207 protein-coding genes, 4 tRNA genes and 1 pseudogene (2 of these 212 only partly in view) are annotated in these 230,686 nt (G+C 29.5%); 111 read left to right on the top strand and 101 right to left on the bottom strand.

What is annotated here, in order from left to right; all coding sequences use genetic code 11:
- The 3 genes in view from LPB03_RS07020 to LPB03_RS07010 are tightly spaced (at most 40 nt apart) and all read left to right on the top strand, a layout consistent with a single transcriptional unit that may run on beyond the window.
- Nucleotides 1-1,879, top strand: the 3' portion of a protein-coding gene (locus LPB03_RS07020) for a polysaccharide biosynthesis protein (RefSeq protein ID WP_065318595.1). 23 nt of this gene lie to the left of the window's left edge; the window shows 1,879 of its 1,902 coding nt (coding positions 24-1,902); its start codon lies off the left edge, out of view; its stop codon occupies nt 1,877-1,879.
- 40 nt (nt 1,880-1,919) lie between these two features.
- Entirely contained in the window at nt 1,920-2,696 is a 777-nt protein-coding gene (locus tag LPB03_RS07015; protein ID WP_065318596.1) for a polysaccharide biosynthesis/export family protein, read from the top strand.
- A 2-nt stretch (nt 2,697-2,698) separates the two neighbouring features.
- Nucleotides 2,699-5,071, top strand: a complete 2,373-nt coding sequence (locus LPB03_RS07010; RefSeq protein WP_065318597.1) for a GumC family protein — start codon at nt 2,699-2,701, stop codon at nt 5,069-5,071.
- Nucleotides 5,072-7,134: 2,063 nt separating this feature from the next.
- On the opposite strand, the gene LPB03_RS07005 is transcribed toward LPB03_RS07010, so the two are convergent.
- A complete protein-coding gene (locus LPB03_RS07005; protein WP_065318598.1) occupies nt 7,135-7,875 on the bottom strand; it encodes a tyrosine-protein phosphatase in 741 nt (246 codons plus the stop codon).
- Between the two features lie 760 nt (nt 7,876-8,635).
- On the opposite strand from LPB03_RS07005, the gene LPB03_RS07000 reads away from it, so the two are divergent.
- Nucleotides 8,636-9,487 (top strand): N-acetylglucosamine kinase, encoded by an 852-nt coding sequence (locus LPB03_RS07000; protein WP_065318599.1) that lies wholly within the window; start codon nt 8,636-8,638, stop codon nt 9,485-9,487.
- Nucleotides 9,488-9,549: 62 nt separating this feature from the next.
- On the opposite strand, the gene LPB03_RS06995 is transcribed toward LPB03_RS07000, so the two are convergent.
- Both LPB03_RS06995 and gldJ read right to left on the bottom strand, forming a co-directional pair.
- Nucleotides 9,550-10,818: a UDP-N-acetylmuramoyl-tripeptide--D-alanyl-D-alanine ligase gene (locus tag LPB03_RS06995; RefSeq protein ID WP_065318778.1), complete on the bottom strand. Its 1,269-nt coding sequence runs from the start codon at nt 10,816-10,818 to the stop codon at nt 9,550-9,552.
- Nucleotides 10,819-10,882: 64 nt separating this feature from the next.
- Nucleotides 10,883-12,562: a gliding motility lipoprotein GldJ gene (gldJ, locus tag LPB03_RS06990; protein ID WP_065318600.1), complete on the bottom strand. Its 1,680-nt coding sequence runs from the start codon at nt 12,560-12,562 to the stop codon at nt 10,883-10,885.
- A 200-nt stretch (nt 12,563-12,762) separates the two neighbouring features.
- Between gldJ and porU the strand changes: the two genes are divergently transcribed.
- The 5 genes from porU (at nt 12,763) to LPB03_RS06965 (ending at nt 18,475) form a co-directional block, all read left to right on the top strand.
- Nucleotides 12,763-16,161 carry a type IX secretion system sortase PorU gene (porU, locus tag LPB03_RS06985; RefSeq protein ID WP_065318601.1) on the top strand — a complete coding sequence of 1,133 codons (3,399 nt, stop codon included), beginning with the start codon at nt 12,763-12,765 and terminating at the stop codon, nt 16,159-16,161.
- A 39-nt stretch (nt 16,162-16,200) separates the two neighbouring features.
- A complete protein-coding gene (gene porV / locus LPB03_RS06980; RefSeq protein WP_065318602.1) occupies nt 16,201-17,313 on the top strand; it encodes a type IX secretion system outer membrane channel protein PorV in 1,113 nt (370 codons plus the stop codon).
- A 78-nt stretch (nt 17,314-17,391) separates the two neighbouring features.
- Nucleotides 17,392-17,874, top strand: a complete 483-nt coding sequence (cdd, locus tag LPB03_RS06975; protein WP_065318603.1) for a cytidine deaminase — start codon at nt 17,392-17,394, stop codon at nt 17,872-17,874.
- Between the two features lie 165 nt (nt 17,875-18,039).
- Entirely contained in the window at nt 18,040-18,288 is a 249-nt protein-coding gene (locus LPB03_RS06970; protein ID WP_065318604.1) for a hypothetical protein, read from the top strand.
- Entirely contained in the window at nt 18,278-18,475 is a 198-nt protein-coding gene (locus LPB03_RS06965) for a hypothetical protein (protein WP_065318605.1), read from the top strand. The genes LPB03_RS06970 and LPB03_RS06965 overlap by 11 nt, the downstream gene beginning before the upstream one ends.
- Before the next feature lie 268 nt (nt 18,476-18,743).
- On the opposite strand, the gene LPB03_RS06960 is transcribed toward LPB03_RS06965, so the two are convergent.
- Complete coding sequence (locus LPB03_RS06960) at nt 18,744-21,914, bottom strand: S41 family peptidase (RefSeq protein WP_065318606.1); 3,171 nt, start codon at nt 21,912-21,914, stop codon at nt 18,744-18,746.
- Nucleotides 21,915-22,108: 194 nt separating this feature from the next.
- Between LPB03_RS06960 and LPB03_RS06955 the strand changes: the two genes are divergently transcribed.
- From LPB03_RS06955 to LPB03_RS06935, 5 genes are all read left to right on the top strand, one after another.
- The gene (locus LPB03_RS06955; RefSeq protein WP_139058940.1) at nt 22,109-22,501 is read left to right on the top strand and encodes a group III truncated hemoglobin; all 393 of its coding nucleotides are present in this window, start codon (nt 22,109-22,111) and stop codon (nt 22,499-22,501) included.
- Nucleotides 22,502-22,598: 97 nt separating this feature from the next.
- On the top strand, nt 22,599-23,663 hold the full coding sequence (locus LPB03_RS06950) for a 3-oxoacyl-ACP synthase III family protein (protein ID WP_065318608.1): 1,065 nt from the start codon (nt 22,599-22,601) through the stop codon (nt 23,661-23,663).
- 179 nt (nt 23,664-23,842) lie between these two features.
- Nucleotides 23,843-25,351: an FMN-binding glutamate synthase family protein gene (locus LPB03_RS06945; protein ID WP_065318609.1), complete on the top strand. Its 1,509-nt coding sequence runs from the start codon at nt 23,843-23,845 to the stop codon at nt 25,349-25,351.
- Nucleotides 25,352-25,355: 4 nt separating this feature from the next.
- Nucleotides 25,356-26,318, top strand: coding sequence for a YpdA family putative bacillithiol disulfide reductase (locus tag LPB03_RS06940; RefSeq protein ID WP_065318779.1), 963 nt, complete (start codon nt 25,356-25,358; stop codon nt 26,316-26,318).
- 150 nt (nt 26,319-26,468) lie between these two features.
- Nucleotides 26,469-27,134 (top strand): class I SAM-dependent methyltransferase, encoded by a 666-nt coding sequence (locus LPB03_RS06935; protein ID WP_065318610.1) that lies wholly within the window; start codon nt 26,469-26,471, stop codon nt 27,132-27,134.
- 98 nt (nt 27,135-27,232) lie between these two features.
- Here LPB03_RS06935 and LPB03_RS06930 read toward each other — a convergent pair whose 3' ends face one another.
- Together LPB03_RS06930 and gcvP are read right to left on the bottom strand one after the other, a co-directional pair.
- Nucleotides 27,233-28,777 carry an LA2681 family HEPN domain-containing protein gene (locus LPB03_RS06930; protein ID WP_065318611.1) on the bottom strand — a complete coding sequence of 515 codons (1,545 nt, stop codon included), beginning with the start codon at nt 28,775-28,777 and terminating at the stop codon, nt 27,233-27,235.
- Nucleotides 28,778-29,100: 323 nt separating this feature from the next.
- On the bottom strand, nt 29,101-31,986 hold the full coding sequence (gene gcvP, locus LPB03_RS06925; RefSeq protein WP_065318612.1) for an aminomethyl-transferring glycine dehydrogenase: 2,886 nt from the start codon (nt 31,984-31,986) through the stop codon (nt 29,101-29,103).
- Between the two features lie 184 nt (nt 31,987-32,170).
- Between gcvP and LPB03_RS06920 the strand changes: the two genes are divergently transcribed.
- Nucleotides 32,171-32,992 carry a UbiA prenyltransferase family protein gene (locus LPB03_RS06920; RefSeq protein ID WP_065318613.1) on the top strand — a complete coding sequence of 274 codons (822 nt, stop codon included), beginning with the start codon at nt 32,171-32,173 and terminating at the stop codon, nt 32,990-32,992.
- A 139-nt stretch (nt 32,993-33,131) separates the two neighbouring features.
- On the top strand, nt 33,132-35,024 hold the full coding sequence (gene serA, locus LPB03_RS06915; protein WP_065318614.1) for a phosphoglycerate dehydrogenase: 1,893 nt from the start codon (nt 33,132-33,134) through the stop codon (nt 35,022-35,024).
- A gap of 68 nt (nt 35,025-35,092) precedes the next feature.
- On the opposite strand, the gene LPB03_RS06910 is transcribed toward serA, so the two are convergent.
- On the bottom strand, nt 35,093-36,352 hold the full coding sequence (locus LPB03_RS06910; protein WP_065318615.1) for a C40 family peptidase: 1,260 nt from the start codon (nt 36,350-36,352) through the stop codon (nt 35,093-35,095).
- A gap of 11 nt (nt 36,353-36,363) precedes the next feature.
- A complete protein-coding gene (locus LPB03_RS06905; RefSeq protein ID WP_065318616.1) occupies nt 36,364-37,551 on the bottom strand; it encodes an SH3 domain-containing C40 family peptidase in 1,188 nt (395 codons plus the stop codon).
- Between the two features lie 109 nt (nt 37,552-37,660).
- Between LPB03_RS06905 and kynU the strand changes: the two genes are divergently transcribed.
- From kynU to LPB03_RS06855, 10 genes are all read left to right on the top strand, one after another.
- Nucleotides 37,661-38,920 (top strand): kynureninase, encoded by a 1,260-nt coding sequence (kynU, locus tag LPB03_RS06900; RefSeq protein WP_065318617.1) that lies wholly within the window; start codon nt 37,661-37,663, stop codon nt 38,918-38,920.
- A gap of 19 nt (nt 38,921-38,939) precedes the next feature.
- Nucleotides 38,940-39,809, top strand: a complete 870-nt coding sequence (locus tag LPB03_RS06895) for a hypothetical protein (protein ID WP_065318618.1) — start codon at nt 38,940-38,942, stop codon at nt 39,807-39,809.
- A 9-nt stretch (nt 39,810-39,818) separates the two neighbouring features.
- Nucleotides 39,819-41,210, top strand: coding sequence for an FAD-dependent oxidoreductase (locus LPB03_RS06890; protein WP_070239018.1), 1,392 nt, complete (start codon nt 39,819-39,821; stop codon nt 41,208-41,210).
- A gap of 75 nt (nt 41,211-41,285) precedes the next feature.
- The gene (locus LPB03_RS06885; protein ID WP_065318620.1) at nt 41,286-41,882 is read left to right on the top strand and encodes a DUF1697 domain-containing protein; all 597 of its coding nucleotides are present in this window, start codon (nt 41,286-41,288) and stop codon (nt 41,880-41,882) included.
- Nucleotides 41,883-42,000: 118 nt separating this feature from the next.
- Nucleotides 42,001-42,402 carry a RidA family protein gene (locus LPB03_RS06880; RefSeq protein ID WP_065318621.1) on the top strand — a complete coding sequence of 134 codons (402 nt, stop codon included), beginning with the start codon at nt 42,001-42,003 and terminating at the stop codon, nt 42,400-42,402.
- Nucleotides 42,399-43,838 carry an aldehyde dehydrogenase gene (locus LPB03_RS06875; protein WP_065318622.1) on the top strand — a complete coding sequence of 480 codons (1,440 nt, stop codon included), beginning with the start codon at nt 42,399-42,401 and terminating at the stop codon, nt 43,836-43,838. Before LPB03_RS06880 ends, LPB03_RS06875 begins: the two co-directional genes overlap by 4 nt.
- A gap of 70 nt (nt 43,839-43,908) precedes the next feature.
- Complete coding sequence (locus tag LPB03_RS06870; RefSeq protein ID WP_065318623.1) at nt 43,909-44,127, top strand: DUF6500 family protein; 219 nt, start codon at nt 43,909-43,911, stop codon at nt 44,125-44,127.
- A gap of 124 nt (nt 44,128-44,251) precedes the next feature.
- Complete coding sequence (locus LPB03_RS06865) at nt 44,252-45,031, top strand: SDR family oxidoreductase (RefSeq protein WP_065318624.1); 780 nt, start codon at nt 44,252-44,254, stop codon at nt 45,029-45,031.
- Between the two features lie 204 nt (nt 45,032-45,235).
- The gene (locus LPB03_RS06860) at nt 45,236-45,775 is read left to right on the top strand and encodes a 3-hydroxyanthranilate 3,4-dioxygenase (RefSeq protein ID WP_065318625.1); all 540 of its coding nucleotides are present in this window, start codon (nt 45,236-45,238) and stop codon (nt 45,773-45,775) included.
- A 60-nt stretch (nt 45,776-45,835) separates the two neighbouring features.
- Entirely contained in the window at nt 45,836-46,918 is a 1,083-nt protein-coding gene (locus LPB03_RS06855) for an amidohydrolase family protein (RefSeq protein ID WP_065318626.1), read from the top strand.
- Between the two features lie 91 nt (nt 46,919-47,009).
- Here LPB03_RS06855 and LPB03_RS06850 read toward each other — a convergent pair whose 3' ends face one another.
- Both LPB03_RS06850 and LPB03_RS06845 read right to left on the bottom strand, forming a co-directional pair.
- The gene (locus LPB03_RS06850) at nt 47,010-47,633 is read right to left on the bottom strand and encodes a hypothetical protein (protein WP_065318627.1); all 624 of its coding nucleotides are present in this window, start codon (nt 47,631-47,633) and stop codon (nt 47,010-47,012) included.
- A 29-nt stretch (nt 47,634-47,662) separates the two neighbouring features.
- Nucleotides 47,663-48,082 carry a DUF2141 domain-containing protein gene (locus LPB03_RS06845; RefSeq protein WP_065318628.1) on the bottom strand — a complete coding sequence of 140 codons (420 nt, stop codon included), beginning with the start codon at nt 48,080-48,082 and terminating at the stop codon, nt 47,663-47,665.
- A gap of 508 nt (nt 48,083-48,590) precedes the next feature.
- Here LPB03_RS06845 and LPB03_RS06840 point away from each other — a divergent pair.
- Nucleotides 48,591-48,905, top strand: a complete 315-nt coding sequence (locus tag LPB03_RS06840) for a GIY-YIG nuclease family protein (protein ID WP_065318629.1) — start codon at nt 48,591-48,593, stop codon at nt 48,903-48,905.
- 602 nt (nt 48,906-49,507) lie between these two features.
- Here the strand turns inward: LPB03_RS06840 and LPB03_RS06835 are convergent.
- The 7 genes from LPB03_RS06835 to dnaK all read right to left on the bottom strand — a co-directional run bounded on the left by LPB03_RS06835 (nt 49,508) and on the right by dnaK (nt 57,534).
- Nucleotides 49,508-51,664, bottom strand: a complete 2,157-nt coding sequence (locus tag LPB03_RS06835) for a TonB-dependent receptor (protein WP_065318630.1) — start codon at nt 51,662-51,664, stop codon at nt 49,508-49,510.
- 147 nt (nt 51,665-51,811) lie between these two features.
- Entirely contained in the window at nt 51,812-52,192 is a 381-nt protein-coding gene (locus LPB03_RS16615) for a hypothetical protein (protein WP_139058942.1), read from the bottom strand.
- A gap of 3 nt (nt 52,193-52,195) precedes the next feature.
- On the bottom strand, nt 52,196-52,501 hold the full coding sequence (locus tag LPB03_RS06830; protein WP_065318631.1) for a hypothetical protein: 306 nt from the start codon (nt 52,499-52,501) through the stop codon (nt 52,196-52,198).
- Nucleotide 52,502: 1 nt separating this feature from the next.
- Nucleotides 52,503-53,789, bottom strand: a complete 1,287-nt coding sequence (locus tag LPB03_RS06825) for an NAD(P)/FAD-dependent oxidoreductase (protein WP_065318632.1) — start codon at nt 53,787-53,789, stop codon at nt 52,503-52,505.
- A gap of 49 nt (nt 53,790-53,838) precedes the next feature.
- A complete protein-coding gene (locus tag LPB03_RS06820; protein WP_065318633.1) occupies nt 53,839-54,363 on the bottom strand; it encodes a hypothetical protein in 525 nt (174 codons plus the stop codon).
- Nucleotides 54,364-54,373: 10 nt separating this feature from the next.
- A complete protein-coding gene (locus LPB03_RS06815; protein WP_065318634.1) occupies nt 54,374-55,261 on the bottom strand; it encodes a metallophosphoesterase in 888 nt (295 codons plus the stop codon).
- A 368-nt stretch (nt 55,262-55,629) separates the two neighbouring features.
- Complete coding sequence (gene dnaK / locus LPB03_RS06810) at nt 55,630-57,534, bottom strand: molecular chaperone DnaK (protein ID WP_065318635.1); 1,905 nt, start codon at nt 57,532-57,534, stop codon at nt 55,630-55,632.
- A 251-nt stretch (nt 57,535-57,785) separates the two neighbouring features.
- Between dnaK and LPB03_RS06805 the strand changes: the two genes are divergently transcribed.
- A complete protein-coding gene (locus LPB03_RS06805) occupies nt 57,786-58,127 on the top strand; it encodes a DUF2853 family protein (protein ID WP_065318636.1) in 342 nt (113 codons plus the stop codon).
- Between the two features lie 91 nt (nt 58,128-58,218).
- Complete coding sequence (locus LPB03_RS06800; protein ID WP_065318637.1) at nt 58,219-59,643, top strand: L-serine ammonia-lyase; 1,425 nt, start codon at nt 58,219-58,221, stop codon at nt 59,641-59,643.
- A gap of 88 nt (nt 59,644-59,731) precedes the next feature.
- Here the strand turns inward: LPB03_RS06800 and yaaA are convergent, their stop codons facing one another.
- Nucleotides 59,732-60,490 (bottom strand): peroxide stress protein YaaA, encoded by a 759-nt coding sequence (gene yaaA, locus LPB03_RS06795; protein WP_065318638.1) that lies wholly within the window; start codon nt 60,488-60,490, stop codon nt 59,732-59,734.
- A gap of 143 nt (nt 60,491-60,633) precedes the next feature.
- On the opposite strand from yaaA, the gene LPB03_RS06790 reads away from it, so the two are divergent.
- The 3 genes from LPB03_RS06790 (at nt 60,634) to LPB03_RS06780 (ending at nt 63,454) form a co-directional block, all read left to right on the top strand.
- On the top strand, nt 60,634-61,752 hold the full coding sequence (locus LPB03_RS06790; RefSeq protein ID WP_340850993.1) for a DUF2914 domain-containing protein: 1,119 nt from the start codon (nt 60,634-60,636) through the stop codon (nt 61,750-61,752).
- 103 nt (nt 61,753-61,855) lie between these two features.
- Nucleotides 61,856-62,455 (top strand): hypothetical protein, encoded by a 600-nt coding sequence (locus tag LPB03_RS06785; protein ID WP_139058943.1) that lies wholly within the window; start codon nt 61,856-61,858, stop codon nt 62,453-62,455.
- An 81-nt stretch (nt 62,456-62,536) separates the two neighbouring features.
- The gene (locus LPB03_RS06780) at nt 62,537-63,454 is read left to right on the top strand and encodes an alpha/beta hydrolase (protein ID WP_065318641.1); all 918 of its coding nucleotides are present in this window, start codon (nt 62,537-62,539) and stop codon (nt 63,452-63,454) included.
- Between the two features lie 12 nt (nt 63,455-63,466).
- Here the strand turns inward: LPB03_RS06780 and LPB03_RS06775 are convergent, their stop codons facing one another.
- Nucleotides 63,467-64,507 (bottom strand): RluA family pseudouridine synthase, encoded by a 1,041-nt coding sequence (locus LPB03_RS06775; protein WP_065318642.1) that lies wholly within the window; start codon nt 64,505-64,507, stop codon nt 63,467-63,469.
- Nucleotides 64,508-64,570: 63 nt separating this feature from the next.
- On the bottom strand, nt 64,571-65,125 hold the full coding sequence (locus tag LPB03_RS06770) for a PASTA domain-containing protein (RefSeq protein WP_065318643.1): 555 nt from the start codon (nt 65,123-65,125) through the stop codon (nt 64,571-64,573).
- Nucleotides 65,126-65,217: 92 nt separating this feature from the next.
- Here LPB03_RS06770 and LPB03_RS06765 point away from each other — a divergent pair, with 92 nt between their 5' ends.
- The 5 genes from LPB03_RS06765 (at nt 65,218) to LPB03_RS06745 (ending at nt 69,927) form a co-directional block, all read left to right on the top strand.
- On the top strand, nt 65,218-66,192 hold the full coding sequence (locus LPB03_RS06765) for a D-alanine--D-alanine ligase (protein ID WP_065318644.1): 975 nt from the start codon (nt 65,218-65,220) through the stop codon (nt 66,190-66,192).
- 99 nt (nt 66,193-66,291) lie between these two features.
- Complete coding sequence (coaD, locus tag LPB03_RS06760) at nt 66,292-66,747, top strand: pantetheine-phosphate adenylyltransferase (RefSeq protein ID WP_065318645.1); 456 nt, start codon at nt 66,292-66,294, stop codon at nt 66,745-66,747.
- A 5-nt stretch (nt 66,748-66,752) separates the two neighbouring features.
- A complete protein-coding gene (locus tag LPB03_RS06755) occupies nt 66,753-67,040 on the top strand; it encodes a hypothetical protein (RefSeq protein WP_065318646.1) in 288 nt (95 codons plus the stop codon).
- Nucleotides 67,041-67,075: 35 nt separating this feature from the next.
- The gene (locus LPB03_RS06750; protein ID WP_065318647.1) at nt 67,076-68,824 is read left to right on the top strand and encodes a M14 family metallopeptidase; all 1,749 of its coding nucleotides are present in this window, start codon (nt 67,076-67,078) and stop codon (nt 68,822-68,824) included.
- Nucleotides 68,824-69,927, top strand: a complete 1,104-nt coding sequence (locus LPB03_RS06745) for a lactonase family protein (RefSeq protein WP_065318648.1) — start codon at nt 68,824-68,826, stop codon at nt 69,925-69,927. The genes LPB03_RS06750 and LPB03_RS06745 overlap by 1 nt, the downstream gene beginning before the upstream one ends.
- A gap of 30 nt (nt 69,928-69,957) precedes the next feature.
- On the opposite strand, the gene LPB03_RS06740 is transcribed toward LPB03_RS06745, so the two are convergent.
- Together LPB03_RS06740 and LPB03_RS06735 are read right to left on the bottom strand one after the other, a co-directional pair.
- On the bottom strand, nt 69,958-71,925 hold the full coding sequence (locus LPB03_RS06740; protein WP_065318649.1) for a DUF2075 domain-containing protein: 1,968 nt from the start codon (nt 71,923-71,925) through the stop codon (nt 69,958-69,960).
- The gene (locus LPB03_RS06735) at nt 71,926-72,195 is read right to left on the bottom strand and encodes a helix-turn-helix domain-containing protein (RefSeq protein WP_065318650.1); all 270 of its coding nucleotides are present in this window, start codon (nt 72,193-72,195) and stop codon (nt 71,926-71,928) included.
- Nucleotides 72,196-72,316: 121 nt separating this feature from the next.
- Between LPB03_RS06735 and LPB03_RS06730 the strand changes: the two genes are divergently transcribed.
- The gene (locus LPB03_RS06730) at nt 72,317-72,508 is read left to right on the top strand and encodes a hypothetical protein (RefSeq protein ID WP_065318651.1); all 192 of its coding nucleotides are present in this window, start codon (nt 72,317-72,319) and stop codon (nt 72,506-72,508) included.
- 79 nt (nt 72,509-72,587) lie between these two features.
- Here the strand turns inward: LPB03_RS06730 and LPB03_RS06725 are convergent, their stop codons facing one another.
- Together LPB03_RS06725 and LPB03_RS06720 are read right to left on the bottom strand one after the other, a co-directional pair.
- The gene (locus tag LPB03_RS06725) at nt 72,588-74,249 is read right to left on the bottom strand and encodes a SulP family inorganic anion transporter (RefSeq protein ID WP_065318652.1); all 1,662 of its coding nucleotides are present in this window, start codon (nt 74,247-74,249) and stop codon (nt 72,588-72,590) included.
- 53 nt (nt 74,250-74,302) lie between these two features.
- On the bottom strand, nt 74,303-74,899 hold the full coding sequence (locus tag LPB03_RS06720) for an NUDIX hydrolase (RefSeq protein WP_231953144.1): 597 nt from the start codon (nt 74,897-74,899) through the stop codon (nt 74,303-74,305).
- 7 nt (nt 74,900-74,906) lie between these two features.
- On the opposite strand from LPB03_RS06720, the gene pyrE reads away from it, so the two are divergent.
- Together pyrE and LPB03_RS06710 are read left to right on the top strand one after the other, a co-directional pair.
- The gene (pyrE, locus tag LPB03_RS06715) at nt 74,907-75,548 is read left to right on the top strand and encodes an orotate phosphoribosyltransferase (protein WP_065318654.1); all 642 of its coding nucleotides are present in this window, start codon (nt 74,907-74,909) and stop codon (nt 75,546-75,548) included.
- A 19-nt stretch (nt 75,549-75,567) separates the two neighbouring features.
- On the top strand, nt 75,568-75,957 hold the full coding sequence (locus tag LPB03_RS06710; RefSeq protein WP_065318655.1) for an orotate phosphoribosyltransferase: 390 nt from the start codon (nt 75,568-75,570) through the stop codon (nt 75,955-75,957).
- Here LPB03_RS06710 and LPB03_RS06705 read toward each other — a convergent pair.
- Entirely contained in the window at nt 75,954-76,685 is a 732-nt protein-coding gene (locus LPB03_RS06705; RefSeq protein ID WP_065318656.1) for a biotin--[acetyl-CoA-carboxylase] ligase, read from the bottom strand. The two genes, LPB03_RS06710 and LPB03_RS06705, sit on opposite strands and share 4 nt — an antisense overlap.
- An 88-nt stretch (nt 76,686-76,773) precedes the next feature.
- Here LPB03_RS06705 and rsfS point away from each other — a divergent pair, with 88 nt between their 5' ends.
- The 7 genes from rsfS to LPB03_RS06670 are packed head-to-tail and all read left to right on the top strand — an operon-like array spanning nt 76,774 to nt 82,094.
- Nucleotides 76,774-77,142, top strand: a complete 369-nt coding sequence (gene rsfS / locus LPB03_RS06700) for a ribosome silencing factor (RefSeq protein WP_065318657.1) — start codon at nt 76,774-76,776, stop codon at nt 77,140-77,142.
- Between the two features lie 20 nt (nt 77,143-77,162).
- Nucleotides 77,163-79,145 carry an ATP-dependent zinc metalloprotease FtsH gene (gene ftsH / locus LPB03_RS06695; RefSeq protein ID WP_065318658.1) on the top strand — a complete coding sequence of 661 codons (1,983 nt, stop codon included), beginning with the start codon at nt 77,163-77,165 and terminating at the stop codon, nt 79,143-79,145.
- A gap of 6 nt (nt 79,146-79,151) precedes the next feature.
- Nucleotides 79,152-79,736, top strand: coding sequence for a hypothetical protein (locus tag LPB03_RS06690; RefSeq protein WP_065318659.1), 585 nt, complete (start codon nt 79,152-79,154; stop codon nt 79,734-79,736).
- Between the two features lies 1 nt (nt 79,737).
- The gene (locus LPB03_RS06685) at nt 79,738-80,532 is read left to right on the top strand and encodes a phosphatidate cytidylyltransferase (RefSeq protein ID WP_065318660.1); all 795 of its coding nucleotides are present in this window, start codon (nt 79,738-79,740) and stop codon (nt 80,530-80,532) included.
- 2 nt (nt 80,533-80,534) lie between these two features.
- A complete protein-coding gene (locus tag LPB03_RS06680) occupies nt 80,535-81,191 on the top strand; it encodes a phosphatidylserine decarboxylase family protein (protein WP_065318661.1) in 657 nt (218 codons plus the stop codon).
- Nucleotides 81,166-81,438, top strand: coding sequence for an acyl-CoA-binding protein (locus LPB03_RS06675; RefSeq protein ID WP_065318662.1), 273 nt, complete (start codon nt 81,166-81,168; stop codon nt 81,436-81,438). Before LPB03_RS06680 ends, LPB03_RS06675 begins: the two co-directional genes overlap by 26 nt.
- A 20-nt stretch (nt 81,439-81,458) precedes the next feature.
- Entirely contained in the window at nt 81,459-82,094 is a 636-nt protein-coding gene (locus LPB03_RS06670; RefSeq protein WP_065318663.1) for a YceI family protein, read from the top strand.
- Between the two features lie 58 nt (nt 82,095-82,152).
- Here LPB03_RS06670 and LPB03_RS06665 read toward each other — a convergent pair whose 3' ends face one another.
- The 17 genes from LPB03_RS06665 to LPB03_RS06585 form a co-directional block, all read right to left on the bottom strand.
- Nucleotides 82,153-83,028 (bottom strand): TIGR01777 family oxidoreductase, encoded by an 876-nt coding sequence (locus LPB03_RS06665; RefSeq protein WP_065318664.1) that lies wholly within the window; start codon nt 83,026-83,028, stop codon nt 82,153-82,155.
- An 87-nt stretch (nt 83,029-83,115) separates the two neighbouring features.
- On the bottom strand, nt 83,116-85,179 hold the full coding sequence (gene scpA / locus LPB03_RS06660) for a methylmalonyl-CoA mutase (protein WP_065318665.1): 2,064 nt from the start codon (nt 85,177-85,179) through the stop codon (nt 83,116-83,118).
- On the bottom strand, nt 85,172-86,521 hold the full coding sequence (locus LPB03_RS06655) for a methylmalonyl-CoA mutase subunit beta (RefSeq protein WP_065318666.1): 1,350 nt from the start codon (nt 86,519-86,521) through the stop codon (nt 85,172-85,174). The genes scpA and LPB03_RS06655 overlap by 8 nt, the downstream gene beginning before the upstream one ends.
- Nucleotides 86,521-86,841 carry an FtsB family cell division protein gene (locus LPB03_RS06650; RefSeq protein ID WP_065318667.1) on the bottom strand — a complete coding sequence of 107 codons (321 nt, stop codon included), beginning with the start codon at nt 86,839-86,841 and terminating at the stop codon, nt 86,521-86,523. Before LPB03_RS06650 ends, LPB03_RS06655 begins: the two co-directional genes overlap by 1 nt.
- Nucleotides 86,841-87,446, bottom strand: coding sequence for a uridine kinase (gene udk / locus LPB03_RS06645; protein WP_065318780.1), 606 nt, complete (start codon nt 87,444-87,446; stop codon nt 86,841-86,843). Before udk ends, LPB03_RS06650 begins: the two co-directional genes overlap by 1 nt.
- Nucleotides 87,447-87,528: 82 nt before the next feature.
- Nucleotides 87,529-88,839 (bottom strand): ABC1 kinase family protein, encoded by a 1,311-nt coding sequence (locus LPB03_RS06640; protein ID WP_065318668.1) that lies wholly within the window; start codon nt 88,837-88,839, stop codon nt 87,529-87,531.
- Between the two features lie 3 nt (nt 88,840-88,842).
- The gene (locus tag LPB03_RS06635) at nt 88,843-89,505 is read right to left on the bottom strand and encodes a TetR family transcriptional regulator C-terminal domain-containing protein (protein WP_065318669.1); all 663 of its coding nucleotides are present in this window, start codon (nt 89,503-89,505) and stop codon (nt 88,843-88,845) included.
- 119 nt (nt 89,506-89,624) lie between these two features.
- Nucleotides 89,625-89,918, bottom strand: a complete 294-nt coding sequence (locus tag LPB03_RS06630; RefSeq protein WP_065318670.1) for a hypothetical protein — start codon at nt 89,916-89,918, stop codon at nt 89,625-89,627.
- 80 nt (nt 89,919-89,998) lie between these two features.
- Nucleotides 89,999-90,844: a helix-hairpin-helix domain-containing protein gene (locus tag LPB03_RS06625; protein ID WP_065318671.1), complete on the bottom strand. Its 846-nt coding sequence runs from the start codon at nt 90,842-90,844 to the stop codon at nt 89,999-90,001.
- A 72-nt stretch (nt 90,845-90,916) separates the two neighbouring features.
- A complete protein-coding gene (locus tag LPB03_RS06620) occupies nt 90,917-91,174 on the bottom strand; it encodes a hypothetical protein (protein ID WP_065318672.1) in 258 nt (85 codons plus the stop codon).
- 488 nt (nt 91,175-91,662) lie between these two features.
- Nucleotides 91,663-92,466 (bottom strand): AfsR/SARP family transcriptional regulator, encoded by an 804-nt coding sequence (locus LPB03_RS06615; RefSeq protein WP_065318673.1) that lies wholly within the window; start codon nt 92,464-92,466, stop codon nt 91,663-91,665.
- Nucleotides 92,467-92,473: 7 nt separating this feature from the next.
- On the bottom strand, nt 92,474-92,986 hold the full coding sequence (locus LPB03_RS06610) for a hypothetical protein (protein ID WP_065318674.1): 513 nt from the start codon (nt 92,984-92,986) through the stop codon (nt 92,474-92,476).
- Between the two features lie 12 nt (nt 92,987-92,998).
- Nucleotides 92,999-94,000: an NAD(P)H-dependent glycerol-3-phosphate dehydrogenase gene (locus LPB03_RS06605; RefSeq protein ID WP_065318675.1), complete on the bottom strand. Its 1,002-nt coding sequence runs from the start codon at nt 93,998-94,000 to the stop codon at nt 92,999-93,001.
- A gap of 84 nt (nt 94,001-94,084) precedes the next feature.
- Nucleotides 94,085-97,324, bottom strand: a complete 3,240-nt coding sequence (locus LPB03_RS06600) for an HAD-IB family hydrolase (RefSeq protein ID WP_065318676.1) — start codon at nt 97,322-97,324, stop codon at nt 94,085-94,087.
- Nucleotides 97,325-97,327: 3 nt separating this feature from the next.
- Nucleotides 97,328-98,488, bottom strand: coding sequence for an alpha/beta fold hydrolase (locus LPB03_RS06595; protein WP_065318677.1), 1,161 nt, complete (start codon nt 98,486-98,488; stop codon nt 97,328-97,330).
- Nucleotides 98,489-98,491: 3 nt separating this feature from the next.
- The gene (locus LPB03_RS06590; protein ID WP_065318678.1) at nt 98,492-99,433 is read right to left on the bottom strand and encodes an alpha/beta hydrolase; all 942 of its coding nucleotides are present in this window, start codon (nt 99,431-99,433) and stop codon (nt 98,492-98,494) included.
- The gene (locus tag LPB03_RS06585; RefSeq protein WP_065318679.1) at nt 99,433-101,265 is read right to left on the bottom strand and encodes a WS/DGAT/MGAT family O-acyltransferase; all 1,833 of its coding nucleotides are present in this window, start codon (nt 101,263-101,265) and stop codon (nt 99,433-99,435) included. Before LPB03_RS06585 ends, LPB03_RS06590 begins: the two co-directional genes overlap by 1 nt.
- Before the next feature lie 790 nt (nt 101,266-102,055).
- Here LPB03_RS06585 and LPB03_RS06580 point away from each other — a divergent pair.
- Nucleotides 102,056-102,349, top strand: a complete 294-nt coding sequence (locus LPB03_RS06580) for a hypothetical protein (RefSeq protein WP_139058944.1) — start codon at nt 102,056-102,058, stop codon at nt 102,347-102,349.
- 159 nt (nt 102,350-102,508) lie between these two features.
- Here LPB03_RS06580 and LPB03_RS06575 read toward each other — a convergent pair whose 3' ends face one another.
- Genes LPB03_RS06575 through LPB03_RS06555 form a run of 5 tightly spaced genes read right to left on the bottom strand, consistent with a single transcriptional unit; the run spans nt 102,509 to nt 109,200 of the window.
- Complete coding sequence (locus tag LPB03_RS06575; RefSeq protein ID WP_065318681.1) at nt 102,509-104,074, bottom strand: solute:sodium symporter family transporter; 1,566 nt, start codon at nt 104,072-104,074, stop codon at nt 102,509-102,511.
- Between the two features lie 26 nt (nt 104,075-104,100).
- Nucleotides 104,101-105,279 carry an aldose epimerase family protein gene (locus LPB03_RS06570; RefSeq protein WP_065318682.1) on the bottom strand — a complete coding sequence of 393 codons (1,179 nt, stop codon included), beginning with the start codon at nt 105,277-105,279 and terminating at the stop codon, nt 104,101-104,103.
- A 23-nt stretch (nt 105,280-105,302) separates the two neighbouring features.
- On the bottom strand, nt 105,303-106,811 hold the full coding sequence (gene araA / locus LPB03_RS06565; RefSeq protein WP_065318683.1) for an L-arabinose isomerase: 1,509 nt from the start codon (nt 106,809-106,811) through the stop codon (nt 105,303-105,305).
- Nucleotides 106,812-106,823: 12 nt separating this feature from the next.
- Nucleotides 106,824-107,525 carry an L-ribulose-5-phosphate 4-epimerase gene (locus LPB03_RS06560; protein WP_065318684.1) on the bottom strand — a complete coding sequence of 234 codons (702 nt, stop codon included), beginning with the start codon at nt 107,523-107,525 and terminating at the stop codon, nt 106,824-106,826.
- Between the two features lies 1 nt (nt 107,526).
- Nucleotides 107,527-109,200, bottom strand: a complete 1,674-nt coding sequence (locus LPB03_RS06555) for a ribulokinase (RefSeq protein WP_065318685.1) — start codon at nt 109,198-109,200, stop codon at nt 107,527-107,529.
- A gap of 205 nt (nt 109,201-109,405) precedes the next feature.
- On the opposite strand from LPB03_RS06555, the gene LPB03_RS06550 reads away from it, so the two are divergent.
- Entirely contained in the window at nt 109,406-110,095 is a 690-nt protein-coding gene (locus LPB03_RS06550) for an NUDIX hydrolase (RefSeq protein ID WP_065318686.1), read from the top strand.
- A gap of 402 nt (nt 110,096-110,497) precedes the next feature.
- Here the strand turns inward: LPB03_RS06550 and LPB03_RS06545 are convergent.
- The 18 genes from LPB03_RS06545 to LPB03_RS06470 form a co-directional block, all read right to left on the bottom strand.
- Nucleotides 110,498-110,571, bottom strand: a tRNA-Thr gene (locus LPB03_RS06545).
- A 210-nt stretch (nt 110,572-110,781) separates the two neighbouring features.
- Nucleotides 110,782-112,086 (bottom strand): cryptochrome/photolyase family protein, encoded by a 1,305-nt coding sequence (locus tag LPB03_RS06540; protein ID WP_065318687.1) that lies wholly within the window; start codon nt 112,084-112,086, stop codon nt 110,782-110,784.
- 100 nt (nt 112,087-112,186) lie between these two features.
- Complete coding sequence (locus LPB03_RS06535; RefSeq protein ID WP_065318688.1) at nt 112,187-112,654, bottom strand: SRPBCC family protein; 468 nt, start codon at nt 112,652-112,654, stop codon at nt 112,187-112,189.
- 8 nt (nt 112,655-112,662) lie between these two features.
- Nucleotides 112,663-113,448, bottom strand: a complete 786-nt coding sequence (locus LPB03_RS06530) for a DUF3050 domain-containing protein (RefSeq protein ID WP_065318689.1) — start codon at nt 113,446-113,448, stop codon at nt 112,663-112,665.
- Between the two features lie 12 nt (nt 113,449-113,460).
- The gene (locus LPB03_RS06525) at nt 113,461-113,922 is read right to left on the bottom strand and encodes a TspO/MBR family protein (protein ID WP_065318690.1); all 462 of its coding nucleotides are present in this window, start codon (nt 113,920-113,922) and stop codon (nt 113,461-113,463) included.
- Between the two features lie 7 nt (nt 113,923-113,929).
- Entirely contained in the window at nt 113,930-114,097 is a 168-nt protein-coding gene (locus tag LPB03_RS16610) for a Lacal_2735 family protein (protein ID WP_139058945.1), read from the bottom strand.
- A gap of 5 nt (nt 114,098-114,102) precedes the next feature.
- Nucleotides 114,103-114,576 (bottom strand): glutathione peroxidase, encoded by a 474-nt coding sequence (locus LPB03_RS06520; protein ID WP_065318691.1) that lies wholly within the window; start codon nt 114,574-114,576, stop codon nt 114,103-114,105.
- A gap of 14 nt (nt 114,577-114,590) precedes the next feature.
- Nucleotides 114,591-115,274, bottom strand: coding sequence for an SDR family NAD(P)-dependent oxidoreductase (locus tag LPB03_RS06515; protein ID WP_065318692.1), 684 nt, complete (start codon nt 115,272-115,274; stop codon nt 114,591-114,593).
- Between the two features lie 3 nt (nt 115,275-115,277).
- Nucleotides 115,278-115,493 (bottom strand): hypothetical protein, encoded by a 216-nt coding sequence (locus LPB03_RS06510; RefSeq protein ID WP_026776986.1) that lies wholly within the window; start codon nt 115,491-115,493, stop codon nt 115,278-115,280.
- A 74-nt stretch (nt 115,494-115,567) separates the two neighbouring features.
- The gene (locus tag LPB03_RS06505) at nt 115,568-115,792 is read right to left on the bottom strand and encodes a hypothetical protein (protein WP_065318693.1); all 225 of its coding nucleotides are present in this window, start codon (nt 115,790-115,792) and stop codon (nt 115,568-115,570) included.
- Nucleotides 115,793-115,847: 55 nt separating this feature from the next.
- Nucleotides 115,848-116,123 carry a TIGR03643 family protein gene (locus LPB03_RS06500; RefSeq protein WP_065318694.1) on the bottom strand — a complete coding sequence of 92 codons (276 nt, stop codon included), beginning with the start codon at nt 116,121-116,123 and terminating at the stop codon, nt 115,848-115,850.
- 1 nt (nt 116,124) lies between these two features.
- On the bottom strand, nt 116,125-116,565 hold the full coding sequence (locus tag LPB03_RS06495; RefSeq protein ID WP_065318695.1) for a hypothetical protein: 441 nt from the start codon (nt 116,563-116,565) through the stop codon (nt 116,125-116,127).
- 111 nt (nt 116,566-116,676) lie between these two features.
- Complete coding sequence (locus LPB03_RS06490; protein WP_065318696.1) at nt 116,677-118,164, bottom strand: cryptochrome/deoxyribodipyrimidine photo-lyase family protein; 1,488 nt, start codon at nt 118,162-118,164, stop codon at nt 116,677-116,679.
- A complete protein-coding gene (locus tag LPB03_RS06485) occupies nt 118,154-119,686 on the bottom strand; it encodes a cryptochrome/photolyase family protein (protein ID WP_065318697.1) in 1,533 nt (510 codons plus the stop codon). The genes LPB03_RS06490 and LPB03_RS06485 overlap by 11 nt, the downstream gene beginning before the upstream one ends.
- 1 nt (nt 119,687) lies before the next feature.
- Entirely contained in the window at nt 119,688-120,998 is a 1,311-nt protein-coding gene (locus tag LPB03_RS06480) for a DASH family cryptochrome (RefSeq protein WP_065318698.1), read from the bottom strand.
- On the bottom strand, nt 120,968-121,108 hold the full coding sequence (locus LPB03_RS16515; protein WP_083187044.1) for a DUF2256 domain-containing protein: 141 nt from the start codon (nt 121,106-121,108) through the stop codon (nt 120,968-120,970). Before LPB03_RS16515 ends, LPB03_RS06480 begins: the two co-directional genes overlap by 31 nt.
- Complete coding sequence (locus tag LPB03_RS06475; protein WP_065318699.1) at nt 121,105-122,529, bottom strand: SDR family oxidoreductase; 1,425 nt, start codon at nt 122,527-122,529, stop codon at nt 121,105-121,107. The genes LPB03_RS16515 and LPB03_RS06475 overlap by 4 nt, the downstream gene beginning before the upstream one ends.
- A gap of 2 nt (nt 122,530-122,531) precedes the next feature.
- The gene (locus LPB03_RS06470) at nt 122,532-123,158 is read right to left on the bottom strand and encodes a flavin reductase family protein (protein WP_065318700.1); all 627 of its coding nucleotides are present in this window, start codon (nt 123,156-123,158) and stop codon (nt 122,532-122,534) included.
- A gap of 369 nt (nt 123,159-123,527) precedes the next feature.
- Between LPB03_RS06470 and LPB03_RS06465 the strand changes: the two genes are divergently transcribed.
- The 11 genes from LPB03_RS06465 to LPB03_RS06415 all read left to right on the top strand — a co-directional run bounded on the left by LPB03_RS06465 (nt 123,528) and on the right by LPB03_RS06415 (nt 137,188).
- The gene (locus LPB03_RS06465; protein WP_065318701.1) at nt 123,528-123,977 is read left to right on the top strand and encodes a hypothetical protein; all 450 of its coding nucleotides are present in this window, start codon (nt 123,528-123,530) and stop codon (nt 123,975-123,977) included.
- Between the two features lie 239 nt (nt 123,978-124,216).
- The gene (locus LPB03_RS06460; RefSeq protein WP_065318702.1) at nt 124,217-125,521 is read left to right on the top strand and encodes a tyrosine-type recombinase/integrase; all 1,305 of its coding nucleotides are present in this window, start codon (nt 124,217-124,219) and stop codon (nt 125,519-125,521) included.
- Nucleotides 125,522-125,588: 67 nt separating this feature from the next.
- Nucleotides 125,589-126,908, top strand: coding sequence for a hypothetical protein (locus LPB03_RS06455; RefSeq protein WP_065318703.1), 1,320 nt, complete (start codon nt 125,589-125,591; stop codon nt 126,906-126,908).
- 71 nt (nt 126,909-126,979) lie between these two features.
- Nucleotides 126,980-127,276 (top strand): helix-turn-helix domain-containing protein, encoded by a 297-nt coding sequence (locus LPB03_RS06450; RefSeq protein WP_065318704.1) that lies wholly within the window; start codon nt 126,980-126,982, stop codon nt 127,274-127,276.
- A 1-nt stretch (nt 127,277) separates the two neighbouring features.
- Nucleotides 127,278-127,562, top strand: a complete 285-nt coding sequence (locus LPB03_RS06445; protein WP_065318705.1) for a helix-turn-helix domain-containing protein — start codon at nt 127,278-127,280, stop codon at nt 127,560-127,562.
- A 95-nt stretch (nt 127,563-127,657) separates the two neighbouring features.
- Nucleotides 127,658-128,320, top strand: coding sequence for a hypothetical protein (locus tag LPB03_RS06440; protein ID WP_139058946.1), 663 nt, complete (start codon nt 127,658-127,660; stop codon nt 128,318-128,320).
- 153 nt (nt 128,321-128,473) lie between these two features.
- The gene (locus LPB03_RS06435; protein WP_065318707.1) at nt 128,474-131,536 is read left to right on the top strand and encodes a type I restriction endonuclease subunit R; all 3,063 of its coding nucleotides are present in this window, start codon (nt 128,474-128,476) and stop codon (nt 131,534-131,536) included.
- A gap of 13 nt (nt 131,537-131,549) precedes the next feature.
- Nucleotides 131,550-133,178 (top strand): HsdM family class I SAM-dependent methyltransferase, encoded by a 1,629-nt coding sequence (locus LPB03_RS06430; protein ID WP_065318708.1) that lies wholly within the window; start codon nt 131,550-131,552, stop codon nt 133,176-133,178.
- Nucleotides 133,171-134,484, top strand: a complete 1,314-nt coding sequence (locus LPB03_RS06425) for a restriction endonuclease subunit S (RefSeq protein WP_065318709.1) — start codon at nt 133,171-133,173, stop codon at nt 134,482-134,484. Before LPB03_RS06430 ends, LPB03_RS06425 begins: the two co-directional genes overlap by 8 nt.
- Before the next feature lie 15 nt (nt 134,485-134,499).
- Complete coding sequence (locus tag LPB03_RS06420) at nt 134,500-135,405, top strand: DUF5655 domain-containing protein (protein WP_065318710.1); 906 nt, start codon at nt 134,500-134,502, stop codon at nt 135,403-135,405.
- A 1,141-nt stretch (nt 135,406-136,546) separates the two neighbouring features.
- Nucleotides 136,547-137,188, top strand: a complete 642-nt coding sequence (locus LPB03_RS06415; RefSeq protein WP_065318711.1) for a DUF6266 family protein — start codon at nt 136,547-136,549, stop codon at nt 137,186-137,188.
- Nucleotides 137,189-137,472: 284 nt separating this feature from the next.
- Here the strand turns inward: LPB03_RS06415 and LPB03_RS06410 are convergent.
- Nucleotides 137,473-137,545, bottom strand: a tRNA-Phe gene (locus tag LPB03_RS06410).
- Between the two features lie 105 nt (nt 137,546-137,650).
- On the opposite strand from LPB03_RS06410, the gene LPB03_RS06405 reads away from it, so the two are divergent.
- The 6 genes from LPB03_RS06405 (at nt 137,651) to LPB03_RS06375 (ending at nt 145,286) form a co-directional block, all read left to right on the top strand.
- Complete coding sequence (locus LPB03_RS06405) at nt 137,651-138,379, top strand: type III pantothenate kinase (RefSeq protein WP_065318712.1); 729 nt, start codon at nt 137,651-137,653, stop codon at nt 138,377-138,379.
- Nucleotides 138,376-139,662, top strand: a complete 1,287-nt coding sequence (bamG, locus tag LPB03_RS06400; RefSeq protein WP_065318713.1) for a BamG family beta-barrel-assembly machinery protein — start codon at nt 138,376-138,378, stop codon at nt 139,660-139,662. The genes LPB03_RS06405 and bamG overlap by 4 nt, the downstream gene beginning before the upstream one ends.
- Nucleotides 139,663-139,676: 14 nt before the next feature.
- Nucleotides 139,677-141,014, top strand: coding sequence for a tetratricopeptide repeat protein (locus LPB03_RS06395; protein WP_065318714.1), 1,338 nt, complete (start codon nt 139,677-139,679; stop codon nt 141,012-141,014).
- The gene (gene lptC, locus LPB03_RS06390) at nt 141,007-141,582 is read left to right on the top strand and encodes an LPS export ABC transporter periplasmic protein LptC (protein ID WP_231953143.1); all 576 of its coding nucleotides are present in this window, start codon (nt 141,007-141,009) and stop codon (nt 141,580-141,582) included. The genes LPB03_RS06395 and lptC overlap by 8 nt, the downstream gene beginning before the upstream one ends.
- 226 nt (nt 141,583-141,808) lie before the next feature.
- Nucleotides 141,809-143,074: a hemolysin family protein gene (locus LPB03_RS06380; RefSeq protein ID WP_083187047.1), complete on the top strand. Its 1,266-nt coding sequence runs from the start codon at nt 141,809-141,811 to the stop codon at nt 143,072-143,074.
- A gap of 124 nt (nt 143,075-143,198) precedes the next feature.
- Nucleotides 143,199-145,286, top strand: a complete 2,088-nt coding sequence (locus LPB03_RS06375) for a peptidylprolyl isomerase (protein ID WP_065318717.1) — start codon at nt 143,199-143,201, stop codon at nt 145,284-145,286.
- Nucleotides 145,287-145,760: 474 nt separating this feature from the next.
- Here LPB03_RS06375 and rho read toward each other — a convergent pair whose 3' ends face one another.
- Nucleotides 145,761-147,482 carry a transcription termination factor Rho gene (rho, locus tag LPB03_RS06370; RefSeq protein WP_065318718.1) on the bottom strand — a complete coding sequence of 574 codons (1,722 nt, stop codon included), beginning with the start codon at nt 147,480-147,482 and terminating at the stop codon, nt 145,761-145,763.
- 197 nt (nt 147,483-147,679) lie between these two features.
- Here rho and LPB03_RS06365 point away from each other — a divergent pair, with 197 nt between their 5' ends.
- From LPB03_RS06365 to LPB03_RS06345, 4 genes are all read left to right on the top strand, one after another.
- A complete protein-coding gene (locus LPB03_RS06365) occupies nt 147,680-148,111 on the top strand; it encodes a DUF4293 domain-containing protein (RefSeq protein ID WP_065318719.1) in 432 nt (143 codons plus the stop codon).
- A gap of 263 nt (nt 148,112-148,374) precedes the next feature.
- Entirely contained in the window at nt 148,375-149,043 is a 669-nt protein-coding gene (locus tag LPB03_RS06360; RefSeq protein WP_065318720.1) for a response regulator transcription factor, read from the top strand.
- Between the two features lie 130 nt (nt 149,044-149,173).
- The gene (locus tag LPB03_RS06350; RefSeq protein WP_065318721.1) at nt 149,174-149,857 is read left to right on the top strand and encodes a hypothetical protein; all 684 of its coding nucleotides are present in this window, start codon (nt 149,174-149,176) and stop codon (nt 149,855-149,857) included.
- Between the two features lie 125 nt (nt 149,858-149,982).
- Nucleotides 149,983-151,650 (top strand): tetratricopeptide repeat-containing sensor histidine kinase, encoded by a 1,668-nt coding sequence (locus tag LPB03_RS06345; protein WP_231953142.1) that lies wholly within the window; start codon nt 149,983-149,985, stop codon nt 151,648-151,650.
- Here the strand turns inward: LPB03_RS06345 and LPB03_RS06340 are convergent.
- Nucleotides 151,637-152,134, bottom strand: coding sequence for a metallophosphoesterase family protein (locus LPB03_RS06340; RefSeq protein WP_065318722.1), 498 nt, complete (start codon nt 152,132-152,134; stop codon nt 151,637-151,639). The two genes, LPB03_RS06345 and LPB03_RS06340, sit on opposite strands and share 14 nt — an antisense overlap.
- Before the next feature lie 100 nt (nt 152,135-152,234).
- On the opposite strand from LPB03_RS06340, the gene truA reads away from it, so the two are divergent.
- From truA to LPB03_RS06325, 3 genes are all read left to right on the top strand, one after another.
- Nucleotides 152,235-152,960: a tRNA pseudouridine(38-40) synthase TruA gene (truA, locus tag LPB03_RS06335; protein ID WP_065318723.1), complete on the top strand. Its 726-nt coding sequence runs from the start codon at nt 152,235-152,237 to the stop codon at nt 152,958-152,960.
- A gap of 3 nt (nt 152,961-152,963) precedes the next feature.
- Nucleotides 152,964-154,730 (top strand): ABC transporter ATP-binding protein, encoded by a 1,767-nt coding sequence (locus LPB03_RS06330; RefSeq protein WP_065318724.1) that lies wholly within the window; start codon nt 152,964-152,966, stop codon nt 154,728-154,730.
- 150 nt (nt 154,731-154,880) lie between these two features.
- On the top strand, nt 154,881-155,354 hold the full coding sequence (locus LPB03_RS06325) for a hypothetical protein (RefSeq protein WP_065318725.1): 474 nt from the start codon (nt 154,881-154,883) through the stop codon (nt 155,352-155,354).
- Nucleotides 155,355-155,403: 49 nt separating this feature from the next.
- Here the strand turns inward: LPB03_RS06325 and cdaA are convergent, their stop codons facing one another.
- A complete protein-coding gene (gene cdaA / locus LPB03_RS06320; protein ID WP_065318726.1) occupies nt 155,404-156,180 on the bottom strand; it encodes a diadenylate cyclase CdaA in 777 nt (258 codons plus the stop codon).
- Between the two features lie 52 nt (nt 156,181-156,232).
- Nucleotides 156,233-156,838, bottom strand: coding sequence for an ExbD/TolR family protein (locus LPB03_RS06315; RefSeq protein ID WP_065318727.1), 606 nt, complete (start codon nt 156,836-156,838; stop codon nt 156,233-156,235).
- A 250-nt stretch (nt 156,839-157,088) separates the two neighbouring features.
- On the opposite strand from LPB03_RS06315, the gene LPB03_RS06310 reads away from it, so the two are divergent.
- From LPB03_RS06310 to LPB03_RS06275, 9 genes are all read left to right on the top strand, one after another.
- The gene (locus tag LPB03_RS06310; RefSeq protein ID WP_065318728.1) at nt 157,089-159,008 is read left to right on the top strand and encodes a CocE/NonD family hydrolase; all 1,920 of its coding nucleotides are present in this window, start codon (nt 157,089-157,091) and stop codon (nt 159,006-159,008) included.
- Nucleotides 159,009-159,011: 3 nt separating this feature from the next.
- On the top strand, nt 159,012-159,431 hold the full coding sequence (locus LPB03_RS06305; RefSeq protein WP_083187053.1) for a DUF4174 domain-containing protein: 420 nt from the start codon (nt 159,012-159,014) through the stop codon (nt 159,429-159,431).
- 10 nt (nt 159,432-159,441) lie between these two features.
- The gene (locus LPB03_RS06300; protein ID WP_065318730.1) at nt 159,442-160,509 is read left to right on the top strand and encodes a VOC family protein; all 1,068 of its coding nucleotides are present in this window, start codon (nt 159,442-159,444) and stop codon (nt 160,507-160,509) included.
- 135 nt (nt 160,510-160,644) lie between these two features.
- Nucleotides 160,645-160,797 (top strand): C1orf53 family protein, encoded by a 153-nt coding sequence (locus tag LPB03_RS16740; protein ID WP_170324195.1) that lies wholly within the window; start codon nt 160,645-160,647, stop codon nt 160,795-160,797.
- A gap of 69 nt (nt 160,798-160,866) precedes the next feature.
- Nucleotides 160,867-161,574: a DUF4197 domain-containing protein gene (locus LPB03_RS06295; protein ID WP_065318731.1), complete on the top strand. Its 708-nt coding sequence runs from the start codon at nt 160,867-160,869 to the stop codon at nt 161,572-161,574.
- 342 nt (nt 161,575-161,916) lie between these two features.
- The gene (locus tag LPB03_RS06290) at nt 161,917-165,045 is read left to right on the top strand and encodes a SusC/RagA family TonB-linked outer membrane protein (protein WP_065318732.1); all 3,129 of its coding nucleotides are present in this window, start codon (nt 161,917-161,919) and stop codon (nt 165,043-165,045) included.
- Between the two features lie 32 nt (nt 165,046-165,077).
- Nucleotides 165,078-166,694 (top strand): RagB/SusD family nutrient uptake outer membrane protein, encoded by a 1,617-nt coding sequence (locus LPB03_RS06285; RefSeq protein WP_065318733.1) that lies wholly within the window; start codon nt 165,078-165,080, stop codon nt 166,692-166,694.
- 199 nt (nt 166,695-166,893) lie between these two features.
- Complete coding sequence (locus LPB03_RS06280) at nt 166,894-168,516, top strand: glycoside hydrolase family 16 protein (RefSeq protein WP_083187056.1); 1,623 nt, start codon at nt 166,894-166,896, stop codon at nt 168,514-168,516.
- 69 nt (nt 168,517-168,585) lie between these two features.
- Nucleotides 168,586-168,780 (top strand): hypothetical protein, encoded by a 195-nt coding sequence (locus LPB03_RS06275; protein WP_065318734.1) that lies wholly within the window; start codon nt 168,586-168,588, stop codon nt 168,778-168,780.
- 2 nt (nt 168,781-168,782) lie between these two features.
- Here LPB03_RS06275 and LPB03_RS06270 read toward each other — a convergent pair whose 3' ends face one another.
- Both LPB03_RS06270 and pyrF read right to left on the bottom strand, forming a co-directional pair.
- The gene (locus LPB03_RS06270) at nt 168,783-169,574 is read right to left on the bottom strand and encodes an ABC transporter substrate-binding protein (protein ID WP_065318735.1); all 792 of its coding nucleotides are present in this window, start codon (nt 169,572-169,574) and stop codon (nt 168,783-168,785) included.
- Nucleotides 169,575-169,578: 4 nt separating this feature from the next.
- Nucleotides 169,579-170,391, bottom strand: coding sequence for an orotidine-5'-phosphate decarboxylase (gene pyrF, locus LPB03_RS06265; protein ID WP_065318736.1), 813 nt, complete (start codon nt 170,389-170,391; stop codon nt 169,579-169,581).
- Between the two features lie 83 nt (nt 170,392-170,474).
- Here pyrF and LPB03_RS06260 point away from each other — a divergent pair, with 83 nt between their 5' ends.
- The 5 genes from LPB03_RS06260 (at nt 170,475) to LPB03_RS06240 (ending at nt 173,296) form a co-directional block, all read left to right on the top strand.
- Nucleotides 170,475-170,966 (top strand): TlpA family protein disulfide reductase, encoded by a 492-nt coding sequence (locus tag LPB03_RS06260; RefSeq protein ID WP_065318737.1) that lies wholly within the window; start codon nt 170,475-170,477, stop codon nt 170,964-170,966.
- Nucleotides 170,967-171,050: 84 nt separating this feature from the next.
- On the top strand, nt 171,051-171,809 hold the full coding sequence (tpiA, locus tag LPB03_RS06255) for a triose-phosphate isomerase (RefSeq protein WP_065318738.1): 759 nt from the start codon (nt 171,051-171,053) through the stop codon (nt 171,807-171,809).
- Nucleotides 171,810-171,898: 89 nt separating this feature from the next.
- Nucleotides 171,899-172,735, top strand: coding sequence for a 50S ribosomal protein L11 methyltransferase (prmA, locus tag LPB03_RS06250; protein WP_065318739.1), 837 nt, complete (start codon nt 171,899-171,901; stop codon nt 172,733-172,735).
- A 10-nt stretch (nt 172,736-172,745) separates the two neighbouring features.
- The gene (locus LPB03_RS06245) at nt 172,746-173,021 is read left to right on the top strand and encodes an ATP-dependent Clp protease adaptor ClpS (protein ID WP_065318740.1); all 276 of its coding nucleotides are present in this window, start codon (nt 172,746-172,748) and stop codon (nt 173,019-173,021) included.
- Between the two features lie 2 nt (nt 173,022-173,023).
- Entirely contained in the window at nt 173,024-173,296 is a 273-nt protein-coding gene (locus tag LPB03_RS06240) for a hypothetical protein (RefSeq protein ID WP_065318741.1), read from the top strand.
- A 345-nt stretch (nt 173,297-173,641) separates the two neighbouring features.
- On the opposite strand, the gene LPB03_RS06235 is transcribed toward LPB03_RS06240, so the two are convergent.
- The 3 genes from LPB03_RS06235 to LPB03_RS06225 form a co-directional block, all read right to left on the bottom strand.
- Nucleotides 173,642-173,715: transfer RNA gene (locus tag LPB03_RS06235), tRNA-Arg, on the bottom strand.
- Nucleotides 173,716-173,773: 58 nt separating this feature from the next.
- Entirely contained in the window at nt 173,774-174,004 is a 231-nt protein-coding gene (locus tag LPB03_RS06230; protein WP_065318742.1) for a putative signal transducing protein, read from the bottom strand.
- An 18-nt stretch (nt 174,005-174,022) separates the two neighbouring features.
- Complete coding sequence (locus LPB03_RS06225) at nt 174,023-174,175, bottom strand: SsrA-binding protein (RefSeq protein ID WP_065318743.1); 153 nt, start codon at nt 174,173-174,175, stop codon at nt 174,023-174,025.
- Between the two features lie 499 nt (nt 174,176-174,674).
- Between LPB03_RS06225 and LPB03_RS06220 the strand changes: the two genes are divergently transcribed.
- Together LPB03_RS06220 and LPB03_RS06215 are read left to right on the top strand one after the other, a co-directional pair.
- The gene (locus LPB03_RS06220; protein ID WP_065318744.1) at nt 174,675-175,607 is read left to right on the top strand and encodes a calcium/sodium antiporter; all 933 of its coding nucleotides are present in this window, start codon (nt 174,675-174,677) and stop codon (nt 175,605-175,607) included.
- Between the two features lie 43 nt (nt 175,608-175,650).
- Nucleotides 175,651-176,262 carry a DUF1684 domain-containing protein gene (locus LPB03_RS06215; protein WP_065318745.1) on the top strand — a complete coding sequence of 204 codons (612 nt, stop codon included), beginning with the start codon at nt 175,651-175,653 and terminating at the stop codon, nt 176,260-176,262.
- A gap of 257 nt (nt 176,263-176,519) precedes the next feature.
- On the opposite strand, the gene LPB03_RS06210 is transcribed toward LPB03_RS06215, so the two are convergent.
- Genes LPB03_RS06210 through LPB03_RS06190 form a run of 5 tightly spaced genes read right to left on the bottom strand, consistent with a single transcriptional unit; the run spans nt 176,520 to nt 179,725 of the window.
- The gene (locus LPB03_RS06210; protein ID WP_065318746.1) at nt 176,520-177,221 is read right to left on the bottom strand and encodes a crotonase/enoyl-CoA hydratase family protein; all 702 of its coding nucleotides are present in this window, start codon (nt 177,219-177,221) and stop codon (nt 176,520-176,522) included.
- A gap of 52 nt (nt 177,222-177,273) precedes the next feature.
- On the bottom strand, nt 177,274-177,645 hold the full coding sequence (crcB, locus tag LPB03_RS06205; protein WP_065318747.1) for a fluoride efflux transporter CrcB: 372 nt from the start codon (nt 177,643-177,645) through the stop codon (nt 177,274-177,276).
- Entirely contained in the window at nt 177,645-178,628 is a 984-nt protein-coding gene (locus LPB03_RS06200) for a BT_3928 family protein (protein ID WP_065318748.1), read from the bottom strand. The genes crcB and LPB03_RS06200 overlap by 1 nt, the downstream gene beginning before the upstream one ends.
- A gap of 14 nt (nt 178,629-178,642) precedes the next feature.
- Nucleotides 178,643-179,176 (bottom strand): hypothetical protein, encoded by a 534-nt coding sequence (locus LPB03_RS06195; RefSeq protein WP_065318749.1) that lies wholly within the window; start codon nt 179,174-179,176, stop codon nt 178,643-178,645.
- A 12-nt stretch (nt 179,177-179,188) separates the two neighbouring features.
- Nucleotides 179,189-179,725: a DUF1599 domain-containing protein gene (locus LPB03_RS06190; protein WP_065318750.1), complete on the bottom strand. Its 537-nt coding sequence runs from the start codon at nt 179,723-179,725 to the stop codon at nt 179,189-179,191.
- A 94-nt stretch (nt 179,726-179,819) separates the two neighbouring features.
- On the opposite strand from LPB03_RS06190, the gene LPB03_RS06185 reads away from it, so the two are divergent.
- From LPB03_RS06185 to LPB03_RS06175, 3 genes are all read left to right on the top strand, one after another.
- Nucleotides 179,820-180,401 (top strand): LOG family protein, encoded by a 582-nt coding sequence (locus LPB03_RS06185; RefSeq protein ID WP_065318751.1) that lies wholly within the window; start codon nt 179,820-179,822, stop codon nt 180,399-180,401.
- 1 nt (nt 180,402) lies between these two features.
- The gene (gene folP / locus LPB03_RS06180) at nt 180,403-181,224 is read left to right on the top strand and encodes a dihydropteroate synthase (RefSeq protein ID WP_065318752.1); all 822 of its coding nucleotides are present in this window, start codon (nt 180,403-180,405) and stop codon (nt 181,222-181,224) included.
- A 620-nt stretch (nt 181,225-181,844) separates the two neighbouring features.
- Complete coding sequence (locus LPB03_RS06175) at nt 181,845-183,806, top strand: YgiQ family radical SAM protein (protein ID WP_065318753.1); 1,962 nt, start codon at nt 181,845-181,847, stop codon at nt 183,804-183,806.
- Nucleotides 183,807-183,817: 11 nt separating this feature from the next.
- On the opposite strand, the gene LPB03_RS06170 is transcribed toward LPB03_RS06175, so the two are convergent.
- Both LPB03_RS06170 and LPB03_RS06165 read right to left on the bottom strand, forming a co-directional pair.
- Nucleotides 183,818-184,336 carry a DUF3575 domain-containing protein gene (locus LPB03_RS06170; RefSeq protein ID WP_065318754.1) on the bottom strand — a complete coding sequence of 173 codons (519 nt, stop codon included), beginning with the start codon at nt 184,334-184,336 and terminating at the stop codon, nt 183,818-183,820.
- Between the two features lie 238 nt (nt 184,337-184,574).
- Nucleotides 184,575-185,762, bottom strand: a complete 1,188-nt coding sequence (locus tag LPB03_RS06165; protein WP_065318755.1) for a BaiN/RdsA family NAD(P)/FAD-dependent oxidoreductase — start codon at nt 185,760-185,762, stop codon at nt 184,575-184,577.
- A 382-nt stretch (nt 185,763-186,144) separates the two neighbouring features.
- Between LPB03_RS06165 and ctlX the strand changes: the two genes are divergently transcribed.
- Entirely contained in the window at nt 186,145-187,083 is a 939-nt protein-coding gene (gene ctlX, locus LPB03_RS06160) for a citrulline utilization hydrolase CtlX (protein ID WP_065318784.1), read from the top strand.
- Nucleotides 187,084-187,236: 153 nt separating this feature from the next.
- Here ctlX and pafA read toward each other — a convergent pair whose 3' ends face one another.
- Nucleotides 187,237-188,874, bottom strand: coding sequence for an alkaline phosphatase PafA (gene pafA / locus LPB03_RS06155; protein ID WP_065318756.1), 1,638 nt, complete (start codon nt 188,872-188,874; stop codon nt 187,237-187,239).
- Between the two features lie 108 nt (nt 188,875-188,982).
- On the opposite strand from pafA, the gene LPB03_RS06150 reads away from it, so the two are divergent.
- The 5 genes from LPB03_RS06150 (at nt 188,983) to LPB03_RS06130 (ending at nt 192,857) form a co-directional block, all read left to right on the top strand.
- Nucleotides 188,983-189,723, top strand: coding sequence for an MlaE family ABC transporter permease (locus LPB03_RS06150; RefSeq protein WP_065318757.1), 741 nt, complete (start codon nt 188,983-188,985; stop codon nt 189,721-189,723).
- Complete coding sequence (locus LPB03_RS06145; RefSeq protein ID WP_065318758.1) at nt 189,724-190,491, top strand: ABC transporter ATP-binding protein; 768 nt, start codon at nt 189,724-189,726, stop codon at nt 190,489-190,491.
- Between the two features lie 63 nt (nt 190,492-190,554).
- Nucleotides 190,555-190,627: transfer RNA gene (locus LPB03_RS06140), tRNA-Lys, on the top strand.
- A gap of 191 nt (nt 190,628-190,818) precedes the next feature.
- On the top strand, nt 190,819-191,316 hold the full coding sequence (locus tag LPB03_RS06135; RefSeq protein ID WP_065318759.1) for a CIA30 family protein: 498 nt from the start codon (nt 190,819-190,821) through the stop codon (nt 191,314-191,316).
- Between the two features lie 56 nt (nt 191,317-191,372).
- On the top strand, nt 191,373-192,857 hold the full coding sequence (locus LPB03_RS06130) for a TIGR00271 membrane domain-containing protein (protein ID WP_065318760.1): 1,485 nt from the start codon (nt 191,373-191,375) through the stop codon (nt 192,855-192,857).
- Between the two features lie 37 nt (nt 192,858-192,894).
- Here LPB03_RS06130 and LPB03_RS06125 read toward each other — a convergent pair whose 3' ends face one another.
- A complete protein-coding gene (locus LPB03_RS06125) occupies nt 192,895-193,485 on the bottom strand; it encodes a SprT-like domain-containing protein (RefSeq protein ID WP_065318761.1) in 591 nt (196 codons plus the stop codon).
- A gap of 58 nt (nt 193,486-193,543) precedes the next feature.
- Nucleotides 193,544-194,224, bottom strand: coding sequence for an SDR family NAD(P)-dependent oxidoreductase (locus LPB03_RS06120; protein ID WP_065318762.1), 681 nt, complete (start codon nt 194,222-194,224; stop codon nt 193,544-193,546).
- Nucleotides 194,225-194,292: 68 nt separating this feature from the next.
- Here LPB03_RS06120 and LPB03_RS06115 point away from each other — a divergent pair, with 68 nt between their 5' ends.
- Complete coding sequence (locus LPB03_RS06115) at nt 194,293-195,567, top strand: metal-dependent hydrolase family protein (RefSeq protein WP_065318763.1); 1,275 nt, start codon at nt 194,293-194,295, stop codon at nt 195,565-195,567.
- Between the two features lie 54 nt (nt 195,568-195,621).
- On the opposite strand, the gene LPB03_RS06110 is transcribed toward LPB03_RS06115, so the two are convergent.
- The gene (locus LPB03_RS06110) at nt 195,622-197,130 is read right to left on the bottom strand and encodes a hypothetical protein (protein ID WP_065318764.1); all 1,509 of its coding nucleotides are present in this window, start codon (nt 197,128-197,130) and stop codon (nt 195,622-195,624) included.
- A 113-nt stretch (nt 197,131-197,243) separates the two neighbouring features.
- Entirely contained in the window at nt 197,244-198,281 is a 1,038-nt protein-coding gene (locus LPB03_RS06105; RefSeq protein WP_065318765.1) for a glutaminyl-peptide cyclotransferase, read from the bottom strand.
- 240 nt (nt 198,282-198,521) lie between these two features.
- Here LPB03_RS06105 and LPB03_RS06100 point away from each other — a divergent pair, with 240 nt between their 5' ends.
- From LPB03_RS06100 to LPB03_RS06090, 3 genes are all read left to right on the top strand, one after another.
- Nucleotides 198,522-198,776 (top strand): type B 50S ribosomal protein L31, encoded by a 255-nt coding sequence (locus LPB03_RS06100; RefSeq protein ID WP_026777064.1) that lies wholly within the window; start codon nt 198,522-198,524, stop codon nt 198,774-198,776.
- 235 nt (nt 198,777-199,011) lie between these two features.
- Complete coding sequence (gene guaA, locus LPB03_RS06095; RefSeq protein ID WP_065318766.1) at nt 199,012-200,547, top strand: glutamine-hydrolyzing GMP synthase; 1,536 nt, start codon at nt 199,012-199,014, stop codon at nt 200,545-200,547.
- A gap of 5 nt (nt 200,548-200,552) precedes the next feature.
- Complete coding sequence (locus tag LPB03_RS06090; RefSeq protein ID WP_231953141.1) at nt 200,553-202,175, top strand: LysM peptidoglycan-binding domain-containing protein; 1,623 nt, start codon at nt 200,553-200,555, stop codon at nt 202,173-202,175.
- A 98-nt stretch (nt 202,176-202,273) separates the two neighbouring features.
- Here LPB03_RS06090 and LPB03_RS06085 read toward each other — a convergent pair whose 3' ends face one another.
- On the bottom strand, nt 202,274-202,789 hold the full coding sequence (locus LPB03_RS06085; RefSeq protein WP_065318768.1) for a hypothetical protein: 516 nt from the start codon (nt 202,787-202,789) through the stop codon (nt 202,274-202,276).
- A gap of 107 nt (nt 202,790-202,896) precedes the next feature.
- On the bottom strand, nt 202,897-206,160 hold the full coding sequence (locus LPB03_RS06080; RefSeq protein WP_065318769.1) for a cytochrome c biogenesis protein: 3,264 nt from the start codon (nt 206,158-206,160) through the stop codon (nt 202,897-202,899).
- 113 nt (nt 206,161-206,273) lie between these two features.
- Between LPB03_RS06080 and LPB03_RS06075 the strand changes: the two genes are divergently transcribed.
- The gene (locus tag LPB03_RS06075) at nt 206,274-206,849 is read left to right on the top strand and encodes a hypothetical protein (RefSeq protein WP_065318785.1); all 576 of its coding nucleotides are present in this window, start codon (nt 206,274-206,276) and stop codon (nt 206,847-206,849) included.
- A 119-nt stretch (nt 206,850-206,968) separates the two neighbouring features.
- Here LPB03_RS06075 and LPB03_RS06070 read toward each other — a convergent pair whose 3' ends face one another.
- The 4 genes from LPB03_RS06070 to LPB03_RS06055 form a co-directional block, all read right to left on the bottom strand.
- The gene (locus LPB03_RS06070; protein WP_065318786.1) at nt 206,969-208,336 is read right to left on the bottom strand and encodes an NAD-dependent succinate-semialdehyde dehydrogenase; all 1,368 of its coding nucleotides are present in this window, start codon (nt 208,334-208,336) and stop codon (nt 206,969-206,971) included.
- A gap of 18 nt (nt 208,337-208,354) precedes the next feature.
- Nucleotides 208,355-209,131: a TIGR03915 family putative DNA repair protein gene (locus LPB03_RS06065; protein ID WP_065318787.1), complete on the bottom strand. Its 777-nt coding sequence runs from the start codon at nt 209,129-209,131 to the stop codon at nt 208,355-208,357.
- Nucleotides 209,131-210,393 (bottom strand): putative DNA modification/repair radical SAM protein, encoded by a 1,263-nt coding sequence (locus LPB03_RS06060; protein ID WP_065318788.1) that lies wholly within the window; start codon nt 210,391-210,393, stop codon nt 209,131-209,133. The genes LPB03_RS06065 and LPB03_RS06060 overlap by 1 nt, the downstream gene beginning before the upstream one ends.
- Nucleotides 210,394-210,563: 170 nt before the next feature.
- Entirely contained in the window at nt 210,564-211,049 is a 486-nt protein-coding gene (locus tag LPB03_RS06055; protein WP_065319360.1) for a YciE/YciF ferroxidase family protein, read from the bottom strand.
- Between the two features lie 187 nt (nt 211,050-211,236).
- Between LPB03_RS06055 and LPB03_RS06050 the strand changes: the two genes are divergently transcribed.
- Complete coding sequence (locus tag LPB03_RS06050) at nt 211,237-212,322, top strand: endonuclease/exonuclease/phosphatase family protein (protein WP_065318789.1); 1,086 nt, start codon at nt 211,237-211,239, stop codon at nt 212,320-212,322.
- 67 nt (nt 212,323-212,389) lie between these two features.
- Here LPB03_RS06050 and LPB03_RS06045 read toward each other — a convergent pair whose 3' ends face one another.
- Nucleotides 212,390-213,907 carry a GH3 family acyl-acid amido synthetase gene (locus LPB03_RS06045; protein ID WP_065319361.1) on the bottom strand — a complete coding sequence of 506 codons (1,518 nt, stop codon included), beginning with the start codon at nt 213,905-213,907 and terminating at the stop codon, nt 212,390-212,392.
- A gap of 204 nt (nt 213,908-214,111) precedes the next feature.
- On the opposite strand from LPB03_RS06045, the gene LPB03_RS06040 reads away from it, so the two are divergent.
- Complete coding sequence (locus tag LPB03_RS06040; protein WP_065319362.1) at nt 214,112-214,438, top strand: hypothetical protein; 327 nt, start codon at nt 214,112-214,114, stop codon at nt 214,436-214,438.
- Nucleotides 214,439-214,522: 84 nt separating this feature from the next.
- Here LPB03_RS06040 and LPB03_RS06035 read toward each other — a convergent pair whose 3' ends face one another.
- Entirely contained in the window at nt 214,523-217,135 is a 2,613-nt protein-coding gene (locus tag LPB03_RS06035) for a zinc-dependent metalloprotease (RefSeq protein ID WP_065318790.1), read from the bottom strand.
- Nucleotides 217,136-217,346: 211 nt separating this feature from the next.
- On the opposite strand from LPB03_RS06035, the gene LPB03_RS06030 reads away from it, so the two are divergent.
- Together LPB03_RS06030 and LPB03_RS06025 are read left to right on the top strand one after the other, a co-directional pair.
- A complete protein-coding gene (locus LPB03_RS06030; protein ID WP_065318791.1) occupies nt 217,347-218,471 on the top strand; it encodes a vWA domain-containing protein in 1,125 nt (374 codons plus the stop codon).
- Between the two features lie 90 nt (nt 218,472-218,561).
- A complete protein-coding gene (locus LPB03_RS06025) occupies nt 218,562-220,025 on the top strand; it encodes a MoxR family ATPase (RefSeq protein WP_065318792.1) in 1,464 nt (487 codons plus the stop codon).
- 73 nt (nt 220,026-220,098) lie between these two features.
- Here LPB03_RS06025 and LPB03_RS06020 read toward each other — a convergent pair whose 3' ends face one another.
- The 6 genes from LPB03_RS06020 to LPB03_RS05995 all read right to left on the bottom strand — a co-directional run bounded on the left by LPB03_RS06020 (nt 220,099) and on the right by LPB03_RS05995 (nt 226,187).
- Nucleotides 220,099-220,593 (bottom strand): YdeI/OmpD-associated family protein, encoded by a 495-nt coding sequence (locus tag LPB03_RS06020; protein WP_065318793.1) that lies wholly within the window; start codon nt 220,591-220,593, stop codon nt 220,099-220,101.
- Nucleotides 220,594-220,642: 49 nt separating this feature from the next.
- Entirely contained in the window at nt 220,643-220,996 is a 354-nt protein-coding gene (locus LPB03_RS06015) for a DUF6686 family protein (protein ID WP_170324197.1), read from the bottom strand.
- 10 nt (nt 220,997-221,006) lie between these two features.
- Complete coding sequence (locus LPB03_RS06010; RefSeq protein WP_065318794.1) at nt 221,007-223,202, bottom strand: PepSY domain-containing protein; 2,196 nt, start codon at nt 223,200-223,202, stop codon at nt 221,007-221,009.
- A 99-nt stretch (nt 223,203-223,301) separates the two neighbouring features.
- A complete protein-coding gene (locus LPB03_RS06005; protein WP_065318795.1) occupies nt 223,302-223,796 on the bottom strand; it encodes a DUF2271 domain-containing protein in 495 nt (164 codons plus the stop codon).
- A gap of 4 nt (nt 223,797-223,800) precedes the next feature.
- A complete protein-coding gene (locus LPB03_RS06000) occupies nt 223,801-225,279 on the bottom strand; it encodes an ankyrin repeat domain-containing protein (RefSeq protein ID WP_065318796.1) in 1,479 nt (492 codons plus the stop codon).
- 5 nt (nt 225,280-225,284) lie between these two features.
- Nucleotides 225,285-226,187 (bottom strand): DUF6607 family protein, encoded by a 903-nt coding sequence (locus LPB03_RS05995; protein WP_065318797.1) that lies wholly within the window; start codon nt 226,185-226,187, stop codon nt 225,285-225,287.
- Between the two features lie 100 nt (nt 226,188-226,287).
- Here LPB03_RS05995 and LPB03_RS05990 point away from each other — a divergent pair, with 100 nt between their 5' ends.
- The 4 genes and pseudogenes from LPB03_RS05990 to LPB03_RS16830 form a co-directional block, all read left to right on the top strand.
- Nucleotides 226,288-228,414 carry a TonB-dependent receptor plug domain-containing protein gene (locus LPB03_RS05990; RefSeq protein ID WP_065318798.1) on the top strand — a complete coding sequence of 709 codons (2,127 nt, stop codon included), beginning with the start codon at nt 226,288-226,290 and terminating at the stop codon, nt 228,412-228,414.
- 11 nt (nt 228,415-228,425) lie between these two features.
- Nucleotides 228,426-229,508 carry an HmuY family protein gene (locus tag LPB03_RS05985; protein ID WP_065318799.1) on the top strand — a complete coding sequence of 361 codons (1,083 nt, stop codon included), beginning with the start codon at nt 228,426-228,428 and terminating at the stop codon, nt 229,506-229,508.
- A gap of 404 nt (nt 229,509-229,912) precedes the next feature.
- Nucleotides 229,913-230,230: pseudogene (locus LPB03_RS16835) on the top strand (thrombospondin type 3 repeat-containing protein); the annotation flags it as partial.
- On the top strand, nt 230,213-230,686 hold the 5' portion of the coding sequence (locus tag LPB03_RS16830; RefSeq protein WP_231953152.1) for a CARDB domain-containing protein. It continues 204 nt past the right edge of the window; the window shows 474 of its 678 coding nt (coding positions 1-474); the start codon lies at nt 230,213-230,215; the stop codon falls past the right edge of the window. The pseudogene LPB03_RS16835 and the gene LPB03_RS16830, both read left to right, overlap by 18 nt.

Genomic DNA, 230,686 nt, shown 5'->3' with positions numbered 1-230,686 from the left:
AACATTAAATAAATATGCCTCTAGATGGTTGGTTTTAGGTATTGATGTTTTGCTGGTTTGTTTTTCTTTTTTACTAGCCTACATCATCCGTTTTAATATCACGTTCAATTTTAACACGGATCAATTGATACTGCAAGTTCCAATCATTATCGTTGTTGCTTTGAGTAGTTTTTTAATGGTAGGTTCTTATAAAGGGATTGTAAGACATACAGGCACCAAAGATGCTTTTAATGTTTTTTTAGGAATTACTATTTATACAGGATTAATTTCTTTTATAGTTATTGTGAACCAGCTCTTTAAGCTCAGTGCCTTTACCATTCCTATTTCCATTATTATCATTCATTATTTTGTGGCTGTTTTTATCCTTATCATTAGTCGCTATGTGTTTAAGGCGTTTTATGATGTAATTTCAACCGAATTGAATACGATTCGAAATGTATTGATATTTGGAGCTGGAGAAGCAGGGATTATTACCTATGGCGCTTTGAATAGAGATAAAAAATATAATTATGATATTTTAGGGTTTGTAGATGATGACCCTAATAAAATTAATAAAAAAATTGATCGTATAAAAATCTTTGACTTTTCTAAAATTGATGAAGACTTTGTGAATAAATATGATTTAAGTGAGGTGATTATTTCTACTCAAAAAATAAAACCCTCTCGTTTGTTAGAAATTACAGACAAATTGTTGACATTAGACATAGAAATAAAAATAGTACCTCCTTTAGTGACTTGGATTGATGGAGATTTACAAGCCAATCAAATAAAACAAGTGAATATTGATGATTTACTCGATAGACAACAAATTTTAATCAATAATCCTATTGTTAAAAAAGAAGTTACTGATAAAGTTGTACTAGTAACGGGTGCAGCAGGTTCTATTGGGAGCGAACTTTCCAGACAATTGGCCTCTTATAGTTTACAACAATTGGTCTTGGTAGATCAAGCAGAATCTGCCTTATATGATTTGCAACAAGAATTGCATCAAAAAGGGATTACTACTTTTTCAGCCTTGGTGGCAGATGTAAGAGATAAAAAAAGAATGCGTGAAATATTCAAGGAATATCAACCTCAAAAAGTATTTCATGCTGCTGCCTATAAACATGTGCCTTTAATGGAAGATAGCCCGTATGAAGCTATTAAAATAAATATTTTTGGTACTAAAAACATTGCAGATTTAGCCATTAAATATAAAGTAGAACGTTTTGTGATGGTTTCTACAGACAAAGCTGTCAACCCTACGAATGTCATGGGCGCTACTAAGAGAGTTGCAGAAATGTATATCAGTTGTTTGAGTAAACAACAAAAGAAAACAAAATTTACCACCACGCGTTTTGGGAATGTATTGGGCTCCAATGGGTCTGTAATTCCGTTATTTAAAAAACAAATAGAACATGGTGGGCCATTGACGGTTACTCATAAAGAGATTACACGGTATTTTATGACCATTCCAGAAGCTTGCAGATTGGTGTTGGAAGCTGGAACCATGGGGAAAGGTGGAGAAATTTACATCTTTGACATGGGAGAATCTGTGAAAATTTATGAAATGGCAAAAAGAATGATTTCTTTATCGGGTTTACAATATCCAGAAGATATTGATATTAAAATAACAGGTTTGCGTCCAGGAGAAAAATTGTATGAGGAACTATTGGCTTCAGGAGAAGACACCATAAAAACCTATCATGAGAAAATTATGATTGCCAAAACTCAAAAAATTAATGACAGGGCTATTTTAGAATGGATAGAAGAACTTGCTATTCAAAAAAGTAAATTGTCTAGCTCAGAAATTGTGAGCAAATTAAAAGGGTTAGTGCCGGAATACATCTCTAACAATTCAAAATTTGAAATTTTGGACAAATCAGACAAAGTTGGCTAAACTTCATTTTTTTATCTTATTTTCGCAAAAAAAAAAGTATATGAATTTTAGTACTATAAAAGTAGTGTTCGCTTTTTTCTTTCTTACATTATTTTCTAACTGTGTTTCAAAGAAAGATATTGTGTATTTTCAGAATGATTCCATCGATCAAGCCAAGGTATCCAACAGTTACAAAACCATTATCAAACCCGATGATTTATTGCAAATTACCATTACAGCATTAGATATTGAAGCGGTACGTCCTTTTAATTTAGCGGCAGTAACCTATGCAACCTCTAGCAATTCAGCCGTTGGAGTCGCACAGCAGCAAACCTATTTGGTGGATACCAATGGGGAAATAGATTTTCCGGTATTGGGAAAATTAAAAATTGGAGGCTTAACACGTGTGGAAGTAATTGATTTATTAATTTATAAATTATCTCCAGATTATATAAAAGAACCCAATGTAAACATTAAAATTGCCAACTATAAAATCTCTGTCATGGGTGATGTGCAAAGGCCTGGGAGCTATAGTGTTCCGAATGAGCGAATTACTATTTTGGACGCCTTGGCTTTGGCAGGAGATTTAAATATTTCTGGACAACGAAATAATATATTGATTATTAGAGAGGAAGGCAACAAAAAAGTACAGTACCAAGTAGATTTGCGTTCCAATAAGTTATTAACGTCCCCTGTATATTATTTACAGCAGAATGATGTGGTGTATGTGGAACCTAATTATGCGAGAATACAATCGGCCTCTTCCAATTCTAATACTAGTTTATTTATATCTATTACAGGATTAATCATCACAATTGCTTCCCTACTAACTCGATAATAATGCAAGAATCAAAAGAAAATTTTTCCTCGAATCAAAACGATCATGGCGAATCTTTAAATATTAGAGAAGAGCTAGAAAAATATAGCATCCATTGGAAATGGTTTGTTTTAGGTGTTTTGTTAGCTTTAGTTTTGGCCTTTTTATATCTTAGATATACGACACCACAATTCACTGCTTCAACGTCCATTATGATTAAGGACAATAACAAATCTGGAATTTCTTCAGAACTCGCGGCTTTTGAGGATTTAGGAATTATTGGAGGGGGGTCTGCTAACAATCCAGACAATGAAATACAAATTTTAAAATCTCGTAAAATTATTGGCAATGTAGTGGATTCATTACATTTAGGAGTTTCTTATTTTACGGAAGGAAGAATAAAGAAAAGTGAAATTTATGAAAATAAACCATTTTTCTTAAAGTTTTTGAATAGAGATGTACGAACCTATGTAAAGGATACGTCCTTTATCATTTCTATGCTAAATGATGGTGAGATTCAATTGAAAGATATAGAAGGAAATAAAGGAGCTACAGTATCTTTTAATGAAGTAGTAAAAAGTAAAATTGGACATTTTCAAGTTGTCGGAACACAAGAGTTAGCTGGTGTTTTAGGAGAAGAAATTACAATTAATATTAAAAATAGAGACCAAGTAATTGATGCTTATAAAAACAGAATTAATATTAGTCCAGTTGATAAAAACTCAAGTGTTTTAAACCTTAGTCTACAAGATGCAATACCCAAAAAAGCCGAAAATATTTTAGATGAATTGGTGAAACAATACAATTTGGATGCAATTAAGGACAAAAGTATTGTATCGGAAAAGACCAAAGAATTTATTGAAGACCGTTTGAAAAGTGTTGGTTTGGATTTGGCGAATATTCAAGATGATGTAAAGGATTATAAAACGAAATTTGGTATTACTGGTTTGTCAACAGAAGGAGAATTGGCGCTGGAATCAGTTTCTAATAATAACCAACAAATAGCCGCAATTCAAAGTCAATTGACTCTGGCAGAGTGGATTCAAGAGAAATTAACCAAAGAATCTGAACAAAATGATGTATTACCTACCAATTTAGGGTTTACAGACGTGAGCATCACCAGCTCTATAGAAAGTTATAATGCTTTGGTCTTGGATAAAAATAAATTATTGGTAACTGCAGGAAAGAGAAACCCTCAATTAATTGAGGTTCAAAAAAGAATTGCCACCTTAAATGCTAACTTATTATCTAGTTTAGCCAATTTAAAAAAATCGTTAGAAATTCAATTGAGTCAATTAAACATTGAAGCTAAGAAAGCCTTGTCAAAAATTTCTACTATTCCGACAATAGAAAGAGAGATGATAGATATTGAACGTCAAAAAGAAATATATGCGGAATTGTATTCTTATTTATTAAAAAAGAAAGAAGAAACGGCAATTTCTTTAGCAGTTACTGTACCGAATGCTAAAATTATTGATTATGCTTATAGCAATGGAGTTCCAGTATCACCAAAGAAAAGAATTATTTATTTAGCTGCATTGTTATTAGGACTGTTAATTCCATTTATCATTATATATGTATTGAACTTATTAGATACAAAAATACATTCTAGAAAAGATATTGAAGAGCTGACCACCATTCCTTTTTTAGGAGATGTGCCGCACTCTGAAACTGACGAGAAAATTGTGATTAAGAATGATTCTAGAACCAGTACTGCAGAAGCTTTTCGATTAATTAGAACCAATTTAGATTTTATGTTGCCTAATCATGATAGCGATTTAGGGAAAACAATTTTTGTAACTTCTACAACCAGTGGAGAAGGGAAATCTTTTATTTCTATCAATTTAGCGGCAGCCTTATCGTTGTCTAATAAAAAAGTGTTATTAATGGGAGTTGATTTAAGAGCTCCGAAAGTAACTGAATATTTAGGGATTCCAGAACGTAAAGGAATTACCAATTATATTACCAACGAATCTTTAACTGCTGAGGATATAAAGTTTTCAATCCCTGAAATAAATGGGTTGGATATTATTTCATCTGGAGTCATTCCGCCAAATCCTGCTGAATTATTATTAGGTGATAGAATCAAACAGTTGTTTGAGCAAGTAAAAAAGGAGTATGATTTTATTATTGTAGATACAGCACCTGTAAATTTAGTAACCGATACTTTTTTAGTGTCTAAATATGCAGATATGACCATTTATGTGTCTAGAGCTAATTACTTAGACAAAAGAATGTTGCAAGTAGCGCAAAACCTATATAATGAGAAGAAATTACAAAATATGGCTATTGTGCTAAATGATACTGATATGACAAGGGGTTATGGTTATGGGTACGGTTATGGTTATGGCTACACAGATGTGGTTAAAAAACCTTGGTATAAAAAGATATTTTAAGGATACTTACTTTTGAAATATAGCGAAGTCTATGATTCAAAATTAATCCCGCTGAAAAGCGGGATCTTTTTTTGATACCAAATTAATAGTTAAATTTTAAAAGGTTCAAATAAACAAGTCTGAAAAAATTATAAACACTTTTTCAGATTTTTTTATTTAGGTCATTGTGAAGAAGTAGGATTTAGTAATCCGTATTTTATTTTTATTCGTCATTGCGAGGAGGTACGACGTGGCAATCTGTAGGTTTATTTTTCGAGTTTTGATTAAGAGAATACTTGGATTTTCCATCCTTATAAAGGCGTATAGCTGTTTTTATTTCTCTTTACTTTTTTCCATTGATGAAAAAAGTAACAAAAAAATCTAGACTTACTTTTATTTTTCTTAAATTCTAATTTCCATTCCACTATCGCGTCCAGACCGCAAGCTCTTTGGACGCTTGCCGTTTCATGAAAATTGAATTTCTACGAAAAATAAAATAGGTCGGTTTTAGATTATAACTAAATATGTTCTTAACTATAAAAAACAGCATTATGAATATAAAAGAGGTTTTGGTTCCAACAGAGACTAAATTTCTTTGCGAAAGATGTATGCTGAAGTTGATTCAGTAAGTACTTTTAAGCAATCTTATAATGGAGCATCTCTACTAAATTTAGAATACCTAACGATAAGATTGCTTCGTAAAAACTCGCAATGACGAGTATTAAAGCTGCTTCTTTATGAAGAACAAAGGAAACCAGACGTCATTGCGAGGAGGCACGACGTGGCAATCTTTTAGAGCAAAAGCCTAGTACTGTTCTTACATCAACATACTATAGGTATTTTTTTCTATTTCTCATCTTTTCTTTTCCATTGATGAATACTAAATCAAGTTCAGCACAGGCCTCAACAAAAATCTAGATTTACTTTAAATTTTGAAATAAAAATAGTCTCAACAATGTCAGTTCGAGTGATTTTTGATAAAAAATAGTATCGAGAACTAATTTATAAGCTAAAATTCTTATGCTAGATTTTAAAAAAAAAAAATTGAATTTGTGAAAAAGGTAGGATTTAAACAATCTTATGATGGAGTATCCCTACTAAATTTAGAATACCCAACGATAAGATTGCTTCGCAAAAACTCGCAATGACGAGTTTTAAAGCTGCTTCTTTATAAAGCAACAAAGGTCGTCAGATGTCATTGCGAGGAGGAACGACATGGCAATCTTTTAGTATAAAAGCCTAATAATGTTTTTACATCAACATACTATAGGTATTTTTTTTTATTTCTCATCTTTTCTTTTCCATTGATGAATACTGAATCTAGTTCGGCACAGGCCTCAACAAAAATCTAGATTTACTTTAAATTTTGAAATAAAAATAGTATCAACAATGTCAGTTCGAGTGATTTTTGATAAAAAATAGTATCGAGAACTAGTTTATAAGCTAAAAGTCTTATGTTTGATTTAAAAAATTTTATTTGAATTTGTGAAAAAGGTAGGATTTAAACAATCTTATGATGGAGTATCCCTACTAAATTTAGAATGCCCGACGATAAGATTGCTTCGTAAAAACTCGCAATGACGAGTATTAAAGCTGTTTCTTTAAGAAGAACAAAGGCAACCAGGCGTCATTGTGAAAGTTGCATGCTGAACTTGATTTAGTAGGTTCGATTGAAGTAATCTTTTGGTTTAGAAACCCTAACAATGAGATTGCTTCGTACCTCGCAATGACTTTGATTAAGTGAATGCACTGTATAAACTTCCTAAAACTGTCTGTTCGAGCGCGGTCGAGAACTATGGGTTTACTAACTATAGGTTTCGACTGCGCTCAACCTGACAAGCCTAAATTATTAATATTAATAAATAATTATTTAATTGCTATTATTTTATTTGAAATAAATCCAAATCCAGTTATTTTAACGTTTTTCAGTTTGAGCCTTTCGTCTCTGCTCAAGACAGGCTTTATCGAAGACTTTCTGAGGGGGTATAACCTTACTCTACCAAGTTTAATAAGAAGTTAACATCAATTATGTAGTATCATTCTATGAAAAAAAACTATCACACCTTGATGTTGCAATTATAGAATTATTGAATAAATTTTTTATTGTTATGAAGTAAATTTTCAATTTTGCTAAAATTTTTCTTTGTAGCAATAGTTTTTAATAGCTGTAAGTGATTTTGGTGATGCGTATCAGTGCCTACAAAATCATACATATTTTCTTTTAGAAGGTACTCACTTGTTTTTTGAACTTCTCGTCCATAATTATTGGTTAATGAGAGTAGATTTAATTGAAACAAGCAACCTGCTCTTTTTAGTTTTGTAAATTCTTTAAAATTTTTATGATAGCTATTATAACGTTCTGGATGTGCCAAAATAGGTTTGTATCCTTTTAATCCTAATTGAAATAGAATATCATACAGATTGTTTGGAGGACTGAAATAAGACATTTCTACAAGTACCAAATTATCTTTTAACGTGAGAATATTTCCTTCTTCTAAAATAATAGAAAATTGTTCGTCCATCATATATTCTGCAGCAGCTGTAATCGAGATGTCTGTTAGATTTCTTTTTTTGAGTTCGTTTTGAACTTCCTCTAATTTCCCTTTGATGATTTCTGGAGTATTAGGGTATAGATCTCCTAAAACATGAGGGGTTGTTATAAAGTTTTTAATTCCATAAGAAGCCATTTTCTCAATCAAAGCGATAGAATCATTCAAATCTTTTGCACCATCATCGATACCTGGTAGTAAATGCGAATGTATATCGATGAATCCTTCAGGAAAAAATTCATTTAATGGGATTTCTTTACTCTTAAAAAAAAACATTTTTTATTAATTTTAAACAAATTTACGATAATCATATTTATTAAATATATTCTAATTCCAGTAATTCTAACGAATGTCAGTCTGAGCTTGTCGAAGACTTTTTAGTCGATGAAATCTTCACTTCGACAAGCTCAGTGTGACCTTGTTAATTTTAACTGTTTTATCGTCAAAATATGAGTATATCAATGTGATTTTAATGTCTATGAGGTAAAATAAATAGGGAATCAAACTATCTATAAAATATATTCTAAACCCAATTATTCTAACGAATGTCAGTCTGAGCTTGTCGAAGACTTTTTAGTTAATTGAACTCTCACTTCGACAAGCTCAGTGTGACCTTGTTAATTGCAACTGTTTTATCGTCAAAATATGAGTATATCAATGTAAATTTCTAATATTTATAAGGTTTTATAAATAAGACATCAATCTTTCTATAAAATATATTCTAATTCCAATTATTCTAATGAATGTCAGTCTGAGCTTGTCGAAGACTTTTTAGTTAACTGAACTCTCACTTCGACAAGCTCAGTGTGACGTTGTTAATTTTAACTTTTTAATCTTTAATCTATAAATATTTTAGATATAAATAATAAGAATTACGTCTTGATTCTAGGTTCTCAAATCCGAGCAGTCTTTTGCCTTTTGTAGGGACTCAACTCTATAAATTAAATTTAATTACAAACGAAAACGATTGAAGTTTACATTATAGTTGTATACCCAATTTTCTTATAATATATTTACTATATAAAAAATAAACATTATGATTTTAATTGCAGATGGTGGCTCTACAAAAGCAGATTGGATTGCTATAAATAGTGATAAAAAAGAAGAATTTAGAGTTAGAACTTTAGGGTTAAACCCTGCTGTGGTTGCTGAAGATGAGCTTGAGAATCGAATTATAAATATGTTTGAGTTAATTAAGATCAAAGATGATGTTACTGAAATTTATTTTTATGGAGCAGGTTGTGGAACTCCAAAACCTACAAAAATTCTTGAAGATGTTTTACAAAAAATATTTATAAACGCTAAAATTAATGTTGCTGAAGATATGTTAGCAGCTGTATATGCAGCCACTGGAAAAGAACCTGGTTTGGTTTGTATTTTAGGTACTGGATCTAATAGCTGTTATTTTGATGGTGAACATGTACACATGAAAACAGCTTCTTTAGGATATATCTTAATGGATGAAGCGAGTGGTAATTATTTTGGTAAAGTATTGTTGAGAGATTATTTTTATAATAAAATGCCCAAAGCAATAGCTGAAAAATTTAATGAAGAGTTTAATTTAGAAGCAGATTATATCAAAAAGAACTTATACAGAACTCCAAATCCTAATATGTATTTAGCTTCATTTGCTAAGTTCATGTTCGATTTTAAAGAGGAGAAATATATAAAAAGAATTATTAAAAAAGGATTCCAAGAATTTTTTAAATATAGAATTTTACCTTTCAATAAAACAGCAGAAACTCCATTGTATTTTATAGGTTCCATTGCCTATTATTTTAGAGAAAGTTTGGAGAAAATAGCTAAAAAGAATAATTTAAAAGTTACAGGGATCATTCAAAGACCTATTGATAATTTATTAGAATATCATCTCCAAAAGATGGAGTAATTTCGATTGTCGTTTTTCGTCTATCGTTTATCGGAAAACGAACAACGACTAACGAACAACGTCTAACGAACAACGTCTAACGATTCTAAAATTCTTTCTAAACGCATTCCTCTAGAGCCTTTAATCAATATGTATTGGTTTTCTAGAGGATTTTTTTTGATATAACTTTCAAAATCGTCGAATGTTTTAAATTGTTGAGAGTCTGTTTTTGTTTGATAAAAATGTTCGCCAACAAAATATTGATTTTGAAAACCCAAAGAGTTGGCAAGATTCACAATTTCTTGATGCTCCTGCTGACTGTCTTTACCAAGTTCAAACATATCTCCCAAAATGATTACTTTTTTGTTATGAATCAATGATGCAAAGTTTTCTAAAGCAACTTTCATGCTAGAAGGATTTGCATTATAAGCATCTAAAAGGATTTTATTCGTTTTGGTTTCAATGATTTGAGAGCGATTGTTTTTTGGAGTATAACTTTCAATAGCTTCTTTCATATCAGCTTTTGATACTTTAAAATATTCTCCAATGGTAATGGCTATTGCAATATTTGTGTAGTTATAATTCCCAATTAAATTACTTTGAATAGTTGTATTTTTATAGTCAATTTTTACAAACGGATTTACTTCTAAAAAGCGAATTTCATCACTACTAATAGCAATCGTGTTTAAATTTTTAGTTTTTTCAACCTGAATGGCATCAGTAGGATTTATGAAAACAGTTTTATGGTGCTTTTCTAGAAACGTGTACAATTCACTTTTTCCTTTGATAACGCCTTCAATTCCGCCAAAACCCTCTAAATGTGCTTTTCCAAAATTGGTGATGTAACCAAAATCGGGTTCGCAAATAGTACATAAAAATTCAATTTCTTTTTGATGATTTGCACCCATTTCAATAATGGCGATTTCATGTTCAGGCTTTATAGATAACAAAGTTAAGGGAACTCCAATATGGTTGTTTAGGTTCCCTTTTGTAGCTAAACAATTGTATTTTTTACTCAAAACAACATTAATAAGTTCTTTGGTGGTTGTTTTTCCATTACTACCAGTTAAACCGATCACAGGAATCGTCAATTGTTTTCTATGATAATTGGCTAACTTTTGTAATGTTTCCAAAACATCATCAACCAGAATCATATTTTCTTGTGTTTGATAATTTTTATCATCAACAATAGCAAAAGAAGCTCCTAAGGCTAAAGCTTTTTCAGCAAATTCGTTTCCATTAAAGTTCTCGCCTTTTAAGGCAAAAAACAAGGTATTTTCGCGAATGTTTCTTGTATCAGTATCTACTAAAAAGTGTTTTGTGTACAGTTGATAAAGTCCTGTGATATTCATTTCTTGTGTATAAAAAAACCTCATTATCATACAATAATGAGGTTGAATTTTAAAATATGTTTAATTATCTGCTTGGATTTCTAGCAGATTTTTTTCCTGTTCCCATTGGTCCTAATTTATCAGATACACATCTAAAACCAATATAATTGGTAGCCATATATTCTGGTAAATATCTTCTTTGAGCAGGATCTAACCAATATTCTCTATCAGACCAAGAACCTCCTTTATAAACGCGAGTATTATTACTGATAAGCGTTGTTCTTTTTGCTGCATCATTTACTAAAATTTCTTCTCCTGTTTCAGGATCGATTTCTTTAGTAGGTGCTTTTGGTGAATTATACATGCTTGGTACAACTTTATCTTCATCATCCTCAAAAAATCTAGAAGAGTTTGCATCTCCATCACCAATATCAGTATTATCAGCAACCATAAAGTTTCTTCTTAAAGTAGTATCATCTTTCGTAATAGGAATGTATTTGATAGTTCCTGGTAATTGTTTTGCAACAATATTTCCATTTGGCAACGTATCATAATCTACTTCTGCAGCTTGGTCATTGGCAGCAATTACAACATTTCCTTCTTCATCAATCATTTTTTTAGTGAAAATATTTCCTCTAAAATAATTAAAGTCATTTGCTTCACTATCAATAATAGGTCTATAAACATCTGCCACCCATTCAGCAACGTTTCCAGACATATCGTACAAACCAAATGCATTTGGAGGATATGATTTTATTTTATTTGGAATATCAGCTCCATCAGAACTCCAACCAGATAAACCACTATATTGTCCTGGTCCTTGTTTAAAGTTTGCTAACTGATCTCCTCTATTTCTTTTGCTTTTGTCTCTAGAATATTTACCATCCCAAGCATATTTTTTTCTACCTCTAATGTTGTTGTATTCTCTATTTTCGATATTTGCTTTGGCAGCAAATTCCCACTCAGCTTCTGTTGGTAATCTAAAACTTTGCACTAAAATACCATCTGATCTAGAAATTTTTCTAGCTCCTTGAAACTCATCTCTACCAGGTCTTGGTTCTCCTCTTTTTCTTACAGCTCTACCAACACCTCTTTTATATATAGTAGAATCTCCTTTAAAAACTTTATCACTATTGGCTAAAAACGCTTCTGTATCAAAAGGAATTTTAACAGAATCAATTTCAAAGATATTTTTAATATGTCCTTTGTCGATTAACGTTTTTAAGTTCACAACATTGGTTCTCCATTTACAGTATTCATTCGCTTGTAACCAACTAACGCCTACAACAGGATAATCTCCATAAGCTGGATGACGAAAATAGTTTTCAGATAAAATATCTGTGTTTCCTAAACTTTTTCTCCAAACCAAAGTATCTGGCAAAACCGAATTATAAATGTATCTATAATTTTCTTCTGATGGATTGTAAAGATCCTTTGTATATTCTGCATATAAAAGATATTCTGAGTTAGAAACTTCAGCTTCATCCATATAAAAAGAACGCACGTGAATTTTTTTAGGAGTTGTATTCCAATCGAACATAACATCATCTTGCACTTGCCCCATTGTAAAAGAACCTCCTTCAACACCAATCATTCCTGGAGGTGTTTTTTGGCCATCAAAAGAATTATTTCTAATGAAATTACCATTTTTTGGATCATTAAAATTTAAACCAGTTAATGTAGATTTGTTAGAATTAGATCTATTACAATTAGCGAATAACAAAGCTGTTAAGGCTAATAAACTTATTTTAAATATGTTTTTCATTTCCTAATTTAAAATTGATAGGTTTTTTATTATAGTGATGCAATTTACGATAAATATACTTTCTTACAAGTAAAATATAAAGTTTTAACGCATCAATTTTTGTGCATATTATTTAAAACGAAAGCTTTTTTAGTTTAGTATAATTTATCTTTGTTTCCATTAAAATATCTAAAAATTATTTGCGTTATTTGAATACATCTATGAGAAAATACGTTTTCCTTTTTTTATGTGGCTTTTTTATGCAAATTACGTTTGCGCAAGTAAGTAATTCTGTGCTTTCTTCTGGCAATTGGTTTCAGTTTTCTGTGGATACCACTGGTGTTTTTAAAATTGATAGAAATTTACTGCAACAAATTGGCGTTTCTACAAATGGGGTAAATCCGAAGAAAATTCATATTTACGGAAATGGTGGACAAATGCTACCTGATTTAAATAGCGATTTTAGGTATGATGATTTGCAGGAAAATGCAATTTTTATATCAGGAGAAAATGATGGTTCTTTTGATAGCAATGATTTTATTCTCTTTTATGCAAAAGGTCCTCATGACTGGGAAGTTAATACGAACAATGCTACAGCTACACACAGACAAAATATTTTTTCTGACAAAGCCTATTATTTTATAACTGTAAATGAAGTTGATGGAAAAAGAATTTCTCAAAAAGCACCAATAACAGCAAATGCAACAAGTCAAATAACTGTTTTTGATGATTATACTTTTTACGAAAAAGATGAAAAAAGCATTTTAGCAGTAGGCACACAATGGTTTTTTTACGAGGATTTTAACATCGAAAATACTCAAGAATTCAGCATTCCTTTTCCAAATGCAGTTCCAAATCAGAATATAAATGTAACTGTTAGAAGTGTTTTTAATTCTTCTACAGCTGCTTCTATGGCTGTAAAATTAAACAATCAAGATCTTTATAGTATTAATTATAATGGGCTGTCAGCTGCTTCTTTAACAAAAGCACAAGCGTTAGAAAGAAGTGCAAATGCTTTAAATTCATCAGAAAATATTAAAATTTCTATTACCTATAGCAATAGTGGAAATCCGTCTGCAAATGCATTTTTAGATTATATTGAGGTTGTTGGGAAAAAGCAATTAAGGTTTAGCGATTTTCAGTTTGGATTTAGAAGTTTCGAACAAGCAAATGCAAGTGGAGTTGTAGAGTATCAAATAGAAAACGGACAAACCGCTTTTCAAGTTTGGGATGTTACAGATTATATAAATCCGCAAGCAATTACAAACCAAAGTACCGCCAATAATTTTACATTTAAAGATGCTGGAGCACAATTTAAAGAATATAGTATTCTACATGAGAACGATTTTTACATTCCAGAAAGAGTTGAAAATGCGAATATAAAAAATCAGAATTTACATGCTGTAAAAGATGTGAATTATATGATTATTACCAACAATGAGCTTTCTGGACAAGCACAAAGATTGGCAACTTATCATGAAACAAATTCGAACTTAACAACAAAAGTTGTGTTGTTAGACGAGATTTATAATGAATTTTCTTCGGGTTCTAAGGATATTACAGGAATTAGAGATTTTATAAAACATGTATACAATACAAATTCATCCACAGAAACAAAACTACAATATGTGTGTTTTTTTGGAGATGGTTCTTACGATTACAAAGACAGGATTCAAGGGAATAACAATATAGTTCCTGTAAAATTATCGGAAATTAGTTTTAATTTGGCAAGTTCTTGGGTTACAGATGATTTTTTTGTAATGTTAGATGATAATGAAGGCACCATGTCTACTTCGCATACAATTGATGTAATTTCTAGCAGAATTCCTGTGTCCACAATTCCTGAAGCAACGATTGTTGTCGATAAAATTTTATCTTATTATGATAAAGAAGCCATTGGCGATTGGCGAAACACAGTTACGTTGTTAGCAGATGATATTGATGATATTAGTAGTGACAGAAATTTACAATCTGGTGTAGAAATTATTGCTGATGAAATTACAGAAATGAAACCTATTTTTAACATCAATAAAATTTATGCGGATGCTTTTGTACAGCAAAATTCTTCTGGAGGAGAACGTTATCCAGATGTAAATCGTGCTATTACAAATGCAATCGAAAAAGGAACTTTGGTTTTCGATTATTTTGGTCATGGAGGAGAAGATGGGTTTGCAGCCGAAAGAATTTTAGATGTGCCACAAATTCAAGCTTTAAATAATAAAAATACCTTACCCCTTTTTATAACCATTACTTGCGATTTTTCTAGATTCGATAATCCAAATAGAATTACTGCTGGAGAATTGTTTTTTAAGAGTAAAACTGGTGGTGCTGCAAGCATGATTACTACCACAAGAGAAGTTTTTATTTCTACTGGACAACGTTTTAATGAAGAATTGATAAGAATTTTATTAGCTTTTAATAACGAAGATTATACCATTGCAGAAGCCTTGATGAAAACAAAAAATGGCTTTTCGAGTTCGCAAAAATTCTTTATTTATTCTTTTGGAGATCCAGCAATGAAATTGGCGGTTCCAAAACCCAATGTGCGAATTACAAAAATGAATGATGTTTCTGTGACACAATCTTTAGATACGATTAAAGCCTTATCAAAAATTAAGTTTGAAGGGGTTATTACAGACGATTCAAACACTATATTAACGGATTTTAATGGTACTTTATCGACCACAATTTTCGATAAATCAATAGATAAAAACACGTTAGATAATGATGGTTTTGGGGTTGTAAATACTTTTGATGCGCAAGAAAGTAAATTGTTTAGAGGAAAATCTACAGTTACCAATGGTGCATTTAGTTTCGATTTTATCGTTCCAAAAGATGTAAAGATAGCTTTTGGAAAAGGGAAATTAAGTTTTTATGCAGAAAATGGCGAAATAGATAAAGCAGGTTCTAATTTTGAAGTAATTGTAGGCGGAATTAATGAAAACGCTCCAGAAGATACTGTGGGTCCAGAAATTCAATTGTTTATGAATGATGAATCTTTTATTGATGGAGGCAATACAAATACGTCACCCAATTTAATTGCATCGCTATCAGATATGAGTGGCATCAACACTTCTATTACAGCTGTAGATCATGATATTGTTGGTATTTTAGATGGAGATACAGCCAATCCCATAATATTAAACGACTTTTACCAAACCGATTTAGACGATTTTACAAACGGAAAAGTAACCTATACCTTAAGAGATTTAGAGGTTGGCCCACATACATTACAATTAAAAGCTTGGGACACTTACAATAACTCTTCAGAAACTACGTTAAATTTTGTGGTTGTAAGTGATGCAATTCTAAATTTAGAAAATGTTTTAAACTACCCAAATCCTTTTGTAAATTACACAGAGTTTTGGTTCAATCATAACAAACCAAACGAACCTTTGGAGGTGCAAGTTCAGATTTTTACAGTTTCTGGAAAGTTGGTCAAAACCATTAACAAAAATGTGCAAACAACAGGTAATTTATCAAGAAATATAACTTGGAATGGTTTAGATGATTTTGGTAATAAAATAGGAAAGGGAGTTTACGTCTATAAACTAAAGGTAAAATCGACTGTGAACAATTTAGTTTCAGAGAAATACGAAAAATTAGTAATACTTCAATAAAAAGTAGATATTTGTAACATTAACAAGAATAATCAAAGAATGAAAAAAATTGGATTTTGTATCGCACTTTGTGCTTTAGTTAGTTTAAAAATAAATGCGCAGAATAATGCCATTACAACTGCAGCACCATTTATGTTAATTGTACCAGATGCAAGAGCTGGAGGAATGGGAGATATGGGAGTTGCAACCTCTACAGATGCTTGGTCCTTATTCCATAACCCAGCCAAAATTGCTTTTAGTGATCGCCAAATAAAAACGGGAATTACCTATTCTCCTTGGTTACGTAATTTAACTGATGATATTTTTGTAGGAAGTGCTGCTTACATTAACAGATTTAGCGAAAATGCAGCTTGGGGAGCAGATTTCAAGTATTTTTCTTTAGGACAAATAGATTTAACAGACAATCAAGGAAATCCAAATGGAACTATAAATCCAAATGAATTTGTAGCAACAGGTTCTTATGCTTTAAAATTAAGTGAAACTTTTTCGATGGGAGTTTCTTTAAAATACTTGCGTTCTAACTTAGCATTTAATGGAACTTCAGGGAATACATTGCAACCCATCAACTCTTTTGCTGTGGATGTTTCTGGATATTACCAATCGTTTGAAGAAAATTATGGTAATTTTAATGGACGTTATAGAATCGGTTTCAACATTGCCAACATTGGTCCTAAAGTTTCTTATACGCCAGGAGAAGAAGATTTTATACCAACTAATTTAAAATTTGGTGGTGGTTTCGATTTTATTTTAGATGATTATAATATTATTTCTACCAACGTTGAATTTACCAAATTATTAGTACCAACTCCACAGCCAGATCAATCTGATGAAGCAAAAGGTTGGATTCAAGGAATTTTCGGATCTTTTGGAGATGCTCCAGGAGGTTTTAGTGAAGAATTAAGTGAAATTACCTATGCTTTAGGTGCAGAATATTTATACAACCAAGCCTTTGCTTTAAGAGGTGGGTACTTTCATGAAAGTGTAGATAAAGGAAGTAGACAATATTTTACATTAGGTGCAGGCTTTAGAACCAATGCTTTAAATATAGATTTATCGTATTTAATAAATTCTTCTGATGTAAATAACCCATTAGAAAACTCACTTCGTTTTTCTTTATCTTTTGATTTAGGTGAAATTTACGATAATTACTAAAAGTGATATTTTTTTAGTAAATTTATAACCCTATATAAAGCAGTCCATAAAGGCTGCTTTTTTTGACGACTTTAATCTATGAGAAAAATTCAAATAGCAACATCAGTAACCGTTTTTAATAATCTTTCAGAATTATCTACAGAAGATAAAATGTTAATGGATAAAGCCATTGAAGCAAGAAAAAAAGCCTATGCTCCCTATTCTAAATTTAATGTGGGTGCAGCTTTATTATTAGAAAATAACGAAATTGTTACAGGAAATAATCAAGAAAACGCTGCATATCCTTCAGGAATGTGTGCAGAAAGAGTTGCCATTTGGAAAGCTGGTTCAGATTTCCCAAATGTAAAAATCTTAAAATTGGCTATTTCTGCGAGTTCATCAATTTCTAAAGTAGATAAACCTGTAGGGCCTTGTGGTGCTTGTAGGCAATCTTTATCAGAATATGAAATTAAACAGAAACAACATTTTCCAGTTATTTTTATGGGCGAAGTTGGCGAAATCATAAAAACTGAGTCTTTAGATGCTTTGTTGCCTTTTTCTTTTGATAGTAGTTATTTGTAAGACTATTACCATGAACCCAAAGAGGTTTTATACAAGGTTCTTAAGCGGATTATTTAAATATCAAAAAACGTTTAGATAAAACTTAGATGTGACTTTGGTGCTTTTTAGTGATTTAGAAATCAAAATACTATTTATTATATTTGTGTAGTACTCAAACTAACTATTATGGAATCTATAGCATTAAGAAATAAAATTATCAATCAATTTGAAGAATTCATTACAGACGATTCTAAATTAGTTGTGTTAGAGGGTGTTTTTGATGCTATAACAGGCAATGAAAGTGTTGATTCTTTAGTTTCAGAAGAACACTACAAAATTGTAGAAGAACGTTATCAAAAAAAAATAAAAGGAGAAACCAAAGGAAAAAGTTGGGATGAGGTAAAGCAGGATTTGAAACAAAAATATGGTTTCTAGACCTATTTTAATTATTGATCCTGAAGCTCAAATAGAGATAGATAAAGCTATTGAATGGTATGAATCAGCAAGAGAAGGATTAGGTTTTGAGTTTTATAATTATTTAGAGGGCTACTTTAAAACGCTTCAACAGAACGAAGCGTATTTTCAAATAAAAGAAAGCCAATTTTTAGAGAATTGCCATTAAAAAGATTTCCTTATGTAATTATCTATGAACAGACTTACGAAGAAATTTATATTTATTCAGTATTTAATACTCGCAAAGATCCAATAACAAAAAGAAAATAGTTAAAAAATATTTCTAAATTATTAAAACCAATTTTTTAGATTCCTTATTGTCTTTTTCTTTTGATAGTAGTTATTTGTAGGTAAACCATTTTCTAAGACATAAAAAAGTTGCTTATCATATTTAATATATGATAAGCAACTTTTTTGTAAAAGTATATTTCACATACTTATTTTAAATCTTGCAGTAAAACTTCTACCGCTTTTTTAAGTTGATCATCTTCTCCTCTTTCTTTCCAACCTGGTTTATTTTCTACTAAATAATCTGGAACTGCTGGTCCATGTTCCATATTCATGCCCGATTCTTTTACATACCAAGCTCTGTAAGGCATTCTAATAGAACCATCTTGTAATCTTTGAGAACCTGTAGAAATTACAGCACCAAAGGTTGGTTGCCCAACTAATTTTCCTAGTTTAAAACTTTTAAAAGCATGTGCAAAAATTTCGGCATTAGAATAACTGCTTTGGTTTGACAAAGCTACCAAAGGTTTTGTGTTTACAGATAAAAGAGCACGTTCATTAAAAGGATAATTACCTGTAAAATTTTTGTTGTCTTTTTGTAGATTATCAGTAGCACCTCTAGGAACTGTATATGCATGTTGTTGTACTGTTAAAACAGCCATTAAACGATCTGTAGTCCAACCACCACCATTATTTCTTACATCAATTACAATCCCTTTTTTACCATAACCAGAAGCTTTTAATTCTCTTTCAAAACGCTCAAAACTTGGTAAATTCATACCTTGAATATGAATGTAGCCTAATTGTCCATTAGAGAATTCATCCACTAATTTTTTACGAGAATTGATCCACTCTTCGTAACGTAAATTTCCAATAGTTCTTGTTGATGCTGTTCTTACAACAATTTCTCTTTGATCAGTTAAGGTTAGTAAAATTTCATTCCCATTAGTGTTTTTTAGTAAACTATAAAAATTGGTGTTTTTATCAATATTTTTTTCATTTACAGACTCAATTACATCATCAACCTTTAAAGAAACATTTGTTTTTGTTGCAGCTGAATTCGGAAGTACGTAATTAATTTTTACACCATTTTTAACATTGGTAACATCCAACCCTAATAACCCAATATTATCACTAGAGGTTTTTTCTGGAGAACTACCTCTATATCCCATATGACTTGCATTTAATTGCCCTAACATATTGTTAAACATAAATGTGTAATCTTGTTTTGTGTTGGCAGCTAAAACCCAAGGTCTGTAACGTTTTACAATTTTATCCCAGTCATAACCATGAAATTTTGGATCGTAAAAACCAGCAGTGATAGCTCTTACACCTTCTTCAAAAACTTGCTGATTTAATTTGCTAAAATTTGTTGTGTAAGTTGCTGAATGTGTAAAAGAAGCAACTTTGTCAGATTTTAAATTTAAAGATTTAAGTTTTCCTCTAGATGCATAATATAATACATCTTTGTGCAAACTTGCACTACCAACATAGCTAACATCTTTTACTTCTTTTGGAGCTCCTCCAGTAATATCAACTTTATATAAGCCGTTTTTATCAGTTGCTGGGTTTGTAGCAGAAATGTATATACTTTTGCTATCTGCACTAAACATTGCTCCATATTCATTGCCAGCCCAACTTGTTATTTGTGTTAATCTATCAAAAATTCTGTCTTCATCAATTTTTACAACTACTTCTTTTTGCTCTTTTTTATCTTTTGATGCTACTTCTTCTGTTTGATAATAAGCACCTTCTTTAAAATCTGCATTTGTTTTTTCCCAATCTGCTTTTTGTAGCCAAACCATCCAAGTATCATAATTGATACCACCTCTATCTCCAGCTCTGTTAGAAACGAAAGAAAGTTTTTTTCCATCTGGACTCCAAACTGGCGATCTATCTGATCTTGGGTGCATAGAAACATTCATTTTTGTTGATGAATTTTCTACTGATTGAATGTAAATTTCGCTATCAAAATCTAAATCTTGTTGAGAGTAAGCTATGTATTTACTATCAGGACTCCAAGAAACGCCATCTGCAGATGCCCAAGTATCTGAGTAGGTTTTTGGTTTTGAGAATGTACCATCTTTAATGTCTGCAATAACCAATTTTCCTCTACCAATTCTATAAGAAATTTTCTGTCTATTAGGTGATAATAAAGGTTCAAAAACATCAATTTCACTTTTCGTTAATTGTGTAGTTTTAGTTTTTAAAGTTCTGCTTAAATTTACTTTTTCATCAGCAGATACAACTTTATAAAATTCATTTTGTCCATTTCTATCTGATAAAAAACCAAGAGTATTGTCATCAATCCAAAAAGGATCATCATCTCTAAAAGGATGATTACTTACATTGTTGGTTTTTGTTTTGTCTTTGTCATTTTCTTTTACAAAAATTTCGCCATTAATACTTAAGGCAATTAACTTTCCATTTGGCGAAACATTTAAAGTACTAATATCTCCAGAAACTGTTTCAGTTTTCTCTAACTCAAATCGGTTATCGGTTGCTAAGTTTAAGCTCATTTTTTGACTAGCACCATTTTGTAATTTAAAAACTTCAATACCACTATTGTAAATTATAGTACCATTATTACTTACAGAAAAAGACAAAACACCATCAACCTTTAAATTAGTTAAAGCAGTTTCAGTGCCATTTTTTGTTCCTTTTTCTGTAATTGATGTTTTATAAATATTATATCGTCCACTTTCTGCACCTATATAATATAAGTTGTTATTTTCGTCCCAAAGTGGTGTGTGATCGTTTTTTTTACTAGTTGTAATCTGATGATATTCTTTCGTATTTAGGTTGTAAATCCAAACATCTCTTTGAGCAGGACCATTATAGTCTTCTCTAGATATTCTACAAGTTCCTTTAACAAAAGCCACAAAATTTCCATTTGGAGATAGTGTTGCTTGGCTTCCTAAAGCTGTCATAAAACGATTTGGAGTTTCGCCATTTTCGTTTATTTTATATATTGATGTTTCTCTTTCTGTACCTTTAAAAATTCGATTACTTGAAAAAATAATATCGCCATTTTCACCCCAAAAACTTGGACTGTCAGTTGTTGGGTAATAGGTTAGTTGCGTTGGAACTCCGCCTTTTAAATTGGTTTTAAAAATATTGGTATATCCTCTTCTATTTGAATTAAAAACAAGTTGATTGCTTTTACGATTCCAAATAGGATTACTTTCATAAGCTTGATGAATTGTTAATCTTTTAGGTTGATTTGTAGCCAAATCTAAAACCCAGATATCGCCATCAAACCCAAAAGCCATTTTTGTGGCATCAGGACTAATAGCAGGTGTCCTGATTAAAGTTTCTTGTGCAATTGCAATGAGCGTATTACAAAGAATTACAAATGATAATAAAGTTTTTTTAGTCATTTTAGTGAAGTTTTAGAGGTCTAATTTAATCTTTAATAAACTATTTTGAGAATCAATATATTTCTTTAAGAAAATTTTAAGAGTTTAAAAATAAAATTAATTTTATTTCACTTTTAATTTTATCACAAATAGTATCCATAAAACTTATAAAAGTGAATCTTTACAATCCAAAAATCAATTTTAATTTATAGAAAATGATGAAACCAGATATATCTTCAAGAAAAGACATTAAACAAATAATGACAAAATTTTATGATTTTTTATTGGCTGATAAAACAATGATGCCTTTTTTCGAAGAAATTGTCCAAGAAAACCAGTTAGAACATCATTTGGAAATTATCACTGATTTTTGGAATGATATTTTGTTTGATACCAATGATTATCAACAAAATGTAATGCAAAAGCATCTTCAAAAAAATGCTTTTATCCATTTCAAAAAAGAACATTTTACTAGTTGGGTATCGTATTTTTTTAAGACAATTGATGCTTCTTTTACAGGTGAAAATTCAGAAAAAATGAAGGCTAGAGCCCAATCTATTGCTACAGTTATGCAATTAAAAATGAATTTATTTCAAGATAAAAAGTAATTTTTATGTTACTGAATTTCGGTTTTAAGCTTCGGGTTCAAATACTACTAAGGCTAATAGTAGTACTTTTATAGAATTCTATAATTAAAATAAAAAAATGATTTCATCAAAAATAACTGGAACAGGAACTTTTATACCTTCTTTAAAGAAGGAAAATAAAGATTTTTTGAACACAGCATTTTTAAATGCAGATGGTTCTGCAATTCCCTCAAAAAATAGTGAAATTGTAGAGAAATTTAAAGCTATTACTGGTATTGAAGAAAGGCGTTATGCAAGGGCTGAATATACAACCTCAGATTTAGCTTTTTTTGCTTCAGAAAAAGCCATCGAAGACGCAAACATCAACAAAGAAAGTATCGATTATATTATTTTTGCACATAATTTTGGCGATATAAAACATGGTACAATCCAAGGAGATATGATACCAAGTTTAGCAACTAGAGTAAAATTTAGATTAGGTATTGAAAACCCAAATTGTGTAGCCTATGATATTTTATTTGGTTGCCCAGGTTTTATTGAAGGTATTATTCAGGCGCAAGCTTTTATAAAAGCAGGCATTGCCAAAAAATGTTTGATAATTGGTGCAGAAACGTTATCGAGAGTTATAGACAAACACGATAGAGATTCCATGATTTATAGTGATGGAGCAGGAGCTTGTATCGTAGAAAAAACGGATGAGCAGGATTCAGGAATTATAAGTCACGCAACCCAAACCTTTGCAAAAGAGGAAGCTTATTTTTTACATTATGGGAGTTCTTTTAATAAAAATGAAGACAAAAGTATACGTTATATAAAAATGTTTGGTCGTAAAATTTACGAATTTGCGATTACAAATGTGCCAAATGCCATGAAAATGGCGTTGGATAAAAGTGGTTTTGAAATAGATGATATTAAAAAAATATTCATTCATCAAGCCAATGAAAAGATGGATGAAGCTATCGTTAAACGTTTTTATAGATTGTATAAAAAACCTGTTCCAGAAGGCGTTATGCCAATGAGTATTCACAAATTGGGTAATAGTTCTGTAGCAACTGTACCAACGTTGTTAGATTTGGTTTTGAAAGGTAAAATTAAAGATCAAAAAGTAGCTAAAGGCGATGTTGTTATGCTAGCTTCTGTTGGAGCAGGTATGAATATAAATGCAATTGTGTATCGTTTTTAAACTGAACTACTAAGTTACTTTACAACTATTATTTTGGATGTTACTTTTTGCTGAAAGTAATCAGTATAAAAGTCAGACTTTTCATTATAATCCTTTAAGGCAACTATCGAGTAACAATTTTCATTATCTAATAATAATAGATTATTTTTGTGCTTCTTTTAAAAAAAAAGCTCAAAATAATGAGAAATACTATACTTTCGATCTTTATTACTGCCACAATTTTAGCAGGTATTTTAGTGTATTTCTATCCACAAACTGGCAATATTGCACTTTTATCTATCATTGGTGTTTTAACAATTGTTGTTTTACGTGATAGTTTTCAAACCAAACATTCTTTACTAAGAAGTTTTCCTTTAATTGCAAGATTACGTTGGCTTTTTGAGGAGGAACGCGAAAAAATTCAACAATATTTTATTGAAGATAATTTAAGTGGAACACCTATCAACAGAGAAAAAAGAAGTATTGTTTATCAACGTGCAAAGTTAGAGAAAGATACAGTTCCTTTTGGTACACAACACAATGTGTATAAAAAAGGATATGAGTTTGTAAAACACTCTATGTTTCCAACAAATCATCATCTTATAAAAGGAGATCGCGTACTTTTTGGTTCTAGCAAATGCACTCAAAAATACAATGGTTCTCTTATTAATATTTCTGCAATGTCTTTTGGTTCTTTAAGTAAAAATGCAGTAATGGCATTAAATCAAGGAGCAAAAATGGGAAATTTTGCACACAATACTGGTGAGGGTGGTGTTTCTCCATATCATTTACAAGGAGGAGATGTTATTTTTCAAGTGGGTACAGGGTATTTTGGAGCAGGGAAATCTGTGAATGGAATCCGAGTTTTTGATGATGAAATTTTCAAGAAAAATGCGAGTCATTCAGATATTAAAATGATTGAAATTAAGTTTTCTCAAGGTGCAAAACCTGGTCATGGAGGAATTTTGCCAGCATTGAAAAACACACAAGAAATTGCAAATATTAGAGGAGTAGTAGTGGGTACACAAGTAGATTCGCCTCCTGGACATTCGGCTTTTTCTAATTATGATGAAATGATTGTTTTTATTCAGAAAGTGAGAGATTTATCTGGAGGAAAACCTGTAGGAATTAAACTTTGTGTTGGTAATAATGAGGAAATTGAAGAAATGATCAAAGCGTTTTCAGTTGCCAATAATTATCCAGATTTTATTTCTGTTGATGGTGGAGAAGGAGGAACTGGAGCTGCGCCTATGGAATTTACAAATTATATAGGAACACCTTTAACAGAAGGATTGGTTTTTATCAATAAATTATTGATTCAATATAACTTAAAAAACGAGATTAAAATTATTGCTTCAGGAAAAGCAATTGACGCTTTCGATATTGTAAAATTAATTGCTTTAGGAGCAGATGCTATTGGTATGGCTCGTAGTTTTATGTTGAGTTTAGGTTGTATACAAGCAAGAGAATGTAATTTAGATACGTGTCCTGTTGGTGTTGCTACCCAAGATGAGGAGTTGGTAAAAGCGCTGGTTGTTGAAAAGAAAAATGTTCGTGTTAAAAATTACCATGATAAAACCATAGCTTCTGTAAAAGAGATGGTTGCAGCAATGGGCATTGAATCTATTGGAGATTTAAAACCAAAACATATTTTTAGAAGAAAGAAAGATGATAAGATTGTAAGTTATCATGAAATTTACAAATATTAAATGTATGGAAGAATTAGACATTTTAATTGTTGGAGGTGGACCCATAGGAATTGCCTGTGGTTTAGAAGCAAAGAAAAAAGGACTGAGTTATTTAATTCTTGAAAAAGGGCCTATTGTAAATTCGCTCTATAATTACCCAACAAATATGCAGTTTTTCTCTTCGTCAGAAAAGTTAGAGATTGATGAAATTCCATTTATTAGTAAAGAAGCAAAACCAAATAGGAGTGAAGCTTTAGAGTATTATAGAAGGATAACCACATCCAACAAATTGAATATTAATTTGTTTGAGAAAGTGAATTCTGTTATTAAAAATGAAAATATTTTCGACATAAAAACAAACAAGAATACTTATAAGGCTAAAAATGTGGTGGTTGCTACTGGTTTTTATGATATTCCGAAAACGCTAAACATTAAAGGCGAAGATTTAGAAAAAGTTTCTCATTATTATAATGATCCTCATTTTTATGCAGGTCAAAAAGTTGCGATCATTGGTGCTAGTAATTCAGCTATTGATGCAGCTTTAGAATGTTATAGAAAAGGAGCAGAGGTTACATTAATTATTCGCGGAGAAGAAGTTGGTCAGCGTGTAAAATATTGGGTTCGTCCAGATATTATCAATAGAATTGAAGAGGGCAGTATCAACGCTTTTTATAACAGTGAAGTTGTAGAAATTAAAGACACAGAAATTAAAATTGAAACTCCAAAAGGCATTGAAACTCTTCAAAACGATTTTGTTTTAGCATTAACAGGTTACAAACCTAATTTTAGTTTTTTGCAAAGTATGGGTATTAAATTATCTCAAGATGAACAAAAAATACCAGTTTACAATGATGAAACAATGCAAACAAATATTAAAGGAATTTATTTAGCAGGTGTAATTTGTGGTGGAATGGAAACGCATAAATGGTTTATTGAAAATTCTCGAATTCACGCAAAAATGATTGTTAAGAATATACTAGGAAAGTAAATTTAAGATATTTAATTTTTCATATGTTTTTGTCATTCTGAAAGAATTCCACACACAGTTATCTATAATGTAAGTTCAAGTGATTTCGATTTTTTTCATCGAAATTGAATCGAGAACATTTTTAAATCTCACATTCTGAATTATACTCAAATGGAAAACCCAAAAAAAATCAAAAAACCTTGGCCAACAAAAAAGGCGATGGAACAGATTTACGATCAAAATCTTTGGGGAGATAACAATACCGAATTTTATTCTGGTTTTGGTTCTCACAATCCAGCAATTGTAAATCCGTATGTTGAGGTTGTTAAACAGTTTTTAACTTCTTTTGAAAAGCCAATCACTGTTTTAGATTTAGGCTGTGGCGATTTTAATATCGGAAATCAATTTGTAGAATTCACAAAAAAATATATTGCTGTTGATATTGTCGAGAATCTTATCATTTATAATCAAGAAAAATTTAAAGCCGATCATTTAGAATTCAAATGTTTAGATATTGCAAAAGACGATTTACCAAAAGCAGATTGTGTAATCATAAGACAAGTTTTGCAACATCTTTCAAATGCAGAAGTTCAAAAGGTTTTAGATAAATTAGCTGATTTCAACTATATAATTCTCACAGAACATATACCAAAAGGGATTTTTACACCTAATAAAGATATTATCTCAGGACAAGGCATCAGACTAAAAAAACAAAGTGGATTGGATATTTTAAAACCACCTTTTAATTTTGAGGTAAAAGAGAAAAAAGAGTTACTAGTTTTTGACTTAGAAGATAATAAAGGTTTGATTACAACTACTTTTTATAAAGTTTTTTAAGGAACTGTTTTCTTTGAAACGAATAAATGTATTTTGAAATTAGTTGTAATAATATTTCTAAATCTATTTTTTATATTCGGATGTTAGTTACTGCGTATTCATTTTAATGAAATTGTAGGTATCGTATTTTTATTATGAGATGTCTCATTTGTAATAGTTTCCAATCTAATACAATAAACATAACTAAAAATAGCAGCTCTAGTTAATTGTAAAAGCTGAATAGTTTTTTCCTTAAACTCATTAATATCTATTACAGCAACAAAATCAGGATCATCATAAATATTTAATAAATCAGGACTTTCATTACTTGTGTCTTTTAGAATTAATAAATTATGTTCTAGCTTATTTCTCCAGTTTTTGAAATGCCTTAATTCTCCAGTTTTAGTATTTAAGTCACAAGCAATACTATAAAGAGCATTTAAGTGGATATTCTTCTGTTTTTCAAGTACTGGCTTTCTTTTTTTTTCATTCCAGAATCTTTCAAAAAATATATTTCCTCCATCTACTCCATAAATTTTACAGATTCCTAAAGCGATTTTATCTAATATGCCATAGCAAATTCGGTAACTTGTTCTTAATGTTTCACTTTTTGAATTAATAATTTCTCCTTCCAATAGTTCAGAAAACTCAACATCATAATCAAAAGCTCTTTCGGTATTAGATTTATAATAATTCCATCTTGCAAATGCGAATTCAGACTTAATTCTGTTAAGTAATAACTCAAGTTTTGGTAATAAACTATTTTTGAATAATACATTTTGAACGCCAATTTGTATATCATCTGTTTTAGATGCTATACAAGGGCAGTAGACAGCATGTTCGTTTAAAGTTAAAAAATTGTCTATGCAAAATTGCCTAAATTCAGAAAGTTCATTGTATTCAGATTTAGTTTTTTCTAATTCTTTACCTAAATTTTCTACAGAGAAACCTTGATTTTCAATAATTTTCTTTTTCTGGTTCATTTCATATAAGCTTTTTTGATAAACTTCATATGGAATGCTATTACTTTGTATTCCTTTATAGTATGATAAATATATTTGAGTGTATAAGGCAATACTAATTGGGCAGTTAGTAACCGTTGATAAATAATCTAGATAGTTTGCCCTAGATATTAAAGCTTGATTATAATTAGGTTGGACTTTTAAAACTGTATCAAGTAATTGAATAGCTTCAATAATTCGATTAGTATACATTAAAGCACTAGATAAATTAATTATTATTTGATGAAAAAGAGAGTCTTTAGGAGTAGCTTTTTTAAAAGCCATCCAATATAGGTTTATAGGTTCTTGAAATTCAGTAAAACTTGTATATATAGAATGAACACCTTTATTTTCTGAATAAAATATTTTTGCTAAACCTTCTTTTGCATTTGCTAGGTTATAATAATAGCTTTCTTTAGTAATTACTTTTTCAAATAATAACTCATTTTTTTCATAAAATTCAATTCCCTTTTTTAAGTCGTTTCTATTGAAGCTCTCTCTACCTAAATCAATTAAAATTCCATATAATCGTAACTGATAGAGTATTTCATCTGTATTATTTTCATTACAGTTTTCAACTAAGTTTTCATTAAGTATTGTTCTTACTTTTTCAAATTGTCCTGAATCTAATAATTCATATAAGTTTTGATTGTTTGTAATCATTATTCAGAGCATTTTTTTAGTTGTAGCCAACTCGTTATAAAGTAACTTTTAATACGCATATCCCGTAAATTTCACGTATATAGTACTTTTTATATTATTGAAATCTGTAAAGATAATTTATTTAAATTAGTATCGAATAGACTTCAACAAACTGCCACAATTATTATCCTTTTTAGAACTATAAAGTTAGAAAATTTCATCAACAAAAAAACCGTTTCAAATAACTGAATTTACATCAGCAAAATGAAACGGTTTTAATGTTGTAAATTTATCAACTATAAAACACACAGTTGATAAAAATACTTATTTGTAGGAATTGCCTACTACATGTAATCTTCAATTGGGTTACAAGAACAAATTAAGTTTCTATCACCAAAAGCATCATCTACTCTTCTCACAGTTGGCCAAAATTTATTATCAGCAATATACTCTAGAGGAAAAGCTGCTTGTTTTCTAGTGTATGGATAAATCCATTCATCAGCAGTTAGCATTTCTTGAGTATGAGGAGAATTTTTTAACGGATTATTTTCATTCTCTGAAGAAGCATTTTTAATTTCTTCACGAATGGCAATCATCGCATCACAAAAACGATCTAATTCAGCAATAGATTCAGATTCTGTTGGCTCAATCATCATAGTTCCATTTACAGGAAACGAAACAGTTGGTGCATGAAAACCATAATCCATCAATCGTTTTGCGATATCTACAACTTCAATTCCGTTGTTTTTAAATTCTCTACAATCAATAATCATTTCATGCGCTGCACGTCCTTTTTCTCCAGTATATAAGGTTTCATAATGTCCATTTAAACGTTCTTTGATATAGTTTGCGTTTAAAATTGCCATTTTAGTAGCATTTGTTAAACCTCTAAAACCTAACATTGTAATATATCCATAAGAAATTAAACACACTAAAGCAGAACCCCAAGGAGCTCCAGAAATAGCTGTAATTGCTTGTTTTCCTCCAATTTTTACAATAGGATTTGTAGGTAAAAAAGGCACCAATTGTGGAGCAACACAAATTGGACCCACTCCAGGACCTCCTCCTCCATGAGGAATTGCAAATGTTTTGTGTAAGTTTAAATGACAAACGTCTGCACCAATTGTTGCAGGATTTGTCAATCCAACTTGTGCATTCATGTTGGCTCCATCCATATACACTTGGCCTCCATGCTTATGAATTATTTTTGTAATTTCTTGAATCTCACTTTCAAAAACTCCATGAGTTGATGGATAAGTAACCATTAATGCAGCTAAATTATCTGCATGTAATGCTGCTTTTTCACGCATATCCTCAACATCAATATTTCCATTTTCGGCAGTTTTGGTCACAATTACTTTCATACCAGCCATTACAGCAGAAGCAGGATTTGTACCATGAGCAGAAGCAGGAATTAAACAAATATTTCTATGTGATTCGTTTCTTGATTGGTGATAAGCTCTAATAGTCATTAAACCAGCAAACTCTCCTTGTGCACCAGAATTTGGTTGCAAAGAGGTACCAGCAAAACCTGTAATAATATTTAATTGATGTTCTAATTTTTGTAAAACTTCTTGGTAACCTTGTGCTTGATTTAAGGGCACAAAAGGATGAATATTTCCCCATTGAGGATTGCTTAAAGGCAACATTTCTGAAGCTGCATTTAATTTCATAGTACAAGAACCTAAAGAAATCATAGAATGATTTAACGCCAAATCTTTACGCTCTAATTTCTTTATATAACGCATCATCGCTGTTTCAGATTGATACGTGTTAAAGATTTCGTTTTCTAAAAATGGTGTATTTCTTGCAACATTATCAGCAATTACTTCAAAATTTGAATGGAAAGGTTTTTCCGTTAAAATTTGAGAAAAACTTCCACTAAAATCATCGTTTAAAGGATTTGGACGAGGTTTTAATTGTCCAAAAATCGTAAACAACTGCATTAAATCTTTCTCTGTAGTAGCTTCGTTAATAGAAATTGAAACCAAACTATCAGAAACATAATTAAAGTTTACTTTAAAAGATTCTGCAACAGGTTTTAATCTCAATGCATCAATTTCTACTAAAAGTGTATCAAAATAAGAAGAGTTTAGTTGCTTAAAACCAGCTTTCTCTAAATAATTTGCTACTAATTTTGTTTTGTTATGTACAGAATCTGCAATAAACTGAATTCCTTTTTTTCCGTGAAAAACAGCATACATTCCAGCCATAACAGCTAATAAAACTTGTGCAGTACAAATGTTACTGGTTGCTCTTTCACGTTTAATATGTTGTTCTCTGGTTTGCAATGCCATTCTTAAAGCACGCTTTCCATTCATGTCTTTAGTAACCCCAATAATTCGTCCAGGAATACTTCTTTTGTATTCGTCTTTAGTGGCAAAAAATGCTGCATGAGGACCTCCATAACCTAAAGGAATTCCAAAACGTTGTGAAGTACCAACTACCACAGAAGCTCCAAATTCTCCTGGTGCTTTTAATTTTACAAGTGATAAAATATCTGCAGCAACTGCTACTTTAATATCATTTTCGGTTGCTTTTGCTACAAAGCTTTCATAATCAAAAATTTGCCCTAATTTACCTGGATATTGTAAAACAGCACCAAAATAATCATCTCCAAAATCAAAATCTTCATGACTTCCAATGACTAATTCAATACCAATTGGTGTAGAACGTGTTTGTAAAATTGATAAAGTTTGTGGTAAAATTTCATCAGAAACAAAAAACTTATTGGCACCAGCTTTTTTCTTTGCACGCTCTCTAACGTCAAACAATAAAGCCATAGCTTCAGCAGCAGCAGTACTTTCATCTAGTAAAGATGCATTTGCTAATTCCATTCCTGTTAAATCGCAAATCATCGTTTGGAAATTTAACAATGCCTCTAAACGTCCTTGGGCAATTTCTGCTTGGTAAGGAGTATACGCTGTATACCAACCTGGATTTTCTAAAATATTACGTTGAATTACACTTGGCACAATTGCCTCATGATAGCCTAAACCAATATAACTTTTAAAAACTTTATTTTTATTAGCTAATTCATTAATATGTTGCAAATATTCATATTCACTCATTGCAGGAGCCAAATCTAAATCGGTTTTTAAACGGATATTATCTGGAACAGTTTCATTAATTAATTGCTCCAAACTATCTGCTTTAATAGTCTGTAACATTTTTTCTTGCTCCTTTTTATTTGGGCCAATATGTCTTAACTGAAACGAATTTGTATTCATTAAATAAAGTTTTAAATAATTATAATTCAATCGATTTCGGTTTTAAAAATCCTTATGGAATCTACCGAAATTTAATTTTGCAAAAATAGACATTCTTTGTCTTAAAAATTGCCTAAAAAGGGGTGTTGTAGATTTAATTATTAACTATATAGATTAATTATAAACAAAAAGTTATTTTTGTTCTATGAAGTTTTTAAAACTGGTTTTTAATTTTTATATCAACGCAAGTATTCATGTTGCATTCGCTGTTTTTGCTTTTTTAAAAATTACAGAAACTTATTTTAATTTACCAAGTAACATCCATCTAAATTTTTTCATTTTTTTTGGAACAATCACAGGTTACAACTTTGTAAAATATGCAGGAGTTGCAAAACTGCATCATAAAAGTTTAACAGATAGCTTAAAAATAATTCAAATTTTTTCGCTTTTTTGTTTTATAGCCATGTGTTATTTCGCTTTTCAAATCTCCATAAATACGGTCTATGTTACCATTCCATTTACTGTATTAACTTTTTTATATGCAGTTCCTTTTTTAAGTGGATTCGAAAAAACATTAAGAGAAGTTAGTTACTTAAAAATTATTGTAGTTGCATTAGTTTGGGCAGGCTTTACAGTTTTAATTCCTTTGGTAGATGCAGGTCAACAAATTACCTTAAAGGCTGTTTTGTTAATCATACAACGTTTTTTGATTGTAATCGTTTTAATTTTACCATTTGAAATTAGAGATGTAAAATTCGATGCGATTTCTCTGCAAACAATTCCTAAGCAAATAGGCTTAGAAAAAACTAAAAAATTAGGCTTAATATTATTAGTAATCGCTTTAGTTTTAGAGCATTTATCATCAGAAACAAACTTTTTAGTGATGCCTTTTATGGGGTTCTTTTTTATGTTGATATTATTATTGATGAGAGCCGAAATCAATCAATCTAAATATTATAGTTCATTTTGGGTAGAAGCTTTGCCAATCATTTGGTGGTTCATTATTTTAGGATTTGATAATATTTAACAGCAATCAACTACATTATTATAATCTTTTTAAATAAAACTATCAAATTAAATTGATATGATAAAACTGAATACAAACTTCTTAAATCCCTTCTATATTTGTAGCTTTACAGACTTAAATTCAACCAAGAATTATAGCAATGATTACTACAAAAAGAAATTATGTTTTCGATTTTGATAGCACTTTAACACGTGTGGAGGCTTTAGATGTTTTAGCAGAAATCACACTAAAAAACAATCCTAAAAAAGAGGAGATTATCCAAGAAATCATCGACATTACCAATTTAGGAATTGATGGCGAAATCTCTTTTACAGAATCCTTAGAAAGAAGAATTAAACTACTAAATGCAAACAAAGCTGATCTAGCAAAATTAGTATCAGATTTAAAAATGCAAGTGTCATCATCCATAGAAAGAAATAAAGAATTTTTTCAAAACTATGCAGATGATATTTATGTAATTTCCTGTGGATTTAAAGAATTTATAGACCCAATTGTTAAGGAATATAATATTCCTTCAGAAAGAGTGTATGCAAATACATTTGAGTTTGCAACAGATGGAAAAATTATTGGTTTTGATGCCAACAATCCACTTTCTCAACACAATGGAAAAATTAAGTGTTTAAAAGACATGCAGCTTGATGGAGAAATACAAGTAATTGGCGATGGTTATAGCGATTATGTAACTCGAGAAGCAGGTGTTGCAGACAAGTTTTTTGCATATACAGAAAATGTTTCCAGAAATAAAACGACAGAAAACGCAGACCATATTACCCCAAATTTAGACGAATTTTTATACATAAACGATTTGACAAGAAATATCTCTTATCCGAAAAATAGAATTAAAATATTATTATTAGAAAACGTACATCCAGATGCTTTTAAAAAGTTGTCTACAGATGGTTTTTCTGTAGAAACGGTTTCTAAAAGTTTGTCTGAAGACGAATTGATAGAAAAAATAAAAGATGTACATGTTTTAGGAATCCGTTCTAAAACAAATGTTACCAGAAAAGTGGTGGAAGCTGCAGAAAGATTAATGGTAGTTAGTGCATTTTGTATTGGTACCAAACAAATCGATTTAGAAGCGTGTAAAGAAAATGGTGTTGTTGTATTTAATGCACCTTATAGCAATACACGTTCTGTAGTTGAATTGGCAATTGGCGAAATTATTATGTTAATGCGTTCTGTTTTTCAAAGAAGTACAGAAATACATAATGGTCAGTGGCAAAAAACTGCAGATGGTTCTAGAGAAGTTCGTGGTAAAAAACTGGGAATTGTAGGGTATGGAAATATTGGTAAGCAACTTTCTATTTTGGCAGAAGCTTTAGGAATGGATGTTTATTATTATGATGTAGAAGATACTTTGGCTTTAGGAAACGCAACAAAAGTGAGTAAACTATCAGATTTATTAGCAATTTCTGATGTGGTTACTTTGCATATTGATGACAATTCAGCGAACAAAAATTTTATTGGAGAAACAGAAATTTCTCAAATGAAAGATGGTGCTCATTTGGTAAATCTTTCACGTGGTTTTGTAGTTGATATTCCTGCTTTAGTGGCTGCTTTAAAAAGTGGAAAGTTAGCAGGAGCTGCTGTAGATGTATATCCAGAAGAACCAAGAAAAAATGGTGAATTCCATACAGAGTTACAAGGCTTGCCTAATGTTATTTTAACACCTCATGTTGGAGGAAGTACAGAAGAAGCGCAGAGAGATATTGCAGATTTTGTGCCTGGAAAAATTATGGCATATATAAATTCAGGAAATACGGTTGATGCTGTAAACTTTCCAAATATTCGTTTGCCAAGACAAGTAAATGCGCACAGATTTTTACACATCCATAAAAATGTGCCAGGAATTATGGCAAAAATCAACAAGATTTTAGCTAAATATGATTTAAATATTACAGGTCAGTATTTATCTACAGATCCTAAGGTTGGCTATGTAATTACAGATTTGGATAAAGAATACAATAAAGAAGTACTTGATAAATTACGAAATGTAGAAGGCACTATTAAGTTTAGAGTGTTATATTAGGACTTTTTTTATAAAATGATAAAACCTCACAAATTTTAAAATTTGTGAGGTTTTTTTGTGTATTTATTTTAAAATATTTTGTTTGACTTGACTTTATATAAAGGGTAAAACCTGCTTATGGTTTTCTTGTCAATGCTATAATTCTTCAAATCAATAATATTATTGTCATTAACACCCAAATATCTTTTGCTTTTTAAATACCTATTTTTATTAAATTGGTCATAGTTTGGTTGTTTTTCGTCCATAGAAGATATGCGAGTATTTTCAGAGATGTGAATAAACTCTTGTTTATCATTTCCTAACCAAATGCCAACATGGCTTGCAGTTTTTTGCTTTTCTTCAATAGCTTTTTCACCAAAAAATAACAAATCTCCTTTATCTAATTCAGTAAAATCAAGATTTTTATCTACAGTTTTGCCAACTTTTATTTGTTGTTCTATGTTTTTTGGAATTATAAAACCATTCATTAAATAAACCATTTTCACAAAACCACTAGCATCCATTCCTTTAGTTGATGCTCCATTCAATAAATAAGGAGATTCTAATAATGATTTTGCAACATTTTCAATATTGTGCTGCCTTCCTTTCATTAAGTCATTAGAAGCTAAGTTTTTCAACCATATATCGTAAGGAAAAGCTTCGTTTTTCAACAAAAATCCTTTTTTCTTATCAGGATATTCAACTTCATAATATTTTTCATGATTAGAAACCAACTTTAAAATACTGCCTAAGGTAATTTCGGAAACAGTTTCTTTGAAATCTTTATCACTATAAACGAAACCATGTTTTTCAATAAATATTACTTTTTTTGATTGATTCCATTCTGTAAAGTCAACCTTATTCATGTTAATAATATCCTCTTTAGCAACCCAAGAAATGTATTTGTCAGGTGTTTGTATTCTGTAAAAATCACCTTTTTTATCAATTACTTTTAATGGCATACCCAACAAAGCTTGATTTGCTAACTTAGCAGAAATTTTTGGTTGATTTCTTGTATTAATTACTGGTTTTTTTACGACACCAAACCAATTGCTACCAACAGCAGAATCTGGTAAAACACGTACTTTGTTTTTGTATTTTATATGTTTATGAGATAAACTATTTTTAATTTTATAATATCCTGAAAGTGTAGTAACTTCTCCTGTTAATACTAATTTATCATTTTTAGTATTAAATTCAATATCAAACAATTCAGTATTTTTATCTGGAGCATATTCAACTTTTAAAATGGAATAAATCAACTTAACTCTTTTCAAGTCTTGAGAATTGTCATTGCAAGAAATCAGTAAAAAAAATATGAGAATAAAAGCAACTTTTAAAAATTTCATAACTTTCCTTTTTACAACTTCAATTTAGCTTTCAAATCAATAATATTCTTATCCTTTACCCCTAAATAACGTCTACTTCCTAAATACCTGTTTTTATTCATTTCATCAAAATTAGGTTGAGTTTCATCCATAGAAGATATATGTATATTTCCAGAAGAGTGAATAAATTCCATCTTTTCATTGCCTAACCAAATGCCAACATGAACCACTTTTTGCTTTTTGTTTTCTTCGGCTTTTGTTCCGAAAAAAAGCAAATCTCCTTTTTGTAAATCAGCAAAATCCAATTTATTATCTACAATTTTACCAGCATTAATTTGTTGAGAAGCATCTCTAGGAATTACAAAACCGTTCATTAAATAAACCATTTTCGTAAAACCACTGCAATCCATTCCTTTACTAGAAGTTCCTCCCCATAAATAAGGAAAACCTATCATCGATTTTGCAGATTTTTCTATATTTTCTTGAGATGCAACTAAATTGATTAACCAAGATTCGTAGTTTACAGCTTCCGCTCTTTTTATAAAACCTGTTCTTTTATCAGGATATTCAACTTCAAAAAAGTTGTTGCTAATTCCTATAAACTTTAAAATTCCACCTAAAGTTATATCAGAAATAATTTCAGAATTTTCACTTGTATCAGCATATACATATCCAAAATTTTTGGTAAAGATTACTTTTTTACGATTGTTCCAGGCATCAAACTCACCTTTATTCATTCTATGAATCCCACCTTTATCAACCCAGGAAATATACTTATCTGGCGTTTGAATTCTATAAAAATCACCATTTTTATCTAATATTTTTAAAGGCATTCCTAACAAACCCTGTGTGCCTAATTCAGCAGAATGTTTAGGTTCAGAACGTATATTTATTACAGAATTATTGGCGATCGCAAACTTATCATTCCCAATAACTGTGTCAGGTAAAATTCTAATTTTGTTTATAAAATCGATATCCAAACTTTTTAAACTGTCTAATAATTTTTGGTAACCAATTTTGGAATCAGTCTCACCACTTACCACAATTTTATTGTCATAATAATCTAACTCAATATCATAAATAGCCACTCTTTTATCTGGAGCATATTCTTTTTTAATACTTTCATTTACACCTTTTAAACCTGTAACTAAGAGCGAATTATTGTTGCAAGACAAACAGATAAAAACAAATAAAAGCAGTAAATTTTTAAACAATTTCATTTAATATCTTTTAAAATTTAAAAAAAATAAAGATAGCAATTTATTTAAGCAAAAAATTCGTTCAGAATGGCAATTGTTTTATATTTGAGAATAATCCTATTTACTATTGATGAAATTTAAAAAAACTTTAGCATTTGCGCAACAATTAGACAAAGAAGATAAACTCGCTCATTTGCGAAATCAGTTTCATATTCCCAAAGATAAAGATGGAAATGATTGGTTATATTTTACAGGAAACTCATTGGGTTTACAGCCAAAAGCAACCAAAGAATACATCAATCAAGAATTAAAAGACTGGGCAAATTTAGGTGTGGAAGGTCATTTTGAGGCAAAAAATCCGTGGTTAAATTACCATGAATTTTTAACAGATAAAATGGCAAAAATTGTGGGAGCAAAACCCATTGAAGTTGTTGTGATGAATACACTTACAACAAATTTGCACTTGTTAATGGTGAGTTTTTACAGACCTACAAAAACAAAATATAAAATTGTAATTGAGTCTGACGCATTTCCTTCAGATAGATATGCAGTGCAAAGTCAATTAAAATTTCACGGTTTTTCTGAAGATGACATTATTGAATGGAAACCAAGAAAAGGAGAAGAATTATTATATATTGAAGATTTAGAAGAAATCGTTGCTACGCAAGGAGATGAAATTGCACTCTTATTAATTGGAGGCGTAAATTATTACACAGGTCAGTTTTTAGATATTAAAAAAATTGCAGCAATTGGTCATTCAAAAAACTGTATTGTTGGGATTGATTTAGCTCATGGAGCAGGAAATATTCAACCAAATTTACACGATTCGAATGTAGATTTTGCAGCTTGGTGTACGTATAAATATTTAAATTCTGGACCAGGAAGTTTGGCAGGATTATTTGTGCACGAAAAACATTCAAAAAATAAGGAGTTACCACGTTTTGCAGGTTGGTGGAATCATAACAAAGCAACTCGTTTTAATATGAGACAACCTTTTGATGTGATGGAAGGAGCAGAAGGTTGGCAATTGTCAAATCCACCAATATTATCAATGGCAGCCATTAAAGCATCTTTAGATTTATTTGATGAGGTTGGTTTTGAAAATTTAAGAGAAAAATCAGAAAAACTAACAGGATATTTTGAGTTTTTAATCAACGAAATTAATTCTGATGACATTAAAATCATCACTCCAAAAAATCCGAAAGAAAGAGGTTGCCAATTATCGATTCAAGTAAAAAATGCAGATAAAAGTTTGCATAAAAAACTGACTGAAAATAACATCATTACAGATTGGCGAGAACCAGATGTGATTAGATGTGCACCTGTACCTATGTATAATTCGTTTGAGGATATTTATACGATGATTTCGATTTTAAAAGGTTTGTTGTAAAAAAAGTAAATAGAAATAAATGAGTTACGATTTATATTTTTATAAGAAAAAAGATAAAAAAGTAGATAAGATTGAAATAGAAAGGTATTTAAAAAAACAGAAAAATATTATTTCTGATAATGAAGATCAGTTTTATTATCAAAATGATGCTACAGCTGTTTATTTTTCTTTTGATTATAATCATCCAAATACTGAAGAAATATTATTCGATGAAATAGATGAAAGTTTTGAGGATACTAATTTTTCTTTTAATATTAATTTTATGAGACCTCAGTTTTTTGGAAAAGAAGCATTTCCTTTTGTGAGTGATTTTGTAGATTTTTTTGATTTATATATTTTAAATCCTCAAGGTGACTGTATTCCTCAAAAATATAAAGATAATGAGATTTTAAAAGATTGGGAAACATCAAATTTAAAGATTTCAAAATCTTATTATAAAGAGTTAAATCTTAATTATTTATCAGAAAAAAACTCAAATTATATTTGGGAATATTGCTTACAGAAAGATGATTTGCAGAAGAAGTTGGGAGAAGAATATTTTGTTCCAAATATATTTTATTTGAAACTTAATAAATCATCAGAGGTTAAAACTATATGTATTTGGACAGAAGGAATGCCATTTGTTTTACCTAAAACTGATTATGTGTCAATTTCAAAAAGATTTAAGAAATTTTTTATAACTAAAGAGGAAGTTGGTGTTGTGGCTTATAAAACGATAATTGAAAAATTCGGACAATCTTTTCAGGATGAAAGCTTATATAAGATTTTACATCCAGAAAAATCAGAAGAAATATTAAAAGATTTTAATAATCTAAAATTAGAAACTACGATTAAAAAGTTAGGTGAAGGAATATCAGTAGATAAATTTGTTAATATTAAAGATGAATAAAAAGATAATATACTAATAATTGGAGCAGGTTTATGTGGAAGTTTGCTGGCTTTGAGACTCGCACAAAGAGGTTACAAAGTTGAGGTGTACGAAAGCAGACCCGATTTAAGAACTACAGATATTTCTGCAGGAAGATCCATCAATTTGGCATTATCAGACAGAGGTTTAAAGGCTTTACGATTATGTGGAATGGAAGAAAAAGCAAGAGAAATCTGCATACCTATGTATGGACGATTAATGCACGATACAAAAGGAAATACGTTTTCTTCTAATTATTCTGGACGTGAAAATGAGTTTATCAATTCAATTTCTAGAGGAGATTTAAACGCAATTTTATTAGATGAAGCAGAAAAACATGAAAATGTAAACATTCATTTTAATAAAAAATGTAAAAATGTTGATATCGAAAATACAATTGCACATTTTAAAGATTATAAAACCAAAAAAGAATTTTCTATAAATGCTGATGTAATTTTCGGAACGGATGGAGCAGGTTCCTCTTTGAGGAAAAGCTACGTTTCTGAACGTAAATTTTTATTTAGTTATTCTCAAAATTATTTAAATCACGGATATAAAGAGTTAGAAATTCCTGCTGATAAAAGTGGAAAACATCAAATTAGTAACGCTCATTTACATATTTGGCCAAGAGGCGATTTTATGTTAATTGCCCTACCAAATATGGATGGCAGTTTTACAGTTACGTTATTTTTAAGTTATAATGAAGGCGAATTTAATTTCGAGAATTTAACATCCGAAGAAAAAATAACCAAGTTTTTCGAAAAAGAATTTCCTGATGCTTTGACTTTAATTCCCAATATTTTAGAAGAATTTACAAACAACCCAACAGGACCTTTAGGAACTATAAAATGTTCCCCTTGGTTTTATCAAAATAAAACATTGTTAATGGGCGATTCCTCACACGCAATTGTGCCTTTTTACGGACAAGGAATGAATGCTTCTTTTGAAGATGTTGTAGTTTTTGATGAGATTTTAAATCAAGATTTAGGAGATTGGAATGCCGTTTTTAAAGCCTATCAAAAAGCACGAAAACACGATACAGATGCCATTGCAGATTTAGCGATCGATAATTTTTACGAAATGCGAGATCATGTTGCAAACCCTATATTTAAAGAAAAAAGAAAGATAGAAATGGATTTAGAAAAGACATTTCCAAATCAATATTTTTCAAAATATTCTTTGGTAACTTTCAACGAAAATATTGGTTATTATGAAGCCATGAAAAGAGGTAGAGCACAAGATAAAGCTTTGTTGAATTTAATTTCTGGAGATGAGGTACACACGCATTTAGAGATGACAAAAGATGAATTGGTAGTTATTTTAGAAAGAGTTATTTTAGAAACAAACACCATTTTAGAAGAAGATAAAATAGCAGGGATGTAATAGCCCATCCCAACCTTCCCAAAGGGAAGGAGTGAGTAAGTTTGTGAAAGTTAGATATTCAGTACCGTTAATAAAATGAAGAAAAAGGAAAACCGTAAGAATGAGAGTTTCTCTCCTTTGGAGAGGTTAGGAGAGGCCTATATTGTTTTGCTTCGTGGAATAAATGTATCAGGAAAAAATAAAATTCCGATGGTAGCTTTGCGTACTTTATTAGATGATTTAGAGTTTCAAAATGTGCAAACCTATATCCAAAGTGGAAATATTATTTTAGAATCAACTTTTTCAAAAAAAGAAATTTGTCAAAAAATAAAAAAGGGAATTAAAGAAAAATTTGGTTTTGATATTCCAGTAATTGTAAGAACAATTGCCGAGTTAAAAAAAACGATTGAAAATTATCCTTTTCCATTAAATAATGAAAAAATAGTAGCATTTACGTTTTTAGATAGAGCATCAGAAATAAAAGAAATTGAAATCAAAAATATTGGTGAAGATCAATATAAAATAAATGGAGATGTCGTTTATTTAAACTGTCCATCAACATTTGCAAAAACAAAGATTTCTAATAATGTATTAGAAAAAAAGTTACAAGTAATTGCAACAACAAGAAATCTAAGAACCACATTAAAGTTGTTAGAGTTAGCCAATTCCAGCCTTTCCAAAGGGAAGGAGTGAGCAATTTTGTAAAGAAAATAGGATTAGATTTTTTGAAAAATAAATATTAATAAAGAATTTCAAATTTTACCCAGTTTGAAGTTCCTTCCCTTTGGGAAGGTTAGGATGGGCTTTTAGCATGAGTAAAGTAACACCAAGAGGCGCATATCCACATGTTAAAGTTGTGGGCGATTTTATTTTTGTATCAGGAACCAGTTCTAGAAGAGCAGATAATACTATTGCAGGTGTAGATATTATCGATGAAATGGGAACTAAATATTTGAATGCAGAAACCCAAACTAGAGAGGTTCTAAAAAATATCGATAAAAATTTACAAACAGTTGGTGCAAGTATAAAAGATGTAGTTGATGTTTCTTCATTTTTAGTTAATATGAATGATTTTGCAGGATATAACAAAGCCTATGCAGAGTTTTTCGATAAAGAAACTGGGCCAACAAGAACTACTGTTGCTGTGCATCAATTGCCACATCCAGATTTGGTGGTGGAGATTAAAGTTACTGCTTATAAAAAAGCTAAATGAACATAAAAAACTACATCAATGGAAAATTCTTACCTCCCATTGCTAATGGGTGGATTGATAATTTCAACCCAGCAATTGGAGAAGTGTATGGACAAATTCCAAACTCAACAAAAGAAGATGTGGAAAAAGCAGTTGAAGCTGCTGAAAAAGCATTTCCAAGTTGGATTACTACAACTTTAGAAGAACGCAGTAAAATTTTATCAAAAATTGCCGATTTAATTTTAGAAAAGTTAGATTTTTTAGCAGCAGCAGAATCAAAAGATAATGGCAAACCAATCAGTTTAGCAAAAGCTGTTGATATTCCAAGAGCCGCAAGTAATTTTCAGTTTTTTGCAAATGCGATTACACAGTTTTCATCAGAAGCATATGAAAGTGTTGGGTTAAATGCCATTAATTTTACATTAAGACAACCTCTTGGAATTGTAGGTTGCATTTCTCCTTGGAATTTACCCTTATATTTATTCACTTGGAAAATTGCACCAGCAATAGCAGCAGGCAATTGTGTAATTGCAAAACCGAGTGAAATTACACCAATGACTGCTTATTTGTTAGGTGAAATTTGCACAGAAGCTGGTTTACCAAAAGGCGTTTTAAATATTGTTCATGGTTTAGGAACATCCACAGGACAAGCCATTGTAGAGCATCCAAATATTAAAGCCATTTCATTTACTGGAGGCACAAAAACAGGCGCACATATTGCCAGTATTGCTGCACCAATGTTTAAAAAGTTATCTTTAGAATTAGGGGGAAAAAATCCAAACATCATTTTTGCAGATTGTGATTATAATAAAATGCTGGAAACCACAGTTCGTTCTTCGTTTGCAAATCAAGGGCAAATTTGTCTATGTGGAAGTAGAATTTTTGTAGAAGAGACTATTTATGAGAAATTCAAAAAAGATTTTATCAAAAAAGTGTCTGAATTAAAAGTTGGGAATCCATCAGAAACAAACACAAATATTGGAGCACTAGTTTCTAAACAACATCTAGAAAAAGTAAAAAGTTATATTGATCTTGCAGCACAAGAAAATACAGAAATTTTATTTGGAGGGAATAGAGTGGTGGTTGAAAATTCGGAAAACGGCTACTATTTACAACCTACAATTATAGAAGTTAAAGACAATAAATGCAGATTGAATCAAGAAGAGATTTTTGGGCCAGTTGTTACCATAATGTCTTTTAAAACTGATGAAGAAGCACTAACTTTAGCCAACGATACAAAATACGGCTTATCTGCAACTTTATGGACAAATAATTTAAACAGAACAATGCAATTTGCAAAACAATTACATACAGGAATTGTTTGGGTAAATACTTGGATGTTAAGAGATTTAAGAACACCTTTTGGAGGTCAAAAAGATTCTGGAATTGGTAGAGAAGGAGGTTTTGAAGCGTTACGTTTCTTTACGGAACCTAAAAATATTTGTATAAAATATTGAAAGATTTAAAAGTTAAAAGATTAAATTTTTGATTACGATTTTAGAGTAATTCAATCTTTAAATTAGAAAAATGAATAAGGAAATAAAGGAGAAAATTATTCAAGTTTGTAATGATAAAATTGCGAAAAAAGGAACGAATGTTGGTTTGTCTTTTTATGCATTTTTTAAAAATAAAAATGACAATCCAGAGTTATTAATGGAAGTTGCAAAATGGTGGATTGAAACACATCAGTTAGATCATTTTGAAAAAGCTGTTAAAATCAAGGAAATGATTGAAAGCCCATCTTAATCTTCCCAAAGGGAAGAAACTGTTGTGGTCTTTAAAAGAAAAATTTAATATCATTATCAAAATAAAAGAGAATTACTAACACGTATTAATTCCCTTCCCTTTGGGAAGGGTTAGGGATGGGCTTATGAATTTAGAACTAAACAACAAAAACGCATTAGTTTGCGGAAGTACACAAGGAATAGGAAAAGCAACTGCCATTTTATTGGCAGAAGAAGGTGCAAACGTAACTTTATTGGCTAGAAATGAAGAAAAACTTAAAGCAGTTTTATCGGAATTAAAAAATAACGGAACACAAAATCATCATTATTTAATTGCAGATTTTTCAAAACCAGAAGAATTAAAAGAGGTTATAGAAAATTCAGATTTGAAATTCCATATTTTGATAAATAATACTGGAGGTCCAAAAAGTGGCGATTTGCTTTCGGCAACTTCTACAGAGTTGATAAATGCTTTTCAAATGCATATTATTTGCAATCAAATTTTGGTGCAAGCAGTGGTTCCTTTTATGAAAAACGAGAAATTTGGTAGAATTATCAACGTAATTTCTACTTCTGTAAAAGAGCCAATTCCAGGTTTGGGCGTTTCTAACACCATTAGAAATGCAGTTGGTAATTGGTCAAAAACATTGGCTTCAGAGCTGGCAGAATTTCAAATTACCGTTAATAATGTATTGCCAGGTTTTACAAATACAGCACGTTTAGACCAAATTATTAAGGTAAAAGCACAAAAAAGCAACACAACAGAAGCAGAAATGGAGCAAATTATGAAAAGTTATGTGCCAGCAAAACGTTTCGCAAAACCAGAAGAAACTGCAGCTGCAATTGCTTTTTTAGCAAGTGAGCAAGCAAGTTATATCAATGGAATTAATTTACCTGTAGATGGTGGAAGAACAAAAAGTTTATAGTCTTATTAGAAGCTGTTTCCTGCTTTCACTACTCGCTTTTTTGCCTGAAAAAGGCAAAAAGAGCTCAAACAAGTCGTTCAATCAGGGCTAAACTTGTTTGCAAAATGCATTAAAAAAAGCCAACATAAAGAGTCTTTAAAAATAAATTTCAGTAATTTTAGGTCTTGATTCTTGAATCAAAATCATCAAAAAAATCTAAAAATTATGAGTAATCTAGTACAACCAATAAATTTTAAAAAGTGGATTGATGAACATCGTCATTTACTAAAACCACCAGTTGGTAATAAACAAGTTTGGAAAAATGGCGAATATATTGTGATGGTTGTGGGTGGACCAAACAATAGAAAAGATTATCACTATAATGAAACTCCAGAGTTTTTCTATCAATTAGAAGGAGACATGATTTTAAAAATCATCGATGAAAAAGGAAAACAAATTGATGTAGAAATTAAGGAAGGTGATATTTATTTATTACCAGGTAAAGTGCCACATTCGCCTCAAAGAAAAGAAAATACGGTTGGTTTGGTGATAGAATATCCACGTTCTAAAAATATGATGGATGCTTTAGAATGGTATTGTGAAAATTGCGAAAATCAATTGTATAGAGAAGAATTTTCTGTAGAAAATATAGAAACAGACATGCAAAAAATATTTGAAACCTTTTATTCTGACGTAGAAAAATGTACTTGTGATAATTGTGGAGAATTTATGGAAGCACCTAAAAAGGTAATCAGTAAACAGTAGCAGTATTCAGTATCTATTATTTTTGTAATCTTTAAATTTTCATTTTTTTAATCTTTAATAATGACTCGCAAACTACGAATTAACGGACATTCACATTTATTACCTTATCCTGAGGAAATTCCTCAATTTATGAAGGAAAAAGAAATTTTCTGGGTAGATGATGAACGCAAACATATGCTACAAAAAGATTGGAGTAGACCTGTAACACATTCTAGTTTTTTCTTAGATGAGAAATTACTTTGGATGGAAAAAAACAAGCTAGATCATGCAGTTGTTTTAAATTTATCTCAATTGTATGGAAATGGTTTGCGTTTAGAGGAAATGAAAAAAGCGTTGCGTTTTCAGAACGATTTTAATGCTAAAGTGCAAAAAAATCATCCTTCTAAATTTACGTGTGGTTTTGTGGTGCATCCAGGTTTTATTTATGGTGCTTTAGATGAAATGAAACGTTGTGTAGAAGAATTAGGATTAAAAGTTTTGTGTTTACCAACACATTTTATGGATTCTATTGGACAATGGAGATGTGTTTTTGATGAAGAAAATGATCGAATTTTTGAATTAGCAGACAAGTATAAATTAGCCATTGAAATTCATCCTTATGATGGAGATAAAATGATAAAATTAGAAAATACCAATTGGCGTTTTCACTTAATTTGGATGTTGGCTCAATGTGGAGATGCGTATCATTTTTATACTTTAAATGGAATGCAAGAACGTTTTAAAAATATTAGAACGTGTTTTGCACATGGAGGTCAATTGGCACAAATGAATTTAGGTAGAAGAATTCAAGGTTTTGATGGAAGACCAGATTTATTTGAAGGCAAAACGCATCCAAGAAAAGCAATTGGTCATAAAAACATCTTTTTTGATACGTTGGTTCACGATACAGATTCTTTAAAATTGATGTTTAAAAGACAAGGAACAAATCAAGTTTTAATGGGGTTAGATGATCCTTATCCTTTAGGAGAAATGGAAAATGACAAACAATCTTCTTATCCAGGAAAAATTTTAGATTTAGCTGTCAAAGAAAATATAATAACAGAAACCGAAAAAGGACAAATTTGGGAAGATAATGTGTTGCAATGGCTTTTTGGTGATGATGAAAGAGCGAAACAAGATTTAATTGATAAAATTTTGAAATAAGTAGAATTCAGTGGCAGTTTGCAGTAGCAGTTAACAGTGATTACTGAAAACTGCGACTGCCAACTGCATACTGTAGACTGCCAAATGAATATTATTTCTCACATCCTTTTAAAACATTTTCTGCTCTAGAAACCATGAATTTTGGATAGAACTCTTCTTCGATTTTTTCTTCTTTTCCTAGTTCAATAGCTCTTTTAATTTCATCACAATAAGGTTGTGTAGATTTTCCGAAAAAACTAGCCATTCCCATATTCCATTCTGCATTTCCTAGAATTACTCTTGGGTTGTTTGGTGCAATTGCTAATGCTTGTGCATATAATTGGCTGTTTTTTCCAGATAATGTCATTCCATATTTTTGACCATCAAAAGCAATATATCCTGTGTTTAGTAAAGCTTGTGTAATTAGTATTTCAGGATTATTTTCTGAATTCGATTTAGCAACATCTAAAAATTCTTGAGCTTTGGTTAATTTTGTAGTTAAAACAGTTTCATCTTTTAGACCAAAACTTCCTAAAATTTCTACAGTTGCTGCATAATAAGCAGGTTTCCATTTTGTTGGTTCAGCTTTAGAGATTCTCTCAAAAAGTTGAGAAGCTTCTGTCATTTTTCCTTCTTCCCAAAGACCAAATGCTTTTTGCATTCCTGTTTGATATTTAGATTGAGCAGTTGCAATTCCTGCAATTAAAAGTGCGATAAGTAAGATAGATTTTTTCATTATAGTTCGTTTTAAGTTGATGTAATTTTTTAAATTTTAATATGGATAGATTTGTTTTCTTCTAACATAAATTTTGCATCCTCATATTTTGGAGGTCCCATAAAACCAGTTGCATTGTTAGAACAGCCATAATCTTCCTTAGGAATTCCTAAAAAGTTAGTGTCCATTTTTTTGTTATCATTTTCATCATGTACAAATGAAACTGCATACTCTCCTTTTGGTAGGTTTTTAAAAATTACGACAGATTTTTTATTTTCTATTTTTGATATATCACCTTTAAATTGTTTATGTAAGAAGTCCTCTTTTTTGTTATAAACGCCAATTAATAAAGTTCCTTTATCTGAATTTAAACCAGAAATATTTACAGTTAAATTAAAAGTTTCTTCTTGTGCGTTTGTGCCTAAAATGCTGGTTAAAATAATTACGATTGTAAAAATTAAGTTTTTCATAAGTATTACTTTATTAGTGTGTTTTTCTTTGACGATTCAAATATCTAATGTTTTTAACGAATTAAAACAAATAACATACCGAATTGTAATTTTTTGATTCTGAGTTGTAAATAAAATCTCGCAAAGACGCGAAGGCGCAAAGTTTTGGAGAAGTCCTAGTTTTAGACTTTATGAGAAACCTTATAAACTTGCTAAACTTTAAGTTAGCTTCTTTATATGACTTCTCCTAAAGTCGAAGTGACAACTGTAATGGGGTTTTTTTACACGATTATTTTATGTGATTTTAAGAAAGTTTCACAAATGCTTTTTTATTTCCTACCCAATTTTGTCATTTCGACGCTAGGAGAAATCTCATAAACTTGCTAAACTCTACGTTAGCTCTTTCTGTGACTTCTCTAAAAGTCGAAGTGACAACTTTTGTGGAAATAGAGAAGTTTTTTTAAAACTGCTTTATTAATCTTAATGAAAACTGTTATGAATTTTTCTTATCTTTAAGAAAAAATGCTAAATCCACAAAAAGGTTTTCATACATACATATTATGTATATATAATTACAAATAAATATCGTTCTACATTTTATATAGGTGTAACCAATAACTTGAAAGTTCGTTTACTAAAACATAAAAATAATATTTTACAAAAGAAGAAAACATTTGCAGCTAAATATAATATTGAGTTTCTAATTTATTATGAAAAGTATAATTGGATTCAATTGGCAATTGCAAGAGAGAAAGAATTAAAAAAATGGAGACGTGAAAAGAAATTAGTACTGATAAGAGAAATGAATCCTACTTTTGTTTTTTTGAATTCTGATTTTGAATAGTATTTTCAACGAATTTTGCCATTTCTACTTTAGAAAACCCTTATAAAACTGCTAAATTTTACGTTAGCTACTTGTGAGACTTCTCCTAAAGTCGAAGTGACAACTTTTGTGGGGTTTGTTTACACGATTGTTTTATGTGATTTTTAAAAAGTTTTATAAATGCTTTTTTCTTTACACCCAATTTTGTCATTTCGACGCTAGGAGAAATCCCATAAACTTTCTAAACTTTACGTTAGCTTCTTTATGTGACTTCTCCTAAAGTCGAAGTGACAACTTTTGTGGGGTTTGTTTACACGAATATTTATGTAATTTTTAAAAAATTTTATAAATGCTTTTTTCTTTACAATTTCGACGCTAGGAGAAATCCCATAAACTTTCTAAACTTTACGATAGCTTCTTTATGTGACTTCTCCTAAAGTAGAAGTGACAACTGTGATGTGTTTCGTGGCTTTGTAGTTTACTTATATAATCTATTAATTTAAATTGAGTAATTAGTTAGCAAACTAGTCTAGCCCTGATTGAAGCATTTGTTTGAGCTCTTTTTTGCCTTTTTCCAGGCAAAAAAAGCGAGTGCTGAAAGCAGGAAATAGCTCCAAAAAACATTATAGATTGTTTAAGTTATTTGAGGTTTTATCATCGCTAATAGTCCAGAAAAAGCCTACGAAAAAAAAGGTGTCTGCATTGGGTACAATTGCTTGTCTGTCGAAATTGCCATTTATATTTGGTGTGTTTTTATAGTTATAACCAAACACATTTTTGGTGCCTAAAGCATTGTTTAACGATACATATAATATTTTTTGTTGATCTATTAAATACGCCCAATTTAAACTTACAGAGTTAAAATTTTTGGTTTTATGAGTTAAAAAACCTGGCTCATTTGGATTTGTGTAGGTTCTGCCAGATGCAAAATTGTAGGCAAAACCAACCTGACTTTGTAAATTCTCTATAAAATGTTTACCAACAATTGATAAATTGTGAGCCGAAGCAAAATTTGGAGTTGCTGCTGTTGGGTAGTTTCTAAAATCTCTTTTGGTGTCTAAAAACGAATAGGAAACCCAATAATCTGTATTTTTTATTTTGCCATTTTGTCTCCAAAAAATGTCAATTCCTTTTGCAAAAGCAGTTCCATTATTATTAAAATCAGAGTCAAAATTTGGTTGTTGAGAATCGTATTTTACCAAATCTTGATAATCTTTATAATAGGCTTCTATTCTAAAAATTTGATTCTTTTTGGTATGTTGAAAATTAGCAATTAAGTGAGCTGTGTTTTCTGCTTTCAAATCTTGATTGAATTTTAAATAATTATTACTTGGGTTTTGATAAAACTGCCCATAAGCCAATGAAAACTGTGCGTTTTTACTTGTTTTGTACGATAAAGAAACTCTTGGTGAAATTGTAAACTCATTTAACAACGTTGAATGTTCTGCTCTAATTCCAATTTTTGTCGCTAAATTTTTAGAGAAAAAGATGTCTGTTTCTGCAAAAGAGGCAAATAAATTATTGTCAAAACCATAGTTGAAAGTTTCATTATTAACTGGGTTATAGGTTTCATCGAATTTTGTGATAAAGTATTCTGATCCAAAACTGACTCTAAATCTGCTTGAAAATTGTTTGTTTAATTTTACTTTAAAATGAGCTGAATTTTCAGAATTATCAATTTGATCATTTTCTATTTCTATTGTTGAATTGTCTTTCGTAAAACTTAAACCACTTTCAATGCGCCAATTATTTCCAATTTTATTTTTGTAAGAACTGTTGATATACAAATTTTTATTGTTCAAGCCAAAACGTAAACCATCATCAAAATTAATATCATCTTGAATAACTTCTAAATCTGTGTAACTAAAAGCAGTATAGATTTTTATCATAGAATCGTCTTTAAAACTATGTCTATACACAGCTTCTCCACTTGCATTTTGGAAAGGTCTTATAAACTTATTTCTGTCAGGAAAAACAGCTGTGTAAGGTTTTAAGTTGATGTAATATGCGTTTACACTTAATGAATTTTTATCCCAAATTTGTGTGTTTCCAAGACCAGCTCCTAAAGTCATCAACGAAATTTCTGTTTTTTCTTGATCTGGTTTATCAATAGTTGTTAAATCTAAAACCCCAGACAAAGCTTGTCCATATTCTGCAGAATAGCCACCTGTAGAAAATGTAATTCCTTTGAACAAAAAAGGCGAATAGCGTCCACGAGTTGGAGCGTTGTTAGAAGTTGGGCTGTAAGGAGTAAAAACTCGTATTCCATCAATAAAAATTTGAGTTTCATCTGCATTTCCACCTCTTACAAAAAGTCGTCCATCTTCAGGATTGGCAGCAGTTCCAGGCAAGGTTTGTAAAGCTCCCAAAACATCGCCAACAGCATTTGCTGTAGTAACAATATCTAAAGGTTTTAAAACGGTTACTTTTGCAGATTCTCCAGCTTTAAATGTTCCAGCATTAATTACAACAGCATCTAAAGAATTAATATCGTCCTTTAATTTTATTTGTAGATTTTTTAGGTTTAAAACGTTATCAAACTTTACAAAAGTTTCATAAGAAACAAATGAAACCACTAAAGTTTGTGTTCCTTTTTCTTCTGTATTGAAAGAAAACTCTCCTTTTTCGTTGGTTGATGTTCCATCGTAAGTACCATCTAAATAAACACTTGCACTTAAAATAGGATTATTTTTATTGTCTAGAACTTTGCCAGAAATAGTAGTTTGTGCATTAAAAGAAATAGTAAAAATTGTGAATAGTAAAATTAGAGTATGTTTCATCTTGTTTAAGTTTGATGCTACAAAGATGTTCTAGTTTTACGTTTTTAAAAAAGAAGAAATGCTGAGTTGTAGTTTTTAATTGATGAATTGTAGTTAAGTTATTATCTGTGATTTTACGAATTCAAGTTTATATAGAAGTATACTATTTTATGACTTTTGATTTTTTTTATCATGTTGATGTGGCTTATTTTGAAGGATATAAAATACAATTCCGCTTACAAAATAAAGAAGAACATCCACAAAATCGGCTGTATATCTTGATAAGTATTTAGGGAAAATAAACTCAAACAAAATACTATACATACAACAGATATATACTATAATTGGTAAGCTTATTATAAAGTTTTTATCATTTCTAGACCATTTTAAAAATAGCAAACAAGTATAAAGTACAATTGGGATAATTAAAAAATCGTTCAAATAATTATGAATAATTTTTGGAAGTTGAACATTAAAATATTGAAAAATGTAAATTAATGTTCCTAAAATAAGAGAGGAAATACAGTAAATGGTTAGTTTTTTATTCATCTTTTAACCAGCAGCAACCATTGCAATGATCCAAGCTAAACCAGCTCCGATTGCACTAACCACAACAAGTACAGAATATAAAACCCAACCAACTGCTCTGTAAAATGCATTTGGACTTTTCTTTAAACGTTCTGCTAAATTAGGATTTTCAATGTCGTGAATTGCTTCTTTAATTTGTTCTTGTTTAACAGCTTCTGCTTTTATTTCTCTCTTCTTTTGATGAGAAATTAATTCGCCACAGTTTTCACAATACTCTTTATTCGTATTGAAAACTCCACAATTTGGACATTTTATAATTCTTGTACTCATTTTAAATTCGCTTTTTCTTTTTTTTATAAGGACGAATAATCAATCTTGTTTCTCTATCAAAACGAATATAATTATATACCCAATTTAAAAATACGATGGCTCTATTTCTAAATCCAATCAAAGAAAAAAGATGTACAAACATCCAAACAAACCAAGCAAAAACCCCTTGAAATTTCCAGTTTTCTAAATCTACAACTGCTTTATTTCTGCCAATTGTAGCCATAGAACCTTTATCATTATACACAAAAGCTTCTGTTTTTTTGTGAAATAATTTGGCCAAAATATTTTTGGCAACCAATTTACCTTGCTGAATAGCAGGTTGTGCCATCATTGGGTGTCCATAAGGATTTTTTTCAGATTTCATACAAGCAACATCACCAATTGCATAAATATTTGAATACGTATCTACTTGATTAAATTCGTTTACTTTATACCTTTCTGCTCTATCTATAATGCAAGTTGCATCTAAACCATGTACCATTTCTCCTTTAACACCTGCAGCCCAAATAACGGTTTCTGCTCTAAAATGATCAATACCATTTGTGGTCACTACTTTACCATCATAATCTAAAACACGTAGATTTTTCCAAACATTTACGCCCAATTTAATCAAAAAATCTTCTGCTTTTTCTGATGCTTGAGCACTCATGCCTTTTAAAATTTCGCCAGAACTTTGAATTAAGTTTATTTGCATTTGCCTAATATCTAAATCAGGATAATCTTTTGGTAAAATCCCTTTTTTCATTTCTGCTAAAGCACCTGCCAACTCTACACCAGTTGGTCCTCCACCAACAATTACAAAATTCATTAAAGCATTTCTTTGTTCAATATTATCCGTAAGTAAAGCTTCTTCAAAATTTTCTAAAATTAGACTTCTAATATTTAAAGATTGAGGAACAGATTTCATTTCCATCGTATTTTTTTGGATATTTTCGTTGCCAAAAAAATTGGTTGTAGAGCCTGTTGCTATGATTAGTTCATCATAATCTAAATTTCCAATAGAGGTTTCTATCAAATTTTTATCTGGATGAATTTGCACAACTTCTGCCAATCTAAAATAAAAATTATCTACATCATTAAATCGTTTTCTTAAGGGAAAAGCAATAGAATCTGGTTCTAAACCACCAGTGGCAACTTGATATAATAAAGGTTGAAACGTGTGGTAATTATGTTTATCGACTAAAACAACTTGTAGTTCTTGTTTTTCTAGACCTTTTGCAGCTGCTAAACCAGCAAAACCACCACCAATAATTACAACTCTAGGAAAACTTGATTGTGGTATATTCATTTAAGTTTGATGTTTTTAAAATCTCTTACAAATTTACTGAAAATGAATGCTATTTGTGCACTCTTTTAATATTTTGAAGTGTTTTATCTGAATTGATAAATTCTTCGATAATTTTAAAACGAAGCTCTTCTATCTCATCATCAAAATATTTTGCCCATTTATCATCATTTAATAAATGTTTAATTTGTTTTATTTTTTGTTGCCCTTCAGAAAATGTGTGTAAATACTTTATATCGTTTTTTTGTTTTGGTTGAAGTTTAGTTGTTTTATTTTCGAAATCTACCTCAATAAAAAATATTTTTTCTGATGAATTAATAGGGAAGAAGTCAATCCATTTTGCAAAGGCAATTACTATATTTTGATTTTTATAATTATCGTTTGATATTAATTTCCATCTGCAATTAGCAACTCTTCCCCAATGATTCGATTTTCTGTAAACTCCTTCGTCAGTATAAAAATATTCGCTTTCGGATTTGCTTTTATAGTTCGTGTTTTCTGGGAATTCAAAAGTATCCACTTGTTGAAATTCACAAAAAGTATGTTTAAAGAAATTGGTTTGGTTATAGGTTTTCAAAAAATGAAATTTATTTAATGACTAATTTTCTTGAGATTTCTCTTTCAAAACCTTCTACAAAAACAGTGTCGTTCTCAAATTTTACTTTTGCAAAAGCAGACGTATTTTCAGTGTCAACCATTCCTTTAAAAGTTAAATAATGCACATTATCCACAAATTCATAAGCACCTGCATGATTATGTCCGTTAAAAAATAGCTTCACATTTTTATATGGTTTTATCAACGATAGAAATTGTTCTCTATTCCATATATTATGTTGATCCACAGGAAAAATTGGAAAGTGACAATAAAAACCAACTTTCTGATTTTGTTGCACTGCTTTGTCTAATTCTTGCTGAATCCAATTTAGTTGTTTGTTGCTTAAAGCACCATTCCATTTTTGTACATAAGGTAGGTTTTTATCTTTCAATTGATTAAATAATGAGTCTGTTTGATGTGCTTTTTCTTTGGATGTTGTTCCATAAAAACTCAAATCGTTTCCATCTAAAATAATAAATCGCCAGTCTTTTTCAACAAAACTATAATATCTTTTTTTGATGTTTAGTTTTTCTAAAACTTTCTCTTTTAAGGAGTCTTGTACTTCAAAATCATGATTTCCTAAAACATGATATGATTTGGATGTTAACGTTTTCCAAGTTGGTAGAATGCTATCTAAACTATTATAATCTTTATCAATAAAATCACCTAAATGAATGGTGTAGTTTAAAGAGTCTTTATTTAGAGTTGCAACAGCTTCTTTTAATCTCTGTGGAGCTTTTTTGTAATATCTGTCCCATTTTATATCACAATTACAATATTGGCAATCTGCAATGACCCCAATTTTAAAAGAGGATTTTTTTTCTTTATCACAAGAAAATAGCATCATGGATAAAATAGTAAAGAGAATTATTTTTTTCATAAGTATCAAAAGTAAATAAAAGAAGGCACTTTGTAAATATAAAAAAACGCAACCAATTTAATGATTGCGTTTTTAGTGTTTTAAGAATATATTGTCTTAATCCTGCAAGGTTTTTAAAACCTTATAGGTATAATTTTATCTTCTCATTTGAGATCCCGCAAAAAAAATGTGGGATAAATTCAATTATGTATTTTGTGAAAAACAAAATACTATTTCATTTTAGAAGATTTTCAATAAAAAAACGCAATCAATTTAATGATTGCGTTTTTGATTCTAAAATTATTTAGAAATATCTATTTTGAGATCCCGCAAAAAAATGCGGGATAAGCGATTCACGAAAAATTTCTAATGAAATTTTTGTTCTCTGCTTACTTCACTTCCTCAAAATCTACATCTTCAACATTGTCTCCATCTGCTTTTCCAGCTTCTGGTTGACCTTGATCAGCTCCAGGATTTTGTCCTTCAGCTCCACCTTGTGCAGCATACATCTCTTCAGAGGCAACTTTCCAAGCTTCGTTTATTTTTTCCATTGCAGCATCAATCTGAGCTAAATCTTTAGATTCATGAGCAGCTTTTAATTCAACTAAAGCAGCTTCAATTGGTTCTTTTTTATCAGCAGATAATTTTTCACCAAATTCTTTTAATTGCTTTTCTGTTTGAAAAATCATAGAGTCAGCTCCGTTAATTTTTTCAGCAGTTTCTTTTGCAATTTTATCAGAATCAGCATTTGCTTCAGCTTCTTCTCTCATTTTCTTGATTTCTTCTTCAGACAATCCTGATGAAGCTTCAATTCTAATTTCGTGAGATTTGTTGGTTCCTTTATCTAAAGCAGAAACTTTAATGATACCATTGGCATCAATATCAAAAGTTACTTCTACTTGTGGTACACCTCTTTGTGCTGGTGGTAAACCATCTAAATGGAAACGACCAATTGTATTGTTATCAGCAGCCATTGCTCTTTCACCTTGTAAAACGTGAATTTCTACAGAAGGTTGATTATCAACAGCAGTTGAAAATACTTGCGATTTTTTAGTTGGGATGGTTGTGTTTGCATCAATTAATTTTGTGAAAACATTCCCCATTGTTTCAATACCTAAAGATAAAGGTGTAACGTCTAATAACAATACATCTTTAACATCTCCAGATAAAACTCCACCTTGAATTGCAGCTCCTAAAGCAACAACTTCATCAGGGTTTACACCTTTACTTGGCGCTTTTCCAAAGAATTTTTCAACAGCTTCTTGTACAGCAGGGATTCTTGTAGAACCACCAACTAAAACTATTTCATCGATATCTGACTTTGTTAAATCTGCATTTCTTAACGCAGTTTCACAAGGTTCGATTGTTCTTTTTACTAAATCGTCAATTAATTGCTCAAATTTAGCTCTAGACAATGTTCTAACCAAGTGTTTTGGTCCAGAAGCAGTTGCAGTAATATATGGCAAGTTAATTTCTGTTGAAGCAGAAGAAGATAATTCAATCTTCGCTTTTTCAGCAGCTTCTTTTAAACGTTGTAAAGCCATTGGATCTGTTGTTAAATCCATGTTTTCATCAGCTTTAAATTCTGCAGCTAACCAATCAATAATTTTTGCATCAACGTCATCACCACCTAAATGTGTGTCTCCATCTGTTGCTAAAACTTCAAATACACCATCTCCTAATTCTAAGATAGATACATCATGTGTTCCACCACCAAAATCAAAAACAACTATTTTTTTATCATCATGAGATTTATCTAAACCATAAGCTAAAGCAGCAGCAGTTGGTTCGTTAATAATTCTTCTAACTTTTAAACCAGCAATTTCACCAGCTTCTTTTGTAGCTTGTCTTTGTGCATCATTAAAATATGCAGGCACAGTAATTACAGCTTCAGTAACATCTGCTCCTAAATAATCTTCAGCAGTTTTCTTCATTTTCTGTAAAACCATTGCAGAAATTTCTTGTGGCGTATATAAACGACCATCAATATCTACTCTTGGTGTGTCATTATCTCCTTTTACAACTTTATAAGGAACTCTCTTTACTTCGCTAGAAGATTCAGAGAATTTGTTTCCCATAAAACGTTTTATAGAAGAAACTGTTTTTGTTGGGTTTGTTACTGCTTGTCTTTTTGCAGGGTCACCAATTTTACGTTCTCCACCTTCTACAAATGCTACTATAGATGGTGTTGTTCTTTTTCCTTCAGCATTAGGGATTACAACTGGCTCATTACCTTCCATTACAGAAACACAAGAGTTGGTAGTTCCTAAATCTATTCCTATTATTTTACTCATACTATTAATTTTATAATTTAAAATTCGTTTTTTTCAATTTACAATTACCAATAGTCAAACTGTATGCCAACTGGTTTTTAGCAAGAAAATGTCAGTTTTATAAAAGTTTTTTTAAAATTGATGTGACAAGTTGACACAAAATGTATCTAATAAGTAGAAGAATCATAAATATAGAAAACCATTTTTATTTTCTTATATTTGGATTGTTCTTTAACAATCAAACAATTATTAAATAAATTAAACACGAAATCATGAGTAAATTTGACGAAAAAGTAGCAACGTATTCTAAGTTTATGGACGATAAAGGTCTAAAATACAATGCAGATTTATTAGCTGCTGTTACAAAAGGTTTAGGACCTTCTATTTATAAAGCAGATGCTGAAACAGTTTCTGGCTCTGATGCTAAAGAATTAGCCACTGTAAAAAATAACTTTTTAATCAAAAAATTAGGCTTGGCTGATGCTCCAAAATTAGATGAAGCAATTAATGCAGTTGTAGAAAAAATTGGAAAATCTGAAAGAAAAAAATATAGAGCGGTTGTATATTATATGTTGGCAGAACATTTTAATAAGCAAGATGTTTACGGAATGTAGTTTGAAACTACATTTTAATAATTACAAAAAAATCTAACTCATTGAGTTGGATTTTTTACATTTACAGCATAATTTTTAAACATTTTTACGGATGTCGCAATTTATTAGTGTTTTTGATATGTTAAAGATTGGTGTTGGTCCATCAAGTTCACACACATTAGGTCCTTGGAGAGCTGCACAAGCTTGGGTAAAAAAATTACGAGAAGAAAATCTGTTAGAAAATTTAGATACAATTCAAATTCATTTATATGGCTCTTTATCGTTAACAGGAAAAGGACATGCCACAGATGTTGCTATTTTATTAGGTTTAAGTGAAGCAGATCCTGAATATATTCCTATAGAAGATGTCGCTATTATTGTTGATAGAATAAACACACAACAAGAAATCTATTTTAAAGGTGGCAAAATTGTCGCTTTTCCAAGGAATTCCATTACATTTAATAGAGACTTTTTACCTTTCCATTCCAATGGAATGCGATTTATTGGTTTTGCTGATGGTAAAGAAATTTCAAACGAAACTTATTTTTCGATTGGTGGAGGTTTTATTGTGCAAGAAGATGACAATTTAGAAGAAGAAATAGAAATCAACAAAAAGAATTTTCCTTATCCAATAAACAGAGCTATTCAGTTAGAGGAATATTGTGAAAAAGAGAATTTACAAATTTCTGATATCGTCCTAAAAAACGAATTAGAATTACGTTCTGCAGATGAAATTGATTTTGAATTAAACCGAATTTGGGAAACCATGTTAGAGTGTATGTACATTGGTTGCCATACAGAAGGTAAATTGCCTGGAGGTTTAAATGTAAAAAGACGCGCTTTTGATACGCATACAAAACTGATTAAAGATGCAACATATTCCAATCAAAAAGAATGGATTACAGCCATAAGAAGTAATGAAGTAAAATTTAGAGAAATTTTAAAATGGGTAAGCTGTTTTGCACTTTCTGTAAACGAAGTAAATGCAGCTTTAGGTAGAGTTGTAACTGCACCAACTAATGGAAGTGCAGGTGTGATTCCTGCAGTTTTAATGTATTATTTGGTGATAGAAAATCATGAAGCCGATTTTAATCACATTAAAAAATTCTTATTAGTTGCTGGCGAAATTGGCAGTATTTTTAAAAAAAATGCTACAATATCTGCAGCAATGGGTGGTTGCCAAGCAGAAATCGGAGTTTCATCTGCAATGGCAGCAGCAGCTTTAACAGAATTGTTAGGTGGAACACCTGCTCAATGTTTATCAGCAGCAGAAATTGCCATGGAACATCATTTAGGTTTAACCTGCGATCCTATTGGAGGTTTAGTACAAGTGCCTTGTATTGAGCGCAATTCTATGGGCGCAATTAAAGCAATTCACGCAGCAGAAATCGCGTTAGAAACCAATCCTAAAGAATCTTTGGTGCATTTAGATAAAGTAATTGACACCATGTGGGAAACTGCAAAAGACATGAACAAAAACTACAAAGAAACTTCAGAAGGTGGTTTAGCAGTTACTGTAAGAATGGTAGATTGTTAAATTCAGTATTCAGTATTCAGTTGGCAGTTAGCAGTAGCAGTTAACAGTGAGAAACTGCATATTGCTAATGCCAACTGCCAACTTTTTCTTATCTTGTAAATACCAATTCATTTCCTTTAGATAATTCTTCAGAAAAACGATATTTCTCTACATTAAAACCTTTTAAATCTTCAATCGTTTTAACGTTATTCTCAATTATATAACGAACCATATAACCACGTGCCATTTTTGCATAGGTCATAATTGTTTTATATTCTCCGTTTTTAAAATCTTTAAAGACAGGTGTAATCATATCAACCTTTAAAACTTTTTTAGGAATCACTTTAAAATACTCTGCACTTGCTAAATTCACTAGCAATTCATCATCTGCTAATTCATCATTTAAAGCTTTGGCAACAGCATCATCCCAAAACTTGTATAAGTTGTCTTTTGTGCCCACTTTTAAACGTGTTCCCATTTCTAATCTGTAAGGCTGAATTAAATCTAAAGGTTTTAATAAACCATACAAACCTGATAAAATTCTTAAATTTTCTTGCAATAAAGGAATTTTTTCTTCGGATAAAGTCTGCACATCAATTCCCTGAAAAACGGCACCAGTAAAAGCGTAAATTGCTTGTTTTGAGTTTTCTTTGGTAAAAGGTGTTTGCCAAGTTTGGTTGCGTTCGTAATTTAATGCAGCCAAATCATCAGAAATCTTCATTAAATCCGATAATTTATTTTTAGAAAGTGTTTTTAATTTTTTATTCAGTTTCTCAGCTTGGTCTAAAAAACGAGGCTGTGTATGCAAACTAGTTGGTACTTTGCTTTCAAAATCTAATGATTTAGCTGGAGATATAATGATTTTCATTTTTGAATTTTATTAAAGATATTATAGTACTTTTATATTTGTAAAGATACAAATGATCACAATTGATTTAAAATTATCAACTTGTTTTCTATTGATATTTGTATTGAAATAATTTATAAGCTGTTTGATACATTAGAAGTATAATGATGAGAAAAATATTGATAAAATATAAAAAAAGTAAGTTGCATTATTTTGTTGAAAAACATCAAAAATATGCACCAATTTTATTTTTTATTGCTGGTTTTACTTGGGATTCTTTAACCCTAGGTAGAATTGACAGGTTGTATGATATTGTGATACTCTGCACATACATGACCTTGTTAACCATCAGTATTTATTTGTATAATTTAGTGGGATCAGAAAAATGGGATAATAAATTTGTTCAGAAATATGGACATTATTTACCATTAGCCATTCAGTTTTTTTTAGGGGGATTATCAAGTGCCTACGTTATTTATTTTTCAAGAAGTGTTTCGCTCTCAAAAACGGCAACCTTCTTTTTTATATTGATATTACTCTTTATCGCAAACGAATTTTTACGAAAAAGAATCTCTAATAAATATTTACAGTTCGGCTTTTATTTTTTTGTAAACTTTATCTTTTTAAGCTTCTTTTTACCAGTAATCCTAAAAAAAATGAACACCGTTATTTTTTTAGTTTCTGGAGTATTGAGTTTAATATCAACCTTATGTTTAATCATACTTATTTACAAATCGAGCATTTCTGCACAAACTGAAATTGTAAAATGGAAAATGTTAAGCATGATTATGTCCATTTACATATTGATAAATTCTTTATACTTTTTAAAATTGATTCCACCAGTTCCCTTAGCTTTAGACCAAGGTTTAGTTGCTTATAATATTCAGAAAATTGGGGCAACCTATAAAGTTACCTACGAAGTTGATAAATGGTATTTATTTTGGAGAGATCATAAAGCAGATTTTAATAAACAAACCAACAAACCTGTGTATGTTTTTACATCGGTTTTTGCACCAACAGATTTAAAAAAGAAAATTTATCACAGATGGAAATGGTTTGATGAAAACCTAGATGATTGGCAAACTGTCGATAAAATCGGATATGAAATTGTTGGAGGAAGAGATAATGGTTTTAGAGGTTTTACCTATAAAAATAATGTGAGAGCAGGTGAGTGGAAGGTTGAGGTAATTACAGAAGAAGAACTTGTTTTAGGAGTTGTCGATTTTAATATCAACATACATTCGAATGCTAAAGCCGAAAAACTTATTACACGAACTTTTTAGGTTTTTTTACAGGATTATAGTAATATTAAATTATTAATTTTATAAGTTGTTTGTATAAAAGGTTGTTATGTAGTAAATTAGATATAATAAAAAAAGCGAACATATGAAAAAGATAGTTTTATTTATATTATTAAGTTCAACATTTTGTTTTTCTCAAAATTCTACGGATTTGGAAAAACTGAATGAAACGTTAAAAACTGAAAAAGCAACTCTTCTTGAAAAGAAAAAGAGCATTGAAAATCAGATAAGTGATATTGATACAAAAATTAGAAATAACAATTCAAAAATCACTATTCTAAATTTTAAAAAAAATGCAATAACAACACTTTTAAAAAGGAATTGTAGTTTTTATGAAACACCAAATGAAAACTCTAAAATAATTGAATTCCCTAAAAAGAAAACAAATATTTATTTAATTGAATATTATGCATATGGAACATACTTCAAAGCTATTTATAATAATAAAATTGGATATATAAAGGAAAAAGATATTAGACAAATAAAAAATGTTAGAGAACTAAAACTTGCAAAAAAGAGCGATAATACATATTCAAATTCTTTATTATCGAAAGAAAGTACTAAAAAGACTAATGAGAAAAAAAGAACATATTCTAGATCATATTACAGGGGTTCAAGAGGTGGATGTTATTATATAAACTCAAATGGAAATAAAAGTTATGTCTCAAGAAGTTTATGTAATTAAAAACTGGGCCTAACATCCTCAAACAACAAATAAAAACTTCAATAGAAAAATAAAAGTATCCACTAATTACAAACCTTTACAATGAATAAACTTTTTGTGTTAGTAGTATTACTGTCAGTTTTAATTTCTTGCAAATCAGAAAAGAAAACATCCATAAAAAAAGAAACCAAAAATGAAGTTATTGTAACAGATAATTTCGAATTGATAAAAGCCACTGAAAACTCAAAAACAGTTTTAATTTTATTTGGAGGTTTTGGCGAAAACCCAACAGCTATAAAAAGGGAATTCGATATTCTTACAATTGCAAAAGACAACAATATAAATGTATTGTTGATGAATTACAGTAAGAAATTATGGTTGTTAGAAAGTGAGAAAAAGGAGTTAGCAAAACTATTACAAAGCACTTTAGAAAAACATAATTTACATAAAAAGGATATTTTTATTGGAGGTTTTTCAAGTGGAGGAGTTGTAAGTCTGCATATTAGCAATTATATACTTGGTAAGAAAGAATTTTACATTGCTCCAAAAGGTGTTTTTATCGCAGATTCTCCAATCGATTTATTGGCTTTGTACAAAACATCTCAACTAAACATTAAAAATAATTTTTCTGACGTTTCTGTAGCAGAAAGTACTTGGGTTCTCAACTTATTTGAAGAAACTTTAGGGAACCCAAAAGATAGTATTTCCAACTATGAAAAATATGCTGTATATACTTCTGAATCTGATTATACTAAAAATTTAGCAAATCTTAAAAATACAAAATTAAGATTCTACATAGAACCTGATTCAATTTGGTGGAAAGAGAACAGAAATAGAGAATTTAATCAAACAAATGCATTTTATATTCAAGAGTTGTCAGCATCACTCAAAAAGCAAAACTTTAAAAATGTTGAATATATTACAACAGAAAATAAAGGATATAGAGCAAATGGTGACAGGCATCCTCATAGTTGGTCCATCATCAACAAAGAAAATTTAATTGCTTGGATGATGGAGTAATTAGTCTAAAATCTACTCAGTTTCTACATCTTTAGAATGCTCACTATACGTTCTCCATTTTTCTAAACACTCAACCATATCAGAAGGTACATCAGTATTAAACTGCATAAATTCGCCAGTTTTTGGATGTGTAAAACCTAGTGTTTTTGCGTGTAAAGCTTGTCTTGGTAAAACCTTAAAACAGTTCTGTACAAATTGTTTGTATTTGGTAAAAGTGGTTCCTTTTAAAACAGCATCTCCTCCATATCTTTCATCATTAAAAAGTGTATGACCAATATGTTTAAAATGTGCTCTAATTTGGTGCGTTCTTCCAGTTTCTAACTTACATTGCACTAAAGTTACGTAGGTTAAACGTTCTAAAACTTTAAAATGCGTAACTGCGTGTTTGCCAAAATCGCCATCAGGAAAAACAGCCATTTGCAAACGGTTTTTTAAACTTCTGCCAATATTGCCTTCAATGGTACCTTCATCATCTTCAATATTTCCCCAAACCAAAGCATAATACAAACGCTCTGTAGTTCTGTCGAAAAATTGTTTCGATAAATGTGCCATGGCAAATTCGGTTTTTGCAACCACTAACAAACCACTGGTATCTTTATCAATTCTATGTACCAAACCTGGACGTTCATTGCTATTTGTTGGCAAGTTTTCAATATGATGAATTAAGCCATTTACCAAGGTTCCTGAATAATTTCCATGACCTGGATGTACAACCATTCCTGCAGGTTTATTTACAACAATTACAGTATCATCTTCAAAAACAATATCCAAAGGAATATCTTCTGCAACCAATAAATTTTCTGCTGGTGGATACGCCAAAACCACTCTCACAATATCTTTTGGCTTTACTTTATGATTCGATTTTACAGCAACTTCATTCACCAAAACATTGCCTGCTTTTGCAGCTTGTTGTACTTTATTTCTGGTTGCGTTTTCTATGAAATTCATTAAAAATTTATCAACTCTTAAAGGTTCTTGCCCTTCACTAGCCGTAAATTTATAATGTTCATATAAATCGTCACTTTCAGATTCTAAATTTTGATTTTCTTCCAACTTCTTTTAGTTTTTAACTTCCAACTTCCAACTTCCAACTTCCAACTTCCAACTTCCAACTTCCTACCTATTCCCATCACCCAAAACCAACTCAATAATAGAGTTTTTAGGCAATTTATCATTCGGATTTATAATTTTTCCTTTGTGACGCAAACCTCTAACAACATCCAAACCAATATCTCTAACATAGGTGTAATCTGTGCCAACAATAAAACCAATGGCTTGTAATTCAGACTCTGCTTGCCTTTTTGTACGTCCATTTAAATCAGGAATGGTAATATCTCTATATTTTGATGGATTTAAAGTTAAGTAAATTTTACGCTTTTCTTTTACGAATTCACCACCTTCAGGACTTTGCTCAATCACAGACCTTTTAGGATATTCAGGATTGTAACTTGCGCTATCAATTACTTTAAAATCTAAATTTAATTCGTTTAGTTTTCTTTGAGCTTCGCTAATGGTTAGTTTATGTAAATCAGGAACTTGAATTTTTTGATCGTGATTTGTAGTCACATTCAACCAAAATTTTAAGACGAAAAATAAGATGACAAAACCTACAATTGCAATGGCAATTTGTTTAAAAAACGACTTGCTTTTTAAAAACTGAAGAATACTCATAGAATGTTTTTTTTTGATGCACAAATATATAAAAACTAAACGTTGCAGTTTCTATTTATATTTTGATAAATTTGTTTGTATAAATTTGATTGATGAAAAAAAATATTGCCATAATTATGGGCGGCTATTCGTCCGAAGTTAACATTTCTTTAAAAAGCGGAAATGTTGTGTATAATCATTTAGATACAGAGAAATATACTCCTTATAGAGTGCATATTTTAAAAGAAAAATGGGTGGTTTTAGATGATGAAAATACAGAATATCAAATTGATAAAAACGATTTTTCTTTTGTTTTAGGTGATAAAAAAATCACTTTCGATTGTGTTTTTAATGCGATTCACGGAAATCCTGGCGAAAATGGAATGATTTTAAGCTATTTAGAATTGCTAAATATTCCACATACTTCTGCGCCTTTTTATCAAATGGCTTTAACATTTAATAAAAGAGACACGTTAAGTGTGGTGAAAGAATATGGTATTAAAACAGCAATTTCTGTTTATTTAAACAAAGGCGATGTAATTAATGCTGATGAAATTATTGCCAAAGTTGGTTTGCCATGTTTTATAAAACCAAACAATGCAGGTTCTAGTTACGGAATTTCCAAAGCTTATACGAATGAAGAAGTTTTACAAGGAATTGAAACTGCTTACAAAGAAGATTCGTCCATTTTAATTGAATCTTTTTTAAATGGAACTGAAGTTTCTGTAGGCGTTATTCAATATAAAGGAGCCATAAAAGTGTTGCCAATTACAGAAATCGTTTCAGAAAATGATTTCTTTGATTATGAAGCAAAATACGAAGGAAAATCACAAGAAATTACACCAGCAAGAATTTCATCCGAAGCAAAAAAGAGGGTAGAAGAGGTTGCCAAGAAAGTGTATAAAGCTTTAAATATGCGTGGTTTTTCGAGAGCAGAATATATTTTTGTAAATGACGAGCCTCACTTTTTGGAAATAAATACAGTACCAGGAATGACGTTGCAAAGTATTTTGCCTCAACAAGCAAATGCAGCTGGAATTAGTTTGTTTGAGTTATTTGATAATTCAATTCAAATGGCTTTAAAATAATTTTTGCCACGAATTCACAAATTAAAAAACAATTTTATATTTTTTTTTAAAATAATTCGTGAATTCGTGGCAATTGAAATCATCAACTAAAATAAAAATATGAAAAAAGCAGTTTTTCCAGGATCTTTTGATCCGATAACTTCAGGACATTATGACGTCATCAAAAGAGGTGCAAAACTTTTTGATGAACTTATTATTGCTATTGGAATTAATGCCGATAAAAAATATATGTTTTCTTTAGAAGAACGCAAAAAATTTATTGAAGACTGTTTTAAAAACGAACCGAATATAAAAGTGGTTACTTATAAAGGTTTAACTGTCGATTTTTGTCAAAAAAATAACGTCGATTTTATTTTAAGAGGCTTAAGAAATCCTGCAGATTTTGAGTTCGAAAAAGCAATTGCACACACCAATAGAGATTTAGCGCCCATAGAAACCGTTTTTTTATTAACGGCTGCAAAAACGTCTTATATTTCATCATCAATAGTAAGAGATGTAATTCGAAATAATGGCGATTACACAAAATTAGTCCCTAAAAGTGTGCGTGTAAAATAAAACTAATGAGTTCTAATCATAATTGGGTTTGTTTTGATTGTCGCTATTCAAAAAGAGAACCTAAATCAACTAACTTTATACCAAAATGTAATTCTTGTAAAGAAGATTTATATTGTCTTGGATATAAAGTTGCAATTCCAAAAAAAACAGATTTAAAAAATTGGAAAAAATTAAAAGAAGATTGTTTCAAAAGGAGTATGACAGTTTTAGAGAGAGAAACTATCAATCAAGTTAAAGAAAAGCATAGCTTAGAAAAAGAAGAAATTAAACCAAAATTTATATTTAAAAATTAGTTTGATTATTTTTAAAACCATCAACCAACATTAAAATGAAAAAGATACTTTTATTATTTACCTTTTTAGTACTAATTTCTTGCAACAAATCATCCAAAGAAAAAACAGACTTTACGACTCTTTTTGAAACATCCAAAGGAACAGAAACTCCAGAATACGAAGCTGTAATTGACTATTATAAAAAATTATCAGAAGAATATTCTCAAATTTCGTTATTCTCTTTTGGACAAACAGATTCAGGTGAACCTTTGCATTTGGTGGTGTATAACAGAGAAGGAATTTATAATGTTGATGAAATTAAAAAATCGCCGAAAAACAGAATTTTAATCAATAACGGAATTCATCCTGGAGAATCTGATGGAATTGATGCTTCTATGATGTTGTTGAGAGATTTGGTTCAAAATGATTCTCTAAAATCGAAATACGAAAACTCGATTATTTGTGTAATTCCTGTGTATAATATTGGGGGTTCTTTAAACCGAAATTCGCACACAAGAGCCAATCAAAATGGCCCTTTAGCATATGGTTTTAGAGGAAATGCCAGAAATTTCGATTTAAATAGAGATTTTATAAAACAGGACACTAAAAACGCAGCTGCTTTTGCTGAGATTTTTCACGCTGTAAATCCAGATGTTTTTGTTGATAATCATGTGAGTAATGGCGCAGATTATCAATATGCATTAACGCATTTATTTACGCAACATAATAAGTTGGGTGGTAATTTGGGTTCTTTTTTACAAAACGAAATGCGTCCTCAAATAGAAGGGTCTTTGCAAGAAAAAGGCATTATCATTACGCCTTATGTAAATGTTTGGGGCAACACACCAGAAGCTGGTTTTTCTCAATTTTTCGATTCGCCCAGATATTCTACAGGGTACACAACATTGTTTAATACCTTAGGTTTAATGGTAGAAACACACATGCTAAAACCGTATAAAATTAGAGTGGAACAAACCTATGAATTGTTGTTTTCGACTTTTGATTTTGCAGAGAAAAATTCAAAAAAGATAAAAGATTTACGCGCAAAAGCAACCGATAAAATTTTAGCTAAGAAAAAATATTCAATTGAGTTTACAGTTGATAAAGAAAACTACAGAACTTTAAATTTTAAAGGCTATGAAGGTGAAATGATGGATAGCAAAGTAACCAATGGACAGCGTTTGTTTTACGATAAAAATAAACCTTTTGAAAAAGAGGTGAATTATTATGATGAGTTTACAGCAACCAAAGAAATTATCATACCAAATGCCTATATTTTATCGAAAGGTTGGCATGATATTATTGAGCGATTAAACAACAATAAAATTGAATATACGAAACTTGAAAAAGACACTACAATTTCGGTTACTGTAAATCATATCAAAGATTATGAGACAAGAAATTCGCCTTATGAAGGACATTATTTACATTATAATACCTCCATAGTAGCGTCTGTTGAGAATATCAACTTTAAAAAGGGCGATTTATACATACCAACAAAACAAAATGGCGTTCGTTATTTGTTAGAAACATTGGAAGCAGAAGCAACAGATTCGTTTTTTAATTGGAACTTTTTCGATACTATTTTACAGCAAAAAGAAGGTTATTCTGCCTATGTTTTTGAAGATGTTGCAGAAGAATTATTAACTGAAAATAGAGCACTCACAAAAGAATTCGAAGAAAAATTAACTGCTGATAAAGAGTTTGCGAAAAATCCTAGAGCACAATTAGATTTTATCTATAAAAATTCGCAAAATTATGAAAAGGCACATTTGCGTTTACCAGTTTTTAAAATTTATAAATGATGAAAAAAATATCAATGTTTATTGTAATCACGCTTTTTTTTAGTTGTTCTATGTCTAAAGTTAAAGAGAAAACAGGATCCAATTTTTACGTTGGCACGTATACGAATGGAGAAAGTGAAGGTATTTATAAGTATCAGTTAAATGCAGCAGGAAAACTGAAGCAAATTGGTTTGGTTGCAAAAACAGATAACCCTTCTTATTTGGCAAAAACTAAAGATAACAAAACATTATTGGCAGTAGATGAGACCAACGAAAACGGAACAGGTTATGTGAATTCTTTTAGAATAGAAAAAGATAGTTTGGTTTTTGTGAGCAAATCGAAATCTGGAGGAGCACATCCTTGTTTTGTTTCTATAAATGATAAAAATCAAGTGTTGGTTGCCAATTATTCAGGTGGAAATGTTGGTTTTTTAGAAATTGATGATCAAAATGGATTGACAAATTTATTAGCTGTTCAGCAACATGTAGGGAATGATATCAATCCAAAACAGCAAACACCACACGCACATTTTGCGAAATATCACCCAAGAAATAACGAAATTATTTCTGTTGATTTAGGAACCAATCAGCTTTGGTTTTCAACTTTTGATACACAAAAAAAAGAGTTAGCTTTTACCAATCAAAAAACGCTGAATATGAATGTTGGTGCAGGGCCTAGACATTTTACTTTTCACCCAAATAATAAATGGATGTATGTTGTAAATGAGTTGAATAGCACAGTTTCTTTGGTAAAAGAAAAAGAGAATTTATATACGGTTGACCAAACAATAGCAATGTTGCCAAAAGATTTTAAGAAATACAGCAAAGCTGCTGATATTCATATTTCTAAAGATGGCCAATTTGTATATGCTTCCAATCGTGGACACGAATCGATAGTAATTTATAAAGTAAATCCAGAAAATGGAACTTTAAATTTGGTTGGTTTTCAAAATGTGAAAGGCAAACATCCACGTAATTTTTCTTTATCTCCAGATGACAATTTTCTATTAGTTGCCAATAAAGATTCTAACAATATTGTTTGTTTTAAAAGAGATTCTAAAACAGGTAAATTAAGTTTTGTGGATGAAGTTTTTGTGCCAAATCCTGTTTGTGTTTTGTTTTGATTGGGGATTATAATATATAGAAGCTAAAATTTAGGATAATTCTTCAATTCCAATTTCTTTGAAATATTTATAAGTTCCATCGTAAAATTCAATTGGTCTTGTATGGTCTATATTTGAACCTTTAGGAATAAAAATAACCATTCCTTGTCTTGCTCTAGTTAATAAAACACGATAAGTATTTTTGAGATATTCTTTACTAACTTCTTGATTTATATTCATCCATTTAGTACCTCTAAAACTTTGGTACTTCCATTGATTTTTACTAATATGAAAATTTGCTCCCCAAATCAAACATGTTCTATCAATTTCTAAACCTTGAATGTCAAATTCTGTTGCAATATCTTCAAGGAAGTATGAGGACCGAATATCATCACTTGAGTTTAAAAACCAATTAGGAGCAGATATTTCATTTTTAACATCAATTCCTAATGCTTTTAATCTTCTGGCTCCTGAAGAAGCAATTAATCCTATTCTTTCTGTTCCTTTACTTTCTTTTCTTAACCATTTTTTTGCAATGTTTATGTCTCTTGTTAAAAATATTGGAAATGAATTTTTAATCTCTGAGTATAGTTTTTTTGTGTTGTCAAAATTTAATTCTAATAATTCGTGTACAAATTCAGAAACTTGTTCTGACCTAAAAGAACGCATTGAAACTGCTAAATGTAAGTCTGTTTCAGAAAATCCATTTTCTTGTAGCCATTTTTTTTGTATTTCTGTTTTTATATAGTTTGGACTATTAACAATTGAATTTGAAAAATGAATTTCCCAATCTTTAAATTTGTATTGAAAAGTATTAACCCATTCTTCTAAACCTGCTTCTCCTGTGTTTATTTCTTGACCTCCACCTATTAAACAAACTATTGTGCACCAATCTTTATGACGATTCATTACATCAATTAATAATTCTGGTTCTGACATTGAAAAATCTTCAATACCTTTTTTTCTTTTCATAAATGAACTAACTTGCTTTTTAGTCCATGCTCTTTGAGCTTCATCAAAAACAACAACCTTTTCTGTTGGTTCAACATTGTGTTTTAAATATTCATCTCTAAAATGATGAATATTTTGAATAAACGCACTTGTTCTTCTTTTTGCATTTTCCTTAGTTGCTTGAATACCTTTTTCTTTTGATGTTTTTACAAAATTTCTTGCTAATGCTTCTCTTAAAACATCTACCAATGGACCATTTCCTGAAAGAAAAACAGCATGCTCATCTTCATCAGCTTTCATTCTTTCATTTGCTATATTTAAACCTGCCAAAGTTTTACCTGCTCCTGGAACTCCAGTAACAAAACAAATTGATTTTTTATTATTTAATTTTGATTTTTCAATAACCTCATTAATATAATTTGAAGTTTTTGTAAGGTTTACTTTTTCAGAATCATGCCTAGCAATTTCTTCAACATTATGTCCTTGATAAAGTGCTTGTGCAAATTCTATAATTGTAGGTGTCGGTTTGTAAATTGAATTTTCCCAGATTTTAACATCAATTTTATTTACTGAATTTTTAATAAATTTCTCAATAATATTCCTTATGCCTGATTTATTACATTTTGCAACTTGATAATGTTCTAGGACTTCATCAATATTAAAAATACATTCTTCTGCATTTGTAGCTATTAATACAGGAACTAATTTGGTGATATGACTTCCTTCATGAAAATTTTTTAAATCTAAGCAATAATCAATTACTTGATTTTTTGCATGTTTTCCATAAGTGGAGTCACCAACTTTAAATTCAATTACAAATACACAATCTTTAACAATTATAATATTATCAACTCTTTTTCCCATCCTAGGAATTTGAAATTCAAAATAAATTGAACCATCTATTCCAATTAGTTCCTTTTTAAGGATTTCAATTTGTTTAACCCATGCATTCTTTTGTAAATCTTCTAATGAACGATTACTGTGGTTTAAGCTTAATTTTCCTAAAATGGTATCTGAATTTTCAGTAATGAAATTTAAAATGGAGTTATTATAATAAGCTCTACTCATCTAATTATCAGATTTAAGTTGATAATTATGATAATTTAATTTTGAGTTTTGATTTTTGAAGTTTAGCAAGTCAGAAATTTCTATTTCAAAAACTTTTGAGAAAACAGCAATATTTGTAAGGGAAATATTTCTTTCACCTCTTTCAATCATTCCTATATAAGTTCTATGGAAACCTGTTTTAAAAGAAAGTTGTTCCTGACTTAGATTTCGTTTAGTTCTTAGTTCTCGAATACGAATACCAAACTCTTTTAAAATAAATTTATTTACCATAAATCTAAACTATACTTATTGTATGCGTAAATCAACATACAATAAGTATCATTTTGATATATTTGTTTTATCTCATAGTTTTTTAATTACCTAATTATATTTTTAATAAATTCAATATATAATGAATGACTTTTCAATTTCAGAAATCAAAACAGTTTTAGACCCTCCAATAAAAATTAATTTTGTAGATGAAATTAATTGTCCAGTTTGTGATTTCAATATCAACGTAAAAAATAAAATTGTTGATAATGGAAGTTTCATTTATTGTGAAGGTTGTGAGCACAAGATTGTTTTTAAAATAACAAAAATATGATTAGATTATTTTTTTGCAAACAAAAAAATCCAAGACAAAGTCTCGGATTTCTAACATTTTATAATTTACGTATAAGTTTCTAAAACTTATACTCCCCAAGTGGTTTTGGAAACTTCTCTGGATTTGCAGCTAAATGATAACGAGGATCATCAATATCTTCTATAATAATATCTTTAAAAATTGGTGAAGCTTTATAGAGTAAAACTTTACAATCTTCACTTAAATGTTTCAAAATTATTTTCTTGTTGGCAGCTTTATATTTTTCTACCAAAGCAAAAATAGCTTCAATAGCAGAATGATCTGAAATACGAGCTTCTACAAAATCAATTTCTACATAATCAGGGTCATTTTTAACATCGAACTTTTCATTGAATGCAGAAATACTTCCAAAAAATAAAGGTCCCCAAATTTCATATACTTTAGTTCCATCTGCTCTAAAACGTTTTCTAGCTCTAATTTTCTTAGCATTTTCCCAAGCAAAAGCTAAAGCAGAAATAATTACCCCTACAAAAACGGCAATGGCTAAATCGTAAATTACAGTAACTGCAGAAACAGTTATTAAAACAAAAGCATCCGACTTTGGAATTTTCTTTAAAATTCTAAAACTAGACCAAGCAAAAGTTTCAATCACCATCATAAACATCACCCCAATTAACGCTGCAATTGGCACTTGTTCAATTAATTTATCAGTAAAAAGAATAAAGGTTAATAAGGTAACTGCCATCATAATTCCAGATAAACGTCCACGTCCACCAGCATTAATGTTGATGACTGTTTGTCCAATCATTCCACAACCACCTGTTCCACCAAAAAGACCACTTAAAATATTTCCAGCACCTTGAGCCACACATTCCTTGTTTCCATTTCCTCTGGTTTCTGTTAATTCATCTACCAAATTCATCGTCATTAAAGACTCAATTAAACCCACAGAAGCTGCTAAAAATGCAAAAGGTAAAATAAACGTAAGCGTATCTAAATTAAAAGGTAAGTTTTGCCAAAGCTCTAAATTCGGAGTTGGGAATTCGCCTTTTAAACCAGTTCCTCCACCTTCAATAATATAAGAACCTACAGTAGAAACCTCCATTCCAGAGAAAACTACAATACCTGTAGTTACTAAAATAGCAGTTAAAGAAGCAGGTAATTTTTTAGTAATTTTAGGTAATAACCAAATAATTGCCATAGTTAAAGCAACCAAACCTAACATAATATAAAGTTCAGTTCCTTGCATATAAGAGCTTACGTAACTTTTTACACCATCAGTAGAAACTTCTAAAGATTTATGGGTAAACATTTTAACTTGCGCCCAAAAAATAACGATTGCTAATCCGTTTACGAAACCCATCATTACAGAATGTGGAATTAAACGAACAAAACGCCCTAATTTAAAAACCCCAGCCAAAATTTGAATAACGCCCATTAAAATAACACAACCCAAGAGATAAAAATAACCCATGTTATCAATTGGTGTATCAAACAACATTCCTTTGGTATGTCCTTCAGCAATCATGGTAACAAAAATAACAGCAACTGCACCAGCTGCACCAGAAATTAAACCTGGTCTTCCACCAAAAATTGCGGTGATTAAACCAATTATAAAAGCACCAGAAAGTGCCACTAAAGGATCTATTTGCGCCACAAAAGCAAACGCTACAACTTCAGGAATCATGGCAAGAGAAACTGTAATTCCTGCTAAAACATCGTCTTTTGCATTGGGAGTTATTTTTTTGATAAATTCTGTCATTATATTTTGCTTATTTTTAGAAGGGGGCAAAGATAGTAGCTTTTTTTAAAAAACTAGAGATCTTTATAAGTATCATACACTAATTTAATATTAGCATAGGTATTTTGCAAGGCTTTTTTAGTTTGATGTTCATTTTTGAAAACAACTTCTGTAATTCCTTCTTCCAATTGAGGTGTTAAAGCACCTTTATAATCAGAATTCATTAAAAACCAATGGGTTTCTTTTAAACGAATTCCATTTTGAAAATAAATATGATAGGTTACAACTAATTTTTTTTCGATAGTTAAATTAAAAATACCACATTCTTCTTCAACTTCTCTTATGGCAGCAGTTTCAATCGATTCACCTTTTTCAATTCTACCTTTTGGTAAATCCCAAATGGTATTTCTATAAATAAAAAGCACTTCTTTTTGATCATTTAAAACCAAACCACCAGCAGCAGGAACCACTTTTAGGTTCTTTAAAAAAGAGTTCCAATCGTTTTCTAAATCTATAGAATAAATGTTAATGCCATTAATAGCATCATTTTGAAGCTTATAAAAAATTTCATCAAAAACAATATCTTTAAAAAGATATACAGGAAAATTATTTTCTTTTTTCGACGAAGATGTGATAATTATTGGTTTATCATTTACAAAAACTTTATACATTTGCGACATGGTTAAGAACAAAGATACTTCAAAAAAAACAGCTGAACTTTTATTGCAAATAAAAGCTATTAAATTAAATCCAAACGATCCTTTTCAGTGGGCTTCTGGTTGGAAATCTCCTATTTATTGTGATAATAGGATAACACTATCTTATCCTTCTGTTCGTGTATTTTTAAAAGAAGAAATTGCTAAAATTACAGAATTAGAATATGGTAAGCCAGATGTTATTGCAGGTGTTGCAACAGGTGCAATTGCAATTGGTATTTTAGTGGCACAAGAATTAGGTGTACCTTTTGTATATGTTAGGCCAGAACCAAAATCTCATGGTAGAAAAAACCAAATTGAAGGGCATTTAGAACGTGGCCAAAATGTGGTGGTCATCGAAGATTTAATTAGTACAGGAAATAGTAGTTTAAATGCTGTTGCTGCTCTAAAAGAAGCTGGTGCTGTTGTAAAAGGAATGGTTGCAATATTTTCTTATGGATTTGATGTTGCTACTAAAAATTTTAAGGAGAAAAACATCAGTTTAAAAACATTAAGTAACTACGAAGACTTGTTAGAGCAAGCTTTAGATAGTAATTATATTTCTGAAAAAGAATTGCTTACCTTGCAAGAATGGAGAGCAAATCCTAGTGAGTGGAGACAATAAATAAAATAAATAAACCAAAATGAATATAGAAGGTAATAAGGTAATTGTAAATAAATCTCAAAAAGAAACATTCGAGTTTTTATCAGATTTAAAGAATTTTGAGCAATTAATGCCAGCATCTATCCAAAAATTTGAAGTTGATGGAGATTCTTTCATATTTGGTTTAAAAGGAATGCCAGAAATTAGGTTGGTTTTAAAAGATGCTACAGAATATTCTAACATTACATTAGGAGCTGCAAGTAGCAAATTAGATTTTCAGTTAGTGGCAAATATTACTGCAATTAATGATACTTCAAGTGAAGTTCAATTAGAATTTAACGGAAAATTTAATGCAATGATGGCAATGATGGTTAAAAGACCTTTGAATAGTTTTATTGAAACGTTAACGGATAATTTACAGAAAATTTAAGCTAAAGAAATTTCTTTAATTCCAAATTCTTTAATGGTTTCATCTTCTAATTCAACAAGAAGATTTCCAGAAGCAGAGATTCCAGAAATTATACCCATAAACAAAACATCGCTACTATCTTTAAACATAGTTGGGATGTTTTTTTTGTATAAAACTTGTAAATACTCATTTTCCAAAACATCATATTTTTTGGATGCTAAAAGCTGTATTTTTCCCTTAATTTTTTCAATCAACTTTAAAAGAAGTTCATTAAGATTAAAGTCGATGCCTTTTATTTTCTTTAAAGAAGTTACATTTTTTAAAGAATCTGGAAATTCAGTTTGATTAATATTTAGTCCAATACCAACAATTGTCGCATAAATTTTTTGATTTTTGATACTATTTTCGATGAGAATTCCACAAATTTTACTATTTGCTGACATAATGTCGTTTGGCCATTTGATTGTTGGTTTTGGAATTTCTTCTTCAAGAAGCACTTCAAAAACAGCCAAACTAATCGCAAAATTTAAGTATTTTTGTTGATTAATAGTTAAATCAAAATCTTTTATAAATACACTAACAGTAAGGTTTTTATGAGATTGAGAAACCCAAGAATTGGATTGTTGTCCTCGTCCATTTGTTTGCTCGTTAGTCGTTACAACTGTATAGTTTTCTAACGGAGAATCTTGAGCCAATTCTTTTAAAAAAGAACTAGTAGAAGCAATGGCATTAAGTTTGATTAATTTCAACTGTTAAATAATGTGTAAAGTAGTTCAAAATTACACATAATACTCGCAAAAATATAATAACTTTGTAAAAATTTAGAGAATACAATTAATGGCAAAAAAGCAAGTAAACATAGACGAATTAATCTCTTTGATTATAAAAGGTATAGACGATGTAAAAGGAGAAAATATTCAACTTTTAGATTTAAGAGAGATAGAAAACACGGTTTGCGATTATTTTATTATCTGTTCAGGAAATTCTAATACACAAGTAAATGCAATTTCTGGATCTGTACAAAAAGTAGTTAGTAAAGAACTAAAAGACAAGCCTTGGCATATTGAAGGACAAACAAACTCTGAATGGGTTTTAATGGATTACGTAAATGTAGTGGTTCATATTTTTCAAAAGCATGTTAGAGATTATTATGACATTGAAAGCCTTTGGGGTGATGCAAAAATCACCGAAATTAACCCAGTTTAATCCTATTCATTTTATAACATATGAGTGATAAAAATAAAGATAAAGACAACAAATCGAATTTACCAAAACTTAAATTTAGTTCTTATTGGATTTATGGAGCAGTACTAATAGCTATTATAGCTATGCAATTTTTTAGTAGTGGAGATTTAGCTTCTAAAAGTATTTCAAAAAATAAATTTGACGAAATTTTAAGAGATAACGATATTGAAAAAATTGTTGTTTTAAATAAAGATGTTGCTCAAATTTTTTTAACAGACGCTGCTTTAAAAAAATCAAAGCATAAAGAGTTTACAAATTCAACATTTTACAGACCAGGTTCTGCTGTTTATGAATATAATTTTGGAGATCAAAGAAATTTTGAAGAAAATATAAAATTAGCAAAAGAAGAAAAACCAGATTTAATTGTAGACATCGAAAATAAAGAAAGAACAAGTATTTTCGATACAATTATTAGCTTTTTGCCATTCATCATTTTAATAGCTATATGGTTATTTTTTATGAAAAGAATGTCTGGAGGAGGCTCTGGAGGTGGAGGTGGAGGTCAAATTTTTAGCATCGGAAAATCGAAAGCTAAATTATTTGATAAAGATACCAAAGTAAAAACTACATTCGAAAATGTTGCTGGTTTAGAAGGTGCAAAAGAAGAGGTTCAAGAAATTGTAGATTTCTTAAAAAACCCAGATAAATATACTTCTTTAGGAGGTAAAATACCAAAAGGAGCTTTACTAGTTGGCCCTCCAGGAACAGGGAAAACTTTATTAGCGAAAGCTGTTGCAGGAGAAGCTGGTGTACCATTTTTCTCTTTATCAGGATCAGATTTCGTAGAAATGTTTGTGGGTGTAGGAGCCTCTAGAGTTAGAGATTTATTTAAGCAAGCTGCTCAAAAATCTCCTTCTATTATTTTTATTGATGAGATTGATGCCATTGGTAGAGCTCGTGGAAAAAATAGTATGACTGGTGGAAATGACGAACGTGAGAATACTTTGAATCAGTTATTAACAGAAATGGATGGTTTTGGAACAGATGTAAATGTAATTGTTATTGCAGCAACCAACAGAGCAGATGTTTTAGATAGTGCATTAATGAGAGCAGGTCGTTTTGATCGTCAAATTTATGTAGATTTACCAGATATTAGAGAAAGACAAGAAATTTTTGAAGTACATATTAAGCCTTTAAAAATGGCAGATGATGTAAATATTGAATTTTTAGCACAACAAACACCAGGTTTTTCTGGAGCAGATATTGCCAATATGTGTAATGAAGCTGCGTTAATTGCTGCAAGACAAGGTAAAAAAGCAATTCATCATCAAGACTTTTTAGATGCTGTTGATAGAATTGTAGGTGGTTTAGAAAAGAAAAAGAAAAGAATTACACCAAAAGAAAAAGAAGTAATTGCTTTTCATGAAGCTGGTCATGCAACTGTAAGTTGGATGTTAGAACATGCAGCACCTTTGGTAAAAGTTACAATTGTGCCTAGAGGACAATCTTTAGGAGCTGCTTGGTATTTACCTGCAGAAAGACTAATTGTGCAAACAGACCAAATGTTAGATGAAATGTGTGCTACTTTAGGGGGTAGAGCTGCAGAAAAAATCATCTTTAATAAAATTTCTACAGGAGCATTAAGCGATTTAGAAAAAGTTACCAAGCAAGCAAGAGCAATGGTTACTGTTTATGGATTAAATGATAAAGTGGGTAACATTACTTATTATGATTCTACAGGAAACGATTCTTTTGTGAAACCTTATAGTGAAGAAACAGGGAAAACTATCGATAAAGAAATTTCTAAAATGATAGAAATTCAATACGTAAGAGCTGTTGAATTGCTTTCAAAAAATAAAGAAAAATTAACAGTGCTTGCTGAATTATTATTAGAAAAGGAAGTTATTTTTAAAGATGATTTACAAAAAATCTTTGGAAAAAGACCTTTTGAAAATGATTTAGAGGTTGGTCAAGTTGTAAAAGAGGACAATATTCCTACAGTAGATAAAATACCTGAAGCATAATATTAAATGAATCTTTTCAAAAAACTTTTTAACCTCCCTACTAAAGAGGATGCAGAAATAAAAAAGCAGGAAGTAAAACTTTCTCTGGATGATCTTTTTGTACATAATTTTGTAAAAAAAGGTGGTAAATTTTTATATAGCATCAATAAGCAAGAACTAATTAGTAATTTTAAAAAAGTTATTGCAGAAAATAATTGGGAAGATATTCACCTTTTAGATACTAGATTAGATTTTTTATTTGATAAAAAAAGTATAAATGTTGTGTCTTCTTACAATGAAGACACAACTATTCTTACTTCTTGTGAGCATTTAATTGCAGAAAATGGAGATATTTTATTTTCATCAAATCAATTAAAAAGTACTCGATTAAAAGAATTTCCGCAAAACTTTATTGTTTTTGCTACTACAAGTCAATTAGTTAAAGATACAGGTCAAGGTTTAACAGGTATTAAATCCAAATTTAAAAGTAGCTTACCTACCAATATTACTTCCGTAAAAAATTATAACATTAATAATAATGATGATAATTTTTTAAACCATGGTAACAATAACTCAAAAAACTTATATTTGCTGCTGTTAGAAGATTTATAATATGCGCAACCTTTTAAGAAGGATTTTTTCTGGAATTGTTTACATTTTAATTTTTGTCTCTTCCATTCTTTTTTCTCAAGAATCTTATATTGTCTTAATTACAATATTTGGTTTTTTAGCTATTTGGGAATTCTCTAAGATGATAAAGACTAAAAACTATGCAGCTTATGTTTTCTTTCCTTTTGTTCTTTTTTTAATGATTAAAAGACAGGAAAGTTTTATAATTACAGGTATTTTAGCAATTACAATTTTATCTTCTTTATCTTTAATCTATCAGTTATTTACAGAAAAAGCTGTAAAATTTACTAACGATCGATTTAAATTAGGTACTACCATAAGATACATAATTTTTTCTATGTGTTTTTTAATTTTATTACCTTTTCATAATAATAGTTTTCATCCATATTTAATGATTAGTATTTTATGCATTATTTGGGTAAACGATTCTTTTGCTTTTCTAATAGGTAAAAACTTCGGAAAAAATAAATTATTCCCATCAGTATCGCCAAAAAAAACGATAGAAGGTCTTTTTGGAGGTTTAATTTTCTCTTTACTTGCAGGTTTGGTCATTAGTAAATTTAATTTAGATTTTTCTCTTTTAAACTGGTTAATTATTGCTGTTATTGTATCCTTAGTTGGTACGATTGGGGATTTAGTAGAATCAAAATTTAAACGACAAGCAAACATAAAAGACAGTGGAAATATTATGCCTGGTCATGGAGGTATTTTAGACAGGTTAGATAGCTTGTTGTTTGCTGCACCATTTGTATATTTGTATATTAACTTTATTATTTAAAAATGATTCGATTTCATAAAGAAGGCTATAAAATTATTGCCATTACTTTTATTATTGTAATTGCTATTATATTATCAGTAGAAAGGTTTATTGATATTATTTGGATAACTAAATCTATTCAAGTTTTTGCTATTGTTTTTTTAATTATTGTATTGCAGTTTTTCAGAAACCCAAAAAGAGTTGCAGTTTTAGATGAAAACACAATAATTGCACCTGTAGATGGTAAGGTTGTTGTAATAGAGGAAGTTGAAGAGCCAGAATATTTTAAAGATAAAAGATTACAAATATCAATTTTTATGTCTCCAATAAATGTGCATGTTACCAGATATGCAATGAGTGGAGTTATAAAATATAGTAAATATCATCCAGGTAAATATTTAGTTGCTTGGCACCCAAAGGCATCAACAGAAAACGAAAGAACTACTGTTGTTATCGATAATAATTCTATGGGAGAAATTTTATACAGACAAATTGCAGGTGCCTTAGCAAAGCGAATCGTTAATTATGCCAAAGTAGGTGATACTGTTGTGCAAGGTACAGATGCAGGGTTTATAAAATTTGGTTCTAGAGTAGATGTTTATTTACCTTTAGGAACTAAAGTAAATGTAAAATTAGGAGATAAAGTAAAAGGTGGTGTTCAAATTATCGCAGGAAAATAAAACCAATTTAGACGAAGAGTATAAAGCTGCTTTTGATAAAATATCAAAATTAAAAAAAGCACTTGCTCCAGATATTATGCTAAAATTTTATGCTTATTATAAGCAGGCAAATTTTGGTAATAAATCTACAGTTAAAAGTGGTTCAGATGTTAGAAGTGCTTTTAAATTTAATGCTTGGGTGCAATTAAAAGGAATGAGCTCTGAACAAGCAAAAAAAGAATATATAGAATTAGCGAACTCAATTTAAATTTCAAAAGAATATAATCGATGAAAAATATAAGTATAATTTCATTTTTATTTATAGCAATAGTATTTAATTTTTCAGCCTGTAAATCTGATGCTAAAAAAGAAGACTCAAAAGAAACTCCTGCTGTTGAAACTAAAAAAAGCACAGCTCCTTTTGCAGTTTCAAATGCTGAAAACGATATTAATTTTGTAGCTTATAAAACTACAGAAAAAGTGGGCGTTAATGGTTGGTTTACTAAAGTTGATGTTCTTTCTGGAGGTGAAGGAAACTCTGTAAAAGAAGCTATTCATAACACCGAATTTTCGATTCCTATTAGTAGTTTATATACAAAAGATGCTAGCAGAGATTTTAAAATAAGAAAAAATTTCTTTGGAATCATGGAGGATACAAACATGCTTTCTGGGAAATTAATAATTACAGATGATACTACTGGAATCGCAAAATTAACCATGAATGGCGAAACAAAAGACATACCTTTCACATACACAATTGCTGATAAAAAGTTTAGCATGAATGCTACTATTGATGTGAATGATTGGAATGCAGGTAAAGCTTTGGGAACTTTAAACAAAGTATGTGAATTGTTACATACAGGTGCAGATGGTGTTTCTAAAACTTGGAGTGAAGTCGCTTTAAATATTACGTCAACATTTTAGATTGTAACCTTTTATTATAATACAAAAGAAAATCCGAGTTTTTAACTCGGATTTTCTTTTATAGATTATTTAAAGCTTTTTCCAATGTTTCATATTGGAAAGAATATCCAGTTTGTTCAATTTTTTTTGATGAAATTCTACTTCCTTCTAAAAGAATTTTAGACATGTCACCATATAAAAGTTTCAGCATAAAGCTAGGCACACAAATACCTAAATAAGGTCTATGGATACTTTTTGCTAAGGTTTTAGAAAATGTTGTACTTGTATGATGTTCTGGACCAACAGCATTAAACACATCCAATAAATTACTTTCAATAGCTTGGATGTACATTTCACATAAATCATCAATATGAATCCAAGGCATGTATTGTTTTCCAGAACCTAAAGGCGATATTACTGGCAATTTCATCTTCTCTAAAGCACCACCTTTTTCAGACAACACAATACCAGTTCTTAAAATAGTTACAGGTATTTTTAAGGCTTTAAATTGATGTGCAGCATTTTCCCATTTCTCACAAACTTCACCTAAAAAATCGTTCCCAGCTTTGTCAAATTCTGTAAAAATTTTATCGGTTGTAACAGCTCCATAATAACCACTTCCAGAAGCAGAAATAAAACCTTTTAAGTTGATGTTTTCTTTCTTTACAGTTTCAAAAAGTAAATTAGCACTTTCAACTCTGCTATCAATAATTACTTTTTTTCGTTCTTCTGTCCAGCGTTCATCAGCAATTCCAGCTCCAGCCAAATGAATAATATAATCCGTATTTTCGAATGCTTTTGTATCGATAGTTTTCTTTTGAATATCCCATTGATACTCGTTTTTTGCATCAGGACTTCTGGTAAGTATTACAACTTCGTGATTTTTATCCATCAACAATTTTGTAAGTCTGCTACCTACTAAACCTGTACCTCCTGTAATTAAAATTTTTGCCATACGTAAAGATAAAAAAGAAAAATTATCTTTATTAACTGTATCAGCAGATTAAGTTAATTTATAATGGATTTTGATACTACTAAAGATCTACTCAACTACACTATCAATTAAAATCGTAATTAAATCGATAGCAGCTTGCGCAATTTTAGTTCCAGGACCAAAAATACCAACAGCACCAGCATCGAATAAAAATTGATAATCTTGTGAAGGAATTACACCACCCACAATCACCATAATATCTTCTCGTCCGTGTTTTTTAAGTTCTGCAATTACTTGAGGAACTAAAGTTTTATGCCCAGCAGCTAAAGAGGAAATTCCTAAAATATGCACATCATTTTCTACAGCTTGTTTTGTAGCTTCTTCTGGTGTTTGAAAAAGTGGTCCAATATCAACATCAAAACCTAGATCTGCATATCCAGTTGCTACTACTTTTGCACCTCTATCATGACCATCTTGCCCTAATTTGGCAATCATAATTCTTGGACGTCTTCCTTCTAATTCAGCAAATTTATCTGCTAATTCAGATGCTTTTTTGAATAATTTATCGTCTTTTATCTCTTTACTATACACACCAGATATGGTTTTAGTCACAGCCTTATGTCTGCCAAAAACAACTTCTAAAGCATCAGATATTTCACCTAAAGTAGCTCTTTTCTTTGCTGCTTTTACAGCTAAATCAAGTAGATTTTCTTCACCCGATTTTGCAGCATTGGTTAAATTTACTAAACATTTTTCAACTTCTGCTGAATTTCTTGATGCTTTTAGTTGATTTAAACGTTCAATTTGAGATTTACGAACAGCTTCATTATCAACTTCTAAAATATGTAAAGGATCTTCTTGTTTTAGTTTGTATTTATTTACACCAACAATTACATCTTGGCCACTATCAATTTTTGCTTGTTTTTTTGCAGCAGCTTCTTCAATACGTAACTTCGGAATTCCCTTTTCAATAGCTTTGGTCATTCCTCCTAAATCTTCTACTTCTTTGATTAATTCCCAAGCTTTATTAGCAATATCTTCCGTTAATTTTTCAACATGATAACTGCCAGCCCAAGGATCTACTGTTTTTGTAATATGGGTTTCTTGCTGTAAAAATATTTGTGTATTTCTAGCAATTCTTGCAGAAAAATCTGTTGGTAAAGCAATTGCTTCATCCAATGCATTTGTATGTAAACTTTGAGTGCCTCCAAAAACGGCAGCCATTGCTTCAATAGTAGTTCTGGCAATGTTATTAAAAGGATCTTGCTCAGTTAAAGACCAACCACTTGTTTGGCAATGTGTTCTTAAAGCTAACGATTTTTGGTTTTTTGGATGGAATTGTTTTACAATTTTGGACCATAACATTCTTGCAGCTCTTAATTTGGCAATTTCTGTAAAATGATCCATGCCAATTGCCCAAAAGAACGATAATCTTGGTGCAAAAGCATCAATATCCATTCCTGTTTCAATTCCTTTTTTAATGTATTCTAAACCATCAGCTAACGTATATGCCAATTCAATTTCTGCAGTAGCTCCTGCTTCTTGCATATGATATCCAGAAATTGAAATCGAATTGTATTTTGGCATTTTATTGCTAGTATATTCAAAAATATCAGCAATAATTTTCATAGATGGAGCAGGAGGATAGATGTAGGTATTTCGTACCATAAACTCCTTTAAAATATCATTTTGAATAGTTCCTGATAATAATTCAGGAGCAACACCTTGTTCTTCTGCTGCAACAATATAAAAAGCTAAAATGGGTAAAACTGCACCATTCATAGTCATAGAAACCGACATTTTATCCAAAGGAATTTGATCAAACAAAACCTTCATATCTTCCACAGAATCTATAGCAACACCAGCTTTACCAACATCTCCTTGCACACGTTCGTGATCAGAATCATACCCTCTGTGAGTGGCTAAATCAAAAGCAACTGACAATCCTTTTTGCCCAGCTTCTAAATTTCTTCTATAAAAAGCATTGCTTTCTTCTGCAGTAGAAAAACCTGCATATTGCCTAATTGTCCAAGGTCTACGAACGTACATTGTTGAATATGGACCTCTTAAATTCGGAGCAATTCCAGCAACGAAATCTTCGTGCTGAAAGCTTTTTGTATTAGGCTTTGCACTTTTCGCTAATTTTATATTTGAAACATCTTTTCTACTCATTGTCTAAACGTTCTTTTTCAACAGTTTCAGAAAGACGTTTTCTGATAATTGGAGTAATGATTGTTTTGATATTTCGTTGTTTTACAAAAGGATACAATTCCAAATCTTGCTTCATTGTATCAGCTTTGTTGATTTGCATATTTGTTCCTAATAAAACAATTTTTTTATCATTGAAATTTTCGTCTTCTTTTGAAGCACTTTCTTGAATTTTTCTTTGGATGATTCCTGCTTTCAATTGATGTAAAAATCCACCAGCTTTTTCTATTTGTTGAAAAATGACCAACGCTTTTTCTGCTAATTGATTGGTAATTGTTTCAATATAATAAGCGCCATCTGCAAAATTTTGCGCTTCTTTTAAGTAACTTTCTTGCTGTAAAATTAGGAGTTGATTTCTTGAAATTCGTTCTCCAAATTCATTTGATTTATGATAAATTTCATCATAAGAAACATTAGAAATTGTGTTTGAACCTCCTAAAATTGCACTCATGCATTCAGAGGTGGTTCGCAACATATTTACGTTATAATCATAAATAGTTTTGTTACGTAAACTTGGTTGTGTAAAAATATGAGCCTCTACATTTTTTACATCATATTCATTTAAAAGCGATTCCCATAAAATACGAAAAGCTCTTAATTTTGCAATTTCAAAAAAGTAATTGCTGCCAACTGAAAAATTAAAGTGAATTTTAGAAGCTACTTCTTTACCAAAATAATTTAGATATTCATTTGCATGTGCTAAACTATATGCCAATTGTTGGCTTAAATTAGCGCCAGCATTTTGGTATAAATCTCCAGAAATTGAAATACAATTATGAGTTGCTGAAATAATTTTATCTAATTGTTTATGGTCTTCTTTTAAGTTGATAAACCAATTACCAATCTTTCCTAAATTGCCAATAATATCTGTTTGAAAAAAGGTGTTTTCTGAATTACAAAAATTAGAAAGTTCTATTTGAAAATCAGCATTTAAAAAAGAAAGTTTGAAGTAAATTGTTGTTTTTTTTACATCAATTTTATTTAGAACAGTTTTATAATCGAATTTTTTAACAGCTTTGAATTGAATAGCATTTGCACCTCTTTTTAAGGCATCAACAGCTAAAGAATTGGCTATTTTTTCATCATCTATAAAAATAGTTTGGCAAATGTTATAGCCTTTTTTAGGTAGATTTATTTGTGAATTAGTCCTATCTTCTTTCGTATAAAAAGGTCTTACAGTAATCCCTTCATCAGTTTGCCAAAGCAAGGTTTCATTATAATCTGCACCTTTTAAATCTACTTGAATTTTTTGTTTCCAAGCATTTGCAGATACAGGTTCAAATTCATCAAATAGAAAGTTACTCATTATTTTTTTATGGTATCAAATTCAATTATATAAATATCTTCGTTTTCTTTTTTCATTAAATATTGTTCTCTCGCAAAACGTTCTAATTCTAAAGAATCTTGCAATTTTTTGATGGTTTCCTTATCATTCGAAATTTTATCTTCGTAGAAAGAAATCGTGCTTTCTAAATCCTCTATTTCTGTATTAAATTTTCGATGAATTAAATAGGAGTTTTCATCAAAAAAAAGCATCCAAATAATAAAAGGCACTAAAATCATTACAAAAATATTTGTAAGGATTTTAAAGACGGAATTACTTTTTAAACGTTCGAAAAAACTCATTATAAGCGCTCATTTATAACACTTCTAACCACGTCAATGGCAACAGTGTTGTATCTATCATTAGGAATAATAATATCTGCAAAGTTTTTAGTTGGTTCTATAAACTGCAAGTGCATTGGTTTTAAAGTGTTTTGATAACGATTTAATACTTCATCAATATCTCTGCCTCTTTCTGTAATATCTCTACGAACTCTTCTTATTAAACGTTCGTCTGTTTCTGCGTGTACAAAGATTTTTATATCAAAAAGATCACGTAATTCCTCATTGTTAAATATAAGAATTCCTTCAACAATTACTACTTTTCTAGGATGTGTTTTTAAAAAGTCTTCTGTTCTGTTGTGAGTTACAAAAGAATAAACTGGTTGTTTAATTGTTTTTCCTTTTTTTAAATCTTTTAAGTGCTTAATTAGCAACTCAAAATCGATAGCTCTTGGATGATCGAAATTTATTTTTGTACGTTCTTCGTAAGAAAGATTATGGGTTTCTTTGTAGTAAGAATCTTGTGAAATTACACAAACTTCATCTGTTGGTAATTGTTTAACAATTTGATTTACAACAGTAGTTTTTCCACTTCCAGTTCCTCCTGCAATTCCAATAATAAGCATATTTGTTTGATATTTAAAGACTTCAAAAGTTTTTTTAAAAAACTTTTGAAGTCTCAATTGAAATGCGAAAATACTAAAGATTTTACAAATTCTTAAAATTATTAATCTTGATTCCTTTTGCCTTTAAATCGAACATTAAATTATACAAACCAAAAAACGTTCTATTCATATAAATAAAGTGTTTAGATCCTCTACTTGCGTTGTAAGAACGCAATTCTGTGTTTTTTGAATATCGCTCACCAAACTCCGCTATTTTTCCGAAGAAAACTGGATCGGAAAAATCAAATTCTTCTTCATGAAAAGGTTGGGTAAAAATCGATAACATTTCATGAAACATCGATTTAAAAAACTCAAATTCTTCTGCTGGATCTTCTTTTCTTAAAATATCTAAATCGAACATTTTTTCAACAAAAAGTTTTTCATTATCTAACGTTTCTTGTTTTGCTAACACAAAATACGGATTGTAAAAATCTAAAGGAATTATTTTCATACAACCAAAATCTAAGGCAATTAATTCGCCATTTTCAGAAATTAAAAAGTTTCCTGGATGAGGATCTGCGTGTACTTTTTTCAAATTATGAATCTGGAACATATAAAAATCCCACAAAGCTTGCCCAATAGCATTTGCTTTTTCTTGATTGGTATTTGTGCTTGTAAATTCTGATAAATGAATTCCGTTCATCCAATCCATCGTAATAATTTGCTTAGATGATAATTCTTTGTAATATCTTGGAAAAGCCAAGTTTGGAATGTGACTACAAGCGTCTACAATTTCTTGACTTTGTTTTACTTCTAAAAAATAATCTGTTTCCTCTAATAACTTATCTTGAACTTCAAAAAAGTATTCATCAGAAGTTTTGCCTTTCATGTTAAACATTCTAATCACAAAAGGTTTTAGCATTGCTAAATCAGATTTTATACTATCTGAAACTCCTGGATATTGAATTTTAACAGCCAACTCTTTTCCATCTTTTTTAGCTTTATGAACTTGTCCAATACTTGCAGCATTATAGGCTTTTACATCAAACTCATCATAAATTTCTGATGGAAATTTACCAAAACTTTTCTTAAACGTTTTTAAAACTAATGCTTCAGAAAGTGGTGGAACAGAAAATTGTGCCAAAGAAAATTTTTCTACATACGCTCTTGGTAAAATACTTTTTTCCATACTTAACATTTGCGCTACTTTTAACGGACTTCCTTTCAAGTCTTTTAAGCTATCGTAAATGTCTTCTGCATTGTCTTGGTTTAATTTTTCTCTTGCAGTTTCTTCGGATTCTGTAATTTTATTACCATAATATTTTAAATAATTCACACCCACTTTTGCACCAGTTGTTACTAGTTTTGTGGCTCTTTGAATTTTTGAAATCGGAATTTTGCTTGCTTTTTTCATACCTTAATCCGTGTTTTTTTGAAACTTTTCTTTGTAAACAAACTTACCTAAATCAAAAACATTTTTTAGGAATTTGTTCTCTATGATATCGAAACTGGTATTGATTGATTTTTCTATAAAAATATCTGTTTTTTCAAAAGATTCAGATTCATCTTCTAACCAAAATTTAATGGTGATGAGCATTTGAACCCAAGCAGAATGGTTTATAAAACCTGTTTGTATTTTCTCTAAACCATCAATTGGTAAAATACTATCAGACAAGGCCAAACTATCTACAAAATCGATAAAACTCTTTTTTAAACTAGATAAACTTTTGTAAGATTTTAGTTGATTTTTACATCCTTTTAAAACCACTTCTACATACTCTCTGTTAAGTGTTAAGTTTTCGAAAAATGTAAAATAAAGACTTAGTAATTTGTTTTTTCCATCAAAAGCAAGAAACTCTTCACTTTCATTTAAAACCTCTAAAGAATTTTTAAAAAGTTCATTGAAAATTGTCTTTTCAACTTTTTTTAAAGACTTAAAATGTTCGTAGAAATTGTCTTCATCTAAATTTACTTGTTCGCAAAAATCACTAACATCATCAGGTTTCGATTTTTGTTCAGAAACCAAATCCATGTATAAAGTTAGGATGTCTAATTTGGAGCTATTTTTCTTTTTTTTCATCTTGTAGAATCTCTCTTACAAAAATACGAAACGTTTGCCTGTTTTAAGAAAAACAACCTATATAAAAACAAAAAACCAAGTTAAAATTTAACTTGGTTTTTTTTATGAAAAGGGGACATCTATGAAGCAAAAACTTTGCTAAATTTCTTTTTTCCGTTTATGATATGTTTCTTGTAGCTTTCTAAAGAATCAAAAATTAAATTTTGTTGATTCTCCAATAATTGAACTCCACCTTTTAAAGCTTTTTCAGTAACTTTTTGCCATTGACTAGCAATTGTAATTGTTTCTGTAACTACTTCCTCTGTTGTGTTTAAAGCAAAATAATTTGCTTTGTTCAACGATTTTTTAGCAGTATCTAAAGCATTATTTACTTTAGCAGTAATTTTTTGAGTATCTATATTTTTTGTTTTCATAATTCTGTATTTAAATTTAAAAAATTGTCATTTATAATTCTGATAAAAAAAATCGAAATAACTAAAGTCTAATTTTTAAATTATTTTCTTTCCCAATTTTTCACAGCTTCCATATCGCCTTTTAAAGCTAATTTAGCTTGCGTTTTCCAACCAGATAAATCGTAAATTTTTGCATTAATTCCTGCATCTGTTAATAATAACCCCATATTTTTCAAAGTCATTTTAGAAATTTGCTCGTAAGAAGTTACGTTCAATTCGTTTAAAGATTTTTCTAAAACAGGTCCAATTCCTTTGATCACTTTTAAGTCGTTAATTACCTCCGTTTTTTCAACCACAATTTTCTCTTCAATAACAACTTCTTTTTTAACTACTTTTTTCTTTGTAGTTTTTTTTGTTTTTGATGGTTTCACATCATCCAACTTCTCGTTTACAGTATTTAAAGCATCTTCTGTATATTCTTCAATTTTTTCTTTTGCTTCATCAATGGTAGAAGAAATAGTTTTTTTAAGTTTGTCAGACATTTTTTCTGCCTTTTTTACTAATTTATTATTAGCTACTTCTTTTTCAAACTTATCTTTCATCTCTTCAGCTTTTTCAACTAAAGGATTTTCTTTTACCATTTTCTTTGCGTTTTCCATCATTTTAGGATCATAACCTACCAATGTTTTTAAACGTTCAGTACTATTTTCTAACTGACCTTTAATAGATTCTGCAGTTTCAACAACCATATTAATTTGTTGTTTTGTTAACGGCTCTGCTTTCTTAACTAATTTTGCAGTTAATTTTTGCCATTTTTCTCCTGTTTTTACAGTAGTTTCAATTGCGTTGAAAGAAGCATTAATTAAATCGCTATTTATTTTCATAACGATTGCTTTTGCTTTTCCTAATTTGTTATCTTTTTTTGATTTTGACTTTTTAGTTGCCATAATATATGTTTTAAATTTGTTTAATTTTGATACTGCAAACTTACAATACGCAAGTTACAAATGAGTTACAAACTAGTTTTTGCTAAAAAAGCCTAATCCTTTATTTACATTAGACCAAATCATTTTCTTGCTTTTTTCAAGATTGTTAAATAATTTACCTTGTTGTTTTTCAGAAAAATCTAATGTTTTCTTTATAGATTTTGCTGTGAATTCTTGTAAATCTTCGGCTTTATCAATTGACTTTAAAACTACTTTTTCTGTAGTTTCTAAGGCCATATTATTTAATTTGATAGTATTCTTCTTTATGTCTTTTGCTGATATAGTTTTCATCTTTTTTTACCTTTATTGTTTAATTATGATGCAAACTTAAACTTTGAGAGTTGCAAATGAGTTACACTTCTGATTTTGAGAGACTAATTTCTATAATTGATGCAAAAATAGTAAGACATTAATTACGCGAATTTCACAAATGTTATGAAGAGTTTTTGACACAGATTTCACTGATTTTCACTGATGATTATTAAATACTCGTCTTTGCGAAGTTTACTTTTTTGTAAAGTGAAGCAATCTTTCAGCGAATTAACAACTGCTCATATAAAAAAGCAGAAATCGCACACTCAAGAAAATAATTAAACTTTATGTGATTTCTCCTATCGTCGAAAAGACAAAACTGTATGTTATCGCTTTTAAGAAGAATCAACAATTAGTATAATTAAAAGCTAGACAAATTCGAGTAATTATTGAAATTCGTGTCTAAAACCAGCAGCGTAATCCTAAAAGAAATTATCTTCAAAATCTATGAAATTCGTTTTCCTTTTTTACGAAATCGCCTCAATTTCTTTCAATAACTTTTTAGTTTCAGGCAAAGGAGAAATTCCATATTCTTCCTCTAAAATAACCTCACATTTCATATAGGTTTTAATAGCTTGTGGTCTGTTTCCTTTCACAATATAGGCTTTCATCTGAATCCTGTAAGCATCTTCCCAAGTGGAATCTATTGCCAAAGCTTTTTGTGATAAACGAATGCTTTCTAAAGGATTTTCATCAACCAAAATTTCTGCTAAAGTAATGTAAGCTCCCAAAATTAAGAGTTGTGTTTTTTCTCTTTCTTCAGAGGTCCAATCTTCGTAAATTCTGTTAGGTAAATAAGAGCCTTTATAGAGTTCAATTGCTTTTTTGTAAGCAATTTTTGCGATAGAGTTATCATTTTTAAAAGCTTCATTACCAATAATTATATATTTTTCAAGAGCTTCCACATCAATCCAAACTTTTTCTAAATCTATTTGATAACTTATTCCTTGCCTAATAATAAATTCAGGTTCAGTTCTTGAAGGTCTTTCAGGTTCTAGAGCTTTATTAATGCCATGCAAAGCCACTTTAAAATCGCGATCGTTCCAATCTTCCCAAAGACCGTCCATAATTTTTTCTTTATGAAGCGAATTCCTTTGTCTGTTGGAAACTAAATATTGCAACAACTGAATGGTTTTATCTCTTCCCCATTCTTTGTGATCAATTTTTTGTTGATTTCTCCAAACCACAAAATTCCCTAATGTTTCAATGCGAATTGTTGCATTGTCATAAAAGGAATTTAAATCTTTTAATTGCTGAAGAAAGTCTGACATGGAATCCTTATTTTTTATTGATGGTATCCATTTTTGTAGAAAGTTTTTTTATTTCTTCGGATAAACTTTCTATCTGATTTTGAATTTTATTAAAGTCAGATCTTGAAGCATTTCGCCATTCATTAATCTGCACTTTTTCTGATATTTCTTCTCCAAACGTGTTTAATTTATCCTGAATTTCATCTTGAAAATGTTCAAACTGTTTTTTAGGATCTTTTAGAGTATCTCTCAAAACTTTTGGTCCTACATCTTTAATGGTTTTCCACATAGAAAGACTTTTGACTAAAATACTTTCTTGTTTTTCTTGTGGTTCGTGTTTGGTAGCTTCTTCTGTTAATTCTGCTAATTTATTTTGCATAAACGTAAGCGCATCATTAAAGTCGGAAAATCGTTTTTCATCTCCATCTTGAACATGTGTAACTTTTCCTCTCCACTGTATTTTCGATTCGCCATTTTCTTCAAAAATTCGTTGTTGAAAACGAACCATAAAAGAAGCGTTTTGTTCTTGTTTTTTTGTCATAATATTTAATTTCTATCCTGGTTCTTTTTCAGAACCAACTTCATATCTTAATAAACCTTTAAAAGCATCATTTACGGAATTTCCTTCATACAAAACCTTATAAATTTCTTTGGATATTGGCATATCAACTTTATATTCTTTGGCGAGTTCTACAACAACTTTTGCAGTTTTTACACCTTCTGCAACTTCGTTCATTTCAGAAATTATTTGCTCTAAATTTTTTCCTCTTCCTAATTGAAATCCAACATGATGATTTCTACTTTTATCAGAAGAACAAGTTGCAACTAAATCGCCCATTCCTGCCAAGCCATAAAAAGTACGTTGTTTGCCACCCATAGCAATTCCCAACCTTGTTAATTCTGCTAAACCTCTTGTAATAATTGCAGCACGTGTATTATCACCAGCATTTGCTCCATCACCCATTCCTGTTGCAATGGCTATTATATTTTTTAAAGCACCTCCTAATTCGCAACCAATTACGTCAGAATTTGTATACACTCTGAATAATCCAGAACTAAAAACATCTTGTAATTTTGAGGCGATTGTTTTGTCAACCATAGCAATCACAGCAGCTGCAGCATTTCCAAAATGGATTTCTTTCGCCAAATTTGGTCCTGTTAAAACGCCAGCAGGATGTCCAGGCATAATTTCTTCAATTATTTCTGTCATGCGCATTTTTGTGCTTATTTCTAAACCTTTCGCTAAATTAATAATGGGCACCCAAGGTCTTATATATGGTTTTGCTTCTGTTAAAACTTGTCTGAAAACTTGAGCAGGAACTCCCATTACAATTACATCTGCATCTTCTACAGTTTCTTTTATGGATGTTGATGCTCTTAAACTCGATGTTAATTTTGCATCGGGTAAATATTTCTCGTTTGTATGATGATTGTTAATTTCATCTACAGTTTCTTGATTTCTTGCCCAAAGAATCGTTTTTGCATTTTTTGCAGTTAATGATGCAACAGTAGTTCCCCAAGAACCACCACCTAATAAGCCTACTTGTAGTTTCATAAATATTTTTTTTAGGTTCTCATTTTCATGAGAATAACATTTTAATGGGAATCTAAAAGCTACGCTTCTAGGAATCTTATTTAATTAATTTTCTAACTCTTTTACAAACAAATTTCTGACTTCTTCTACATAAGAATCTATTAATTTTGGTTTCCATTCAGAAGTATCAACAGGATCTAAAACCACCACTTCTATGTGCGTTGGACTAAACATTTTACTGCCTTTTGGCATTGCCATATATGCATTTTTAATGACTATTGGCACAATTGGTACACCCGCTTTCATTGCCAAATGAAAAGCTCCTTTTTTGAAAATACCTAGTTCTTTACAACCACTTCTTGTACCTTCTGGAGCAATTGCTACAGAAGTTCCGTTTTTAAGAATTTCAGCAGCATTTTTCATAGAAGCTAATGCTTTCTTTTTATCAGATCTATCTATAAAAATAGCACCCATTGCTTTAAAAATAGGTCCAAAAGGTGTCATTTCTAATTCTTTTTTTGCGATTCCTGTAACATCTTTTCTTAGTAATTTTAAAATGACAAAAAAGTCAGCAGAAGATTGATGATTGAAACAGAAAACAGCAGGTCTATGATCTACTAAATTATGTTTACCTTTTACATTAATATCTAAACCAGCCAATTTAGTTCCTAAATCTCCAATACTAGAAATTGTTGTGTTAATTCCTTCTCTTTGAGACATGGATAATGTACCTTTTACAATTCCTTTTAATGCTGATGGGTATAAACTTGCAGCAGCCAAACCAGTTCTTAAACCATTTACCAAAGGTTTTTTCGTGTTTTCTTTAAAACGAAGAATTTTCCAATCGTTCTCAAAAGCAAGTTGCGAAAGTTTATTATCTGGATTGGTAGCAATAGGTTTCCCCACAATTTCCAATAATGGAAAATCATCAATACTATCTGTATAAAAGAAACTTTTTGATAAATCTATATGGTTGCTTTTTGCAAATTTTCGTCCAGCTCTTGCTTTTCCTTCAGACCAGCACATTTCTAAAATTTTGCCTGTAAATTTCCCTTTTTTTATTTCCATCTCTGTACAGAAAATTTGTGTAATACCTAACGCATTTGCAATGGGCGTAACTTGATAACGAGTTGCAGCAGAAATAATAACTACTTGGTGTCCTTTTTCTAAATGCGATGCAATTAAAGTTCTAGATTCTGGGTAGATTGTGGATGCTAAATATTCTTGATAAATTTCTTCGCCTAAATCTGTAAATTGTTTTTCTAAAATTCCTTTAATTCCTGTTGCTGATATTTTTGTTAAAATTTCAAAATCACGATTTCCAATTGCATAAGCGATTAATGTTACAAATTGCGAAAGCAACTCTTTGGGGGTTGATTTACCACTTAAAAAACGTGATTTTACAAACTGTTTTGCAGAAAAATCATTGATTAAAGTTCTGTCTAAATCAAAAAATGCTGCAATATGAGGACCTTCTTCATCTTCAGAAAGATCTACAGTATTAAATTCACTGTCTGCACCAGGCACTTTTTCATCATCTGTATTTTCTTTATTTGTTTTTTTGCTATTTAACGCTTCTAGTTCTTGTAGAAAATGTAAACGATTGGTTAAATTATCTAATAAATCCATCCAAATATCTAACCTTTTAAAATCGATATTTTTATCATCAGGAATTAATTTACTATTTTTTGCTAAACGCAAAGCACTCACTAAAAATGGTTTAGAAACACTATCTAATCTGCTAATTCTGTTTTTCCAATGCAATTCTTTGCCTTTAAATAAACAAAGTTCAATAAATTCATCATCTGCAAATTCGTCTTCTAAATCCCAAGATTGTAAAGTTTTACAAACTACTTTATTGGCTTCTAAATAAATTAATAACAATCCTTTGGAAACAAATAACTCTTGTTTGGAAAGTAGATTCTCAATATCGCCTTCTGGATTATTGATAATCGCTCTCCAGTTTTTATCAAACAAATTTAATTCGGCTTCAATTTCCGAGCTAAATTGTGGTTTATTGGTATAGAAAAATTCGAACTTAAATAAATTACGCAAGCGCATTATTTCTTCCCAAAAAGATAAAATTCTGTTCTCTTTTTCGTCTTTAATTTTTACCAAAGCCATTTCTATAAAAGCCCTGTGATACAAATGTGCAGATGCCATATTTGCATAATACGTTGCTGGTAAAAATTCTGCGGATGCTAATGTATATTTGGTTTTATAACCTGCTTTATTTTTCTGAACAATGCCAGAACTTTTTAATAAATTCAACGCTTGTTGAACAGCTGCACCAATACTTTTTCCACGTTCAATTAGTACGTCTTTTTTGCGCTGTTCAATATAATTCATCATTTTAATAACACTGAATTCTATTTCACTTTTTGTCAATGCAAAGTTGTTCAATAACACATTACAAACCAATGAAACTGTGGTTACAGGAGTGATCATGTTTGCTTTATGAATCAATTCAAAAGCAAAACGAGGCAAGGTATTTTTATCTGAATAACTATCTTCTTCAATATCTGGAATAATGGCGTTTTGATGCGAACTTGCTTCTACAGGTTCTCCAAAACGTATGGCAGCTTTGCCATATTCGTTGCCTAATTTTCTAAAATATTTTACAAATGCTTTTACATCTTCAGATTTTTTTTCACCTCCTTTTCCTTCTTCTGTCATCTGTTTTACATCTGGAATCAAATCATAGACAATAGATACAGGAACGTATTTTATATTTCTGGTGCTTTCTTTTTCACCTTCCATAATGTATTTTAAAATCCCCATTTGTGGATAGACAATTTTCCCAGTTCTTGAACGTGTTCCTTCAATATTCCAGGTTAAATGATCGCCATTTTCTATTATACAAGAAATATAATGTCTTAAAGCTGCTTTGTAAATTTGGTTGTCTTTAAAACTTCTTCTGATAAAAATTAAACCCGAATTTTTACCCAATTGTTTAAAGCCAGGAAAGGCTAAATTGATGCCCCCAAAAGTATAGGGAATTGGCATGCCATATTGTGCTAAAGTGGTTACTAAAACCACAGTATCTAAATAGGTTTTGTGTGTTAAAATAAATGCAACCGAATTTTGGCGCATCAATTTCATTAATTTTTTAATTTCTTTAGGATCTACATCTATCTTATTGTTATAAGCTTTAGACATCATAAATTGAAACCCTTTTACAGACAACAAATTGGCTATTGGATGTTGTTGCGAATACAATTCTGCAATACATGCTGCACCTTTTTTCTGCACTTCAGAAAGCTCCAATTTTTCTTCAACTGCAATTGAAGCTAATTTTTCTTGAAATTTAGCATTCTTGATGATGTTCTGTAAATTGTGTTCCATATGCTAATTAAAAAATAAATTAGTAAATTTTGATACTCCTTTTTGTTCCCAAAACTGAGGATAAAACAACGTCTCAACTTTTTCAATGATTGTTTTTTCTTGCACTTTTTCAAGATTTGAATTCAATGCATTTGCCACTGTTAACAAAACAGTTGCATTTGCGCCCATTCCACAATGGCTTCCAAAAACTTCTACATTTTTAATATCATCTCTAAAAGTTTCTGCTTCCATACAGTTTTTCCAAGGAATTAAACCATCTGTTTTTGTATAAATACACGTAATTGGCACTTTAGGAATTTCTTCTAATTCCTTGATAAATTTCAGATTTCGTTCTCTTAATTTAGCACCTCTCACAAACTCTAATGTTTTAATAATTGGCGTTTTCATATTTTTTACGCCCCAAACAGGAGAACCAATGGTTATTAATTGTTCCACTTTTTCTGGATATCTGTTGGCAATTATTTTGGCGAAAAGTCCACCTCCACTCCAGCCAACTAAACTTACTTTTTCTTGATGTTTTTCGTAAATTTCATCGAGTTTTTCAATCAATTTTGGGAGCGATTTTGAGTTGATCATATTCACGCCCAAATCCCATTTATAGGTTTTAAAACCAATCGATTTTAAATATTTTCTTACAAAAATTGTAGAATTGTCATTCCCTAAATAAGGTGGCATTAATAAAATAGGTTTGCTTTTTTTACTTTTATGTTTCGGAATAAATGGATACAACCAAAACATCGAAGTCCATTCTGTAACAGCTCTAGTTTCTAGCAAAACATTAAAAAGTGGAGGAGGAGGTATGTTTGCATTTATCCTATCTATTTCTACTTTAAAATTATTGATGATGTTCGAAATTGTATCTTTTTCAATTTTTTGAAGTTCCTCGTTTTTGTATATTTTTTCTAATAACAACACTAAGGTTATATAATCTCTATCAGGTCCAAAATCTTCGCAAATAGAAATACATTGATTGCTTAAAATGTTTAAGTTTTCCTTGTCGAGCTTTACCTTTTTAATAATTTTTGAAACGTGTTTAAAATAAGGATGTCTTTCGAAACTTTTGGTAATAATTTTTTTTGCTTGTGGCAAAGTTGCTCCTTGAGAAACTGCAATTGCAACCGCAAATTTTGTAAAAGCTGTATATACTATTTTGTTACTTTCCATAAGTTAGTTTTTGGCTTTAATATGCTCATTTAGCCATTTTAATAAATCTTTTTCTACTTCATTTCTGTTGATTTCATGCAACATTTCGTGTCTGCCTCCTTCGTATAATTTTAGTGTTACATCTTGCACACCAACTTTTTTGTAATTTTTAGCGACTTTTTTTACGCCTTTTCCCATTTCTCCAACAGGATCTTTATCCCCAGAAAAAATATAAATTGGTAAATTTTTAGGCGTAATTTCAAAAATTTCTAATTTGCTTACTTTTTTAGTTCCTTTTAAAATATCTCTAAAAACACCTAGAGAAAAATCTTCAATTCTTAAAGGATCTTTTTCGAATTTATCCACTTGTTTTTCATCACTGCTAATCCAATCTACCTTTGTTCTGTTGGGTTTAAAATACTTATTAAATTGATGAAAAAATAGGTTTTTTAAGATTTCATTACTTCTATGTTGTCCATTTAATTTGCTAAAAAACTCAGTACTTATCAATCCAAATGAACCCAAACCTTTCATAAAAGCAGCTGTTCCAGATAAAATTAACGCCTGTAAATCATCACCATAAAGTGTAGCATATTCTCTGCTTAACAAAGAACCCATGCTATGACCTAATAAAATTATTTTTTTATTGGGATGCTCTTTTTTGATGATTTCAGTTAGTTTTCGCATATCATTTATGGCGTCAGAAAAATAATCTTCACCATCATAAAAGCCTAAATATTCGTTGCTTTTGGATGATTTTCCATGAATTCTATGATCATTTGCATAGACTTCATAACCCTGTTTACATAATTTTTTTGCAATCGATTTATATCTTCCTGCATGTTCGCCAATTCCATGAGAAACCTGTACAATTCCTTTAAAAGGAACACTTTCTTTTGCTTTCCATTGATAATAAAAAATGGTTTGATCATCAAAAGATTGATATGTATGTGTAATCGCCGACATTAATTATTTTCTAATACTTGTGATAAAAGTTTAAAGAATTTATCAGAATTTCTCTTTGTGCCTATCAATTTAATTCTTCCTTGAATCATTACTTCATCAAGCAATAATTGTTTTTTATGTAAGTTGAGTAAATTTTCATCATCAATTTCTATTTTCACTAAAGGTTTCGTTGCTTTTTTCTTGCGAACAGCAACTGTTTTTTCGGAAATATCTAGTTGATAATTCACTTTATTTTCTCCCAAAGTCAACTCAAAATCATAGACACCCGAATGATTTTTTTTGATTTTTTCATCACTATTTATAAACTTTTTAAGGTTTGTAAAAAAGGCTGTACTTCTAATTTTCTGAGGATTTGTGGTCTCTTTTTGCTTGCCTTTTGCTAAAATAATTTCTTCTAATTCGTTGGCAGACTCTCTAATATATCTCGAAAATTTATCTGCATCTGGCATTGTTTTAGCATCCGAAGTTGTGGTTATAGAAACCAAACCATTATAACTAAAAGCAGCAATGATCAACCCAAAACCATCTAAAACTGGAGTTAATCCAAAAATGGATAAAATTTTATGACCTCTTAAATACAAAGGCATTTGTGGTCCAGGAACATTGGTAATAGTCACATTAAAAGGAGGTCTGTGAAATTCTTTAATATTATATTTTGTGTACAAACCTGCAGCTAAATTTGCCAAGCCAAAAGGAACAGCATCTGCCATTTTTGCCAATGCTTTTGCACCCACAGCTTTATGTCTTGTTTTGCCTCTATTGGTTTGTTCTTGAATATATTCTAAACGTTCAATTGGGTCATTAATATGCGTTGCAATTCGAACCAACATATTAGAAATTTGATTATTCATTTCCTGTTTTTCGCCTTTTACACGAATAGAAATTGGCACATTTGCCACCAAAGGTTGCACAGGTAATTTTTCTTTTTCAGCCAAATATTTTCGAATTCCTCCTGCACAAATTGTTAAAATAATGTCGTTAATGCTAACATTCATTATTTTACGAAGTGTGTTAATTCTATCGAAAGATAAAATTGCAGTTCCCCAAGTTCTTTTAGGAGACACAGAGTTATTAAAAATAGTATTTGGTGTAGAAAACGTGTTTTTTATAGATTTTTTTAAACTAAATTGTGTTTGTATATTTCCTTTGATAAATGAAAAAGCAGTTTCACCCACCAATTTTGGGATCCTTAAAGGATCTTTAAAAAAGGTTTGAGAGCTTTTTAATAACAAGCTTAATTCATCTGGCAATTCGTCCGGATCAAAAGGTTTTGGTTTCGGAATTTCTTTGTTTTTGTCATTTAAATCTTTATCAAACAAAATTCCCATAATTCCAACTCCAGAACTGCCATCAATCATAACATGATGTACTTTGCAAACAACAGCTACAGAACCTTTTGGTACTTGAGAAACTTCGTCTAAACCTTCAATAAAAGTCATAGACCATAAAGGTCTGCGTAAATCTAATGGACTGCTAAAAATGGAAGAAGTCATTTCTCTTAACGTTTTCCAATTACTTGGATTTGGTAATTTTACTCTGTTGATGTGTAAATCCAAATCGAAATTCGGATCATCAACCCAATAAGGATAATCTAAATTCATAGGCACATTTAACAAGCGTTTTCTAAACTTCGGAATTAAATGCAGTTTAGAAGCGACAATTGCTCTAAAATCATCGAAATTAAGAGAGTCTTCAACTATAGTTAATGTTGCAATGTGCATAGGGCTTGAAGGCGATTCAGCATACAAAAATGCAGCATCAGAACCAGAAACCTGTTTGATGGAATCATCTAAAACATCCTCTAAAAAATCTTTAATAATCTTTTTTGCCATTAAAATGTAAAATTATGGATTTGAAATTGCGAAAAACTCAGAATTACATCTATATAATTCGCAACTCTGCAAGATAATTAATTTTAGCTACATTTTATAATGATAAAATGCTGTTTTCGTTGTTTAATTTAGAAATAAATAAGAGGTGTTTTTTTTAGGTTGATTTTTTTTATTGTGTGATATTTTTTGACTGATTTTGTGAAATATGGAGTTTAATTTTTGGTTTAAAGTGTTTTAATAAAAAAGTTATCTTTACAAAAAAACAGTTATATAAAAATTATCATATCACGTTAATTTTACGGGATATGTGTAATAGAAGTTGTTATATAATGAGTTAGCACCAATTAAAAAAAACGAATTGTATATAGAATACTAATCATATCATACGCCTGAAAAGGAATTAACAGTTTGGAGATATCTAGATTTTGCAAAATTTGTTGACCTAACTACTAGCCAAAAATTATTTTTTTGTAGGTCTGATAATTTTGAAGATCCTTTTGAAGGAATCTTTAGACTTAAAGATTATGAAAAGACAAAAAGCATATTCGAAGATCAAGAAATTATTAAAAAATATTATTTCTTGAATTGTTGGCATATTAATGAAAACCAATCTGATGCTATCTAGAAAATTTTTCTTGACACTAAAAATAGAATTGTTATTAAATCGACAGTTGGAAATATAATTGAAAGTTTAAGAGAATCAGAAGACAATATAAATATTAGTAAAGTTTATTATAGAGATTTCAATAAAGTGACCTTTCAAGAATTAATGCTTGAAAAAAAGAACAAAATGTCCATTGGAAGAAGTATTAATCAATTTAACTATAAGAGAACGAGTTTTGAACACGAAAAAGAACTAAGATTATTCCACGTAGATTTACCAATTCCTCACGTAATAAAAAATGGAATTCCTAGAGAGCCTTTAACACATAAACATATTGATATAGATATATCTGAATTAATCAATGAAATAGTAATCGCTCCTTTTGCTGACGATTGGTTTAAGACAATGGTAGAAAGTCTAACTAAAAAACTAAATTTAAATTTTAAAACTACAAAATCTGAATTATATAATTTTTTTTAATAAAAAACTGTAGCTAACATCCGTATATAACAAATAAAATTTCAACCTATGGAATCCTAAAATATTATTCAACAAAAAACCAGTGAAATTATTTTCACTGGTTTAAATTATAAGTAGTTAATCTGTAAAAATCAGGATAACTTTTGGATTTTATTATTATTAAGAAAGATAAATATAAACACCTACAACAATAGCAACAATTGTATAACCAACAGGTTTTAAATACTTCCAAGAAGTAATATCTACTTGCTTTGTATATTCTTGTACATATTCAGTCTCTCTTGGAGCAAATTTACTAACCACAAACATTATAATAACAGTTAAAACAAAAAGTATTCCCATTAAGTGTAAGAAGCTAATATCTGGCTTAATTACATAAAGCGTAATTAAATATGTAACCACACTAAATAAAATAGCAATATTTGCTGCTTTTCCAGAAACTTTCTTAGAAAATACACCGACAAGTATTATGGCTAAAATTGGTACACTGTGTGTTCCATTTAGTTCTTGTAAATATGTAAAAATTCCACCTTCTACACCATATAATAAAGGTGCAATTGCCATAGAAAATAATGCTAAAACAATCCCAAATGTTTTTCCGGCTCTTACTATTTGTTTTTCAGAAGCATTATAGTTAAAATATTCTTTATAAAAATCTAACCCAAATAAAGTTACAGAACTATTTAAAGCACTATTAAAAGAGCTTAAAATTGCTCCGAAAAGAACAGCAGCAAAAAATCCAATAAAAGAAACTGGTAAAACAGCTTTTACAACCATTGGATAAGCCTCATCTGCATTTGCAATGTCTCCATTAAAAATATAAAAAGCAATAATACCTGGTAAAACCACAATAAACGGACCTAATATTTTTATAAATGCAGCTAATAAAAGTCCTTTTTGACCTTCTTTTAAGTTTTTAGCACCAAGAGCTCTTTGTATAATTGCTTGATTTGTTCCCCAGTAATAAAAATTTACAATAATCATACCTGTAAAGAGTGTCCAAAAAGGCACATCAGAATCTGGTCCTCCAATAATATCAAATTTTTCTGGTAAAGCAGTTGTTAGTTTTTGTAATCCTGTTAATATATTTCCATCTCCAATTTTCATTAAACCAAAAATTGGAATTAAAGAACCACCAATTAATAACCCAACTGCATTGATAGAATCTGATACAGCAACCGCTTTTAAACCACCAAATATTGCATAAATACTACCAATAATACCAATAGCCCAAACTGTTACCCATAGAGCTGGTTCTGGCTCCATTCCTAATGCCTGAGGAATATCAAACATGGTGTTAATTGCTAATGCACCAGAATATAAAACAGTGGGTAACATAGATATTGCATAGCCTAATAAAAATAATAAAGAAACTATAGTTTTAGTGCTTTTGCCATATCTTTTTTCTAAAAATTGAGGAATTGTTGCAATACCACTTTTAAGATATCTGGGCAATAAAACAAAAGCTGTAAAAACCATTGCAATAGCTGCAACTACTTCATAAGCCATAATGGGTAATCCGTCTCTAAAAGAAACCCCATTCATTCCAACAATTTGTTCTGTAGATAAATTAGTAAGTAATAAAGAACCAGCAATCACTGGGCCTGTTAAACTTCTTCCACCTAAAAAATAACCATCAGATGATTTTTCATCAGTTTTTCGTGTAGACCACCAAGCTATAACTGCTACAAATAAAGTAAATGCAACAAATGATAATATTCCCATAATTAATATTTTTAGTTAGCTGATTGTTATTTAGTTGAAAATTTAAAAGTTGTTTTAGTTGAATATGTTCCTCCAGGTTTTAAAACAGTTGATGGAAAATCTTTTTGATTTGGGGAATCTGGAAAATGTTGTGTTTCTAAACAAAATCCTGTTCTGTGAGCATAAGTTCCGCCATTTGGCATTGGTAAAGTTCCGTCTAAAAAGTTACCTGTGTACAATTGTATACCTGGTTCTTCTGTGAAAATTTCCATGAAACGCCCACTTTCTTCATTATACGCAGAAGCTGCAAAACTCATTGTTTCTTTTTCACCATTTAAAACCCAACAATGATCGTAACCTAAACCCAATTTCAATTGTAGATTTTCAGAATTTATTTCTTTAGCTATTTTTTTTGCTGATGTAAAGTCGAAAGGTGTTCCTATAACTTTTCTAATTTCTCCTGTTGGAATTAAAGTAGCATCTACAGGTATAAAAGCATCTGCATTTAAAACAATTTCATGATCTAAAATTTCTTTAGAAAAATCTGCGGATAAATTAAAATAAGCATGTTGAGTTAAATTAACAACGGTTGTTTTGTCTGAAGTAGCTTCGTAAGAAACTTCAATAGCATTGTCTTTTGTTAGTGTATAAATAACGGTTACGTTTAAGTTTCCAGGATATCCTTCTTCACCATCTTTACTTAAGTAAGTTAGTTTTAAAGACGAATCTTTAGTTCCTTCTATTGGTGTAGCTGTCCAAATAACCCTATCAAAACCAATAACTCCACCATGTAAATGATTCTCGTCATTATTTTTTACTAATGTATATTCTTTTCCTTCTAAGCTAAATTTTCCTTTTGCAATTCTGTTTCCATAACGACCAATTAAAGCGCCAAAGAAAGGGTTGTCATTTTCATAATCTTCTATATTATCAAATCCTAAAACAACATTTTCTAAAACACCTTTACTATTCGGTACTTTTAAAGATGTAATTCTTCCTCCATAAGTAATAATATCTACTTCTACACCATTGGTGTTTTTTAGCGTAAATTTTTCAACTGATTTTCCTTCTTTTGTTTTACCAAAATCAGATTTGTTAATTGCTAATTTACCCAAAGTTTCATCTTGTTTTTTTATAGCTTCTTTTTTATTGCCTTTACAATCTGAAAAAAATCCTAAAACAAGAATAAATATAAAAAAATAAGAAAGAGGTTTTAAATTTTTCATCTTTAAAAAGTTTTTAGTTAATATTATAATCGATGTTGAAACGTATTGTAATAAGCTTCGTTTGCATTCATTGTGTCTTTAAAGCTTCTAACTCTAGTGTCATTATCTATTACAAGTAATTCAATTCCAAAGATATCTGCAAAATCTTCCATATATTCTGTTGTAATTGCTTGAGAATATACAGTGTGATGTGCTCCACCAGCAAGAATCCAAGTAGTTGCAGCAATATCTAAATTTGGTTTTGCATCCCAAAGTACGCGTGCAACAGGTAAATTTGGTAAATCTTCCATTGGTTTTACAGCTTCCACTTCATTAACAATTAACCTAAAACGATTACCCATATCTACTAAAGATGCATTTATAGCTTCACCTTCAGGAGAATTAAATACCAAACGTACAGGGTCTTCTTTTCCGCCAATTCCTAAAGGATGAACTTCACAAGAAGGTTTTTTGTCTGCAATAGTAGGACAAATTTCTAGCATATGTGATCCTAATACATAAGATTTTTGAGGCGTAAAGTGATACGTATAATCTTCCATAAAAGAAGTTCCACCTTCTAAACCATAAGCCATTACCTTCATAACTCTAAGCATAGCAGCTGTTTTCCAATCTCCTTCTCCTCCAAAACCATAACCATCTGCCATTAAACGTTGAACAGGTAAACCAGGTAATTGTTTTAAACTTCCTAAGTTTTCGAAAGTATCTGTAAAAGCTTTAAAGCCACCTTCGTCTAAAAAAGTACGTAGTCCAATTTCTATCTTGGCAGATTCAATAAGAGATTCTCTCATCTCTCCACCCAATTTTAATTTATCAGATAAGTTATATTCTTTTTCGTAAACTTTTACTAAATCATTAACTTGTTGTGAGGTAACATTTTCTATTTTTTTTGTAATATCTGAAGAATCGTATCCATTTACAGACATTCCAAAACGTATTTGCGCTTCAACTTTATCTCCATCAGTTACAGCAACTTCTCTCATGTTGTCTCCAAAACGAGCAACTTTTAAGTTTTTCATTTCATCACAACCTAAAGCAACTCTAGACCAAATACCAATTTTACTTTGAACTTTTTCTTCTTGCCAATGCCCAACAACAACTTTACGTTTAATACGCATACGAGACATGATGTAGCCTAACTCTCTATCTCCATGAGCAGATTGGTTTAAATTCATGAAATCCATATTAATGTCTTTCCAAGGAATTTCTGCATTAAACTGGGTATGTAAATGACACAAAGGCTTATTTAAAATACTTAAACCTGCAATCCACATTTTTGCAGGAGAAAAAGTATGCATCCATGTTATAATACCAATACAATTTTTAGACGCATTTGCAGCTTCGCAAATTGCAGTTATTTCTGAGGGGGTTTTTACAGTTGGTTTAAAAATAATTTTTACAGGAATATTTTTTGAAGCATCTAAACCTTTTGCTATTTCTTGCGAATTTTTAGCAACTTGATTTAAAGTTTCTTCTCCATATAAATGCTGGCTACCTGTTACAAACCATATTTCTTTGTTAGATATATCAATCATAATTTTGGTTGTTTATTGTCCATAATAAGCATTTTTACCATGCTTACGTTCGTAGTGTTTTTTTATTAATGAGTTTTTTAACCTTTTTGCATTTGGGTTAATTTGTAGTGTTAAATATGCCATTTCTGCAACTACTTCTAACACTTTACTATTATATACTGCTTTTGCAGCATTTTTTCCCCAAGCAAAAGGGCCATGATTTCCTATTAAAATCATTTCTACTTCTTTATGAGATAAGTTTTTATCTTTAAAACAATCTAAAATTTGAATTCCAGTATTGTGCTCGTAGTTTCCTTGTATAAGTTCATCGCTCATTGGTGGTGCACAAGGAATATCTGCTGTTAAATGATCTGCGTGAGTTGTTCCAAAAATAGGTACATCTTGTTGCGCTTGTGCCCAAGCACAAGAAAATTTAGCATGTGTGTGTGCTATTCCTCCAATATCATCCCAGTTTTTGTATAAGTAAGAATGTGTTTTTGTGTCAGATGATGGTCTCATTGTACCTTCAACTATATTATTGTCATAATCTAAAATAACAATATTTTCTGGTTTAAGATTTTCGTAAGCAATACCACTTGGTTTTATGGCAAATACTCCGTTTTCTCTATCTACAGCACTAACGTTTCCAAAAGTATAGACTACAAGATCTAATGCATTTAGTTGCATATTAGCCTCGTAACATTCTTCTTTTAGCGATTTATATTTAGAACTCATTTTATTTAGTTTTTATAGTGTTTTCTACAAATTCGCCTAATGTTTTATAAGATTCCATTAGGTTGGCGTATGTTTTTATGTGGTTTTTTTCTGGGAAATATTCTGCTTCAAAATCACTTCCCATTACTTTACTCGCTTCAATTACATTATTGTAAACGCCAGCAGCAACTGCAGCATAAATAGCAGATCCTAAAGCTGGTGCTTGGTCTGATACTGCCACTTTAATTGGCATGTTTAAGACATTGGCTAAAGTTTGCATAATAAATGGAGATTTACGTGCAACACCACCAATTCCAATTACCGATTTTATTTCTACCCCTTCGTTTTCAAAACGATCTACAATCATTTTAGAACCAAAACAAATTGCATTTACCAATGCTTTAAAAATATGAGGTGCTTTTGTACCTAAAGAAATACCTGTAAAAGCTGCTTTTAATTCTTGATTTGCGTCTGGTGTTCTTCTACCATTAACCCAATCTAAAGCAATTGGTATAGCTTCTTCTAGAGGAATTTTCTCAGCTTGGTCTGCTAATGTTTTAATAAAATTAGCATCTATTTCTTCTTGAAGTTTTTCTTTTTGTTCTTTGGTTAGTATTGTTGATGTCATTACTAAATTATCAATTGGCCATGATAATAAATTTTTAAACCATGCCAAAACATCTCCAAAAGCAGATTGACCTGCTTCTAAACCAATAAAACCAGGAATCACAGAACCATCTACTTGACCGCAAATTCCACGAACACATTTTTCGCCAATAAGTTCTTCATCTGCAATCATTATATCACAAGTAGAAGTTCCCATAACTCTTACCAATGTGTGTTTATCAACTTTGGCACCAACAGCGCCAGAATGTGCATCAAAAGTACCCACAGCAATAACTGTGTTAGTAGTTAAACCTAATCTATCTGCCCATTCTTGGTTTAAATGACCAGCAACTTCATCAGAAGTATAAGTTTCTTCGTAAAGATTGCCTCTTAATTCTCCTAAATAGGGATCTAATTGATTTAAAAATTGTTCATCAGGTAAACCATTCCAGCTTTTATGCCACATTGCTTTATGACCTGCAGCACATCTACTTCTTTTAAAAGTATCTAAATCTTTACGATCTACTAATATATAGGTCATGTAATCACAATGTTCCATCCATGTATAAGTAGCTTCTTTTACGGCTTTATCTTCTCTAACTATATGTAAAATTTTTGCCCAAAACCATTCAGAAGAATAAATACCTCCTTCAAATTTTGTAAAATCTTCACCACCCCAATTTCTTGCTAAATCATTTATTTCATTAGCTTCTTTTACAGCTGTATGATCTTTCCAAAGAACCATTAACGCATTTGGATTTTCTTTAAAATCATCTACTAAGGCTAATGGAGTTCCGTCTTTTGTTATTGGTAATGGAGAAGAACCAGTTGTATCTATACAAATACTAACTATTAATTCTGGATTTATTTTACTTTGATAAATTACAGAATTAATTGTTTGCTCTAAACCTTCTATATGATCTAGTGGATGTTGTCTAAACTGATTAATTCTAGAATTGCAGTATAGTTGTTGTTTCCATCTTGGGTACCAAAATACTTCAGACGCTATCTCATTTCCATTTTTGGTATCTATTAAAACAGCTCTTACAGAATCTGAACCATAATCCAACCCAATTACATAACTTTCCATTTATTACTTGTTTGTGGTTCTAAAAAATTTAATATTTCTTAAGATGCATTTATCTTTTATAAGTGTGTTTTTCACATTTGTAAAATAAGAACAAAAATTTAATATTTACAAGTAAATAAGAATATAAATGTTATTTCTACACTTATACATGTGTAATCATTGGTTTTATGTAAAAAAAATATATTTTAGCCTAAAATTAATAACAATGCTTAAAGGTTACTTCTCAGAATATAAAGTTTTTTTAGCTGTAGATTGCATCATATTTGGTTTTGATGATGAGGATTTAAAAGTTCTTTTAATTCAAAGAGATTTTGAACCTGAAAAAGGCAAATGGTCTTTAATGGGTGGATTTCTAAAAAAAGAAGAAACTTTAGATGATGCTGCTTCTAGAGTGCTTTTTAAATTAACAGGAATGCATAATATTTACATGGAACAACTGTATTCTTTTAGTGAAGTTAATAGAGATCCTGTAGATAGAACTATTTCTACATCTTATTATGCAATTGTTAATATTGATAAACATAATAAAGAGTTAATTAAAAATTATAATGCCAAATGGTTTAGTCTGTCTAAAATTCCAGATTTAATTTTTGACCATAATTTAATAGTAGACAAAGCTGTAAGAAGATTAAGAAGAAGAACTTCTATAAATCCTATAGGTTTTGAGCTTTTACCAGAAAAATTTACCATGCGTCAACTACAAAAATTATATGAAGCTATTTTAGATAAAGACATAGACAAACGTAATTTTATTAATAAAATTAATTCTATGGATATATTGGTTAAATTAAAAGAAAAAGACATGTCTTCTTCTACCAAAGGTTCTTATTTATATAAATTTGATCAGCAAAAATATGATGAAAAGCAGGGAAACAACTTTTACCTTAAAATATAATTTTTAAAATTAAATTCAGTTCTCTTCTCTTTTTTGATTTGGATAAAAAACATTCTTTAAAAATTAGGGTGACTCAACTTTTTTGTAAACGATACAGAAGCTGAGTCACCCTAATTTATTTAGAAAAGCTAATAATTACCCCTTTTTTTGTTGATTTATTCCTCATTCAACCTTTTTATAAGTCCTTCCATTATGTATTATTTTCAAGTACTGTTTTAATTCAATATTAAAGCTTTTAATCAAACCTAAACTAAAATTACTATTTTATGAAAATTACATTTTTTTTACAGTACTATCGTGTCAATTTTTTTGAATGATAACTATAATACTTAATTAAAAACAAACTTAAAAGTACAAAGCACAAAAAAACTCTCAAAAATGATTTTGAGAGTTTTTTTATTGAGCCGATAGAGGGACTCGAACCCACGACCTGCTGATTACAAATCAGCTGCTCTAGCCAGCTGAGCTACATCGGCTTTTTGAATTTTAAGTCCGCAAATTAAATACTATTTTTAAAATATACCTAAAGAAATTTCATTTATTTTCAATAAAAAAAAGCTCCAAGTTATTGAAGCTTTTTAAGTCAAGAAAAATAATTTTTACAATGAATAGAAAAATACATAATACATATTTTATCATTGTATATTCTTAGAACGAATTTATTTATGTTTTGTTGTTGTATCTATTTAACTAACAGCATCTTTATATACTTTTAAGCAACGTTCTCTTGCTTCTTTATGATCTACGATTTCTTTAGCGTAGGTTAATTCTTGAAATTCGGGAACCCACTTTTTGATGTATTTTAAATCTTTATCGAACTTTTTAATTTGCGTTGTTGGGTTAAAAATTCTAAAATAAGGTGATGCATCTACTCCAGAACCTGCAACCCATTGCCAATTCCCAACATTGCTTGCCATCTCATAATCGTGTAATTTTTCTGCGAAATAGGCTTCTCCCCATCTCCAATCTATCAACAAATGTTTGCATAAAAAACTACCCACCAACATTCTAATTCTGTTGTGCATAAAGCCAGTTTCGTTTAATTGACGCATTCCTGCATCTACTAAAGGATATCCAGTTTCTCCATTACACCATTTTTTAAATTCGTGTTCGTTGTTTCTCCATTCAATTCTATCGTATTTGCTTTTAAAAGCTTTATCTTTTGTATGAGGAAAATGCCAAAGAATTTGCGCGAAAAATTCTCTCCAAATTAATTCTTGCCAAAAGATTTCGTTTTTTTCTGCAATAGCTTTTTTTATCATTTTTCTAATACTTGCAGTTCCAAAACGCAAATGTGGTCCTAATTTAGAGGTAGAATCTTGTGCAGGAAAATTACGAGTGTCTTCATATTCCTGAATTAACGTTGGTGTAACTGTAAAAGCTGCTATTTTTTGCGTTGATTTTTTAAAACCAATATCAGCAAGTGATACATTTGTTAATCTTGAATTCTCAATTAAATTGTCTAAAAATTGATTCGTGTAATAAATTTTTAAATCGATTTTTTCAAATTCTTTTTTCCATAATTTCATATATGGAGTGTACACTTTGTAAGGATCTCCATCGCTTTTTACAACTTCATGTTTCTCAAAAATAACTTGATCTTTAAATGTTTTAAAATTGATGTTTTCTTTAGATAAAAGTGTTGCTATTTTGGCATCTCTTTCTTTTGCATACGGCTCATAATCTCGATTTGTAAAAACAGTGTCAATGGTATGATCTTTTACTAATTGCTTAAAAACATCTTTTGGCTTTCCTTTTAGCATGGCAATACTGCTTCCATATTTTTCTTGCAGTTCGTTTCTCATTTCTTGAAGCGTATCAAAAATAAAAGTAACTCTAGCATCATCTTTTGGTAATTTTGATAGAATTTCTTCATCAAAAATAAAAATAGGTAAAACTTTATGTTCGGATTTTAATGCATTGTAAAAGCCTACATTATCATCTAAACGTAAATCTCTTCTAAACCAAAATATATTAATCGTAGTTTCCATTGCTGTTTAAGTTGTTTAATTTAAAGATATTAAAATGCCACGAATTCAAGAATTTATAAAGTTTAAACTCGTGAGTTCGTGGCAAGATATATAGTTTTAGTTACTTTTTATACGCACCAAAAAGCTCTAATAATTTTGTTTGTCTGTAGGCAAATATTTCTTCTAATTTTGGTTTCACTAAAAAAGGATGCGCTAATTGGCCTAAAAACCCTAAGGGAACTTTATAGTCGATAATATCCTCCATTTCAACACCACCATCAATTTCTTTGATAAAATGTTTGTGGTGCCATAAAGCATAAGGTCCATATAGTTGCTCATCTACAAAATACTTTTTATCTTCTATATGCGTAATTTCTGAAACCCATTTTGTTTTAATTCCTAAAAGAGGAGTTACAATATATTGTATAATTTGTCCAGTATACAAAGGTCTATCAATGTTAGAAACGATATCAAAACTCATATAATCTGGTGTAATTATTTTAAGGTTTTTTGGGTTTGATAAAAATTCCCAAGCTTCATCAACAGAAATTGGTAATTTTTGAGATTTATGTAACGTATATATTTTCATTGGATTAATTAGATGCTTGAAACAAGTTTTTCTTTTTGAATAAGATTATTAATAGCATCCCAAAGTGAAATTCTATGTTGTAAAGATTGTTTTGCTACTTTTAAGGTGTTTGCCCATTTTTGTTCATCTTCTCCACAAAGTTCAGCGACCATTTTTAAAGAAAGTGGTCCATGTTCATCTCCATCTAATTCTATATGACGTTCTAAATAATATTTTAATTTTGTATAAGATTGGTGTTTTGAATCTGAATTTTCAATAATTTTTAAGAACATGTCAGGAATTACATCTTCTCTTCCAAAGGTGAAAGAAGCTGCAATAAGATGAGGTTGTTTTGTTGCTATAACATCGAAAGTGAATTTTACAAACTCAGCAACTTTTTTATCAATATTTATTTCATTTAAAGCAGAATCAATCGTTTTTCCAGAAGCAATTTCTGTTACAAAATTTTCTATTTGATTTGTATTTGCGCCCATTTGTTTCATGGCATCTAAATACATTTCATAATGACTTTTTGGTTCACCAAGTTCGTTAATATCACTTTCTTCTCCGTGAACAATTTCATTAATGAACCTTGATAATATTGGGTTTTTTGGAGGTGTCCAAGGAACATGAACATTGGTAAGATGATTTTGCAAACTTTTTAAGAGCGACATAAAATCCCAAACAGCAAATACATGTTGCTCCATAAAAACTTTAATATCCTCTATATTTTTTAAATTTTTATAAAGTATATGATTTTGTAATTGAGTTCTTAATTCAAAAATTTCATTTTCTATATGTTGTATGTGTTTCATTTTTTAATAAGGTTAATTATGGACTAAAATGTAAAGATTTAAAGAGGTTGCAATGCACAACCAAATTATATAAGGTAACAGCAGATATTTATATTTTTTTACTTGATCACTTAATTTAAAATAATAAACAAATAGGAGTGAAGTCAATAAAAGAATAGTAATCAACCCAAATAAAACTAATTGTTGATTAAAAACAATATAATTCCAACTTACGTTTAAAATAAATTGAATTAGAAAAGCAATTTTTATTTTTTGAGTGTATTTAACTGTAAAAAGTTTCCCTAAATAGATAGAAAAGCAAATCATAATCAACGTCCAACTTGCACCAAAAACCCAACCTGGAGGAGTCCAAGGAGCTTTGTTGATATTCATATACCAATCTCCCATAGGTCCTGCACCCATTAACCAATTCCCAATTGCCAAGCCACCAAAGTTGATGATCAAAAAAAGAATTGTCAATTTTAATTGCTTCATTATAGGATTATTTTTTTAACGCTTCAATTTCTTTCAAAACATTGTCAGCTTCTAAATACTTTTGATCACTATCGCTTCTATTAGAAGATTGCAGTTTAAAACCTTCTTCCATTAACTTCTTATATTTTTCTTGAAGTTTTTCAGCTTCAGATTTCTTTTTGAACAATCCAAACATAACTATTATTTTAAATGTTTCGTGATTTTAGAACTTAATGGTTTTGTAATAGAAAAGTAATAATCGATTAATTTACCATCTTTATCCACCAAATATTTTTGAAAGTTCCATTTTACTGAAGAACTTTTTGTGCCATTATAATCTTTGTTTGTCAACCAAGAAAATAAAGGATGTTGGCTAGTTCCTTTTACATCTACTTTTTCTGTGATTAAAAAAGAAACGCCATAATTTACTTCACAAAATTCCTGAATTTCATCTGAATTACCAGGTTCTTGACTTCCAAATTGATTACAAGGAACACCAATAACTACTAGGTTGTCTTTGTAGGTTTTGTGCAGTTCTTCTAGATCCTTGTATTGAGGTGTAAACCCGCATTTAGAAGCTACATTTACAAAAAGTAAAAATTTATTTTTATAGGTTGATAAATCAATAGGTTTACCTTGTAAACTATTGATTTTAATATCGTAGATATTTGTCATATGTAAAGTTTAAATTATAATTTAAAACTTACAATTCCACAATCAAGTTCAAAGATTTGTCCTGAAATAGACGCAGCTTTTTCAGAGATTAAAAAAGTAGCCATATCAGCAACTTCATTAGGTTGTAAGTATTTTTTAAGAGGATGACGTTCAGTGATATTTTCTATCATTCTATCATTTCTTAATAATTTGGATGCTAAATCTGTATTCGTAACTGTTGGTGCAATTGCATTTACACGAATTGTAGGTGCTAATTCTGCACCTAAAGATTTTGTTAAACCTTCTACAGCAGATTTTGCTGTAGCAACACTTGCGTGAAAAGGCATTCCTAACTTTGCAGCAACTGTGCTAAATAATAAAATAGAAGGTTTGCTTCCGTTTTTAAGTGAAGGTAAAAAGTGTTGTATCGCTTTTACAGCGCCAATTACATTAATTTCGAAATCTTCTCTAAAATCTTCTAATTTTAATCTTGTAATTGGTTTTAGGTTGATGCTTCCTGGGCAATAAATAAGACTATCTATGGCTTTAATGTCAGGTAAATCATCAGAAAGTATATCTAAAGAATAGTGTGTAAAATTGTTGTGAGGAGGTAAAGTATCTGTTCTGCTAATGTTGATTACTTCGTTTTCATTGATTAAAGATTCGATAATCGCTTTTCCAATACCTTTACTTCCTCCAATTACAACTATTTTTTTCATAATTTATCGTCTTCCCTTCAAACGCTTTTCAATTTTTTGCTTTACAGCAGTTAAGCGTTTCATTTGATCCATTATTTCAGGATCTTTTTCTGATTTATATACTTCGTTTAATTCTAAAATAAGTGCTTTTACTTCTCTTGAAGCTAAAATTCTATCACTTGTTGTTTTGAATGAGAATTTTCTGTGTTCAAATTCTTCCGCTCTTTCTAATAAATTCATTCTTTATTTCTCTGTTTTTTCTAATTTTCGAATATAATTATAAAAGTTAGATAAGCAAGAAAAAAGACGATTTATTATGCAGTTAATGGTTTTCCCTTTAAACGCTTCTCAATACGCTGTTTTATAACGGTTAAACGCTTCATAATATCCATGATTTTAGTGTCTTTCGTTTTTTTATAAACTTCATTTAGGCTTAAAATCAATTCTTTTGCTTCTCTAGCAGCCATAATTCGATCGCTAGTTGTTGGGAATCTCATTTTTCGAGTTTCAAATTCTAAGGCGTGGTTTATAAGTTCCATAATTTGTAATTTTATAATTTTTACTTTATTCTTTTAATCAAAAAAAATAATATTTTTATCTTTTTGATATTGAGTTATTTGAGATTGATTTTTGTCGAGTACATTTAAATCTTCCTTTTTCGAAAGTTCTTAATTTTTCGTGCTTCGTTTTTCTTCCTTGCACTCTTGCTCTCCACATTTTAAAACTGCTAGGTTTCATTTCTTTTCTCATCAAATCAATCACTTCTTGCTCTTTTAAGCCGAATTGAAATTGAATTGCTTCAAAAGTTGTTCTATCTTCCCAAGCCATTTCTATAACTCTATCAATAGCTATTGTATCTAATTGCTTCATTTTAGATTTGTTTTTCGGTATCATAAAAAGAATAATTTTCCTCATTCTTAATTTTTAAATCTAATAAGCGATCTAGGAATTTTTTATTTTCTTTTAAAAATTTATTGTTCTTAAATCTGATAAAATTTCCTTGAGCATGAATGCTATAACTATTTGTGTTATAAATGTGTAACTGATAAAAAGGAATTGCCCAACTATAATTTTTATGGCCTTTTGCAATATGTACTAAAATTCCTTTTTTTCTAATTTCGATGTTTCCATAGTTGATATCTGCAACACTATTTAAAATGTTTTTAAAACCAATACTAACATCTTCAATAACCATTCTTTTAGAGCCAACTCCTTTCATTTTTATAGATTCAAAAAATGAATAAGAATCGCCTACTAAATCATTGATTGTAGCTTTTGCTTCTTTGTTTGTATGTGTTGTATTAAATATCACAATACAAAGATACAAAATCTATGATTTGTTTAATCTATTTTATTTAATGATAAACAAAGTATTAACAAATAATTATGAGAATTCCCTTGATTTTTGGAGGGAATTTGGCTCTTAATCGTTTTCTAAAATTTTATTTCTATCAGAAAGTGTGTGTTTTTTTAAGATTCTTCTAGTTTCCATTACAACCTCAGGATCTTTACGCATTTTATATAAAATATTGCTTGCTTTTTTTCTTGAAATTTTAATATCTACAATTGGTTTTGGGTAATCAATTCCCAACTCAAAATTAGCAAATTGTTGATCTAAAGGGGTCATTAAATAAGGTTCATGAATAAAAGGAGTTGTTAATTTTGCTAATTCAGGTACCCATTTTTTAATAAAGTTTGCATCTGCATCATGTTCGATACTATTTTTTAAAGGACTATAAATTCTTATGGTATTTGTGCCAGTTTCTGAGGCTTGCATTTGCAATTGTGGAAAATGAATTCCTGGTTCAAAATCTAAAAATTGTTGCGATAAATGATGTGTTGCATCTTGCCAAGGTTGCCATAAAATATGCGTAAAAAATGAAACTAACATAGCTCGCATTCTAAAATTTAAATAACCAGTTTCATTCAAACAACGCATACTAGCATCTACTAAAGGGAAACCAGTTTTACCTTGTTTCCATGCTTTTTGATATGTTTCAGAGATGCTTTTCTTTAATTTATGATAGCCTTTATTTACACTTGCTTCTTCCATAGTGTGCTCCATTTCGAACTTTTGAACAAAATGAGCTTGCCAACGTAATCGAGAAACAAAAGCGCCTAAATCTTTTTTATTAGCCTCAGTTTTATGTTCTAAAGCTGCTTGAAATATTTGACGAATTGACACATTTCCCCAAGCAATATAAGGTGATAATCTACTACAACTTTCTCTTGCTAAAGCTGGTTTAGAAATGTGATGCATGTAGTTTTTATGTCGGGTTTCAAAAAAAGTGTTGGCATATTTCCAAGCCATTTTAGAACCTCCTTTTTGAAATACAGTATTTTTTTTAGCTTCTAAACTTGTAATAAAAAAGGCTTTTTCTATTTTTTTGATAATTTCAATTGATAAAAAAAATTCTTTTTTTAGTTGATATTCAAAAAGTGGTTGATACATATAGTCGTCCCATTTTTCGAACCAATCGTCTCTATTTAGCAAGCCTCTTAAAACGCCATTATTATTGTTTTCTACCCAATTTATAGAGTTGTTTCTGCAATATCTTTTAAAATCTTTATCTCTTTGGTAAGTGATTAATAAGCCAGTTTCTTGATGCGAAAAAACCGTATCAATTTTATAATAATTTAAAATTTGATTAAAAGCAGTAACTACTTCAGTTGTTACACATAATATTTTGGTGTCAAATTTTATCAAATCTTTATTTAAGTCTACTATCGATTGTTTGATAAAATCCCAATGACGCTCTGAATAATGATCATCTTCTAACAACGGTTTTTCAAAAACATAGATTAATAAAGTTCGTTTGCCAGCATTTAAAGCGTTTAAAATTGCTTCATTGTCTTGCAAACGCAAATCGCGTTTTAACCAAATAATATTTATTTCTTCGTTAATATTCATCTAAATTTTGAATAATATGATTCGCTTTTTCTTTGATTTTACTTCTATCTGATGCTGACATTTTATTCAGCAAACTATACATCATTTTCATCCTAAAATTAGAGGATAATTTTTCTTGCTTCTCATCCAGGAAATTCCAATATAAGCTGTTAAAAGGACAAGAATCATCCTCTAATTTTGTCTTTTTATTGTACTTGCATCCATCACAATAATTGCTCATTTTGTGAATGTAACTTCCACTAGAAACGTAGGGTTTTGTGGCGATTTTTCCACCATCAGCAAATTGGCTCATTCCTCTTGTGTTTGGTAACTGAACCCATTCAATGGCATCTACATAAATGCCTAAATACCAAGCGTCGATTTCATCAGGATTTATTTGTGTTAATAAGGCAAAATTCCCTGTAATCATTAAACGTTGAATGTGATGTGCATAGCCATTATCCAAAGAATTATTAATCGCATTTTTAAGGCAATTCATTTTGGTGTTTCCTGTCCAGAAAAAGTTAGGAAGTTTGTTGTGATTGTCTAGAAAATTCTCACTTTTATAATCAGGCATTAACATCCAATACATTCCTCTCATATATTCTCGCCAACCAATAATTTGTCGAATAAAACCTTCTACTTGAGAAATGTTTATTTCATCTTTTCGCTCTCTATAAGTTTGTAAAGTTGCATCGATAATTTCTTTAGGAGAAATCATTTTGGTATTCATTGCAAACGATAATTTTGAATGAAATAAATACCAATTATCTGTATGCATGGCATCTTGAAAATCGCCAAAATGAATCAATAAATTTTCGCAGAAATAGGCTAATTGTTCTAAAGCTTGTTTTCTGGAAATCGGATATTCAAAATATTTCTCATTGATTTTTCCAATGGATTTAACTCCAGCTTTTTCAATTTCTTGTAGGATTTCTGAAACATCATTATCAAAGTTTTTTTGAGGAGGAATAATCGTATCGCCTTTCCATTTTTTTCGATTGCTGGCATCAAAATTCCATTTACCACCTTCAGGTTGTGCATCCACCATTAAAATTTGATGTTTTTTACGCATATCTCTGTAAAAATTTTCCATCAAAAAGGTTTTCTTCCCTTTAAAAAACGTTTTTAAATCTTCTCTTTCTGTATAAAAATGTTCGGTAGAAAAAACTTCGGTTTCAATGTCGATATTTTTGCAAAAATCTTTTAATTGTTTGTCTAGTCTAAATTCATCTGGCAATTGATATTCAAACTTTTCAATATTGTTTTCTTTGATTAGTTGTGATAAATTTTCGATTAAACTTTGGGTGTTTCTTTTATCATTTAGTTGATAATAAATAACAGCATGATTTTTAGATTTTAACTCATCAGCAAAATTTCGCATCGAAGCAAAAAAGCCAACTATTTTTTGAATATGATGTTTTACGTAATCGGTTTCTTGACGCATTTCAAAAAAACAATAGATATTATTTTCATCAACTTTATGATACCAAGAATGGTTGCTATTTAGTTGATCTCCTAAAATTAAGCGTAATTTTTTCATTCTAAAATAATGTTTTCTCTAACCAAATATTTCTGAATTTATGATTGGAATCATAACGTTCTGCTTGCAATTTTGTGTTGAATTTTCTGTCTCGTGGATCATTGCCAACACCAGCAACATACATCCAATTTCCATAATTGCTATGCACATCATAATCTAGTAAAAGCGACTCAAAATAGGTAGCTCCAATTCGCCAATCTAACAACAATTCTTTTGCAAAATAAGAAGCTACGTTTTGCCTTCCTCTATTGCTCATCCAACCTGTTTCTTTCAATTCAATCATGTTTGCGTTTACAAAATCGTCTTTTGTTTCGCCATTAATCCATTTTTGAACTACTTCTTCATTGGTATTCCATTCGTAATTTTTTTCTAAAATCCCGCCAATTTTGAAGATTTTAGCATTGTGTTTTAAAGAAATATATTTGAAATAATCTCTCCAAATCAACTCAAAAATTACCCAATAAGTAGATTGATTTGAGCCAAATTCTTGCTCATATTCTTTAATTTTATTATAGATTGTTTTTGCTGATAAACTTCCATTTGCCAACCAAGCAGAGAATTTTGTAGAATAACCAATTCCAATTAATCCGTTTCTAGTTTGTTTGTAGAAACCAACTTTTTTAGTTTCAAAAAAATAATGATCTAATCGTTTTAAGGCTTCAGTTTCTCCACCTTTAAATGGGAAAGCAGAATTTCTATGGGTTTCAAAATCAACAAAACCTAATTCTTGTAATGTTGGGATGGTCGTTGAATCTTCAACTAAATTATCAGAAGCTACTTTTGAAATGGTTATTTCTGGTAGAATTTCAACATACTTTTCTAGCTTTTTTCTAAAGCCAGTAAATACATTCGGAATCTTCTCAAAATTTTTAGAAACCGTTTCTGGATGGTATAAAAATTGATCATAATCTTCGACGAAATTTATACTTTCATCCAAAGTCGATTTTATCAAATTATTTGTTTCGACTTCTTCTGTTGTCCATTCTTTTTGCGTGTAAATGGCATTTACAGAAAATTCATCAACCAAAAAAGAAATTTTGTTTTCTGGAGCATCAAAATAGGTGAGAAGTGTAATATTTAGTTTTGCCAAATTTTCTTTTAAATCTGTAATCGTTTCAATTAAAAATTTAGCTCTAAACTTCTCAGTTTTTTTAAATCCGAAGATTTCTTTTTTAAAGTTTTTTGGATCAAAAAAATAGACTGCAATTATTTTTGTATGATTGTCAATTGCTTTTTTTAGAGAACTATTATCTTGAGTTCGCAAATTATTACGAAACCAAATTAAACCTGTGTTATTTTGTTTCTCCTGCATTTTTCGCTACAATATTTAACGTCGTTCCAATTCTTTTCCCACTTTTTTCGCCAAGTAAAAGGTCTTTTACAGACAAGACATTCTTTCTCTGGTAAATGTTGTTTTTTCACTTTAATTTATTGATGTTGTTGATCATCCCATTAAAAACGAACCAGTGAAATGGCATTACTGAGTACCAATACATTCTGCCAGCCAAACCATGAGGTCTAAACGTTGCTGTTTGGTATAAAATGCCATCTTTGATTTTAAATTCTAACCAAGCTTCCCCAGGCATAATCATTTCTGCGTATAATAATAATTTTCCTTGTTCTTTATCTGCAAAAATTACACGCCAAAAATCTAAAGCATCACCAACATTTAATTCAGTTGGGTGTCTTCTTCCTCTTCGTAAACCTGCACCACCAAAAAACTGATCTAAAAAACCACGAATTTTCCATAAAAAAGTTCCATAATACCAGCCAGTATTTCCACCAATTGCCCAAATTCTGTCCAATACAATTTCTCTATCTTTTACTTTTCTTTTCTTAAAATCTTTAAAGCAACCATATTCAGGTACGTTTATAAATTCGTGTAGAAAACCTTGTAATTTGCTGCTTACATAAGAATCTTTCCAGCTAGAAATAATGCTATTTTGTTCGATTTTCTTAAAGGCTAATTCCAATGCTTTTTTGTAGGAAATTGGCTCAATATCTAATAGTTGGTTAATGTTACTTTTATTCCCAATAACTTCTACACCCATTGAGTTTACTAAAGAAGAAGCTAGTTTGTACGATGTAGAAGTTACAAAATATAACCAATAAGAAGATAGTTTTGGGGTCATTACAGGCACAGTTACAATCGTTCTTTTTAGTTTTCTAAATTCGGCAAATTGTAACAACATTTCTTTGTAGGTCATAATTTCTGGCCCAAAAATATCATAAGAAGTATTGTACAACTCTTTCTTAGATAATGCTTTGTGTAAAAAGGCTAAAACATCTCTAACTCCTAAAGGTTGGGTTTTTGTGTTTAACCATTTAGGAGCGATCATAAATGGTAATTTTTCTACAATATCTCTAATGATTTCAAAGGATGAACTTCCTGAACCTACAATAATTCCAGCTTTAAAAGTGGTTAAAGCATAACTTTTAGAACTTAACGCTTTTTCAACATTTTTTCTTGATAATAAATGTTTTGAAAGCTTTGTGTCGTTGGTAATTCCACTTAAATAAATAACTTGTTTTATGGTTGTATTTTCTGCATATCTTTTAAAATTAAAAGCACATCTTTCTTCTAAAACATGAAATTCTTTTGCAGAATTAGACATGGAATGAATTAAATAATAGGCAGCTTCAACATCTTTCGGGATGTTATTTAAAGAATCTGCTTTTAAAAAATCAGCTTCAACCAAAATGATATTTTGCTCTTCCTTAAAATAACTTTCAGCCCTTTTTACATCTCTTACAGGACAAACAACTACATGACCATCATTAATTAATAACGGAATTAATCTTTTGCCAATGTAACCTGTGGCTCCTGTAACAAGAATTTTCATAGTTATTTTTTTATCTCTTTTGGTCTTTGATACGTTAATTGTTTTTTGAATTTAGGAATTGCATATGTATCTAAACCATTTATGGTAGCTACGTTTCCTAACGATAAATTAATCAATCCATCATTTTGTAATAACTCATCTTTTACATATAATTCCTGTATTTGAGCAACAACTAACATCACATCGTTTGAAGGTACATAAATTTCCTCAATAAACTTCATGCTCATTTGTACTGGAGCATTTTTTACAAAAGGTGCTTTAAAATTTCCTTTAAATTCTGCTTCAAAATTGGTCATATCAAATTCAGAAATATCATCTGGATATTTTGCAGAAGTGTGATGTGCATCTTCAATAACTTCTTCCCAAATATGATTGATGGTGAAATAACCTACATCTTTTAGATTTTTATGTGTATTTCTTGGAACTGTGGTGGGTCTTAAAATAAAACCTAAAGTTGGTGGATTAGATCCCAAATGCGTAACCGAACTAAAAACAGCAACATTGGTAATGCCTTTTGTAGAAATTGTGCCTAATAAGTTGGCAGATTTAAATCCTGAGCAACTGTTAATTAGGTTGATACGATAAATTTTATCTAGATTATGAATGTCTTTTTGATTGAAAAATTGCATGTTTTTTTTTGGGTTGATGTAAACAAAGATACAAATTGTTTAAGTTTTATTAATTATTATTAAACAATAATGTTTTGTTAAATCGTATAAAACAGGTTTTTTATAAAGCTGCGAATACCTATTTAATTTTGATTGGTTTGCTTTTATTTGCGTATCAATTATGTGGGTATTTTACTCAGCATTAAAAAGCTAAACTAGTTTTAATGGTGATGTTTTTTAACTAATTTTTAAGATTGTCGTTTTATTGCAAATGAAATATTTAATCTTAAAGTAAATCAGTATATTTAAAGTGGTTATTTTTAAATAGCATATTTTTGAGATTGACTTACCGAAAATACTTTTAATAATAATTATAGATAAAATCAAGAAATGTTAGAAAAAGAATTAAAATTTATAGAAGATTCGATTCAATTTAAAGATCGTAAAAATTTAAAAGTTTCGAAAGCTACTGTTGGTTGGCATTTAGACCATTCTTTAAAAGTTTTAAATAACGTTTTATTTGCAATTAAAGATTCTGACCCAAAACTTTACAAGAAAAAATTTAATAGTTTACGTTTTATAACATTTATTTTAGGGAAGTTTCCTAGAGGAAAAGCCAAATCGCCTAAAAGAGTTTTGCCACCAGAAATTATCGAAACTGTTGCTATTAAAAATCAGCTAGAGGAAGTAAAAAGTAATTTAAAGTTTATGGATGAATTAGAAGAAAATCAATTTTTTGACCATCCTTATTTTAATCATTTAAATAAAAAGCAAACTATAAAGTTTTTAGGAATGCATACAAATCATCATTTAAAAATTATAAAAGAGATCTTAAAATAGTTTAAAGCATAAAAAAACCCGAACAAAAATTGTTCGGGTTTTAAGTGGTACCTCCAGTACTTTCGATTACTTTATTAAAACATCTTAATTTATGTTAAAACCTTTGTAAAGCCTTTATTTACAGGGTTTTTGTTGTTTTATTTAAGTAAGTAAATTATCTACTATTTTATATCAAAAAACTCTTATTAGCACCCTAATTAACACCCTTTTTTTTGTATCTTTATAAAAAATAAAACGCTATGAGTAAGGGAGTTGAAAGAACAAAAGGCACAATTAGATTTGCTTTTAAGGTTTCAAAAACAAAGTTAGAAGAAAACAAGAATCTTCAAAGTATTATATTTCTATTCTTCAGTTACGGTAAAAATCGATTTAAATATTCAACAGGTTATAAAGCTTGTTTTAATGATTGGGATTTCAGAAAGCAACGCATTAAAAATAAAGTTGGTATTGAAGATAAAGACAAGATTAACGAGGTTTTAAGCGATTTAGAAAGCTATTTAAATAAAGAGTATTCTAATCTAGATAACGACACTAAAAACGTTTCTAATGAGCTTTTAAAATACAAATTAGATGTATTTACAGGTAAGATTATTCCGAATCAAGAAATCGACACAAACCTCTCCTTTTTTGATGTCATAGATAAGTATATTGAACAAAAAGAGGGTAATATTTCCATCATTACTGTGAGGTCTTATAAGCAAACTAAAAAGAGGTTGCAAGAGTATGAAAAACACTTCAACAAAAAATTGATGTTTGATTATATAGATATGCGTTTCTATAATGAATTCAATACGTTTATGGAAAGTAAAAAATATGCTTTAAACACTATAGGTAAGCATATAAAGAACTTAAAAACCTTTTTAAACTATGCAGTGGCAGAAGGCTATACAAACAACCAAAAGTTTAAAAGCAACGATTTTAAAGTATTAAAAGAAATTACTACGGAAATTTATTTAACTGATGCAGAGATAAAAGAAATGTTTGAAAAAGATTTCTCTAAATATCCAGAGGTAGAATTGGTAAGAGATGTTTTTCTAATGGGATGTTACACAGGTCAGAGAATAAGCGATTACAATGGTTTATCTGAAAATGATATTGTAGAAATAGATGGATTTCAATATTTCAAAATTAAGCAGCAAAAAAATAAGAAATATCATAGGGAGGTTTTATGTCCTATAACAAAAGAAATGCGTGAAATTATGTCTAAAAGGCATAACAATAAACCTCCAAGAAAGATTGCAGAAGCTATTTTAAACGATTATATAAAACAAGTAGGGCAAATGCTTGAATGGAATACGTTAGTTAAATGCGAGTATACAAAAGGAGGTATAGGAAAAACGGAAATGATTCCAAAATACGACCTAATTAAATCTCATACAGCAAGAAGAAGTTTTTGCACAAATAAATATAAAGCAGGTATGAATATCTTTGATATTATGTTGTTTTCTGGTCATACTACAGAGAAAGAATTTTATAAATATATCCGCATCAAGGACGAAGAAAGAGCTTCTCATATTGTAAAAAGTGGCTTTTTTAATGTTTAATAGATTAAGTTAGATGTAAAAGGATAAATTCTACTATATTTAGGCAGTCATAAAAAATTGCAAATTAATGGCAGAATTACAAACAGAACAACTGAATGATTTTTATATCAATATTGGTTTGGATAATAATGAAATGAACCATAATTTTTTTAAAAATTATGTAGAACAAAATTTACACAAATCAATACATCTTCTCGAAAAAGAAATAAAACATAATCTGTTAGTTCTGGATGTTAGGAGATTAGAGATATACTTTAATCAAGTAATTGAAAAGCTTGAAAATTCAACTTTTTTAAAATTTGATGACGCTAAAATAGAAGAATATGTAAAGAAGTACGATTTAAATAAGGAGAATATTCTTAATATCAATAATAAAGAGTTAATTCATTATTTAACTTTAATAGGAGATCCATTCGACCCTTTGCACGGTGCTAATTATGAATCATATTTTAAAGCAGAAAAAATAAAAAGTATTTTCTATAAATATACAGCAAAACACGAAATACTTTTCTTTTTAGATAGGATTAGATCCTTGCAAACAAAATATATAGACAAGTCAGTTAAGAAGAAAATAAGCTATGCAAAATTGTTTAGTTATGAGCTCTCTAAATATGACAGTTTAGCAATAGAACATAATTACTACGCATATTATAACAGCATATTATTACCTTATATAGCTAAAGTTAAAGAAGAGGTACAAGAATATATATTGGAATTAAACCCTATAAAAATACCATTATATTTAGATAAAACAATTGAAGAAATAGAAAATGCAGGTTTTCAAAATGAATCAGCGACAATAATAGATAAGTATGTTAGTAAATATAAAATCGATTTAAAAAAACTTCCAGAAGTTAAAGACTCTAAATTAAGGGAAATATTAAGTACAAAAGATTTTAGGCAAGAAATGCCATATAACGAATTCTCTGAAATAGAGTACGTACAACTAAACTTTTATTTATATGGTTTAAGAACAGAAACTATTAAATTATTAGATTACTTAAAAGGTTTACAAGTAAACTATCAGATTACAAGTAATGTCGAAACCAAAGAATTATTAAATTATAATAAAATAGTTTTTAAATCTTATGACACTCAAAAATGGTTTGATACTGCATTAAGAAGTTTAAATACAATTGATAAAGATAGTGTAATTAGAAGAGGCTTCCAAGCTATTGCAAATACTTTTTATAAAGATGAAGTTTGTAAAAAATATATTTTTCAATATGCTTTTAGTTTAAAAGATTATATAGCACACTTAAACAAAGAATATGCTGCAGGTATTGAAAGAAATGATAAATTATCTGAATCTGTAAATCATATTGATAAAGTGAATGGTTTAGTTATGGAATACCAAAGTAAGCTACAAAATAATACAACCGAATAAATCCGAATAAGTCCGAATTTTCGCAACAAAACTTATGTCGTTATTTAGCAGAGAATTTAAAAACAAATTTTATGTTAGAGAACAACATCACACAAGTACACGGTATCACACCACAACAATTAAGAGAAAACATTTTAAAAGATGTTAGAACAGAACTAAAAGAAATAGTGCTGAACTTTCAACCCAAAACTCAACCAGAATATCTGACTAGGAAAGAAGTTGCTAAAATCTTAAAAGTATCATTGGTAACCCTTTCAGATTGGAATAACAAAGGTGTTTTGAAACCTTACAGATTAGGAAATCTCATCAGATACAAAAGAGAAGAACTAGACCAAGCATTAATTAGTATTAACTCTAAAAACAAATAAGATGAGCAATTTTCAACACCCATTTAACGACTCTTTAAAAAAGATTTTAGACAGATTAGAACATTTGATTAAGCAAAGTGAATTTAAAAATAAGCAAGACCCAAATTATGTTTTGTTAGATAATTCAGATATTCTAAAGTTATTTAATATATCACCAAAAACAGCAAGTAATTGGAGGGAAGAACAAATATTACCATATTCCCAAATAAAAGGTAAAATCTATTATAAGCTGGGAGATATACATAAAGTAATTGACGAGCATTACAATCCTAATAAAAAAAAATAGTAAGAATTAGTAGGGTAAATATCCCAATTGAAATGTGCAATTGGGTATTGCAAAATAATCAAGAAAGTCCTTTTTGTTTATTTGTTTACCTTAAATTGTCATATCCATCAGGTAAAATACAATGGATTCATCAAGACAAAGAATATGCAAGTTTCTTTTTAAAAAAATGTAGTAAAACAATAACAAATAATTTCAACAAATTAATAGCATTAGGTTGGTTGTATTATGATGAAGAATTTGAATATTATAGATTAGTGTCTATAGATACTTTAAGAGATGAAAGAGATTGGACACAAAGAAGAGCAGCACCTTTTACTTATAAAGATGTAACACATATTAGAGCTGCATTAGGTGCAATATTGTATACGCAGTTATATAAATCTTATTGCAGGAAACATTTTAAAAAACGTAAAAGCAACGTGCTAAAAAGTGAAAGCGCCAGTGAGTCTTTTACGTTTTCCTGTGACGTTAAAAGATTTGCAGAAATTTCTGTAAACAGTATTGAGAGTATTTTTGGTTTATCAATAAATAAAGCATCCAGAATTAAAAATTTAGCAGCAAAAGAAAATCTATTAGAAGTTCAAAAACAGTATTTCGAGTTGACTCAAGAACAAGTATATGCAGCAAAAAAAGGAGCTAAATATAGAGGTGAAAATCAAAATATCATCTTTAAAAACGGAAAACACTATTTACAGCTAACGGATAAGATTTACTCTGATTTATACTTTAAAAAGAGGAAAAAATTAGAAACATTATAAGTGAATATATATACTATAAGTACTACTTCTTTTAATATTATAAATAAACAATAGTGTTGGTGGTGTATATTAAATACGAAAGAAGATGAAAAAATCAATTAATATTTTTACTTTTATAGTTCTGCTATATATAAAACAATTATGAAAAAGTAAATGAAATTCAACGAAGATTCAAGAGTAAAAATACCATCAATATTACATCTTACGAGATTAGGGTATAAATATTTATCATTAAAGGGAGCGGTTTGGAATGATGAAACAAACATATTTACAGATATATTTATTGATAGCATCCAGAAAATCAATCACGATTTAGATAAAGACGAAGCTAAAAGATTATTAAGTGATGTATCATTACTTTTAGATAATGAAGATTTAGGAAAAGCGTTCTATGAGAGGTTAAGTCAAAAAACTGGACATAAGATTATTGATTTTGAAAACTTTGAAAACAATACATTTAATGTTGTTACAGAACTAACTTATAAAAACGGAGACGAAGAGTTTAGACCAGATATAATTCTTTTAGTTAATGGTTTACCTTTAGTTTTTATAGAAGTTAAAAAGCCTAATAACAGAGAGGGTATTATTGCAGAACGAAATAGAATAAACAAGAGATTCCAAAATAAAAAGTTTAGACGTTTTGTAAACATTACACAGTTAATGGTATTCTCTAATAATATGGAATACGATAGTGATGATGTAGATACAGTTCAAGGTGTATTTTATGCATCGCCATCATATCACAAACCAATATTTAATTATTTCAGAGAAGAAGAAACGTTCGACTTAAATAGTCTTTTGTTACCTGAAAATGATGCTACAGAAAACGAAGTTTTAAAAGATAACAACTTAGTTATTATTAAACATTCGCCAGAGTTTTTGACCAATAAAGATTCCAATACACCAACAAATAGAGTCTCTACTTCTTTATTCTCTAAAGATAGATTGTTTTTTGTGCTACAGTATGCAATAGCTTATGTAAATGAAAGCTCAGGCTTACAAAAACATATAATGCGTTATCCTCAATTATTTGCAACCAAAGCAATAGAGAATAAACTAAATGAGGGTATAAGAAAAGGTATTATATGGCATACACAAGGAAGTGGAAAAACAGCATTGACGTATTACAATGTTAAGTTTCTAACAGACTATTATCAAAAACAACATGTAATTCCAAAATTCTATTTTATAGTAGATAGGTTAGATTTATTAATTCAAGCTAAAAGAGAGTTTACAAGCAGAGGTTTAACGGTGCATATTGTTAATTCAAGAAATGAGTTTGTTGCAGATATAAAATCTAAAGCAGCGTTACATAATGAAAGAGGAAACGCAGAAATTACGGTAGTAAATATTCAAAAGTTTTCAGATGATGCTAAAATAGTAACAGAACAAGATTATGATATAAATATTCAACGTGTTTATTTCTTAGATGAAGTACATCGTAGTTATAATCCTGAAGGTAGTTTCTTAGCTAATTTAGAGCAGTCAGATAAAAACGCTATTAAAATTGGATTAACCGGTACACCTTTATTGGGTACAGAATATAACTCTAAAACCTTGTTTGGCGATTATATTCATAAGTACTACTACAATGCATCTATTGCAGATGGATACACACTAAAACTAATTAGAGAAGAAATAGCATCTAATTATAAAATGGTTTTAGAGCAAGCCTTAAAAGAAATTAAAGTACTACAAGGTGACGTTCCTAAAAAGAAAATCTATGCAGATGCAAGATTTGCAGAACCAATGTTGGATTACATTGTTGAAGATTTTGAAAGTTTTAGATTAATGAATAACGATGCATCAGTTGGTGCAATGGTAGTGTGTGATAGTTCAGATCAAGCTAAAATGCTATTTGAGATATTTAATAATAAATATAGTAATAGTTATGCTTTAAACAAAGTAGCAGAGGAAAGAGAGTCTTATGGAGATAAAAAAAGAGAAAGCTATAAAGTAAAAAAAGCAGCTTTAATTCTTCACGACATAGGTATTAAAGAAGAACGTAAACAAGAAGTAGAAGATTTTAAAGATGGTAAAATAGATTTTCTTTTTGTGTACAATATGTTATTAACTGGTTTCGATGCTAAAAGGTTAAAGAAATTATACATAGGTCGTTTAATTAAAAAGCACAATCTATTACAAACATTAACCAGAGTAAACAGAACATATAAAGATTATAAATATGGTTTTGTAGTTGATTTTGCGGACATTAAAGCAGAGTTTGATAAAACTAATAAAGACTATTTTGAAGAGCTACAAGAGGTTTTAGGTGATGAAATGGAGCACTACTCTAACATCTTTAAATCTAAAGAAGAAATTCAAGAAGAAATAGCAGATATAAAAGAGATATTATTTCATTATGATACTTTAAACGCTGAAAACTTCTCACAACAAATTTCTCAAATATCAGACCGTAAAAAAATGTTAGGTTTAGTAAAGGCTTTAGGTAATGCTAAAAGTCTGTACAATCTAATTCGTTTATTTGGGCATTATGAGTTATTAGAAAAAGTAGATTTTAAAAAGCTTTCAGTATTGTATAGAGAAGCTAATAATCACTTACAATTACTAAACCAAAAGGAAGCGTTAGAAAATAATATAGATACTACCAATCTATTAAATGTAGCGTTAGAAGATGTAGTGTTTATGTTTAATAAGGTTGGAGAAGAAGAACTAATCTTAGCAGACCAACTAAAAGATACGCTTCGTAAAACAAGAGAAGAATTAGCAAGTAATTTTGATAAAAAAGACCCTGAATTTGTAAGTTTGTACGATGAATTAGAACGTTTATTTAAGAAGAAGAAATTAAACGAAGTAACGCAAGACGATATGAAAGCTAATATTGGAGCGTTAAAAGAAATTCACGCAAAAATATTAGAGTTAAATAGACAAAATAAACTACTACAAGCTAAATATGATAACGATCCTAAATACTGTCGTATTCATAAACGATTAGTAGAAAAAGGTGGTTTAACAAAAAGAGAAAGCCAATTATTTGAAGCCTTACAATCTGTTAAAAGTGAAGCAGACCTTCAGGTAATACAAAATAGTCGTTTACTTCAAAATGAGGGCTATTTAGATAAAATGATGATTAAGTTGGTAATTAATCAATTTGTAAAACAAAACAATATTAAATTAAATCCAGAGACTTCTAAATTCATTAATAATTTAGTAGTACAAGAATATACTAACGAATTTCACGGGCGTACAGCTTAGATTAAAAATATAAATGACAACAACAGTACAGTTTCAAACAGAAGTAAAAAACCTAATAGACAGCCTTAAAGGTATTTGTTCTAATTATGGTTTAGGTAATGATGGTGATGAATATAAAATCATAACACAAGTATTTCTATATAAGTTTTTAAACGACAAATTTGCTTATGAGGTAAAACAATTAAATCCTGCATTAGCAAAAGTAGAAAAATGGCAAAAGGCTATTGAAGCATTGCCTGATGAAGAGTATGAAATGCTAACCTTACAGCTAAATGCAGATACAGCAGTATTACAAACACAGCATTTAATTTCGCACTTGTTTGATATACAAAACACACCAGATTTTGCAAAAACCTTTGACGATACCTTAATGGATATTGCCATACAGAATAATGATATTTTCTCTGTAAAAACAACAGGTGGTTCTAAAGAACCTTTATTTGAACGCATTAGTGAAATTGTAGAAACAGCAGAGCGTAATGCCTTTTGTAAAGCAATTATAAACCAATTAGTAGATTTTAGTTTCGAGCATATTTTTAATGAGAAATACGATTTCTATGCTACTATTTTTGAGTACTTAATAAAAGACTATAATAACGATAGTGGTGGTACATATGCAGAGTATTATACACCACACGCAGTAGCTAAAATTATGGCTTCTATTCTGGTAACAGAAGATAATATTCAAGATGTTACCTGTTACGACCCAAGTGCAGGTTCGGGTACATTATTAATGAATTTAGCACACGCAATTGGCGAGGACAAGTGTACTATTTATTCACAAGACGTTTCAAAAAAATCATCTAAATTATTACGATTAAACCTAATCTTAAACAACTTAGTACATTCTCTTCAAAATGTAGTTCGTGGTAACACTATTTTAGCACCTTTTCATAAAGATGATGATAATGAGTTACAGAAGTTCGACTATGTAGTATCAAACCCACCATTTAAATTAGATTTTAGCGAGTATAGAGACGATTTAGATAGTAAAGAAAATAACGACCGTTTTTTTGCAGGTATACCAAATATTCCTAAAAAGAAAAAAGAGTCTATGGCTATCTATAGTTTATTCTTACAGCATATTATGCACAGTTTAACCAAAAATGGTAAAGCAGCTATTGTTGTGCCTACAGGTTTTATTACAGCACAAACAGGCATAGACAAAAAAATTAGAAAAAAAATGGTAGAAAGTAAAATGCTAGCAGGTGTAGTAAGTATGCCATCTAATATTTTTGCTACTACAGGTACAAATGTTTCAATTGTTTTTATAGATAAAAATAATACTGAAGATGTTGTGTTAATCGACGCCTCAAATTTAGGAACAAAGGTAAAAGAAGGTAAAAATCAAAAAACTTTATTATCAGGAACAGAAGAACAGCAAATTATAGATGTTTTTAACAATAAAAATGTTGTAAATGACCTCTCTGTTGTTGTTAAATATAAAGATATTGAGGAAAAAAATTATTCTTTTAGTGCAGGACAATATTTTGAAGTTAGAATAGAGCACATAGATATAACAAGTGAAGAATTTAATATTAAAATAACTGATTATAATAACAGCTTAGAAAATCTTTTCAATGAAGGCACATCATTGGAAAATAAAATTAAAACTCGTTTAAAAAAACTAAGCTATGAGTAAACTAAAGAAATATAAGTTTAGTGATTTGTACGAAATGAGTTCTGGTATATCAACAAAACCTGAACAAGCTGGAAAAGGTTATCCTTTTATCTCATTTTCTACAATATTTAATAATTATTTCATACCAACTGAGTTGCCTGACTTAATGGATTCTTCTGATGCAGACAGAAAAAAATATTCGGTTAAAGAAGGAGATATTTTCTTGACAAGAACAAGCGAAACTGTAGATGAATTAGGTATGAGTTCTGTAGCTATTCAAGATATGCCAGATGCAACGTTTAGTGGGTTTGCAAAAAGGTTAAGACCTAATCAAAATGATATAACATATCATAAATTTATGGCTTTTTATCTTAGGAGTAAATTGTTTAGAAAAACAATGAACAATAATGCTTTAATGACTTTAAGAGCAAGTTTAAATGAACAAATTTTTTCTTACTTAGAACTTTTGCTTCCAGATTATAATACTCAAAAAAGAATTGGAGACTTACTATTCCTTATTAATTCTAGAATTGAGTTAAATAATGCGATAAATAATAAATTAGAAGATTTGGCTATTGCATATTTTGATTATTGGTTTATTCAATATGATTTTCCAAATAAAGATGGAATGCCATACAAATCATCAGGTGGGAAAATGGAATATGATAAAGATCTAAATATTGATATTCCTTTAGGTTGGGAAGTAAAACGAATGAATAATTATCTTAGTATTGATTCTGGTTACTCTTTTGATTCTGATTCCTATTTAGAAAAAGGCAAATTTAAAATTATTACAATTAAAAATGTACAAGATTCTAAGTTTGATACAAATACTGTAAGTTATATTGATGACAAACCAATTGGTTTACCATCTACTTGTGAGCTACATTGTGGTGATATTTTAATATCTCTAACAGGTAATGTAGGTAGAACTTGTTTAGTTTCAGAGGAAAATACTCTATTAAATCAAAGGGTTGGTAAGTTTAGTTGCGATGAAAAATATCATTCTTACTTCTATTTGCTTTTTAAAAGGAGAGAACAAAGGTTAAGATTAATAAAAATATCTACGGGTAGCTCTCAAAAAAACCTAAGTCCTATTGATGCTGTGAAAGCATACAATTCATTCCCTAACTCTGTGGTTTTAGAAGATTTTAATAAAGTGACAAATCCTTTAATAGATAAAATAGTTAGTAATGAAAAGATTTCACGAAAATTAGAAGAATTAAGAGATTGGTTATTGCCTATGTTGATAAATGGTCAAGTAACAGTTGCGGAAGCAGAAGCACATATTAACCAAGCAGCAGAACCACAAAAGGATTATAGTTAAAGAACAATTCATACAATGCATTTATATAACTTAAAATCAAAAGAGTCTATTAGTGTTTTAAAAGAGAAACCATTTAAATTAGAAAGAGAAATACAATCGCTTTTTGAAAATAATTTAAAGGAGTTAATGGATTTGCAATTAGTGAAATCTGAGTTCTCTATTAAAAATAAACGTATAGATACTTTAGCTTACGACACACAATCAAATGCTTTTATTATTATTGAATATAAACGTAGTAGAAATATAAGTGTAGTAGATCAAGGATTTACATATTTAAGTTTAATGCTTGAGAATAAAGCAGATTTTATAGTTGAGTATAACGAAACATTAAAGCAAAATTTAAAACGCACAGATGTAGATTGGAGTCAAACAAGAGTAGTTTTTGTATCTACAAGTTTTACCGAAAATCAAAAAACAGCCACGAATTTTAAAGATATAGCTATTGAGTTATGGGAAGTAAAAAGATATGAAAACAATTTAATTAGTGTAAACCAAATAAAGAAAAGTAAATCGGCAGAAAGTATCAAGCCAATTACATCTAGCAATACACAATTAGAAGCAGTTACAAAAGAGATAAAAGTATATACAGAAGAATTTCATTTAGACAATTATCCAGATAAAGTAAAAGAACTTTACGAAACCTATAAAGAAGCTATTTTAAACCTAGCTGATGATATAGAGCTAGAACCTAAAAAGCTATATATAGCATTTAAAAAGGATAAAAACATAGCAGATATTGTAACACTAAAGAAAGGAATAAAACTATTTATTAATTTACCAAAAGGTAAACTAGAAGACCCAAAAAACCTAATGCGAGATGTATCAAATACAGGACATTGGGGAAATGGAGATTATGAATTAGTAATAACAAATAATGATAATTTAGAGTATATTTTGTATTTGATTAAACAAGCTATTTAGATTTTTAATTCCTCACACCACAAAACCCAATTTATTGAGAAAAACAATAAACGGCTGTCTTTTGTGCTGTTCCTCTAGCCAACGCATAGTTGGTTTTATGTCATAATAGTTGTAGCCAACGCTAAAATGGCACATTGTTTTTTTATTTAAACGTAGTTATTATTTTATAATAGGAACAATATAAAAACAAAGAGCCATTGCCAACGCTCAAACAACTATTTCGCCATAAAACCAACCCCAAGCTAAGTTACATAATGCGCAGTTATACTGCTCTTCCACAAAAGTTCCAGGCACTATAACGCCATTATGTAAAATAGCCGCACATCCAACGCTCACACCCGATATTAATAATAACATTTAGATATTTAAACAACATTAAATCTTTAATGCATTGTTTTTATAAGTGCTTTTGGCAACTTTAAATTAAGCACAAGAACTATATAATTAAAAGTAGAAAATTAAAGACAATTTATTAAGCACCTATAAAATCAAAAAAAGCCAATAAGAGTAAAACTTTTTATTTATGAAGAAAATTAGTAGTAGCCGTTTTCACTAAAAGTAAATGCTATGAACAAATCAGAGAAAAAGTTAAATAGGTAAATCAATCGCTTAAAATTACAAATAGTAGGCATCCACTTTTAATAAAACCTAATAGAATAAGTTAGCACAAATAAAAAGTCTTTACCCTTATCCTCGCTTCTGCCAGCGCACTACGTACTTTAATTATTTTTCAAATGTGTTGTATTAATATCGTCGATTTTTGTAGTATTATGTAGATTTTTTGTACTACCTAATAACTTACTCTAAATCATTCAATCGCCATTAGGCTAACATTTTTAAAGATTGATAAACTCCACGCTCAAACCCAGCCTCTGTTTATCAATCTTTAAAAACGATATAACACATTTTCCCTTATCTCATTCATCTGCACAAAAATTCTGCTAAATTCATTTATTTTCTTTATCAAAATTCTTTGTTTGCCTCATTTCGTTAAGAAAAAACGTGTAAAACAAGTTAATCAAGGGTAAAACAAGTTTAAAAATAATTTTGAAGGGAAGAATTATGTATTATGCGCACATGTTAAAGCCATATTAAACCCGTACCAAGTCCAAACAAGTATTAATTTTAAATAAATATAGTAATGGGAAAAATATCTCAAGGAATTTTAGGAGGATTATCTGGTAAAGTTGGAAACGTTATTGGTGGAAGTTGGAAAGGCATTGATTATTTAAGAATCAAACCTTCTAGTGTAGCCAATCCAAAAACAGAAGGTCAAGTTAGTCAAAGAAACAAGTTTACAATTACATTAGAATACTTACAGGCAAATAAAGACTTCATTAAAGTTGGTTACAAATCTTATGCAATTAAGAAAACAGAATTTAATGCAGCAATGTCTTACGTCTTAAAAAATGGAATTATAGGAACTTTTCCTAATTTTAATGTAGACTACTCTACAGCATTATTAAGTAGAGGTAATTTGTCATCACCTTTAAATGCAAGTGTTGATTTGTCAACTGCTAATGAAGTTGCTTTTAATTGGGATGATAACTCAACAGATGGAAATGCAAGTGCAACAGATAGGTCTATGATAATAGCATATAACCCATCAAAAAAAGAATCAATTTCTTTATTAGATGGAGCACAAAGAAGTGCAACTACTCAAACATTAATTTTACCAACTTCATACACAGGAGACAATGTTCAGCTATTTATGGCATTTATTTCTTTAGATAGTAAGATTGTGTCAAATAGTGTTTATTTAGGCTCTGGTACAGTGGCTTAATAATAGAATTTAAATAAACATTGTAAACCGCTGCATTAAATTGTGGCGGTTTTTGTTTCTTTTCAATTGAAATAATTTTTATTTCATCGTGATTTATTTTTAGATAGCCTTATATTGCTTGAAGTATTCAACTGATAGAGAGGAATATTAAGTATAATAATAAAAATTAATTTTGAAATATTTATAATGGGAGTTAAAGAAAGTCAATTTAATTTTTATAGCACCCTATTTAGCGCCCTAAAAATAAAAAACCCTATAAACATTGAGTTTACAGGGTTTTTAAGTGGTACCTCCAGGAATCGAACCAGGGACACAAGGATTTTCAGTCCTTTGCTCTACCAACTGAGCTAAGGTACCATTAATATTACCGTTAGCGGATGCAAATATAATATGTTTTTTGATATCTCCTAAATAAAATTAATAAAAATTTGATTGTATTTTTGAATTTCCTAAAAAAAGAAAATGAATTTAATTATAGATGTTGGCAATACAAGAGTAAAAGTTGCTGTTTTTGAGGAGGATACAATTGTTGATTTCGTAGTTTTTGATAAAATAAAAATTGTATCAGAAATAAAAAAAATAATTAAAAAGTATAATATTACAGCTGCAATTGCATCAAGTGTGGCGCTTTTGTCAGCAAAGAAGATTGAAAAACTACAAAGTTTCGTCGAAATTATGTTTGTTTCGTCGAATCTTGAAATCCCTTTTAAAAATTTATATGCAACTCCAACTACGTTAGGTGTCGATAGAATTGCGCTGGTTTTTGGCGCTTTTATAAAATATCCGAAGAAAAATGTCTTAATTATTGATGCAGGAACTTGCATAACTTTTGATTTTTTGACTAAGAATGGTGAATATTTAGGAGGCGCAATTTCGCCTGGAGTAGAAATGAGGTACAAGTCACTTCATAAATTTACATCTAAACTTCCTCTACTTCCTATAAATAAACCCGAAAACTTTGTTGGGAATAGTACAAAAGAAAGCATAAACTCTGGAGTTGTAAATGGTGTAATTCAAGAAATTGAGGGTGTTATAAATCAATACGAAAAAAAATATTTAGATTTAACAGTTGTTTTAACAGGTGGTGATACAAATTTCTTGTCAAAACAATTAAAAAGTAGCATATTTGCCAATCAAAATTTTCTCCTAGAAGGATTAAATGAAATATTGATTTTTAACAAAAGCAAATGATTAGAAGTATCGTAGTAATTATTTTACTATTAAATTCTGTAAATTTTATAGCACAAAGAACCAGTTCTTCTCCTTATTCTTATTTTGGAATTGGAGATCAATTTAGTCCTAGAACTGTTGAGCAGAACTCAATGGGTGGTATAGGAGTAGCATTTAACCATTACAAATATTTAAATTTTACAAACCCTGCAGCATTTGCAGATTTAAGGTATACAACATATGCTTTTGGTTTATTAAATAGCGATTTAACAGTTAAAAGCGGAACTACAGAACAAAATAGTGTTTCCACAAGTTTATCTTATATAGCTTTAGCGTTTCCAGTTGGTAAAAATGCAGGTCTTTCTTTTGGTTTGCAGCCAGTTTCTGCTGTTGGTTATTCTTTATCTAACACAGTTACAGTTAATGATGAAATTACAGAAGCTTCTGCTTACACTGGTAATGGAGGTGTAAATAGGTTTTATGGAAGTTTTGGAATTAAAGTATATAAAGGGTTGTCTTTAGGTGTGGAAGCCGATTTTAGTTTTGGAGATATAGAAAATAGTATCATAAACCAAAGAGCTAATGTTTCTTTAGCTACAAAATATAATGAGGTTATTAATTTAAGAGGAACTTCTGTAAAGTTTGGAGCACAATATCAAAAAGAATTAAAAAACAAATTGATGCTTACTGCTGGTGCAACTGCAAAACTTGGCAATAGTCTAAATGTAGAAGGTAATGATTATTTATACTCTTTTAGATATACAAGCGCTGGCTCAGAAAATCCTAGAGATACTATTTCATCTACTTTAATTGATGGTGAATTTAATTTGCCATTAAAAACTAACTTTGGAGTTGGTCTTGGTAAATTCGACAAATGGTATGCAGGTGTTGAATATGAAAGTCAAAATGCCATAGGTTCTACTGATTTATTAGCAAATACAACTGGTGCTTATAGGTATGGAAATTCAAATAGAATATCTTTAGGAGGTTTTTATTTGCCTAAAATTAATTCTATATCAAGTTACTGGGAAAGAATAACTTATAGAGCTGGTGTGCGTTATGAAAACACAGGTTTATTGGTTGACGGATCAGGAAATACCTCGAATTTTACAGAAATAAATGACTTTGGCATATCTTTTGGTTTAGGTTTACCACTAAAGAGATTGTCCACAGTAAATATGGGATTTGAATTTGGTAAAAGAGGAACCATAGAAAATAACTTGATTCAAGAAAATTATTTTAATTTTAGATTAAGTTTATCTTTGACAGATACAAATTGGTTCGTAAAAAGAAAAATAGATTAACATAAACTATCAAAATGAAGAAAATAACGTTTTTATTAGCAGCTACTATATTTTTTGTATCTGCAAAGACCAATGCACAAGATGATGCTAACAGGGAATGCCAAATTAAATATAATTTATTTAAAGGGGATTATCAATCTAAAAAGTATGATGATGCCTATCCAAATTGGATTTATTTAATGGATAATTGTCAAGATTTATCTGTAAATATTTACAAATTAGGATCAACGATGGCAGAAAAATTTAAAAAAGATCCTGCTTTAGTAAAAAGAGTTTTTGAACAAAGACTACAATATTTTCCTGATGTAGACCCTGCAAAGGTTCATAGTGATTATGCTGAGTATTTGTTAGAAAACAAATTAGGAACAGATGATGAGGTTTTTGGTCTTTTAGATAAAGCCTATAAGTTAGATCCAACAAGAATGGGTGTAAAAAACTTATATATTTACTTTCAAGGAGTAACTGATAGAAATAAAGATACAAATCCTCAATTAGTATTTGATACGTATGATGATGTTGTAGAGTCTGTTGGAGAAAAATTAGATGGGTATGCAAAGAAAATTTTGGAATTATCAGATTCTACAAGAGTTTTAGATAGTAGAGAAAAATCGAATTTAAAAGCTTACACAATAAACTCTAAAGCTTTAGGGCAAATTGAAGGTGGTTTGGATAGAATGATTTCTGATTTAGCGACTTGTGAACGTTTAGTTCCTTTATATAGAAGAGATTTTGAGGAGAATAGAGGTAATGTAAGTTGGTTAAAAAGAGCTGTTTCTAGAATGTTTTATAAAGAATGTCAAGATGATCCTTTATATGCAGAATTAGCGAAAGCATATGCAGAAGCATCTCCATCTCCAGAAGCATATTCTTTTTTAGCAAATGTTTTAGAAAATAATGGCGATTCTAAAGGGGCAACAGAAATGAGACAAAAGTCTTTTGATTTAGAAACAGACCCTCTTAAAAAAGCAAATTATAAATTAAAGTTTGCACAAGCTGCACAATCTAGAGGTCAATTATCTAGTGCTAGAAGCTTAGCAAGAGAAGCTTTAAAATTTAATCCTAATTCAGGAAAAGCTTATTTATTAATTGGTAGATTATATGCATCTAGTGCAAATAATTGTGGAGATGATGAATTTGAAAAAAGAATGGTATATGCAGCTGCATTAAGACAAGCACAAAAAGCAGCTTCTGTAGATCCAAGTATTTATTCTTTAGCTTCTAGATATATTGCGTCTTATAAAGGAAGTTTACCAACTAAAAAGGTTATTTTTACAGCAAGTAAAACAATTGGACAATCTTATACAATTAAATGTTGGATAGGAGAAACTGTAACTATAGCATCTAGTGATTAATTATAAAAAAACATATTCTATTATAACAAAAAGCATTGCTGTTCTATTTGTAACAGCAATGCTTTTTGCATGTACAAATAATACTCAAAAGGCAAGAGATTTTTTGGCTGATAAAAATTTACCAGTTGGTACTTCTACAGATGCGTATCATGTATATAAAGATTCTGGTAGAATTACTTCTAAATTGATAACACCTAAAATGTTAGACTTTAGTAATAGAGAACAGCATCCTTATAATGAGTTTCCTCTAGGAATAAAGATTATCAATTTTGAGAATAAAGGAAGAGATTCCATTACGATTACTGGTAATTATGCACTATCATATGCAAAAACATCTATATCAGAAATTAAAGGAAATGTTATTGTTATCAATCATACAGATAAATCTAGATTAGAAACAGAACAATTATTTTGGGACGAAAAAACAAAATACTTTGTGTCAGAAAAAGCATTTAAGTTAACCAAAGAAAATGATACTATTTTTGGTATTGGTTTTGAGTCTAAAGATGATTTATCGAAACATCTTGCAAAAAAAACAACAGGAAAATTAGAAACTAAAGAAGATTAAATTATGAATAGAATTTGGAAATTTTTTCAATACGGATATTTAATGATAGCTTTTATTTGTTTAGTAGAAACTTATGTGCAATGGAACGTAGATAGAAATAGGGCCTATTTCTTCTTAATTTTCGGAGTTTTAATTACATTAGTATTTTTCTTTAAAAGACATTTTAGAAAAAAAGTTGAAAAAAGAAATAATCAAAACAATCAAAAAAAGCAATAACTAATATATAATGGAGGTTGAACTCATTATTGTTATCATATCAATTTTGCTATCTGCGTTTTTTTCAGGTATGGAAATTGCATTTGTTTCTGCCAATAAAATGCATATTGAGCTAGAAAAAAAAAGAGATGGTTTTATCCCTAAAATTTTAACAATAATTACTCAAAAATCATCGAAATTTATTACAACTATGTTGGTTGGTAATAATATTTCTTTGGTAATTTATAGTTATTATATGGGCGAATTGCTCATTAGGTTTTTGCCAATTGAAACCTTTAATGACTTTTCTGTATTGTTAATACAAACCATAATTTCTACAATTATAATATTGATAACAGCAGAGTTTTTGCCAAAAGCAATTTTTAGAATCTACGCAAACGAAGTTTTAAAAATATTTGCTGTTCCTGCTTATATCTTCTATTATATATTTCATTTTTTCTCTGAATTTATTACCTTAATTTCCGATTTTTTTCTGCGTGTATTTTTTAAAACGAATGCAGATGAACAACAAACGGAGTTTAGTAAAGAGGAATTAGGTATTTATATTAATGAACAGTTAGATTCAGGTAATGATGATGATGAAATGGATTCTGAAATCCAAATTTTTCAAAACGCTTTAGAATTTCAAAACGTTAAAGCAAGAGAAGTTATGGTACCTAGAACAGAAATTGTTTCTGTTGAAATCCATGAAACAGTTACCAATTTAAAAAACACTTTTATAAATACGGGTTTATCAAAAATTTTGGTTTATAAAACTTCTTTAGATGATGTTGTTGGGTATGTAAATGCTTTCGAATTGTTTAAAAAACCAAAAACTATAAAATCTATTTTATTGCCTTTAGAATTTGTGCCAGAGTCTATGATGATTAATGATATCCTAAATTCATTAATGAAAAAACGTAAAAGCGTAGCAGTTGTAATCGATGAATATGGAGGAACTTCTGGCATGATTACAGTAGAAGATATTGTAGAAGAATTGTTTGGAGAAATAGAAGATGAGCATGATTCTCAAGAGTTTTTAGAGGAAAAAATTAGTGAATCGAAATTTAATTTCTCTGCAAGATTAGAAATCGATTATTTAAATGAAGAATACGATTTAAATATTCCAAAATCAGAAGCTTACGAAACTTTAGGAGGCTTTATTATAGAGCACACAGAAAATATTCCTGAAGAAAAAGAATTGATAGATTTAGAGACTTTTGAAATCAAAATTTTGAAGATGAGTGGAGCAAAAATAGATGAAGTATCTCTTAAAATATCCAACCAAACAGACTAAATAACACTTCTTTTTTTTTAGCTGAAAAAAATGTACCTAACTCGCTTCTAATAAGTAAAAAATGGGTTGCAATATTAAAACCAAAAACCGTATATTCGCCAACTGAAATTAAATTAAAATTAGTATGGCAGTTTTATCAAAAATTAGAGAACGTTCAATGTTCTTAATTATAATTATTGGATTAGCACTTTTTGCGTTTGTATTAGATCCATCAACACTTGGTGATTTTTTCGATTCTAGCAAGGTAAATGAAATTGGTGAAATCAATGGCGAAGCTATTTCTAGACAAGAATTTGCAAACGAATTAGAAGCTTACAAACAACAATCTGGAGGAAGAATATCTGAAATGCAAGCTGCAAAAACAGTTTGGGATAATATTGTAAGAAAAAAAATATACAAAAACCAATTAGAAGAAGCTGGTATCACAATTGGCGAGGCAGATATTTGGAACGAAGTTGTAAATTCACAATTTGTACAAAACAGTCCAGAATACCAAAATGAAGCTGGTTTATTTGATGAAGCTAAATTCAAACAATTTTTAGCTACAGAAAAAGAAAACAAAACACAATTATGGTCTCAGTGGTCTGCTTACATGAACCAAATTAGAGATAATGCAGAAAGAAATACATACAATAATTTAGTAACTGCAGGGCTTGGAGCTTCTTTAAAGGAAGGTGAAGCAGCTTATATGATTGATAACGTAAAGTTAAATGCACAATTTGTATATGTTCCTTACACATCTATTGCAGATAGCTTAGTGAAGATTAAAAAATCTGAAGTAGAGGCATATATCAAAAATAATTCAGAACAATTTAAAGTTGAAGCTTCAAGAGATATTTCTTACGTTCAATTTAATATTACTCCATCAGCAGAAGATGAACAAGCAATAAAAAATAATCTTTCTGGTTTAATTGAAGATTTTAAAGCTACAAAAGACGATGCTGTATTTTTATCAGAAAATAATTCAGACTCAAGCTTAAATCCTAATTTTCAATTTAAAAGTTCTGTTAACCAGGAAATTGCAAATCAATTATTTGAAGGAAATAAAGGAGATGTAGTTGGGCCTTATAAAGATAAAAATGCTTTTAAAATTTCTAAAGTTTTAGAAGTTTCACAAATGCCAGATTCTGTAAGAGCAAGTCATATATTAATTCCTTTTGCTGGTTCTCAAAGAGTTGCACCAGATGTTACTAGAACAGAAGAAGAAGCAAAGAAGTTAGCAGATAGCTTATTAAATGTTGTAAAAAGAAGTGCTAATAAATTTGGTCAATTAGCTAAAGAATTTTCATCAGATTTAGGATCTGGAGCAAAAGAAGGAGATTTAGATTGGTTTAATTATAGTAGAATGACTCCTGCTTTTAGAGATTATGCTTTTACTGGAAAAAAAGGAGATATTGGTGTTGTAAAAACTCCATTTGGATATCATATCATTAAGATTGATAATCAAAAGAACAATCAAAAAGTTTTAAAATTAGCAACCTATACTTCTACAATTGTTCCTTCTGAAGCTACAGAAAATGAAATGTTTAGAACAGCAGAAGAATTTGCTTTAGCAGTATCTAAAGAAAATAAATTCTATGATGTTGCTGCAGAAAAAAACTACACACCAAAACCAGCAATAGGTTTAAAATCTTTAGACGAAAACGTTCCTGGTATTGGAAATCAAAGACAAATTGTTAGCTGGGCATTTAGCAGCGATACAAATGTAAACGATTTTAAACGTTTCGATTTAGAAGGTAGTTATGTTGTAGCATTTGTTACAGGTTCAGAAGAAAAAGGTTTAATGTCTGTAGAAAAAGCTACAAGTACTGTAAGACCTATTTTAACAAATGAAAAGAAAGCTGCAATGCTTAAAGATAAATTAAATGGATCTGACTTAGAAGCTATTGCAAAAGCTAATAATACAAGTATTAGAACTGCAAGCAATGTAACTTTAAAAAGCCCAACACTTTCAGGAGTTGGAGTAGAGCCTAAAGTAGTTGGTGCTATGTATAATGCAGAAATAAATAAATTATACAATTCAGTTGAAGGAAGCAGAGGAGTTTATGCTTTTAAAGTAACTAATAAAGAAATACCAACAGCTTTGCCAAACTATGATGCAAATAGAAAGAGAATTGCAGAAAGTAGAAAAAGCTCTACTTTTAAAATGTATGAGGCAATTAAAAATTCATCAGAAATAGAAGATAACAGAGCATTAATGTACACAAATTAATCGCTTTTAACTTCTTAAAATTTATAAAATCCGTTCATTTTTTGAACGGATTTTTTCTTGCTTATTATTTTTGAATGTATGGTGATAAATCAAAAAAAATAGAAAAAAAGATTATTATAAAATTTATAACTAGCTTAAAGTTTATGACATCTATTGATTCAACTTATTGTAAGATACTTGTATATAAGTTGATGTTTTTCAAAGAGTACAAAGTATTTGTTAAGACGTAATTTTGTTAACAATAAATAAGCTAACTATTATAGTAAATATGTTACAATAAAAACTAATAACTTTTCAAGGAATAAATTAAGTTACCTTTTTAAAAATTGAGTCCTATTTTTATTGAATGAAAGTATATTTTTTATTCAATAATAAATTAACCTTTATTTTTGTTGGATAAAAATGCAATAAATAAAGCCTTTTTGAGAAATCAAAAAGGCTTTGTATATTAATTATGTCTAATTTATGAAATTATTATCCTCTCATAGAAATTAAAAACTCATCATTATTTTTAGAAAACTTTATTTTATCATTGATAAATTCCATTGCTTCAATAGGATTCATATCTGCAAGATATTTTCTTAAAATCCACATTCTTTGCACAGTTTTTTCATCTAATAATAAATCATCTCTTCTTGTAGAAGATTTAATTAAATCGATAGCAGGATAAATACGTCTATTAGAAATATTTCTATCTAACTGTAGTTCCATGTTTCCTGTACCTTTAAATTCTTCAAAGATAACTTCGTCCATTTTAGAACCAGTTTCTGTAAGAGCAGTTGCAATAATGGTTAAAGAACCACCATTTTCTATATTTCTAGCAGCTCCAAAAAAACGTTTTGGTTTGTGTAAAGCATTGGCATCTATACCACCAGAAAGTATTTTTCCAGATGCTGGAGCAACAGTATTATAAGCTCTTGCCAAACGTGTTATAGAATCTAAAAGAATTACCACATCATGGCCACATTCTACCAAACGTTTTGCTTTTTCTAATACAATGTTTGCAACACGAACGTGTTTATCTGCAGGCTCATCAAAAGTAGAAGCAACAACTTCTCCACGAACACTTCTTTGCATGTCTGTAACCTCTTCAGGACGTTCATCAATCAATAATACAATTTGATAAACTTCTGGATGATTCTGTGCAATTGCTTTGGCAATATCTTTTAATAACATTGTTTTACCCGTTTTTGGCTGGGCAACAATCATTCCTCTTTGACCTTTTCCAATAGGAGAAAATAAATCGATAATTCTTGTTGATAAAGAACTTCCTTTTTCTGCTAAATTGAATTTTTCTTGAGGAAATAAAGGCGTTAAATGTTCGAAAGAAACTCGATCTCTAACAATATTTGGGTTCAATCCATTAATTTTAGAGACTCTAATTAATGGGAAATATTTTTCACCTTCTTTAGGAGGTCTTACATTTCCTCTAACAGTATCACCAGTTTTTAAACCAAATAGTTTAATTTGAGATTGAGAAACGTAAATATCATCAGGAGAAGATAAATAATTATAATCAGAAGAACGTAAAAAGCCATAACCATCAGGCATCATTTCTAAAACACCTTCACTTTCTATAATACCATCAAATTCAAAATCTGGATCTCTATATCTATTACTAGATTTGTTTCCATTACTTCTACTATTGTTCGTTTTATTTTGCTGATTCGTGTTTTTAGTTTTCTGCTGATTAGGATTTCTTGGCGGATTATTTCTCGCTTGATTTTTATGAACAGGTTTCTGTTCTTTAGAATCATTAGAGTCCGTTTTTACAGCTCTTGGTTTATTTTTTTTAGCATCAACATTAGTGTTTTCAGAAGAATCTTCTGTTTTATTTTGTGACACTTGAGGTCTTTCTTCTTTGTTAGGTACCTTTTTTACAACTTTTCTTACAGGACGCTTTTTTACGGGTGTTGTATTTTCGTCAGAAATAGTTTCATTTTTAGTTTCTGGCTCCTTACTAGGTTCGTTTTTAACCTTTTGTACAACTCTTTTTCTTTTAGGTTTTTCAGTTGTAGTCTTTTCTGTAGGAGCAGTATCTTGTTTTGTAGAAGAAGGGTTAGCTGCTTGTCTATCTAAAATTTGATATACTAAATCTAATTTTTTTAATTGGCTAGTCTTAGTAAGTCCAATAGATTTTGCAATTACTTGCAGGTCAGCAAGAGTTTTTGCTTTCAGTTCAGAAATTTCGAACATTTATATAGTTGTTAAGTTATGATAAATCTTAAAATAAGATATTAAAAAAATTGTTTATTTGATTTTTTAATTTATTGTATATAGTGCTATACAATATTTTGTGTGGGTACTGTTCCACAAATATATACTTTTTTTTTTACTTTTAAGTTTTCTTTTTTTAAAAAAGAAATTCTATTTTTGTGGCATAATATTTTTATATGATTCAAAGAGTACAAACAATATATTTACTTTTAGCTTCCATTGTTTCTGGAGGTTTAATTTTCGTATTTAATTTATGGAATACAATTAAAGAAAAAATATTTGTTGTAGATTTGTTTTCAAGAGAGGTTTTTACTTTAAAAGTAATTCCTTTTATGTTCATTATGTCCGCAATTTTATCATTAGTAACGATTTTTTTATTTAAAAATAGAAAGTTACAATTTGTTATTGGACGTATTATAATTATGATAAATCTTTTTTTACTAGGTTTGTTGATTTATTTGTCTCTAAATTTATCTGGAGAAACGACAGTTTCTGAGAAAGGTATTGGGATGTTCTTACCAATTTTGGCTATTTTGCTTGTTGTTTTGGCAAATAAAGCTATTAAAAAGGATGAAGATCTTATAAAATCTGTAGACAGATTACGATAAAACTAATAGTAGTATATTTAGTGCGAAAAAAAACCGAGAAATTTTCTCGGTTTTTTGCATTTTAGGCAGAATTTATATTTATTGATTTTTAAACGAAAAAAAAAGGTAAAATATAAAATTTTTTAATATATTGATAATTAGTTTGTTATGATTTTGGCCTCCCCCTAAAGGGGGAGACGTCTCCCCCTTTAGGGGGAGGTGAAAATACCCCCTTTAGGGGGATTGTGTAAAGTTAATAAGTACTTTAAATTTGTAATGTAATAATGAAAGAAAAGATATACGTTCATGTAGCTGATGATCACAAGATTTTAATAGAAGGAATCATAGCTGTTATAAATACTGACGAAGATATTGAAACAATAGGATACTCTTTAACTGGTAAAGAAGTAATTGATTGGGTTAATAATAAAGATAACAAAGCAGATGTTTTAATATTAGATATTACAATGCCTGTTTTAGATGGAATCGAAGTTTTAACATATTTCAAGGAAAGAAATATCAAACAAAAAGTTATTATTTTATCTAGTTATGATGATGTTAAAATTGTTCAAGAAATGTTAAGCCTTGGTTGCAAGGGATATATTACAAAGAACAATGCTGGCGAACATATAATAGAAGGTATAAAAGCAGTTCATAGAGGAGAGCAATATTTTAGTAGTGATTTGCATAAAAATTTAATAACAATTTTATCAGGTCATAAATTAATAGTAGATGGAGAAATGCCAGAAGATATGCTACTAGAAGAGTTGACTGAAAGAGAGTTAAAAGTATTAAGGTTAATTTCAAAAGAATATAACACAACAGAAATTGCAGACACGCTTAATTTAGCAATTAGCACAGTAAAAACATATAGAAAAAGTTTATTAAGAAAATTAAAAGTAAAAAATGTAGTAGGTTTGGTAATGTATGCAATGAAACACAAAATAATATAAATCCCCCAATTCGATTAAAGTCCCCCAATAATTATTAAAAATCCCCCAATTTATATAATTTATTGCTTGCATTACAAAACCTATTTTAAATTCATTAATAATAATAGAAAACAAATTTAAAATTAACTCCATGAAAAAAATTAAATTTTTAACCTTAGCAACAATCATTACATTAGTTTTTACATCTTGTTCTAATGAAGAAACATTATTATCAAACGATTTAAACTCTAAACTTTTAAAGTCTTATAAAGTAAAAAGAGATGCTACTGGAGCTTATTCTATTGATTATGATTTGTACGATAATGCAATTGTAGCTAAAAATACAAATAGCAGCTTAAACGAATTTTCATTATATTCGACAGATAAAGAAACACCAAAAAAGCTTGATGAAACTTTATTGATAAATAACAATCAATTAAAAATTGGATTTATAGATAATAATACAAATAAAAAACAATATGTTACCGTATTTGATGATGATATTACGTTAAGTAAAAAATCAGCTGACAAGTCATTTTTAGAATCATATAATATAACAAGTAATGATGATGGTATTTATACCTTAGATTTTACTATAAAAAATAATTCTGATGTGACGTTTGTTTTTAATGAAGAGAAAAGAACTTACGAAATACATTTAGAAAAAGGTAAAAATTCTGAAACAACTTTCGAAAGAACATTTGAAAAAGAAGAAGGGGAAGTATTAAAAATTGATTTTGTAAATCATATTCCAAATACTTCTGCTAAAAGTGATGGTAATGAAGTTTTAATTAAAAAACCAGTTATTATTATTGACGACGCTATAACAGATTAAACTATTAATAATAAATTAAATCTTTGAAAACTAGAAATTTTTTTTTACTTATTTTTATTTTATTAAATTTTAATAAGACTTTTAGTAATAAAAAAGAGACCTTTTTAAAAAAGGTCTCTTTTTTATTGTTTCAAGAAAGCGATAGTTTAAAATATGAAAAAATAGAAAAACTTTTTAAAGATGGGCAAGATGAAAAATGTTTAATTAATGCTTTAGAACTTTTAAAACATAATATAAATGAAGAAACTAAATATAAAACAACTTTTCTAATTTCTGAAATTTTTAAAATTAACAATAATCATACTAAATCAATTAGCTATCTAAAAAAAGCCTTAAAAATTTTAAAAGAAGATAATAATAATTTAGACTCAAAATATTATCAAACGACAGATTTATATTTATCTAAAACCTATCTAAATTTAGGAAATGAATATCTTAGATTAGGTAAGCAGGATTCCTCAATATATTTTTATAATAAAACTTTAGAAATAAAAAGTCTAGACAAAGAATTTATATCTTACAGGGCCAAAGCTTTGTCAAATCTTTCTGGGGTTTTTATGCAAGATTCTTTATATGATAAAGCTAAAGAGTACGTTTTAGAAGCAATAACAATTCATAGGACATTAAATAATAAAATTTCTGAAGCTGCTGCTCTTGGAAATTTAGCTTCTATATATCTAGGGGTTAATGATTTTGATAAGGCAAAAAAGACTTATAATGAAGCTTTAAATTTAATTAAATTTGAAAATAGTGACAAAGCATTAAGAATAAGAGAAAGACTTTATCTTAATTTAGCTTACAATTTGTATATTCTAAAAGATTATGAAGCTTACAGATATCAAGAGTTATCATACGATTTAAAAGACACTTTAAGAGATAAAGAAATTAGGAGAATGATTGAGGAATTAGATTTCAAATACAATTTCGAATCACAAAAAGAGAGATTTCAAAAACAAGAGGAATTAAAATTACTAAAAGAAAAAGATAAAGCTAGAACTATTGTTCTTATTGGTTTGGTAATCTTTACAATTTTACTTGTTCTTAGCGTATATTTTTATTTGAGAAGAAAAAATCTTGCTCTTAAACTTAAACAAACAGAATTACTTCAAAATCAAAAAATAGAAAAATTAAAATCAGAATCACAAGTCCGAATTTTAAATGCAACCATAGATGGAAAAGAATCTGAAAGAAAACAAATTGCAGAAACTTTACATGATAGTGTAAGTGCATTATTATCTTCTGCAAATCTTCATTTACAAGCCACAAGAAAACAGTTCAATGGAAGTACTCCTATTGAAATTGATAAAACTCAAGAAATAATATTAGAAGCATCTCATAAAATTAGAGACTTGTCTCATACATTGGTATCATCTGTATTATTAAAATTCGGACTTAAGTTTGCTATAAAAGAACTTGCAGAAAAATATTCAAATTCAGTTTTAAATATAGATACTAATATAAAAAATACAAGAAGGTATGAGCAGAATTTTGAAATTAAAGTATATAATATAACTCAAGAATTTGCAAATAATATTTTAAAACATAGTAATGCATCTAATGCACTTATAGAATTAAAGCAAGAAAACGAAAAGTTATATATTACTATTTCAGATGATGGAGTTGGGTTTGATAAAAATTCTATTAATATTAAAGACGGCTTAGGTATTAATCAAATAGATGCCAGAATTCAAATGATGAAAGGAGAATTTAATATACAATCTTCCTTAAATAATGGCACAAGAATATCAATAATACTACCAATTGTAGAAAAAGTAGCATTTAACCACGTGTAGCTAATTCTATAATTTCTAAATTTTTAATTTCTCCTTTTTCTAATTCAAAACGTAACATAGTTCTAATTTTATGAAAACCATGATTGCCAGCTGCACCAGGATTTAAATGCAATAAATTTAACTTTTTATCATATTGTACTTTTAAAATATGAGAATGTCCAGAAATAAAAATCTTTGGAGAATTTATTTTTATTTCTTCTTTAATCCTTTTGTTATATTTATTAGGATATCCTCCAATATGCGTAATCCAAACAGAAACATCTTCTAAAGAAAACTTGTTGTCTAAAGGGAATTCTGCTCTAGCATCTTTGTCATCAATATTACCAAAAACTGCACGTAAAGGTTTTAATTTTTTTATGGTATCTGTAACATGTAAGTCTCCAATATCTCCTGCATGCCAAACTTCATCTGCTTGTTTTACAAACTTTAGAATTTGGTCATCAATATAACTATGAGTATCAGATAAAAGTAAAATTTTTGTCATTAAAAAAACAGTAAGAAAAGTTTAACGCTTCAAAGAAGTTCAAAAGTAAGAAAACCTAAATAAATTCCGTAATTTTGAGGACTTCAAAAAATATAATTTCTTGAGATATTTTATAGAACTTTCTTATAATGGAAAAAATTATCATGGTTGGCAAATTCAACCAGATGCAATGTCTGTACAAGAAAAATTGAACAACGCAATTAGCACAATTTTTCAAGAAAAAATAGAGGTTGTTGGTGCAGGAAGAACAGATGCAGGTGTGCATGCTTCACAAATGTTTGCGCATTTTGATATTGAAAAGGAACTTAAAAGTGATGTTATTTTTAAATTGAATTCAATTTTACCAAATGATATTGCTGTCTATAATGTTTTTCTGGTTGATGATGAAAAGCATGTTCGATTTGATGCAACATCCAGAAGTTACGAATATAAAATTTGGTTGGGCAGAAATCCGTTTTTGTTAGATTTTTCATGGCAAATTCACTCACAAAGACCCGATTTAAATCTGATGAATCAAGCATCAAAATTATTATTAGAATATACAGATTTTCAAACATTCTCTAAAGTTAAAACCGAAGTTTACACGTTTAATTGCGATGTTACAGAAGCTTTTTGGGAGCAAAATGAAAACGAACTAACGTTTCATATTTCTGCCAACAGATTTTTAAGAAATATGGTTAGAGCCATAGTTGGCACGTTGTTAGATGTTGGTCTGGGTAAAATATCTGTAGAAGACTTTAGAGCTATAATTGAGAGTAAAAACAGAGGTAATGCAGGTTTGTCAGTTCCTGCAAAAGGATTATTTTTAACGAATATAAAATATTAAATTTTGGCAACTAACACAGGAAATGCTTTCGATATGCAAATTTTTAAAAGACTAATGTCTTTTGCAAAACGCTATCGTTTATATTTTTTTATAGCATCTTCATCTACCATACTTTTAGCATTATTTTCAGTTTTATCACCTTATATTTTAATCAATACAGTTGATGATTATATTTTAACGAAAGACAAAGTTGGGCTTTTAAATTACTCCCTATTAATGTTGGGTATTTTATTGGTGGAAGTTTTGCTGCAATTCACTTTTATTTATTTTGCAAATTGGGTTGGGCAACATATTATCAGAGATATTAGAGCGAAAATATTCAGACATATTTTACAATTTAAAATGTCTTATTTTGATAAAAATTCTGTCGGTAAATTAGTAACAAGAGTTGTTTCTGATATTGAAACAATTGCTGCTTTTTTTAGTAATGGCGTTTTTACAATTTTAAGTGATATTCTTAAAATGCTTGCTGTAACTGTAGTTATGTTAATTCTTAATTGGAAATTGGCATTAATTACACTTGCTGTTTTGCCAATCCTTATTTACGCAACAAAATTGTTTCAGGTTGCTATAAAAGCTACTTTTCAAGAGGTAAGAAATCAAGTTTCTAACTTAAATAGTTTTGTACAAGAAAGAGTTACAGGAATGAAAATTGTGCAGCTTTTTAATCGTGAAAAAATTGAGTACGAGAATTTTAAAGAAATAAATGATAAACACAAAAAAGCAAACATAAAAACGATTTGGTATTTCTCGATTTTCTTTCCAATAGCTGAGATATTATCATCCATAGGTATTGGTTTGATTGTTTGGTTTGGAGGTGGACAAGTAATTCAAGATACAGGAATTTCCATTGGTATGATTATGGGATTTATACAATTTGCACAAATGTTGTTTAGACCTTTAAGACAAATTGCTGATAAATTTAACCAATTACAAATGGGAATTGTGGCTGGCGAACGTGTTTTTAAAGTGATAGATACTGATAGTAGTATTGCTAAAAATGGTACAATCAAAGCAGGTAACTTACAAGGAAGCATCAGTTTTAAAGATGTAAGATTTAGTTACGTAAAAGACGAAGAAGTTTTAAAAGGAATTTCTTTGAACGTGCAACCTGGACAAACTATTGCCATTGTTGGAGCAACTGGTGCAGGGAAATCTACAATTATCAACTTAATAAATCGTTTTTACGAAATTGATTCAGGTACAATTGCTATTGATGGTATTCCTGTAGATGAATATACATTAGAAAGTTTACGAAATCAAGTTGCTATTGTGTTGCAAGACGTATTTTTATTTTCAGATTCAATTTTACATAACATCACTTTAAAAAATAAAAATATTTCTTTAGCTGATGTAGAAAAAGCGGCAAAACAAATCGGAATTCACGATTTTATAATGACACTTCCTGGAGGTTACAATTATAACGTAAAAGAAAGAGGAGCTATGTTATCTTCTGGGCAAAGACAATTAATTGCGTTTTTGCGTGCATATGTAAGTAAACCAAGTATTTTAATTTTAGATGAAGCAACTTCTTCTGTAGATGCAAATGCAGAACAAATGATTCAATATGCAACAGAAACCATTACAAAAGATAGAACATCGATTGTAATTGCACATAGATTGGCAACCATACAAAAGGCAGACAAAATTATTGTGATGGACAAAGGTTTAATTGTTGAAGAAGGTTCTCATACAGAATTGTTAGAGAAAGAAAACGGTTATTATAAGAACTTATATGACAAACAGTTTAGTTTGGAAGTAGCCTCATAATTTATTTTCTTCATACTTTTTAAGAATTATTCCTTTTGTTTGCGTTAAAAAACTTTTTTTTTGAGTTAAGCAGTTAACCTTTATACTTTTACTTTTGTAAATAGTATATAAATAGAAATATTTATTTTTTAATTAACTAAAATAACAATTATGAAAAAAATAGTTTTAACAATTATGGTGGCTGCATCTATTATATTTACTGGATGTAAAGAAAGCACAAAAAAAGATATAGATAAAGAAACTACAGAGATTGGTAACGATATTGAAGATGGATTAGAGGATGCAAAAGAAGGCCTAAATGATGTAGGGAATGATATTAAAGAAGGCTATAATGATGCAAAAAATAGTGTAGCTTCTGCTTTTGATGATATTAGAATACCAGAATTTGATGACGAAAAAGCTGAAGCACATTTAAAAAGTTATGCAGAGTATGTAAAAACGCAAATGGATAAAGGTGCAGAAAATATAAAAAATTCTGAATTTACTCAGAAAATGAAAGAATTTGCAAATGAGAGCGAAATGTATATGAAGAATTTAGGTTCAGAAGCCAAAGCATCTTTTAAAGCAACAATGGAAAAGATTGATGCAAAAGCTCAAGAAATAGAAAATGATTTAGAAGATTAATCTTATTTTTTGTTGAAAATTTAAAAACGCTCAGAAATGAGCGTTTTTTTTATATGGTATCTTTTTTGAGTTTATCTATTAATTCATCTAAGGTTGTATAGAGAACAAATTCGCCATCTTTTATATAAGAAATTTCACCAGTTTCCTCTGAAACAAGCAAACAAACAGCATCTGTTTTTTCGCTAACTCCAATAGCAGCTCTGTGTCTTAAACCAAATCTTGCAGGTATTTTTGTGCTATCAGAAATTGGTAAAACAACTCTTGTAGCAACCACATAATTATCTCTAATGATGGTTGCTCCATCATGTAAAGGACTGTTTTTGAAAAAGATACTTTCTAAAATTACTTCATTTACAAGCGCATTCATTGTATCTCCAGTATTTATTAAAAAATCTAAACTATTGGTTCTTTCAATAACTAATAAAGCACCAGTTTTAGTTTTAGACATATTTGCACAAGCTCTTACAATTTTTTCAGTATCAACATCAGAAGTGATTTCTGTTTTAAGAAATTTAAGTTGTCTAAAAAAACTTCTTTTATTGGCAAAATTGGTGGTTCCAATCATCAATAAAAATTTACGAATTTCTTGCTGAAAAACGATGATTAAAGCAATTACTCCTCCAGAAAGTAAATATCCTAAAATGCCACTTAACATTTCCATTTTTAATGCTTGCGTAATTTTCCAGATAAGAAATATAAGAGCAATACCAATAAAAATGTTAATGGCAACAGTACCTTTTAATAATTTATATATGTAATAAAGTAATATTGCCACTAGCAAAATATCTAGCACATCTAAAAAAGAGAAAGGCACAAAATCTAACATGTAAATAGACTGATTTTAGGTAAAAGTACTAATAAAATTTGTGAGTGCAATATCAGTTATTTATTTCTGCATCAGAAATTAAAAGAGGATATTTATCTTTAATTATTTTAATACTTTTTGCAACAGATTCATTTGTATAGTTAGATTTTTTATAAGTATCTAACAAAGCCTCATAGTTTACATTGTACATTTTTATAGCCAATTTATTTCTTAAAAAGGTATAACTTGAATTCAATTTATCTAAAGTCGTAATGTAGGTTTCGTAACTAGTATTTCTATCGGTTTTTATGGATATGATTGCTTTTGAAGGATGATCTGAAGACGTTTCGATTCTATCTCCTTCACACCAATTACAAGGTTGCTGATTGCTATCAAAACCAGCACCATTATCAATAAAATTAATTGCGATTTGTTTTAAATCTTTAAGTTCGATGATTTTTCCATCAACAAATAATTGATTATTAAAGTTGATATTAACCTCCAAAATGTTTTTTTCTTTGACGTCAAATGGAGCTTCGTGAATTGGTTTTTCAGGAATTTTTTTGCTAATTCCAGCATCAACATTCATCGTTGTTGTAACTAAAAAGAAGATTAACAATAAAAATGCGATGTCAGCCATGGAACCTGCATTAATTTCAGGTGATTTTTTTCTACTCATAATTTCTAAATTTTTAAGTTATTAAAATTGATTTTTTCTTCTTGAAGTATTCAAGAAATTTTTAAGATTTGGTAGGTTGAGTTTTTTGCTTTAACATTTATTTAACAAAAAAAGTGCCAAAATAATTTCAACAATACTTTAGTTGATATTTTCACACAAATTTAGATTCTAATCAAAATTCATTTTAACAATTCATTCTTAAATAACTCTCAATTGTTTTGTAGCTTTAGCACTTAAAACCAACTTTATAATGAAACAATATTTATTACTTTCAATTTTTAGTATTTTTCTTTTTATAGGATGTAATTCATCCAAAGATCAAGAAGAAAAAAAGGATCAAAAAGATACTTTTGTCATTGATAATTACACCAAAAAAGAAGTAGATATTATAATGAGAGATGGTGTAAAATTGCACACAACTATCTATTCTCCAAAAGATACTTCACAAGAATACCCAATTTTAATGCAAAGAACACCTTACAGTTCTGCTCCTTATGGAGAAGGAATGAAAACCAAAATTGGACCAAATATTCATTTAATGAAAGAAGGAAATATTGTGGTTTATCAAGATGTTCGTGGAAGATGGATGAGTGAAGGTGTTTACGATAATATGCGTGCTTATATTCCTAATAAAACCGAAAATCAATCTGATGAAGTTTCAGACACCTATGATACCATTGATTGGTTGGTTAAGAATGTAGAAAATAATAATGGAAATGTTGGGACTTGGGGAATTTCATACCCAGGTCATTATGCAACAATTTCTACAATTGATGCGCATCCTGCATTAAAAGCGGCTTCTCCACAAGCGTGTATTGGCGATTTTTTCTTTGATGATTTTCATCATAATGGAGCCTTTTTATTAAGTTATTTTAGAGCAATTTCATTGTTTGGGACGTATAAAGATACTCCAACAGATTCTGCTTGGTATTCTTTTCCAAAAATGAATTCACAAGATCAATATCAATTTTTCTTAGATAAAGGACCTTTAAAGAACTTAAATGAATATTTTCAATATGATAAATTAGATGTAAATGCAACAGCATCAAAAGATAAAATCGATGATTTTTTCTGGAAAGAAATTACAGAACATCCAAATTACGATTCTGTTTGGCAAAGCAAAGGTATTATTCAGCATTTAGATAAAGTACCAAGCTCTGTAGCAACTATGATTGTTGGTGGTTGGTTTGATGCAGAAGATTTATATGGCCCTTTAGAAACGTATAAAGGAATCGAAAAAAACGGAAAAGAGAATTACAACACCTTAGTTTTTGGACCTTGGGATCATGGAAAATGGTCAAGAAATACAGTTAAAAATACAGTTGGTAATTACTATTTTGGAGATTCTATTTCATTAAAATTTCAATCGGAAATTGAGACAAAGTTTTTTAATCATTTCTTAAAAGGAAAAGGTGATAAAAATTCAGGTTTACCAGAAGCCTATGTTTTTGATTCAGGTAAAAAAGAATGGAAAAGTTACGATGCTTGGCCACCAAAAAATGTGGTAAAACAAGATTGGTTTTTGTCAGAGAATCAAACGTTAACTTCGGATAAAAAATCAACAGAAAAAATTAGTTTTATAAGTGATATAAAACGTCCTGTTCCATATTCTGAAGATATAAAAACGGTTTTTACACCAAGAAAATATATGACAGATGATCAGCGTTTTGCAGCAAGAAGACCTGATGTTTTGGTTTTTGAAACTGATGTTTTAACGGAAGATTATACGTTAGCTGGCGATATTTTAGCAAAACTAAAAGTAGCAACTACAGGAACTGCAGCAGATTGGATTGTAAAAGTAATTGACGTTCATCCTTCTGATATGGAGGAAAATAATGAAGGTTTGCAAGACCATTTAAAAATGAGCAATTATCATTTAATGGTAAGAAGTGAAGTTTTACGTGGACGTTTTAGAAATAGTTTTGAGTTTCCAGAGCCTTTTATCGCTAATAAAAAAACCGATGTAAATATAAAATTACAAGACGTTTTTCATACATTCAAAAAAGGACATAAACTACAAGTTCAAGTGCAAAGTACATGGTTTCCATTAATTGACTTGAATCCACAAACCTATGTAGATAATATTTACAAAGCAGATGAAGCAGATTTTAAAACACAAACGCACACTGTTTTTACAGATTCTAGTATCGAGTTTTCTGTTTTAAAATAATCAATGAAAAATCTTTTATTATTCTTGGTCATTTTTAAAAGTATGGTTTTTATTGGTCAAAATATAGAAAAACATCAATGGAAACATAGGGTGTTATTAATTTTTACGGATGATAAAAATGCAGATGATTTTAAAGATCAAATAAAAGTTTTATCAAAAGAAAAGGAAGGATTAGTAGAAAGAAAATTAGGTGTTTATCAGTTTACAAAAAATGATTTTAGGGTGGATTTTAACGAAGTTTGGACTTCTTCAAACTCTTTGCACAGAAAATACGTAAATATTAATGATAGTTTCAAAGTACTATTGTTGGGTTTAGATGGTGGTGTAAAATTAGAACAAAATAAAGTTTTATCACTTGAAAAATTATTTACCATTATTGATGGAATGCCTATGAGAAGAAGTGAGTTAAAACGCAAAAATTAGCCATTTATTTATGACTGAAAAATTAATTTATGGCATTCAACAAATTGGTATTGGAGTTGAAAATGCAGACGAAACTTTTAAATGGTATGCCAAAACTTTAGGAGCAGATGCTTTAATCTTTGATGATAGTAATGAAGCTACATATATGGCAAAATATATGGGCGATAAAGCTAGAAAAAAAAGAGCTTTATTAGCTTTGAATATGCAAGGTGGAGGAGGTTATGAAATTTGGCAATATACCAATAGGAAACCCTCAAAACCTAAAAATGAGTTTAGAATTGGCGATTTAGGAATCCATTTTCCTGTAATAAAGACAAAAAATATATTAGCTACTTTTAATCGTTTAAAAGGAGCAAATGAAAATATATTATCAGAAATTGTAGTAGACCCAGATGATAAAAAATCATTTTATTTAAAAGATCCTTTTGATAATATTTTAAAAGTTAAAGAATTTTCTTCTTTTTATGCTGATAAAAAAAACGATTTTGGAGGTGTTTTTTCTGCTGTAATTGGTGTTTCTAATATTGATGAATCTTTGGATTTATATGCTAAAGTTTTAGGATATGACACTGTTATTTATGATAAAACTAATTTTTTTGAAGATTTAACTTCTCTAAATAATGGGAATAAAAAATTTAGAAGAATCTTATTAGCACATTCCAAAAAAAGAACTGGAGGTTTTGCTAATTTGTTTGGCGAGAGTCAAATTGAATTAATTCAAGCAATAGAAAACGCTCCTAATAAAATTTTCGAAAACAGGTTTTGGGGAGATTTGGGGTATATTCATTTATGTTTTGATATCAAGAATATTCAGCAATTATCTAAAGAATGTTCAGCAATTAAAGTACCTTTTCAAGTAATTAGTGGCGAATCTTTTGATATGGGAGATGCAAATGGACATTGGGGTTACATAGAAGATTTTGATGGAACTCTAATAGAATTTATTGAAACAAATAAAGTCCCTTTGATAAAAAAGTTGGGCATAAACATCAACCTAAGAAACAGAAACCCAAAGAAGCCATTACCAAATTGGATGATAAAAGCGATGAATTTAAAACGAGTAAAAAATTTCAAATAATAATGATCAATTTTTGGTGTTTTAAATTTTAAATCAAATTATACTTTTAGCTTTGAAAAAATATGGAATAAGTTTCGAAAAAAAGATACTTTAAATTCTATATAATAATCACTTTTAAACTTCTATTTTTGCTAAATGTTTAAATCAAGAATAGAGTTAGAAGATGACGACTTTTATTTAACACCTGAAGGCTACAAAGTTTTTACTGAGAAATTTCATAGAAAAAGAGGTTATTGCTGTAAAAGTGGATGCAGACACTGTCCTTATGGATATGATAAAAAAAACTGATACATTTAAACAATAGTGACTTTTTTGTAAAAAACGTTTCCAATTAATAGTGAATATAAATTATAGAAAATGATAAAAAGAATTATAGTTTTAGTAATTGCAATTCAGTTTGCAGGTTGTGCAGAATTACAAAAAATAGCAAGTCAATTACCAAATGGAGGATTAACTCAAGCTCAAATAGGTAATGGTTTAAGGCAAGCATTAGATCAAGGTATCAGTAATCAAGTAACTAAATTAACTTCTACTGATGGTTTTTATAGAAACGAGTTGGTAAAGATTTTATTACCAGAAGAATTACAAGCTGTAGATAAAGGTTTACGTCAAATAGGTTTGGGAAATTTAGCAGATGAAGGAATTAAAGTTTTAAATAGAGCAGCAGAAGATGCAGTTAAAACAGCAACTCCAATTTTTGTGAATGCCGTAAAAGAAATTACTTTTAATGATGCAAAAAATATTTTATTGGGAGAGCAAAATGCAGCAACTTCATATTTACAATCTAAAACAAACCAAAGTCTATACATTAGTTTTAGTCCAGTAATTAACGAATCTTTTGCCAAAGTTGGTGCAGATAAAATATGGAGTAATTTAATTACGAGATATAATTCGATTCCTTTTGTAAAAAGTGTAAATCCAGATTTAACAGCATATGTAACTGAACAGGCTTTAAAAGGTGTTTTTACCATGATTGAAATTGAAGAAAAAGGAATAAGAGAAAAAGTTGGATTAAGATCTACAGCATTATTAAAGCAAGTTTTTGCTTTGCAAGACAATAGGTAGTTTTTTTAGCTTTAAGACATTAAAGGTTAATTATATTTAAATATAATTAGCCTTTTTTTATTTTAGGTTGTATTGTTTATATTTAGTTGACCTTAGCATAAATCATGCTAAGGTGTTTAGATTTTAGCAGTTAAATTTTCTTTTTTTATTTATTTTAATAGTAAGCTTTAAGTATGTAATTATCAAATTACAGTTTTTGTAGTTGTTTAATTTTACTATTTATTTTTATTCCTATTTTAATTATTGAAATCATTTTTAATATGTTAAAATTAACAATTTATAGTGAAAGTTTTAACAAAATATTTATGTTTGTTTGCATAATATTAATTCAATTCAAATTTTATGAAACAAACTTACAAGAAAGGTTTATTATTATTTCTCTTTTTAGGAGCAATACTAATAACCAATGCACAATCAGTATCCATCTCAGGTACTGTAAATGACTCATCAGGAGCTTTACCTGGTGTAAGTGTCTCAATTAAAGGCACAAGTAAAGGTACAGAGACAGATTTTGATGGTAAATACACTATTAATGCTGAAGTAGGAAATACTTTAGTGTATAGGTATTTAGGCTATAAAACAAATGAAAAAGTTATAGGTAATTCTAGAACTATCAATGTTACTATGGCAGAAGATAATAGTGTTCTAGATGAAGTAATTGTTGTAGCGTTTGGTACTACAACTAAAGAAGCTTTTACTGGATCAGCAAGTGTTGTAGATGCAAAAGATTTAGCACTTAGATCTGTAACATCTCCAATTGCAGCAATTGAAGGTAAAGCAACAGGGGTTCAATTTTTAGCAGCTTCTGGTCAACCAGGATCTTCTCCAGGAATTGTAATTCGTGGAGTTGGTACTCTTAATGGAAGTACAACTCCTTTATACATTTTAGATGGAATGCAGTTTGATGGTTCTTTATCATCAATAAATCAAGATGATATTGCATCTATGACAGTTTTAAAAGATGCTGCTTCAACTTCTTTATATGGTTCTAGAGCAGCAAATGGGGTTATTATTATTACAACTAAAAAAGGTAAAAAGAATAAAACTACTGTAAGTGCTACATCTCAATATAGTGTAATTACTAGAGCTGTTGATGATTATGATATGGTAGGAGCTGGCTCTTACTACGAGTTAATGTGGGAAGGTTATAAAAATACAATTGGTGGTGCAAATCCAGAAATTGAAGCTTCTGCAACAATATTTAATCAATTAGGTTATAATCCTTTTAATGTTCCTAATGACCAAATTGTAGGTACAGATGGGGTATTAAATCCTAATGCAACTCTAAAATATGAATCTTTAAACTGGTTAGATTACCTAGAAAGAACAGGTAGTAGAAAAAATCATTCTGTAAACGTAGCTTCTGGTGGAGAAAATCATTCTATATTTTATTCTGCATCTTACTTAAAAGAAGAAGGTTATGTTATTGAAAGTGACTATGAAAGAGTTACAAACAGATTAAATGCAGATTTTACACCAATTGAAAACCTTTCTCTTGGTGGTAGTGTATATATTACAACTACAGATTCTCATGGACCAACTAGTGGTGGTAGTGGTTCTATTGTAAACCCTTTTAACTGGGCTAATAGCTTAGGACCAATTTATCCAGTTTATCAAGTAGATAACGATGGTAAAATTGTAAATGATGCTTCAGGAAATCCTTTGTACGATTTAGGAGAAGGATATCCAGCTAATAACATTCAAACAAGACCTTACAATCCAGGAAGACATGGTATTGCTGAGTTAATCTTAAATGAAGATCAAACCAAGCAAAACCTTTACGGATTTAGAAATTATATAGAAGTGGGTATTTTAGATGGGTTAAAAGCTAAAGTAACTTACGGTAGAGATATTCAAGATGGTATTATTAAAGGATATGAAAATGAAATGGTTGGTGATGGTGCTCCAACAGGTAGATATAGTGAAGATAGATATAGAAGAGTTATCGAGAACTTTAATCAAATCTTAACGTATAATACATCTATAAATGATAGTCATAATTTAGATGTTACTTTAGGTCATGAAAGTATGGATAGAAATTATTCTATATTAGGAGGTATAGCTAACACTCAAACAGCAACAGGTATTTATGAATTTGATAACTTTGCTGCAGGTGATAATGTAAATGGAAACAGTACAGACCATAGAATTGAAGGTTATTTTGCAAGATTAAATTATAATTTTGATAATAAATATTACTTAAGTGCTTCTGCAAGAAGAGATGGTACTTCTAGATTTTCTAAAGATGTACGTTGGGGAACATTTTACTCAGTAGGTGGTTCTTGGAGAATAGATCAAGAAAAATTCATGGAGAATGTCTCTTTTATTGATAGATTAAAATTAAGAGCATCTTATGGAGAAATAGGTAATGAGAGAATTGGTTCTTATTATGCTTCTCAAGCATTATATACAATTATTCCTAATGCTGGTGCACCTGGTATTTTTTGGAGTGATACAGGAAATTCTGAATTAGAATGGGAAAATCAAGTTAGTTGGGATGTGGCTTTAGAATTTGGCTTATTTAATAACTTAATAGATGGTTCTATTGAATTTTACAAGAAAAATTCAGTAGATTTATTATATAGTTTACCAATTCCAAGGTCTGAAGGTTTAAATGAATATCCAACAAACATTGGAGATATCTATAATCAAGGTATAGAGCTTAGTTTAACAGGACATTTAGTACGTACTAAAGATGTTAATTGGGATTTAACTTTACAGGCTTCAACTTTAAAGAATGAAATTACTAAAATTGATGCACCATCAGACAATGGGTCAAAACGTTGGGAAGAAGGTAGATCTAGATATGATTTCTATATTTATCATTATGCAGGAGTAAATCCTGATAATGGAGATGCTTTATATTATATGTTTGAAGATGATGCAGATGGTGGAAGAATACCTGTATTGAATACAGATGGAACACAAGCAACAACTAATGACTACCAAGATGCTGGAGAAGCTTTTACAGGAGATAGTAGTATTCCAGATTTAATCGGATCTGTTTCTAACACTTTTAGATACAAACAATTTTCTTTAGATTTATTATTTACTTTTGGAATTGGAGGTAAAATTTTAGATGGAGGTTATTCTGGTTTAATGCACCCAGGTACATTTGGTAATTCTATGCATGTAGATGCAGAAAATGCTTGGAGACAACCAGGAGATATTACAGATGTACCTCGTTTAGAAAACGGGAATCCTAACCAAACAATTGCTGGTTCAACTCGTTTTTTAACTGATGCATCATACGCAGCTTTAAGAAATGTAAACTTAGGTTATAATTTAGATAAGGCTGTAACTGATAAATTAGGGTTAAGTGACTTACGTATTTCTCTTTCAGGTGAAAACATGTTTATTAATGCTAAAAGAAAAGGAATTAATCCTCAGTATAATTTAGCAGGTACACAAGGTGGAAATGATTTTAATCCAGCTAGAGTAGTTACTTTAGGATTAAATTTATCATTCTAAAAAATAATATTAAAATTTAAAAATATTAAATTATGTTACGAAAAATTAACCTATTAATTTTAGGAATACTAGTAGTATTTGTTACTGGTTGTTCAGAAGATTTTCATGAAACAACACCAACAGATGCTATTGCAGAAGCAGATGCTTTTGCCAGTGTAAACAATATGTTTTTGGTATTAAATGGATTGCATAGAATAATGTATGCTCAAAATCCATTACCAGGAGGAACTTCAGCAAGAAGTGGGCAAAGTTATTACTTACCAGCTTTTGATGCAATAGGAGGACAAATGATTCATTCATCACCAGGAAATGGTTGGTTGAGAAGTGAAGCACAGTGGTTAACGCATACAAATGCTAATTTTACAACTGTAGATAACTTTTGGTACAATCGTTATCATATTATTGCAACATCTAATAATTTAATTAATTTAATTGCAGAAAATGATTATCCAGAAGCTGATGAAGATATTAGAAATATTCTAGGGCAAGCATATGCTTATAGGGCTTGGGCTTATCATCAATTAATATCAACATTTGCAAAAGGATATTTAATTGGAGACCCTGCTACAGATGCTGGTGTACCTTTATTATTAGTTACTGGTGCTCCTTATACAAGTGGTCCTAGATCTTCTGTTCAAGTTGTTTATGATCAAATTAATGATGATATTTCAAAATCAATTAGTTTTTTCAATGGAGCTTCTAACCCTGATAATAAATCTCATTTATCTATAAATGCAGCATATGGTTTAAAAGCAAGAATAGATTTAACTCAAGGAAATTGGCAAGGTGCAGCTGATGCTGCTGTAGCTGCTCGTTCTGGTTTTGGTTTATTAGATGAAAGCTCTTGGTTGTCTGGTTTTAATTCTGTAGAACTTTCTGAAGTAATTTGGGGAGCAACTGTTATTGATTCAGAAACAAATTATTACCAATCTTATTTTTATTTTATTTGCCCTACTTTTAATGGTAGTCAAAATAGATCTAACCCTAAGTTAATGAATAAAGAAGTGTATGATGCAATACCATCTACAGATTTTAGAATTAACATGGCTTTACCATTAGCTCCAAATACAAATTCTTCGGCTTCTAACGGTCAAGGTGGTAGCTTTGAAACTGATCCAAATTATACTGATGCTGATTCTTTTTGGGATGCTTGGGAAGCAATTATTACAAAATATGGAATGACTACAGGTCATAATACACACCCTTATATGGCTGTTAAATTCTTACAAAAGAATCCTGGATCTATAGATCCTGATGATGTAATATACATGCGTTCTTCTGAAATGTATTTAATAGAAGCAGAAGCTAGGACAATGTTAAATGATGTGACAGGTGCGCAAACTGTTCTTCAAGCTTTTGGATCAACTAGAGATTCTAATTATTCTGCAGCAGCATTTGGAACTACAGCTGCTTTAATGGAACATATTAAATGGCAAAGAAGAGTTGAACTTTTTAATGAAGGGTTTAGCTTTCATGACCAAATTCGTTGGGATGAGGGAATTGACTTAACGAATTCTGGAGCTGATGATAATTTATATAGAGATGGTTTTATTCAAGCAAAACCTTCTTTAAATGATGATTGGATTTGGAAAATTCCACAAGGTGAAATTGATTCAAATCCAAATTTAACGGAAGCAGATCAGAATTAATCTTAAACTAATTTTATTAATATAATTTAAAAGCCAAAACTTAAAAAGTTTTGGCTTTTTTTAATTTTAGAATCATTGCTTTTTTCATCATTATGTTCTTAATTATTATTATTTATTTCTCTCTGTATTGTTTATGTATAGGTACCCTTAACATACTTTTCATAAAGCTGTTTGTATTTTTGTTATTTAAATTACAAGCATGAAGAATTTTTATATTTTAGGATTTTTATTTTTAAGCATCAATATATTTTCTCAACAAAACATTCAAGATGATTTTGAAGGTAATGGAACAATTACTACTTGGTCAGGTGATGATTGTGATATAAATACCAACTATTCGAATCCATTTAAAACAGGAATTAATACATCTGATAAAGTTTTACAATATGATGATATTGGTGGTTCGTATGCAAATATTCGTTTTGACACTTCTTCAAATTTAGATTTATCAGTAAAAAATACGTTTTCTATAAAAATTTATGTTTCATCTTCTGATGTTACAGGAAGTCAAGAAAATAAAGTTTCACTTAAATTACAGAATAACAAAATTGCAGAACCTTGGACAACGCAAACCGAAATTATAAAGCCAATTGTTTTAAACAGCTGGCAAACTATAGAGTTTGATTTTAAAAATGATGGTTACATCAACTTAAATGCTACTTCAGGAGCGCCAGTTTCTAGAGTCGATTTTAATAGAGTTTTAATTCAAATTAATGGAGAAAATAACAAAGATCTTGTAACTGCTTATATCGATGATATTGCTTATTACGAATCTACTTATGTTAACCAAGATCCAGTTTTCGATCAGTTAGTTTGGTCAGATGAATTTGATGGGCAATCTGAAGTTTCTGTAGATTTAGATAACACAAAATGGTTCAAACAAACATATCCAATTCTGGGTGGACAATCTTGGGCAAATGGAGAAGTTCAACATTATACTGATAGAATCGACAATTCTTATATAAGTAATGGAACTCTAAAAATAGTAGCGAAGAAAGAAACGTATACAAATAGTAACAACGTAACTAAAAATTATACATCTGCAAGATTAAATTCTAAATACGCATTTACGTATGGTAAAGTAGAAATTAAAGCAAAAATGCCTTTTGGTGTTGGTACGTTTCCTGCACTTTGGATGTTAGGTCAAAATATTACAGAAACTGGTGGTTATTGGGCAGCAACTCATGGAACAACAGCTTGGCCAGATTGTGGAGAAGTAGATATTATTGAACATTGGGGAGATAATCAAGATTTTGTGCAAAGCGCACTTCATAACAGATCCAGTTTTGGTGGAACCGTAAATAAAGGAGGTCAGAAAATCACAAATGCATCCACAGAATTTCATATTTATACTTTAGAATGGAGTGAAGATAAAATGATTTTTAGCGTTGACGGAAATGTGCATTATACTTATAATCCATCAATCAAAAATATAGAGAATTGGCCTTATTCTGCCCCTCAATATTTATTATTTAATGTTGCTATTTTGCCAAATATAACTGCTGGATTTATTGAAAGTGCTATGGAAGTTGATTATGTTAGAGTTTATCAAGAATCTACAGCTTCTGTGTCTAAAAATGATAATTTATTAGAAGTAACGCTATTTCCAAATCCTGTAAATAACGAATTAAACATTCAATTTTCATCTGATTTAAATGCAATAAAAGGAACTATTTATACAATAACTGGTCAGAAAATTCAAGAGTTTTATCAAAAATCAAAGAGTAAAAAAATTGATGTTTCCAACTTAACTAAAGGTATTTATTTTCTAAGATTAGCTTCAGAAAAAGGAACGTCTTTACATAAAATTATAAAGAATTAATATTTAATGAGTTACTTGTTAGGTGTTTAAAAAAATATATGTATATTTATTTTTTAATCCTCCAAAAATATGTCTCGTTTACTACAATTAGAAAAATACAAAAATCACCTACAAAAAAGCTATGTAAGTTTAGTGGAAAAATCTAATAATTATCGATTTTTAGATGAATCGATTAGTGATGTAGCAGCTTTTAAAGCTATGAAACTTTTAGAAAAATTAAACCAAGTTTATTATTTAGATCAAGAGATACAATACAGCAATTAACTTTAAAGTTGATAGTGTAATTCTTTAAAATAATCAAAAGCTTTTAGCAATCTTGAGCCATACCAAGAAAAATATTCTCCGTTTACTAAAACTATTTTAGTAGATGGAAACTGTTTTTGGAGTTCAGTAATATGTTTTGCTTTAAAAGGATAAGGTTCTGAAGATAAAAAAATACAATCTATTGTTTCTAAATGATGGAGTTCTTTTAGTTCGATTTCAGGATATCTTTCTTGTGTTCTAAAAACGTTTTCGAATTTATTAGTGTCTAGTAAATAATCTATAAACGTGTTATTTGCAGCAATCATCCAAGGTTTTCTCCAAATAAAGTAAGCAACTTTTTTAATGTTTTTACTTTCAATAAAACCTAAAAAATCATTGTGTTTTTTAAGGATATTTAAAATAATCTCTTTGGCTTTTTCTTCACAAGAAAATATTTTTCCATATTGATGAATCAACTCTAAAGTATCTGCAATTGTATAAATATCAGAAACATGTGTTGCTGAAATTTTTCTACAATTCTCAACAATTTCTTTAGTATTTTCTTCTTTGTTACAAAGAATAATATCTGGTTGAAGTTCTTTTATTGTATCAATTTTGATGTTTTTTGTACCCCCAATAATCATTTTTTCTTCAATTAAAAAACTGGGGTGTACGCAAAATTTAGTAATACCAACAATTTGTTTTTGTAATCCTAAATCTACCAATAACTCTGTAATACTTGGTACTAAACAGATAATTCTTTGGGGAGTATTTTTTAATTCAAAAACGGTATTTAATTGGTCTTTGAACTCCATAAAACTAGCTTAAAATAAGTTCCATTTCAGATTGTAGTTCTTTCGCTTTTTCGGCTGCTTTTTCTGCAAAATCATGTTCTTTCGAAGCATAAATAATTCCTCTGGAAGAATTAATTAGCAAGCCAATATTTTCTGACAAACCATATTTACAAACATCTTGTAAATTACCACCTTGAGCACCAACTCCAGGAACTAATAAAAAAGCGTTGGGAACAATTTTTCTAATTTCTTTAAAGTATTCGGCTTTGGTTGCACCTACAACATACATTAAGTTTTCAGAATTTTTGTAGGTTTTAGAAGTTTCTAAAACATGTTTATACAATTCTTTTTCGTCAATTTTTTTAGTTTGATAATCAAAAGCACCATTATTAGATGTTAAGGCTAATAAAATAGTATGTTTATCTTTAAAAGCTAAAAAAGGTTCTACTGAATCTTTACCCATATAAGGAGCAACAGTTACAGAATCGAATGCTAAATCGTTAAAAAATGCTTTGGCATACATGGTTGAGGTGTTTCCAATATCACCACGTTTTGCATCAGCAATTGTAAAAATTTCTGGATGATTTTTGTTAATGTATTGAATCGTTTTTTCTAAAGATTGCCAACCTTTTATTCCATACGCTTCGTAAAAAGCTGTATTTGGTTTATAGGCCACACATAAATGATGAGTAGCATCTATAATGGCTTTGTTGAACTCGAAAATAGGATCTTCTAAAGCTAGTAAATGCGTTGGAATTTTATCTAAATCTACATCTAAACCAATACATAAAAAAGATTTTTTTTGATTTATTTGTGATACTAATTGTTGTGTTGTCATTACTTTTACTTAAAGTTTTACAAACATACTATTTTTAACTTTTAAGATTCGTTAGTTATTCATTTTAATTAGCATATTTCATTATGAAAAAAATATTTCTTTTATTAATTATTGTTTTTGTAAGTTGTTCAGAAGATCCTAAAGAATTTTCAGAAGAAGCAAACCTAGAGATGTTAATTGGTTTGGACGATTCTAAAATTACGTTGAGAGAAGTTTTATATCAACAAAAAGGTAAAAAAATATTTATTGATGTTTGGGCCTCTTGGTGTAAAGATTGTATTGCAGGTTTTCCGAAAGTAAAGGAATTGCAGAAAGAATTTCCTGATGTTGTATTTTTATATTTATCTGTAGATATTAGCAATCCTTCTTGGAAAAGAGCAATCGAAAAATACAATTTAGTTGGCGAACATTACAATTTACCAAAAGGAATGAATGAAGGAGATTTTGTAGATTTTATAAACTTAAATTGGATTTCTAGATATATGGTTATTGATGAAAAAGGACAAATTCAACTTTTTAAAGCCACAGATCCATCAGATAAAAAAATTATAAAAGCTTTAAAACACGCTAAATAAATCGTTATAGTAAGTATTTATTTTAAAGAACGATAGTTGTTTTTCATTTTATTAAATTTACAACTTATAAAAAAGTATAAAATCATGAGACAAAAAATAGTAGCTGGAAATTGGAAAATGAATAACGATAAGGCTGAAACAAAAGCACTTATTAAAGGGATAAAAAAAGCGATAAAAAAACTATCTTTAAAAAATACAAGAGTTATTATAAGTCCTTCTTATGTTAATTTATCTGCTGCCATTAAAAAAGCCGATAATTCTAAAATAGAAGTAGCTGCACAAAATATGCATCAAGCAAAAAATGGTGCTTATACAGGAGAAATTTCTGCAGATATGTTAAAGTCTATAAATATTGAAACTGTAATTATTGGGCATTCTGAAAGAAGAGAATATTTTAATGAAACAGATGCAATTTTAGCAGAAAAAATGGATGCTGTTTTATCAAATGGTTTAGAAGCAATTTTTTGTTTTGGTGAAAAATTAGAGGAAAGAAAAAGCGAAAATCATTTTGCAGTTGTAGAAAGTCAGTTAAAAAACGCGCTATTTCATTTAGAAGCAGCTAATTTTAAAAACATTGTTTTGGCGTACGAACCTGTTTGGGCAATTGGTACAGGAGAAACTGCAAGTCCAGAACAAGCGCAAGAAATGCACGCTTTTGTGAGAGAAACTATTAGCAAAAAGTTCGGAAAAGAAGTTGCTGATAATGTATCAATCTTATATGGAGGAAGTGTAAAACCTGCAAATGCAGAAGAAATTTTCTCTAAACCAGATGTAGATGGTGGTTTAATTGGAGGTGCATCTTTAAAAGCTGAAGATTTCGCTGCAATTATAAAAGCAATATAAAAATAATTTTATAGGAGTTTATTAACTAAATTTCTTTTAAAAACTAATAAATTTGCGTCAAGATTTAAATCTTGACGCATTTTTTTATGATGGATAATATTTATATAGAATACAATTTTACAGTTTCGCCAAAAGAACCTGCAACAGAAATTTTAATTGCAGAATTAGGCAATATTGGTTTTGAAAGTTTCGTGGAAAACGAAAACGGAGTAACAGCTTACATTCAAAAAAGTGAATGGACACAAACTATTTTAGAAGAAATTTTTGTAATAAATTCAGATGAATTTTCCATTGAATACAACCAAAAAGAGGTTGAGCAAACGAATTGGAATGCAGAATGGGAAAAGAATTTTTCACCAATTCAAGTAGATGATTTAGTGAGTATAAGAGCTCCTTTCCATGAAAATCCAAATTTGAAATATGATATTGTCATAGAACCAAAAATGAGTTTTGGAACAGGTCATCATGAAACTACACACATGATGGTGCAGCATTTACTTAAATTAGATTTAGAAAACAAGAAAGTATTAGATATGGGTTGTGGAACAGGAATTTTAGCAATTTTTGCTGAAATGAAAGGCGCAAAACCATTAGATGCTATAGATATTGATAACTGGTGTTATGAAAATTCTATAGAAAATGTTGCACGCAATAACTGTAGCAATATTGCTGTTTATGAAGGAGATTCAGCACTTTTAGTCAATAAAAAATATGATGTTATTATTGCCAACATCAACAGAAATATTTTGTTGATGGATATAAAAGTATATGCAAATTGTTTAAATGATAAAGGTGTGCTTTTATTAAGTGGTTTTTATCAAGAAGATATTCCTGTAATAGATGCAGAAGTTTCTCAATACAATTTAAAATTAGATACTTTTATAGAAAGAAATAATTGGGTTGCATTAAAATACAATAAGTTGTAATTTTACAAATATGAGTACAAAAGAAAAAATACAGGAAGATGTTGATGTCTTAGAACAAGAAGTTTTTCAACATGAAATTGTTTTGCATAATGATGATGTAAACACTTTTGATCACGTAATTGATTCTTTAATTGATGTTTGTGATCATACTTTAGAACAAGCAGAACAATGTGCAACTTTGGTACATTATAAGGGGAAATGCACAGTAAAATCTGGCGAACTTAAAGATTTAGAACCAAGATGCTCTAAATTATTACAATTAGGTTTATCTGCAGAATTAATATAATTATGGAAAATGTTTTAAAGTATTATGAATTTTCTGATTTTTTAAAAGATGAATCAAACGCATTTTCAGGCAACGAAATTTCTTTTACAGAATTAAATGAAACACATTTTTTAATTTTCGAAAAAAATAAAGAAGTTTATAATTTGTATGTTTCAAAATATGCGAACAGTAAAGAAATTGGTGTTAAGCCTCCAGAAATATTAGAATTACTCGTAGAAAACTACGACAAAAGTATTCCTGAACACAGGTTAGCCATCAAACAATATTTAAACTAAAACCGAGAAATTTCTCGGTTTTTTTATTTTTAAATAATAAAATGTGACTTCTTAAATATTGTTGTGTCTTATAAATAGAAAACAAAATTAGAAAATAGATATTCCCTAAATATCTTTTTTTAAATATTTTGAAAAAGAGTAAAGATAGTAGTAGTTAGTTTTTAACTAAGTTTGGTTAGACGAAAAAGTCCTTGACAATTGTTAAGGGCTTTTTCTAGTTTAAAAAAAGAAGTTTATGATAATTTCTTTTTAATGAAACAGGTATATATTTTATTTAAATCAATAAATAGGGTGCAAAAAAAATCAGCAAATTCCAAATTGTTAGGAAAGTGCTGATTTTAGTAGTGACCATGCTAGGATTCAAACCTAGAACCTCTTGAGCCGTAATCAAGTGCGCTATTCAGTTGCGCCACATGGCCTTTTTGCGGGTGCAAATATAGTAGCATTTTTTTGAATTAAAAAGGCTAAACTAATATTTTATGCGTTTATTTTTTCTTTATAAGCAGCTAAAACAATTTCTGCTTTTTCTAGATCATTTTCTAACACATGAAGTTCCACAGAAGCTAAAGGTTGTCCAAAGCCACCTAATCTTGCAGATTCGAAATTATCTTTTACCCGATAGTTAATGTTTTCTTTTTCTAAAAGACTTTTTAAGCCATTGATAATAATGCTTGTGTCTGTAAATAATTTAACATGTTCATTTTTCATAATAGTGTTTTTTAAATGTTAATCTAATGCTTTCATAGTTACATAAGCTCTCCAACCAATAATTGCCAATTGCAGTTTAGAGGCTTTAGAAATATCTAATTCTTTTTTTGTAAAAGAAGGTAATATTGCTTTATTAATTTTTGCCAAGGTTTTAAATACTTTCTTTTTCATTTCGGTTTAGTTAGTCGTCAAATTTACTAAAAAATAACATTGCAATTTTAAGTAAAGTTGTAATGTTTAAAAGATTAGAAAATAACAAGCATAATAATTTCTGAAATAATTTTGATAATTTTTAAAGCGATAATAATCATAATAGTTTAAGTTTATAAGTTAGTAAAATTAAGTGAGTTGCGCAACTGTTTTTCGAATATAGTGCTATCAAAAGCTAGTAACCAAACAGATTTAAAACAATCTTTCAGATTGGTTTTATATTTAGAACTAAAAAAGCTATTATTGTTTTAATATAAAACATCATTTACTTAAAATAAGTTAATATATGTAATCTATAATCTATTATTTGATTTCATATTATTATCAAGTAAAGGAGGTTTTTTATAAGTTTTTAAAAAGTAAAGGAAAAACGATTATTTTCAAACTAAAAAATAGCATTTTCATTTTTTTGATTTCATCATAAAGTGATAAAAATGTATCTTCGCGCAAAAGAAATTATATGAATTTTTTACTAATTGTTGGCGGTTTAATTTTATTGATTTTAGGTGGAAACTGGTTACTAAAATCAGCAGTCGCTTTATCTTTAAAATTAAATATTTCTAAAGTTATTATTGGTATGACAGTTGTCTCTTTTGCAACTTCTGCACCAGAACTTATTGTGAGTATTAACGCAGCTTTAAATGGCTCGTCAGATTTATCTTTAGGAAACGTAATTGGTTCTAATATTGCAAATTTAGGATTGGTTTTAGGAATTACGTTGCTTTTAGGCTCTATGACTGTTCAAAAAGGTTTTTTTAAAACAGATTGGCCAGTAATGATGATTGCCTCTGGTTTGCTTTTCTTCTTTTTAGCAAACGATAAAGTAATTGAACTCTATGAAGGTATTTTTCTATTTGCTTTTTTAATTATTTTCTTAATTTATCTTTTGCGAACTCAAAAAAATATAGATGTTGATGAAATTTTAGAAGAAGAAATTTTATTACCTAATTATAAAACTGCGTTCTTTTTAATCCTTGGAGCAATAGGTCTTTATGGAGGTTCAGAATTGTTAATAAGAGGTGCAACTTCTTTAGCGTTAGAATTTGGAGTTACAGAACGTGTAATTGGAGTTACAGTGGTTTCAATTGGTACAAGTGTACCAGAATTAGCAGCGTCAATTATTGCAATTATCAAAAAAGAAAAAGCGATTTCTTTAGGAAATTTAATCGGTTCCAATATATTTAATATTTTGGCTGTTATTGGTATAACATCTATAATAACGCCAATTTCTCTTTCAGATGAAAGACTATTAACAAGCGATATTTACTGGATGTTAGGCATTTCATTTATCTTGTTACCAATGGTTTTTATCCCTAAAAAGTTCAATTTAAATTGGAAACATGGTATAATTTTACTGCTTGGTTATTGCTTTTTTATTTACGCAACTTTATAAAAAAGTATAAATTTTCTGGATTAAGTTTCAACACGAATTAATTATGAGAAATATTGCATTTACATTTATTTTAGGACTCTTAATTTCTTGTAATTCAAATGATAAACGTCCTTTAATGGGCGAAACTGAATATCAACAAATATTAAATGCAAGTTTTAAGGATGCAACAACATCACCTTTAAAAAAGAAAGATTTAAAAAATTTTAAAGGACTCGATTTTTTTCCTGTAGATTCTTCTTTTATTGTGTTGTCAACATTTACAAAAATCGAAAATTCTCCAATTTTTAAAATGCCAACAAATACAGGCAGAGAACCTTTTTATAAAGAATATGGACTTTTAAATTTCATTATAAAAGGAAAAGATTTTGAACTTACTTTATATCAAGATCAAGATGAAACTTTAGACGAAAAATATAAAGACGATTTATTTTTACCTTTTACAGATAAAACTTCTGGAAATGAAACATATGGAGCTGGTCGTTATATAAACCTAAAAACTACAGATATAAATCCTGATGGAACTTTTATATTAAATTTCAACAATTCCTACAATCCTTATTGTGCTTACAACGAAAAATTTTCTTGCCCATTAACACCAAGAAAAAATCATTTAGATGTCGAGATTAAAGCTGGAGTAAAGAGTTTTAAGAAGTAGTTTTTTTTGGAGCTATTTCCTGCTTTTCGCACTCGCTTTTTTTTATGCTGATTTTATTTCAGTCTCTATTTATTTTAAAAACTAGTTGTATTAATTCCAACAGATACTGAATCGAGTTCAGCATAAAAAAAGAGCTCAAACAATTGCTACAATCAGGGCTAACCTTGTTTGCGAGCTCTTAGGTTTTCATCAAAAATAATCTGTTGGTGAATCTATTTTCTAAAATGAAAACTTCCCTTCCTTTATTATTTTTGAAATTATAAATCTATAGAAATACTTCCTTTAGCATCTAATTCAATAGCATTTGCTAAAGCTTCTAAATGATGTTTTCTAACCTTCAACTTTGTTTCAGCATGTGCTTTCTTGTTGAGTTTTGTAAACATTTCTGCCACTTTAATTGCAGTTGGCAATAAATGATTTTCAGGAACAATCATATCTAAAAAACCAGCTTTTACAGCATCTTTAGAACTGAATATTTCTGCATTATTTACACTTCTATTCAAATACACTTCAGACAAACGTGCTTTTGCAATGGCAATTCCAGCATTGTGCATTGTCATGCCAATCATAACTTCATTTAAACCTATTTTAAAATCGCCTTCAACTCCAATTCTGTAATCTACAGATAATAGTAAAAATGCACCTTTTGCAATCGCATGCCCATTACAAGCCAAAATAATTGGTTTCGGAAAAGAAAGCATTCTGTGTGATAATTGAGATCCTTTTGTAACCAATTCTAAAGCAGATTCAGGCGATTTTGTCATCACTTTTAAATCGAAACCACCAGAAAAAATTCCTTGAGTTCCTGTTAAAATTACAACTTTATCTTCCTGTTCAGCTTTGTCTAAACCAGCATTGACACCAGCAACAACTTCGTGCGAAATTGCATTAGCTTTGCCATTGTTAATGGTGATAATTGCGTAATTTTCTTCAGATTGGTAGGTTACAAATTCGTTCATAATTCTTGTTTTTTTTACTCGACAATTTTCGAGCTAATATTTTAAAATCTTATTATATAAATTTCACTAAATACATTCCTGCAAAAACAGCTAAAAAACCAATTACAAAACTTGCAATGGTATATAAAGCAAAAGAAGTAAAGTCTCCAGATTTTAAAAATAGGTGATTTTCATAAGCAAATGTAGAGAAGGTTGTAAATCCTCCACAAAAACCAGTTGCTAATAACAACGTATGATTTTGAGAAATTGCTTCACTTTTTGCTGCATAGCCTAAAATAAATCCTATTAAAAGGCTTCCTAAAATATTTGCAGCAAAAGTTCCATAAGGAATTCCGTTTTCAGAATTATTTAGCCATTTGCCAATTACGTAGCGTAAAACACTACCAAAACCACCACCAATAAAAACCAGAATTAAATTTTTCATTATAGTTTTATGGCATCAATATCTCTCCAGTTTTTCTTTTCAACAATAGTTCCTTTGTTTAAAATTATAATACCTGGGTTTGATCTAATCATTGTTTTCAGTGTAGTTTCATCGCAAAATAAAATTTCAAAAGGAAGTTGATATTCATTTTTTGTCATCTGAATAATATCAGAAAAAGAAGCAGAAACACCATATACTTTATAGCCTTTTTGTAAAGCTTCATCTGCTTTTATTTTAATTTCAGGAAAAGCTTCAAAATCAGACTTATCTAAACTAGACATGATCACCAACATCACTTTGTCCATTTTTAAGATTTGAGGAGCTAAATCATTTTGAGAATCCTCTAACATAAAATCATGAATAGGAGGTATTTTTCCATCATTTTTATATTCCATTCCTTCAGGAATATTTTTGCCAATTGCATACGCTCTAAAATCGATAATTGGCAAGTGATTTAATACATAATAGGTAATAAAACTAGAAATTAAAAGTGATACAATAACAATTAAACCAGGATTTGCTTTTGGTAAAACAGGCTTTATAAATCTAATTTTTGCACCAATAAAGAAAATTAAAATGGTGAGAATAACATCTTTTGTAAAAGTTTCCCAAGGAGTTAATTTTATAGCATCACCAAAGCAACCACAATCTGTAACTTTGTTGTAGTAGGCAGAATACCAAGTTAAAAATAAAAAGAATAGAATCATTATTTTTAAAGAGTTCACTGTGAGTTTAGCTCTCCAACCTACAAGTAGTGCTACTCCTAAAACAATTTCTGCAATAATTAAAAAGATGGCAAAAGGCAATGCATATGGAATTAAAAACTCCAAATTTAAGACGCCTTCCGAAAAATATTCTTCGAATTTGTATTGAGAACCAATTGGATCTACCAATTTTATAAAACCCGAAAATATAAATAAGGTTCCTACTATTACTCTTGCTATTTGGACAAGAATGTTTGTTGATTTATTTGATTTTTTCATGTTTTATAACTGATTTACTTTTTATTTTTGATATTGTTTCTTGTAATTATAATAATCTTATCGAATTCTTCAGAAGAAATTTCATGCTTGTTAAAAAAGAAATTTAAATAATTTGCTCCGAAAGATTTCAGAACTAAATAATCATCAATAATTTGGAAGCTTTCAAACTTCTCCCAAATAAGAGTGAATTCCATTTTATAGTCTTTATAATAAAAACTATCATTTCTAAATTCTGAAATTATACTTTTATCAGGATTATTTTTATAATGTGAAATTTCAGTTTCAATGTTTTTTAAATGCTGTTTTTTTATTTTGAAATATGAGTAGTAAAACCAAATAATATTTATTAAAAACATCAAAGCGAAACCTAAAAAGATATAACCCAAAATTATCTCTTTAGAAGTTAGCTCTAAGGAAATAATTAAAACAAAGAAAAGCAAAATTAAATTTTGCTTTACACTTTTTAATTTTTTACCAAAAACGAAATCTAGATTAATCTTTTGAGATTTTCTAAAAGAACTTTCATTTAATTTAGATTCAATTTTCATTTTATGTTAAATTTACTTCCCCAAATGGATCATCGCAAAAACAGCGTAATTAATCATGTCTTGATAATTGGCATCAATTCCTTCAGAAACGATTGTTTTTCCTTTATTATCTTCAATTTGTTTTACGCGTAATAATTTTTGCAAAATTAAATCTGTTAGGCTAGACACACGCATTTCTCTCCAAGCCTCACCATAATCATGATTTTTATTCATCATTAATTCTTTGGTAATTTTTGCATGTTTGTCATATAAAACAGTTGCTTGTTCAGTTGATAAATCAGGATTTTCTACAACACCTTTTTCTAATTGAATAAGTGCCATAATCGAATAGTTTATAATTCCAATAAATTCAGATTTTTCTCCTTCATCTACTTTTCTCACCTCATTTTCTTGCAACTGTCTTATTCTTTGTGCTTTGATAAAAATTTGATCCGTTAACGATGGTAAACGTAAAATTCGCCAAGCAGAACCATAATCAGACATTTTTTTGATGAATAAACTTCTGCAACCTTCAATTACAGCATCATATTGTTTAGATGTATCTTGCATTTTTTCGTAAAAGTATTTGCGTAAAAATAGTAAAACTTAAACGCAATTCGTTTATTTTTACTCGGAATTTATCAACCTAAAATATTTTAGAATAATGAAAAGAATTGTTGTTTTTTGTGGATCAAGTTTAGGCTTTAATCCTATGTATAAACAAGCTGCAATTGAGCTTGGTAATTATTTTGTAAACAACAATATTGGTTTGGTTTATGGAGGAGGAAAAATAGGAATGATGGGAGCTTTGTCAGACACAATTTTAGAGCAAAAAGGTGAAGTTATTGGCGTAATTCCGAAATTATTAGAGAAAGAAGAAGTGCTGCATTTAGGAGTTGAAGAAATGATTATTTGCAAAAATATGAGCGAACGCAAAGTAATTATGAGCAAATTAGTTGATGGTTATATTACGTTACCTGGAGGTTTTGGAACCCTAGATGAATTGTTTGAAGCGCTTACTTTAAGTCAATTATATATTGAACAAAAACCTGTTGGACTTTTAAATATCAATGGTTTTTTTGATGGTGTTTTAATGCAGCTTGATAAAATGGTGGAAGAAGGTTATGTGAAACCAGAAAATAAAAAGTTATTGATTGTTGAAGATTCAGTTGAAAAACTTTTAGAAAAAATGAACAGCTATAAAGCACCAAAAATAAGTCACGTAATCAATAAAGTTGTAGTTTAAAATGACAATAAATTGTAAAGGAACATTAATAGATTTATCATCACCTAAAGTGATGGGGATTTTAAATATTACTCCAGATTCTTTTTATGATGGAGGAAAATACAAAGACGAAACTGCTATTTTAAAGCAAGTTGAAAAAATGCTTTTGGAGGGTGCTACTTTTATTGATGTTGGTGCCTATTCTTCAAGACCTGGAGCAAAACATATTGCTGAGGAAGAAGAATTACAAAGAATTGTACCTGTAATTGATTTGTTGATAAAACATTTTCCTGAAATTATTATTTCTGTAGATACTTTTAGAAGCAAAATTGCATTAGAAACGATTAATTCTGGAGCAGCAATGATCAATGATATTTCTGGAGGCACAATGGATGCAAAAATGTTTGAAACGGTTGCTAATTTGCAAGTTCCTTATGTTTTGATGCACATGTTAGGAACTCCACAAAATATGCAGAAAAATCCTGTTTATAAAGATGTTGTGGAAGATATTATTTCCTTTTTTGCAGAGCAAATTTTTAAATTACATCAACTAAAATTAAACGATGTTATTATTGATGTCGGTTTCGGATTTGGAAAAACATCGGATCATAATTATGAGATTCTGAAGAATTTGTCTCTTTTCAAAAATTTAGATGCGCCAATTTTAGCTGGTATTTCAAGAAAATCGATGTTGTATAAAATTTTGGATATTTCTGCACAAGAAGCTTTAAATGCAACCACTTCTGCAAATACAATTGCATTGTTAAATGGGGTAAATATTTTGCGAGTTCATGATGTAAAAGAAGCTGTTGAAGCTGTTAAAATTGTGGAGCAGGTTTTGTAGTATTTTTTTTTTTTTTTTTTGACTCAGAGATTCACAGAGGAATGTTTGTTTGTGAAAAAATGAGGTTCACAGAGGGAAGTTGTATTATGAAAAAAGAGGTTCACAGAGAGATTAGTTAGTTTAACAAAAAAAAATGTTTTAAAAGTAAATAAGCAAATAAAAATTTGTTTTTGAAAGTTTTTACGAAGCAATCTCTTTCCTCGAAGAAAATAAGCTGGTAAATTTGTATAGCAATGAGTGAAAACTTTTAATTTTCTTTCTGAAAAAAGGTTTTCTTGATAACAAATGTATTGTATTTTAAACAAGAGATTGCTTCGATTTACGAAAAGGTAAATCTCGCAAAGACGCTACTTGAAATGCTTTTTGAATCAGTATAGTAATTAGCCAGCAAACAAGTATAGCCCTGATTGAACGACCTGTTTGAGCTCTTTTTTATGTTTTTTTGAATTTTTAATGTCATTTATAAAAGGTGAAATTTCTTATAAATAATTACGGATGTTGCAATAAAACCAGCATAAAAAAAGCGAGTAGTGAAAGCAGGAAATAGCTACAAATAATTCTGCAAAAGACATTGTAAAATAAGTTTTTCTTAACAAATTTTCTCCGTAAATTTGCAAACTATGCAAGAAACAAAAAAACATCAATTAACAGACTGGTTACCAACAACAAACAGGGAAGTGAAAATTCGTGGTTGGGAAGAATTGGACGTGATTTTATTTAGTGGAGATGCATATGTGGATCATCCATCTTTTGGACCAGCTGTAATTGGACGAATTTTAGAAAGTTACGGTTTGAGAGTGGCAATTGTGCCTCAGCCAAATGTGAATGATAATCTACAAGATTTTGAGAAATTAGGAAAACCAAGATTGTTTTTTGGAGCGACTGGAGGTTGTATGGATCCTATGGTTTCTAATTATACTGCCAGCAAAAAAAGACGTGATAAAGATGCATACACTCCAAATGGAGATAAGGGTTTTAGACCTGATTATGCAACGTCTGTATATTCGAAAATATTAAAGGAAAAATTTCCAGATGTGCCAGTTTTAATTGGCGGAATTGAAGCTTCTTTAAGACGTGTAACTCATTACGATTACTGGTCTGACAAGTTGTTGCCAAGTATTTTAGAAACATCGAAAGCAGATATGTTAGTGTATGGAATGGGTGAGCAACCTTTGCGTGAAATTGTAGAATTATTGCAGAAAGGTGTTCCGTTTTCCAGTTTGAAAAACATAAAACAAACTGCTGTTTTAATTGACCAAAAACAAGAAAAATTACCTTTTATAAATGATTGGGAAGATGTAACCATCAACTCTCATACAGCTTGTTTAAAAGATAAAAAAACGTTTGCTTCTAATTTTAAAGTGATTGAACAAGAGTCGAATAAATTAAAAGCAAGAAGAATTTTACAGGAAGTGGAAGGGAAAACGTTGGTGATAAATCCACCTTTTCCTACAATGACAGAAAAGGAAATTGATGGTTCTTTCGATTTGCCTTTTACACGTTTGCCACATCCAAAATATGATAAGCGTGGGCCAATTCCTGCTTTTGAAATGATAAAATTCTCAATAAATATTCACAGAGGATGTTTTGGAGGTTGTAGTTTTTGTACAATTTCTGCTCACCAAGGAAAATTTATTGCGAGTAGAAGTAAAGAATCTGTTTTAAGAGAGGTTGATAAAGTGGCGAATATGCCAGACTTTAAAGGCTATTTATCTGATATTGGTGGGCCATCTGCAAACATGTATCAGATGAAAGGTAAAGTACAATCTATTTGCGATAAATGTGTTGCACCAAGTTGTATTTCGCCTGTAATTTGCTCTAACTTAGATACGTCTCACAAACCATTAACGGAATTATATCAAGCAGTTGATAAGCATCCAAAGATTAAAAAATCTTTTATTGGTAGTGGAATTCGACATGATATGTTGGTGCCTGAATTCAACAAAAACGCAGATCCAAAAGAATTGGATGCGTACACAGAAGAGGTAATGACAAAACACGTTTCTGGTCGTTTAAAAGTGGCTCCAGAACACACTTCTGACCCTGTTTTAAAATTGATGCGTAAGCCTTCTTTTACTTATTTTCATAAGTTTAAGGAACGTTTTGATAAGATAAATATTAAGAACAAATTAAACTTACAATTAATTCCTTATTTTATATCAAGTCACCCAGCAAGTGAGGTAGAAGATATGGCAAATTTAGCTGCTGAAACTAAAAGCATGGGCTTTCAATTGGAGCAAGTACAAGGTTTTACACCAACTCCAATGACAGTTGCCACTGTTATTTATTACTCAGGATATCATCCTTATACTTTAAAACCAACCAGAACTCCAAAGACTAAAAAGGAACGTGAAGATCAGCATAAATTTTTCTTTTGGTATAAAAAAGAAAATAAAGATTGGATTAAAAATACGTTAACTAAAGTTGGACGATCTGATTTGTTACAAGTTTTATTGCCAGAAAATAATTCTTGGAAAAAGAATAAAACTGCTCATAAAACTGCACAACATACTTTTGATGATGCCATTCCTTTTAATAGAAGAAAAAAGAAAGTGAGTAGAGCTCCTAAAAAGAGGAGGTAGGGTTTGTTGATTTATATTTTATAAGTGATGTTCAAGTTCAACATTGGGTAAGGAATAAAATCCGCTTTGTAGGTTTCACTTCCTTCTAAAAAGTACATAGCACCAATACCAATTGTAGTTTCAAGAAAGAGTTTTTTATATAGTTTAATTTGATATCCGTAATTAATATCTAAACTAATCATTTTCTCTCTTGGTTTTCCATCTGATTCTAAATCAACACTAAAATACCTTAAATTACTTTGATAAAATGCTGAGTTACTTTTGTTATTATTTTTATAATATCTAACAAATGGAGAAATACTGAACCCGTCAAAAGAATTAGTTTCATCTTTGGCAAATAATCTTAAAGATGTGTCCACAAAAGTAAAACCAAGACCATATGACCATTTATTATCTTTAAAATGCTCTAATTCTATTTGATAAATTCCCAAAACTGATTTTAAACCATCTACTTTTATAGAGTTTATAGTTTGACATAGCAATATGCTTGTATTTAAAAGAACTACAATTGTTAATGATTTTTTGCTCATATTTTTTATAATAATAAAAACTTTCTATTTAATAATAAAATTAGATCACTCTTAAATATTTCACCAGTAAAATTAACTCTTTTAGTTATTTTTTTTACATTTTTATTTGATTATGTATTTACTAATAATCTTAAACTCCAACCGGTCTTTCTTTATTATTCTTACTTTGAAAGTTTCGAACTTTTTCTTGTTTTCATAATAATTCTTTTTTGCATTGTTGCTTTTTTTCTAGTTGTATTTAATGTTTCCCATTCAAATATTTCCCTAAAGAAAAACCCATACTTGCACAACCTTGCAAAAGATAACCACCTGTTGGAGCGTCCCAATCTAACATTTCACCAATACAAAATTGATTTGGTATTTTTTTGAGTTCAAAATAAGTTGAAACTGCGTTTAAATCGATTCCACCAACTGTAGAAATTGCTTCGTCAATTGTTGCAGTATTGGTTATTTTTAAAGGAAATTTTTTAATGTTTTCTGATAAGCTTTTTGCATTTAAGTACAATTCTTTAGAAAGATAAATTTTTAATAAATCTATTTGAGCTGAACTCAATTTAAGTTCCTTTTTTAAGATTTGAGTTGTGTTTTTGTAGGTTGATGATTTTATTTTAGAATATACATTTTCTAAACTTAAAGAAGGTTTTAAATCAACAAAAATTAGTGCGTTTTTAGTGGTGCTTAGCTGTTCTCTAATTTGTGGACTTAATCCATAAATTGCATTTCCTTCTAAACCAAACTTGGTAAGTACAGCTTCTCCTTTTTGAATTTTATCATCACAATAAATAGCAATATTTTTTAAAGGAATTCCTTCGTTTTTTTCAATGAAATTTGGTTTCCAATCAATTTCAAATCCGCAGTTTGAAGCTTGAAAAGAAGTTGTTTTAATTTCTTTTTTAGCAAAAGTATTCAGCCAAGTTCCATCAGAACCTGTAATTTTCCAACTTGCTCCACCTAAACAAAAAATGGTGTAATCTGATTGAACTGGTTTATCGTTTATAATTGGATTGTTGTTTTTATCCCAATCAGAAAAAATGTGTTCGTATTTTATAGAAACTCCTCTTTCTTCCAAATGCTTTAGAATTGCATTTAAAACTTCAATTGGTTTTATGCCTTCTTTTGGGTACACTCTTTTGCTGCTTCCTATATAAGTAGGGATTCCTATATTGTCGAGCCAATTTCTGAAATCAACATTTGTGAAATTTCTTAAAGATTTCTCTAAAAAGTCAGTTGGCGTATATTTTTTAATGAATGTTTCAAGATGTTCTGAGTGTGTTAAATTAAAACCACCTTTTCCAGCCACTAAAAATTTACGACCTGTTGTTTTGTTTTTTTCGTAAATAGTAACTGTAAATTTTTCAACATCTAAAGTTGATGCTAATAGATAAGCAGAAATTCCACCACCAATAATCGTAATTTGTTTTTTCATAAAAATGGATGGAAACTATATTTTAAAGAAAACTATTCATGCAAAACAGTTAAATATATTTTTAAAATATTTTAATTTATTTTTTTCAAAGGTATATAAACTAAATTATTTAGCTTAGATTTTAATGGTTTTAGTTGTGGAAACTGAATTTATAAGCACTATTTTTAGTTCTATTTATAAGCGAAAAAAGGTTTGTAGGTATTCAAAATATTTAAACAATTCTCAAAATCTTTAGTTTTAAATTTGATTTGTTTAGAAAAATAGAAACAGTACATTGTAATTAAAAGCTTAAAAAAACACTCCGCAATTTTTCGAACTTTATTTTGATGAATTAAGCACTATGAACATAAAAAATGATAATTTTGTTGTTCATAAAATATATATGCAACAAACAACTAATTCTATTTTAATGATTCGTCCTATCAACTTTAGGAAGAACGAACAAACTGCTGTAAATAATTTTTTTCAAGAAGATATCGATTTAAAAAATGCAGAAATAAATAAGAAAGCTCAAGAAGAATTTGATGCTTTTGTTTTTAAATTAAAAAGTTATGGAATCAATGTAATTGTTTTTTCTGATACTGATGAGTTTGATACACCAGATTCGGTTTTTCCAAATAATTGGATTTCTTTTCATGCAGATGGGACTGTTGGAATCTACCCAATGTTTGCAGAAAACAGACGTTTAGAAAGAAGAGATGATATTTTAGTTGAATTAGAAAAAAACGATTTTTTAATAGAAAACGTTGTCGATTATACTTCTGCAGAAGAAGAAAATTTGTTCTTAGAAGCAACAGGAAGCATTATTTTAGATCGTGTAAATAAAAAAGCATATTGTGCTTTATCAGCAAGAGCAGATGAGGAACTTTTTATTGAATTTTGCGAAGATTTTGAATACACACCTGTGGTTTTTATTGCGAATCAAACTGTAAATGATAAAAGAGTAGCTATTTATCACACCAATGTTATGATGTGTGTGGCAACAACATTTGCTGTAATTTGTTTAGATACTATTGATGATAAAACTGAACGTAAAAATGTTGTAAAACATTTAAAGGAAGATGGTAAGCAAATCATTGAAATTACAGAAGAACAGATGAATAATTTTGCAGGGAATATGCTGCAGTTAAAAGGAGAAAATGACGAACTTTTTTTAATTATGAGTCAAGCTGCTTATGATAGTTTAAATCAAAGTCAAATTGCTAGAATTACAAATCATTGTAAAATTATATCTAGTTCTTTAGAAACCATCGAAACTTGTGGAGGTGGAAGTGCACGTTGTATGATGGCTGAAATATTTTTGCCAAAAAATAATTCATAATTTATTTTTAATTTACAACTTTAACAGAGAGATAATAATAGAAGTGATTTGTCTGAATTACTTCAAAAAAAAATCAATTCAACTTTAAATTTAAGGTTGAATTGATTTTTTTTGATATGTATAAATATCAAACTAAAAAGTTAGCTTCAGAAATTATTTCAAAGCTTCCACAATAATTTTTCCTGTGGATGAATTTGGAGCTTCAATTTGCAATAAATTTGCAATAGTTGGTGCAATATCTATAATTTCATGACGTTTTTTAGAACTTCCTTGTTGAATACCATTTCCGTAAAAAATAATAGGAATATGCGTATCATAAGAATAGCCAGAACCATGAGAAGTTCCTGTTTTACCTCCAGTTAAAGTTGCAGGAAAAGGAATCATTAAAACATCTCCAGAATATTTTTGATTATAGCCATTTTGTAAAGAATTCATAATTCCGTCTGTAAATCTTGCAGTTTGTAATGTTTTTGCTGTAACTGCTTTGTAAACACCATCAAGATTTATAATTTCTTCTACTAATTTATCAGCAACAACACTTTTTGTTAGTCCTAAAGATTCAATTTTGTCTTTATCTAAAAATATTTGATAATTAGAAATGTTCTCAATCAATTCTGTCGAGTTAAAATATTTTTGAGTGATTTCTAAAACTTCTTCTTTAAATTTTCTGTTACTAAAATAATGAGCAGGTATTTTTAAAGACTGTAAATACGCAGGTACATCAACAGCAGCATGATCTGCAGTTAAAAAAACGGTATATTTATCTTTTCCAATTTCTTTATCTAAAAAAGAAAGTAAATCTGCTAAATCTTTATCTAAACGTAAATAAGTATCTTCAATTTCTACAGATGTTGGTCCAAATTGATGTCCAACATAATCTGTAGAAGAAAAACTCACAGCTAAAAAATCTGTAAATTCACCTTTACCTAAATTTTCACCAATAATAGCAGCTTTTGCAAAATCTGCTGTAAAAGAATTACCAGCAGGAATTGCTTTAATAATACTGTAATTTCCATTATCCTTTTTTAAAGCAGGAATATTATGAGGGAATGTGCTGTTAGTTTCACCTTTAAATTTACCTTCATAAACATTATCATCAAGAATGCTATTTTTATAGGTATTCACGTCATAAAGGGTTTCCCAGGGTTGTTCTAAATAAGCAGCTGCTTTTCCAGAATTATTAAAATCTGTTACCCAATTAGGTAAAGCATCCATATAAAAAGAAGAAGATATAAATTGACCTCTTGAGCCGCCATCAAACCAATATGCGCCATTAGCAGTATGTCCTGCAGGTAAAATTGCAGACCTGTCTTTAATACTAACACTAATAGTTTTGTTTTGCATATTTTGCGCTAAACGTAACTGATCCGTAATTGTGGTGCTTTGCATTCTAAAAGGAGACTTTTTTCCTTCATTACTATCATTTCCAACAGTTGTATACGTATTATCATCTACACAATAAATAGATTCCTTTAAAAATTTGTCATACCAATTGTTCGAAATTATTCCATGGTTATCTGGAGTTGTACCTGTATAAATTGAGGTATGACCAACTGCTGTATATGTTGGTATATAATTATATTGTGCGTTTTCTAGAGAAAACCCATTGTTTAAAAGTCTTTTAAATCCGTTTTCTCCATATCTGCTATAAAATCTTGTTAAATAATCATATCTCATTTGGTCTATAACAATACCAACAACAAGTTTGGGTTTTTCTGGGTTTTTAGCATCACTTTTAAATCCAGAGAATAAAATTACGATTGCAAATAGATAAATTATACTGTTTTTCATAAGGTTGTTACTTTAATATAACATCAAAAGTAATTAAATTTTATTTTGATAGCACTAATTATATATTGTGTAAATGTTATTTATTAATTTAGCGCAAAAATTTAATCTATGAATTACATAGAGCATATTGGTAAATACTTTATTATGCTAGGGCAGGTTTTTAAAAAACCGCTTAAAGGTAGAATTTTTCGTGAAGCTTTATTCAAGGAAATAGAAGAACTTGGTTTAAAGTCTTTAGGAATTATTATGTTTATCTCCTTTTTTATAGGAGGTGTAATTGCATTGCAAACAGCTTTAAATTTGGATAGTGCTTTTATACCAAGATCCTTAATTGGTTTTGCAGCAAAAAGATCTATAATTTTAGAATTTGCACCAACGTTTTGTTCTATTATTTTGGCAGGTAAAGTGGGTTCTTATATAACATCTAGTATTGGTACTATGAGGGTTACAGAACAAATTGATGCTTTAGATGTCATGGGGATCAACTCATTAAATCATTTAGTATTGCCAAAAGTAATTGCCACTGTTTTCTTTTATCCTTTTCTAATAATTTTAGGAATGGCTTTAGGTATTTTCGGAGGTTGGTTAGCAGGTGTTTTATCTGGATTGTTTTCAGGTGTAGACTATATTACAGGATTACAATCAGATTTTAAACCTTTCTTAATTGTATATGCACTTATAAAAACGTTAGTGTTTGCATTTTTAATTGCTACTGTTCCTTCCTATCATGGTTATTATGTAAAAGGAGGTTCGCTTGCAGTAGGAGAAGCAAGTACACAATCTGTAGTTTGGACTACCATATTAATTGTAATTATGAATTATTTATTAACTCAAATGTTACTAACTTAGATGATAGAAGTAAAAGATTTACGCAAGGGTTTTGGTGATGTTGAAGTTTTAAAGGGAATTACTACAACTTTTCAACCAGGAAAAACGAGCTTAATTATTGGGCAAAGTGGTGCAGGAAAAACAGTTTTCTTAAAATCTTTAATAGGTTTGCATATTCCAGAAAGTGGTACTATTTCTTTTGATGGAAGAATAAATACAAATTTTAGTATTGAAGAGAAAATGCAATGGCGTCAAGAAATAGGCATGGTTTTTCAAGGAGGTGCTTTGTTCGATTCTCAAACAGTAGAAGAAAATGTGATGTTTCCTTTAAAAATGTTTACCAAACAATCTCAAGCAGAAATGTTGGAAAGAGTAAATTTTGTTTTAGATAGAGTAAATCTTGAAAACTCTAATGATAAATTACCAGCAGAATTATCTGGAGGTATGCAAAAAAGAGTTGCTATTGCAAGAGCTATTGTTATGAATCCAAAATACTTGTTTTGTGATGAACCAAATTCTGGTTTAGATCCGCAAACAGCAACTGTAATTGATAATTTAATTCAAGAAATTACAGACGAATATAAAATAACAACAGTAATAAATACCCACGATATGAATTCTGTAATGGAAATTGGAGAAAATATTCTTTTTTTAAAGGATGGTAAAAAAGAGTGGGAAGGAAGCAGTGATGAGATGTTTAAAACTGATAATGAAGCTGTTGTAGGTTTTGTATATTCCTCTAATTTATTCAAGAAAGTTAGAGAAGCATATTTAAAAGAAACAAATTAAAAAAAATGTTTGTTTTTCTGAAAATAACTTCTATATTTGCACCCGCTTAAAGGAAAAGATATTGACCTGGTAGCTCAGTTGGTAGAGCATCTCCCTTTTAAGGAGAGGGTCCTGGGTTCGAGCCCCAGCCCGGTCACAAGAAATAAAAAAGTTTGCAGTTTTCTGCAAACTTTTTTTGATTTTAAGAGTTTTTTTTTATTTGAAACGAAAAATGTTTTTTTATTTAAAGTTTTTATTTAACTCACCTAAAGTTTTAAAAGTTTTATTTTTGTTTTAATTTGATGAAAAATGAACAAATACTTTTATATCATCTTATTTTTTCTAATTATGAATAATTCAGCGCATATTATTTTTGAGTTTTCAAAGCAATCTAATATCTCTTCTTGGAGGGTTGTAGATGATGTTGTAATGGGAGGTGTCTCTTCTGGGAATTTTGAAATTAATGAAGAAGGAAATGGATTGTATACAGGTGAAATATCTTTAGAAAATAATGGCGGATTCTCTTCTTTAAGATATCGATTTGATAAAATTAATGTTGAAAAGTTTTCTAAAGTTATTTTAAAAATTAAAGGTGATGGAAAAAAATATCAATTTAGGATAAAAGATAATTATCAAAATTATTATTCTTATATACAAACTTTCGAAACCTCAAAAGAATGGGAGTTTGTTGAAATTAATTTATCTGATATGTATCCTGCTTTTAGAGGTAGAAATTTAGATATGAGTAATTTTTCATCAAACGAAATTGAAGAGATTGCACTACTTATTGGTAATAAAAAAGAAGAGAATTTTCGATTAGAAATAAGAAAAATTTATCTACAGTAAAACAATTTAAAATAGAAATACTTTTTTGTATCTTTCAAAATTGATACTATTATAAAATGGAAGAAGATATCCAAAAAAACATAAAGCCTCATCCTCCTAAAGAAGAGCAAGATTCTACAGAAAATATAAAAAAAGATGCCAAAGGTCTTTTTGAAAATCTTAAGAAATTTGTTGTAGAACTTTTTGACTTTAGAGAAGATACTGATCATGCAGCAACTATAGACGCTATTAAAGCAGATATTCCTTTTAAAGGTGCAACAGCTTGGATTTTAATTTTCGCTGTTTTTGTAGCATCCATTGGTTTAAATGCAGATTCTACAGCAGTTGTAATTGGAGCCATGTTAATATCGCCATTAATGGGCCCAATTTTAGGTTTAGGAATGTCTTTTGCATTAAATGATATTGCTACCTTTAAAAAGTCTTTAAAGAACCTTGGGGTTATGATTGGCTTAAGTTTATTCGCCTCTTTTATGTTCTTTTATTTTTTTCCTTTAAGTGAAGATACATCAGAATTATTAGGGAGAGTAAAACCAGATATTAGAGATGTTTTAATCGCTTTTTTTGGTGGTTTAGCATTAATGGTTGCTAGAACTAAAAAAGGGACTATTGCTTCAGTAATTTTTGGGGTTGCTATTGCAACAGCGTTAATGCCACCTTTGTGTACTGCTGGTTATGGTTTAGCAAAAGGTAATTTCTACTATTTTTTGGGAGCAATGTATTTGTTTACAATTAATACAATATTTATTGCTTTAGCAGCATTTTTAGTTTTAAAATTTTTGCGTTTTCCAATGCATAAATATGCAAATGCAGCTAAGAGAAAACGCTCCTCTACAATTGCGACTTTAGTTGGGATTGCTGTAATGATTCCTGCTATTTTTACATTTGTTAATGTATTTCAAGAAAATCAAATAAAGACTCAAATAGAGGCGTTTACAAAAAATGAGATCAAATCTAATGATCATTATATTTTAATGGAGCAACCTAATTATAATGAAGAAACCAAAACGTTAGAGTTAAAGTTTTTTAATGAAGTAAGTGATGCTGAAGAAAATTCTTTGAAAAACCGCTTGTTAACAGATCCAAGATATGAATATCTAAATGAAATCACTTTAAAGGTTAGAGATAGTGATACCAAGAGTTTTGAGGTAATTACAACAGCTTATAAAGAAAATAGAGAAGAGCTTCAAGAAAGTAAAAATATTATTGCAGGTTTACAAAAACAAATTACAGATTTACAAGAAACAATAACTAGCTTAAACCAAAGGATTGAGCAAGATGCTTCTTACAACAATCAAAAAGTAATTGCATTTAGTACCATTGCTAAAGATGCAAAAATTAGATATACAGATATTCAGCAGATAGGTTTTGCTAAAATGCTGTTTTCTAAAGATTTTATTAAAATTGATACCATTCCTGTAGCAACTATTAAATGGAGAGCAAAAATGGCAGATAGCATAATTGCGCCTAAAGAGCGAGAATTAAGAACTTGGTTGCAAGCAGAAATGAAGTTAGATACTTTATTTATCAAAAGAGAAAAATAACTTTTTTTTAGATTGATGATTTATGTGGAGGTAAAAATTATTCGTATAATTTTACTTCCACATTTTGATTAAAAAGATATACTTTTTTAGTCTTCATTTCTAAACATTCAATTCTTGTTCTTCTTATATTTCCTCTTTTATAAACTGCATTTTTAAAAATGAATAAAGTTCCGAAAGGAAGTGAGAAAATAAAATTCTTACCTTCCTCAGCGATATTTCCTCTTAAAGCCAACGAAAGTTTTACATCAGAATCTGTGCTTGCTTTTGGGTTTTTTAAGTAGTTTGCTAAATGACCAATCATTTCTTTCGGATAAATCTCTAGGCGTAAAAAAGGCAACATTAAATGCTGAAAAACTTTTTTCCATTCTTGTCCATGAGGCTGAACTCTCCCGAATTTTTGATGTGTAACATGATGTGCAATTTCATGCACTAACGTTAATAAAAATTGATGTTTGTTCAGGTTGTTGTTAACTGTTATTTGATATTTCCCATTAGGCAACTTTCTAAAATCGCCATGTTTTGTTTGGCGTTGATTTACAATTAATAAATCAAAAGAATGTGCATCAATTAAAAATTGAACAAATGGAATTGCTTTAGGTGGAACAAAATTTTGGTAATTTGAATTCAATATTTAAATCTACTTATTTACTACTGAGTACTGCTAACTTTTTTTACTGCCAACTGAATTATGGTGTTGTTGATGAAACCTCCAAAACCTTCCCATTATAAAATTTATTTCCTGTTGTAGAAAAATCAAAAATATAATTTGCCATTTCTACTGCAGATAAAGGTGCTTTATAATCAGGAAAAGCTTCTGCTAACATTTCTGTTTGTACAGCTCCTAAAGCCAAAACATTAAAGGAAATTTGTTGTTCTTTGTATTCTTCTGCTAATAATTCTGATAACGTAATAACTGCTCCTTTTGCTGATGAATATGCTGCTAAACCAGGAAATTTCATACTTCCTTGAACGCCACCCATAGAACTAATCGTTACAACATGACTTCCTTTTTGTAAAAACGGAATTAAATTTTTCGTCAATTCCGCTACTCCAAAAACATTCACTTTATACACTTCTAAAAAATCATCCGAAGTTAATTCTGTAAAAGGTTTGTTGATGAGTTTTCCTGCATTATTGATTAAAATATCAACTGTTTTCCAATTATTTTTGATGAAATCTGCTACTTTTTTTACATCAGAATTTATAGAAAGATCAACAGAAAGCAACGTTATATTTTGATGATTTACAGTCTTTAAAGGAGCTGTATTTCTAGAAATTGCCAAAACATTATGGCCTTTATCTGCAAACAATTTTGCCAATTCAAAACCAATTCCTCTACTAGTTCCTGTTATAACAACGTTTTTCATTTAATTAAAAAATTTTGAAGTACCAAATTACTTAAAATTTCATACATTTAAGAATTAAAATCAAACAAATGAAAAAAACAATTCTACTTTTTTTAGCAATTTTTTGTCTTCACAACATTGTAGCACAAACCACTTATATTTTATGTGGAAAATTGATTGATACAAAATCAGGAAAAATTAGCACTGAAAAGACAATTTTAGTCAAAGAAAATAAAATTATTGATGTAAAAGATGGTTACATCATGCCAAAAGGCGGAACTTTAATCGATTTACGAGATAAGGTTGTGATGCCAGGTTTAATTGATATGCATGTTCATATTGAGCAAGAATTTTCTGCCAGAACAAGAATAGAAGGTTATATTTTAAATGAAGCAGATGTTGCTTTTAATTCTGTAGGCTTTGCTAAAACTACGTTGTTAAATGGCTTTACAACTGTTAGAGATTTAGGAGGAACAGGTGTAAATATATCTATTAGAAATGCCATTAATGCTGGTAAAATTCCTGGACCAAGAGTTTTTACTGCTGGTAAATCTTTAGCAACAACTGGTGGTCATGCAGATCCAACAAATGGAAGTAGTAGAAATTTAATTGGAGATCCTGGACCAAAAGAAGGGGTTGTAAATTCTATAGAAGATGCAAAAAAAGCAGTTAGACAACGTTATAAAAATGGCGCAGATTGTATAAAAATTACTGCAACTGGTGGTGTGTTAAGTGTTGCCAAATCAGGAGATAATCCACAATTTACAATAGAAGAAGTAAAAGTAATTTGCGATACTGCAAAGGATTATGGAATGCATGTTGCTGCTCATGCACATGGAGATGAAGGTATGCAAAGAGCTATTATTGGTGGTGTAAAAACAATTGAACATGGCACTTATATGAGTGATAAAACCATGGAATTGATGATTAAACATGATGCGTATTTAGTGCCAACAATTACTGCAGGAAAAGAAGTAGAAGAGAAAGCGAAAATTAAAGGTTTTTACCCAGATATTGTTGTGCCAAAAGCTTTGGCTGTTGGGCCACAAATTCAAGGAACTTTTGCAAAAGCTTATAAAAAAGGTGTAGGAATTGCCTTTGGAACAGATGCTGGTGTTTTTGCACATGGTAATAATGGAAAAGAGTTTTCTTTTATGGTAGAAGCTGGAATGCCTGCAATAGAAGCTTTGCAATCTGCAACCATTACAAATGCAATGTTATTAAAAATGGAAGATGAAGTTGGGCAAGTTAAAAAAGGTTTTTTAGCAGATATTATTGCTGTCAATGATGATCCTACAAAGAATATTTCAACAATGGAAAACGTTGTTTTTGTAATGAAAGATGGAGTTGTTTTTAAGCAATAAATTATATTTAAACCTCAAAGGTTTTCAAAGCCTTTGAGGTTTTTTTAACGTATTTTAATCAAAAATAATACTTTGATAAGCACCAATAGCTGGATTTACAGTTCTGTCAACACCTAATATATCTAAATTAAACTGTGTTGCTTTTGCTTTGTTGATGGCATCAGAATCTTGGCCAATAATAAAATCTTCATTTTGAGTATTTTTAAAATTAGCAAATCCATTTAAGATAATATCTTGATAATTGCTGTTATTTAAAATATCCATTTCAATATTTCCTGCAAAAGAATTGTTAGCATCTATAAAAGATATCATACAATTGCTAATGTTATAATTAAAAAGACCACCATCAACTTTATCTAAAATAAATTCAATATTATTGTTGCCATCAAAAATACAATTGGTAAAATTAGCCGCTTTTAAATCTCTTGTTTCTGTAATTTCTTGACCATTTGCATCATTATAAATAAAGAAATTATTCACTAAAACAGCTGGTAATTGACGAATGCCATTATTCCAAAAATTGGCAAAAGTGCTATGTGTAAAATTATAAGTTCCGCCAATTGTGGCAGCTAAAGAAGCTTGTCCTGCAGAACCAATTACAACATTATGGCCTTCAATATTAGTTTCTCTTGCCAAAATACCAAAGTTAGAATGGTTGTAAATTTCAGTGTTCTGTAATTTTAAAGTTGGAGTAGAAGTAGACCCAATACTATCTATTAAAATACCAATAATTCCGTTTCTTATTTGTGCATGATGTACTTCATTCTCTTTACTTCCTGCACGCATCCAAATTGTACCCCATTGACCTGGAGTTTGGCTAAATCTATTTTCTAATCGATCGCCTTCAAACGTTACTTTTTCAGCTAAAGTTCCATTTACTTTTAAAGTTGATTTGTTATCTACGATTAAACCAGAATTGCTATGAAAATAAACTTTTGAACCTGCTTCAATTGTTAATGTTTTGTTGGCTGGAACAGCTGCATAACCATAGATAACTGTTGGTTTTGAGTTGGTAATTGTCAATTCAGCATCTGTTAGAAACCTACCTTTAATAGTGGTTGGTTGTCCATCAAAAGTTAAACTATCAATTTTCATTGATATTGGGTTTCTGTCAGGAAAAATAAAATTGGCATCTTGCACTAAAGTTACCAAATCTACATCTTGTTGATTGCTTCCAGTATCAAACAAAATTCTGTCTGTATATAATGGGTCTGTTGTGGTGTTAACATCAATGGTTGTTTCAACAAAAATAAAAAGACTGTCTTTACCAAGAATATCAATATCGTTAAATTCTTTACCAGGAATTCCATCAACATTTAATCTGTAGTTAGATGAGGTTCCGTTTTCTAAAGCAATTTTAGGAATTGTAATAGCTTTATTTCCTCGATTATAAACTTTTAAATTATAGGTTGCAGAACCAATATTGGTGAAAATAGTGTCTAAAAAAACAGTGTCTTTAGAGAATTCTAAACTTCCGAAATTAGGAATTGTAGAGAAATCTTTTCTACAAGAACTCATCGAAATTAAAACAGCACAAATAATAAAAGTAATAAAATAACGCATATAAATGTTTTCTGTATAATTGATTAGAGTTGAAAAGTTAATTTAGGTTTTGACATTGCGTAACCAGACATTATATTAATGATATAAAATAAAACTATAAAATAAAGACTTTATTATTCTTTTATCAATTTGATTTCAAAAAGTTTTCCCCAATTTTTACCTGTTACAAAAAGACGATTATTTTCTTTATCGAAAGCAATTCCGTTTAAAACTTCATCATCTTTTACTAAATTTTGGGTTTTCTGCATTTCTTTAACCAAACCAGATAAATTTGCAATACCTTCTACAGCACCTGTTTTTACATCAATAATAGAAATTAAAGGTTTTAGATAATAATTGGCATAGATTTTACCATTGTAATATTCTAATTCGTTTAGTTTTGGTATTTTTTGCTTGTAGTTATAGGCTTGTATGTAGCGTAATTCTTTTTGCGTTTCAGGATTCAAGAACCAAATTTTATGAGTTCCATCTGATTTTATTAATTCTTGACCATTGTTAGTTAAACCCCAACCTTGTTTACTGTTATTGTAAGAGAATTCTTTTTCTCTTTCAAAAGTATCTAAATTATAGATAAAACCTTTATTTGCTTCCCAAGTTAACCAATATATTTTGTTGTTCAAAATGGTCATTCCTTCCCCAAAATATTCATTTTCTAAATCAATTTTTTTAAGAACTTTACCTGTTTCTAATTCCACTTTTCTTAAAGTTGATTGTCCTCTTCTTCCAGTAGTCTCGTATAAAAAGCCATTATAATATTCCAAACCTTGTGTGTAGGCTTTAGTGTCATGAGGATATGTATTTATGATTTCATAGGTGTAAGCTTGGTATTTTTCACTTGGAAAAACCTCAAAAGAATTATTTGTTTTTTTTGTTTTCCCTGGATAAAAAGCCAAAGCAGCAACTTGATGTTTACCAACACCCAAATCGTTTGTATTTAAAGTGATAGAATTTCCAGAAGCATCAATTTCTTTTCCATTTACAAAAAACTGAATATTATCTAAAACTTTATCATTTTCCTCTTTTAAAGTGATGGTGATTTCTTCATTTAAAGTCGTTTTTTTAGGAACATTTAAGGTGAATTTATAAGCATCACTGCAACTTGCCAATAAAAAAAGGGTTAAGATTGATGTAAAAAAAGCAATTTTCTTCATTATTATTTTAATTTAGTACTTAAAAATGAGACCTTCATGTAATTTTAGGTCTCAAAATAGAGCGATTTACATAAGATATTCAAAGTTCTACAAATAAAAGCAACTTATTTATTTGTAAATTAAAAAATATCGTTAAATTTGCATCCTCAAAATAGTAATATAAAGCTATTTAAAGAATTTAGTAAGGCTTTACCAACTTTACTTTGCAAACATAACATTAAAGATTTAAAATATTATAAAATGAAAAAAGGAATTCATCCAGAAAATTACAGAATGGTAGCTTTTAAAGATATGTCTAATGAAGATGTTTTTTTAACAAGATCTACAGTAGACACTAAAGAAACTTTAGAAGTGGATGGTGTTGAGTATCCTTTAGTAAAATTAGAGATTTCTAGAACTTCTCACCCTTTTTACACTGGTAAATCTAAACTTATTGATGCTGCAGGACGTATTGATAAATTTAAAAACAAATACGCAAAATTCAAAAAAGACTAATCTTTTAGAATTTTCAACATATTTAAAACTCCAACATGTATTTGTTGGAGTTTTTTCTTGGCCTGAATTTATTTCGGGATCTATTTTAGATCCAAATTTGTTTAGCTTTCCTTTATCTATTCTTATTTCATCAAAATTATTCATACGAATTCTCAAAAAAGGCAACGAATTCTAATTTATCAAAAAAATATAAATTTCAGTGTTAAAAATTTAATCTGAAATACTATTTTTGCGCATGCAACAACACAACGTACTTATTTTAGATTTTGGTTCTCAATACACGCAATTAATTGCAAGAAGAGTTAGAGAACTTAATATTTATTGTGAAATTCATCCTTACAATAAAATACCAGAAAGTTTAGAGAATTTTAAAGCTGTTATTTTATCAGGAAGTCCAAATTCTGTGAGAGGAGAACTCGTTTTACATCCAGATTTATCTGCAATTAAAGGCAAAAAACCATTATTAGCAGTTTGTTATGGAGCACAATATTTGGCTCATTTTTCTGGTGGAAAAGTAGCAGAATCTAACACAAGAGAATATGGTAGAGCAAATTTATCATATATTAAAACCAGCGAAAATTTCTTTAGAAATATAGTGGAAGGCAGCCAAGTTTGGATGAGCCATTCAGATACTATAAAAGAATTACCAACCAATGCTGTTTTATTGGCAAGCACTACAGATGTAGAAAATGCTGCTTATAAAATTGAAGGAGAAGATACTTTCGGAATTCAATTTCACCCAGAAGTGTATCATTCTACAGATGGGAAACAATTGTTGGCAAACTTTTTGGTGGATATTGCAAAAGTGGAACAAAATTGGACTCCAGATTCTTTTGTTGATAGCACAGTTGCAGCAATTCAAGAAAAAGTTGGGAATGATAAAGTTGTTTTAGGACTTTCAGGAGGTGTAGATTCTTCTGTTGCAGCAGTTTTATTGCACAAGGCAATTGGTAAAAACCTATATTGTATTTTTGTGAATAATGGTTTATTACGTAAAAATGAGTTCGAAAGTGTATTGAATCAATACCAAGGAATGGGTTTAAACGTTAAAGGTGTAGATGCTTCAGATCGTTTTTTATCAGCTTTAAAAGATCTAAGTGATCCAGAATTGAAAAGAAAAGCAATTGGGAATGCGTTTATAGAGGTTTTTGATGATGAAGCACATCAAATTAAAGACGTAAAATGGTTGGCTCAAGGTACAATTTATCCAGATGTAATTGAATCTGTTTCTGTAAATGGTGGTCCTTCTGCAACTATTAAAAGTCATCATAATGTTGGTGGTTTGCCAGATTTTATGAAACTGAAAATTGTGGAACCTTTAAGAATGATTTTTAAAGATGAAGTAAGAAGAGTAGGAGCATCATTAGGAATTGATAAAGAATTATTAGGACGTCATCCTTTTCCAGGACCAGGTTTGGCAATTAGAATTTTAGGAGATATTACTCCAGAAAAAGTAAGAATTTTACAAGAAGTAGATGCCATTTTTATCAACGGTTTAAAAGAAGATGGTTTGTATGATAAAGTTTGGCAAGCTGGAGCAATGTTATTACCTGTAAACTCTGTAGGAGTTATGGGAGATGAAAGAACATACGAAAAAGTTGTGGCTTTAAGAGCTGTAGAAAGTACAGATGGAATGACTGCAGATTGGGTAGATTTACCTTATAAATTTTTGCAGAAAACATCAAACAAAATTATAAATCAAGTAAAAGGTGTTAACAGAGTAGTGTATGATATTAGCTCTAAACCACCTGCAACTATAGAATGGGAATAGAATATATGAAGCATTTAAAATTTTTTGTTTTTCTGTGTATTTTATCGTTCACAGTTTCTTGTGGACAACAAAACAGATACATTCAGTATAAAGTTAAAAAAGGAGATTCTGCCAGTAAAATTGCTGAAAAATTGGACATGTCTACTAGAGATTTAATTCGTTTAAATCCTGGTATGGATACTTTACCAAAAGTAAATTCTTACATTGTAGTTCCTCAAAAAAAGTGGGATCTTCTTAACAAAAGAATTAGAGAGAATAAAGAAAACTTAAGCCAAGTAACCATAGATTCTATTAATGATTTAGATGGTTTAAATACACAACTTGACTTAACTGATGAGTTTAGAAGCAAATATGTAATTTATGAAGTAAAAAAAGGCGATACTTTTTATAGCTTGGGTAAAACTTTTGATGTTACAAGAGGAGAATTATTACTTTTAAACCCTGAATTAAAAGAAGGTTTAAAGTTAGGAATGATTTTGAAAATTAAAGAAATTCCTTTAGAAGTAACCATAGATGAAGTTTATTATGATGATTATATCAAAAGAAATAAAGACTTAAAAGTTGCTTTGTTATTACCTTTTAGAGCAGCAAGATATTCAAATGATTCGACTCGTTTAAAAGAAATCTTTGCAAATAATTCTGCCTTGGTAAATATTGCTACCGATTTTTATTTAGGTGCAGAAATTGCTGTTGATTCTTTAAGAAGAAAAGGCGTTAAAATAGACTTTAATGTTTTTGATACTGGAGATAGAAGAACAAATGAAATTAACAGAATTATTTCAAATAAAAATTTAAATAGCAACGATGTAATTATTGGTCCTTTATATTCTGAGGAAGTACAAACAGTTGCTTCCAATGTAAATATTCCAGTTATTTTTCCTGTGTACTCTAAAAATCAATCCGATTTTAATGCCTCGAATATTATCAAAACATCACCTGATAAAAAAGTTTTTAGAGAAGAGTTAGAAAATTATATTAAAGAAAACTTTACTGGTGGAAACATAATTATGGTAAGTGATGGTAAATCTGAATCGATACAAGCCATTAAAAATATGAGGTATTCTTTGCAACAAGCTGATACAATTGTTAAAAATATCTATACACTTACACCAAGTAATGGATATATTGCAAAAAGTAAATTTTTAAATGTTTTAAAACCGAATACTAAAAATTGGATCATTATAGCTACAGATGATATGGTTATCGTTTCTGATGTAGTAAATAGTTTAATTAGTTTGCCAAAAGAAACAACTGTAAAATTATTTACTTTTGATAAAGGAGATGTTTATGACAAAATTGATAATAGTAAATTAGCCAAAATTGGTTTTACCTATGTAAGTGATGATTTTGTTGATGAAACTTCTTTAGCCTCAAGAGTTTTTAGAAAGCAATATTTGAACAAAAACAATGCATTGCCTTCTTTTTATGCAACTAAAGGTTTTGATATCACTTATGATATTCTAATAAGATTAGCTTCTGGAAATGATTTGAAATCAACTTTAAAAGAAGGAATGTCTGCAAGAGTAGAAACAAAGTTCGATTATAGAAATAGCGAATTTACATCTGAAAATAAAGGTTTATTTATTGTGCAATACAACAAAGATTTATCTTTATCGAGATTGAAATAAATAACATAGAAGAAAGTTTTAAACTTTTGGTATAGTTACAAACATAAAAAAATCCGCTTTTAGCGGATTTTTTTTTATATCACAAAATTGATAAAACGTTAGATTTTTTTCATCTGCTGTTTCATCATTTGTATTTGCTCTTTTAGCATTCCGTTTTTGTCTAACTTTTTAGCTTCTGCCATTAAATTAGTAGCTTCACGTTTGCGTCTTTTAGTCATTGCAATTCCTGCTAGTTGTAATTTAGCCATTGCCAAATCATGATTCATAGACAAACCTAATCTTACAGCTTTTCTTAAATATTTTTCAGCTTGAGTAATATTTGTTTGGCTTAACATAATGCCATGTAAATAATTATAATATCCTTGTTGCTTTACAATTAATGCTTTTTCAGGATTTTTAATATAGCCTAGCCATTTTTTTGCGCCATCAAAATTTTGTTTACGCAATTGTAAAAAAGCAAGTAATATAAATTCGTTTTTAAAGTAAAATAGGATGAAAATTCCAGCTAATAATAAGATAGAAATTCCGTTCATGATATTTCCTTGGCTAAATTGATATACAGACCAAACTGTAATTAAACCTGCTAATATTAATTTTATGTTTTTATGAAACATGATTTATTTTTATAATTAAAAAATTGAAAAGCAAAAATACATTTTCTTATTAAAAGATGTTGTCAGTTCGAGTGAAATTTCTTTTTTAGAAATTTTGTGTCGAGAACTTATTTTTTGTAATGTTTTCTATATTGAAACCAAGCTAAAGTTCCTAGAATAACTACAAATCCTACACAATAGTACACAGTTGTTGGTGTTATTACTTGATCTCCACTTGCGTAAGAATGCAAACCAGATAAGTAGAAATTTACACCAAAATAGGTCATCATAATAGAAAAATAAGCAATTATTGTCCAAAGGTTAAACGTATATCTACCTCGTAAACCAGGAATTAAACGCATGTGTAAAACAAAAGCGTAGACCATAATTGAAATTAATGCCCAAGTTTCTTTTGGATCCCAACCCCAATAACGTCCCCAACTTTCGTTAGCCCACATTCCACCTAAAAAGTTACCAATCGTAAGCATTACCAAACCAACTGTTACAGCCATTTCATTGATAATGGTAATTTCTTTAATATGGATATCCATTTTCTTTTTATTGTTTTTAGTGGTGAAAACAATAAAAAACAACGCGAAAATTCCTAAAATCATTCCTAAAGTTAAAGGCCCATAACTTGCAACAATTATAGAAACATGCACTAGTAACCACCAAGAATTTAATACAGGTTGTAAGTTTGCAATTTCTGGATCTAACCAGTTTTGACTGGCAAAAAATAAAGTAACTGCTGTTACAAAAGTAGTTGCAGTAATGGTTAAAGCAGAATTTCTTCCTAAGAAAAAACCAAATAACATGGTGGACCAAGCAACGAATATTATAGATTCATAGGCATTACTCCAAGGTGCATTTCCACTAATATACCATCTGCTAATTAAACCTGAAGTATGTAAAATGAATAAAACGACAACAACTCCAATTAAGCCTTTTACAACATAATTAAGCCATTTTTTATTGCTGAATATTTGTGCAATTACAAAGAAGATTAATAATAAACTCGCAAAACCGTAATAGCGAACTAACTTGGTAAAAACGTTGAATTTATTATAGGCAATTTCTAATTCAATTTTATCATCAGAAGGATATATTGCTGCACCATATTTCTTTTGATATTTTTTAATACCCTCTAAAACTTGATTAGCTTTTGAATAATCGCCAGTTTTTTTAGCTGTTTGTAATAATTGCACGTAAAGTGGTAAAGATTTCTGAACAAAAACAGTGTCTGCAGGTTTAAAACCTTTTGTAGTAGATGTTTCAGGTTGTGAAACCCATTTGTTGTTCTCATCATCTGGAATAGGATAAATTTTTAAAATTCCACCACCAATAGCATTGTATAACAATCCTAAACGTCTATCAATCTTAATTAAATCTTTTTCAAAGTAATTTTTTACGTTTGTTTTTTGAGCTTCAGCAACTTGTTCTCTAATAATATACTCACCTCTATCTGTAAAAAAGTCAGATAATCTTGCATATTTTACTGTATCTGCCAACCCTAGTTGTTCTCTAATTTTTAAATTTTGTTTCTCTAAATAAATAGCAGGTACTTCATACCAAAGTCTAGCATTTTCTATGATAGATAACAAAACCTGACTTGGTTCCATGCCATTTAAAGTTTCTGATTGGCTAACTTTACGCACTAATTCAGAAGCAAAAGTATGTGCAGGTTTCATTCTACCACCTGCATCTTGAATAATTAGTTTGTTAAAACTTTCTGCATGTTCTAAAGAAACTAAGTTTGCTTTTAAAATAGAATCTATTTGTTGGTCTGTAACTAACCTAGCTGAATGATTTGCAGGCTGTGTTTGTGTTACCCCTAGAGGAGCTTCATGAGTGTGATTTGGATCACTATGATCATGTTCTTGATTTATTACTGGTTTTTGAGGAGTTTTATGTGTGTGATTTGGGTCACTATGATCATGATCTGCCTCTTGTGCAAAGCTAAAAGAAGAAACAAAAACAGCTAAAAGAACAGCCATCGTCAATTTTTTCTTTTTAATTTTTTTCAAAGATTTTTTTAAACTATCAAAACGTGTATGTTTTGCAAAGAAGATACAAATCATTCCTGTATATAAAAATGAATATCCTAAATAGGTAATAAAAGTACCCCACCAATCATGATTTACAGATAAGTGTGTTTGCTCTTTTTCTCCTGATAAATCATAACTAGCCTGAAATAATTTATACCCTTTATGATCTAAAATATGATTCATAAAAATTCTATAATCAAACTTTTCTTCGCCATCAATTACAGTAACTTCACTTGCGTAAGAAGCAGCACTTTCTGAACCTGGATATTTCTCTAATTGAAAATCGTTTAATTTAACTTGAAAAGGAGCTTGTAAAATTCTTGCTCCATACCACATTCTAAAATTTAAAGAATTTAAAGTGAATTCTTTAAAATTATCATTATTGAATTTTCCTCCTGTAAGTTCTACTCTTTTAGTCTCGTTATTAGCAGTTAAATCTAAAACAACAACATCTAGCTTTTTATCATCTTTTGGTCCAGAAACTGTTTCCATTGATCCTTTTGATGGATATTGAGGCACCACAAAAGGCAAACCAGCAATATTATAAAGCGATCTTAAATTAAAATCTTGCACAGTATCTTTTTGCACAGTGCCTTCTGCCATGGTTGCCATCACTTGATAAGCTCCATCAGATTTGGTTACGATTTTTAAAGAATCATTTCTTTTAAATATATTGATAGATGCATTATTATCTGTTGCATTATAACCCACTAAAATATTATGGATATTTTGAACAGTTCCAGATTTTACATAATGTTCATGTCTGCTTCCTTCTGATGATTCAACCAAAAATAAATGTTCCACACCATTTTCATCATCAATAAATTTCTTTTCAGCCCAAGGAATGTAATCTACTAATTCGATCTCATAATCTTGACCTCTAAAATTGTCGGAAAAAGACCAATTATTAGATCCCCAAGCAGATAATAAAATAGGTTCATGTAATTCTTTTTGCTCCTTATTATTATCAACAATAACATTTATATAAGTGGTTTCCGATAAAAATTGGCTGGTAGTTTCACCTTCATTAATCAACATAATGCCTTCATAACCAATGTATCTTGTGACTGCTGCACCAATTATAATTAGTAAAAATGCTGCATGAAACATAAAAGTTGCCCATTTTTCTTTTTTATATAATTTGTATCTAAAAATGTTACCAAAAAAATTGATGACAAAGAAAATTATGATAAGTTCAAACCACCAAGTATTGTAAACTAGAGCTTTAGAGGTTTGTGTGCCAAAATCGTTTTCTATAAAAGTAGCAATTCCCATTGCAACTGCAAAAAGGATAAATAAAACGGCCATTAAACGTGTAGAGTAGAGGAAACTAAAAAAATTTTTCATCCTTAATTTGTGCTTTTTAAAAGAGTTACAAATTTAAGGATAAAAGCACAAAAAGTAAGTCAGTTTCAGTTATATTTCTCTATTAAGAATTGTTAAAAAATATGACAAAATTTATGGCAGATAAACACATAATACCAAACAAAATAAGGGAGAGAGTAGAAGTTGCTTTGGGATATTATCCTCAACTAAAAAATATTCATATAGAGTTTAAAATTAAAAAAAACATAAAAAAATCTACAATGCAGGCAAGACCTACTTTTGATAGTTTTTTTAAATCTAAAAAAGATAGAAAGTTTTTAATATTGATAAGTAAAAAGTTTAAAATTTCTGATAAGGAATTTTCTACTTTAGATATTCCTGATGATATTTTTATAGGTTGGATTGGTCATGAACTAGGGCATATTATGGATTATCAAAATAGAAGTAAATTAAACCTAATATGGTTTGGTTTAAAATATTTATTTTCGGAAAATCATATTGTGGAAGCTGAGAGAGCTGCAGATGGTTTTGCTGTAAAACATAAAATGGAGGATTACATTTTAAAGACAAAGAACTTTATTTTAAATCACGCAGAAATTCCTGAAGTATATAAAAATAGAATGAAAAGATATTATTTGTCTCCAGAAGAAATTATGGTTTTGGTTAAAGACAGAGATAAAGTTGCAGAAAATATGCAGCAACTAGCCTAAATAGTATATAGAACACATATATTTATTTAAAAATCCAGATAATAACAAAGAACAAATAGGCTATTTGTTCTTTGTTATTATCTGGTAAAAATGATTTTAAGTTTATCTAAAAGGTAAGTTTAATCAACCCAAATAGTTTTTGTATTTACAAATTCTTTAACGCCAAAATCATATAATTCTCTTCCATAACCACTATTTTTTATACCTCCAAAAGGCAATCTTGGGTCACTTGCTACCAACTTATTTACAAAACTATTTCCAGCTTCTAATTGTAGAGCAATTTTCTCTCCTCTTTCAGAATTTCCTGTAAGTACTCCAGAACCCAGGCCAAAAGCTGAATTATTTGCTAATTCAATGGCTTCATTTTCGTCTTTTGCTTTTATTACAGAAGCAACTGGCCCAAAAAGTTCTTCATCAAAAGCGGTCATTCCAGGTTTTAAATCGGCTAAAATTGTGGCAGGATAATAGGCTCCTTTTTTGTTTGGAATTTTTCCGCCCAAAATTAATTTTCCTCCTTGTTTTACGGTTTTTTCTACTTGATTATGAAGTTCATCACGCAAATCAACTCTAGCCATGGGTCCATAATAAGTATCTTCATTTGTAGGTTCACCCATTTTTGCAGCTGCCATTTTTTGAGTGAACATTTTTAGAAAATCATCATAAATTTCTTCTAAAACAATAAAGCGTTTTGCTGCAATACAAGTTTGTCCATTATTTTGTAATCTTCCATAAGTAGCTACATCTGTTACTTTTTCTAAATCAGCATCTTCTAAAATAATATAGGCATCACTTCCACCTAATTCTAAAACGGTTTTCTTTAAATTTTCACCAGCAATTTTTGCTACAGAACGTCCTGCAGGTTCACTTCCAGTAAGTGTAACTCCAATAATGTTTTTATCTTCAATAATTGCTTTTATAGCATCAGAATTTATATTTAAGTTGGTAAAAACTCCTTCAGGAAAACCAGCTTTTGTAAAAGCATCTTCTAAAGCAAAAGCACAACCTTGCACATTACTTGCGTGTTTTAAAACGCCAGTATTTCCAGTCATAACTGCTGGTGCAGCAAAACGAATTACTTGATAAAAAGGAAAGTTCCAAGGCATCACTGCTAAAACAACGCCTAAAGGTTGGTAGGTTACATAACTCTTTTTAGCTTCTGTTTTTATAATTTTATCTGCCAATAATTCTTGAATATTATCTGCATAATACCTGCAAATTTTAGCACATTTTTCTATTTCGCTTATTGATTGCTTCAAAGTTTTACCCATTTCTTGAGTTGCTAACTGAGCGTATTTTTCTTTATTTTCTTCAAAAATATCGGCAAGTTTGTTCATCAATTTAGAACGCTCTGCAAATGTTGTTTTTTTCCAAGATTGATGAGTTTTATTCGCTTTCGCTACTTTTTCTTTTGCAATTTCTGGAGTTATTCTCTCATAACTTGCAATTTGCTCTTCAGTTGCTGGGTTTATACTCGTTGTTTTTTCCATAAGTTGTTTTTTTAAAATTTATAAATTAGGCTGCTTTTCACTTAAATATTTCCAATAACGTTTTGGAACATGCCTAATATGTAGTTTCATATTTTTTCGTTCTTTTATGTTTGTGCTATCAAAATAATCTTTCCAGAGTTTCTGAAAATCGAATTCTTCATTTGCAAAAAAATCTGTGGAGGTTTTTGAAAAATCAAAATTATCAGGGAAATCCATATTGATAAAATCTAACGTTTGCAAGTCATAATATAAACCATAATTTCTTTTAATGTCATAAATTACCCATTTTTGATCTGCATATCTGCTTTTAAAATGCTTTGAAATTAAAGGCAATACATTAAAATCGGGTTCAATATTTGCAAAATAAATACTGTCTTTTGTCAATCTGAAACGCACAAAAGCTTCCATTCTATGTTTTTCTCTGCTTACATTTTTTGCTATTTGAGATGTTTTTAAAACACTTGAATGTGTAAAATCCGTATCGACTTTTTCTTTATTTTTAAAAATATATTGAATATAATCTAACAAAATATTTTCAACATTAGGCTGTTCACTTAAAAAAGCATAATATATTTTGGTTGATGATATTCTGGACGCTCTTTGCTTTAAGCCTTGCCAAACTCGATCTGATTTTGTTTTGTCAGTAACAATGTTTTCGTTTTCAGAAAATAATGCATTTTGCAATACATATTCATTTTGAATAGTTACTTGTGTGAGTTTATATTCAAAAACGTAAAAAACACAGCTTAAAAAACCTTCGAAAGTGCCATCGTAAATTAAGGTTTTATTTTGCATCACTCAAATAAATTTAATTGAGGATTTAAAATTGTATCGTATTTACTCGTAGAATTTTTTAAGATAAATGCTTTTATTTTATCCGCAGTTAAATCTCTTTTTTCAAACTGATTGCTGTCACACACTAAAAAATATTGAGCTCTGTTAAACGCAATTCCTATTTTTTTTAAATGATCCCAATTTAAACGTCTATATTTTCTAGCCATTAAAATTTTGGCTACAGATTTCATACCAATACCCGGAATTCGTGCTAACATTCTTTTGTCTGCTCTATTTACATCCACAGGAAATTCATGCATATTTCTTAAAGCCCAACTTAATTTTGGATCAATATCTAAATCTAAATTCTGATGATTAATGTTGACGATTTCATTCGTTTGAAATCCATAAAAACGAGTTAACCAATCTGATTGATACAACCTGTTTTCACGTAACATGGGTACTTCACTACCAATATTTGGTAAACGATTGTCATAAGAAATTGGTACATAACCAGAATAATAAACTCTCTTTAAATTGAAGTTCTTATAATAATGTTCAGCAGTTTTTAAAATCTGAAAATCATTTTCGCCACTTGCACCAACAATCATTTGTGTACTTTGACCTGCAGGTGCATATTTTGGTGTACTCTTTATAATTTTTTTCTCAGATTTATATTGAATGATTTCATTCTTCACCTTTTCCATTGGTTTTATAAAATCTTCGAAATTTTTATCAGGAGCTAATAATTTTAAACCAGATTTGGTTGGAATTTCTATGTTTACACTTAATCTATCTGCATACAAACCAGCTTCACGCATCAACTCATCTGATGCTCCAGGAATTGATTTTAAATGAATATAACCATTAAAATTTTCTTCTAAACGCAATTTTTTGGCAACAGCCACCAAGCGTTCCATAGTATAATCTGCACTTTTAAAAATACCAGAACTTAAAAACAAACCTTCAATATAATTTCTTCTATAAAAATTGATGGTTAAATCAACCACTTCTTGCACTTTAAAAGCTGCGCGTTTTACATCGTTACTTTTTCTAGTTACACAATAAGCGCAATCAAAAATACAGTGATTTGTTAGTAGTATTTTTAATAAAGAAACACATCTGCCATCTTCTGTATACGAATGGCAAATTCCCATTCCTGTTGCATTTCCTAAACCTTTATTTGTGTTCGTTCTTTTGCTTCCACTCGAAGAACAAGAAACATCATATTTAGCAGCATCTGCTAAAATTTTCAGTTTTTCTAAAGTGCGTTCAAAAGACATAAATAGTTGTTATTTAGTTGTTTGTTTTCTTTGTTTAGTAAATTTGTGAAGGTTGATTTCAACTTACAATTTAAAGAATAATATTGATAAAATTCTTTAAATGAATAACAAAATCGCATAAAAAAACCGATTTTAAAATCGGTTTTTGAATGTGTAATTTTTATTTAAAATTAGGCAATTGCTTCTTCATTAATTCTTCTTTTCGCCATTTTCCCTAATTTTTCATCTACAGTATATTTAGCATCTAAAATTTCTTGTAGTTTAGATGAAACTTCATTCATATCTAATTCTTTTGCATATCTAACAGCTGTTCCATAAGCAGAAATTTCATAATGCATAATTCTTTGAACACGAGCAATAATTCCTGCATCTTTTACATTTTTAGTCATATCGTGTTTTAATAATCCATTTGCTTCTTTAATCAAACCTTCCATAGCTTCACATTTCGAATTTCCTGGATTAATATCTAAATCGTCTGCAATTTTTCTTACTTTATCAAACTGGTTATTTGTTTGCTCTTGATATTTTTCAAGCAAATTTGTTAGTTCTTTATCATCTGTTGCAGCAATAAATTCTGGAAAAGCTGCTTTTAATTGTTTTTCTGCTGAATAAATATCTTGTATTTCGTGTCCGAATAAATCTTTTAAAGTTTTCATATCTTGTATGTGTTTTTTAATTAATAGTATTTGTTTACTCAAATTTACAACTCAAAAAAGCTTTCCTTTTGCTCATTTAATTGAGTTCTTGCCACAAATAATAGTTTAACAAAGTCTTTGAGTATCTTTAACATTTTTTTAGATTTACATTTTATGCTTTATTTTAACAATTAAGTTATCTCAAAATATGTTTAAGAAATTTTTGATTGGTTTTGGTATGTTAGCAATTCTGTTAACAATTACGCCATTTATAGCAGTAGATTATTGGTGGATTAGAGCTTTTGATTTTCCTCATATTCAATTAACTTTTTTAACAGCTTTAGCCATTGTCACTTATTTTATTAAGTTTGATTTTAAAAGTAAAAAGGATTATATTTTTATGACAATACTTGTAGGTTGTTGTGTTTTTCAATTCGCAAAAATTTATCCTTACACAGCTTTTGCAGGTTATGATGTTTTAAACGCGTCAGAAAATACAGACAATTCTATTAAGATTTTAACTGCGAATGTTTTGCAAAAAAATAAAAAATCGCAAAAAATTATAAACGAAATCAATGTATTAAAACCAGACATTATTTTATTAACAGAAGTAAATAAAAGATGGTTAAATGAATTAAATAAAAGTGCTACAAATTCTTATAGGTACAAACACGAAATTCCTTTAGATAATGCTTATGGAATGGCTTTGTATTCTAATTTAGAGTTGATAAATCCGCAGACTAAATACTTGGTGAGCGACAGTATTCCATCTATAGAGGTAAAAGTTATTTTAAAAGGTGGAGATACAATTCAAATGTATGCAATTCATCCAACTCCTCCTATGCCTCAAGAAAACTCTATGTCTACTGATAGAGATACAGAAATGATGTTTACTGCAAAAATGAGTTTAGAGTCTGATTTACCAGTAATTGTTTTGGGCGATTTTAATGATGTTGCTTGGTCTGAAACTTCTCAATTATTTAAAAATGTAAGTGAACTATTAGATGCTAGAATTGGTAGAGGTTTGTTTAATACCTATTCTGCAGATAGTTATATTTTAAAATGGCCTTTAGATCATATTTTTATCTCCAAAGAATTTAGAGTTAAAAAAATGGAAGTTAGAGAGGATATACATTCTGATCACTATCCTTTATATACAGATTTTAGTTTTGAACCAGAAAAAGCTTTTGAGCAAAAACCAAAACAAGTAGACAAAGAAGATTTAAAAGCAGCAAATGATCAAATTAAAAACTTCGAAAAGAATGATCCTCGAACAAAAAAGCTCAATAAATAACTTTTAAATTTAATTCATAAAAAAACTCAAGAAATTCATCTTGAGGTTTTTTATTTTTAGAGAAAATTTAGTTTACAAACTCTTCCCATTCAGCAAATTTATCTTCTTTCATAACACGTTCCATTTTTACTTGGCCACCTTTTTTCTTGTTTTTATCACTCCATTCATAAAATTTTTCTTGAGGAATTATTTTTACTTTAACTCCTTTTAAAGCTTTACTTCTGGCAACTTTATAATTTTTATTGGCATCTTTTAAGAAAGTATCTAAAGTATCTGCAACTTCATTTTCATCAGCATTTAAATCGGTTCCTAAATACCAAGAGTGATAAAATTCACCATCTTCAAAACGTTTTGCACAAATTGTATATTCTGTAATTTCTGTGTTATATGTTTCTTCTAAATGCTTCATGGCATCATCCATTTTATTAACAGATAATTGCGAACCCACTGTATTTAAAAAGAATTTAGTTCTTCCTGTAATTTTAATTTCTGCTTTTTCAATATCTGTAAAAGCAATTGTATCACCAATTAAATAACGCCAAGCACCAGAAACTGTACTAATAATTAAAATATAATCTTGGTCTAATTCCACGTCTTTAATAGAAATTGCAGGCGCACTTTTCTTTAAAGAACCATCCTCTTTTATATAATCTGGATTCATAGGTACAAACTCAAAATAAATTCCGTTTTCGGTATTTAATTGCATGGCATTTGCATCTGGTCTTATTTGTGTGGCAATGTAACCTTCAGAGGCTAAATAAGTGTCAATTACTGTAACTGGTTTTCCTAAAAGTGCATTAAAACTTTTTTCATAAGGGCTAAAAGCAACTCCACCAGAAGTGTACACTTGTAAGTTTGGCCAAACTTCGTGAATGTTTTCTACATTATGATATTTAATCACTTCCTTCATCATCAACTCAATCCAAGCAGGAATCCCACTTAAAGCACCAATATCCCAAGTTTTTGCATTTTCTGCGATGTTTGCAACACGTTCATCCCAATCATCAATTTTAGCAATTTCTTCTCCAGGTTTGTAATATCCTTTAAACCAAAAAGGAATATTACTTGCACTAATTCCGCTGATTTCTCCTTCTAAATGATCGTTTTTTTCTTTTAAATCTGTAGAACTACCCAACATCATAATTTCTTTTTCAAAAAAATCTGCTGGTAAATCAAAATTGCTTAAAGAAGTTACTTGCTTAATGCCAGAACTTTTTATGGCGTCTATCATTTCATCTGTTACAGGAATTCTTTTACTTTTTTTTCCTGTGGTTCCAGAGCTTAAAGCAAAATAAGAAGGTGTTCCTGGCCAAGTTACATCAGTTTTACCTTTGTGTAATTTACTCCACCATTTTTTGTTGATTTTATTGTAATCAAAATATGGCACTTCATCTGCAAAAGATTCTTGTAAATCATCACTTAATAAAATTGTTTTAAAGTGATATTTTTCTCCGAATTTGGTGTTTTTAGCAGTTTCTAATAAGTTTTTCAATACTTTTTCTTGATTTTCAATTGGGTTAGATTCAAATGAAAATGTATCTGTTAGGTTGATAACGCCTTTAATAATGTTTCCTAAAATAGCCATAGTTGTTGGTTTTATACAAAGATGCTTTTTTATCAACTTTAAAAGTATCTCAATTACATTTAATTGTAATTCATTTAAGAAAATGATGTTTTCTTCTAAAATATAATTTGATAAAATAATATTTGAGTTAAAATAAAAACTGTTTGCAATAATACTTATGAATGATTTTGATGTTCTTTGATGAGAATTAAAATAAACCACATTATGGAAAACGCAAAAAATGAGTTAGAGTTAATTAAAAAATATCAAGCAAAAGGGTATTCACACAATTTTAGAGTTGTAGATAATACCTTAATAGATAATTCAACTAAAAAAGAATTTAAAGCAGAAGATATTTACATAGTTGCAGAACATAGATTTGAAGGGATGAGTAATCCTTCTGATATGTCAATATTATATGTATTAGACATGGAAGATACTAAAGGAACTTTTTTAGCTTCTTATGGTTCTGCTGCAGATACAGAAGTTGCTGAATTTTTTAATACAGTACCTAAAGAAAATTTGACTAATGATGAAAATATTTTAATGTAATTATCCAGGTTACATTATAAGTAAAATAAAAAAATCGCAATCTAAAGTTTAGATTGCGATTTTTTATTTGAGTAATTTTAAGAATTATTTTATTTCTTTCATTGCATTTGTAATCAACGTTTTTAAGTGGTTTTTATGTGCTTTTGTAGCAACATCACCTCTGTTATTACTTACCCAAGATTTAATTTTCTCTAAGTTATAAATTGCCATAGATCTAGAGGCTACAGTAAATCTGCTACTTGCTTTTCCAGAAACTATCTCGATTAATTGTTTTGTATAAGCAGCTTGTAAATTTTGACGGAAAGAATTTACACTTCCATTAATATCAGCAACAAACATCATATTATTTAAATCGGTCATAAAAGCAGATAATTTATATTCATTACCATACAATTCTGAATTAGACAATCTTTGTAATGTATTTGGATGCATAATATGTGCTAAAATACTAGTTTGATAGGCTAAAACTTGCTCATGAATTTTAGGGTCTTCAGTTCCGCTAAAGAAATTGTAACCTCTTCTTTGTCTTGCTAAATAGTTGTAAACTTCATTTGGAGTATCAAAAGAATTAGGAGCAAAAATGTATTTTTCTAAAGCATTCATTGCTCTTTTTTGATCTTTTAAACTTACTGGAGTAAAAGGTTGTGTAGCTCCATCTTGCCCAAAAGTAGCTCTATCAACATACACACCTCCAATAAATCTAGATACTACACCACCAGCAATTGCAGTTTGACTATGTAATGTATAAAAAGCTCTTCTTAACTCTTCAAAAGTTTCTCCTTTTTTAGTGAATTGCGTTTTCAAGTTTTTCATCATGTCATTTACCAATTCAAACCTATTTACGGAATAAGTAATTTGATCGCTAGATAAATCTCCAATCATAACTCTTGGATCAATTGCTTTTCCTGGAGCACGCATATCATCTGCATCATTCCCAAAAATTAGTTGAGGTTCTGTAGATTTTTCTAACAAAGTATTTCTTTCTGATTCATTTTTAAAAGGCGTATATCCAAATTGAATTGCCCAAACATCATAAGGACCTACAGCCATGTCATAATATTGTCCTTGTTTGCTTCTATCATTGGTAATATTAATACCTGCATAATCCATTACAGATCCAGTTAAAGCTTTTCCTTTAATAAAATTTGCATCTGCTAATTGTTCTGGAGTATATAAAATACTTGCTTTCATATTATGATTTAATCCTAAAGTATGCCCAACTTCGTGCATTATTAAAGATTTCATTCCTTCTTTTTTAATACCTTCCATTTCTAACTCAGTTGCTCCAGTAGCTTGTAAAACAGCAGTTCCAAGTTGTAAATTCTCGTGCATAATATGACCAGCAGAACAAAATAATAAGTTATTTTTAGCTAAATATTTTTTAACTTCTAATTCTTGAGAAGTTTCCAAATTCATGTTTGCAGCTGCATTATTATATAATTTATCAGCAAAAACACGGTTTGTAAAATGTACAAATTCTAACATAATGTCTGCACCTAAAATTTCTCCAGTTCTAGGATTTACAAAACTTGGTCCATAACCACCAAAAGGAGGATTAGGAGAAGACGTCCAACGTAAAACATTATATCTTACATCTCCAGCATCCCAAGTTGCACTATCTGGTTGCATTTTTACAGCCATTGCATTTTTAAAACCCGCTTTTTCAAAGGCTTCGTTCCAAGCTAAAACACCTTCTTTAATAGTTTCTCTCCACTCAACAGGAGTCGATTTTTCCATCCACCAAGTAATTGGAGTAACAGGTTCAGAAATTGCAGCATCTGGATTTTTCTTTACCAACTTCCATCTATGAATCATATCTCTATAATTAATAGTTGCAGTGGTTGTCATATCATTTGTTTGCGTTAAAAAGTAACCAACTCTAGCATCATCCATTCTAGGTTTGTAATCGCTTTCTGGCATATTCATAAACGTATGAAAAACCTTAATAGAAACACTTCTACCATCTGTTACTGCTTGAGAACCACCATTTATTACAGCAGGATTGCTATACACATATTCTGTTTTTATGTTGGTGTTTTCTGGGTAGTTTTTAATTTCGTTTATTTTAGATTTGTTTTTATCTAAACTTCCTAAACTAAAAGCGAAAGGAGATTGACCAGGAAATCTTGGTTGTTTAATTCTTGTAAATGTTTCTGATAAGAATAAACCATCAGCATCAATTAAATATTCGCCTTTTTCATCATCAGAGGCTAAAAGTTTACCACTTGCAAGCACAGCATCACTAATATTAGCTTCAGAAGATTTTGAAAGTGCACTGTTTTTATCAAAATAAAAGGCAGTGTTTGGAGCTAAAAACTCTAATCGATTAAAATATTTTATAACATGGAATACAGAATTTGCTCTAAAAGAACCTCTAAAAGCACCTGATTCTGTAACTCCATTGGCAATTTGAGAAAAGTAAATAAAGTCTTTGTTTAGCTGGTCTTCTTTTACCAATAATTTTACACTCCCAGTAACTGTATCTTGATAAATAGTAAATAAACCTTCAATTTTTTTACTACTTTTTGTTAAATCAGCAATTGTTTTATCTTTCTTTTTGGGTACAGCTTTTTGAGTTGGAGTTTCTTTTTTCTTTTTTTTCCAAAATTGTGCATTTGTATTTTGAACGCCAGTTACTGCCAGGGTTAAAAACAATGTACATACAACTTTGAATCTTGTAGATGTTACTATTTTCATAAAATTTAGTTTGAATTAATTAGGTTAACAAGTTAGTTTTTAGGTAGCTAAATAAATGTTAATTTTATTATAAAAAAAACAGCTACTCAGTAAAGACTTAGTTTTTAAAGAATAGTTACATTTTTTAGGAATAAATTTTTTGAATGAACACATATATTAAAGCAATGTTAATCTTTTTAAAACCATAAATTAATGACGTATTTTTATACTGATGAAAAACAAGAATAAAAGAAACGGTTTTGTCTTTACTACTTATGAGGCAGATAAACAGTCGCCTTTTGAGAAATTATTTGATATTTTTAAAGAATTAATAACCCATACTTCTGGAGATTTTGATGAAGCTATAGATTGGTTACGTTCTTTAGATAAAGAATATAATTTAACAGACGAAAATTATACAATTGATGATTTTATTGAAGATCTTAAAAAGAAAGGTTATATAAAAGAAGAAATAAAAGGAGATGGAACTGGAGGTACAAAAATTACTTCTAAAACAGAACGTGCAATTCGTCAGCAAGCTTTAAATCAGATTTTTGGTAAGATAAAAAGGAGTGGTGCTGGAAATCATAAAAGTAAATCTCCAGGAATAGGAGATGAGCACACAGGAGATTTTAGAGCCTATCAATTTGGTGATGCTTTAGATAAAGTTTCTATGACTGAAAGTATTAGAAACGCCCAAATTAATAACGGAATTGATAATTTTAATTTAACTGAAAACGATTTGGTGGTGGAAGAAACCATGCATAAAAGCCAAATGAGTACAGTTTTAATGATTGATATTAGTCACTCTATGATTTTATATGGTGAGGATAGAATTACACCAGCCAAAAAAGTAGCGATGGCTTTGGCTGAATTAATTACAACTCGCTATCCAAAAGATACCTTAGATATTATTGTGTTTGGAAACGATTCTTGGCCTATAAAGATTAAAGATTTACCATATTTACAAGTAGGGCCTTATCACACAAATACAGTTGCTGGTTTGCAATTGGCAATGGATTTATTGAGAAGAAAACGAAATACCAACAAACAAATTTTTATGATTACTGATGGAAAACCAAGTTGCTTACGTTTGCCTGATGGACAGTATTATAAAAACAGTAATGGTTTGGATAAATATATTGTTGATAAATGTTATGGAATGGCACAACAAGCCAGGAAATTACACATACCAATTACCACTTTTATGATTGCACAAGACCCATATTTAATGCAATTTGTAAAAGCATTTACACAAGCAAATCAAGGAAAAGCATTTTACACTGGCCTAAAAGGTTTAGGAGAAATGATTTTTGAAGATTATGAAACAAATAGAAAGAAAAGATTAAGAGGATAAAATTAAAAGAGAAAGGAAAATAGAGTTTAGAGAAAAGATGAGAAAATCTATTTTCTTTCGTCTATTTTCTTTTTTCTCAATTAAAGATATATGATAGAAAACATAAATACATTCGGAGAATTAGTAAAATCAGGATACAAATCAAAATCAATTAAAGACGAGTTACGTGAAAACTTAATCAGTAAAATGATGAGTAAAGAAACCGTTTTTAAAGGAATTCATGGTTATGAAAATACAGTAATTCCTGAATTAGAAAGAGCAATTTTAAGCAGACATAATATTAATTTATTAGGGTTAAGAGGACAAGCAAAAACTCGTTTGGCAAGATTAATGGTCGATTTATTGGATGAATATATTCCAGTTGTGGAAGGTTCAGAAATTAATGACGATCCCTTAAATCCTATTTCAAGATTTGCAAAAGAATTAATTGACGAAAAAGGAGATGAAACTCCAATTTATTGGTTGCATAGAAGTGAGCGTTTTGCAGAAAAATTAGCAACTCCAGATGTTACTGTTGCAGATATTATTGGAGATGTAGACCCTATAAAAGCAGCAAACTTAAAATTAAGTTATGCAGATGATAGAGTAATTCATTATGGAATGATTCCAAGAGCAAACAGATGTATTTTTGTGATTAATGAATTGCCAGATTTACAAGCTAGAATTCAAGTTGCTTTGTTTAATATTTTGCAAGAAGGAGACATTCAGATTCGTGGTTTTAAATTGCGTTTGCCTTTAGATATGCAGTTTGTTTTTACTGCAAATCCAGAAGATTACACCAATAGAGGAAGTATTGTAACTCCTTTAAAAGACAGGATTGGTTCGCAAATTTTAACACATTATCCAGAAGATATAGAAACTGCCAAAACAATTACACAACAAGAAACAGATAAAGCTAGTGCACAAAAAGAATTTATTCAAGTGCCAGAATTAGCAAGAGATTTGTTAGAGCAAATTGTTTTTGAAGCAAGAGAAAGCGAATTTATTGATGCAAAAAGTGGTGTGAGTGCGCGTTTAAGTATTACAGCTTTTGAAAACTTGTTAAGTACAGCAGAAAGACGAGCATTATTGTCTGGAGATTCTAAAACGATGATTCGTTTAAATGATTTTGACGGAATTATTCCTGCAATTACTGGAAAAGTAGAATTGGTGTATGAAGGTGAGCAAGAAGGAGCGCAAGTAGTTGCAGAAACGTTAATTAAAAATGCCATTAAAACATTATTCCCAACCTATTTTCCAGAGATAAAAAAGCTAGAAAAGCAAAGTGCAGAAACACCTTATGACGATATTATTTCGTGGTTTTTTAATGCTGATGAAGATTTCGAATTGTTAGATGAACATACTGAACAAGAGTATAAAAACGAGTTGGATAAAATTACTCCTTTAAATGCCTTTTTAGAAAAACATCAACCAAATATGAATACAGTAGATGGTTATTTTGTAAAAGAATTTATTCTTTGGGCTTTGGTTGAGTTTAAAAAACTAAGCAAACATCGTTTTGCAGAAGGGACACAATTCAGAGATCCTTATGGTAATTTTATGAGTGGATTGTAGAATTTAAATATTTAATTAATTTAGACCTCACAGGTTTTTAAAACCTGTCAGGTCTTTTTTTATTGAAATTTTTTTACTCCAACTTAAACATTTTTATTGGCTCAAAATTTCTTCTCTTTAAATTTTCGCACATAATTAAAGCTTTGTCAATTTTTTGTTGACTTGTTTTAAAACGTTTCAAACCATAAATTATACTTCTTTGTTTGCCTTTTGTGAGCGTTTCAAAAATTTTAAAAGCTTCATAATCTGTTAAGAATACTTCTTCTAATTCTTCAGGAACATCCACTCCGTATTTAGAAGTATCTTCAAAAAGTTGCATTTCAAATTCATCACCTAAAGATAAATTAAGCTCTTTTTGTTTCTGCTTGCTAAACATCATTTTAAAATTTCCAGAATTTTTATCTCTTTTTACAGCTGCATAAAAGTCTAAAATTTTATCATTAAAGAAGAGTTTTACTTTTACACGACTCATGTTTTTATCTGCAAAAGACGTATAAATTTCTTTTGGAATAAAAATATTGTAAATATCTATATGTGTAATTTTAAATATTGAGCTTTTTAAAATCATTGTTTTATTTAATTTTAAGAAACTAATATAAATATTCTTTCTACATATATCAATTTAAAATTAAAGGGACATCAATTTCTGAAGGTGAAATTATTTTGATGAGGTTTTTTTGATCAATTTCTAATAAAGTTTGCAATTCTTTAATTTCATGCATATCAAAAATTAAAATTAAATTTTCATGAGAAGTTGGAATAGGAATTTTTCTTTTTTGAGTAGAGCACGAATTATAATCTAACCAATAATTTACATCGATTTGAGCAACGTAAGATTTAAACTTTTTTAATTGATCACTCGTAAATTGAAAGAAAATATTTTTAAAAGTTACAGCATAAACTTTACAACCTTTACATAGGGATATTTCTCCATTTTTAACACTAGATATTATTTTTGAATTTTTGCACATATGCTGTTTTTTAATAGCAATCTGTTTTTATTTGACCTCTATTTATAAATTCAGTTAAAGAGGTATTTAAATGAGTATTTACAATTTTTTCTAATTCACTTTCCACGCCTTTTTGCATGGCAATAGAACCACAAATCATAATTACATTTCCGTTTTTTAAAACATCTACAACTAATTTAGCATGATTTTTTAAAATATACTGAACGTATATTTTTTCTTGCTGCTCTTGAGAAAACACAGATTTGAAAGTTGATAGTGATTTGTTTTCTAATGCAATATTGATTAAATCAGTATAAATTTTTATAGATTCTTTTGTTTTTCCTCCCCAAAATAAATGAATTTTCTTCTTTTTATTTTTTTTGATCATTCCTAAAAAAGGCGCAATTCCTGTTCCGTTTGCAATTAAGATACCTTCAGTTGCTTTTTTAGGAAAATGAAACTGTTTATTTTCTTGAATATGAGCACTTAAATTTTCATTTAATTGAAGGTTATTTAAATATGTTGAGCAAACCCCAAACTCATGTTTTTTAATGCTTAATAAAATAGTTTTGTCAATTTTTGCAACAGAATATAATCGATTTTTATTTTCATTTTTTAGGCTGATGGAAAGCAAATCTCCTGAAACAAATTTCACTTTTTTAGAAGGCTTTATTTTTAGTAAAAAAGTATCATCAACATTTTGATTTGTTTTTTCTAGCACCTTAAAATCTATGTTTTCTTTTGATGTTTTTTTGATGTCTTCCTCATGAATGTTTAACACTAACTGATTGTTAAAACTCCATTGTTTAACCCAAATTTTAAAAGATTCAAAAGATTGGTTATCGATTTTGTAAATAGGAAGTGTAGGAATAAATTTTTCATGAATTTGCAAATTAGCGTGTGCCAAAATTGCAAACTTGCAAAACTCAGGATATGCTTTTGAGCCAAAACCAACAACTGCAAATTTTAATATATTTTGTTGTTTTATTTTTTTGCTAATTTCAATGAATTTATTGGCATTTATGGGTGCATCTCCATCTCCATAAGTTGCTGTAAATATGATGATGTTTTTTGCTTCTTTATAAGTTGTATATTCATTTAAAGTGGTGATAAAAACCTTTTTGTCGATTTTTAATAAAGCATTGTAAAATGCATTTGCAAAATTAAAAGTACTACCAGTTTCAGAACCTACCAACACTATAAACTCAGCTTTATCTTTTGTGAATTTATTATTGATATTAGTTTTAGATTTTCTCCTTTTTAAAGTCATTGAAAACCCAGAAATAATAAAAAATAAGATAGCAAAACAAGACAATAATAAAACTAAAGACCAAATAATTGAGCCTTTTCCTGTATGTAAAATAAGGCTATAATAACTCCCTAAAGAAACTAAACCTTGTTTTTTTTGTGTAATAATTGTTCCATTAAATTGATGAACAGCGAACTCTTTATTCACAGTTGTAATATTAAAATAATCTTCTTCATCACTCGAAAAAGGAAATTCTAATGCTGTTATATCACTTAGTTTCGTGGTTTTAAAAATTTCAAACTCTGTTGGTTTTAATTTTGATGAAGGTGAATTTTGAGTAATTTCTTCATGAATTGCTTTGTTTTTTGGAAGTAAAGAAAATTTCTCCAAAGACAAATAAATACCTGTTAAAGTAATGATTGCTATTGGGATTAGAAACCATTTTCCTAATATAATATGATAATATTGGTTAAAATCTTCTTTTACAACTTTAGAAAAAATCTTTTTAAAACCACCTTGTCTTTTTACAATTAAAATTGTGCCTGTAATTGAAATTAAAAAAAGCAAAAAGGAAACAAAACCAATAATAAACCTTCCTGTGGTTTTTAAAAATAAAGACCTATGTAAATTAGTTGCAAACTCAAATAAGGGAGATTTTTCAATTAAATCTCCTACTTTTTTTCCTGTTTTTGGGTTGATGTAAATTGTTTCACTTTTACCTTCTTTTGTAATTATGTTAGCAATAACAAAGTCATTTTCATCAATATTTATAGTAATCGTTTCTTCATATTCATTTTGTAAAGCAGCTATGGCTTCTGCAATAGAAATTGTTTGTGTATCAACTACATTATAGGGATTTATTTTATTTGAAATGGGTTCAAAAGCTAAAATAATTCCTGTTAAAGAAGCAACTGTAATAAATAAAGTAGCTGAAATAGCGAGTGTTAAATGGCTAAATCTCCAGATAGAAATTGTCATAAAAGTGTTAGTTCTGACTATATTTTATAAAACAATTCCACCAATTTGCAAGTTGAATCAAATTAGCTTACTTAGTGGAATTGCTGTTAATTAGGTTGGTTATTGAGGTATCATTCTTATGTAACGAATAAATCCTTTACCCTCAAGTTTAGATTTTAAATTTTCTGAAGTTAGCTCAAACTCAACATCATCTTTATGATAACCTTGATCTTCTACAGCTGTTTCAAAACGAATTTTATAGCCTTGGTTTACTTTATCTTTAGGAATTTGAATTACGCTTATAGAACGTTCTCCACCACTAATAGTTGCACCTGTAATTGCATCTATATTAGCACGTTTTTTTCCTTGAAAATTCCACCATTCTGTAATATCAAAATACCATTCATCATCATCTCCTTGTACATATAAGGTTTCTTCATATTCACCTTTAGGGTTTAATATTGAGATTACGATATAAGCACCTTCACCTGTATAATTTTTCATTTGAATCATACATTTATAAGGCGAACTTTCTGTGTATTTTTTAAAACTAAATAAAGCAGTTATCATTAATAATACAACTGGCAATAGTAAAAGGGTTCTTTTAGTCTTCATCTTCTTATTTTAAAAAGCTAATATTTACGTTTTGTTTCTTTAATAATTCATTTTCTGATGCTAAATCATATACAGTTTCATCAAAATCTGTTTTAATGGTTTTATCTGCACCAATACCTAATAAGTATTTTATGATTTTATCATCTTTGGCTTTCATTGCTGAAATTTGTAAAGCAGTAATTCCTTCTTTATTTTTAGCATTCACATCAATATTAAAACCAGCCAACCTTTTTAATAAAGCTAAATTATTTTCGTTTGCAGCAATATGTAATAAAGTGTTACCCGAGTTTTGTGGTTTGTTAATAATTAATCCGTTTTTTTCTAAAACTTTTAATTTTGCTTCAAAAGCATCTTTGTTTCTATCATTAAAACTATTAATTAAATAGTAAGAAAGTGTGTTATCATCTTTATCTAAAGTATTAATATCAGCACCTTTTTCAATTAAAAAACCAACAACATCAACAGAGTTTCTACTAACAGCATTTGTTAAAGCTGTAGCTCCTTTATTATTTTTTAGGTTGATGTTTTTAACATCTTTCTCTAAAAATTCTACAACTTTTAAATCACCTCCATTTGCAGCTACCATGAAAGGTGTATTGCCTTCATTATCTTGTAAATTTACATCTACACCTTTATCTAAAAAGAATTTATAAATATTAATGTCTTTATTATTTCTAGCAATTAAATGTAAAGGGTTTCTATTTTCATGATCAATCACATTCACCTTAATTCCTTTATCTGCTAAAAACTGATATGTTGCTAAAGTGTTGCTATTTCTTCTAGAACCTTGGCTCGCAAAAATCATTGCGTTTTTACCAGTATCAATTCCTTTATTAATTAATGTTGATAAAAATTTAGTGTTTCCACCTTTTGCTGCATATTCAAAAAAGCCATTTCCATAATTATCTTTATCATTTAAAGAAGCACCATTTGCTACTAATAGGTCTACAATTTCAAAATCTTTAACGTTAGAAGCAACTAACAATAAAGCATTTGCTCCATCATGATTTTTTTCTTTGGTGATATTTGCACCAGCTTCAATACCAAATTTGTAAATTTCTGGATTTGATTGACCAGAAGAAGCTGCAAAATTCAAGAATGTATTTCCATGTGTATCAACAATATCTGTTTTTGCGCCTTTAGAAATTAGATATTTCATGATTTCTAATTTTCCACTGTAAGCAGCCCAATGTAAATAAGTTCTTCCATCATGAGTAAGTTTATTTACTTTGTTATTATTTTTTGCAATGATATATTTAATTACATCATCATCAGCTTTAGCGTTTATAGCGTAAACAGTTGCATCAAAAGCATTTCTATTGGATTTTTCGATATCATTACCTTCTGCAATTTTTTGATTTACAGTTGCTAAACTTGGTTTAGATTCCCAAAAACTTCTGTCGTGAAAAATGTTTTGTTGTTGTGCAAATGCACTAAAACTAATCAGAAATAATAAGATTGATATTTTTTGTGAATTTTTCATTTTTTTTATTTTTTTACAAATGATTCGATTATGGTATTCATTTCTTTTTCTTGAGTAACATCATCAGAAAATAAATGCTTGTATAAAGGTTTGTTGTCCACTTTTGTTTCTAAAGATAAGTTGGTATTTCTACTATAAACTTCATCCCATTTATTTCTAACCAATTGCCATTTATCATTGTTGGCAACCCACCAATCTGCAGCAGCTTTACATCTGCTATCAGCAACTCTCTTATAAGTATTGTATCCTTTTTCATTCGCTAAAACAACATCATCTTTACCAGCTTCACGAATTATTTTACTGTTGTCTTGGTCATGAACCCAACCATAGTCAGTAATTTCTTGTCTATTTCCCCTTAAAGTAATATTGTAATCGCTTCTTTTGGTGTATTCTCTTCTTGGTAAAGGAGCAGTTGTGGTATTTTCCCAGTAGCTTTTTCCATCTACATGAACCCAAGAACCAGAACCTTCATAACGTGGACTATCATCTACTTGATATACTTTTTGAGTCCATTGTTTTTTTACATTCTTTTTATCTTTTTGTTCAAAAGTCCAGTTATTATCTCCATTGTACATATAAAAATCGGTGTTTTCATAGATCCAATCTTGTCTCCAATGTTTTATAATCATTGGTTTTGCAGGATTACCAACTTGTAAAAGATGCTGAATAGATATTTTGTTGTTATCATCTGTAACTAAACCAGCCCACTCTAAACCTTTATCAACTTTTGTTTCAGAAGGTTTATATGTAGAGTCTTTGCTGTAATTAAAAGTTTCTGCAAAGTTAAAAGTAACTTCAAAACAGCCACACATTTCTTTAATAGCATTTTGATCTTTCGTTTTTTTGCTTTGAGCATTGATGGAGATTGCTAAAAATAATAACAAACTTCCAAGTACTAGTTTTTTCATTTTATAAATTATTTTGATTATTATTAATTTTTGCCAAAAATAGTAATTTTATTTAGATTGAATTAAAATAAGTATATATATTTGTCGAAAATTATTAAGAATGTTTCTAAATAGAAGATTATTTGTCTTTTTCATATTTGTAAGTACTGTTGCTTTCAGTCAAGAGGAAAAAATAGACTCTACAAAAATTACCACATTAGATGAAGTGGTAATTACAGGACAATACAATCCTAGATCTATAAAAAAATCTGTTCATAATGTAATTGTTATTAAAAGAGAGCAGATCGAAAATCAGGCAGCAAATAATTTGGCAGACTTGTTAAATTTTAATTTGAACCTAACAATTATACCAAGTTCTCAAACAGGAAAATCTACCATTTCATTTTTTGGCTTAGATGCTCAATATTTTAATATTTTAGTAGATAATATTCCTTTAGTAAGTGATAGTGGATTAGGAAATAACATCGATTTAACCCAGATTAATTTAGATGATATAGAACGTATAGAAATTGTAGAAGGAGCAATGGGAGTAGAGTATGGAGCCAATGCAGTATCTGGAGTAATTAATATTATTACGAAAAAAAACATCAAAGAAAATTGGAATATTAAAGCTTCTTTACAAGAAGAAACTGTAAGTAATGAGTATGCTTGGTTTAATAAGGGTAGGCACATACAAGCTTTAAATGTTGCGAATAAGATTTCTGAAAACTGGTTTGCAAGAGTAGGTGTAAATCGAAATCAGTTTGCGGGTTTTTATAATGGTAAACAAGGAGAAAATTATTATAAAAATGATGGTTTAAGAGGTTATGATTGGTTGCCAAAAGAGCAGTTAAATACAAACGCTTTTGTGCAATTTAAAAAAGAGCAGTTTCAACTTTTTTATAAATTTGAATATTTTAACGAATCCATTAATTATTATGATGCTACTGTAAGAGCTAATATCGATGTAAATGCTCAAACTAGTAATCCATCTGCTACAGATAAAATATTTACGACACATCGTTTTGTAAATAACCTAAATTTTATTGGCAAGTTAAATTCAGGAGCAAATTATGATGTTTCTCTTTCTTATCAAGAGCAAAAAAGGCATTTAAATGAGTTTAATCACTTTATTTTAAGTAAAGAAAGAAGCAATGAAACTGATGAAATTTATCAATCTAGTAAAGTTTTTTATTCGAAAGGAAATATAAACAATCTTGTAAAAAGTAACACATTTAATTTTCAATTAGGGTACGAAACTCGTTTTATAACTGGTTTTGATACAGAAGCTTCTGGAGATGTTACGCAAGAAGATAAAGAACAATCACAAAATAATTTTGCAGTTTTTGGTTCATCAGAATATAAGTTTTCAGAAAAATTTATTGTAAGACCAGGAATAAGATACGAATACAATTCTTTGTTTAAATCTAAAATATTAGCCTCTTTAAGTGCTCGTTATTTAATGAAACATGGTTTTGAATTGCGTGGAAATATTGGTACATCATACAGGACACCAAATTTTGAGGAGTTGTATTATTATTTTGTAGATTCTAATCATGATGTGAGAGGAAATGAAAACTTGAATCCAGAAAATGGTTTTACAGCATTCATCAATTTAAAAAAATATAGTTATATAAATGACATTTCTTTACTCAATAGCTTAAAGTTGAGTTATGTAGATGTTTCTGACAAAATAGATTTAGCAATTGTAAAAACAATTCCTTTACAATATCAATATATAAATATTGATGCTTATAAATTATGGGGAATTACGTCAAATAATAGCTTAAAAAAGAAAAATTGGACTTTTAATTTAGGAGCTACATTGCAAGGAATTTCTAGAGTTGCAGGAAATGAATTACAAGCAGAAGACGATTTTTTATACTCTTTTCAATTAAATACAAGTGCAACATACAATATACTTAAATGGCAAACTGCTGCTACTGTTTTACTAAAACATAATGGTAAACAACAAAATTATGTTTCTTCAGGAGTTGATGCAGATGGAAATTCCATTTTTACTAAATCTACCACAAGTGCCTATAATTGGTTAGATGTTTCTCTAAAAAAATCATTTTTTAAAAATAAAATTCAAGCCACTTTAGGTGCTAGAAATTTATTTGATGTTACAAATGTTAATGTTAGTGGAACAAATTCTGAAGGCACACATGCTGCCAATAACAGTGCTCTGTTATTGGGTTATGGCAAATCTTATTACTTAAAACTATTATATAACCTTAATTTTTAAATTACTTAATTATGACAAACAAATTTTTAACTTTTATTTTATGTTTAGCAGTATTTTCTTTCACAAGTTGTGACAGCGATAGTACACCAACAGATCCTATTGTAATTATTATTGATGGAGCATCAGTATCACCAGAAGTAGGTGGACCAAATGAACCCAACCAAGTGTATGTAGATTTAAGCACAAATACATCAACAGCAGTGAAAAGAGATTCTTGGGATTTAGGTTTCTATTCAGGATCGAACTTTAGAGTTGTTATTAATGGCTCAATTTCTATGGCATCTGCAAAGCTTTCTACAACTAATATAGATGCTGTTAAATCTTCAGATCAAGAAGTAATAGATTTACAGCCATTAGTAAGAACAAATACGTATACAGATGAAAGTGCTCCTTTTGTGGATGCTCCAAATGGAGATATTCTTGAAACTGCAATTACTGAAATTTCTGATATTGATTCAGAAAATAGCGTATATTTATTAAATCTTGGTTATGAAGTAGGTGCTACAACGCCTGCGACAGGTAGTTATTCTGCAAATGGAGAGGCTAGAGGATGGAAAAAAATAAGAATTCTAAAAGATGGAGACAACTACATTTTACAATATGCAGATTTAGATGCTACTACACATATAGAAATTGCTATTTCTAAAAATGATGCATATCATTTTACTTTTTTTAGTTTTAACACCGAAAATGAAGTTAATGTAGAACCTTTAAAAAACGAATGGGATTTAAATTTTACAATTTTTACTAACTTAATTCCAACTGCAGGGCCTTATGTATATCCAGATTATGTAACAAATAATACCAAGGCTTCAGCACAAGTTTATATGATTGATACTGATGAAGAGAATAGTACTTATGATACTTTTACGAAAGAAGATGTTGTTTCTGCTAATTTTACAAACGATCAAAGAGGTATTGGAAGTAGTTGGAGAAATGGTGGTGGACCTAGTTCTTTACCATCTTTAAAAGAAAATGTATTTTATGTTGTAAATGATACTGATGGTAACTTATATAAGCTTAAATTTTTAGCACTTACAAATGCTGATGGTGAGCGTGGTTATCCAGAATTTGTATACAGTTTATTAAAATAATATATTAAAATTTAAATATAAAAAAAATGAAAAAAAAACTAACTTTATTATTGATTTTTATTTTTACGGGTGTAGGTTTTGCCAATAAAAATACAACTATTGATGAGTCTCATAATAAAATAAAAAAAATAATAATACCAATAAGCAATAATACTATATCATTTGATGGAATATATACATTGGTTGGTAGTACACCTTCTGGTGGTAATGGAATTTTTACTTATAGTTGGGAAATTTGGGTAGTTCCGAGTGGGACAGGAGTAAATCAATATATAGGTACAAGTAAAAATGTTATTTTAAATGCGGGTCAAGTTCAAACCGCTCATAGCATTGGTATTTATTTTCGGAGAAAAGTAACTTCTGATAACGAAGTTTCATATTCAAATTGGGCTGGTCCTAGTTATGACCCAGATGGAGATGATGTTGATTTCTTAGTTGATAATTGTCCATATACTGCCAATCCAAATCAAATAGATTCTGATAATGATGGAATAGGTGATGCTTGTGACGACGACGATAATGACAATATTCTGGATATAAATGATAATTGTCCAAACATTTCTAATCCAAATCAATCTGATGTCGATGGAGATGGGCTAGGAGATGCTTGTGATAGTGATATTGATGGAGATGGATTTAATAACTCAAGTGATAATTGTCCAAACATTTACAATCCAACCCAATTAGATTCTGATAATGATGGTATTGGAGATCTATGTGATACTTCTAACGGAAAACCAGATTTAATAATTACAAATTTATCTATAGAAATAGACAACAATAAAACTTCAACGCCAAATCTCTTAACTTTAAAGAAAAATAAGAATCATAAATTTTTTGTAGAAGTAAAAAATATCGGAGATAGTGCTGGAGCTCCAAAGAATATAGAACTAATCATGTCTAATGGAACAAATTTATTATCTGCAAGTATTGTTTCTGGATTATCATCAATTAATAGTAACGTAAATCTTGATCCAGGTGAAACAACAGAAATATCTGTATCTATTTTTATTTTTGACAACTATTTAGGTAATAGTTTGAGTAGTTATAATTACCTACATGCTTTTGTTGATGAGAATGATAATATTGATGAGTCTAATGAAAATAACAATTTATTTATTGCTTCATTATCATATTCTTCTTCAAAACTGTCACCAATTGAGAAGGATAATATTTAT

The organism is Polaribacter vadi (assembly GCF_001761365.1).
In the GTDB taxonomy this organism is placed as follows: Bacteria; Bacteroidota; Bacteroidia; order Flavobacteriales; family Flavobacteriaceae; genus Polaribacter; species Polaribacter vadi.
The sequence above is the reverse complement of the archived record's forward strand: the minus strand, read 5'-3'. Positions and strand labels throughout refer to the sequence as shown.

Bases quoted from the DNA above. Each gene is read 5' to 3' on its own strand.
- cdaA (WP_065318726.1), bottom strand. From the start codon at position 156,180: ATGTTAGATTTTGTGCCTTTCTCTTTTTTAGATGTGCTAGATATTTTG.
- LPB03_RS06800 (WP_065318637.1), top strand. From the start codon at position 58,219: ATGTCGCAATTTATTAGTGTTTTTGATATGTTAAAGATTGGTGTTGGT.
- guaA (WP_065318766.1), top strand. From the start codon at position 199,012: ATGCAACAACACAACGTACTTATTTTAGATTTTGGTTCTCAATACACG.
- LPB03_RS06360 (WP_065318720.1), top strand. From the start codon at position 148,375: ATGAAAGAAAAGATATACGTTCATGTAGCTGATGATCACAAGATTTTA.
- LPB03_RS06130 (WP_065318760.1), top strand. From the start codon at position 191,373: ATGGAAGAAGATATCCAAAAAAACATAAAGCCTCATCCTCCTAAAGAA.
- LPB03_RS06035 (WP_065318790.1), bottom strand. From the start codon at position 217,135: ATGAAAATAGTAACATCTACAAGATTCAAAGTTGTATGTACATTGTTT.
- LPB03_RS16610 (WP_139058945.1), bottom strand. From the start codon at position 114,097: ATGTTTGGATTGTTCAAAAAGAAATCTGAAGCTGAAAAACTTCAAGAA.
- dnaK (WP_065318635.1), bottom strand. From the start codon at position 57,534: ATGAGTAAAATAATAGGAATAGATTTAGGAACTACCAACTCTTGTGTT.
- LPB03_RS07005 (WP_065318598.1), bottom strand. From the start codon at position 7,875: ATGTTTTTTTTTAAGAGTAAAGAAATCCCATTAAATGAATTTTTTCCT.
- LPB03_RS06860 (WP_065318625.1), top strand. From the start codon at position 45,236: ATGAGTAATCTAGTACAACCAATAAATTTTAAAAAGTGGATTGATGAA.
- LPB03_RS07000 (WP_065318599.1), top strand. From the start codon at position 8,636: ATGATTTTAATTGCAGATGGTGGCTCTACAAAAGCAGATTGGATTGCT.
- yaaA (WP_065318638.1), bottom strand. From the start codon at position 60,490: ATGAAAATCATTATATCTCCAGCTAAATCATTAGATTTTGAAAGCAAA.
- LPB03_RS06610 (WP_065318674.1), bottom strand. From the start codon at position 92,986: ATGACAAAAAAACAAGAACAAAACGCTTCTTTTATGGTTCGTTTTCAA.
- LPB03_RS06615 (WP_065318673.1), bottom strand. From the start codon at position 92,466: ATGTCAGACTTTCTTCAGCAATTAAAAGATTTAAATTCCTTTTATGAC.
- LPB03_RS06895 (WP_065318618.1), top strand. From the start codon at position 38,940: ATGAGTTACGATTTATATTTTTATAAGAAAAAAGATAAAAAAGTAGAT.
- LPB03_RS06635 (WP_065318669.1), bottom strand. From the start codon at position 89,505: ATGAAAAAAAAGAAAAATAGCTCCAAATTAGACATCCTAACTTTATAC.
- LPB03_RS06090 (WP_231953141.1), top strand. From the start codon at position 200,553: ATGAAGCATTTAAAATTTTTTGTTTTTCTGTGTATTTTATCGTTCACA.
- LPB03_RS06225 (WP_065318743.1), bottom strand. From the start codon at position 174,175: ATGAAAAAGAAAGTATTTAAAACCTTGGCAAAAATTAATAAAGCAATA.
- folP (WP_065318752.1), top strand. From the start codon at position 180,403: ATGACAATAAATTGTAAAGGAACATTAATAGATTTATCATCACCTAAA.
- gldJ (WP_065318600.1), bottom strand. From the start codon at position 12,562: ATGAAAAACATATTTAAAATAAGTTTATTAGCCTTAACAGCTTTGTTA.
- tpiA (WP_065318738.1), top strand. From the start codon at position 171,051: ATGAGACAAAAAATAGTAGCTGGAAATTGGAAAATGAATAACGATAAG.
- LPB03_RS06240 (WP_065318741.1), top strand. From the start codon at position 173,024: ATGGAAAATGTTTTAAAGTATTATGAATTTTCTGATTTTTTAAAAGAT.
- LPB03_RS06830 (WP_065318631.1), bottom strand. From the start codon at position 52,501: ATGAGTACAAGAATTATAAAATGTCCAAATTGTGGAGTTTTCAATACG.
- LPB03_RS06745 (WP_065318648.1), top strand. From the start codon at position 68,824: ATGAAAAAAATATCAATGTTTATTGTAATCACGCTTTTTTTTAGTTGT.
- bamG (WP_065318713.1), top strand. From the start codon at position 138,376: ATGATTAGAAGTATCGTAGTAATTATTTTACTATTAAATTCTGTAAAT.
- LPB03_RS06375 (WP_065318717.1), top strand. From the start codon at position 143,199: ATGGCAGTTTTATCAAAAATTAGAGAACGTTCAATGTTCTTAATTATA.
- LPB03_RS06175 (WP_065318753.1), top strand. From the start codon at position 181,845: ATGCAAGAAACAAAAAAACATCAATTAACAGACTGGTTACCAACAACA.
- LPB03_RS06790 (WP_340850993.1), top strand. From the start codon at position 60,634: ATGATGAGAAAAATATTGATAAAATATAAAAAAAGTAAGTTGCATTAT.
- LPB03_RS06625 (WP_065318671.1), bottom strand. From the start codon at position 90,844: ATGGCAACTAAAAAGTCAAAATCAAAAAAAGATAACAAATTAGGAAAA.
- LPB03_RS06580 (WP_139058944.1), top strand. From the start codon at position 102,056: ATGTCCATTGGAAGAAGTATTAATCAATTTAACTATAAGAGAACGAGT.
- LPB03_RS06150 (WP_065318757.1), top strand. From the start codon at position 188,983: ATGAATTACATAGAGCATATTGGTAAATACTTTATTATGCTAGGGCAG.
- LPB03_RS06100 (WP_026777064.1), top strand. From the start codon at position 198,522: ATGAAAAAAGGAATTCATCCAGAAAATTACAGAATGGTAGCTTTTAAA.
- LPB03_RS06015 (WP_170324197.1), bottom strand. From the start codon at position 220,996: ATGTGCAAAAATTCAAAAATAATATCTAGTGTTAAAAATGGAGAAATA.
- LPB03_RS06665 (WP_065318664.1), bottom strand. From the start codon at position 83,028: ATGGCAAAAATTTTAATTACAGGAGGTACAGGTTTAGTAGGTAGCAGA.
- LPB03_RS06910 (WP_065318615.1), bottom strand. From the start codon at position 36,352: ATGAAATTTTTAAAAGTTGCTTTTATTCTCATATTTTTTTTACTGATT.
- LPB03_RS06245 (WP_065318740.1), top strand. From the start codon at position 172,746: ATGAGTACAAAAGAAAAAATACAGGAAGATGTTGATGTCTTAGAACAA.
- prmA (WP_065318739.1), top strand. From the start codon at position 171,899: ATGGATAATATTTATATAGAATACAATTTTACAGTTTCGCCAAAAGAA.
- LPB03_RS06105 (WP_065318765.1), bottom strand. From the start codon at position 198,281: ATGAAGAAAATTGCTTTTTTTACATCAATCTTAACCCTTTTTTTATTG.
- LPB03_RS06935 (WP_065318610.1), top strand. From the start codon at position 26,469: ATGGAAAACCCAAAAAAAATCAAAAAACCTTGGCCAACAAAAAAGGCG.
- LPB03_RS06690 (WP_065318659.1), top strand. From the start codon at position 79,152: ATGAATCTTTTCAAAAAACTTTTTAACCTCCCTACTAAAGAGGATGCA.
- LPB03_RS06950 (WP_065318608.1), top strand. From the start codon at position 22,599: ATGATTTCATCAAAAATAACTGGAACAGGAACTTTTATACCTTCTTTA.
- LPB03_RS05985 (WP_065318799.1), top strand. From the start codon at position 228,426: ATGACAAACAAATTTTTAACTTTTATTTTATGTTTAGCAGTATTTTCT.
- LPB03_RS06290 (WP_065318732.1), top strand. From the start codon at position 161,917: ATGAAACAAACTTACAAGAAAGGTTTATTATTATTTCTCTTTTTAGGA.
- LPB03_RS06060 (WP_065318788.1), bottom strand. From the start codon at position 210,393: ATGTCTTTTGAACGCACTTTAGAAAAACTGAAAATTTTAGCAGATGCT.
- LPB03_RS06415 (WP_065318711.1), top strand. From the start codon at position 136,547: ATGGGAAAAATATCTCAAGGAATTTTAGGAGGATTATCTGGTAAAGTT.
- LPB03_RS06005 (WP_065318795.1), bottom strand. From the start codon at position 223,796: ATGAAGACTAAAAGAACCCTTTTACTATTGCCAGTTGTATTATTAATG.
- LPB03_RS06670 (WP_065318663.1), top strand. From the start codon at position 81,459: ATGAAAAATATAAGTATAATTTCATTTTTATTTATAGCAATAGTATTT.
- LPB03_RS06605 (WP_065318675.1), bottom strand. From the start codon at position 94,000: ATGAAACTACAAGTAGGCTTATTAGGTGGTGGTTCTTGGGGAACTACT.
- LPB03_RS06215 (WP_065318745.1), top strand. From the start codon at position 175,651: ATGAGAAATATTGCATTTACATTTATTTTAGGACTCTTAATTTCTTGT.
- LPB03_RS06350 (WP_065318721.1), top strand. From the start codon at position 149,174: ATGAAAAAAATTAAATTTTTAACCTTAGCAACAATCATTACATTAGTT.
- LPB03_RS06755 (WP_065318646.1), top strand. From the start codon at position 66,753: ATGAGTTCTAATCATAATTGGGTTTGTTTTGATTGTCGCTATTCAAAA.
- LPB03_RS06000 (WP_065318796.1), bottom strand. From the start codon at position 225,279: ATGAAAAATTCACAAAAAATATCAATCTTATTATTTCTGATTAGTTTT.
- rho (WP_065318718.1), bottom strand. From the start codon at position 147,482: ATGTTCGAAATTTCTGAACTGAAAGCAAAAACTCTTGCTGACCTGCAA.
- LPB03_RS06865 (WP_065318624.1), top strand. From the start codon at position 44,252: ATGAATTTAGAACTAAACAACAAAAACGCATTAGTTTGCGGAAGTACA.
- LPB03_RS06815 (WP_065318634.1), bottom strand. From the start codon at position 55,261: ATGAAAAAAATAATTCTCTTTACTATTTTATCCATGATGCTATTTTCT.
- LPB03_RS06555 (WP_065318685.1), bottom strand. From the start codon at position 109,200: ATGGAAAGTTATGTAATTGGGTTGGATTATGGTTCAGATTCTGTAAGA.
- LPB03_RS06850 (WP_065318627.1), bottom strand. From the start codon at position 47,633: ATGAAAAAATCTATCTTACTTATCGCACTTTTAATTGCAGGAATTGCA.
- LPB03_RS06805 (WP_065318636.1), top strand. From the start codon at position 57,786: ATGAGTAAATTTGACGAAAAAGTAGCAACGTATTCTAAGTTTATGGAC.
- LPB03_RS06430 (WP_065318708.1), top strand. From the start codon at position 131,550: ATGACAACAACAGTACAGTTTCAAACAGAAGTAAAAAACCTAATAGAC.
- LPB03_RS06955 (WP_139058940.1), top strand. From the start codon at position 22,109: ATGATGAAACCAGATATATCTTCAAGAAAAGACATTAAACAAATAATG.
- LPB03_RS06510 (WP_026776986.1), bottom strand. From the start codon at position 115,493: ATGAATTTATTAGAAAGAGCGGAAGAATTTGAACACAGAAAATTCTCA.
- LPB03_RS06630 (WP_065318670.1), bottom strand. From the start codon at position 89,918: ATGAAAACAAAAAATATAGATACTCAAAAAATTACTGCTAAAGTAAAT.
- LPB03_RS06185 (WP_065318751.1), top strand. From the start codon at position 179,820: ATGAAAAGAATTGTTGTTTTTTGTGGATCAAGTTTAGGCTTTAATCCT.
- porU (WP_065318601.1), top strand. From the start codon at position 12,763: ATGAGAAAATACGTTTTCCTTTTTTTATGTGGCTTTTTTATGCAAATT.
- LPB03_RS06585 (WP_065318679.1), bottom strand. From the start codon at position 101,265: ATGGCAAAAAAGATTATTAAAGATTTTTTAGAGGATGTTTTAGATGAT.
- LPB03_RS06455 (WP_065318703.1), top strand. From the start codon at position 125,589: ATGGCAGAATTACAAACAGAACAACTGAATGATTTTTATATCAATATT.
- LPB03_RS06280 (WP_083187056.1), top strand. From the start codon at position 166,894: ATGAAGAATTTTTATATTTTAGGATTTTTATTTTTAAGCATCAATATA.
- LPB03_RS06395 (WP_065318714.1), top strand. From the start codon at position 139,677: ATGAAGAAAATAACGTTTTTATTAGCAGCTACTATATTTTTTGTATCT.
- LPB03_RS06550 (WP_065318686.1), top strand. From the start codon at position 109,406: ATGCTTAAAGGTTACTTCTCAGAATATAAAGTTTTTTTAGCTGTAGAT.
- LPB03_RS06765 (WP_065318644.1), top strand. From the start codon at position 65,218: ATGAAAAAAAATATTGCCATAATTATGGGCGGCTATTCGTCCGAAGTT.
- LPB03_RS06435 (WP_065318707.1), top strand. From the start codon at position 128,474: ATGAAATTCAACGAAGATTCAAGAGTAAAAATACCATCAATATTACAT.
- LPB03_RS06380 (WP_083187047.1), top strand. From the start codon at position 141,809: ATGGAGGTTGAACTCATTATTGTTATCATATCAATTTTGCTATCTGCG.
- LPB03_RS05995 (WP_065318797.1), bottom strand. From the start codon at position 226,187: ATGAAAAAACTAGTACTTGGAAGTTTGTTATTATTTTTAGCAATCTCC.
- crcB (WP_065318747.1), bottom strand. From the start codon at position 177,645: ATGAAAAATTTAATTCTGGTTTTTATTGGTGGTGGTTTTGGTAGTGTT.
- LPB03_RS06620 (WP_065318672.1), bottom strand. From the start codon at position 91,174: ATGAAAACTATATCAGCAAAAGACATAAAGAAGAATACTATCAAATTA.
- LPB03_RS06515 (WP_065318692.1), bottom strand. From the start codon at position 115,274: ATGAAAAAAATAGTTGTAATTGGAGGAAGTAAAGGTATTGGAAAAGCG.
- LPB03_RS06310 (WP_065318728.1), top strand. From the start codon at position 157,089: ATGAAACAATATTTATTACTTTCAATTTTTAGTATTTTTCTTTTTATA.
- LPB03_RS06785 (WP_139058943.1), top strand. From the start codon at position 61,856: ATGAAAAAGATAGTTTTATTTATATTATTAAGTTCAACATTTTGTTTT.
- LPB03_RS06530 (WP_065318689.1), bottom strand. From the start codon at position 113,448: ATGAAACACATACAACATATAGAAAATGAAATTTTTGAATTAAGAACT.
- LPB03_RS06500 (WP_065318694.1), bottom strand. From the start codon at position 116,123: ATGAAGCAATTAGATACAATAGCTATTGATAGAGTTATAGAAATGGCT.
- LPB03_RS06780 (WP_065318641.1), top strand. From the start codon at position 62,537: ATGAATAAACTTTTTGTGTTAGTAGTATTACTGTCAGTTTTAATTTCT.
- LPB03_RS06875 (WP_065318622.1), top strand. From the start codon at position 42,399: ATGAACATAAAAAACTACATCAATGGAAAATTCTTACCTCCCATTGCT.
- LPB03_RS06305 (WP_083187053.1), top strand. From the start codon at position 159,012: ATGAAAAATCTTTTATTATTCTTGGTCATTTTTAAAAGTATGGTTTTT.
- LPB03_RS06600 (WP_065318676.1), bottom strand. From the start codon at position 97,324: ATGGAACACAATTTACAGAACATCATCAAGAATGCTAAATTTCAAGAA.
- LPB03_RS06490 (WP_065318696.1), bottom strand. From the start codon at position 118,164: ATGAATATTAACGAAGAAATAAATATTATTTGGTTAAAACGCGATTTG.
- LPB03_RS06905 (WP_065318616.1), bottom strand. From the start codon at position 37,551: ATGAAATTGTTTAAAAATTTACTGCTTTTATTTGTTTTTATCTGTTTG.
- LPB03_RS06735 (WP_065318650.1), bottom strand. From the start codon at position 72,195: ATGGTAAATAAATTTATTTTAAAAGAGTTTGGTATTCGTATTCGAGAA.
- LPB03_RS06560 (WP_065318684.1), bottom strand. From the start codon at position 107,525: ATGAGTTCTAAATATAAATCGCTAAAAGAAGAATGTTACGAGGCTAAT.
- LPB03_RS06075 (WP_065318785.1), top strand. From the start codon at position 206,274: ATGGCAGATAAACACATAATACCAAACAAAATAAGGGAGAGAGTAGAA.
- LPB03_RS06050 (WP_065318789.1), top strand. From the start codon at position 211,237: ATGTTTAAGAAATTTTTGATTGGTTTTGGTATGTTAGCAATTCTGTTA.
- LPB03_RS06145 (WP_065318758.1), top strand. From the start codon at position 189,724: ATGATAGAAGTAAAAGATTTACGCAAGGGTTTTGGTGATGTTGAAGTT.
- LPB03_RS06115 (WP_065318763.1), top strand. From the start codon at position 194,293: ATGAAAAAAACAATTCTACTTTTTTTAGCAATTTTTTGTCTTCACAAC.
- LPB03_RS06325 (WP_065318725.1), top strand. From the start codon at position 154,881: ATGAAAAAAATAGTTTTAACAATTATGGTGGCTGCATCTATTATATTT.
- LPB03_RS06465 (WP_065318701.1), top strand. From the start codon at position 123,528: ATGTTAGAAAAAGAATTAAAATTTATAGAAGATTCGATTCAATTTAAA.
- LPB03_RS06365 (WP_065318719.1), top strand. From the start codon at position 147,680: ATGATTCAAAGAGTACAAACAATATATTTACTTTTAGCTTCCATTGTT.
- LPB03_RS06965 (WP_065318605.1), top strand. From the start codon at position 18,278: ATGGTTTCTAGACCTATTTTAATTATTGATCCTGAAGCTCAAATAGAG.
- LPB03_RS06485 (WP_065318697.1), bottom strand. From the start codon at position 119,686: ATGAAAAAATTACGCTTAATTTTAGGAGATCAACTAAATAGCAACCAT.
- LPB03_RS06870 (WP_065318623.1), top strand. From the start codon at position 43,909: ATGAATAAGGAAATAAAGGAGAAAATTATTCAAGTTTGTAATGATAAA.
- LPB03_RS06010 (WP_065318794.1), bottom strand. From the start codon at position 223,202: ATGACAATTTCTATCTGGAGATTTAGCCATTTAACACTCGCTATTTCA.
- kynU (WP_065318617.1), top strand. From the start codon at position 37,661: ATGAAATTTAAAAAAACTTTAGCATTTGCGCAACAATTAGACAAAGAA.
- LPB03_RS06470 (WP_065318700.1), bottom strand. From the start codon at position 123,158: ATGCAATTTTTCAATCAAAAAGACATTCATAATCTAGATAAAATTTAT.
- LPB03_RS06835 (WP_065318630.1), bottom strand. From the start codon at position 51,664: ATGAAACATACTCTAATTTTACTATTCACAATTTTTACTATTTCTTTT.
- LPB03_RS06110 (WP_065318764.1), bottom strand. From the start codon at position 197,130: ATGCGTTATTTTATTACTTTTATTATTTGTGCTGTTTTAATTTCGATG.
- ctlX (WP_065318784.1), top strand. From the start codon at position 186,145: ATGCAACAAACAACTAATTCTATTTTAATGATTCGTCCTATCAACTTT.
- LPB03_RS06575 (WP_065318681.1), bottom strand. From the start codon at position 104,074: ATGGGAATATTATCATTTGTTGCATTTACTTTATTTGTAGCAGTTATA.
- LPB03_RS06340 (WP_065318722.1), bottom strand. From the start codon at position 152,134: ATGACAAAAATTTTACTTTTATCTGATACTCATAGTTATATTGATGAC.
- LPB03_RS06045 (WP_065319361.1), bottom strand. From the start codon at position 213,907: ATGGCTATTTTAGGAAACATTATTAAAGGCGTTATCAACCTAACAGAT.
- LPB03_RS06230 (WP_065318742.1), bottom strand. From the start codon at position 174,004: ATGAAAAATGAACATGTTAAATTATTTACAGACACAAGCATTATTATC.
- LPB03_RS06295 (WP_065318731.1), top strand. From the start codon at position 160,867: ATGATAAAAAGAATTATAGTTTTAGTAATTGCAATTCAGTTTGCAGGT.
- LPB03_RS06030 (WP_065318791.1), top strand. From the start codon at position 217,347: ATGAAAAACAAGAATAAAAGAAACGGTTTTGTCTTTACTACTTATGAG.
- ftsH (WP_065318658.1), top strand. From the start codon at position 77,163: ATGAGTGATAAAAATAAAGATAAAGACAACAAATCGAATTTACCAAAA.
- LPB03_RS06020 (WP_065318793.1), bottom strand. From the start codon at position 220,593: ATGATTTTAAAAAGCTCAATATTTAAAATTACACATATAGATATTTAC.
- pyrF (WP_065318736.1), bottom strand. From the start codon at position 170,391: ATGACAACACAACAATTAGTATCACAAATAAATCAAAAAAAATCTTTT.
- LPB03_RS06730 (WP_065318651.1), top strand. From the start codon at position 72,317: ATGAATGACTTTTCAATTTCAGAAATCAAAACAGTTTTAGACCCTCCA.
- LPB03_RS06405 (WP_065318712.1), top strand. From the start codon at position 137,651: ATGAATTTAATTATAGATGTTGGCAATACAAGAGTAAAAGTTGCTGTT.
- LPB03_RS06040 (WP_065319362.1), top strand. From the start codon at position 214,112: ATGGAAAACGCAAAAAATGAGTTAGAGTTAATTAAAAAATATCAAGCA.
- LPB03_RS06165 (WP_065318755.1), bottom strand. From the start codon at position 185,762: ATGAAAAAACAAATTACGATTATTGGTGGTGGAATTTCTGCTTATCTA.
- LPB03_RS06640 (WP_065318668.1), bottom strand. From the start codon at position 88,839: ATGAAAAAAGCAAGCAAAATTCCGATTTCAAAAATTCAAAGAGCCACA.
- rsfS (WP_065318657.1), top strand. From the start codon at position 76,774: ATGGCAAAAAAGCAAGTAAACATAGACGAATTAATCTCTTTGATTATA.
- LPB03_RS06650 (WP_065318667.1), bottom strand. From the start codon at position 86,841: ATGAGTTTTTTCGAACGTTTAAAAAGTAATTCCGTCTTTAAAATCCTT.
- LPB03_RS06055 (WP_065319360.1), bottom strand. From the start codon at position 211,049: ATGAAAACTTTAAAAGATTTATTCGGACACGAAATACAAGATATTTAT.
- LPB03_RS06270 (WP_065318735.1), bottom strand. From the start codon at position 169,574: ATGGAGTTCAAAGACCAATTAAATACCGTTTTTGAATTAAAAAATACT.
- LPB03_RS06970 (WP_065318604.1), top strand. From the start codon at position 18,040: ATGGAATCTATAGCATTAAGAAATAAAATTATCAATCAATTTGAAGAA.
- LPB03_RS06285 (WP_065318733.1), top strand. From the start codon at position 165,078: ATGTTACGAAAAATTAACCTATTAATTTTAGGAATACTAGTAGTATTT.
- LPB03_RS06740 (WP_065318649.1), bottom strand. From the start codon at position 71,925: ATGAGTAGAGCTTATTATAATAACTCCATTTTAAATTTCATTACTGAA.
- LPB03_RS05990 (WP_065318798.1), top strand. From the start codon at position 226,288: ATGTTTCTAAATAGAAGATTATTTGTCTTTTTCATATTTGTAAGTACT.
- LPB03_RS06275 (WP_065318734.1), top strand. From the start codon at position 168,586: ATGTCTCGTTTACTACAATTAGAAAAATACAAAAATCACCTACAAAAA.
- LPB03_RS06750 (WP_065318647.1), top strand. From the start codon at position 67,076: ATGAAAAAGATACTTTTATTATTTACCTTTTTAGTACTAATTTCTTGC.
- cdd (WP_065318603.1), top strand. From the start codon at position 17,392: ATGAGAAAAATTCAAATAGCAACATCAGTAACCGTTTTTAATAATCTT.
- scpA (WP_065318665.1), bottom strand. From the start codon at position 85,179: ATGAGTAGAAAAGATGTTTCAAATATAAAATTAGCGAAAAGTGCAAAG.
- LPB03_RS06025 (WP_065318792.1), top strand. From the start codon at position 218,562: ATGATAGAAAACATAAATACATTCGGAGAATTAGTAAAATCAGGATAC.
- LPB03_RS06300 (WP_065318730.1), top strand. From the start codon at position 159,442: ATGACTGAAAAATTAATTTATGGCATTCAACAAATTGGTATTGGAGTT.
- LPB03_RS06535 (WP_065318688.1), bottom strand. From the start codon at position 112,654: ATGAAAATATATACGTTACATAAATCTCAAAAATTACCAATTTCTGTT.
- LPB03_RS16615 (WP_139058942.1), bottom strand. From the start codon at position 52,192: ATGAATAAAAAACTAACCATTTACTGTATTTCCTCTCTTATTTTAGGA.
- LPB03_RS06920 (WP_065318613.1), top strand. From the start codon at position 32,171: ATGAAGTTTTTAAAACTGGTTTTTAATTTTTATATCAACGCAAGTATT.
- LPB03_RS06480 (WP_065318698.1), bottom strand. From the start codon at position 120,998: ATGCAGGAGAAACAAAATAACACAGGTTTAATTTGGTTTCGTAATAAT.
- LPB03_RS07010 (WP_065318597.1), top strand. From the start codon at position 2,699: ATGCAAGAATCAAAAGAAAATTTTTCCTCGAATCAAAACGATCATGGC.
- LPB03_RS06135 (WP_065318759.1), top strand. From the start codon at position 190,819: ATGAATAATTCAGCGCATATTATTTTTGAGTTTTCAAAGCAATCTAAT.
- LPB03_RS06725 (WP_065318652.1), bottom strand. From the start codon at position 74,249: ATGACAGAATTTATCAAAAAAATAACTCCCAATGCAAAAGACGATGTT.
- LPB03_RS06590 (WP_065318678.1), bottom strand. From the start codon at position 99,433: ATGTCGGCGATTACACATACATATCAATCTTTTGATGATCAAACCATT.
- LPB03_RS06065 (WP_065318787.1), bottom strand. From the start codon at position 209,131: ATGCAAAATAAAACCTTAATTTACGATGGCACTTTCGAAGGTTTTTTA.
- LPB03_RS16740 (WP_170324195.1), top strand. From the start codon at position 160,645: ATGTTTAAATCAAGAATAGAGTTAGAAGATGACGACTTTTATTTAACA.
- LPB03_RS06770 (WP_065318643.1), bottom strand. From the start codon at position 65,125: ATGAGTATTCTTCAGTTTTTAAAAAGCAAGTCGTTTTTTAAACAAATT.
- LPB03_RS06425 (WP_065318709.1), top strand. From the start codon at position 133,171: ATGAGTAAACTAAAGAAATATAAGTTTAGTGATTTGTACGAAATGAGT.
- LPB03_RS06595 (WP_065318677.1), bottom strand. From the start codon at position 98,488: ATGGAAAGTAACAAAATAGTATATACAGCTTTTACAAAATTTGCGGTT.
- LPB03_RS06450 (WP_065318704.1), top strand. From the start codon at position 126,980: ATGTTAGAGAACAACATCACACAAGTACACGGTATCACACCACAACAA.
- porV (WP_065318602.1), top strand. From the start codon at position 16,201: ATGAAAAAAATTGGATTTTGTATCGCACTTTGTGCTTTAGTTAGTTTA.
- LPB03_RS06960 (WP_065318606.1), bottom strand. From the start codon at position 21,914: ATGACTAAAAAAACTTTATTATCATTTGTAATTCTTTGTAATACGCTC.
- LPB03_RS06685 (WP_065318660.1), top strand. From the start codon at position 79,738: ATGCGCAACCTTTTAAGAAGGATTTTTTCTGGAATTGTTTACATTTTA.
- LPB03_RS06940 (WP_065318779.1), top strand. From the start codon at position 25,356: ATGGAAGAATTAGACATTTTAATTGTTGGAGGTGGACCCATAGGAATT.
- araA (WP_065318683.1), bottom strand. From the start codon at position 106,811: ATGATTGATATATCTAACAAAGAAATATGGTTTGTAACAGGTAGCCAG.
- LPB03_RS06825 (WP_065318632.1), bottom strand. From the start codon at position 53,789: ATGAATATACCACAATCAAGTTTTCCTAGAGTTGTAATTATTGGTGGT.
- LPB03_RS06945 (WP_065318609.1), top strand. From the start codon at position 23,843: ATGAGAAATACTATACTTTCGATCTTTATTACTGCCACAATTTTAGCA.
- gcvP (WP_065318612.1), bottom strand. From the start codon at position 31,986: ATGAATACAAATTCGTTTCAGTTAAGACATATTGGCCCAAATAAAAAG.
- LPB03_RS06540 (WP_065318687.1), bottom strand. From the start codon at position 112,086: ATGGAAACTACGATTAATATATTTTGGTTTAGAAGAGATTTACGTTTA.
- LPB03_RS06080 (WP_065318769.1), bottom strand. From the start codon at position 206,160: ATGAAAAATTTTTTTAGTTTCCTCTACTCTACACGTTTAATGGCCGTT.
- LPB03_RS06520 (WP_065318691.1), bottom strand. From the start codon at position 114,576: ATGACAAATATCTACGATATTAAAATCAATAGTTTACAAGGTAAACCT.
- LPB03_RS06845 (WP_065318628.1), bottom strand. From the start codon at position 48,082: ATGAAAAACTTAATTTTTACAATCGTAATTATTTTAACCAGCATTTTA.
- LPB03_RS06420 (WP_065318710.1), top strand. From the start codon at position 134,500: ATGCATTTATATAACTTAAAATCAAAAGAGTCTATTAGTGTTTTAAAA.
- LPB03_RS06885 (WP_065318620.1), top strand. From the start codon at position 41,286: ATGAAGAAAAAGGAAAACCGTAAGAATGAGAGTTTCTCTCCTTTGGAG.
- LPB03_RS06505 (WP_065318693.1), bottom strand. From the start codon at position 115,792: ATGGAACTTATAAACCACGCCTTAGAATTTGAAACTCGAAAAATGAGA.
- LPB03_RS06655 (WP_065318666.1), bottom strand. From the start codon at position 86,521: ATGAGTAACTTTCTATTTGATGAATTTGAACCTGTATCTGCAAATGCT.
- pyrE (WP_065318654.1), top strand. From the start codon at position 74,907: ATGGTTAAGAACAAAGATACTTCAAAAAAAACAGCTGAACTTTTATTG.
- LPB03_RS06570 (WP_065318682.1), bottom strand. From the start codon at position 105,279: ATGAAAAATTTAAAACCTCTTTCTTATTTTTTTATATTTATTCTTGTT.
- LPB03_RS06220 (WP_065318744.1), top strand. From the start codon at position 174,675: ATGAATTTTTTACTAATTGTTGGCGGTTTAATTTTATTGATTTTAGGT.
- coaD (WP_065318645.1), top strand. From the start codon at position 66,292: ATGAAAAAAGCAGTTTTTCCAGGATCTTTTGATCCGATAACTTCAGGA.
- LPB03_RS06475 (WP_065318699.1), bottom strand. From the start codon at position 122,529: ATGAAAATTCTTGTTACAGGAGCCACAGGTTACATTGGCAAAAGATTA.
- LPB03_RS07015 (WP_065318596.1), top strand. From the start codon at position 1,920: ATGAATTTTAGTACTATAAAAGTAGTGTTCGCTTTTTTCTTTCTTACA.
- pafA (WP_065318756.1), bottom strand. From the start codon at position 188,874: ATGAAAAACAGTATAATTTATCTATTTGCAATCGTAATTTTATTCTCT.
- LPB03_RS06170 (WP_065318754.1), bottom strand. From the start codon at position 184,336: ATGAGCAAAAAATCATTAACAATTGTAGTTCTTTTAAATACAAGCATA.
- LPB03_RS06930 (WP_065318611.1), bottom strand. From the start codon at position 28,777: ATGATTACAAACAATCAAAACTTATATGAATTATTAGATTCAGGACAA.
- LPB03_RS06680 (WP_065318661.1), top strand. From the start codon at position 80,535: ATGATTCGATTTCATAAAGAAGGCTATAAAATTATTGCCATTACTTTT.
- LPB03_RS06195 (WP_065318749.1), bottom strand. From the start codon at position 179,176: ATGAAAATTGAATCTAAATTAAATGAAAGTTCTTTTAGAAAATCTCAA.
- LPB03_RS06210 (WP_065318746.1), bottom strand. From the start codon at position 177,221: ATGAACGAATTTGTAACCTACCAATCTGAAGAAAATTACGCAATTATC.
- LPB03_RS06710 (WP_065318655.1), top strand. From the start codon at position 75,568: ATGAATATAGAAGGTAATAAGGTAATTGTAAATAAATCTCAAAAAGAA.
- LPB03_RS06315 (WP_065318727.1), bottom strand. From the start codon at position 156,838: ATGAGTAGAAAAAAATCACCTGAAATTAATGCAGGTTCCATGGCTGAC.
- LPB03_RS06995 (WP_065318778.1), bottom strand. From the start codon at position 10,818: ATGAATATCACAGGACTTTATCAACTGTACACAAAACACTTTTTAGTA.
- LPB03_RS06200 (WP_065318748.1), bottom strand. From the start codon at position 178,628: ATGAAAAAATCAAATAAATCAACAAACATTCTTGTCCAAATAGCAAGA.
- LPB03_RS06880 (WP_065318621.1), top strand. From the start codon at position 42,001: ATGAGTAAAGTAACACCAAGAGGCGCATATCCACATGTTAAAGTTGTG.
- LPB03_RS06460 (WP_065318702.1), top strand. From the start codon at position 124,217: ATGAGTAAGGGAGTTGAAAGAACAAAAGGCACAATTAGATTTGCTTTT.
- LPB03_RS06260 (WP_065318737.1), top strand. From the start codon at position 170,475: ATGAAAAAAATATTTCTTTTATTAATTATTGTTTTTGTAAGTTGTTCA.
- LPB03_RS06445 (WP_065318705.1), top strand. From the start codon at position 127,278: ATGAGCAATTTTCAACACCCATTTAACGACTCTTTAAAAAAGATTTTA.
- LPB03_RS06855 (WP_065318626.1), top strand. From the start codon at position 45,836: ATGACTCGCAAACTACGAATTAACGGACATTCACATTTATTACCTTAT.
- LPB03_RS06525 (WP_065318690.1), bottom strand. From the start codon at position 113,922: ATGAAGCAATTAAAATTGACAATTCTTTTTTTGATCATCAACTTTGGT.
- udk (WP_065318780.1), bottom strand. From the start codon at position 87,446: ATGCTTATTATTGGAATTGCAGGAGGAACTGGAAGTGGAAAAACTACT.
- LPB03_RS06720 (WP_231953144.1), bottom strand. From the start codon at position 74,899: ATGTATAAAGTTTTTGTAAATGATAAACCAATAATTATCACATCTTCG.
- LPB03_RS06190 (WP_065318750.1), bottom strand. From the start codon at position 179,725: ATGCAAGATACATCTAAACAATATGATGCTGTAATTGAAGGTTGCAGA.
- LPB03_RS06120 (WP_065318762.1), bottom strand. From the start codon at position 194,224: ATGAAAAACGTTGTTATAACAGGAACTAGTAGAGGAATTGGTTTTGAA.
- LPB03_RS06085 (WP_065318768.1), bottom strand. From the start codon at position 202,789: ATGTTTCATAAAAACATAAAATTAATATTAGCAGGTTTAATTACAGTT.
- serA (WP_065318614.1), top strand. From the start codon at position 33,132: ATGATTACTACAAAAAGAAATTATGTTTTCGATTTTGATAGCACTTTA.
- LPB03_RS06070 (WP_065318786.1), bottom strand. From the start codon at position 208,336: ATGGAAAAAACAACGAGTATAAACCCAGCAACTGAAGAGCAAATTGCA.